At 64.7% G+C, this 230,686-nt stretch carries 184 protein-coding genes and 19 pseudogenes (2 of these 203 running past the window's edge); 111 read left to right on the top strand and 92 right to left on the bottom strand.

The features are described from left to right. Both WKC72_RS20770 and WKC72_RS20765 read right to left on the bottom strand, forming a co-directional pair. Positions 1–624, bottom strand: the 5' portion of a protein-coding gene (locus WKC72_RS20770; protein ID WP_370178809.1) for a fumarylacetoacetate hydrolase family protein. 243 nt of this gene lie to the left of the window's left edge; 624 of the gene's 867 nt are visible here — the first part of the coding sequence; the start codon lies at positions 622–624; its stop codon lies off the left edge, out of view. Next, positions 624–2,417, bottom strand: coding sequence for an FAD-dependent oxidoreductase (locus WKC72_RS20765; RefSeq protein ID WP_370178806.1), 1,794 nt, complete (start codon positions 2,415–2,417; stop codon positions 624–626). Before WKC72_RS20765 ends, WKC72_RS20770 begins: the two co-directional genes overlap by 1 nt. A 153-nt stretch (positions 2,418–2,570) precedes the next feature. Here WKC72_RS20765 and WKC72_RS20760 point away from each other — a divergent pair, with 153 nt between their 5' ends. Further along, positions 2,571–3,317 carry a GntR family transcriptional regulator gene (locus tag WKC72_RS20760; RefSeq protein ID WP_370178804.1) on the top strand — a complete coding sequence of 249 codons (747 nt, stop codon included), beginning with the start codon at positions 2,571–2,573 and terminating at the stop codon, positions 3,315–3,317. A gap of 165 nt (positions 3,318–3,482) precedes the next feature. Here the strand turns inward: WKC72_RS20760 and WKC72_RS20755 are convergent, their stop codons facing one another. Further along, positions 3,483–3,614: a hypothetical protein gene (locus tag WKC72_RS20755; protein WP_370178802.1), complete on the bottom strand. Its 132-nt coding sequence runs from the start codon at positions 3,612–3,614 to the stop codon at positions 3,483–3,485. Between the two features lie 190 nt (positions 3,615–3,804). On the opposite strand from WKC72_RS20755, the gene WKC72_RS20750 reads away from it, so the two are divergent. Both WKC72_RS20750 and WKC72_RS20745 read left to right on the top strand, forming a co-directional pair. Continuing rightward, positions 3,805–4,074, top strand: a complete 270-nt coding sequence (locus tag WKC72_RS20750; RefSeq protein ID WP_268790359.1) for an Atu4866 domain-containing protein — start codon at positions 3,805–3,807, stop codon at positions 4,072–4,074. Beyond that, the gene (locus WKC72_RS20745; protein ID WP_268790358.1) at positions 4,071–4,799 is read left to right on the top strand and encodes an SDR family oxidoreductase; all 729 of its coding nucleotides are present in this window, start codon (positions 4,071–4,073) and stop codon (positions 4,797–4,799) included. The genes WKC72_RS20750 and WKC72_RS20745 overlap by 4 nt, the downstream gene beginning before the upstream one ends. A gap of 320 nt (positions 4,800–5,119) precedes the next feature. Here WKC72_RS20745 and WKC72_RS20740 read toward each other — a convergent pair whose 3' ends face one another. Next, positions 5,120–5,728, bottom strand: a complete 609-nt coding sequence (locus WKC72_RS20740) for an SRPBCC family protein (RefSeq protein WP_370178797.1) — start codon at positions 5,726–5,728, stop codon at positions 5,120–5,122. Positions 5,729–5,734: 6 nt separating this feature from the next. Between WKC72_RS20740 and WKC72_RS20735 the strand changes: the two genes are divergently transcribed. Continuing rightward, a complete protein-coding gene (locus tag WKC72_RS20735) occupies positions 5,735–6,592 on the top strand; it encodes a helix-turn-helix transcriptional regulator (protein WP_370178795.1) in 858 nt (285 codons plus the stop codon). Between the two features lie 82 nt (positions 6,593–6,674). Here the strand turns inward: WKC72_RS20735 and WKC72_RS20730 are convergent, their stop codons facing one another. Then, on the bottom strand, positions 6,675–7,241 hold the full coding sequence (locus tag WKC72_RS20730) for a flavin reductase family protein (RefSeq protein ID WP_370178793.1): 567 nt from the start codon (positions 7,239–7,241) through the stop codon (positions 6,675–6,677). Between the two features lie 115 nt (positions 7,242–7,356). On the opposite strand from WKC72_RS20730, the gene WKC72_RS20725 reads away from it, so the two are divergent. Beyond that, positions 7,357–8,232: a helix-turn-helix transcriptional regulator gene (locus WKC72_RS20725; RefSeq protein ID WP_370178791.1), complete on the top strand. Its 876-nt coding sequence runs from the start codon at positions 7,357–7,359 to the stop codon at positions 8,230–8,232. 487 nt (positions 8,233–8,719) lie between these two features. Then, positions 8,720–9,496: an SDR family oxidoreductase gene (locus WKC72_RS20720; protein WP_370178789.1), complete on the top strand. Its 777-nt coding sequence runs from the start codon at positions 8,720–8,722 to the stop codon at positions 9,494–9,496. A 462-nt stretch (positions 9,497–9,958) separates the two neighbouring features. Here the strand turns inward: WKC72_RS20720 and WKC72_RS20715 are convergent, their stop codons facing one another. The 5 genes from WKC72_RS20715 to WKC72_RS20695 all read right to left on the bottom strand — a co-directional run bounded on the left by WKC72_RS20715 (position 9,959) and on the right by WKC72_RS20695 (position 16,400). Continuing rightward, entirely contained in the window at positions 9,959–10,714 is a 756-nt protein-coding gene (locus WKC72_RS20715) for a GntR family transcriptional regulator (protein WP_370178787.1), read from the bottom strand. Positions 10,715–11,059: 345 nt separating this feature from the next. After that, positions 11,060–12,226: a CaiB/BaiF CoA transferase family protein gene (locus WKC72_RS20710; RefSeq protein ID WP_370178785.1), complete on the bottom strand. Its 1,167-nt coding sequence runs from the start codon at positions 12,224–12,226 to the stop codon at positions 11,060–11,062. A 1-nt stretch (position 12,227) separates the two neighbouring features. Beyond that, positions 12,228–13,379 carry a zinc-binding dehydrogenase gene (locus tag WKC72_RS20705; RefSeq protein ID WP_370178783.1) on the bottom strand — a complete coding sequence of 384 codons (1,152 nt, stop codon included), beginning with the start codon at positions 13,377–13,379 and terminating at the stop codon, positions 12,228–12,230. 21 nt (positions 13,380–13,400) lie between these two features. Next, positions 13,401–14,918 carry an aldehyde dehydrogenase gene (locus WKC72_RS20700; protein WP_370178780.1) on the bottom strand — a complete coding sequence of 506 codons (1,518 nt, stop codon included), beginning with the start codon at positions 14,916–14,918 and terminating at the stop codon, positions 13,401–13,403. Positions 14,919–15,029: 111 nt separating this feature from the next. After that, positions 15,030–16,400, bottom strand: a complete 1,371-nt coding sequence (locus WKC72_RS20695; RefSeq protein ID WP_370178777.1) for an MmgE/PrpD family protein — start codon at positions 16,398–16,400, stop codon at positions 15,030–15,032. 547 nt (positions 16,401–16,947) lie between these two features. Between WKC72_RS20695 and WKC72_RS20690 the strand changes: the two genes are divergently transcribed. From WKC72_RS20690 to WKC72_RS20680, 3 genes are all read left to right on the top strand, one after another. Next, complete coding sequence (locus WKC72_RS20690; protein ID WP_370178774.1) at positions 16,948–18,234, top strand: MFS transporter; 1,287 nt, start codon at positions 16,948–16,950, stop codon at positions 18,232–18,234. 9 nt (positions 18,235–18,243) lie between these two features. Next, complete coding sequence (locus tag WKC72_RS20685; RefSeq protein ID WP_370178771.1) at positions 18,244–18,990, top strand: GntR family transcriptional regulator; 747 nt, start codon at positions 18,244–18,246, stop codon at positions 18,988–18,990. 95 nt (positions 18,991–19,085) lie between these two features. After that, positions 19,086–20,345 carry an MFS transporter gene (locus tag WKC72_RS20680; protein WP_370178768.1) on the top strand — a complete coding sequence of 420 codons (1,260 nt, stop codon included), beginning with the start codon at positions 19,086–19,088 and terminating at the stop codon, positions 20,343–20,345. A 6-nt stretch (positions 20,346–20,351) separates the two neighbouring features. Here the strand turns inward: WKC72_RS20680 and WKC72_RS20675 are convergent, their stop codons facing one another. Then, a complete protein-coding gene (locus tag WKC72_RS20675) occupies positions 20,352–23,828 on the bottom strand; it encodes a protein kinase (protein ID WP_370178765.1) in 3,477 nt (1,158 codons plus the stop codon). A gap of 243 nt (positions 23,829–24,071) precedes the next feature. On the opposite strand from WKC72_RS20675, the gene alr reads away from it, so the two are divergent. Then, on the top strand, positions 24,072–25,265 hold the full coding sequence (alr, locus tag WKC72_RS20670) for an alanine racemase (protein WP_370178762.1): 1,194 nt from the start codon (positions 24,072–24,074) through the stop codon (positions 25,263–25,265). A gap of 43 nt (positions 25,266–25,308) precedes the next feature. Here alr and WKC72_RS20665 read toward each other — a convergent pair whose 3' ends face one another. The 4 genes from WKC72_RS20665 to WKC72_RS20650 all read right to left on the bottom strand — a co-directional run bounded on the left by WKC72_RS20665 (position 25,309) and on the right by WKC72_RS20650 (position 29,774). Further along, the gene (locus WKC72_RS20665) at positions 25,309–26,673 is read right to left on the bottom strand and encodes an MFS transporter (protein WP_370178759.1); all 1,365 of its coding nucleotides are present in this window, start codon (positions 26,671–26,673) and stop codon (positions 25,309–25,311) included. Positions 26,674–26,751: 78 nt separating this feature from the next. Next, positions 26,752–27,495 (bottom strand): SDR family NAD(P)-dependent oxidoreductase, encoded by a 744-nt coding sequence (locus tag WKC72_RS20660; RefSeq protein WP_268790342.1) that lies wholly within the window; start codon positions 27,493–27,495, stop codon positions 26,752–26,754. Positions 27,496–27,554: 59 nt separating this feature from the next. Continuing rightward, positions 27,555–28,334, bottom strand: coding sequence for an alpha/beta fold hydrolase (locus tag WKC72_RS20655; RefSeq protein WP_268790341.1), 780 nt, complete (start codon positions 28,332–28,334; stop codon positions 27,555–27,557). Between the two features lie 126 nt (positions 28,335–28,460). Next, on the bottom strand, positions 28,461–29,774 hold the full coding sequence (locus WKC72_RS20650) for an MFS transporter (protein ID WP_370178753.1): 1,314 nt from the start codon (positions 29,772–29,774) through the stop codon (positions 28,461–28,463). Between the two features lie 545 nt (positions 29,775–30,319). Here WKC72_RS20650 and WKC72_RS20645 point away from each other — a divergent pair. Then, positions 30,320–30,442, top strand: coding sequence for a LuxR C-terminal-related transcriptional regulator (locus WKC72_RS20645; protein WP_370184427.1), 123 nt, complete (start codon positions 30,320–30,322; stop codon positions 30,440–30,442). A gap of 75 nt (positions 30,443–30,517) precedes the next feature. Here the strand turns inward: WKC72_RS20645 and WKC72_RS20640 are convergent, their stop codons facing one another. Further along, the gene (locus WKC72_RS20640; protein WP_370178750.1) at positions 30,518–31,249 is read right to left on the bottom strand and encodes a GntR family transcriptional regulator; all 732 of its coding nucleotides are present in this window, start codon (positions 31,247–31,249) and stop codon (positions 30,518–30,520) included. Positions 31,250–31,529: 280 nt separating this feature from the next. On the opposite strand from WKC72_RS20640, the gene WKC72_RS20635 reads away from it, so the two are divergent. The 13 genes from WKC72_RS20635 (at position 31,530) to WKC72_RS20575 (ending at position 45,289) form a co-directional block, all read left to right on the top strand. Next, entirely contained in the window at positions 31,530–33,032 is a 1,503-nt protein-coding gene (locus WKC72_RS20635; protein ID WP_370178747.1) for an aldehyde dehydrogenase, read from the top strand. Between the two features lie 27 nt (positions 33,033–33,059). Next, complete coding sequence (locus tag WKC72_RS20630; RefSeq protein ID WP_268790336.1) at positions 33,060–34,172, top strand: NDMA-dependent alcohol dehydrogenase; 1,113 nt, start codon at positions 33,060–33,062, stop codon at positions 34,170–34,172. A gap of 343 nt (positions 34,173–34,515) precedes the next feature. Then, positions 34,516–35,580, top strand: coding sequence for a thiolase family protein (locus WKC72_RS20625; RefSeq protein WP_370178744.1), 1,065 nt, complete (start codon positions 34,516–34,518; stop codon positions 35,578–35,580). Continuing rightward, positions 35,577–35,975 (top strand): Zn-ribbon domain-containing OB-fold protein, encoded by a 399-nt coding sequence (locus tag WKC72_RS20620; protein ID WP_268790334.1) that lies wholly within the window; start codon positions 35,577–35,579, stop codon positions 35,973–35,975. The genes WKC72_RS20625 and WKC72_RS20620 overlap by 4 nt, the downstream gene beginning before the upstream one ends. Then, complete coding sequence (locus tag WKC72_RS20615; protein ID WP_370178742.1) at positions 35,972–37,108, top strand: CaiB/BaiF CoA transferase family protein; 1,137 nt, start codon at positions 35,972–35,974, stop codon at positions 37,106–37,108. Before WKC72_RS20620 ends, WKC72_RS20615 begins: the two co-directional genes overlap by 4 nt. Then, positions 37,108–38,043, top strand: coding sequence for an SMP-30/gluconolactonase/LRE family protein (locus WKC72_RS20610; protein ID WP_268790332.1), 936 nt, complete (start codon positions 37,108–37,110; stop codon positions 38,041–38,043). The genes WKC72_RS20615 and WKC72_RS20610 overlap by 1 nt, the downstream gene beginning before the upstream one ends. Then, complete coding sequence (locus WKC72_RS20605) at positions 38,040–39,743, top strand: AMP-binding protein (RefSeq protein ID WP_268790331.1); 1,704 nt, start codon at positions 38,040–38,042, stop codon at positions 39,741–39,743. The genes WKC72_RS20610 and WKC72_RS20605 overlap by 4 nt, the downstream gene beginning before the upstream one ends. Before the next feature lie 143 nt (positions 39,744–39,886). Beyond that, a complete protein-coding gene (locus tag WKC72_RS20600; protein WP_240960784.1) occupies positions 39,887–40,279 on the top strand; it encodes a Zn-ribbon domain-containing OB-fold protein in 393 nt (130 codons plus the stop codon). Further along, positions 40,276–41,421, top strand: a complete 1,146-nt coding sequence (locus WKC72_RS20595; protein WP_370178738.1) for a thiolase family protein — start codon at positions 40,276–40,278, stop codon at positions 41,419–41,421. Before WKC72_RS20600 ends, WKC72_RS20595 begins: the two co-directional genes overlap by 4 nt. Continuing rightward, positions 41,418–41,915: a hypothetical protein gene (locus WKC72_RS20590; RefSeq protein ID WP_268790329.1), complete on the top strand. Its 498-nt coding sequence runs from the start codon at positions 41,418–41,420 to the stop codon at positions 41,913–41,915. The genes WKC72_RS20595 and WKC72_RS20590 overlap by 4 nt, the downstream gene beginning before the upstream one ends. Continuing rightward, positions 41,912–42,706, top strand: coding sequence for an SDR family NAD(P)-dependent oxidoreductase (locus tag WKC72_RS20585; RefSeq protein ID WP_268790328.1), 795 nt, complete (start codon positions 41,912–41,914; stop codon positions 42,704–42,706). The genes WKC72_RS20590 and WKC72_RS20585 overlap by 4 nt, the downstream gene beginning before the upstream one ends. A gap of 128 nt (positions 42,707–42,834) precedes the next feature. Next, complete coding sequence (locus WKC72_RS20580; protein WP_370178735.1) at positions 42,835–43,611, top strand: SDR family oxidoreductase; 777 nt, start codon at positions 42,835–42,837, stop codon at positions 43,609–43,611. Between the two features lie 412 nt (positions 43,612–44,023). After that, positions 44,024–45,289 (top strand): IS256 family transposase, encoded by a 1,266-nt coding sequence (locus WKC72_RS20575; protein WP_037235307.1) that lies wholly within the window; start codon positions 44,024–44,026, stop codon positions 45,287–45,289. Between the two features lie 135 nt (positions 45,290–45,424). Here WKC72_RS20575 and WKC72_RS20570 read toward each other — a convergent pair whose 3' ends face one another. The 3 genes from WKC72_RS20570 to hisD form a co-directional block, all read right to left on the bottom strand. Beyond that, a complete protein-coding gene (locus WKC72_RS20570) occupies positions 45,425–46,390 on the bottom strand; it encodes a 3-hydroxyacyl-CoA dehydrogenase family protein (protein ID WP_370178733.1) in 966 nt (321 codons plus the stop codon). A gap of 83 nt (positions 46,391–46,473) precedes the next feature. Next, entirely contained in the window at positions 46,474–47,220 is a 747-nt protein-coding gene (locus WKC72_RS20565) for an SDR family NAD(P)-dependent oxidoreductase (RefSeq protein ID WP_128638397.1), read from the bottom strand. A gap of 10 nt (positions 47,221–47,230) precedes the next feature. Next, positions 47,231–48,577, bottom strand: coding sequence for a histidinol dehydrogenase (hisD, locus tag WKC72_RS20560; protein ID WP_128638396.1), 1,347 nt, complete (start codon positions 48,575–48,577; stop codon positions 47,231–47,233). Positions 48,578–48,923: 346 nt separating this feature from the next. On the opposite strand from hisD, the gene WKC72_RS20555 reads away from it, so the two are divergent. The 6 genes from WKC72_RS20555 to WKC72_RS20530 all read left to right on the top strand — a co-directional run bounded on the left by WKC72_RS20555 (position 48,924) and on the right by WKC72_RS20530 (position 55,712). After that, positions 48,924–50,297 (top strand): MFS transporter, encoded by a 1,374-nt coding sequence (locus WKC72_RS20555; protein ID WP_370178730.1) that lies wholly within the window; start codon positions 48,924–48,926, stop codon positions 50,295–50,297. Positions 50,298–50,328: 31 nt separating this feature from the next. Beyond that, positions 50,329–51,315: a LacI family DNA-binding transcriptional regulator gene (locus tag WKC72_RS20550; RefSeq protein ID WP_037231851.1), complete on the top strand. Its 987-nt coding sequence runs from the start codon at positions 50,329–50,331 to the stop codon at positions 51,313–51,315. 231 nt (positions 51,316–51,546) lie between these two features. Continuing rightward, positions 51,547–52,554 carry an aldo/keto reductase gene (locus tag WKC72_RS20545; protein WP_128638395.1) on the top strand — a complete coding sequence of 336 codons (1,008 nt, stop codon included), beginning with the start codon at positions 51,547–51,549 and terminating at the stop codon, positions 52,552–52,554. Between the two features lie 24 nt (positions 52,555–52,578). Beyond that, a complete protein-coding gene (locus WKC72_RS20540; protein ID WP_370178727.1) occupies positions 52,579–53,013 on the top strand; it encodes an SRPBCC family protein in 435 nt (144 codons plus the stop codon). A 247-nt stretch (positions 53,014–53,260) separates the two neighbouring features. Then, a complete protein-coding gene (locus WKC72_RS20535) occupies positions 53,261–54,091 on the top strand; it encodes an aldo/keto reductase (protein ID WP_037231728.1) in 831 nt (276 codons plus the stop codon). 1,081 nt (positions 54,092–55,172) lie between these two features. Beyond that, a complete protein-coding gene (locus WKC72_RS20530; protein WP_268790321.1) occupies positions 55,173–55,712 on the top strand; it encodes a TIGR00730 family Rossman fold protein in 540 nt (179 codons plus the stop codon). Positions 55,713–55,891: 179 nt separating this feature from the next. Here WKC72_RS20530 and WKC72_RS20525 read toward each other — a convergent pair whose 3' ends face one another. Next, complete coding sequence (locus tag WKC72_RS20525; RefSeq protein WP_370178724.1) at positions 55,892–57,331, bottom strand: PLP-dependent aminotransferase family protein; 1,440 nt, start codon at positions 57,329–57,331, stop codon at positions 55,892–55,894. A 47-nt stretch (positions 57,332–57,378) separates the two neighbouring features. Between WKC72_RS20525 and WKC72_RS20520 the strand changes: the two genes are divergently transcribed. The 3 genes from WKC72_RS20520 to WKC72_RS20510 all read left to right on the top strand — a co-directional run bounded on the left by WKC72_RS20520 (position 57,379) and on the right by WKC72_RS20510 (position 60,077). After that, positions 57,379–57,879, top strand: a complete 501-nt coding sequence (locus tag WKC72_RS20520) for a carboxymuconolactone decarboxylase family protein (protein ID WP_370178722.1) — start codon at positions 57,379–57,381, stop codon at positions 57,877–57,879. A 159-nt stretch (positions 57,880–58,038) separates the two neighbouring features. Then, the gene (locus WKC72_RS20515; protein WP_370178720.1) at positions 58,039–59,055 is read left to right on the top strand and encodes an MIP/aquaporin family protein; all 1,017 of its coding nucleotides are present in this window, start codon (positions 58,039–58,041) and stop codon (positions 59,053–59,055) included. Positions 59,056–59,495: 440 nt separating this feature from the next. Next, positions 59,496–60,077: an NAD-dependent epimerase/dehydratase family protein gene (locus WKC72_RS20510; protein ID WP_370178718.1), complete on the top strand. Its 582-nt coding sequence runs from the start codon at positions 59,496–59,498 to the stop codon at positions 60,075–60,077. Between the two features lie 362 nt (positions 60,078–60,439). On the opposite strand, the pseudogene WKC72_RS20505 reads toward WKC72_RS20510, so the two are convergent. Next, a pseudogene (locus WKC72_RS20505) lies at positions 60,440–61,013 on the bottom strand (dihydrofolate reductase family protein); the annotation flags it as partial. A gap of 166 nt (positions 61,014–61,179) precedes the next feature. Between WKC72_RS20505 and WKC72_RS20500 the strand changes: the two are divergent. Then, a complete protein-coding gene (locus WKC72_RS20500; RefSeq protein WP_370178716.1) occupies positions 61,180–61,884 on the top strand; it encodes a hypothetical protein in 705 nt (234 codons plus the stop codon). Between the two features lie 75 nt (positions 61,885–61,959). On the opposite strand, the gene WKC72_RS20495 is transcribed toward WKC72_RS20500, so the two are convergent. Beyond that, on the bottom strand, positions 61,960–62,982 hold the full coding sequence (locus WKC72_RS20495; RefSeq protein ID WP_370178714.1) for an aldo/keto reductase: 1,023 nt from the start codon (positions 62,980–62,982) through the stop codon (positions 61,960–61,962). 200 nt (positions 62,983–63,182) lie between these two features. On the opposite strand from WKC72_RS20495, the gene WKC72_RS20490 reads away from it, so the two are divergent. Next, on the top strand, positions 63,183–64,025 hold the full coding sequence (locus WKC72_RS20490; protein ID WP_370178712.1) for a helix-turn-helix transcriptional regulator: 843 nt from the start codon (positions 63,183–63,185) through the stop codon (positions 64,023–64,025). A gap of 170 nt (positions 64,026–64,195) precedes the next feature. Next, on the top strand, positions 64,196–64,852 hold the full coding sequence (locus tag WKC72_RS20485) for a GyrI-like domain-containing protein (protein WP_128638389.1): 657 nt from the start codon (positions 64,196–64,198) through the stop codon (positions 64,850–64,852). A gap of 126 nt (positions 64,853–64,978) precedes the next feature. On the opposite strand, the gene dapA is transcribed toward WKC72_RS20485, so the two are convergent. Next, positions 64,979–65,884 (bottom strand): 4-hydroxy-tetrahydrodipicolinate synthase, encoded by a 906-nt coding sequence (dapA, locus tag WKC72_RS20480; protein ID WP_037231717.1) that lies wholly within the window; start codon positions 65,882–65,884, stop codon positions 64,979–64,981. Positions 65,885–66,283: 399 nt separating this feature from the next. On the opposite strand from dapA, the gene WKC72_RS20475 reads away from it, so the two are divergent. Beyond that, a complete protein-coding gene (locus WKC72_RS20475) occupies positions 66,284–66,916 on the top strand; it encodes a hypothetical protein (RefSeq protein WP_370178709.1) in 633 nt (210 codons plus the stop codon). Positions 66,917–66,996: 80 nt separating this feature from the next. Here the strand turns inward: WKC72_RS20475 and WKC72_RS20470 are convergent, their stop codons facing one another. From WKC72_RS20470 to WKC72_RS20450, 5 genes are all read right to left on the bottom strand, one after another. Further along, a complete protein-coding gene (locus WKC72_RS20470) occupies positions 66,997–69,237 on the bottom strand; it encodes an NADP-dependent isocitrate dehydrogenase (RefSeq protein WP_037231715.1) in 2,241 nt (746 codons plus the stop codon). A 322-nt stretch (positions 69,238–69,559) separates the two neighbouring features. Further along, positions 69,560–70,432 (bottom strand): LLM class F420-dependent oxidoreductase, encoded by an 873-nt coding sequence (locus WKC72_RS20465; protein ID WP_112298424.1) that lies wholly within the window; start codon positions 70,430–70,432, stop codon positions 69,560–69,562. A gap of 1,353 nt (positions 70,433–71,785) precedes the next feature. Continuing rightward, the gene (locus tag WKC72_RS20460) at positions 71,786–72,694 is read right to left on the bottom strand and encodes a hypothetical protein (RefSeq protein ID WP_370178706.1); all 909 of its coding nucleotides are present in this window, start codon (positions 72,692–72,694) and stop codon (positions 71,786–71,788) included. Between the two features lie 384 nt (positions 72,695–73,078). Continuing rightward, the gene (locus tag WKC72_RS20455) at positions 73,079–73,402 is read right to left on the bottom strand and encodes a hypothetical protein (RefSeq protein ID WP_370178704.1); all 324 of its coding nucleotides are present in this window, start codon (positions 73,400–73,402) and stop codon (positions 73,079–73,081) included. 110 nt (positions 73,403–73,512) lie between these two features. Further along, positions 73,513–74,250: a class I SAM-dependent methyltransferase gene (locus tag WKC72_RS20450; RefSeq protein WP_370178701.1), complete on the bottom strand. Its 738-nt coding sequence runs from the start codon at positions 74,248–74,250 to the stop codon at positions 73,513–73,515. 135 nt (positions 74,251–74,385) lie between these two features. On the opposite strand from WKC72_RS20450, the gene WKC72_RS20445 reads away from it, so the two are divergent. Next, positions 74,386–74,976: a nitroreductase family deazaflavin-dependent oxidoreductase gene (locus tag WKC72_RS20445; RefSeq protein ID WP_370178699.1), complete on the top strand. Its 591-nt coding sequence runs from the start codon at positions 74,386–74,388 to the stop codon at positions 74,974–74,976. Between the two features lie 238 nt (positions 74,977–75,214). Here WKC72_RS20445 and WKC72_RS20440 read toward each other — a convergent pair whose 3' ends face one another. Both WKC72_RS20440 and WKC72_RS20435 read right to left on the bottom strand, forming a co-directional pair. Then, complete coding sequence (locus WKC72_RS20440; RefSeq protein WP_370178697.1) at positions 75,215–76,756, bottom strand: carboxylesterase/lipase family protein; 1,542 nt, start codon at positions 76,754–76,756, stop codon at positions 75,215–75,217. Positions 76,757–76,893: 137 nt separating this feature from the next. After that, positions 76,894–77,121: a GntR family transcriptional regulator gene (locus WKC72_RS20435; RefSeq protein WP_370178695.1), complete on the bottom strand. Its 228-nt coding sequence runs from the start codon at positions 77,119–77,121 to the stop codon at positions 76,894–76,896. 714 nt (positions 77,122–77,835) lie between these two features. Between WKC72_RS20435 and pabB the strand changes: the two genes are divergently transcribed. From pabB to WKC72_RS20420, 3 genes are all read left to right on the top strand, one after another. Next, positions 77,836–80,721 (top strand): aminodeoxychorismate synthase component I, encoded by a 2,886-nt coding sequence (gene pabB, locus WKC72_RS20430; RefSeq protein WP_370178693.1) that lies wholly within the window; start codon positions 77,836–77,838, stop codon positions 80,719–80,721. Next, positions 80,687–95,713: an amino acid adenylation domain-containing protein gene (locus WKC72_RS20425; RefSeq protein WP_370178691.1), complete on the top strand. Its 15,027-nt coding sequence runs from the start codon at positions 80,687–80,689 to the stop codon at positions 95,711–95,713. The genes pabB and WKC72_RS20425 overlap by 35 nt, the downstream gene beginning before the upstream one ends. A 65-nt stretch (positions 95,714–95,778) precedes the next feature. Then, positions 95,779–95,940, top strand: a complete 162-nt coding sequence (locus WKC72_RS20420; protein ID WP_158461205.1) for a hypothetical protein — start codon at positions 95,779–95,781, stop codon at positions 95,938–95,940. Positions 95,941–96,288: 348 nt separating this feature from the next. Here WKC72_RS20420 and WKC72_RS20415 read toward each other — a convergent pair whose 3' ends face one another. The 13 genes and pseudogenes from WKC72_RS20415 to WKC72_RS20355 form a co-directional block, all read right to left on the bottom strand. Then, complete coding sequence (locus tag WKC72_RS20415) at positions 96,289–96,960, bottom strand: NIPSNAP family protein (RefSeq protein ID WP_128638382.1); 672 nt, start codon at positions 96,958–96,960, stop codon at positions 96,289–96,291. Positions 96,961–97,094: 134 nt separating this feature from the next. Continuing rightward, positions 97,095–97,841, bottom strand: coding sequence for an SDR family NAD(P)-dependent oxidoreductase (locus WKC72_RS20410; protein WP_370178688.1), 747 nt, complete (start codon positions 97,839–97,841; stop codon positions 97,095–97,097). Continuing rightward, a complete protein-coding gene (locus WKC72_RS20405) occupies positions 97,838–98,392 on the bottom strand; it encodes a hypothetical protein (protein ID WP_128638380.1) in 555 nt (184 codons plus the stop codon). The genes WKC72_RS20410 and WKC72_RS20405 overlap by 4 nt, the downstream gene beginning before the upstream one ends. Beyond that, entirely contained in the window at positions 98,389–99,543 is a 1,155-nt protein-coding gene (locus tag WKC72_RS20400) for a thiolase family protein (protein WP_128638379.1), read from the bottom strand. The genes WKC72_RS20405 and WKC72_RS20400 overlap by 4 nt, the downstream gene beginning before the upstream one ends. After that, positions 99,540–99,938, bottom strand: coding sequence for a Zn-ribbon domain-containing OB-fold protein (locus WKC72_RS20395; RefSeq protein WP_128638378.1), 399 nt, complete (start codon positions 99,936–99,938; stop codon positions 99,540–99,542). The genes WKC72_RS20400 and WKC72_RS20395 overlap by 4 nt, the downstream gene beginning before the upstream one ends. Next, on the bottom strand, positions 99,935–101,074 hold the full coding sequence (locus WKC72_RS20390) for a CaiB/BaiF CoA transferase family protein (protein ID WP_370178684.1): 1,140 nt from the start codon (positions 101,072–101,074) through the stop codon (positions 99,935–99,937). The genes WKC72_RS20395 and WKC72_RS20390 overlap by 4 nt, the downstream gene beginning before the upstream one ends. Next, a complete protein-coding gene (locus tag WKC72_RS20385; protein ID WP_370178682.1) occupies positions 101,043–101,981 on the bottom strand; it encodes an SMP-30/gluconolactonase/LRE family protein in 939 nt (312 codons plus the stop codon). Before WKC72_RS20385 ends, WKC72_RS20390 begins: the two co-directional genes overlap by 32 nt. 45 nt (positions 101,982–102,026) lie before the next feature. Next, complete coding sequence (locus WKC72_RS20380) at positions 102,027–102,839, bottom strand: hypothetical protein (protein WP_370178680.1); 813 nt, start codon at positions 102,837–102,839, stop codon at positions 102,027–102,029. Then, complete coding sequence (locus WKC72_RS20375; RefSeq protein ID WP_235214316.1) at positions 102,836–103,441, bottom strand: zinc-binding dehydrogenase; 606 nt, start codon at positions 103,439–103,441, stop codon at positions 102,836–102,838. Before WKC72_RS20375 ends, WKC72_RS20380 begins: the two co-directional genes overlap by 4 nt. A 39-nt stretch (positions 103,442–103,480) precedes the next feature. Next, a pseudogene (locus tag WKC72_RS20370) lies at positions 103,481–103,828 on the bottom strand (alcohol dehydrogenase catalytic domain-containing protein); the annotation flags it as partial. A gap of 2 nt (positions 103,829–103,830) precedes the next feature. Next, a complete protein-coding gene (locus WKC72_RS20365; RefSeq protein ID WP_235214315.1) occupies positions 103,831–105,459 on the bottom strand; it encodes a class I adenylate-forming enzyme family protein in 1,629 nt (542 codons plus the stop codon). Between the two features lie 104 nt (positions 105,460–105,563). Then, the gene (locus WKC72_RS20360; RefSeq protein WP_128638372.1) at positions 105,564–106,904 is read right to left on the bottom strand and encodes an MFS transporter; all 1,341 of its coding nucleotides are present in this window, start codon (positions 106,902–106,904) and stop codon (positions 105,564–105,566) included. A 188-nt stretch (positions 106,905–107,092) separates the two neighbouring features. After that, entirely contained in the window at positions 107,093–107,803 is a 711-nt protein-coding gene (locus WKC72_RS20355) for a carboxymuconolactone decarboxylase family protein (protein WP_128638371.1), read from the bottom strand. Between the two features lie 323 nt (positions 107,804–108,126). On the opposite strand from WKC72_RS20355, the gene WKC72_RS20350 reads away from it, so the two are divergent. The 6 genes and pseudogenes from WKC72_RS20350 to WKC72_RS20325 all read left to right on the top strand — a co-directional run. Continuing rightward, a complete protein-coding gene (locus WKC72_RS20350; protein WP_128638370.1) occupies positions 108,127–108,807 on the top strand; it encodes a GntR family transcriptional regulator in 681 nt (226 codons plus the stop codon). A 544-nt stretch (positions 108,808–109,351) separates the two neighbouring features. Then, positions 109,352–109,780 carry a hypothetical protein gene (locus WKC72_RS20345; protein ID WP_128642079.1) on the top strand — a complete coding sequence of 143 codons (429 nt, stop codon included), beginning with the start codon at positions 109,352–109,354 and terminating at the stop codon, positions 109,778–109,780. A 152-nt stretch (positions 109,781–109,932) separates the two neighbouring features. Continuing rightward, positions 109,933–111,180 (top strand): cation:proton antiporter, encoded by a 1,248-nt coding sequence (locus tag WKC72_RS20340; protein ID WP_370184425.1) that lies wholly within the window; start codon positions 109,933–109,935, stop codon positions 111,178–111,180. Between the two features lie 627 nt (positions 111,181–111,807). After that, a pseudogene (locus tag WKC72_RS20335) lies at positions 111,808–112,164 on the top strand (aminopeptidase P family N-terminal domain-containing protein); the annotation flags it as partial. Between the two features lie 14 nt (positions 112,165–112,178). Then, a complete protein-coding gene (locus WKC72_RS20330) occupies positions 112,179–112,370 on the top strand; it encodes a M24 family metallopeptidase (protein WP_370178676.1) in 192 nt (63 codons plus the stop codon). A 123-nt stretch (positions 112,371–112,493) separates the two neighbouring features. Continuing rightward, positions 112,494–112,691: pseudogene (locus WKC72_RS20325) on the top strand (response regulator transcription factor); the annotation flags it as partial. 191 nt (positions 112,692–112,882) lie between these two features. On the opposite strand, the pseudogene WKC72_RS20320 reads toward WKC72_RS20325, so the two are convergent. From WKC72_RS20320 to WKC72_RS20300, 5 genes and pseudogenes are all read right to left on the bottom strand, one after another. Continuing rightward, positions 112,883–113,537 (bottom strand): annotated as a pseudogene (locus WKC72_RS20320) (NADPH-dependent F420 reductase). A gap of 722 nt (positions 113,538–114,259) precedes the next feature. Further along, positions 114,260–114,703, bottom strand: coding sequence for a DUF1801 domain-containing protein (locus tag WKC72_RS20315; RefSeq protein WP_370178674.1), 444 nt, complete (start codon positions 114,701–114,703; stop codon positions 114,260–114,262). A 903-nt stretch (positions 114,704–115,606) separates the two neighbouring features. Beyond that, the gene (locus WKC72_RS20310; protein WP_370178672.1) at positions 115,607–117,088 is read right to left on the bottom strand and encodes a CHASE3 domain-containing protein; all 1,482 of its coding nucleotides are present in this window, start codon (positions 117,086–117,088) and stop codon (positions 115,607–115,609) included. Between the two features lie 142 nt (positions 117,089–117,230). Next, a pseudogene (locus WKC72_RS20305) lies at positions 117,231–117,506 on the bottom strand (transposase); the annotation flags it as partial. Between the two features lie 45 nt (positions 117,507–117,551). After that, positions 117,552–118,109 (bottom strand): annotated as a pseudogene (locus tag WKC72_RS20300) (hypothetical protein); the annotation flags it as partial. 2,015 nt (positions 118,110–120,124) lie between these two features. Between WKC72_RS20300 and WKC72_RS20295 the strand changes: the two are divergent. From WKC72_RS20295 to WKC72_RS20260, 8 genes and pseudogenes are all read left to right on the top strand, one after another. Continuing rightward, on the top strand, positions 120,125–120,511 hold the full coding sequence (locus WKC72_RS20295) for a hypothetical protein (protein ID WP_037240207.1): 387 nt from the start codon (positions 120,125–120,127) through the stop codon (positions 120,509–120,511). 444 nt (positions 120,512–120,955) lie between these two features. Next, the gene (locus WKC72_RS20290; RefSeq protein ID WP_370178669.1) at positions 120,956–121,672 is read left to right on the top strand and encodes a hypothetical protein; all 717 of its coding nucleotides are present in this window, start codon (positions 120,956–120,958) and stop codon (positions 121,670–121,672) included. Between the two features lie 5 nt (positions 121,673–121,677). Further along, on the top strand, positions 121,678–122,988 hold the full coding sequence (locus WKC72_RS20285) for an SRPBCC family protein (RefSeq protein WP_370178667.1): 1,311 nt from the start codon (positions 121,678–121,680) through the stop codon (positions 122,986–122,988). Next, entirely contained in the window at positions 122,985–123,353 is a 369-nt protein-coding gene (gvpJ, locus tag WKC72_RS20280; protein ID WP_370178665.1) for a gas vesicle protein GvpJ, read from the top strand. The genes WKC72_RS20285 and gvpJ overlap by 4 nt, the downstream gene beginning before the upstream one ends. Beyond that, positions 123,353–124,140: pseudogene (locus WKC72_RS20275) on the top strand (GvpL/GvpF family gas vesicle protein). The gene gvpJ and the pseudogene WKC72_RS20275 overlap by 1 nt, the downstream one beginning before the upstream one ends. A gap of 4 nt (positions 124,141–124,144) precedes the next feature. Further along, complete coding sequence (locus WKC72_RS20270) at positions 124,145–124,396, top strand: gas vesicle protein GvpG (RefSeq protein ID WP_370178663.1); 252 nt, start codon at positions 124,145–124,147, stop codon at positions 124,394–124,396. 7 nt (positions 124,397–124,403) lie between these two features. After that, complete coding sequence (gene gvpO / locus WKC72_RS20265; protein ID WP_370178661.1) at positions 124,404–124,694, top strand: gas vesicle protein GvpO; 291 nt, start codon at positions 124,404–124,406, stop codon at positions 124,692–124,694. 794 nt (positions 124,695–125,488) lie between these two features. Then, positions 125,489–125,593 (top strand): annotated as a pseudogene (locus tag WKC72_RS20260) (2-oxo-hepta-3-ene-1,7-dioate hydratase); the annotation flags it as partial. Between the two features lie 69 nt (positions 125,594–125,662). Here WKC72_RS20260 and WKC72_RS20255 read toward each other — a convergent pair. After that, positions 125,663–126,175, bottom strand: a complete 513-nt coding sequence (locus WKC72_RS20255) for a hypothetical protein (protein WP_370178659.1) — start codon at positions 126,173–126,175, stop codon at positions 125,663–125,665. Between the two features lie 314 nt (positions 126,176–126,489). After that, positions 126,490–126,648: pseudogene (locus tag WKC72_RS20250) on the bottom strand (GlsB/YeaQ/YmgE family stress response membrane protein); the annotation flags it as partial. Between the two features lie 394 nt (positions 126,649–127,042). Between WKC72_RS20250 and WKC72_RS20245 the strand changes: the two are divergent. The 5 genes from WKC72_RS20245 (at position 127,043) to WKC72_RS20225 (ending at position 130,451) form a co-directional block, all read left to right on the top strand. Continuing rightward, entirely contained in the window at positions 127,043–127,372 is a 330-nt protein-coding gene (locus WKC72_RS20245) for a PadR family transcriptional regulator (RefSeq protein ID WP_037240175.1), read from the top strand. A 2-nt stretch (positions 127,373–127,374) separates the two neighbouring features. Further along, positions 127,375–127,737: a DUF1048 domain-containing protein gene (locus WKC72_RS20240; protein ID WP_200887677.1), complete on the top strand. Its 363-nt coding sequence runs from the start codon at positions 127,375–127,377 to the stop codon at positions 127,735–127,737. Then, on the top strand, positions 127,734–128,546 hold the full coding sequence (locus tag WKC72_RS20235; RefSeq protein WP_370178655.1) for an ABC transporter ATP-binding protein: 813 nt from the start codon (positions 127,734–127,736) through the stop codon (positions 128,544–128,546). Before WKC72_RS20240 ends, WKC72_RS20235 begins: the two co-directional genes overlap by 4 nt. Further along, on the top strand, positions 128,546–129,310 hold the full coding sequence (locus tag WKC72_RS20230; RefSeq protein ID WP_112298861.1) for an ABC transporter permease: 765 nt from the start codon (positions 128,546–128,548) through the stop codon (positions 129,308–129,310). Before WKC72_RS20235 ends, WKC72_RS20230 begins: the two co-directional genes overlap by 1 nt. A gap of 766 nt (positions 129,311–130,076) precedes the next feature. After that, complete coding sequence (locus WKC72_RS20225; RefSeq protein WP_112298436.1) at positions 130,077–130,451, top strand: hypothetical protein; 375 nt, start codon at positions 130,077–130,079, stop codon at positions 130,449–130,451. A 142-nt stretch (positions 130,452–130,593) separates the two neighbouring features. Here WKC72_RS20225 and WKC72_RS20220 read toward each other — a convergent pair whose 3' ends face one another. After that, positions 130,594–131,376 carry a hypothetical protein gene (locus WKC72_RS20220; RefSeq protein WP_112298437.1) on the bottom strand — a complete coding sequence of 261 codons (783 nt, stop codon included), beginning with the start codon at positions 131,374–131,376 and terminating at the stop codon, positions 130,594–130,596. Between the two features lie 422 nt (positions 131,377–131,798). Here WKC72_RS20220 and WKC72_RS20215 point away from each other — a divergent pair. Then, positions 131,799–132,806, top strand: a pseudogene (locus tag WKC72_RS20215) (alpha/beta fold hydrolase); the annotation flags it as partial. 492 nt (positions 132,807–133,298) lie between these two features. Continuing rightward, entirely contained in the window at positions 133,299–134,762 is a 1,464-nt protein-coding gene (locus WKC72_RS20210) for a glyceraldehyde-3-phosphate dehydrogenase (RefSeq protein WP_370178652.1), read from the top strand. A gap of 161 nt (positions 134,763–134,923) precedes the next feature. Here the strand turns inward: WKC72_RS20210 and WKC72_RS20205 are convergent, their stop codons facing one another. Then, on the bottom strand, positions 134,924–135,391 hold the full coding sequence (locus WKC72_RS20205; RefSeq protein WP_112298439.1) for an SRPBCC family protein: 468 nt from the start codon (positions 135,389–135,391) through the stop codon (positions 134,924–134,926). A gap of 256 nt (positions 135,392–135,647) precedes the next feature. Further along, positions 135,648–136,382: an IclR family transcriptional regulator gene (locus WKC72_RS20200; RefSeq protein ID WP_128638357.1), complete on the bottom strand. Its 735-nt coding sequence runs from the start codon at positions 136,380–136,382 to the stop codon at positions 135,648–135,650. A gap of 174 nt (positions 136,383–136,556) precedes the next feature. On the opposite strand from WKC72_RS20200, the gene WKC72_RS20195 reads away from it, so the two are divergent. From WKC72_RS20195 to WKC72_RS20185, 3 genes and pseudogenes are all read left to right on the top strand, one after another. Further along, entirely contained in the window at positions 136,557–137,372 is an 816-nt protein-coding gene (locus tag WKC72_RS20195; protein WP_037227125.1) for an SDR family NAD(P)-dependent oxidoreductase, read from the top strand. Positions 137,373–137,400: 28 nt separating this feature from the next. Continuing rightward, positions 137,401–138,315, top strand: a complete 915-nt coding sequence (locus WKC72_RS20190) for an NAD-dependent epimerase/dehydratase family protein (protein ID WP_370178648.1) — start codon at positions 137,401–137,403, stop codon at positions 138,313–138,315. Positions 138,316–138,402: 87 nt separating this feature from the next. Then, a pseudogene (locus WKC72_RS20185) lies at positions 138,403–139,170 on the top strand (MFS transporter); the annotation flags it as partial. 373 nt (positions 139,171–139,543) lie between these two features. Here the strand turns inward: WKC72_RS20185 and WKC72_RS20180 are convergent. From WKC72_RS20180 to WKC72_RS20170, 3 genes and pseudogenes are all read right to left on the bottom strand, one after another. Then, on the bottom strand, positions 139,544–140,317 hold the full coding sequence (locus tag WKC72_RS20180; protein WP_370184422.1) for a substrate-binding domain-containing protein: 774 nt from the start codon (positions 140,315–140,317) through the stop codon (positions 139,544–139,546). A gap of 96 nt (positions 140,318–140,413) precedes the next feature. Then, positions 140,414–140,551 (bottom strand): annotated as a pseudogene (locus tag WKC72_RS20175) (LacI family DNA-binding transcriptional regulator); the annotation flags it as partial. Between the two features lie 182 nt (positions 140,552–140,733). Beyond that, positions 140,734–141,891: an IS30 family transposase gene (locus tag WKC72_RS20170; RefSeq protein ID WP_370178645.1), complete on the bottom strand. Its 1,158-nt coding sequence runs from the start codon at positions 141,889–141,891 to the stop codon at positions 140,734–140,736. A 241-nt stretch (positions 141,892–142,132) separates the two neighbouring features. Between WKC72_RS20170 and WKC72_RS20165 the strand changes: the two genes are divergently transcribed. The 3 genes from WKC72_RS20165 to WKC72_RS20155 all read left to right on the top strand — a co-directional run bounded on the left by WKC72_RS20165 (position 142,133) and on the right by WKC72_RS20155 (position 145,351). After that, the gene (locus WKC72_RS20165; RefSeq protein WP_370178643.1) at positions 142,133–143,668 is read left to right on the top strand and encodes a sodium:solute symporter; all 1,536 of its coding nucleotides are present in this window, start codon (positions 142,133–142,135) and stop codon (positions 143,666–143,668) included. Between the two features lie 25 nt (positions 143,669–143,693). After that, on the top strand, positions 143,694–144,695 hold the full coding sequence (gene aguB / locus WKC72_RS20160) for an N-carbamoylputrescine amidase (RefSeq protein ID WP_370178641.1): 1,002 nt from the start codon (positions 143,694–143,696) through the stop codon (positions 144,693–144,695). A 296-nt stretch (positions 144,696–144,991) separates the two neighbouring features. Continuing rightward, positions 144,992–145,351: a hypothetical protein gene (locus WKC72_RS20155; protein WP_370178639.1), complete on the top strand. Its 360-nt coding sequence runs from the start codon at positions 144,992–144,994 to the stop codon at positions 145,349–145,351. 311 nt (positions 145,352–145,662) lie between these two features. Here the strand turns inward: WKC72_RS20155 and WKC72_RS20150 are convergent, their stop codons facing one another. Then, on the bottom strand, positions 145,663–147,993 hold the full coding sequence (locus tag WKC72_RS20150; RefSeq protein ID WP_370178637.1) for a LuxR C-terminal-related transcriptional regulator: 2,331 nt from the start codon (positions 147,991–147,993) through the stop codon (positions 145,663–145,665). Here WKC72_RS20150 and WKC72_RS20145 point away from each other — a divergent pair. Continuing rightward, a pseudogene (locus WKC72_RS20145) lies at positions 147,952–148,545 on the top strand (transposase); the annotation flags it as partial. The gene WKC72_RS20150 and the pseudogene WKC72_RS20145 sit on opposite strands and share 42 nt — an antisense overlap. 7 nt (positions 148,546–148,552) lie before the next feature. On the opposite strand, the gene WKC72_RS20140 reads toward WKC72_RS20145, so the two are convergent. Continuing rightward, complete coding sequence (locus tag WKC72_RS20140) at positions 148,553–149,080, bottom strand: ester cyclase (RefSeq protein ID WP_037227459.1); 528 nt, start codon at positions 149,078–149,080, stop codon at positions 148,553–148,555. Between the two features lie 866 nt (positions 149,081–149,946). Between WKC72_RS20140 and WKC72_RS20135 the strand changes: the two genes are divergently transcribed. Beyond that, positions 149,947–150,831 carry a helix-turn-helix domain-containing protein gene (locus WKC72_RS20135; protein WP_370178635.1) on the top strand — a complete coding sequence of 295 codons (885 nt, stop codon included), beginning with the start codon at positions 149,947–149,949 and terminating at the stop codon, positions 150,829–150,831. Between the two features lie 5 nt (positions 150,832–150,836). Here the strand turns inward: WKC72_RS20135 and WKC72_RS20130 are convergent, their stop codons facing one another. Then, positions 150,837–151,631: an MFS transporter gene (locus WKC72_RS20130; RefSeq protein ID WP_370184419.1), complete on the bottom strand. Its 795-nt coding sequence runs from the start codon at positions 151,629–151,631 to the stop codon at positions 150,837–150,839. A gap of 32 nt (positions 151,632–151,663) precedes the next feature. Between WKC72_RS20130 and WKC72_RS20125 the strand changes: the two genes are divergently transcribed. Then, positions 151,664–152,573 (top strand): IS5 family transposase gene (locus WKC72_RS20125; RefSeq protein WP_268789290.1). Its coding sequence is split into 2 segments (ribosomal slippage): positions 151,664–152,020 and positions 152,022–152,573, totalling 909 coding nucleotides; the frame shifts between segments, so codons are not numbered across the junction. On the opposite strand, the gene WKC72_RS20120 is transcribed toward WKC72_RS20125, so the two are convergent. From WKC72_RS20120 to WKC72_RS20110, 3 genes and pseudogenes are all read right to left on the bottom strand, one after another. Next, positions 152,553–152,999 (bottom strand): MFS transporter, encoded by a 447-nt coding sequence (locus WKC72_RS20120; protein WP_370178632.1) that lies wholly within the window; start codon positions 152,997–152,999, stop codon positions 152,553–152,555. The two genes, WKC72_RS20125 and WKC72_RS20120, sit on opposite strands and share 21 nt — an antisense overlap. A gap of 153 nt (positions 153,000–153,152) precedes the next feature. Then, positions 153,153–153,370: pseudogene (locus WKC72_RS20115) on the bottom strand (transposase); the annotation flags it as partial. 207 nt (positions 153,371–153,577) lie between these two features. Continuing rightward, on the bottom strand, positions 153,578–154,864 hold the full coding sequence (locus WKC72_RS20110) for a Glu/Leu/Phe/Val dehydrogenase dimerization domain-containing protein (protein WP_370178630.1): 1,287 nt from the start codon (positions 154,862–154,864) through the stop codon (positions 153,578–153,580). A gap of 182 nt (positions 154,865–155,046) precedes the next feature. Between WKC72_RS20110 and WKC72_RS20105 the strand changes: the two genes are divergently transcribed. Beyond that, positions 155,047–155,970 (top strand): LysR family transcriptional regulator, encoded by a 924-nt coding sequence (locus WKC72_RS20105; RefSeq protein WP_037227136.1) that lies wholly within the window; start codon positions 155,047–155,049, stop codon positions 155,968–155,970. 292 nt (positions 155,971–156,262) lie between these two features. On the opposite strand, the gene WKC72_RS20100 is transcribed toward WKC72_RS20105, so the two are convergent. The 4 genes from WKC72_RS20100 to WKC72_RS20085 form a co-directional block, all read right to left on the bottom strand. Then, entirely contained in the window at positions 156,263–156,562 is a 300-nt protein-coding gene (locus WKC72_RS20100; RefSeq protein WP_037227138.1) for a hypothetical protein, read from the bottom strand. Between the two features lie 315 nt (positions 156,563–156,877). After that, positions 156,878–157,156: a hypothetical protein gene (locus tag WKC72_RS20095; protein WP_370178627.1), complete on the bottom strand. Its 279-nt coding sequence runs from the start codon at positions 157,154–157,156 to the stop codon at positions 156,878–156,880. Between the two features lie 176 nt (positions 157,157–157,332). Further along, a complete protein-coding gene (locus WKC72_RS20090) occupies positions 157,333–157,473 on the bottom strand; it encodes a hypothetical protein (protein ID WP_037227142.1) in 141 nt (46 codons plus the stop codon). 433 nt (positions 157,474–157,906) lie between these two features. After that, positions 157,907–158,062 (bottom strand): hypothetical protein, encoded by a 156-nt coding sequence (locus WKC72_RS20085; RefSeq protein WP_370178624.1) that lies wholly within the window; start codon positions 158,060–158,062, stop codon positions 157,907–157,909. A 1,235-nt stretch (positions 158,063–159,297) separates the two neighbouring features. On the opposite strand from WKC72_RS20085, the gene WKC72_RS20080 reads away from it, so the two are divergent. Beyond that, positions 159,298–159,591 (top strand): DUF4193 domain-containing protein, encoded by a 294-nt coding sequence (locus tag WKC72_RS20080; RefSeq protein WP_370178621.1) that lies wholly within the window; start codon positions 159,298–159,300, stop codon positions 159,589–159,591. 155 nt (positions 159,592–159,746) lie between these two features. Here the strand turns inward: WKC72_RS20080 and WKC72_RS20075 are convergent. Then, positions 159,747–159,949 (bottom strand): annotated as a pseudogene (locus WKC72_RS20075) (hypothetical protein); the annotation flags it as partial. Positions 159,950–160,215: 266 nt separating this feature from the next. Between WKC72_RS20075 and WKC72_RS20070 the strand changes: the two are divergent. Then, positions 160,216–160,815: a glyoxalase gene (locus WKC72_RS20070; protein WP_370178619.1), complete on the top strand. Its 600-nt coding sequence runs from the start codon at positions 160,216–160,218 to the stop codon at positions 160,813–160,815. A 637-nt stretch (positions 160,816–161,452) separates the two neighbouring features. Here WKC72_RS20070 and WKC72_RS20065 read toward each other — a convergent pair. Next, positions 161,453–161,731 (bottom strand): hypothetical protein, encoded by a 279-nt coding sequence (locus WKC72_RS20065; RefSeq protein ID WP_037227149.1) that lies wholly within the window; start codon positions 161,729–161,731, stop codon positions 161,453–161,455. Positions 161,732–162,659: 928 nt separating this feature from the next. Between WKC72_RS20065 and WKC72_RS20060 the strand changes: the two genes are divergently transcribed. The 3 genes from WKC72_RS20060 to WKC72_RS20050 all read left to right on the top strand — a co-directional run bounded on the left by WKC72_RS20060 (position 162,660) and on the right by WKC72_RS20050 (position 166,013). Continuing rightward, positions 162,660–163,607 carry a hypothetical protein gene (locus tag WKC72_RS20060; RefSeq protein WP_370178616.1) on the top strand — a complete coding sequence of 316 codons (948 nt, stop codon included), beginning with the start codon at positions 162,660–162,662 and terminating at the stop codon, positions 163,605–163,607. A 299-nt stretch (positions 163,608–163,906) separates the two neighbouring features. After that, positions 163,907–165,337, top strand: a complete 1,431-nt coding sequence (locus WKC72_RS20055; RefSeq protein ID WP_370178614.1) for an aldehyde dehydrogenase family protein — start codon at positions 163,907–163,909, stop codon at positions 165,335–165,337. 178 nt (positions 165,338–165,515) lie between these two features. Continuing rightward, positions 165,516–166,013, top strand: a complete 498-nt coding sequence (locus tag WKC72_RS20050) for a hypothetical protein (protein WP_037227153.1) — start codon at positions 165,516–165,518, stop codon at positions 166,011–166,013. Positions 166,014–166,146: 133 nt separating this feature from the next. Here the strand turns inward: WKC72_RS20050 and WKC72_RS20045 are convergent, their stop codons facing one another. Then, positions 166,147–167,385 (bottom strand): CdaR family transcriptional regulator, encoded by a 1,239-nt coding sequence (locus WKC72_RS20045; RefSeq protein WP_128642070.1) that lies wholly within the window; start codon positions 167,383–167,385, stop codon positions 166,147–166,149. A 117-nt stretch (positions 167,386–167,502) separates the two neighbouring features. On the opposite strand from WKC72_RS20045, the gene WKC72_RS20040 reads away from it, so the two are divergent. From WKC72_RS20040 to WKC72_RS20020, 5 genes and pseudogenes are all read left to right on the top strand, one after another. Beyond that, positions 167,503–168,831 carry an MFS transporter gene (locus WKC72_RS20040; protein WP_245973496.1) on the top strand — a complete coding sequence of 443 codons (1,329 nt, stop codon included), beginning with the start codon at positions 167,503–167,505 and terminating at the stop codon, positions 168,829–168,831. 115 nt (positions 168,832–168,946) lie between these two features. Next, a complete protein-coding gene (locus WKC72_RS20035) occupies positions 168,947–170,941 on the top strand; it encodes an acetate--CoA ligase family protein (protein WP_370178609.1) in 1,995 nt (664 codons plus the stop codon). A gap of 29 nt (positions 170,942–170,970) precedes the next feature. After that, entirely contained in the window at positions 170,971–172,299 is a 1,329-nt protein-coding gene (locus WKC72_RS20030) for a DUF1254 domain-containing protein (RefSeq protein WP_370178607.1), read from the top strand. Beyond that, a complete protein-coding gene (locus tag WKC72_RS20025) occupies positions 172,296–173,387 on the top strand; it encodes a nitronate monooxygenase family protein (RefSeq protein ID WP_112298448.1) in 1,092 nt (363 codons plus the stop codon). Before WKC72_RS20030 ends, WKC72_RS20025 begins: the two co-directional genes overlap by 4 nt. Beyond that, positions 173,387–173,485, top strand: a pseudogene (locus WKC72_RS20020) (DUF202 domain-containing protein); the annotation flags it as partial. The gene WKC72_RS20025 and the pseudogene WKC72_RS20020, both read left to right, overlap by 1 nt. Before the next feature lie 94 nt (positions 173,486–173,579). On the opposite strand, the pseudogene WKC72_RS20015 reads toward WKC72_RS20020, so the two are convergent. From WKC72_RS20015 to WKC72_RS20005, 3 genes and pseudogenes are all read right to left on the bottom strand, one after another. Beyond that, a pseudogene (locus tag WKC72_RS20015) lies at positions 173,580–173,693 on the bottom strand (PDZ domain-containing protein); the annotation flags it as partial. A 546-nt stretch (positions 173,694–174,239) separates the two neighbouring features. Beyond that, entirely contained in the window at positions 174,240–175,337 is a 1,098-nt protein-coding gene (locus WKC72_RS20010) for a hypothetical protein (RefSeq protein ID WP_370178604.1), read from the bottom strand. Positions 175,338–175,555: 218 nt separating this feature from the next. Beyond that, complete coding sequence (locus WKC72_RS20005) at positions 175,556–176,572, bottom strand: S1C family serine protease (protein ID WP_370178602.1); 1,017 nt, start codon at positions 176,570–176,572, stop codon at positions 175,556–175,558. Between the two features lie 781 nt (positions 176,573–177,353). Between WKC72_RS20005 and WKC72_RS20000 the strand changes: the two genes are divergently transcribed. Genes WKC72_RS20000 through WKC72_RS19955 form a run of 10 tightly spaced genes read left to right on the top strand, consistent with a single transcriptional unit; the run spans position 177,354 to position 187,049 of the window. Next, positions 177,354–177,857 carry a general stress protein gene (locus WKC72_RS20000; protein ID WP_037227167.1) on the top strand — a complete coding sequence of 168 codons (504 nt, stop codon included), beginning with the start codon at positions 177,354–177,356 and terminating at the stop codon, positions 177,855–177,857. Positions 177,858–177,860: 3 nt separating this feature from the next. Further along, positions 177,861–179,741 carry a molecular chaperone DnaK gene (gene dnaK, locus WKC72_RS19995; protein ID WP_037227170.1) on the top strand — a complete coding sequence of 627 codons (1,881 nt, stop codon included), beginning with the start codon at positions 177,861–177,863 and terminating at the stop codon, positions 179,739–179,741. A gap of 8 nt (positions 179,742–179,749) precedes the next feature. Next, the gene (locus WKC72_RS19990; RefSeq protein ID WP_037227173.1) at positions 179,750–180,274 is read left to right on the top strand and encodes a nucleotide exchange factor GrpE; all 525 of its coding nucleotides are present in this window, start codon (positions 179,750–179,752) and stop codon (positions 180,272–180,274) included. 6 nt (positions 180,275–180,280) lie between these two features. Beyond that, positions 180,281–181,219: a DnaJ C-terminal domain-containing protein gene (locus WKC72_RS19985; RefSeq protein WP_370178598.1), complete on the top strand. Its 939-nt coding sequence runs from the start codon at positions 180,281–180,283 to the stop codon at positions 181,217–181,219. Beyond that, positions 181,216–181,545, top strand: coding sequence for a chaperone modulator CbpM (locus tag WKC72_RS19980; protein ID WP_370178596.1), 330 nt, complete (start codon positions 181,216–181,218; stop codon positions 181,543–181,545). Before WKC72_RS19985 ends, WKC72_RS19980 begins: the two co-directional genes overlap by 4 nt. After that, a complete protein-coding gene (gene clpB, locus WKC72_RS19975; protein WP_370178594.1) occupies positions 181,527–184,160 on the top strand; it encodes an ATP-dependent chaperone ClpB in 2,634 nt (877 codons plus the stop codon). The genes WKC72_RS19980 and clpB overlap by 19 nt, the downstream gene beginning before the upstream one ends. Before the next feature lie 14 nt (positions 184,161–184,174). After that, on the top strand, positions 184,175–184,627 hold the full coding sequence (gene trxA, locus WKC72_RS19970) for a thioredoxin (RefSeq protein ID WP_037227180.1): 453 nt from the start codon (positions 184,175–184,177) through the stop codon (positions 184,625–184,627). After that, on the top strand, positions 184,624–184,890 hold the full coding sequence (locus WKC72_RS19965; RefSeq protein WP_005259203.1) for a UBP-type zinc finger domain-containing protein: 267 nt from the start codon (positions 184,624–184,626) through the stop codon (positions 184,888–184,890). Before trxA ends, WKC72_RS19965 begins: the two co-directional genes overlap by 4 nt. Continuing rightward, complete coding sequence (locus WKC72_RS19960; RefSeq protein ID WP_370178590.1) at positions 184,868–186,595, top strand: FAD-dependent oxidoreductase; 1,728 nt, start codon at positions 184,868–184,870, stop codon at positions 186,593–186,595. The genes WKC72_RS19965 and WKC72_RS19960 overlap by 23 nt, the downstream gene beginning before the upstream one ends. Positions 186,596–186,608: 13 nt before the next feature. After that, positions 186,609–187,049, top strand: a complete 441-nt coding sequence (locus WKC72_RS19955; protein ID WP_174233749.1) for a DUF1931 family protein — start codon at positions 186,609–186,611, stop codon at positions 187,047–187,049. A gap of 495 nt (positions 187,050–187,544) precedes the next feature. Here the strand turns inward: WKC72_RS19955 and WKC72_RS19950 are convergent, their stop codons facing one another. Next, complete coding sequence (locus tag WKC72_RS19950) at positions 187,545–189,182, bottom strand: flavin-containing monooxygenase (RefSeq protein WP_370178588.1); 1,638 nt, start codon at positions 189,180–189,182, stop codon at positions 187,545–187,547. A 569-nt stretch (positions 189,183–189,751) separates the two neighbouring features. Between WKC72_RS19950 and WKC72_RS19945 the strand changes: the two genes are divergently transcribed. Further along, complete coding sequence (locus WKC72_RS19945) at positions 189,752–190,060, top strand: acyl-CoA dehydrogenase family protein (RefSeq protein WP_370184416.1); 309 nt, start codon at positions 189,752–189,754, stop codon at positions 190,058–190,060. Between the two features lie 470 nt (positions 190,061–190,530). Here WKC72_RS19945 and WKC72_RS19940 read toward each other — a convergent pair whose 3' ends face one another. The 3 genes from WKC72_RS19940 to WKC72_RS19930 all read right to left on the bottom strand — a co-directional run bounded on the left by WKC72_RS19940 (position 190,531) and on the right by WKC72_RS19930 (position 193,395). After that, positions 190,531–191,430, bottom strand: coding sequence for a crotonase/enoyl-CoA hydratase family protein (locus WKC72_RS19940; RefSeq protein WP_370178586.1), 900 nt, complete (start codon positions 191,428–191,430; stop codon positions 190,531–190,533). Next, positions 191,427–192,413: a nitronate monooxygenase family protein gene (locus tag WKC72_RS19935; RefSeq protein ID WP_037227186.1), complete on the bottom strand. Its 987-nt coding sequence runs from the start codon at positions 192,411–192,413 to the stop codon at positions 191,427–191,429. The genes WKC72_RS19940 and WKC72_RS19935 overlap by 4 nt, the downstream gene beginning before the upstream one ends. A gap of 82 nt (positions 192,414–192,495) precedes the next feature. Further along, positions 192,496–193,395 carry an SMP-30/gluconolactonase/LRE family protein gene (locus WKC72_RS19930; protein WP_164060902.1) on the bottom strand — a complete coding sequence of 300 codons (900 nt, stop codon included), beginning with the start codon at positions 193,393–193,395 and terminating at the stop codon, positions 192,496–192,498. A 259-nt stretch (positions 193,396–193,654) separates the two neighbouring features. On the opposite strand from WKC72_RS19930, the gene WKC72_RS19925 reads away from it, so the two are divergent. Continuing rightward, the gene (locus tag WKC72_RS19925) at positions 193,655–195,301 is read left to right on the top strand and encodes a long-chain fatty acid--CoA ligase (protein ID WP_370184414.1); all 1,647 of its coding nucleotides are present in this window, start codon (positions 193,655–193,657) and stop codon (positions 195,299–195,301) included. Positions 195,302–195,391: 90 nt separating this feature from the next. Next, entirely contained in the window at positions 195,392–197,218 is a 1,827-nt protein-coding gene (locus WKC72_RS19920) for a sigma-54-dependent Fis family transcriptional regulator (protein ID WP_370178583.1), read from the top strand. Positions 197,219–197,258: 40 nt separating this feature from the next. On the opposite strand, the gene nudC is transcribed toward WKC72_RS19920, so the two are convergent. Then, positions 197,259–198,155, bottom strand: coding sequence for an NAD(+) diphosphatase (nudC, locus tag WKC72_RS19915; protein ID WP_370184412.1), 897 nt, complete (start codon positions 198,153–198,155; stop codon positions 197,259–197,261). 104 nt (positions 198,156–198,259) lie between these two features. Between nudC and WKC72_RS19910 the strand changes: the two are divergent. After that, a pseudogene (locus WKC72_RS19910) lies at positions 198,260–199,659 on the top strand (IS1380-like element ISRop1 family transposase). A 268-nt stretch (positions 199,660–199,927) separates the two neighbouring features. Here the strand turns inward: WKC72_RS19910 and WKC72_RS19905 are convergent. Together WKC72_RS19905 and WKC72_RS19900 are read right to left on the bottom strand one after the other, a co-directional pair. After that, a complete protein-coding gene (locus WKC72_RS19905) occupies positions 199,928–200,215 on the bottom strand; it encodes a Dabb family protein (RefSeq protein ID WP_370178581.1) in 288 nt (95 codons plus the stop codon). 85 nt (positions 200,216–200,300) lie between these two features. Further along, a complete protein-coding gene (locus WKC72_RS19900) occupies positions 200,301–201,044 on the bottom strand; it encodes an alpha/beta fold hydrolase (protein ID WP_370178579.1) in 744 nt (247 codons plus the stop codon). A 228-nt stretch (positions 201,045–201,272) separates the two neighbouring features. Between WKC72_RS19900 and WKC72_RS19895 the strand changes: the two genes are divergently transcribed. Continuing rightward, positions 201,273–202,205, top strand: a complete 933-nt coding sequence (locus WKC72_RS19895; RefSeq protein ID WP_370178577.1) for an alpha/beta hydrolase — start codon at positions 201,273–201,275, stop codon at positions 202,203–202,205. Positions 202,206–202,229: 24 nt separating this feature from the next. Here WKC72_RS19895 and WKC72_RS19890 read toward each other — a convergent pair whose 3' ends face one another. Next, positions 202,230–202,985, bottom strand: coding sequence for an IclR family transcriptional regulator (locus tag WKC72_RS19890; RefSeq protein ID WP_112298461.1), 756 nt, complete (start codon positions 202,983–202,985; stop codon positions 202,230–202,232). 151 nt (positions 202,986–203,136) lie between these two features. Here WKC72_RS19890 and WKC72_RS19885 point away from each other — a divergent pair, with 151 nt between their 5' ends. From WKC72_RS19885 to WKC72_RS19875, 3 genes are read left to right on the top strand one after another with little or no spacing between them, the layout of a single operon-like run. Further along, the gene (locus WKC72_RS19885; RefSeq protein ID WP_128638337.1) at positions 203,137–204,360 is read left to right on the top strand and encodes a CaiB/BaiF CoA-transferase family protein; all 1,224 of its coding nucleotides are present in this window, start codon (positions 203,137–203,139) and stop codon (positions 204,358–204,360) included. A 14-nt stretch (positions 204,361–204,374) separates the two neighbouring features. Continuing rightward, on the top strand, positions 204,375–205,520 hold the full coding sequence (locus WKC72_RS19880) for an acyl-CoA dehydrogenase family protein (RefSeq protein ID WP_370178574.1): 1,146 nt from the start codon (positions 204,375–204,377) through the stop codon (positions 205,518–205,520). Next, positions 205,520–206,548 carry an acyl-CoA dehydrogenase family protein gene (locus WKC72_RS19875; RefSeq protein WP_370178572.1) on the top strand — a complete coding sequence of 343 codons (1,029 nt, stop codon included), beginning with the start codon at positions 205,520–205,522 and terminating at the stop codon, positions 206,546–206,548. The genes WKC72_RS19880 and WKC72_RS19875 overlap by 1 nt, the downstream gene beginning before the upstream one ends. Before the next feature lie 111 nt (positions 206,549–206,659). Here WKC72_RS19875 and WKC72_RS19870 read toward each other — a convergent pair whose 3' ends face one another. The 4 genes from WKC72_RS19870 to WKC72_RS19855 all read right to left on the bottom strand — a co-directional run bounded on the left by WKC72_RS19870 (position 206,660) and on the right by WKC72_RS19855 (position 211,776). After that, on the bottom strand, positions 206,660–207,460 hold the full coding sequence (locus WKC72_RS19870; protein WP_037227213.1) for a crotonase/enoyl-CoA hydratase family protein: 801 nt from the start codon (positions 207,458–207,460) through the stop codon (positions 206,660–206,662). Between the two features lie 170 nt (positions 207,461–207,630). After that, positions 207,631–208,536 (bottom strand): alpha/beta hydrolase, encoded by a 906-nt coding sequence (locus tag WKC72_RS19865; protein ID WP_370178570.1) that lies wholly within the window; start codon positions 208,534–208,536, stop codon positions 207,631–207,633. Between the two features lie 45 nt (positions 208,537–208,581). Continuing rightward, a complete protein-coding gene (locus WKC72_RS19860; RefSeq protein WP_370178568.1) occupies positions 208,582–210,198 on the bottom strand; it encodes a flavin-containing monooxygenase in 1,617 nt (538 codons plus the stop codon). A gap of 105 nt (positions 210,199–210,303) precedes the next feature. Beyond that, complete coding sequence (locus tag WKC72_RS19855; RefSeq protein WP_370178566.1) at positions 210,304–211,776, bottom strand: aldehyde dehydrogenase family protein; 1,473 nt, start codon at positions 211,774–211,776, stop codon at positions 210,304–210,306. Positions 211,777–212,988: 1,212 nt separating this feature from the next. Here WKC72_RS19855 and WKC72_RS19850 point away from each other — a divergent pair. Continuing rightward, a complete protein-coding gene (locus tag WKC72_RS19850; RefSeq protein ID WP_370178564.1) occupies positions 212,989–213,396 on the top strand; it encodes a hypothetical protein in 408 nt (135 codons plus the stop codon). Between the two features lie 48 nt (positions 213,397–213,444). On the opposite strand, the gene WKC72_RS19845 is transcribed toward WKC72_RS19850, so the two are convergent. Continuing rightward, positions 213,445–213,729 (bottom strand): YciI family protein, encoded by a 285-nt coding sequence (locus WKC72_RS19845; protein WP_037227226.1) that lies wholly within the window; start codon positions 213,727–213,729, stop codon positions 213,445–213,447. A 520-nt stretch (positions 213,730–214,249) separates the two neighbouring features. Here WKC72_RS19845 and WKC72_RS19840 point away from each other — a divergent pair. The 9 genes from WKC72_RS19840 to WKC72_RS19800 all read left to right on the top strand — a co-directional run bounded on the left by WKC72_RS19840 (position 214,250) and on the right by WKC72_RS19800 (position 225,127). Further along, positions 214,250–214,642, top strand: coding sequence for an SDR family NAD(P)-dependent oxidoreductase (locus WKC72_RS19840; protein WP_235214288.1), 393 nt, complete (start codon positions 214,250–214,252; stop codon positions 214,640–214,642). Positions 214,643–214,867: 225 nt separating this feature from the next. After that, positions 214,868–215,653: an SDR family NAD(P)-dependent oxidoreductase gene (locus WKC72_RS19835; RefSeq protein ID WP_370178561.1), complete on the top strand. Its 786-nt coding sequence runs from the start codon at positions 214,868–214,870 to the stop codon at positions 215,651–215,653. A gap of 432 nt (positions 215,654–216,085) precedes the next feature. After that, positions 216,086–216,874: a FadR/GntR family transcriptional regulator gene (locus WKC72_RS19830; protein WP_370178558.1), complete on the top strand. Its 789-nt coding sequence runs from the start codon at positions 216,086–216,088 to the stop codon at positions 216,872–216,874. Positions 216,875–217,087: 213 nt separating this feature from the next. Further along, complete coding sequence (locus tag WKC72_RS19825; RefSeq protein ID WP_370178556.1) at positions 217,088–218,728, top strand: GMC family oxidoreductase; 1,641 nt, start codon at positions 217,088–217,090, stop codon at positions 218,726–218,728. Next, positions 218,725–219,150, top strand: coding sequence for a hypothetical protein (locus WKC72_RS19820; RefSeq protein WP_370178553.1), 426 nt, complete (start codon positions 218,725–218,727; stop codon positions 219,148–219,150). The genes WKC72_RS19825 and WKC72_RS19820 overlap by 4 nt, the downstream gene beginning before the upstream one ends. Positions 219,151–219,196: 46 nt before the next feature. Further along, positions 219,197–220,678 (top strand): aldehyde dehydrogenase family protein, encoded by a 1,482-nt coding sequence (locus tag WKC72_RS19815; protein ID WP_370178551.1) that lies wholly within the window; start codon positions 219,197–219,199, stop codon positions 220,676–220,678. A 53-nt stretch (positions 220,679–220,731) separates the two neighbouring features. Then, positions 220,732–222,228, top strand: a complete 1,497-nt coding sequence (locus WKC72_RS19810) for a gamma-aminobutyraldehyde dehydrogenase (RefSeq protein ID WP_370178548.1) — start codon at positions 220,732–220,734, stop codon at positions 222,226–222,228. A gap of 75 nt (positions 222,229–222,303) precedes the next feature. Beyond that, entirely contained in the window at positions 222,304–223,350 is a 1,047-nt protein-coding gene (locus WKC72_RS19805; RefSeq protein WP_370178546.1) for a proline racemase family protein, read from the top strand. 241 nt (positions 223,351–223,591) lie between these two features. Continuing rightward, positions 223,592–225,127 (top strand): APC family permease, encoded by a 1,536-nt coding sequence (locus WKC72_RS19800; protein WP_370178544.1) that lies wholly within the window; start codon positions 223,592–223,594, stop codon positions 225,125–225,127. Between the two features lie 499 nt (positions 225,128–225,626). Here the strand turns inward: WKC72_RS19800 and WKC72_RS19795 are convergent, their stop codons facing one another. Next, positions 225,627–226,505, bottom strand: a complete 879-nt coding sequence (locus tag WKC72_RS19795) for a dihydrodipicolinate synthase family protein (RefSeq protein ID WP_370178542.1) — start codon at positions 226,503–226,505, stop codon at positions 225,627–225,629. A gap of 299 nt (positions 226,506–226,804) precedes the next feature. Here WKC72_RS19795 and WKC72_RS19790 point away from each other — a divergent pair, with 299 nt between their 5' ends. Further along, positions 226,805–227,500, top strand: coding sequence for a response regulator transcription factor (locus tag WKC72_RS19790; protein WP_245973492.1), 696 nt, complete (start codon positions 226,805–226,807; stop codon positions 227,498–227,500). 153 nt (positions 227,501–227,653) lie between these two features. Here the strand turns inward: WKC72_RS19790 and WKC72_RS19785 are convergent, their stop codons facing one another. From WKC72_RS19785 to WKC72_RS19760, 6 genes are all read right to left on the bottom strand, one after another. Beyond that, complete coding sequence (locus tag WKC72_RS19785; RefSeq protein ID WP_370178539.1) at positions 227,654–227,800, bottom strand: hypothetical protein; 147 nt, start codon at positions 227,798–227,800, stop codon at positions 227,654–227,656. 100 nt (positions 227,801–227,900) lie between these two features. Next, entirely contained in the window at positions 227,901–228,080 is a 180-nt protein-coding gene (locus WKC72_RS19780; protein ID WP_370178537.1) for a hypothetical protein, read from the bottom strand. A 53-nt stretch (positions 228,081–228,133) separates the two neighbouring features. Further along, positions 228,134–228,529 (bottom strand): WhiB family transcriptional regulator, encoded by a 396-nt coding sequence (locus tag WKC72_RS19775; protein WP_370178535.1) that lies wholly within the window; start codon positions 228,527–228,529, stop codon positions 228,134–228,136. Between the two features lie 34 nt (positions 228,530–228,563). After that, positions 228,564–229,160, bottom strand: coding sequence for a short chain dehydrogenase (locus tag WKC72_RS19770; protein WP_370178533.1), 597 nt, complete (start codon positions 229,158–229,160; stop codon positions 228,564–228,566). Between the two features lie 529 nt (positions 229,161–229,689). Continuing rightward, entirely contained in the window at positions 229,690–230,094 is a 405-nt protein-coding gene (locus tag WKC72_RS19765; protein WP_370178531.1) for a transposase, read from the bottom strand. 496 nt (positions 230,095–230,590) lie between these two features. Beyond that, positions 230,591–230,686: the end of a nuclear transport factor 2 family protein gene (locus WKC72_RS19760; RefSeq protein ID WP_370178529.1), read on the bottom strand. 285 nt of this gene lie beyond the right edge of the window; only the last 96 of its 381 coding nucleotides appear in the window; the start codon falls outside the window, past its right edge; its stop codon occupies positions 230,591–230,593.

The following is a 230,686-nucleotide window of genomic DNA, read 5'->3' as shown; positions in this document are numbered from 1 at the left end:
CTGGACGAGTTCGCCGTTGATCTGGCAGCCCAACTCGAGGTCGTCAGGGTTGAGGAACTCGTCCACGGTGACCAGTGCAGGTCCGATCGGTGAGAACCCCGGGTAGGACTTGCCGAGGCTGAACTGGGGCACCGGACCGGACAGCTGCAGTGTGCGCTCGGAGAGGTCTTGTCCGACGGTCAAGCCGGCGACGTGGTCCCAGGCCGCCGACTCGGGCACCTGGTATGCCTCACGGCCGATCACGGCGACGACCTCGACTTCCCAGTCCACCGTGGCGGCCGGGAGGTCGATCATGCCGCTGGGGCCGGTCAGTGAACCGGCGAACTTGGTGAATACGGCGGGGTGTTCGGGTGCGGTGAATCCGCTTTCGGCTGCGTGTTCGGAGTAGTTCAGGCCGATGGCGAAGATCTGGCGCGGCGCGGTGACGAGTTGTCGAATCGCGGTGGCGGCGAAAGGCTCCACGGTCTCTGTGTTCACGCCGTCGGCCCACCTGCGGAACTGCTCCCATTCGGTGTAGATCTGCTGTGGGTCGGCGGCGAAGCGACCATCACTGGCGCGCTCGACGTCAATGGCCCCGCCGCCGGACAGTAGGGCCAGTCGCCCGTCGAGATTGGTGACGCGCATCAGGCTGCTCCCTCGGTGAGGTCGGTGGACAGAATTTGGTTCAGCGTGCCGGTCAGCACGGCCTTCGGGTCGTCGACTGCTTCCATGGAGCGGAAGGCGATGTAGCGGTCGGGCCGCACCAGTACCGCACCGGTGGAGGTGATTTCGCGGTTCTTCAGCCACGCACAGCGCACGTCGACGTAGTCGCTGTCCAACACACCCACTCGTACGGCGCGCAATGGCAGATTGTGTTCGGCGGCGAGCTTTTCGGCGGCCTCGACCCAGGCATTGCCGTCTTCGCCGGCGATGAGCAGGAAGTAGTCGCCGTGGACCAGCGTGCCCAGCGGTAGGCGCTCCCCTTCGCGTTCGACCCAGGCGTGCGGCAACGGGTGTCCCGGTTTGGTGCTCGGCTCGTAGAGACGAACAGGGTCCAATGGGGTGTAGGGGTCGCTGCCGTCGTCCACAACGGCCGCCGAGGAATAGGTGTACCCGAACTCGACGTTGTGGTGACGGAACTCGATGGTTTGTGATCCGATCGCACAGTTGAGTGCGTGACGCTTGTCCCGCGAGGCGGGCAGGTCATCCCACAGCGGGCGCAGTTCCGCCCAGTTCTCGTCGGCGGATTTGTCCGGCGAGAGCCCGAGTGCCTCGTCGATCTTGTAGTGATTCATCGCGTTGGCGATGGCGTTGTCGATGTTGTGTTGATCGACGGGTTTGCGCTCTGCCTCGTAGGTATCGAGCAGGCCGTAGCCGGCCTGACCGCGGAGCACGGCCACGAGTTTCCATACCAGGTTGTAGGCATCGTGGACTGCGCTGTTGAGTCCCAGACCGCCGGTCGGTGGGTGACGATGTGCCGCATCGCCGAGTAGAAACACCCGTCCGTCTCGGAACCGGTCCGCGATCACCCCTTCCATCACCCATGCACTGATGCGGAAGATCTTCGGTGAGAAGTCCGCGATCCCCAGGGTGGCTCGCATCCGCTCGAGTACTTTCTCCTCCTGCATGGCGTCGAGGTCGTCGGTGGCGTACTGCATGTGGAAGACCCATTCCTCGGACTTGGGACCCCAGTGGTCCGGTCCCATCGGCACCAGGATTCCGCTCGCCCACGAGCCACCGAAGTTCGGATTGACAAGCCAGCGGATCAACACCTCGTCGTCGCCCAGCCACTGCGACAGGTCCGCGCCCATGTGCACGGAGACGAGCTTCATGATGTCGCGTGGCCCCGACATTTCGATGCCGACCGCCGCGCCGACGACGTGTCCCCCGTCGGCGCCGAGCAGGTAATCCGCGCGCACCGAGTATTCCTCCTCGCTGGCGCGGTCGAGGATCCTCGCCGTCACACCCTCGCCGTCCTGTTCCAGCGAGAGCAGCTCGTGATTGAATCTGATCTCGCTGCGGCCCAGTAACTCTGCGTGTTCTTTCAGGACCGGCTCGAGCCGGATCTGGGGAAGATTCGTGGTGCGGCAGGCGCTTGCAGCGATGTAGTCGGGGTCGGTATAGCCGCCACCCCACACCTCGAGCCGCCCGAGTTCGCGGCCGTAGTTCGCGTGGTCGCCCGACAGCCCGGCGTACCAAGCGGTCGCCTTCATGTTCTCCGGCGGTGTACCCCGCTCGTAGATCGCATCGGCCACCCCGACCTCGGTGAAGATCTCCATTGTCCGCTGGTTGAGCACGTGCGCCTTCGGCAGCCTCGATGTGTGCGGTGACCTGGAGATGAGCAGCGAATCCACCCCGTACGTGGACAACAGCATCGAGGCCGTCAACCCAGCGCCGCCGCCGCCGACGATCAGAACCGGAATATGCATTTCCGTCATGTGCGCTCGCTCCTTCAGCGATCAACAGCAGCCCCGAAGCCACTGAATGTGGTGTCCATCACAGAATGCCACCCAATGAACGATTACGCAATCAAAAATCGATTATTTCCCGTTTAGTCGACTATCGCCAGGACGATCGCGTACTATGCGGAAGTGACCGAATCGGCTGGCAAACAGACCCTGAGCGAGGGGGTCTACCTCTCCCTCCATCGCGAGATGCTCAACGGCCATCTCATGCCAGGGCAAAGGCTCAAGGTCTCCGAGATCGCCGGCCGCTTCGGAGTCAGCCTGTCGGTTGTGCGCGAGGCGCTGACGCGACTCGCGGAGCACGGACTGGTCGTTGCCAGCCCACAGCGCGGGTTTGCAGTCGCCGCACTGTCGGTCGACGATCTCCGGGACCTGACCCGTGCCCGGGTATTGGTGGAGGCACTCGTGCTGCGCGAATCGATCGCCAACGGAAACGTCGCATGGGAAGCATCCGTCGTCGCAAGCCTGCATACCCTCGAGCGAACACCCTTGCTCGACGACCAGGGCGACATCAGCGACGAATGGACAGCAGCCCACCGCGCTTACCACCGGTCCCTGCTCGCCGGCTCGGGGAGCACCCGGCTCGAGTCCGTCGCCACCGCACTACGGGATTGCGCCGAGCTCTACCGTCAATGGTCGCGATCGTTGGCCCACGACGAGGACCGCGACATCGCGGCCGAACACCGCCACATCATGGAGGCCACACTCGCGCGGGATGCCGACGCCGCGACCGCTGCACTGACCGAGCACATCGAACGAACGGCCACCGTCTTACTGAAGTATGCCGAGGGTCGGGCCGCCAGCGGGTCGGGAACCGCGCAATCGACGGGCGATGGCCATCAGATCGCCGGACCGCGGTTCTCGTCGGTGTGACTCGATCGCCGAGCGGAGCTCGTCAGCGCGTTCACAGCCGATCCGCGCCGCATCATCGGTATTGCGCTGTCCTCGAACAGGTCTCGGACCCTCCGCCGGCAAACCGGTGGATACCGTAGCGGCTGAGCGTTCACGACGGTATGTCCGGGGGAATCGCCATGAGCGTCACCGCTGGTCCGGGGTCGAGCATCGGCCGGAGTAGTCCGAGTGGAGCGCACTGTCGGCGAGCGGCACCAGTGCCGTTTCGAGAGCGCCGGCGAGTTTGACACCGGCCGCGAACGCCTCAGCCGCCGTCACGGCACCGTGTCTGGTAATCCAGGAACAAGGAAGTAGCGGCGATGGAAGGCTTCACTGGTCCGCTCGAGGGCATCGTCAACCTAACTTGTACCGGCCTGACTGGTTGCGCGGCACCTAGGCGAGTTGCGTCCTGTCTACCCGCCGCACGTCTCGCAAGAATTAGATCACCAAGTTGCGAGTGAGGATCTTGATGGATCAATCCAAAACCAGCACCGACCGGGTAGACGTCGTCGGAATGTGGGTGACAGCAGACGGCTTCATCCGCCAGGAGTTGCGTGCCGATGGGCGCTACGACGAGGCGCGTGGCGCACGCCGTAGCGCATACATCGGAAGTTACACGGTGGCAGGGAACCATCTCGACTACATCGACGACCTTGGATTTACAGCAACCGGAGATATTCGTGACGGGGTCCTCTACCACGAGCATCTCGTCCTATACCGAGAGGACAAACAACCATGAGCGAGCGCAAGGTAGTCCTGATTACAGGAGCAAGCAGCGGGATAGGGGAGGCGACAGCGCGGAAGTTAGCGGCCGACGGCCACCAGGTTTTTCTCGGGGCTCGGCGCACAGAACGACTCGAGCACTTGGTTCGGGAGATTGGCGTTGGCGGCGGTGCAGCATTCCGCAAGTTGGACGTCACTGACGTAGCCGATGTCCAGTCCTTCGTGGAGGCTGCCCGTGATCATTTCGGCCGCGTCGATGTAGTGGTCAACAACGCCGGAGTCATGCCCCTGTCGCCGCTGGCCGCGCTGAAGATCGACGAGTGGAACCGGATGCTCGACGTGAATGTTCGCGGCGTTCTCAATGGCATCGCCGCAGCACTACCGGTCATGCGGTCACAGGGTAGCGGACATTTCGTCAACATGGCATCTGTCGGGGCATATGAGGTGGTGCCGACAGCGGCGGTCTACTGCGCGACGAAGTTTGCGGTGCGCGCGATCTCGGAAGGGTTGCGCCAAGAATCGTCAGGCGATGTCCGCGTTACCGTCGTCTCCCCGGGGGTGACGGAATCTGAATTGGCTGACAGCATTTCGGATGACACGGCGCGCGAAGACATGAAGGCATACCGCGCCGTCGCACTTCCGGCCGTGGCGATCGCCAATGCGATCGCGTTCGCCATCGATCAGCCGGCGGATGTGGACGTGAACGAGATCATCGTTCGTCCCGCCGCGAGCGCACAGTAGTTCGGTCGGACCGAGATGGTCGTCTCCTGACGAGACGGCCACCTCGATCCACTCAAGAGTTCCGGATGCCATCATGCCAGCGGTCCCGAGCACCCGCAGAAGGCGGGAACTGGGGCACAGTAGCTGACGAAACCCAAATTGATTGCTCTCCAGCCCGATAACGTACTCGCGACCATCTGCAGGTCCGTTCACTACGACCGACCGCGCCGCTGACGCTCCTACTCCCCGCTGTGAGCACAGCGGGGAGTAGACACGTGCGGCAGACGGCCGGACTGGTCCGATGCGGTCGCCTGCTGGCCGTGATGATTATTGCGAACAGTTCATGAAGAACGATGTCCTCCCTGTTCGCGGATGGCCTCCGAACGTAAGCTGACCGCTGCAGCCAACCCGCCTTCGTAAAAGCCGGTGATGAGCTGATGAGCCTGCTCGGCGGGGATTCCGTCGGCATCGAAGGCGGCGTCCCAGGAAACAACGGTCTCCCCCGACTCGCCGTCTTGGGTGACCGCGACAGTTGCCTGGTAATTACGTACGGGAATGGACCCTCCGACCATCGTGTAACTGTACGACTGCTCGGTCTGGTTGATCAGTTCTTCGATCGCCTCACCGCCACCTCGCAGGGCAACGTGCCGGACGCTGTTCCGGCTCTCGTCGCGTTCAGTGTGTTCGGCATCGGGATGCCATGCGTGGATGGCGAAGAAGTCTCCGATCCTCCCCCACACCAGCTTCTGGTCCAGCGGGGTGCGAAGTTCTGCATGAACTGTCAACATGCTTTTCAGATCCCTTCGTGGGGTCGCTATCGGTCGTGTGGTGCCGGATTGCGCGCCAGCGACGCTGGATGCGTTGGTTGTGTTTCTACCGCTGCCGAAGACCCGCCCGTCTGTCGTGGGTGCATTGCACCCACCCACTACCAGGCGGTTCAGAACTAACATTGGGGAATGCCTTCCAGCGAACTTGGACATTTCCTTCGGTCACGTCGTGCTCAGATCTCACCGAAGGAGGCGGGAATTCACGGCTATGGCACTCGAAGAGTCTCTGGCCTTCGACGTGAGGAAGTAGCGATCCTTGCGGGACTCAGCTCCGATTACTACACCCGCTTAGAGCAAGGGCGAGAACGTAATCCATCCGCTCAGGTGCTCGATGCACTCTCGCGCGCGTTGCGGCTCGACGCCGACCAGGAGATGCATCTGTACCGGTTGGCCCGCCTGGTGCCGAGCGCCCGCGGGTCCAACGCACGGGAGTCGGTCAGTCCGAAACTTCTCCAGTTGATGGATACCTACGACTCGACTCCGGCATTCGTATTGAATCGGACACTCGACATTCTGGCGTGCAACGGGCTCGCCGAAGCGCTCTTCTCGCCGTTCACCGTTGCCGACAATCTGCTGCGGATGGTGTTCACCGATCCCGCGGGAGCGTCCTTCTATGCCGAGTGGAATCGCGCGGCACAGGCCACCGTCGCAACATTGCGTTTGGCCGTCGGCCACGATCCGGACGATGCTCGTCTCACCCAGTTGGTCAATGACCTGTCGGCGGCCAGCCCCGCGTTTCGCCAGTACTGGGAAGAGGGACATGTGCGGGGCAAGACACTGGATGCGAAGGAACTCGTCCATCCTGATGTGGGCACATTGAGTTTGACCTTTCAAGCCTTCGATGTGCGTGACAAGCCGGGCCAACAGTTGGTGATTTATCAGGCAGAGCCAGGGTCCCCCAGTGATCAGGCGCTGAAGTTGCTCGGTTCGCTCAGCGCGACCAGGGTCCGTGAGCGGCGGGACGCGGAACCAAGTTCTACCGACTGACGGACGCGTGACTACCGACCCCCAGCCCCTACTCCTTTTCGCCCAGCTCGAAGCCGGGCTGTGCACGGTACCGGGACATTGACTAGTCGATCAGTGATGGCCACTTCGTCATCCGCTCACGGAGGTCGATCGCCTGACCATTCTCGGAGAACGTTCCGTCTCCGCGGTGATGGATCTCGCCCGTTCCCCGCTTCGATTCGTTCACCCAGACATGCTGGGCCTGGACAATCCAGAGTCCGTAGTCATCGACGAGGCGATCATCGACGACGCGGCATTCGATATTCGCGAAGCACTCCGCGACGAGGGGCGCCGCAACGGATTCCGAGGCCAGCGGGGTGAGGCCAAAGTGCTCCCACTTGTCGATGTCCGCACCGGATACGTTGCCGACATCGACGACCTGCTCAGCGAGTTCGACGGCTGGGATAGCAATGACGCACTCGCGGGTGTTGCGCAGCGTGTCGAAGCTGTAGTCCCACGGTCCGAGCACGAAAGCGATGAGCCCACCATGTTGGACTGGCATATTGAAACCATTTGTCATCAGATTGTCATGTCGTCCGTCGGACGTCGAAATCATGATCACAGGGCCCGGTTCAATCAGTCTGTGCACCTTCGAAATCGGGAAATCGGAGAATGTATCCGGACCAATCATGTGGTTCTTCCTTTCGATCAGGGTTGGTTACCTACAGTTTTCAAGGTTCTGCCGGTGTGCGCATGGCCCTTTCACACCCCCCTTGGAACTTGACCGGTTGCCTTAGAATCAAGCCATGGCGAGCACAGAGTTGGGAGAGTTTCTGCGGGCCCGACGCGCGGCCGCATCACCGGATTCTGTTCCGTTTGCCTCCGCTGGACCTCGGCGAGTGCCGGGGTTACGCCGCGACGAAGTGGCTATGCTGGCCGATGTCAGCCATGACTACTACCGTCGGCTGGAGCAAGGCCGTGAGCGCCACCCGTCCCAACCGGTCCTCGAGGGGCTCAGCAAGGCTTTGAATCTTACTTCCGAGGAACGTCGGCACCTCTACTCGCTGGCAGGTGTGGCGTGGCGGCTCGACGGTGCCGAGCTTCGCCGGGAGGTCGATCCCGCGTTACTGCGATTGATGGAGTCCTGGGAGCGTTCCGGCGCGTTCGTGCTCGATCCGATCTTGGATATCTCGGCGATGAATTCCCTGGCGGTGGCGTTGTTCGAACCGTTCGGTGATACGACGAACCTCGTCGAGATGGTCTTTTGTGACCCGGCTGCCCGCGAGTTTTTCGTCGATTGGGAGGATTCGGCGAAATCAACGGTCGCCAGTCTACGAGCGACCGCCAAGTTCTCCTCGACTCCTCACCGGTTCACCGATCTCATCGCCCGGCTCGAAGCCGCGAGCCCTCGTTTCTGCGAGCTGTGGGCTCGACACGAGGTTCAGCCGAAGACTCATGAAGTCAAACAGCTGCGCCATTCCACCGCCGGTGAGCTCACGATCGAATTTCACGCATTCGGCGTCCCAAGCGCGCCCGGCCATCAACTTCTGGTGTACCAGGTTGAGCCCGGCTCGCTCGGCGAGACCCGGCTACTCGACCTGGTGGCACACCGCATCGATGCCGTTGAGCATGGCCCTCACCCCGCTGGAGATGAGGACCAACCGGCGACGTCAGTGGACTAGGCGCGCGATATCGGCCGAGTCGGCCCGACCGCACCCGACGGGGGCATCGGGGGTCATGCGATTAAGCGCGTAGGTCATGAGAGCGAGACCCGCCAGTCGAGGGCGGGAGTAACTTTAGTGGCTCGTCCTCGCCGGTCCCGGGTGCGATCAGCGCTGACCTCCGTCGAGTAGCTACCTCGCTCACCACACGCCCCATCGACACCATTCATCCGGTTATTTTTGCGCTCCAGCATGCCTGATTGACGTGGGCGAAAACACGCACCGATGAGTCAAATCATCTACCAATCCATATGTTCATCGACTTCACGGCGACCGCACCGATAATCCTAATGATGATACATACGGACAAATATGCATCAGTGTGCGCTTGCCTGGGTGTGGTGCACCTAGGCAGATCGCGGCCTGTTCGCCCACCCCGATCACGCCGACGATGGATCCCGTACCCCGAGGAACCCCTCGAAAACACCACCACCACGGAGACACACCCATGAGCCAGGTACTGACCAGAACCCCCCTCACCGGCCGCATCGCCGTCGTCACCGGCGCCTCCAGCGGCATCGGCGAAGCCACCGCCGAACGACTCGCCCAACTCGGCGCCAAAGTCGCCCTCCTCGCCCGCCGCACCGACCGCATCACCACCACCGCCGACCGCATCAACGCCGCCGGCGGCACCGCCATCGCCATCACCACCGACGTCACCGACCGCACCGCCCTCAAGGCCGCCGCCGACCGCATCACCACCGAACTCGGCCCCGTCGACCTCGTCTTCGCCAACGCCGGCGTCCAGCTGATCTCCGAAATCGTCGACCTCGAGGTCGACGACTGGGACACCCAGATCGACCTGAACATCAAGGGCGTGATGAACACCATCCAGGCGTTCGTCGAACCCCTCGTCCAGGCCGCCGCCGACGACAAACCCGCCGACCTGATCACCACCTCCTCGATCGCCGCCACCCGCGTCCTCGAAAAGTTCCAGGTCTACTCCGGCACCAAGGCCTACATCAGCCAGCTCACCCGCCTACTGCGCACCGAACTCGGCCGCAAGAACGTCCGCGTCGCCACCATCGAACCCGGCATGGTCGACACCGAACTCCCCGACCACGTCACCGACCCCGACGCCAGCCAACTCATGGCCGACCTGATCGACCAGATCGACGTCCTCCAATCCGAAGACATCGCCGAAACCGTCGCCTTCCTCACCGCCGTCCCCAAACACGTCAACCTCACCGAAATCACCATCCTCCCCACCGCCCAAGCCATCTAACCCACCCCACACCACCGTTCCCACCCCCTGACTACCTTGGGGGCGGGAACGGTCTGCACTTCATTGAGAGGGGACGAGGCGATGCGGGTATCCGACCCCGGTCGTCCAGTCTCTTTCCGGGGAGGCCTTACGTCAGGCGAACACTCGCGTGCGATTACGGCACGCTCGGGCGCCGAGCAAACGTCGTGTGCCCGGGATTACGGTTACCGCAGTAATTGAGGAAGTCGTAGCCGATGCCCCTTCATGGGACGGCGTAGGTCTCACGGTCGAGGACGTACCCCGGTACCGTTCGTCAGCGACAAGGCTCCTAAGTCTCCGATGACTTGATGATGCTGATCCGCAGCTGGACGGCCACGGCGAAGTACTGACAATGCCGGAAGCTTCTCGAACTGTTCGCGGAAGGGCAGTTTCGCGGTGTCGTCGGCGAGCGATCCGACTGGACGAGCGCCGGGCGACTCTGTCTCAGGCTCCTCGCCGCCGCAATTCCATGCGGTACGAGTACCGGCGCGGATTGAAGTGAGAGGATGTGAATTCGACGAACTTTCCGTCTGCGTCGTAGTAGAGACGCTCGATCAGCAGTATGGCTTCTCCTGTCTGGCATCCGATCAGTTCGGCTTCGTGCTCCGGGGCGTTCATGGCGGTGATCTCCTGCCGTGCGCCCATAATCGGCTTGGTGAGGAATTTTTCTGCGGCCCCGATCACGGTTCCCTCGCCGACCGACGGGACCCCGTCTGCCGCCAGTTTCGCACCGAGGTCGGGTTCGACATAGTGGCGTGTCAGGACAAAGGGGATCCCCTCGAAGGAACGGCGAACGGTAGCCTTGCTGACCTCGATGTACGGCAATTCCAATCGGGACGCGATGGAGGGCTCGACGACGACCGTGAATGGTTCGATCACCTCGGTGTTCGTGTCGGGCCAGACGATGATTTCGTCGAGGGATCCGATCGAGCGGACGTAGCGGCCCCGGGTGTCCTGTTGGCGGCCGCTGACATAGGTTCCGCTGCCTTGCACGCGGTAGATCAGCCCGTCGGAGAGCAGTATCTGCAGGGCTTCCCGCACGGTGTGGCGGCTGACGTTGTGGACCGACTGCAGCACGCTTTCGGTGGGCATCTTCCGTCCGACCGTGTAGACACCGGCCTCGATGTCGGTCCGCAACTTCTCGGCCAGAACTTTGTACGCCGGGACACCACGCTCCGCGGGAGCTACCTTGTTCGTCACCACGGGGCCTCCTCTCCCTGATGCGGTCGGCAGGGTCCATCCACCACAGTAGCGCTCGTCCGGATGAATCTTCAACGTGGATCACTCGGCATCGGTGATTTACTGCAACACCATAGTATTCGTGGCGACAGACGCCATCTCGATATTTGTAGCTCGAAAATTGATACTGATCAATCGAGTATGGAGGTGTGACCGTTTGCGATCACACCTCCATACTCAGTCCGTCCGGCGCCGGAGTCGGGCCGCCGACGGACTTCCGTCACCAGGACACGACCGCGATACGGATGTCGGCCTTATCGCGGCGGTGCTGGTGCCCCGGCGCCGCCCGCATGTCGGCGGGGTGCGTCAGGCGGTGGTCGGTTCCACCTCCGTAAGCAGTTCGTCGTTGTGCTCGCCGAGCTGGGGCGCGGAGTCGGTGCGCGGTTCGTCGTAGGTGTCGGTCAGGAACGGTGTCCGGATCATCCGACGGCGACCGGCATGCAGATCGTCGATCTCGAGGAACATGCGACGCGCGTCGAGGTGTGGGCACTGGTAGAGCTCGTCGATGGTCTGGGTTTCTCCGGCGGGAAGCCCATGCGCGGCGAAGTGCTCGACGATCTCGCGGCGGGTGCGGGACCGTGTCCATCGTTCGACTTCGGGGCGGATCACGGATGCGAAGTTCTCGGCCCGGTGCATGACGGAGTCCAGCAGCGGATGCTCGAGCAGGTCGGGTCGCTCGATTGCCACACACAGCCGCCGCCACATCTCGTGGGTGGGCAGAATCAGTGCAACGTACCCGTCCTCGGCTTCGAGTGCGCCGAGTGGAGAATAACGATCCACCCCGCGCACTCGATGCTCGCCCGTGAAATCCCACAGCATGAGTTCGCGTTCGAGCAGGGACGCCACCGAGTCGTACATGCTCTGATCGACGAATGCCCCCGCTCCGGTCTGCTGGCGCCCCTGCAGAGCGGCGAGCACGCTGACGGTGGCCTGCACGGCAGTGAAGACGTCCGCGAAGCCGGTTACCGTCGGCAGCGGCGGGCCCCCCGGTTCTCCGGTCACCGCCATCAGCCCTCCGATCGCCTGGATTGCGGTGTCGAAGGCCGGTCGTTCGGCGAATTCTCCCCGATGTGTCGACAACCTCCCGTATCCGCTGATGGCGCAATAGATCAGGCGTGGATTGATCTCCTTGAGCGAGTCGTATCCCACTCCCATGCGGTCGACTGCCCCGGGGCGGAGGTTCTCCACCACGACGTCGGCGGTGGCCGCCAGGGCCCGGTATCGTGCTCGGTCACTCTCCGCGCTCAAGTCCAGGGTGACGGACTTCTTGTTGCGGTTGTAGCTCAGGAACCCGCCGCTCATGGACCCGGTCTCCGTCTGCTCGAGCGGATCGTAGATTCTGCGCGGATCGCCGCCGTCGGGCCGCTCGATCTTGATGACCTCCGCGCCCATGTCGGCCAGCATCATCGCGCAGTAGGGGGCGGCGATGTACTGGCCCATCTCGAGCACCCGAATGCCGTCGAGGGGCCTCACGTCAAATTCCTTCGGTTCCGTGCGGGACGAGCATCGGCTTGATGTCCTCCTGCGCCCGCATCCGCGTCAGCGCCTCGGTGGCCTGGTCGAGCCGGTACCGGTTCGGGACCAGTGCACCGAAGTCGTACTTGCCGTGCGTGTTCTTCATGAATTCGAGAGCCTTGCGGTACTCGGCGATGTGTCCGGACCAGGTCCCCATGATGGTCAGCTGCTGTCGGGTGATGAAGCCGGGCCGGACCGGAACTTCCTTGCCGGGGCCGTCGATCTGGCCGGTCACCATGTAGCGGCCGCCTTCTTTGATCATTCCCAAACCTTCCGGGAATGCGGTGCGTGCACCGGAGAATTCGAAGACGACTTCGGCGCCGTGGCCGCCGAGCAGGTCGCGGACCGCGGCGATCCGGTCTTCGGGTTCGGGATGTTCGGCGACGGAGACGAGGTCGGTGGCGCCGTATTGCTTGGCGATGGCCAGGCGGTTGTCGGGGGCGCCGATGGTGATGATTCGCCCGGCGCCGAGATGATCGGCGAGGGCCGTCGCGAACAGACCGAGCGGGCCGGCGCCCTGGATGACGACGGTTTCCCACGGGTTCATCTTGCCGATGCGCTCGAAGGAGTGCACGACCGTTCGCAATGCGCAGCTGGCCGCTGATGCCCAGGAGGTTTCCACCTCGTCCGGCACGCGCACGCGTCCCGAGTTGGGGAAGACGTAGGCGTATTCGGCGAAGCCGCCGACCAGATACGGGGGACGTTCGCAGTTGGTGAACATGTAGTACTGGCGGTTGGTGCACAGGGTGGGCTGGTTGTCGAACCGGCAGTGATCGCACTGGTTGCACGAGGCGTGGGTGAAGCAGATGCGATCGCCGATCTCGAGCGGTGTACCGAAGGTGTCCCGCTCGGCGCCGTGACCGAATGCGATTACCCGGCCGACCATTTCGTGTCCGGGGATGACGGGAAGATCCAGCGCCTGGCTGCCGCCGAGGGAGCCATCCCACAGGTGCAGGTCCGATCCGCACACCGTCGCGGCTTCGATTCGGACCAGGAGTGCGCCCGGTTCGAGGGTCTGAGGCACTGGAATTTCGCGGATCTCGAGCGGCTCGCTGTGCTTGGTGAGCACCGCCGCCCGGCTGGTCTTGGGGATGTCGAAGGTGGTAGTCATCAGTTTGTTCTCCTCGTGGGCTCAGCCGAGTTTGAAGGGGTCGCGGCTTTCGCCGGTGAGTTCGACCCAGATGGATTTGGTCTGCAGGTACGCGTCGAGGCCTTCTATGCCGTTTTCGCGGCCGATGCCGCTCTGGCCGAAGCCGCCGTAGGGGACGTTGTTGGCAAGCACACGGTAGGAGTTGACCCAGATCGTGCCGGCCTCGAGGCGGTGCGCCACGCGGTGTGCGCGTTGGATGTCTTTGGTCCACACCGCCGCGGCGAGTCCGTAGGTCGTGTCGTTGCCGATCTGGACCGCCTCCTCTTCCGAGGTGAAGGTGATGACCGACAGCACCGGTCCGAAGATTTCTTCCCGTGCCACGCGCATCGAATTGTCGACGCCGCTGAGGATGGTGGGCTGGAAGAAGTACCCGTCGGCCAGGTCGGTGTCTTGCGGACGATCTCCGCCGCACACCACCGTGGCGCCTTCGCTGACTCCGAGGTCGACGTAGTAGCGAACCTTCTCGAGTTGCTCGGCGAAGGCGATGGGGCCCATTTCGGTCTCGATGTCGAGCGGATCACCCATCTTGATCTGGGGTGCGCGCTGGGCGAGCCGTTCGACGACGGCGTCGCGGATCGATTCGTGGACCAGCAACCGACTTCCTGCGATGCAGGTCTGACCGGTGGCGGCGAAGATTCCTGCCATCACCCCGTTGACGGCCGCATCGATGTCGGCGTCGGGGAAGATGATGTTCGGGGACTTGCCGCCGAGTTCGAGGGTGACCTCCGCGATGTGGTCGGCGGCGCTCTTCATGACCGCGATTCCGGTGGCAGTCGATCCGGTGAAGGTGACTTTGTCCACCCCGGGTTCGGCGGTCAGCGCGGCTCCAGTGGCTCCGGCGCCGGTGACGACGTTGAACACTCCCGGCGGGAAGCCGGCTTCATCGACGAGTTTCGCGAACTCGAGGGTGGACGACGGCGTCTGCTCGGCCGGCTTGGCGACAAATGTGCATCCCGCGGCCAGGGCGGGCGCGAGCTTGCTCGCCAGCAGGAACAGCGGGCTGTTCCAGGGCAAGATTGCGGCGACCACGCCGATCGGCTCGCGGCGCGTGTAGGTGAAGAAGTTCGTCTGGGGCGCGGAGATGGTGTCACCGAAAATCTTGTCGGCAGCGCCGGCGAAGAATTCGTAGGTCGCCGGTAGCCCGGCCATCTGGCCGCGTGTCTCGCGGATGACCTTGCCGTTGTCGGTGGTCTCGATGCGCGCGAGCTCCTCTGCTTGGGGCTCGATCAGCGCCGCCAACCTGCGGATCAGGACACCTCGCTGCGCCGCGGACATCGATCCCCACGGCCCGGACAGCGCCCGGCGTGCGGCCTCGACGGCCTTCTTCACGTCGGCCGGTCCGGCGAGTGGTGCAGTGGCCCAGGCCTGCCCGTTGTACGGGTTGACGGTCTCGAAAACCTCACCGGAAATCGCATCGACCCATTCGCCGTCGATGTACATCTTTCGGTGTTGGAGTTCGCTGTTTCGCCTCGCGGCGGTGGCAACGACGTTCTCGGTCATAGTGCTCTTTCTCGTTTCACGGCCGGACCGAGTGCCCGGCACTGTCAAATGGGGCCGCGGTATCAGTCTTCGAGGTACCGCGCACATCAAGGAGGATGTCGGGACGCTTCCTCACGTTCCGACGGAGATTCCCGCCAATGCCGACCGGATCAACGGGTCGACGGAAGACGCCTGCGGCAACGTGGCCACGCTGTCGACCAAGGTCTCCAATTCCTCTGCCGCCAGCGGAATCTCGGATGCGAGGCGTTCGGCATTGTGGACGACGCCGTCCATGTGCCACGACAGCATCGCATCGGAGTCCTCGATGGCGTCGTGAACCGTGGTCCCGTCGATCTGGGCCACGGTGGCGTGTGCGGTTTTCGCTGAGCGTCCCGGCTCGGCGACGAGGTCGATCTTGCCGATAAGGTCGAGCACCTGGGGATCGGTGAACTGTTGCAGCAGGTCGTAGGTGATATCGCCGTGGACCAGGCCGGTCGCGAAGGCGAATCTGGCGCTCATGAGTGTCTGTGAGGTGCTGGCGAAGGGCCCCCGCGAGGGCATGCCCGGATAGGTGGCTTCGCGTTCGTTCATCCGCAGCCGGATCGACGCGACCTCGTCAGCGCGGAGACCGGACTCGCGCAGCCGCACCGCGAGCATGGCCGGCGCCTGATTGAACGCACACACCGGGTACGGCTTGAAGGTGACGTCGAGGATCTTCCAGGACCGGCCGAGGTCACGGGCGAGTGTTTCCGCTCCCTCCCGCGATCGCGAGAAGCAGTCGAGGAATCCTGCTTCGGCCTCGAACGCCGTCCGGGACCCCGCGACACCGGTTTCGGCGAGTTGCGCTGCCATCAGCCCGCTCGTCGCCGCGATCCCCGACTGGAAATGCCACTCGTCGGTTCCCGCACCGAACGATTCGGACGTGCCACCCGAGATCGATGCGGCGATCGCCAGTGCGGAGGTCATGCGTTCGCCGCTCAGGCCGCGGATCCGCCCGACGGCAGCGGCGGCAGCCACCGGCCCGAAGACCGCCGTCGCACGAAAGGGCGGGGTGGTCAGGTCCGTGAGCGGCCCCGACAGTGCAATACCCACCTCGTAACCCGCGACAACCGCCGCCAGCAGAGTCCGGCCGTCGACAGCGCTGGACTCTGCGGCCGCCAGGGCTGCGGGGATGACGCTCACTCCCGGATGAAAAGTACCGTGTGTGTCTTCCTGCGCCCGGGCATGCAGATGCACTCCGTTGATGAAGGCCGCCGTCGAGGCCGGATGCCATAGCCCGGTCACCAGCGAGCGGGCGTATCCCTCCAGGTTCGGAGGCGAACTCACTCCAGGGCTGGCCTGCTCGGCCTGTCGACCGAAGCCGGCCGCAGACCCGGCCATCCCCACCGCCAACGCGTGGATGAGGCACCCTGTCGTCCGCTCGACGACCGATTGTGGAAGCGCATCGACCTCCAGACCTGCGGCGAAGACACCGAGTCGTTCGGCGATCGTGCTGCCAGACATGCGCACTTCCCTTCCATGATTCGCGGACACGTCAGTTGCGGTTCCTGTGGGAGCCGCCCGCGGACGCGGATCCGATCCCCGCCTTCGCCACAATTTGTCCGTATGACTTGAGACACTATTGCGAAGTCTTGCATCTGTCAATCACGACGCGAATGGAAACCAACCCCTTCCCATTCCGCCCATGGACTAGACACCAGTCGGCATTAAATAACCAGTTCACAGCATTTTCCTCGGCCAGTTCCCGCCCAGCGGCCGGCCCGCAACTTACGAGGGGTTGACGCAAGCACCGACCCTGACTAGCTTCAAGTCATCCGTACAACTGTGGCTCACTTCACTGCGAGCTGCCAGGCGGAGGATCATGGGCGCGCCAAAAGACCGATCAGATTCCCGCAGGACCAAATTCACGTCGTGGCGAAAGAAGTCCACGACGCTTCCCGAGGAGACCTCGATGACGAACCCACCCCCTGTATCGCCGTTACCCCCCACGATTGCGGGAGATGCACCGACGACTGATGCGCTGACCTCATCGGGGACGCTGGCACCCCACGTGTCTCGACGCGTGGCCGTCGCCGCGGGCATCGGCCACTTCCTCGAGTGGTTCGACTTCGCGGTGTACGGGTTTCTGGCCGCGACCATCGGGGCGCTCTTCTTTCCGTCCGGCAACGCCACTACGTCGCTGTTGGCATCCCTCGCCGTTTTCGGCGTCGCGTTCCTCTTTCGTCCGCTCGGGGGGCTGCTGATCGGGGCTTTCGGCGATCGCGCCGGTCGCCGTGCGGCGCTCTCACTCGCAATCGTCGTCATGGGTATCTGCACCATCGGGATCGGCATCCTGCCGACCTACGCCACGATCGGCCTTGCCGCTCCCGCTCTTCTGGTGCTCCTTCGGTGCGCCCAAGGATTCTCCGCGGGTGGCGAGTACGCCGGCGCAGCTGCCTTCCTCGTCGAATATGCACCGGCCCGCCGACGCGGGCTGTGGAGCAGTGTGGTTTCCGCCGGCGCCGGCATCGGGGTCATGGCCGGGGGTGCGGTGACCTTGCTGCTGACCACCCTGCTCTCCGACGACCAGATGACGACCTGGGGTTGGCGCGTCCCCTTCCTCGTGGCCGGCCCGCTGGCCGTCCTCGGCCTCTACGTCCGGCTCCGGCTCGAGGACACTCCCGTATTCCAGGAGCTCCAGCGCGCTCACGAGGTCGAGCACGCGCCCCTGCGCAACGCCGGCAGGCACAGCCGATCCGGAATCCTCCTGGTGTTCGTCTGCACCGCGGTGACCGGCCTCGGCTTCTACTACCTCGCAACCTTCGTGGTCACCTTCCTCACTGTCGAGGTCCACATGACCAAGACCGCCGCCCTCGAACTCGCGGTGCTCGGGTTGCTCATCTACTCGCTCATGTGCCCCGTGGCAGGGATGATCGGCGACCGTATCGGTCGCCGACGCACGATGCTGCTCGGCGCCGGTGGCATTGCTCTGACCGCCGTCCCCTGCTTCGTTCTGCTCTCGACCGGCACCTGGTACCTCGCCCTGATCGGCCTGGTGATTTTCGCAGCCTTCGAGGCCCTGGCCAATGTCATGCTCGGCGTTCTCATGGTCGAGCTCTTCCCGGCCCGACTGCGGGTGACGGGTAGCTCGATCGGCTTCAACGTCGCGCAGGCCCTCATCGGCGGGCCCGGCCCGTTCATCGCCACCGCCATCGCAGCTGCGGCAGCGCTCATCGTCGCCCCCGCTCTCTACCTGGTCGCGATTGCAGCGCTGTCGTTCGTGCTTCTGCTGCGGTATCTGCCCGAGACCCGCGGGGTGTCGCTGTTCAGCGAGGAAGCACCCTCCGCGAGGAAATGACAGGCAGGCGTGATTGTGGAGACGCATTCGTATCTCAGGCGTCCCGCGTACCGGCTCGTCGCCGAACAACTTCGGCGGCGAGCCGAACGCGGTGAGTACGCCGTGGGTGACAAGCTGCCCACCGAAGACCAACTTCGGCAGAGTTTCGGCGTCAGCAGACACACGATCCGGCAAGCGCTCGGTCACCTGGTCGAGGAGGGCATGGTGCACCGCGTCCAGGGCAGTGGAACGTACTTGATTGGGCACGAGACGAACTCAGGTCGCTACCAGCGTGCAATCGGATCGCTCGACGAAATCATGAGCTGGCCCGGCACCACCACCCGGTTACTCGAGCCTTTCCGACGGGGAGTGAGCGAGCCCGCGATCGCCCGCCACCTCGGTGCGGATATCTCAGACGTCCGCTGCGCACTCGTCCAACGCTGCTACAACCATTCGCCTTTCGCCTTGACCCGGCACTACATGGTTTCCTCATTGGCGGACAACGTGATCGAGCGTGGGCTGTGGGAGACCGACAGCACGATCATTCAATCGGCAGAGCGATTACTACCCGAGAGCATCGTCTCCGCAACCCAGAATATCCACGCCACCCAAGCCGAGGAGGCGGAGAGCGAGCTGATCGGATGCTCGGCGGGAGACGCCGTCTTGCTCATCGAGCGGCTGTACCACGACGCCGGGGGGCGGCCGGTCGAGTTCACCACCTCGCGACTCAATCCCCGCCGCTACAGCTACCGGATGGACCTGCGCCGGAGCCGCTGATGGGGGCCCACGATCCGTGCCCGGTGTGCTACTGGGCCACCACGAAGCGATAGGCGCGACCATCACACCTATCAGGAACGCACGAAGGAGGCGGTGTGGGCCTACAGCCGAACACCGACATCGGTCCGATCAACGTAGTCCGGGATCGATATGCCCCGTCCGGACGAGTAATCGTCATTCTCACCGCTGTGGCCATCACCGCTGTGGGACAGATGTACTCGGTACTGGCGCTACTTCCGCAAATGGGCGCTACCTTCGGTGTCGACCCTGCGCACGTGACGGCAACCTCCACTGTGTTCGGCGTCGCCTATGCTCTCGGCTTCCTCGCCGCGGGGCCGCTGGCGTCGCGGTTCGGGCCGCATACCGTGATGACGGTCGGCCTGTTCGCCGCCGCGGTCACCACACTGTTGGCAGCGCTGCCGTCCACGCTCCTTCTGGAGTTGATCGCTCGCGCGGGGCAGGGCTGCGCAGCCGCCGCCTTCGCCCCGGCCGCGTTCACGTATATCGCCGAGAGCATCGATCCGCGCCACCGCCTACTCGCTTTGAGCTGCTTGACCAGCGGTTTTCTCGCCGCTGCGGCGGTCGTTCCCGTCGCTGCGCAGATGATCGCCGCTGCTGCTGGCTGGCGCGCGGTCTTTGTGGTGGGCGCAGGCGCGCTCGTGGTGGCAACCGTGGCAGTTGCTGCGTTGGTTCCGAGGGCGCGGCCCAGGGACCACCCCTGTGGTACGCGGCTTTTCGGAGTCCTGGTGACGATTCTGGGCAGGTGGCGGTTGGTCGCGCTGTTTAGTGCTGCAGCCACTTTCCTCGGGGCGTATGTCAGCGTCTTCACCACCATCTCGCTGGTGGGGCCGCCTTCAATTGCCGGAAATTCCGAGGCCCTGCAGGTGCTGCGATTGGCCACCGTGCCGGCGCTGCTCGTCATTCCATTTCTGGGTCGGGTGCTGAGGCGGTGCCGACCGGCCCGCCGGGGCGCGGCGGCAATGGGTGTGGCGGCGATGTCTGCGGGCGGATCGGTTCTGTCAGGTTCCCTGGTTGCCTTGTCGATCACGGTGCTGGTGCTCGTGGCGGCCATCGCCATTACGGCGTCGGCCATCGTCGAATCACTTCTGGCGCAAGTACATCCGGAAGAAACCGGCGGCGCAACGGCACTGTACGGATCCTTTACCTTCCTCGGTGCCAGCGCCGGTCCGGCACTCGCTTCGGGGGTCAGCCCGTGGGGATTTGGCATCGGCATGCTTACGGCAGCCCTCTGGCTCGCCATCGGGGCGGGCCTGATCCTCTTCTCTGCCGCGGGAACCGTGGCCCGACGGTCAGTTCAACACGACACCGACGATGCGGTGTCACCCCTGCGGTAGGGGGTCTCACGTCAGGCCGGCATCGGCCGCGAGCGCCGCCAACAAGAAATCGCGGGGCACGTCCGACGATTGCGGCGGATGAGTTGGTGGATGGTCGGTGTCGACGATGTGTTGGAGGGTGTCCATGACGTGTTCGCCCCCGTCGGCGAGGAACCGCACCAACCCGGCCTGCGAGCAGCGGGCTATCACCTCGGTGAGCACCTTTCCGGCCTCTTCGCTGCGGCCGGATGCGGCGAGGCAGCCGGCCAGCAGTCGGCGGGCCCGCAGCGCGGCCCGGTGGCGTTCGCTGTCCGCGAGGCGCTCTACCCACTCTCTGGCCCACTGGCATGCGAGGTCGGTATTCGCCGGGGATCCGGTTCGCACCAATCCCCGGATTGCCGCCTCCTCCCGGTACTGCGCGATCGCCTCGTCGAGACCGGACACTTGCTCGGCGCGTTCGGCATAGGTGAGGTCCGCAGGTTGTGCATCTGAGGACGGCAGGACGAGATCCAGGCGCGCCGCTTCGTTGACGATGGCGCTGTGGAGCCTCGGCAGCTGCATCTGCATGGAGAATCGTGCGCCCTCGTCCAGCCGTTGAACCGCCGCCGAACGGTCACCGCGAATCGCTTTGATTCGGGCTCCGACGACGTACCGGGTGATCTTCAAGTCGACGGCCCCCGCGTGTGGCCCGAGGTCGAATCCGTCGTCGAGCAGTCGCTCGGCCTCGACGATCTGACCCTTCTCGTATAGAACTTCACCGAGCAGGCCCCCGGCCAGCCGAGCTGTGTACGACCGACGTCCATCCACTTGCTGAGCGATCTTCATCGCGGTTCGGAAACTCGATTCCGCCAAGCTCACGTCGAGTTGTTCGAAGGCGGCTATACCCACCCAACAGTGTCCGTGCACCGAGTTGTACGGTCCGTTGTTCCGCTGGTGATACGTTGCGGCCCATTGCTGAAGGGCATAGGCGGCGCGATAGTCCGCTTGGCAGATTGCGGCGAACGTCGCGACGTTCGCCGCGACGGATACGACCCACGGCCTGAGGTCATCGGGTCGATCGAGACACGGACGCACCAAGTCGTCGATGCGAGAGGCGCGGTCGGCGCGCAATTCCACGACTGCTCTGACCACCGACGCTTCGGCGGCCAGCGCGGGGGTGTCCGGGTCGCTGCGGTGGGTGAGCGCGGTATCGACGCGGTCGAGTGCCTGCAGAGCCGGGTCGGGGTTGTAGAGCAGGATGTTCGACCAGGCGGCGGCGAGCTGCAGCCGCGGATTCGATACCGCGCTGTCGATCGGCAGCTTGTCGACGAGTCCACGCAACGTCGACATCTGCGAATGCTCGAGCAGATACGTCCCGTCGCGTTCGATCAGTTCCACCGCACCGGTCGTATCGCCAACACGCAGTGCGTGATCGACCGCTTCGCTGAGGAAGTGGTGCTCGGCGAACCAGGTGGAGGCGGAGCGATGCAACTGCGCCGATCGTCCGGGAAAGTCGGTGTCGAGGCGGCCGCGCAGGAATTCGGCGAACATGTGGTGGTAGCGGAACCAATGTCCTTCGTCGTCGACTCGGCGCAGGAACAGGTCGCGTTCTTCGATCAGCTCGAGCATCGCCTGTCCGCGTCGCACGTCGGTCAGGGTGGAGGCGAGGTCGGCGCAGATGCGGTCGGGAATGGCGGTGGCCAGCAGAAATGCGCGTGTGTCCGTGTCGATGGAGTCGAGGACGTTCTCGGCGAGGAAATCTCCGATCGCTTGGTGGCGGCCCGAGAGGTGTTCGATGAAGCCGGCGGGGTCCGCGGACGAGCGCAGAGATAGCGACGCCAGCTGGATGGCGGCGGCCCACCCGTCGGTCGACCTCGCCAGGTTGGCGATGTCACTTGTCGCCAGGTCCACTCCCGATGTTTCGGTGAGGAAGGTGCGCGTTTCTTCTTCGTCGAATCGCAGTACTGCCGAATCGATCTCGACCAGTTCGTCGAGAACGCGCATTCGGCTCATCGGCAGTCCTGTTTTGCTGCGACTGGTCACGATGACCTGGATGTGGTGGCACCCGTTGTCCAGTAGGTACGTCAGCGTCGCCACACTCGAGGGATCCGAGACCCGATGCCAGTCGTCGACGACGAGGGCCAGGTGTTGGTCCTGATCGTGCAGTGTATTGATCAGCGTTGTCAGCACGTGCGGGCATGCGTGGTCACCGTGTGCTTCGAAGGTGTCCCGCAAGTCGGTCGCCACGGCCGGCAATGCGGTGGTGACGGCTTCGATGAGATGTGCGAGGAACCACAGCGGATTGTTGTCGTCTCGGTCGACGGTCAACCATGCGGTGGCAATGCCCTCGTCGGCGAGCTGACGGAGCCACTGTGCCGCCGTGGTGCTTTTTCCGTAGCCGGTGGGTGCGTGAATCACGGCCAGGCGCCGCCGTCGATCGGTGTGGAGAGCCTGCATCAGGCGGGCACGGGAGACCAGGGTGCGGCTCGGTGGTGGTGGTCGGAATCTGGTGGTGGGCGTGGGAGGTGCCGAGTACCGACCGGAGGGTGTCGGCGTCCGCGAGTGCGGTGACTGGGATTGGAAACCGGATGCTGATGAATTGTGTTCCGGGTCGGCGCTCAATTCTGGCGCGATCCCCTCGGGTGCGCTGCTCTCGGAGTTGTGGTGGACGCGGCGTAACTGGTCCGCAAATTCGGCTGCCGCGCTGGGACGGTTGCCGCGATCGCGGTCCATGGCATGCTCGATCGCAGTGCAGAGTTCCTCGGGGATGTCTCCCCGCCAGTCACGTAGTAAGGGACCGGTCGGATTTGTGATGCGCCGGAACTGAGCGATCAGAGGCTCACCGCTGCGCCGTTCGAAGGCCGCGTGTCCGGTGAGCGCGCTGAACAGGGTCGCTCCGAGGCTATAGATGTCGCCGGTTGGGCTGGGGGGATGCCCGAGCAGAACGTCGGGGTCGGTGTAGGCGGGTGATCCGGTGACCACACCGGCCGTGGTCTCGAATCCGCCGGTGATGCGGGCGATGCCGAAATCTGTCAGCTGCGGCTCTCCGAAGGTGTCGATCAAGATGTTCGCGGGTTTGATGTCTCGGTGCAGGATGGATTGTCGGTGGGCGGCCTCGAGCGCGTCGGCGACCTTGATACCGAGGTGCAGGACACGGGTCCAGGAAATCGGCCCCGACTCGATCAGTGCCTGGAGGGAGCCCGGCTCGTGGTAGTGCATGACGAGGTACGGTTGGCCGGCGCCCGTCGTTCCGACGCGAAAAATTGTGACTATGTTGGGGTGCCCGGACAGGCGTCCCATTGCTTTTTGCTCACGGAGAAAGCGGGCCACGCCTTCCGAGTCGTGATAGGTGGTGAGCACCTTGACCGCGACGACGCGATCGAGAGTCCGCTCTTCGCAGCGGTACACCACCCCGAAGCCGCCCCGTCCGATCTCGGTGGCGCACTCGAATCCCTCCGCCGCCAGCTCCGTGGCGATGTCTGGAGTCTGGTCGCGCTGTGTTGCCCCCGGATCGGTCTCGGCCATCTGTCACCTCGGACCGGCATCTGGTGCCCTGAATCGGCTCATCACCCACCTCGCCCTCTGAATCGAGGATAATCTGGCCGTCGACCGAACTGGACTGAACGCGGTCGAATTGCAGGCCCGACGACCGAGGTGTGGCCGAGTAAGGTGTCAGGCAGAATTCGCAGCCTCGCCCGAGGCACTATCCGTCCTCCCCCACCACCCCTGTTGGGGTGGGCACTTGCCATTGAATCGAGGGCCAGAACCGTGTCAGCTTTCCAATCGGAGACCGATGTCGCTCCCGGCGCCGCATCTCTGGAGGGCCGTCGACCGGTGATCGAGGCCTGTGTGAACCTGGACGCCACCTCCCGGAACACGAAGGCCCTGGCCGCTCGGGCCGGGACGGCGTCGTTGATGGCGGTAGTCGAGGCTGACGCGTACGGCCACGGTGCGGTGCCGGTCGCGGTCACCGCCTTGGCGGCTGGGGCGCGGGAACTGGGGGTTCGGACGATCGATGAAGGGTGCGCACTTCGCCGGGCCGGTATCGGCGCCCCGATCCTGGCGTTCGCGCCGGTATGTGGGAACGGAGAGGACTGCCTCGACGCAGGAATCCGAACCGGCATCGCCGTAACGGTTGAATCCGCCGATCAGGTGGCGGCCGTGATGGCGGCGGCACGGCGCGGGACAACTGCGACGGTCCAGGTGGCCGTCGACTGCCGACGTCCCCCACAGCTGGTCCCGCACTGGGCAGAACTGATCCGGTCGCTACGCGCAGCTCAATCGGAGGGGACGGTGCACGTTCGCGGCATCTACTCGTCGACCGGCGACGACACTGATGCCGACGCTGTGGTGGATCGAGACCGCGCCCATTTTCTCGAGTACTTACGGTTCGCACGCGCAGCCGGGGTGACCTTCGATTCCGCCCATCTCGCCGGCGCGCAGGCGCTGCAGCGCAGTGACTTACGCTTCGACCTGGTCCGCGCCGATCTCGGTCTGTACGGCGTCGCGCCAACCGGTTCTGCCCTCGAAGCGGAACTGCTTCCGGCCATGACGTTGTCGGCGGAGGTGGCGCTGGTGAAGAAGATCGCTGCGGGCGACGGGGTCTCGTACGGGTTCCGGTGGGTGGCAGAGAGGGACTGTTCGATCGCACTGCTGCCGGTGGGGTACGCGGACGGGATTCCGCGTGCGCTGGGTGGCCGTATGTCGGTGCTGCTGGGCGGTAGGTGGCGCCCTCAGGTCGGGCGGGTGTGCATGGATCAGATACTGGTCTACCTCGGGACGGACACCGATGTGGTGGAAGGAGATCGCGCCGTGTTGTTCGGGGGAACCGCTGGCAGCACCGCGGGTGCGCAGCGGTGGGCTCACGCGCTCGGGACGACGCCCGCCGAGATTCTCGGCGGACTGCGTGGTCGGATCGAGTGGCGTTATGTCGGTGGCGCGCCGGGCTCCCCCTGCGCATAGCTCCGCGGATGCGGTGTCCGCGGAGCTACGGGCGTCCACGGAACTACTCGTGGGTGCCAGTCAGTTGTCGTGACGCACCGAGTCGGGGTTCTCGGTCGGTATCTGCCGGTCGCTGTTCGGCACCGTCGATCGCGCATGGTCGCCTGCTGAGCGCGATCGTCGAGAGGGCCCCAACCACGCTCCAGAGTGCGAGCCAGGTACAGATCAGCCAGGTGGAGTGTGTCCAGCTGTAGAACAACGTCGCCATGAAGGGGGCGGTGCCACCGATGACACTGACTGACAGCGCCTGACTCAACGCGACGCCGCTGAACCGGACGTCGACACTGAATCGCTCCGCTAGGAAGGCCGGCTGCGGGGCTTGCAGTGCCGAGTGCACCACCGCCAGCATGAAGGTGATACTCAAGAACGCGGCCCAGCCCGACCCGGTGTTCATCAGCGCGAACAGCACGAAACCTCCGAACAGAGCGGTGAAGCACCCGACGAGAAGGACGATGCGGCGGGAGAACCGGTCACTCAGATGACCGGATACCGGCAGGCAGATCAAGTAGACGATCGATGCGGCGAGCAGCGCATTGAGCATCGTGGTGCGGCTGATGTCCAAGATCGTGGTGCCGTACGAGACGGCGTAGGTGGACACCAGATAGAACAGGATGCCTCCAGGGGCGATGACGCCTGCGGCCAGCCCGACCTCCCGCCATTGATTGCGCAGGAGTGAGCGCACGGGGGTGCTTTGCTGGGCGGAGGCGGTCTGCAGTTCGGTGAAGTCCGGAGTTTCCTCGACGCCGAGGCGAATGAACATCGAGATGGCGAAGAGGACGGCGCTGAGCAGGAATGGGATCCGCCATCCCCAGGTGCCGAAAGCGTCGCCGGAGATGTGGTCACTGACGGTGATGGCGATGGTCGACAGCAGGAGTCCGCCGGGTACCCCCATCTGAACGGTGCTTCCGTACAGCCCGCGCCGGTGCGGGGGTGAATGCTCGACGAGCATCAGAGCAGCTCCACCCCACTCTCCGCCCATCGCGATGCCTTGCACGAATCGGAGGGCGACCAGCAGGAGCGGAGCGAACCAGCCGACTTGCTCGAATGTCGGAAGTACGCCGATCAGAACCGTCGCGGTGCCCATCATCAACAGCGAAAACACGAGCGTCTTGCGCCGACCGACCTTGTCCCCCATTCCGCCGAAGAGAACACTGCCCAACGGCCTGGCCAGGAATCCGACCGCGAAAGTCGCGAAGGAGGCGAGGGTCCCCGCTAGCGGGCTGTATGACGGGAAGAACAAGGGCCCGAACACGAGGGCTGCGGCGGTGCCGTACAGGAAGAAGTCGTAGTACTCGAGGGCAGTGCCGGCGAATCCTGCTGCGGTAACCCGCAGCATCTTTGTGGTGGAGCGTTTTTCAGTCACGCGCATGATGGGTTCCTCCAGGAAAATGGCTCGAGGGAGTAGTCGTGGTGACGTGTTGGCACGGGGGCTGGGAGTGGGCGACGTTCATGCGGAGAGTCCGCCGTCGATCACGAGTTCGGCGCCGGTGACGAAGCCGCTCGACGGGGAGACAAGGTAGGCCACGGATGCTGCGATTTCATCGGTCTGGCCGAGGCGCCCGAGTGGTGTCGCGCTGACCACGGCCTCTCGTTGTGAGTCGGGAACAACGTCCAGCATGCTGGTATCGATGAATCCGGGATGAACCGAGTTGACCCGGACGCCGAACTGTCCGAGATCCACTGCGGCAGCTTTGGTCATACCTCGAACCGCCCATTTGGTTGTGGTGTAGGAGATTTGGTTGGGGTAGGCGCGGTGGGAGGCGATGGAGGAGATGTTGACGATACTGCCGTGGCGGGCTGCCTTCATCAGCCCCGCGACGGCGTTCATGCCGAGAAAGACTCCGAGTTGGTTGACCCGGTAATGGGAGTTGAAGTTCTCGGGACTGGTGTTCTCGATGTCGCCTTCCGGTTTGTAGATGCCCGCATTGTTGACCAGTGCCGTCACCTTGCCGTGCCGGTCGACGGTGCGGTCGATGACGTCCTGCCAGGATTGTTCGTCGGTGACGTCATGTGGGATGTAGTGACATCGTGGACCCAGTTCGTCGGCAAGTCGACGGCCGCTCTCGGCGCACCCGCCGGCGATGGTGACCGCACTGCCGTACTCGCTCAGTGTCCGGACGATGGCGGCGCCGATGCCGCGGCTGCCGCCGGAGATGATCGTGACGTCGTTATCGAGGGTGGTGGGTTTCATTCGGTGTCCATGTTCAGGGTCGTCGGTGGTGTGGGGTGGGCGAGGCTGTGCGGTCGGGCCTACCAACGCGGAAGGGCGTCAAGGAAGCTGGCCAGCGCCGTTGATACGGCGTCGGGGTTTTCCTCAGTCACCAGGTGGCCCGCGCCGGGGATTCGGGCGAAAGCTGATCCCGGTATCCGGGCATGCATCCGTTCGGCAGCTGCAATGTCGATGCCGTTGTCCTCCTCACCGTGCACGATGAGGGTCGGGATCTCTATCTCGGACAGGCGGGAGAGGCGTTCGCTCTTGCTGATCCACGAGTTGTATTCGCCCCACACCGACCGCGATGGTCTCGCTCGCCACTTGCGCACCCACGAATCGATCAAGTCGGGACGGTTCGCGACGGCCTGCGGGCCGAAAATGATAGGAATGAAAGTTTCTGCGAAGGTCGCGGGGATGGGGTCTTCGCTCTTCATGGGCAGGAACACTTCGGCGAACTGAGCCTTCTCCTCGCTGGTGTAGGCGTCTGCCATCGTGTCCATCAGGACCAGCCCGGCCAGCCGTTCTGGGTACTTCAGGGCCAACTCGATCGCCATGAACCCGCCCACCGACATTCCCACCAGCGCGAATCGGTCGACTCCTGCTCGCGCGGCCACCTCCAGGCAATCGGAGACCAGCGAGTCGAGGTCGTACGCGGTGGCGTATTCCGATGTTCCGGCCCTGCTGGTATAGGCGATGGTTCGGTAGCGATCGGCCAGAGCAGCGGTTTGCGCGGCGTACATGGTCCGATCCAGGAGCGTGCCGTGGCTGAAAAGCACTGCTGGGCCGTGTCCGTGATCTTCGACGTCGAAAACGTTCATCGGTTCTTTCCTTCGGGCCAGGGCATCGTGTCGCTCGGCCAGTGGCCGGTGGGGTAGCACAAGGGGATTTTGTTCGATGGCGGGGTCGCAATGCTCCGGTTGGTCCCGGTTGTGCAGCAACGCATGTCAGTGCACCAGGTCTTCGAGGTTGGAGTTGAGCGCCTTCGGCTGCGGGACCAGCCACAGGCCGACCAACGCGATCAGCGGCAGCACGGCACCGAAGACGATGACCAGCACATTCCAGCTGTAGAGGGTCAGCAGCGGGGCGACGACGAGTGCGAGAGTTCCGTAGCTGGCCCACAGCATGCCCGAACCCCATGCTCCGCCCGTGCCACGGATACGCGTGGGGAAGGCTTCCTGGAGAAAATTCGAGGATCCGCCCCAGAGACCGATGGTGATCAAGACGTACACGATGAACCAGGGCACGATCGTCGACGGTGTCGCCAGGTACACCATGAAGATGGCGCATATAGATCCGAGCACTCCGACGGCGGTGAGGGTGTAGTGGGCACCTTTGCCCCGTGTGAGGAAACTGGCGGCGAGGATGGTGACGATACCGAGCCAGTTCGCCCAGCTGATCGCACGGTTGGCCTCGAGGAACGAAATGTCCTTCGCTTGCATGAAGCTCAGTCCGAAGTAGGACATGATGGCGTATTGGGGCACGATGAAGAGGAAGAACACGGTGACGCCGATGGTGCGGCGACGCATATCGGCTGCCCACAGCTGAGCGAGCACACTCTTCTCCGTCTTAGCGACGTCGATGTGGAACCTGCTCGCCCCAGTTCGACGGGCATGCTGGAGATCCTGGAAGTGCGGTGTTTCCTTGATGACGAAGGAGACGGCGATACCGAAGACCAAGGGGAGTGTGCCGACGATCCAGAACACCGCCCGCCATCCCATGCCGGCGGCGATGTGTTCGGAGAAGAACGCCGACGATCCGAATCCGATGGCCCACCCCACTGGCACGGTCCCGGTCATCCATCCGCGATGCTTCGCGGGTACCGATTCCGCAATGAGTACGGTGGCCAGCCCCCAGGAGACATAACCGATGGTTCCGATCGACCGCATGACACCGAATGATGCTGTGTTCCAGGCGAAGCCAGTCAGAATCGTGAACGCCGAGCAAATCGCGATAGCCGCTATGAAGAGAGGCTTACGGCCGAACCGGTCGGTCATGGGGCCGATGAAGAACATAGCGATGACACCGCAGGTGAAGAATCCGGCTGCATAGATGTATCCGACAGCGCTGTCGGAGAATCCCAGGCTTTGCTGGACGAGGGGGTAACTGGTGGGGAAGATTGCGGCGTCGGCCGCGATGGTCGCGTAACCGAGCACGCCGAGCACCATGACGGCCCAGTGATAGGGCCTCAGCGGCCCCTCCGAGGCAGGAGTGGCTGGCGGTCTCTCGCGCAAACCATCGTCAACGGCTATTTCTGTCATCGGATCTCCTGGTGACGTCGAGGGGCGATCGAGGAGGAGGGGAACACGCTGTGGCGCGCGCCACAAAGTGTGCGTCTTTTTGTATCACTTATCAAGTCTTACGGCCAACGATTCGTCCCCTCTCCCCTGAAAGGACGGTTGAACTGGCGATGTTCGACAAGCCTGCCGGACGTTCACCCCACACCCGCTGAGAAGCGCACGGATAGTTGATACAATCCGAGCTTCGTGACGCGGCAGTGCTTAGGAAGGGGGTATAGGTGTCGACATCCTGTCCCGACTGCTATGCGCGGAACGAGACAGTTCCCGGTGCCGTGAGGTGTTCCGCTGTCCACCGCGCAGTGACGGCACTGCGATCGGACGAGCTGGACGACCAGGCCGCCCGTTGTGTGGCTCTCGACATCCTCAGTCAGCTCGTCGCGGTTCCAAAAGACATCCATGGCACCGGCGGTTCAGCATCCTGGCCATCATTGAGCGGCCGAGAGCGCGACGTGCTCGGGTGCCTGGTCGCGGGCTCGTCCAACCGCGATATCGGATAGCAGCTCTACATCGCCGAGAGCACCGTGCGCTTTCACGTCAGCAGTATCCTGCGCAAGCTGGGCGTGCGCACACGGGCAGAAGTCATTGCACTGGTGTTGCGCCAGCCGCGAATCGCATGCCCCACTCGCTGACACTCGCCCCGCCGTACCCGGCCACCTGCCGGCCAGGCCGTGAACGACGTAGAACTGACAAGTTTGTGCCTGCCACTAGGCGTCGTCGGCGAGGATCCCATCGCGCTTGAGCTTGGCGATCACGTACTCCCCCTCGAACTGGACATGTTCGCGAGATGCGGCATCCGCCGCTGCCGCGTCTCCACTCCTCAAGGCGTCCAATATCTTCTGGTGCCCCCGATTGGCTTCCGGGCTCGCCCCCGGGGGTGCCTCGTACACGGCCCGTGGCAGGTTCTTGGCCAGCTGCCGCAGCACCGACAACAGGCGCCGACTGCCACCGGTCTGGTTGATGAGAGCGTGGAACTCCCAGTTCAGGTTGTGCAATAGATCAGGATCATCGCTCGCCTGCATGCCCTCGTGCAGCTCCTGCAGCCGGGCAAGCGTTGGTTGCGTGATCCGCGACGCTGCGCGCCGCGATGCGAGCCCCTGCACCATTCCGTAGATCCGGTAGTGATCGTCGATGTCCTCGCGCAAGATGGGAACGACGAAAGAACCACGATGAGGTTCGGAGTCGATCAATCCCTCGGCCTCGAGAGTGATGAGCGCTTCCCGAACCGGCAGGCGACTGACCCCGAGGTCCTTAGCGATTTGGTCCTGCGGCACTCGCTGCCCCCGGATCAGCGACCCGTCGAAGATCATGTTCTTGATGTAGTCGACGACCTGACCACTCATGTTCCGCCGCGAGACATGAGGACGAGCATCCTCACTCCTGCCACCGTTCCGTGCACGACGGTTCGACAGTTCGACCTCAGCGTCGGACGTGGCCATATCGACTCCTAATTTGATCAATCATCAACAATCGCTAGTGTAACGCGGTCGACGGAGGTAGCGGGCACATCGCCCTCGGCAACACGCCACACCCGCGCATTTCCCCCGCCGACGCACTACACCAGCGACCTGAACAGCAGGTTTTCAAAACTATCCGTCCTCGGCCCGCCGAGTTCTGCATATCGCGTTTCCACACCGTCCAGGCCGTACTCGACTTCGTGGGCGTCTTGACGTAACGTGAGTCACACCTGATGTATCAAATATCCATTTGAGAGGCACGATGACAACCATCGCAACGACTGATCACCTGCTCTCCTCGGCTGTCGTCAAGCGTTTGGACGCGGCGCCGCACGTCTTCATCGACGGCGAACGGCGCGCAGCGCTCGACGGCGAGGAGCTTCCCGTCTTCGACCCGGCAACCGGGCGCCAGATTGCGGTTGCGGCCTCGGGAGGGGTGGACGACGTCGCCGACGCGGTCGAGGCCGCCCGGCGCGCGTTCGCCGAGTCCGCTCCCTGGCGACAGATGAGCCCACTCGACCGCGGACGTATCCTCCACCGAATCGGCGATCTGATCTACCAGCACGCCGACGACTTCGCTCAGCTCGAGGTCCTTGATGCAGGAAAGGTTCTCGGCGCAGCACGAAATATCGATGTCGAATTCGCCGCCCGAGCATTTCACTACTACGCCGGCTGGCCCACCAAGATTGTCGGTGCGACCGTCCCGGTATCTCATCCCAACATTCACATACGCACCGAACGTGAACCGGTCGGGGTGGTGGGCGCGATCACCGCGTGGAACTTCCCGCTTCTGCTGTGCGGATGGAAGATCGGTCCCGCTCTCGCGTCCGGGTGCACGATTGTCCTCAAGCCTTCCGAGGAAACGCCCCTGTCGGCGCTGTGGCTGGCGGAGCTGGCCACCGAGGCCGGACTTCCCCCCGGCGTGCTCAACGTCGTCCCCGGCACTGGCGGAACCGCTGGGCAAGCACTGGTCACCCATCCCGGGGTGGACAAGCTCACGTTCACCGGCTCGACGAAGGTCGGCAAGCACATCGCCCGCCAAGCCGCGGACGACGTCAAACGGGTGACGCTCGAACTGGGCGGCAAGTCCGCCAACATCATCCTTCCCGACGCCGATGTGCAGGAGGCGGTGAGCGGTTCTGCGGGTGGCATCTTCTGGCACTCCGGCCAAACCTGCAGCGCCCCATCGCGATTATTTGTACACAACGACATTCACGACGAGGTCATCGAGCAACTCACCACGATCGCCGGCCAGTTGAGGATCGGACCCGGCATCGAGGAGGGCGTCGACTTCGGCCCCCTGGCCAACAAAGCGCAACTCGAGCGTGTCCGGGGATACGTCCAGCGCGCAAAGGAAGAGGGCGCCACGATCTATCAGGGCGCGCAGATACTCGACGATCTGACCGGACACTTCCACCCCCCGACGATCATCGCCAACGCGACTGACGACATGGAATGCGCCCGTGAGGAGATCTTCGGTCCGGTCGTCGTCGTTCTCACCTTCGACCACATCGACGAGGTGATCGAGCGCGCGAATGCCAGCGACTACGGCTTGGCCGCGGGCATCTGGACGAAGAATGTGAACACCGTCCAGACGATGACCCGCCGACTGCAGGCCGGGACCGTCTATGTCAACGGGTGGGGGTTGACCGATCCGGCGGCTCCCTTCGGCGGATTCCACCAGTCCGGCTACGGCCGCGACCTGGGCCCGGACAGCCTCGACGGATACCTGGAAACCAAGTCCGTCTGGACCATGCACAGCTGAATTCCCCTCGAACGATCGGAAAGAACAATGAAGACACGCGCTGCCGTACTGACCGCGCCCCACGCCCCCTTCGAGATCATGGAACTCGACATCGACGATCCCGGCCCCGGGGAGGTCCTGCTGCGGATGTCCGCGGCCGGGCTGTGCCATTCGGATCTGCACATGATGGACGGAGATCTGTCGGTGCGCTATCCGATGGTGGGCGGCCACGAAGCGGCGGGCATCGTCGAGAAGGTCGGCCCCGGAGTGAAGAAGGTCGCGGTCGGTGACCACGTGGTCTGCAGCTTCACCCCGAGTTGCGGCATCTGCCGGTACTGCTCGACCGGACGCCAGAATCTCTGCGACGCAGGGTCCACGATCCTCGAAGGCAGCATGCCGGACGGCACTTTCCGCCTCCACAAGGACGGCACCGACTACAGCGCTTTCTGCATGCTCGGGGCCTTCTCCGAATTCGCGACCGTGTCCGAATACTCGGTCGTGAAGGTCGACGACTGGCTTCCGCTCGACTCCGCGGTACTCGTCGGGTGCGGTGTCCCGACCGGATGGGGAACCGCGGTCAACGCCGGCAACGTTCGCCCCGGGGACACCACCGTCATCTATGGGATCGGCGGATTGGGTGTCAACGCGGTTCAGGGTGCGGTGCACGCCGGTGCGAAGTACATCGTGTGCGTCGATCCCGTCGAGTTCAAGCGAGAGACGGCACTCAAATTCGGTGCGACCCATGTCTTCTCCAATGCCGAGGAAGCGCACGCGAAGGTCACCGAACTGACCTGGGGCCAGGGTGCCGACCAGGCCCTCGTGCTCATCGGAACCATGGACGAGGAAACCATCACCGCGGCATTCAACGTGATCGGGAAGGGCTCGACGGTCGTGGTCACGGGTGTGTCCAACGCCGCCAACCTCACCGTCCACGTGTCGGGCCAGGAAATGGTGTTCATGGAGAAGACCATCAAGGGCACCCTGTTCGGATCGTCGAATCCGCAGTACGACATCGTCCGGTTGCTGCGACTCTACGATGCAGGTCGGCTCAAACTCGACGAGCTCATCACCACCCGCTACACGCTCGACGAGATCAACCAGGGATATCAGGACTTGCGAGACGGTAAGAACATCCGCGGAGTCATCGACTTCTCACTCTGACGTCCCCCGGGGTGCTTCGACCCTTCCGGTCTCCTCGCATCATGAGACCGGAAGGGTGCCTTGGCGTGCCCGCGCGGCCGGTGGCTCCCGTTCTTCCTCGCATCGAATCCGCGGCGGCACACCGTTATCCGACGTTGCTACCCGGTTCTCGTCCGCCCTTGCGGAAACGTCGCCGGGCATGGCACAGTAAATTGTCCGTACGTATCAGTTATCACATTTTGGAGTTGTAGTGCAGCCACACCGGCCCACAGATAAGGCCGTACTTCGCGCGGCCACCGCGGTGGTCGGGGTCGGCACGACCAAATTCGGCAATCTCACGGGTTCCTCCGCCGACGATTTGGGCTTGACCGCCCTTCAGGCGGCACTCACCGATGCCGGACTGACTCCCGGCGACCTCGACGGCTTGATCGTGAACCGGGTCAGTAGTTACGAAGCAGTGGCCTCACGGATGGGAATCGAACCACGCTGGTCGGCGCAGCTCCCGGCGGAAGGACGCATGACCGGCATCGCCATCCAGATGGCGGTACTGGCCATCGCTACCGGGATGGCCTCCACCATCGCGTTGGTGTACGGCAATAACGGGCACTCCGGTGGGCACACCTATGGAGGCGGCGGCGCGAGCGCCAGCGCGGCCGCCGAGGGATACGGAACCACCCCAGCGCTGACCCTGCCATACGGAATGACCTCTCCCGGAGCCTTTTACGCGATGATGTTCCAGCGGCACTGTGCGCAGTACGGCACCACCGCCGAACAGCTGGCGCAAGTCGCGGTCACCCTGCGAGACCACGCCTCGCTCAACCCGCGGGCCGTGTTCACAGACCCCATCTCACGCGAGATCTACCTCGAGTCCCGATTCATCGTCGAACCGCTGAAGATCTACGACTACTGCCTGATCAACGACGGCGGGGTGGCCATGATCCTCACCTCCGCGGACCGGGCCCGCGACTGCGCTCAACCGCCCGTCCATATCCTCGGGGTCGGACAACAAGGGCAGCTACGCAACTCTGACTTCCCCCCGGACGACTTCTGGCGTGAGGCGATCGCCAGCGCAGGGCAGCAGGCCTACGCAATGGCCGACTGCACCCGCGCCGACATCGACGTCCTGATGGCCTACGACAACTTCAGCCCCAACGTGCTCTTCACCCTGGAGGGCCTCGGATTCTGCGCACCCGGCGAGTCCGGAGCATGGATCCAGGACGGCCGAATCGGGCTGCGCGGTGAGCTGCCGATCAACACCTCCGGCGGACATCTGTCGGAAAGCTACATGCAAGGGTGGGGGTTGAACGTCGAGGCGATCCGCCAGCTGAGGAAGACCTGCGGCGATCGCCAGGTGCACGACGCGACGATCGCTCAATACCTGTGCGCCGCTCCCGTGGTGACCTCGGTCGTATACGGAGCACAGGCATGAGCCCCCGCTATTCGTTGACCGCCCATCACGAGGGGCTGGCCCGCCACGAGCTGTTGATCAGTGCCTGCGCGGCCTGCGGAACCCAGCAGTTCCCTCCGAAAGCGGTCTGCACTCGATGCGGTAACACAGAGACTCCACAGTGGAACGCGGTGACCGGAGAGGGCCACCTATGGTCCTACGCAACCTTCCACAAGACCTACCTGACCGACTTCCACCTGCCGAGTCCATACGTCGTCGCGGTCATCGAACTCGACGAAGGCACCAGGATCTACGGCAACCTCGTCGGCGTGCCAATGCCCTCCATCCGGATCGGGCAGCGAGTCCGCGCCGAATTCACCACCGACGACGGAGAGTCGCACCTGATCTTCGTCGCAGCCGACAAGGAAGGCACATGACCGACACAGCCCCCTCCCCCGGCCCGCTCCGTGGACTGCGCGTCGTCGAGATCGCCGCGCTCGGGTCGGCACCGTTCGCCGCGATGATGCTCGCCGACGCCGGCGCGGAAGTCCTGCGGATCAACCGGCCCGGCCAGACCACCGACGACGCCGGCATCCTCGGCCGGGGACGGACCACACTGAGCCTTGATCTCAAGGACCCCTGCGAACGCGACCGTGCCCTGGACGCCATCGATCGCGCCGACGTGCTCATCGAAGGATTCCGGCCGGGCGTGATGGAACGACTCGGGCTCGGACCCGACACCTGCCTAGGCCGCAACCCTGCCTTGATCTACGCCCGAATGACCGGCTGGGGGCAGGACGGACCGCTCGCCGATACCGCCGGCCACGACCTCAACTATCTCGCCCTGACCGGTGCCCTTCGGTCCATCGCCCGCCAGGGCGAGGCACCCGTTCCACCACTCAATCTCGTCGGCGACTACGGCGGCGGCGGGATGCTGCTGGTCACAGGAATACTCGCCGCACTCTACGAGCGGGTGTCGAGCAATACCGGTCAGGTCGTCGACGCCGCAATGATCGACGGAACCAGCCTACTGATGAGCGGAATCTGGAACCGCAAGGCCACCGGGAACTGGTCGAGCGAACCCGGCACGAACAGTATCGACAGTGGTTCACACTTCTACAACGTCTACCGGACCTCGGACGACGCCTTCATGGCCGTCGGCAGTATCGAGCCACAGTTCTACCAGCGACTGCTCCTCGGGCTCGGGCTCGCCGACGCCGACCTGCCGGCACAGCAGGACCGAGCACAGTGGCCGGCCATGAAGGACCGGTTTGCGCGTATCTTCCAGGCGAAAACGCGCGAAGAATGGACAGTGGTCTTCGCCGAACTCGACGCATGTGTGTCCCCTGTTCTCACTCTCGACGAAGCTGTGACCGACCCACACATTCAGTTCCGAAACACCCTCATCCGGGGAGAACGCGTCGAACCGGCCCCCGCTCCCCGATACAGCAGATCACCGGGCAATGCTGGCGGCCACGGCGAAAACCCGGAGCCTGCAGCAACGTTGATGACGCGTTGGGCGTCGACCGATTGCACGACACCGGCGACGATCAGAACAGGACAACACTGATGGCTGCACCATCGATCACCACCAGAACAGTCGAGGACGGCCTGACACTCGCAGAGAACATCGGCTTCACCGAGGGCCCCGTGTGGACCACCGACGGCCGACTATTCGTCACGAGCGTCAGCCGCGGCGCGCTGTACGAGGTCTTCCTCGACGGCCGACCGGCCGTTGCCGTCGCCGAAACCGGTGGCGGACCGAACGGCATGACGCTCGGCTGCGACGGGCGACTGTGGATCACTCAGAATGGTGGCGAGGCGATGCCCACCAGGTCACGGCTGCACACCATCCCGTCCATCCAGGTCTGGGATCACCACGCTCCCGCCGCGCCGCGCACCATCCTCAGCGAGAACGTCCATGCTCCCTCGGACTGTGCGTTCGGGCCGGACGGCGCGCTCTGGTTCACCGACCCGAACGGTCACGGCTTCGGCGACGCAGCCCTGCCGGGCCGCGTCTGGCGATACGATCCCGCGGCCGATCACGCAACCGTCATTCTCGACGACGCCTTCTTCCCCAACGGCATCGCGTTCGGGCCCCACCCGGAACACCTGTACGTCGCCGAGACCGCGCGCGACCGGGTGCGCCGCTATGTGGTCACAGCTTCGACCGCGACCGTCGATCATGACTTCCCGGAGATCACCGTCCCAACCCCCGATGGCATCACCGTCGACGCACGCGGCGGGTTGTGGGTGGCGGGGAGCAAATCGGACACGGTTACCTACTTCGACCCGGCCGGGCAGCTGCGCGAGCAGTTGGCGATCGGTAAAGGAACGATGCCCACCAGTGTCTGCTTCGCCGGCGCCGCGCTCGACCGTCTCATCGTGACGGTCGCCAAGGGCGGGCGCGTACTCGCGTTTGCCGTCGACACACCCGGCTTACCCACCCCGCCTGCAGCTGTCCCCATCGTTTCGTCGCCTGCACAACCCGAGGAACTCCAATGACCGCATCAGCTCCTGCCGCTCACACCTGGGGGGCATTGCTGCACGAAATGGCCGACCGCTTCCCCAGACGCGCCGCAATCTCTTTCGAAGGGACCGACATCACCTTCGCCGACCTCGATCGCGAGGTCAGCAGATGGTCGAAGGCACTGCTAGCCATAGGAATCGGTCGCGGTGACTCGATCGCCATCTTGGCAGGCAATCGGCCCGAGTGGCTATATACCGCGATGGCCGGGGCCCGGATAGGCGCCGCCGTCGTGCCCATCAACACCTGGTACAAGACCGATGAACTCTCGTACGCGCTCGAACACGGCGACGTGAAAGCCCTGCTGTTCTTCGACCGACTGCGCGGTACAGACTATGTCCCCATCATCGCGGGCGCCGTCGCGGCGGTCACCGACTCACCCGGCCCCGACGGCGTACTCCACGACACGGCATTGCCGGCGTTGCGTCAGGTCGTCGAGCTCGGAGACCACCGTCTCCCGGCTGCGGTACCGCTGCACCAGTTCCTCGGGCGCGGAGAACAGATCAGCGACGCCGCACTGGCCGATGCCGAAGCCGCTGTCGAACCGGACGACCTCGCGTACCTCATCTACACCAGTGGCAGCACGGCCCGACCGAAGTGTGTCGCTCTCGAACACCACCACGCCATCGTCAATACCTTCAACATCGGCGAACGGCAGGCGCTCGACGAGCACGACCGGTCATTTCTCGCGACACCGCTGTTCTACGGTCTCGGTGTAATCCAGGCCCTCGGCGCGACCTGGACCCACGGCGCGTGCGTGGTCCTCATGGAGGTGTACGAACCCGGCCGAGCCCTCGAACTGCTCGAACGTGAACGCTGCACCGCCTACTACGGACTGGGCAACATGACCCGAAGCCTCGTCGACCATCCCGACCGCGCTCGCCGCCAACTCAGCCTCCGCAAGGGCGTCCTCGGCCTGAGCAAAGCCGACCGCCAACTCGCCCGCACCGAACTCGGACTGACCCTCGGCACCAGCATCTACGGATTGACCGAGTCCTATGGGTTGTGCGCGCTGACCGATGCCCACGACCCCGTCGAGCGGGCCGAGGGCACCATCGGCCGCGCCCTGCCCGACTGGGACATCCGCGTCGCCGACCCGGAAACCGACGACCCGCTACCGGCCGGTGAAATCGGACAGATCCTGATCCGCGGACACGTCATGCGCGGGTACTACAAAGATCCCGACCGCAATCGCGAGGTCATGACCACCGACGGCTTCTTCCGCACCGGCGACCTCGGATACCTGGATGAGCACGGGTACCTGCACTTCCATTCCCGGCTCTCGGAGATGATGAAGCCCGGCGGCATCAACGTCAGCCCCCTCGAAGTAGAACTACTGGTCGGGGAGATTGCCGGCGTCCGGGAAGTGCATGCTGTGGGCATCCCCGACATCGTGCGCGGTGAGGCGATCGTCGTCTTCGTCGACGCCGACCGCGACGACGTCACCCTCTCCCGGATCCAGGACCACGTCCGCGGCAAGGCCGCCAAGTACAAAGCCCCGCACCATGTGATCTACGGAACCAGCGCCGGCTTCCCGCGGGTCGCCAGCGGCAAGGTACCCAAGGCTCGCCTACGCGAACGTGCGCTCACCGAACTCGGGCTCGACGCCACCGGGATGCCCACCCCGGCGCCGCCCACTCCGCTCGTCGAGCACCGACACCGACGGAATCTCACATGAACTTCGAAATCGCCGAGGGAGACCTGCATGACATCGAGCGATATCTCCGCGGCTCACCCCTGCTGATCGTTGGTGAGGGCACCAACACGGTCCGGAAGAACACCATTTCAGCGCAGCTAGTTCAGAGAGGCGGAATGTAGCCCATGATTTCCACAGGTTCACCACTGAGAAGCGATGTCGTCAATTTGGAGCCGCAGGGCCTCAAGGGTATCGCCTGCCGGGTGTGCAGCCGACGCTCGTTCCCGGAGCGGCCGCTGTGCCCTCATTGCGGGGCTGACGCCGTCGACAACGTCCTGCTGGCCGGCCGAGGTCGAGTCGTCAGTTGGACCGTCGTCCACCAAGCCCCGCCCCCGTTGCAGACGCCGTACACCCTGGTGACCGTCGATCTCGACGACGGTGTCCGATTGTTGGGCGCGGCGACAGGTGCCGTCGAGATCGACGACGAAGTTGCTGTCGAGTTGTTCACATTGAAGACCGATTCCTCCGGAGAACCACTGTGGTGGTACCGCTTCCGGGGCACCGAGGAGAACCGATGAGCGAGACCTACATCGCCGGCGCCGGCATGGTGCGATTCGGCAAGTACCCCGTCGACATCACGTTCGAGAAACTTGCCGTCGGCGCCGCACGCGAAGCGATGTCCGACGCGGGCGTGAGCACCAAGGACATCGAATCCGTCTACGTCGGGCATGTCTTCGGCGGTCCGGTCGCCGGCCAACGCGTCGCGGCGCAAATGGGCCTCGGCGGACTCCCCGTATCCAACCACGAAAACTACTGCGCCAGCGGCGCCACCGCGATCCGCGAAGCCTGGATCGCAATCAAGGCCGGCCTGTACGACATCGTGCTGGTCATCGGCGCGGAGAAGATGACCGACCGCGTCTCCGGTGGGGTCATGCCCGATCCCACGGACCTCGATGCCATCAACGGCTTGGTCATGGCCGCCAATCACGGGATGAGTGCTCGGCGGTACATGTCCGACCACGGTGCCACCCGCGAACAGATTGCCGCAGTGGCCGTGAAGAATCACGCACACTCGGTGCACAACCCGTTCGCTCAATACCAGCGGCCGATCAGTTTGCAGGAAGTTCTCGACGCCCGCACCATTGCCTATCCACTGGGACTGCTCGATTGCAGTCCTATCAGCGACGGCGCCGCCGCAGTGGTGCTGTGCAGTGCAGCCGGTCTCGCCAAACTCGGGCGATCATCAGCTCCGCGCATCGCCGGCTGCGCCCTGGTCAGCGGCAAGATCGTCACTACCGACACCAACCTCAACGACGAGGACGTGTCACGCCGCGCGGGCGAACAGGCGTGGGACATCACCGGATACGGGCCCGAAGACATCGACCTGGTAGAAATGCACGACTGCTTCACGATCGCCGAGATCGTCCGCCTGGAAGGCCTCGGCGTCGTCCCCGTCGGCGAGGGCGGTAGGTGGGCCGAGAACGGTAACACCTCGATCGGCGGCAAACTCCCCGTCAACGCCAGCGGTGGCCTCCTCAGTCGTGGACACCCGGTGGGTGCCACCGGAGTCGCACAAATCTGCGAGCTCACCTGGCAACTCACCGACCGTGCCGGGCAACGCCAGGTCGACAAAGCGAACATCGGGCTTGCCTACTGCAAGGGAGGCACCGTCAGCGGCACCGACGGTGGCTCTGTCACAGTCCTGCTGGTGACGCGATGACCACCTCGGCGTTCACCACGATCGATCTCGCCGACACCACCGCTCCCGCCGACGCACCCGCCTCCTCGGTCGTGGTGCTCGTCTACCGCGGCACAGAGAGCGAGCCCACGCTCGATACCGCGGATCTCGAGCAGGCGGTGGCAGATCCGCTGATGGCTGCATTTTCCGCCGTTCAGCATCACTGGACGGCCATAACCGAAGCACGCAATCGCGGCCGGGTGGTCGTCCTCGCCCCGGCGTCGGCGGCATTGGGAGACCCGCTCAGGCCGTTGGACTGCGCGGTTACCGGCGCGCTGATCAGCTTCGTCCGGTCTGTTGCCATCGAGCTGCAGCGGCACGGCGGGGCCGCGAACGCAGTCTTCTACGACACCGATCCCAACGAACCGGCCGTAACCGAGCTGATCGCGGCACTCACCGCCGAGCACGCGGCTGCGGTGACCGGTCAGGAAATCTACGCCGCCAACGGCACCGACCTCGGAAGGCTGCACCCATGAACTCAGACGGCCAAAGACTCGCACCACGACCTCGGGTCGCCTTCATCACCGGCGCTGCAGGCGGTATCGGACGAGGCATCGCCGAACACTTGGCCGAACTCGGATACAGTCTCGGCCTTTCCGACATCTCCGAAACCGGACTGCGGGCAGTCGCGAGCGACATCACCGAGACCACCGGTGTCACTGTTTCTGCCCGCGCCGCGGACCTCGCCGACCGGGAATCCGTGCAGGCCGCGGTCGATGCCACCGTCTCCCGACTCGGTGGGCTCGACGTTCTGGTGAACTGCGCGGGAATCCTCAAGGACGCCCGAATCGAGAAGATGGATCCCGCAGTCTTCCGGCAGGTTCTCGAGGTCAATCTGTTGGGGATGCTGACCACCACTGCCGCCGCATTGCCGGCGCTGCGCCGCTCGGGAACCGGCCGCATTATTTCGCTGACCTCGCGCGCCTGGCTGGGCAACTTCGGCTCCACAAACTACGCCGCCTCCAAGGGCGGGATCGCCGGCGTGAGTAGAAGCCTGTCACTGGCTCTTGCAACCGACGGCATCACCGTCAACTGCATCGCGCCCGGGTTCATCGAAACACCGATGTCGAATTCAATGCCCGACGAGATCATCGAGCGAGTGCGCCAATCCATCCCGGTCGGCCGAGTAGGACAGCCCGTCGATGTGGCACGTGCCGTCGCGTTCCTCGCCGACACCGGATCCGGTTACCTGACTGGACAGAGCATTCCGGTATGCGGAGGACGAAGCATCAGCGGCTCCATGAGGAAGGCCCCCGCCTCGGCATAGCCGTTTGCCTGGGTGTGGTGCACCTAGGCAGATCGCGGCCTGTTCGCCCACCCCGATCACGCCGACGATGGAACCCGTACCCCGAGGAACCACCCTCGAACACCACCACCACCACGGAGACACACCCCATGAACCAGGTACTGACCGGAACCCCCCTCACCGGCCGCATCGCCGTCGTCACCGGCGCCTCCAGCGGCATCGGCGAAGCCACCGCCGAACGACTCGCCCAACTCGGCGCCAAAGTCGCCCTCCTCGCCCGCCGCACCGACCGCATCACCACCACCGCCGACCGCATCAACGCCGCCGGCGGCACCGCCATCGCCATCACCACCGACGTCACCGACCGCACCGCCCTCAAGGCCGCCGCCGACCGCATCACCACCGAACTCGGCCCCGTCGACCTCGTCTTCGCCAACGCCGGCGTCCAGCTGATCTCCGAAATCGTCGACCTCGAGGTCGACGACTGGGACACCCAGATCGACCTGAACATCAAGGGCGTGATGAACACCATCCAGGCGTTCGTCGAACCCCTCGTCCAGGCCGCCGCCGACGGCAAACCCGCCGACCTGATCACCACCTCCTCGATCGCCGCCACCCGCGTCCTCGAAAAGTTCCAGGTCTACTCCGGCACCAAGGCCTACATCAGCCAGCTCACCCGCCTACTGCGCACCGAACTCGGCCGCAAGAACGTCCGCGTCGCCACCATCGAACCCGGCATGGTCGACACCGAACTCCCCGACCACGTCACCGACCCCGACGCCAGCCAACTCATGGCCGACCTGATCGACCAGATCGACGTCCTCCAATCCGAAGACATCGCCGAAACCGTCGCCTTCCTCACCGCCGTCCCCAAACACGTCAACCTCACCGAAATCACCATCCTCCCCACCGCCCAAGCCATCTAACCCACCAACTGGAGCGAAGAGTCAGCACATGAGCGGGCGCAGCGCACGTGCCCGCCAGTCCTGCACTGGCGGGTACGCGCGAAGGAGTAAGTCCGTTGTCAGGACTGCGTGGTCAAGGTCTTGCTACCCGGTCCGGAATTTCGTCGACACCGCCCGGGCAGTCGCCACGCTCCGCACCGTCCCCCAGACGTGGGCGCCCACCGGGTGACAGCTCGGGCACAGTGAGAGCGGCATCCTATCGGCAGCGCGTGGGCTCCGAGGAACGGGGACGCTGCGGGATCCACCGTGCTGTTATCGCAGGCAATCGTTTCCGCATGGCGGTGTCATAGTCTGCGCACCAGGGACTGTCCGATAATCGGTTGATCTGAGTCTGGCCGACACGCCGAGCTCCGCTTGGCGGAAAGGCGAGATCATGACCGAGACACTCGATCCCATGGATCAGCCGAAGATTGATCACCAGGAGTTGGCACAACAGCTGTTGGCGCAGGCAAAGGCCGACGGTGTCGAGCTGGTCGGACCGAACGGGCTCTTGAACCAGCTGACCGCGACGGTGCTCGAATCCGCTCTGGAGGCGGAGATGGACGAGCACCTCGGCTACGAAAAACACCAGGTGACGGGCCGCAACAGCGGGAACTCCCGCAACGGTCGACGAACGAAAACGGTCCTCACGGAGATCGGCCCGGTCGAGATCCAGGTCCCGCGTGACACCGATGCCTCCTTCGATCCGCAGATCGTCAAGAAACGACAGCGACGGTTGACCGGCGTCGACGAAATCATCCTGTCCCTGTCGGCAAAAGGCCTGACCACCGGGGAGATCGCCGCCCACTTCGACGACGTCTACGGCGCGACGGTATCGAAAGAGACGATCAGCAAGATCACCGACAAGGTTCTCGCGGAGATGTCCGAATGGATCGCGCGCCCGCTCGACTCGGTGTACCCGGTCATGTTCATCGACGCCATCCACGTCAAAATTCGAGACGGGCAAGTCGCCAACCGGCCTGTCTACGTCGCCATCGGCGTTACCACCTCCGGGGAACGTGACATCCTCGGATTGTGGGCCGGCGACGGCGGCGAGGGCGCCAAATTCTGGCTCGCTGTGCTGACAGAGATCCGTAACCGCGGGGTCGCCGATGTGTGCATCGCGGTGTGCGACGGACTCAAAGGGTTACCCGAGGCCATCACCACCGTGTGGCCGCTCACGGTGGTGCAAACCTGTCTGATTCATCTGCTGCGGAACACCTTCCGCTACGCATCTCGTCAGTATTGGGACGAGTTGTCGCGGGACCTGCGGCCGATCTATACGGCCGTCAACGAGGCCGCCGCGAAGGAGTGTTTTACCGAGTTCGCCGGCAAGTGGGGTCCGAAGTATCCGGCGATCGTCCGGCTGTGGGATAACGCCTGGTCCGAGTTCGTTCCATTCCTCGATTACGACGCCGAGATCAGACGTGTCATCTGTTCGACGAACGCGATCGAGAGTCTCAATGCTCGCTACCGTCGGGCGGTGCGGGCACGTGGGCATTTCCCGAACGAACAAGCTGCACTGAAATGCCTGTATTTGGCTACGCGGGCTCTGGACCCGACCGGCAAGGGAAGAGCACGATGGGCAACACGGTGGAAAGGAGCTTTGAACGCATTCGCAATCACATTCGAAGGCCGCATCACCCCGAACGGCAACTAACCCATGCGCCAGAACCAGATCCACCGATAATCTGATAGTCCCGCGCACCATGCGATGGTGTGCACCGGCTCGCCACCCGCCTCATCGGGCGGGTAGCGAGCCGCGTGCGGTGTAGTGCTGTGCTGTGCCGAGTCGTTACAGTCCGGGCGCTGGTCCGAGGTCGGCCCGCAGCGCGGACAGGCGTCCGTACGCATTGTCCCGGTATGCGAGGAGTGCGTCCTTGTCCGATTCGGCGATGTCGAGCAGACCGCGACCCGATTTGACGCCGAGCCGGCCCTGCTCGACCAGGGTCGTGAGAAGTTCAGGGACGGCGAACCTCTCCCCGAAGGCCTGCTCGAGGGTTTCGTAGGCACCTTTGTAGATGTCGAGTCCAGCCATGTCGCCGATCGCGAAGGGCCCGAAGAGGGCGAGGCGGAAGCCGAAGGTGTTGCTGACGACCGCGTCGACCTGCTCCGGTGTCGCAGTTCCCTCCTCGACGATCGCCATTGCCTCTTTGTAGAGCGCGAACTGCAGACGGTTGGCGACGAAGCCGGGAGCATCGGCAACCCGGGCGGTGATCTTCCCGAGGGATCGAACGAACAGTTCGGCGACATCGACTGTCTCGGTATCGGTGTAGGTACTGGCGATCAGCTCGACACCGGGGATGAACGTGGCCGGATTCATCCAGTGCACGCCGAGGAAGCGGGACGGTTCGTGGACTTCCTTGGCGAGTTCGTCGATGGGTATCGCGGAGGTGTTGGTGCCGATGATCGCCTCCGGTCGCGCAGATCCCGATATCCGGCGCAGAGTTTCCAGCTTGACGTCGACGATCTCGGGCACCGCTTCGGTGATGTAGTCGGCGTCGGAGACTGCGTGCTCGATCGACGGTGCCGCACTCAGTTTGTCCGCAATCGCGGCGGCAGCGTCGGCCGGGAGCAGGCCGAGAGATTCGTATTGCGCCGCCTGGGTGATCAGGCGATCTCGTGATTTCTCGGCGGTCGCAGCGTCGACATCGGCAAGGGCGACGGGATATCCCGCCAAGGCGAGAACGTGTGCTATTCCTCCGCCCATGTACCCGGACCCCACGACACTGGTGCGTGAGATCGTGTCTAGATTGGCCATCACTTCTACTTTCGAGTTCGGACTCCGGGAGGAGCGGCGGGGTTCGCCTGGAGAGTGCGACGTAGGTTGCCGGCGGGGCGCGGTTATCGGATGGTGTAGCCGCCGTCGATCGCGATGGTGTGGCCGGTGACGAGTGAGGCAGCGTCGCTGAGAAGGAAGATGACCGCGCCGACGATGTCTTCGGGCTCCCCGAAGCGCCCCATGGGGATCCGTGACTGGAGCTCTGCGGCCCAGTCCGGGCGACTGAGGGTCGACTCGGTCAGGTCGGTGCGAACGAAGGTCGGTGCCACCGCATTGACCCGGATTCCGCTCGACGCCCATTCCAGCGCAAGCACTTTCGTCAAGTGGATGAGAGCGGCCTTGCTGGTGCCGTAGGCGGCTCGTTCCTCGATGGCGACCAGCCCGGCCTGGGAGGCGATGTTGACCACCGCCGCGGGGGTCGAGGACGCGAGCCATGATGTGGCGAATTCGGTGGTGAGGAAGAAGCTGCCGCGCAGGTTCGTGTCCAGGACCGAGTCCCAGTCCTCGTCGGTGATCTCGATGGCGGGTTTGGGGATGTTGATGCCGGCGTTGTTGACGAGCAGATCGATGCCGCCGCTGGCATCGAGGAGTTCCGCGACACCACGCCGAATCGAGGCTGTGTCGGTCATCTCGAGTGCCACCGCAGGGGTGCCGTAGCGGGCGGAGACCGATTCGGCGGTCTCACGGCTGCGGGTGGTGCCGTAGACCACCGCGCCGGCCTCGGCAAGACCATCAGCGATGGCCTTGCCGAGGCCCCGACCAGCCCCGGTGACGAGGGCAGTTTTGCCCTTCAAATCGAAGGTGGTCATGACGATTCCCCTATTCGGTGAAGCGGTGGTCGGACCAGGAGAGCGCCTCTCCGCGATACTTGGCGGCGCGGACGTCGCCGGATCGGGCGTGGCCCTCGAAGTACTCCACGCGGGCCGCGCGACCGCACAGTTCACCGAAGAATGCGCTCGACTCGGGGTTGGTCACCTCCTGGTAGGTCACCGTGCGCAGGTACTTACCGACCCAGAGACCACCGGTGTAGCGGGCCGCCCCACGCGTAGGGAGCACGTGGTTGGTGCCGATGACCTTGTCTCCATAGGAAACACAGGTTCCTTCTCCGAGGAAGAGGGCACCGTAGTCGTGCATCTTCTCGAGCGCCTCGCGCGGGTTCCGGGTGAGAATCTGCACGTGCTCGGAGGCGTACTCGTCAGCCAGCGCGTACGCCTGATCCAGATCCTCGACGACCCGGACCTCGCCCCAGTCCCGCCATGCCGCCTCGGCGAAGTCGCGCGTGGGCATGTCGACCAGAATGGTGTCGATGTGCTCGATCACGGCGCGGCCGAGTTCCTCGCTGGTGGTGATCAGGACCGCGGGTGAGTCCGGGCCGTGTTCGGCCTGCGAGAGCAGGTCCACGGCGACGATGAACGGGTCGGCGTGCTCGTCGGCGACGATGAGCACCTCGGTCGGGCCGGCGAAAAGGTCGATGCCGACCTCGCCGAACAGCTGACGCTTGGCCTCGGCAACGAAGGCGTTACCGGGACCGGCGAGCATATTGACCGGGCGGATGGTCTCGGTGCCGACGGCCAGAGCGGCCACCGCCTGAATACCGCCGAGCAGGTAGATCTCATCGGCGCCGGCCAGCCGCATCGCTGCGATCGTCGCGTCCGGGACTTCACCACGAATGAGCGGGGTGCACGCCGCCACCCGCTCGACCCCGGCCACCTTGGCGGTGATGATCGTCATGTGCGCGCTTGCCAGCAGCGGGTACTTGCCACCGGGAATGTAGGCGCCGGCCGCTCGAATGGGAACGTTCTTCTGCCCGAGGAAGACACCTGGGAGCGTTTCGATCTCGAAATCTGTCAGGGACTCGAGCTGCTTCTGCGCCATCACCCGAACCTGCTCCTGCACGAAGGTGATGTCCTCGATCACCTGACGCGGCACCCGGGCGACGATCTCGTCGAGCTGCTCGGAACTGAGCAGGTAGCTGTCCGCCGAGTAGTTGTCGAACTTCTCCGAGTACTCGCGCACCGCGGCGTCGCCGCGCTGGCGGATGTCCGCGATGACGTCCTCCACGGTCGAACGCACCGACGAGGTACTCCCCCGCTCGACGCTCTCCCGTTGGGGCACCTTGAGGTCCACGGTGCGGATTCCAGACCTGTGATCTGCGGTAATCGTCATGGGAAGACTCCTCCATAGCGTGAATGGCGAACAGATTGCCCGCCGTGTCGAATCCAGTTGACGCAGGACATGTGGTCCCGGTCACGTGCCAGCACTGTATACGTATTCATTCAACCGTGCAACGCACCAGGCAGTGCGTACAGGATTGCCGCCCCGAGGTTCACCTGCACCGCCTCGTAACCTGGGAACAATCTCGACTTCCTCGCAGGTAAGAGAGTTTGGGTACGTATTCAGAAAGTTTTGGAAACCCCTCGGAAAACTCGATGACTACGTATACACTCGTCCGTCGTAGCGCGGTCATATGTAACCTGCGCCACCCTCTACCCCCTCGAGAATTGGAGCGCACATGAGTGTCGACGCGTCGACAGACCCACCGCAGAGCCAAACGACTTCAGCCCCGGCGGTCGATCCCGCCATGCGCCGACGGGCGACGGTGTCGTCGGTGCTGGGCTCGTGCATCGAGTGGTACGACTTCTACGTGTACGGGGTGGCCGCGGCGATCGTCCTCAACGGCCAGTTCTTCCCGAACGTCGATCCCTTCATGGGAATCCTGTTGTCCTTCAGCACCTATGCGATCGGCTTCGCCGCCCGGCCCATCGGCGGGGTCATCTTCGCGCACTTCGGTGATCGAATCGGGCGCAAGAAGATGCTCATGATGACTCTCGGTCTCATGGGCTTCGGAACATTCATGATCGGCTGCCTGCCGAACTTCGCGGCGATCGGTATCGCGGCACCGATCATTCTGGTGTTGCTGCGGATCGTGCAGGGACTCGGAGTCGGCGGCGAATGGGGCGGTGCCGCACTGATGGCGACCGAGTACGCGCCCGCGAAACGTCGCGGATTCTTCGGCTCCTGGCCGCAGATCGGTGTACCGGCCGGAACCCTGCTCGCCAACGGCGCCTTCTTCCTCGTCGTCGGGCTGCTGCCGGACGAAGCGTTCGAGGCCTGGGGCTGGCGGATCCCCTTCCTGTCGTCGCTCGCGCTGATCGCGTTGTCGTTCTACATCCGCAGCAAGGTCGCCGAATCGCCCGTGTTCGAGGAGATCAAGGCCAAGGGTGAGATCGAGAAGCTGCCCGTAGTCAAGGTCATCAAGACCCGCCCGCTGACCATCGCGCGGGTGATCATGATGCGGTTCGCGGAGAACGCGAACTACTACATCTACACCACGTTCCTGCTCGCCTACGGTCCCGCCATCCTGGTCGGCAAGAACGACATCCTGCTCGCGACGATGATCATGGCGGGCCTCGGCTTGTTCACCATCCCGTTCTGGGGTTGGATCTCCGACCGGTGGGGCCGCCGATACACAGTGCTGGCCGGGGCAGTGACGATGGCGCTGATGGCCTTCCCGTTCTTCTGGGGCGTGCAAACCGGTGACTTCCTGATAGTGCTGCTGGTGCTGATCCTGACCTGCAACGTCGGCCGGGACCTGTGCTACTCGGTCGAACCGGCGTACTTCACGGAACTGTTCGAGCCGAAGCTGCGCTACTCCGGCGCTTCGGTCGGCCCGCAGGTCGCTGCCGTCCTGGCCGGCGGATTTGCGCCGCTCATCGCCACCGCACTCATCGGTCCCAACTTTGACCGCTATTGGCTTGTAGCCGTATACATGGTGCTGACCTCGATCATTACAATCGTTGGTGCGCTCTGGTCCCCGGAGACGGCGCCGCTGGTGCGGCTACGCCGAGGATTGAGCGAGGAGCACGACCCCACGACGGGGAGGTAGGCCGGGCTGTACAGGGGTGGAGGAGGACGACATGGTCACGAGTCGGGACGTAGCTCGCGTTGCGGGGGTATCCCAGGCCACCGTGTCCCGGGTCATGTCGTCCTACCCAGGGCTCGCCCCCGCCACGAGGGCAAAGGTCCTCGAGGCGATGGAGACCCTCGGATATGTGCCACACGCCGGGGCGCAGGCGATGAAAACGCGCCGAAGCAACGTCATCGGAGTCGTGGTCGCCGACCTGACCAATCCGTTCTACTCCGAGATCCTCGACGAACTCACCAAGGAATTGGACACCGCGGGAATGCGCGTCGTGGTGTGGAACGCCGGCGGTGGAAGTCACCACGACGCCCTGAAAGCGATCCGGGAACGCGCAGTTGACGGGGTCGTATTCACCACTGCGACCGAGGAATCCGTCGAACTCGAAGCGGCCGTCCAACAACGAAGCCCCATCGTGTTGATCAACCGAGTCGTCGATGGCCTCGACTGCGACAAGGTCACCAGCAGCAACCACTCCGGCGGCGCCGCTGTCGCCGAATACCTCGTCGCCCACGGCCGTACCCGGGTCGCATTCATCGGAGCTGACGACCGGGCGAGCACGTCCCGCGACCGCGCGAAAGGATTTCTCGCGCGAATGCGTGAACTCGGGCACCCTGTTCACTCCCGCAACCAGTTCCACGGGGACTTCTCCCATGAGTTCAGCGCAACGACGATGGGCACCCTGCTCGCCCGGAAGAACAAGCCCGACGCAGTCTTCTGCGCGAACGACTATCTGGCGTTCGGTGCACTCGACACGCTGAAGACGGCGAACCGGACATCGTCGGAGTGCTGGGTCATCGGCTACGACGACATCGAAATGGCATCGTGGTCCCTGTTCGACCTGACCACGGTCCGCCAGCCCAGTCGCGAAATGGCCCGTGTCGGTGCACAACTCCTGCTGCAACGCATCTCCACGCCAGATGCCCCGTTCAGGACGGTGGAGTTCCCCTGCGAACTGGTCATCCGCGGCAGCACACGAGACTGAGTACCCCGGACAGAACTACACGCTTTCCGGTAGCCCCTGCCCCCGACTCGGTCAACAGGTGCGCGATATCCGAGTTGGGCGCGCCGTGGTGGACACGGCCCCGTTCGGTGTCGACACGATTCCGTCCCGATCGCCTTTATACCGCGCTTGCAACTATCGGCTCAGGCAACTATCGTCGAACATGCAAGGTGCGGGCTTCAGCGAGCCGCCAGTCAGATCAGAAAGCACATCATGAGCATCTCTCCACTTCTTTCCTCACCCCTGGGCTTCGGAACCGCCCCCCTGGGAAACATGTTCCGCGACATTCCCGACGCGGAGGCCTCAGCGACCGTCCAAGCGGCATGGGACCAGGGCATCCGGTATTTCGACTCCGCGCCGTTCTACGGCGCCGGCCTCGCGGAGATCCGACTGGGAGAGGTCCTCGCGGACCATCCCCGTGAAGACTTCGTCCTGAGCACGAAGGTGGGAAGGGTCATCTTCGATGAAATCGAGGACCCCTACGACCGACAACTCGGCGAGAAAGGTGGGCTGTTCCAGCACGGCCGACCCAACAGAATGGTCAATGACTACACCGCAGACGCGACAATGCGCTCGATCGAAGACAGCCTCGGACGCTTGAAGACCGATCGTCTCGACATCGTCTGGGTCCACGACATCGCCCAAGATTTCTACGGCGACGAGTGGCTGCAACAGTACGAGAGCGCGCGCACTGGCGCCTTCCGTGTCCTGACCCGACTCCGCGAGGAGGGTGTCATCAAAGCATGGGGGCTGGGAGTCAACCGAGTCGAACCGCTGGAGATCACCCTCGACCTGGATGAACCACAGCCAGATGCGTTTCTGCTTGCCGGTCGGTACACACTCCTCGATCACGAGCGTGCATTGCAACGACTGATGCCCACCGCGCAGAAGCGGGGCGTGGACATCGTCATCGGTGGCCCGTACAGCTCGGGAATCCTCGCCGGCGGAAGCCACTTCGAGTACCAGCAAGCCCCCACGGAGATTGTCGAGAAGGTCCGCAGAATGACGACGCTCGCCGAGCAATACGGAATCAGCATCAAAGCGGCCGCCCTCCAGTTCGCCCTGGCGCACCCCGCCACCGCGGCCGTCATTCCCGGCGCCACCCGCCCCAGCCGAATCACTGAAGACATCGCCGCGGTATCGGAGACTGTCCCGCAACGTTTCTGGGAAGACCTTCGCGAACAAGAACTCATCGCCCCGAACGCACCCCTCCCCCGCTGACAACACCTTCGAAGGAGAACCACCATGGCCCGCACGTCGACATCCATCGAGCTGCCAGTTCCCGACTTCAAGGTCTGGGAGCTGATTGGCGGCTTCGACGCTCTGCCCGACTGGCTGCCATTCATCCCCTTCAGCAAGCTCAGCGAAGGTGGACGAGTGCGCACACTCACCACGCAGGACGGTGAGACCGTTATCGAACGCCTCGAAGCATTCGACAATAGCCGGCATTTCTACACATACTCGATTCTCCAGGCACCGTTCCCCGTCACGAACTACACGTCCACCCTCGCCGTTCACCAGAATGACGAGAACAGTTCGCGTATCGAATGGTCCGGTGAGTTCACTCCTGTGGGCATCAGCGACGATGAGGCCATCACCCTCTTCCGCGGAATCTATGCGGACGGGCTCATAGCTCTCGCCGAATCACTCAGTGACAGTGAGCACACCACCCAAGTCTGATCGGATCCATCGCAGCTCTCGTCGTCATGCTCGCGACATTCACATCCCGGCGAGTAGTCAGATTCCAGCAATCGTCTCCTCGTCCCTCACGTGTGGCTACGGCTTCGGCACAGTATCCGGCCAGCGGACCAGGATTGCGGTAGTCAAGCGCTGTCGTAGCAGCTACCTCACCCGCTCCCGAGGCGCACTCCGTGCACACCAGCCCCGATCTCCTCAACCATCCACAACACCGGGAAGACATACCACCATGGCAAATCAGCACATCCCCACGGTCACCTTGAACAACGGCATCACGATGCCCCAAATTGGCTTCGGAGTATTTCAGGTACCCGACGACCAGGCGACCGCAGCAGTGACAACAGCCCTCGAGGTCGGATACCGGAGCATCGATACAGCTGCCATCTACGACAACGAGCAGGGCGTCGGACGCGCAATCGCTGAGTCCGGTCTTCCTCGCAACGAGCTGTTCATCACGACTAAGCTGTGGAACGCCGACCAGGGATACGACAGTACACTCGAGGCATTCGACCAGAGCCTCCACAAGCTCGGCCTCGAGTATCTCGATCTCTACCTTGTGCACTGGCCGACACCACGACGCGATCTCTATCTCGAAACCTGGCGGGCCTTCGAGAAGCTGCACTCCGACGGACGGGTTCGTGCGATCGGCATCTCCAACTTCGAGCCAGCACACATCGACCGACTCGTCGCCTCCGGCAATATCCCGCCGGCCGTGAATCAGGTGGAACTTCACCCCGCACTGCAGAACCGCGCGACCGTGGCGGCAAATAGACGCCACGAGGTCGTCACCGAGGCTTGGAGCCCACTTGCTCACGGGGAAATTCTCGAAGATCCCCTGCTCGCCGACCTCGCCGCAAAGCACGATCGCTCACCCGCCCAGGTCGTGCTGCGGTGGCACCTCCAGCAAGGACGTGTAATCATCCCAAAATCTGTGACCCCGTCACGGATCGCCGAGAACTTCGACATCTTCGGCTTTCAACTCTCTGACGTCGAACTCGCCGCGATCGATACGCTGGAGCGGGACGGCCGGACCGGACCGCACCCCACAGAATTGAACTGATGGCAGAAATGACGGCACTCCAGAGGCTGGGCGACCGCGGGTCGATGCCCGGAAAGTAGCTCCGCTCGACATCGATTCGCGACAGTCGATCCCGCGGCGCTCGTGTCCGTCATCCAGGAGCGAATGAGACGATGCGCTGCTGTTGCATGGGAGGATCCAGACGCTGGATCGGCGTGATCGAGGAATGGAACGAACCCAGACCAGGCGTTCTCTCCCACCGCCGGACGATCGCCGGATACTTTCGGACCCCAACTGCCGCTGACTCGGGAAAGCACTCCTTGGCCGCGGCCTCGGTGACATGCCGTGGGGGTCGGCGGCAGCAGGTCCCGCGACGTCTCGTCCCAATGCGCGAGGCGGCGCTTGGTGCGATCGACATTCAGAACTTCCAGGCCATCGACGGCGACTACGGGGGTCGCCTGAGGTGTTCACGCCGGTGGCGACGTAGTCGGGTCGGTTGGCACCTGTCCGTATCGGATCTTAATGGGGTCCCCCGCTTACGGGGAAGACGGCGTCGATGAACCTTCCCCAAGCCCTGTGGTCAGGATTTTTTCCGAGAGTGACAGGATGATTTCGTCGACGCCGTCAACCTCCGCTGTCGTTTCTTGACGATCTACGAATCGGATGAAGTATCAGTGTCAAGCGGGACCTGGATCTCGACCGGGCCGATCTCCGTGAGTACCGTTTCCGTTCGGCAGGCGTTACGGGAAGCCCACTGTTACGGTCCGCTATCTCGTGTTTCCTAGCCCCGACGCTCGTCAATGTTCGCCTCCAGCGCGCATTCGAGCAGATCCTCTCCTCCACAGCATGATTCGCTTTTCGCCGTCACATGGCGCAACCCGGCACCAAACGCGTACGTACCGACCCCGACTGCTGCGCAACACTATTCAACCGCACCGACATCGGAAAGGGGCTGCGGCGACCTGCTTGCACAAGCCTGATCGGAATGAACACTGGCGGGCCACACGCACATGCTCGACCGTGATGGCGCCCAGTCGCCACGGTGAGGGTCCGTTCGCAGTTGCCCCCTTACGCTTCAGCATCGAGCATCGCCGCACTTCTATCAGAGTCTTATAGTTCAACCATGAACATTTGCGTCTTCCTCTCCTCCGCCGACCTCGACGAGCGCTATACCCGGCCGGCCCGCGAGTTCGCAGAACTCATCGGAAAGGGCGGCCATACCCTGGTATGGGGCGGATCCGACACCGGGCTGATGAAGGTGGTCGCCGACGGAGTACGCGAGTCAGGAGGCCGGCTCGTCGGGGTCTCGGTCGACTTTCTCCGGGACTTTGCAAGGAAGGACGCCGACGAAATGGTGATCGCCAAGGATCTCGCCGAACGCAAGGCGCTGCTGCTCGCCCGATCGGATGCGGTGGTGGTGATGGCCGGTGGCCTGGGCACGCTGGACGAGGCGACAGAAATCCTGGAGTTGAGGAAACACGGACTGCTCGACAAGCCGGTGACGCTGCTGAACACGGTGGGCTTCTACGACGGGTTGATACTCCAGCTCCGGCGGATGGAGGAGGAAGGTTTCTTGCCGGTACCCCTAGCGGAGCTGGTCTTCCTCGCAAGCGAGGGCGCTGGCGCACTCGCGCACCTGGAGGCGTCCGTCGGGATGCGGTGAGGTGACCGTTCCGAACCGAACACGATCGCACGACGCTTCGACCAACATGTCGAGGCCGTCACCGAACAACGAAGACTTCGATCGAACTGCGCCGGCCCTACTCGGCGCTGGATCGGAACATTGGTGCCTGGGGCGCGAACAGACTGCGCGAGCCGCATCAAGCCTACGGCAGCCCTGGCCTAGGGCATCACTCTGCACAGTGCGTCCAGCGCGCCTCCCCACACACTGTCCGAGGGTGCCGCGTAGTTGACCACCAACCCGTCGCGCTCGGGCAACTGCCACTCGGTGTCCGCCATTTCGTAGCGGAACTGCGCGATCCCGCTGACCGCCAGGCCTTGCCGGGCCGCCGCCTCCACGACAGTGCGCTCGGTCCCGCGAGGGAGTTCGAGGACCGCTTGCAGCCCCGCGGCCATGCCCGTCACGCGGATGCCGGGGGCCCTCTGTGCCAGGGCCGCGACCAGTTGGTCACGGCGGCGCCGGTAACGCAGCCGCATCGAACGCACATGACGGTCATACGCGCCCGATGCGATGAACTCCGCAAGCGTCAGCTGCTCGAGCGCACTCGACATATAGTCACCGTTTGCCTTGGCCGTCACGATCTCCGGGATGAGTTCCTCTGGTAGCACCATCCAGCCGAGCCGCAGCCCCGGCGCCAGCGACTTGCTCACAGAGCCGAAATACACCACCCGGTCGCGGTCGAGGCCCTGCAGAGCACCCACCGGCTGACGGTCGTATCGGAACTCCCCGTCGTAGTCGTCCTCCAAGATCAGCCCGCCGGTGGTACGCGCCCAGTCGATGGCCGCCGTGCGCCGGTCCGGGCTCAGCGCGACCCCCGTCGGATACTGATGCGCCGGAGTCATCAAAACCGCGCCGATCCCTCGCAATCGCACCAAATCGTCGGTGCGCACACCATGTTCGTCGACATAGAGGGGCGGGGTACGAAGTCCTGCACCGGTCAGCAGGTCTCGATAGAGGTCGAGGCCGTACGACTCGACGGCCACCGCCTGCACCCGCCGCGCCCTGAGTGCCTGCGCCATCAGCGTCAGACCATGGTGGAAACCGGAACAGATGACGACCCGCTCCGGCTCGGCGTACACCCCACGGGCCCGCGCCAGATAGTCCGCCAGGGCGGTGCGCAGCTCGATCCGGCCGAGGGCATCGCCATAGCCGAACGCTTCGTGCGGCGCCGCGGTCAGAGCGCGGCGGGCCGCGGAGAGCCACTGCATGCGCGGAAAGTCCGTGAGGTCCGGCGAACCCGGCAGAAGTCCATACATGGGACGGCGCCGAGTCGGCCTCACACGGGCAGCTGCGGGCGCGGCCGCGCGCGGCTCGGCCCGCCTGGCCACCCATGTCCCGGAACCCTGCTGCGCACTGAGCCAGCCCTCGGCGACCAGTTCCGCGTAGGACTCGGTCACGGTATTGCGTGAGATACCAAGATCGGCGGCGAGCGAGCGGGACGCCGGCAGCCGGGTGCCAGGCGCCAGACGCCCCGTGCGCACGGCCTCTCGCAGCGCGTCCGTGAGGCCGGCGCGCAGCTTGGGTCCGTTCAGTTCCACATGCAGGTCGGCACCGCCCCCGGAAGGTGACGAGCCCGCAGAATTGGTATGACGATCTGGCATAGAAATGGACCCTACTCCAGTGCCACTCGAGACGTAGCGTTGCTGGCATGACGATGAACGAAGTACACGAAAGCACGAAATTTCTCCCCGAGCACGCACCCCGCCTGGACTGGGCAAAGCTCGCACCCGAGGCATACAAAGCGATGATCCGTCTCGACACGGCCGCGAGGCAGGGCGTCGAACCGACGTTGCTCAACCTGGTCAAGATCCGCGCGTCCCAGATCAACCACTGCGCCTTCTGCCTGGACATGCACAGCAAGGACGCGCTGGCCGCCGGAGAATCGGCGGAGCGCATCATCCAGCTCAACGCATGGACGGAGTCGCGGCACTTCTACACGGCGAAGGAGATCGCGGCGATCGAACTGACCGAGGCGATCACCGTACTCACGGACGGATTCGTCCCGGACGAGGTGTACGCGAAGGCCGCGAGCGAGTTCGACGAGACCGAACTGGCCCGACTCATCGTTGCGATCGCGACGATCAACACGTGGAACCGTTTCGGCGTATCCACCCGATTGGTCCCCGGTCACTACACGCCGGACTCCTAATTCACCGAGCGAGCGAACGCGACAGGGCTACCGGCGACCTCGCGGAGGGGCCTCGCGTCCGAATCCCGGTATCCGGGCGGGACCGTGTCCGAAAACGGCCAGGACCTGCCGCCCGGATACGTCCGGAATCCCCTTTCGGCACACCGACACTAGGAGAACATGGTGAGTACCGCTTCGACTCATCCACGCCGGCAGCCACTGGCGCGTGCCGCCGACGAGTTCGCGCTCACCGCAGTCCTGCTGTTCCTCGCAGTGACTGTCGTCCGGTGGTTGCGTGATCCGGGCTCCGCCCTCTACATCGCCGACCTGGACGTCGCACTTGCCATCATCGGGGTTGTCAGCGGGATCATCCTCACCAGTCTGATGTTCAGCCCACCCGGCAGACGCGCTGGCGGGCACCTGAATCCCGCCGTGACCATTGCCTTGTGGCTCATGAACGCCTTCCCTGGTCAAAGTGTTCCGCCCTACATACTCGCCCAGCTTGCGGGTTCAGCGGTGGGGACGGGGCTCGCGCGCCTGGTGTGGGGGCGTGCGGTCTCGTTCCCTCCTGTCGACTACGCCGCAATCAGGGCCGCGTCCACCTGGCAGCCCGCGTCCGTCTTTCTCGCCGAGATGGGCTCGATGATGGCCCTGATCGTTGTCGTCGGGTTCTTCCTGACCCGTCCCGGTTGTGCACGCCTGCTGCCGTACGTCATCGGACTGTCAGTCGGGCTGGTCATCGCATTCCTCGGTCCCCGCAGCGGGGGATCGATCAACCCCGCCCGCCAGTTCGGTCCTGCTGCACTCTCTGGGCGCACGACCGATCTATGGATTTATCTGGTCGCACCGGTCCTGGGAGCGGTTCTCGGGGCGTCGGTCGACCACGCACTCAACCGGCGGTTCCGCACACGCCGTGCGCTCGTGACGATCCCCACTGCTTTCGTCCCCGACCTGCGCAATCGCCGAGTGATTCAGCTGCAGCTGTTCAGGGACCGTTCCCGACGCGGAGATCCGTCTGCTCGCCACCGGCCATTTCGCGTTGGAGACGCATCGTCAAGCGATCGCCGACCTCGTGCGGGACGTCCTTCATCCATCGCATCCACTGACCTCACAAGCTGGGACGTACCGATCCGCGTTCGCCCCGTTCCATTCTCGGCATCAGATGCCGGGAACAACTCAGAAAAGGGTTTGACATGAAGAGTCTTGCTCGTGGTGCACTGATCGCGGTTGCGGCCGTCACTGTCATCGGAGGGTTCGGCGCCGGCGCCGCGTCGGCACATCCGGCAGACGCTCTGGACAATCCGGCATTGGTCCACCAGTCGTCGATCGACAACTCGTTCCCTCACCATCCTCACAACCCCATCGGCCCTCCCCGCGTCGGCCCCAACCCATTCGGTCACGAGCGGGGAGGTCCAACAGAACGTCCCAGGTTCAACCCGTTCCAGTGGAGTATCTGTCCCGGCATTTCTCCCCAGAGCCATTGCGTCCCTTAAAGGCCGCAGTGGTCGGCTGTCTATCGTGTTCCTGCCTGCACAGAGGCCCGCGCTTCCGAAAGGGCAGGTACCCGTATGACATCGTGCCGCGGTTGGCAGCGGCGGTTCAGTTCTACCTACAGTTTCATATAGTCAGGAGTAATCATGAAGATATTTCTTGCCGGCGCATCCGGCGTGATTGGGCAACGGCTGATTCCCCGGTTGATTCAGGCGGGGCACGTAGTCGGCGGCATGACGCGCTCGCCCAGCAAAACGGAGCTATTGAGCCACCTCGGTGCCGAACCGGTTCTTTGTGATGTCTTCGACCGGGAGGCTGTCATCCAGGCGGTTCGTGACTTCAGGCCGGACGTCATGCTGAACGAGCTGACCGATCTGCCGGATGATGCGGCCCAGATCAGTGAACACGCAGATCTGAACGCTCGCATCCGAACCGAGGGAACCCAGAATCTGATCGAGGCCGCGCGGCGGAGCGGGTCGCCGAAGATCCTGGCCCAAAGCGTCGCCTGGCAACTGCCTGATGGGCCCGACGCTCAGGCGGTCGCAGAATTGGAGCGTTCCGTTCTCGCCGAGGGTGGCGTTGTATTGCGCTATGGACAGTTCTACGGGCCCGGCACCTACAACGAGCAGCAACAACCTGAGGCACCGCGGGTTCACATCGACCGAGCTGCCGAACGAACCGTAGAGGCGCTGGGCGAGCCAACGGGCGTCGTCGACATCATCGACTGAGCGCGCGACCGGGGTCCGGCTGACCATCGCGCTGTGGTGAATTCGGGGTAGTGAGGAGAAGTCGCGGCGATCATGTTCGGGTCGGCCACGGATCGGTTGAACTGCGAACCCATGACGACACGAGTTCGAGCCCCCTGGCCGGCAACTCGAGGCCTCGGGTGATCGCGCCGCGGCCCCCGCTGTCAGCCTTACCAACTGCAGGCAGTCCACGACGATCAGACGCAGCTCCCACTGATCGTCGTCGAGGCAAAGCGCGAACCGGGCCGGGCGCGGCAGGTACCAGTCGACGAACCCTTCGGGGTCGAGGTCGGCAATGGGTTGTTCGTCGTGGACGAGCCGGCGCATCCTCTGACTCCCGCGGGTCACCTTCGCCAGAACAGGTGGTGGGTTACGCGGCTCGGGCTGGGTACGACCTCGAGGTGGAATCGGTCGAGTAGTTCGTCGGGTGACTCCCAGAGTTGCAGTCCGGATCCGAGTTTCACCGGTGAGACCGCCACGTGCATGGTGTCGACGAGGTCGGCGTCGAGGAACTGTCGGATGGTTCTGACCCCGCCGCCGAGTCGGACGTCCTTGCCCTGCGGCCTCACGCGCCTGCTCGAGGACGGCAGCCGGGTCACCGTCGACGAAGTGGAACGTGGTGTCGGAGAGGGTGAAGGAGGGACGCTTGTGGTGGGTCATGACGAACACCGGAGTGCGGAACGGGGGCTCGTCCCCCCACCAGCCGCGCCATTCGAGGTCGTACCAGGGCCCGCGGTGGGGCCCGAATCTGTTACGGCCCATGATCTCGGCACCGATGTTGCGTGCGTAGTCTCGGGTGAAGTAGTCGTCGAGTCCGCGGCTTCCGCCCGGGTCGGTCCGCATGGGCCCGCTGGCCGTGGCGCGGGCCCATGCGAACATCTCGCCAGGGTCGAGGCCGAACGGACTCTCGAGGCTCTGAACTCATCGTGCGCCGCTCCAACGAACGCACCTCGCGGCGGACTGTCACCGAGGTGGCAACGAGCGCGAACGGACGGTGCTCGAAGGTAAGCTCGTCAACTTCGGCAGTCCGTGATCACAGGACGCGCGGATGACCACGGGGGATCGCGAGGGAGGACGTATTCGAATGCGACGCGTCGTACGGGCCTTCTGGGGGCCGAGGCCGGAGCCGGTCGACACGCTGGCGGGACGGTGGCGGCAGACGTTGGAGCAAGTCACGGAGCTGCTGCCGAGGGCTGCGTCGCCGGTGCGAGGCGAGTGGCGGCAGGTTCACGCGTCGGGACCGGATACCGCCTGTACGCCGGACGAGCTGACGGCGATTCTTCTGGTCGCTCAGGGGGCGGAAGCGTGGTCGGATCTGACGGGGACCGGGTTGCGGTTGGTATGTTCCGGGGAGGTCGGATGGGCGGTCGAACTCTCCGGCGTGGCCGGTGGCGCCCCGCAGTTTCTGCTGCAGTCACTGGTTTTGGCGGTCGACGCACCCGAGGGTGCGGTCGTACCCGAATCTGAACTGCTCGCGATGCTTGCGTCGGTGTGGGAACCGGACTTCGGCGACGTCAGCGACGACGCCATTCTCGATGCCCTCGAAGACGACGCCGGATTCACCGTCGGCGATCCTGTCGTCGGCCGGTTCGGCTTTCTGTGCGCGGCCCGCGCAGTCCTGGTACCTGACGGCCTGGAGGCGGTTCTCCAGGATATGCCGGGCAGCGGCGTGCTGCTGCACATCGCAGCGCCGGGCGACATCGACACGGTGGTTCACGTATATGGCCGGCTACGGGACACCGGGGCACTCGAGCCGTTGCCACGGCCGCTGGACCGGCCAACACTGTGAGGTCGCGCGACACCGGCCGAGCCGACGTAGCCGGGATTCCGTCGGCGCCGTTGCGGAGGGTGGAGGTCGACGCGGTCAGGCGGCGCTCCGTTCAGCGACGGGTCGACGACGCAGACTCGGGGTCTGGATGGCGGGGGGCACGTACGCCTGGTCGAGCCTGCCGACGTCTGTGCCGGGCGGGACGATCTCGTCGATCCGGTCGAGGATGTCATCGGTGAGTGCGACATCGATGCCGGCGAGAAGGTCGTCGAGGTGACTCATCGTGCGCGGCCCGATGATCGCGCTGGTGACCCCCGGGTGAGCGATCGTGAACGCCATCGCGAGGTGTGTCATCGGCATTCCCGCGTCTTGTGCGAGCGGGATGAGCTGCTCGACGACGTCGAGGCGATGGGCGTCGCCGAGGTGTGTGAAGATTTTCGCACGGCGCAGGTCGTTGTGCTGCCCCTTGCGGACGCGGCCGGTGAGCAGCCCCTGCGCGAAGGGCCCCCAGACCAGCGTGCCCATTCCGTAGCGCTGTGTGACAGGTAGCACCTCGCGTTCGATTGCCCGGTTGAGCAGCGAGTAGGGCGGTTGCTCGGTGCGGAACCGTTCCAGGCCACACCGCTCAGCGACCCACTGCGCCTCGACGATGTCGGACGCGGGCATCGTGGACGTTCCGATCGCACGGACCTTGCCGCTGCGGATCAGGTCGGTGAGCGCCGACAGGGTTTCCTCGATGTCAGTGGTCGGGTCCGGTCGCTGGATCTGGTACAGGTCGATGCGGTCGGTCTGCAGGCGGCGCAGCGAGTTCTCGACCGCGGTCACGATCCAGCGCCGCGAGGCGCCCTGCTGGTTGGGGTCGTCCCCCATGGGGCGGCTCACCTTGGTCGTGAGGACTACGTCGTCACGACGCCCCTCGAGTGCCCGGCCCACGATCTCTTCCGAGTCTCCGTACGCTTCGGCGGTATCGATGAAATTGATCCCCGCGTCCAGGGCCTTATGGATGATGCGGGCCGAATCGTCGGGGTCGGGGTTGCCGATGGACGTGGCGAACATCAAGGTGCCGAGCGCGTAGGGGCTGACCTTGATCCCTGTTCGGCCGAGCGTGCGGTACTGCATGTGTCCACACCTTCCTGGTGGGGTGATTCGGTTCCTGGGCGGCGCTCTGGGTGATCACCCTGGCGGGTCTGCGCCAGCACTCGCCGGGTTCGAGGTTCTGGCTTCCAGAGTGCGGCTATGTGGATGACGGCGGAAGGACGTCTCTATCCGGGGACCCGCCGTCCCTGGCTGCGTCCGCTGCCCGGGGCCATGATGGTGGCGTGGACAGAACCGAGCTGGCCGATTTCCTTCGCCACTGCCGGACCCGACTCACGCCCGCCGTCGTGGGACTGCCTCAGGGCACTCGGCGCCGCACCCCGGGTTTGCGCCGCGAAGAGGTGGCGCAGCTTGCAGGGATGTTCGCCGACCACTACACGCGGCTGGAGCAGGCCAGGGGCTCACACCCGTCTCGCCAGATGCTCGCTGCCGTCGCCCGTGCGCTGAGGCTGACCAGCGATGAACGCGACCACCTCTTCCATCTGGCCGGTGAAGAGCCCTCGCGAGACCGGCCTGCCACCGAACACGTTCGCCCCGGCCTCCTCCTCGTCCTCGACCGTCTGGTCGACATCCCTGCTCAGGTGGTCAGCGATCGCGGCGACATCCTTGCGCAGAACGCCATGGCCAAAGCGCTCACCGGTGACGCATCGGCCCGCCCCCCAGCGGAGCGCAACGTCGTGTGGCGCTTTTTCACGGACCCGTCCGCGCGCGAGCTCTTCCCCGTCGAAGAACACGACAACGCCGCCCGGACGGCAGTAGCGGACTTGCGCGCCACGCTCGCCCGGCGCCCGGACGACGCACGGCTGGCGAAACTCGTCAGCGAACTCCGCGCCAGGAGTGAAGAATTCTCCGCCCTGTGGGACACCCACCACGTCGCCGTACGCCGCGCCGACACCAAGCGCTTCTTGCATCCAGCCGTCGGCCCACTGGAGCTGGACTGCGAGGTACTCCTCAGCCCCGAGCACGATCAGCGCCTGGTCGTCTACACCGCACGCCCGGGCAGCGAATCCCACGAGCGGCTCGAACTGCTACGCGTGGTGGGCTTGCAGGACCTGACCCGTGGCTGAGACGCCACCCGAGACAACGCCACATCTGCCGACGATGCCGCTGTTCGTCCGCTACGACGGCGAGGTACCCAGACCAAAGACGCCGGAACCGGCGCGTGAGGTGTTCTCATATCTATCGGGCCTCTCGGAGGCAGAAAGGTGGCGGCTCGCTACGCGAGTCCAGGTGCCCTATGACGGACAAGCCCGACTTCAAGAAAACCCTCGATGCCTACCAGGCTCCCCGAGGCGAGTTCCGGATCGTCGACGTGCCCGACATGCAATACCTGATGATCGACGGTCACGGCGACCCCAACACCTCACCGGCGTTCAGCGACGCCGTCGAAGCGCTCTACCCCCTCGCGTACAAGTTGAAGTTCGCAAGCAAGCGTGACCTCGGCCGCGACTACGTCGTCCCTCCGCTGGAGGGCTTGTGGTGGGCCGAGGACATGGACTCCTTCACCGCGGTGCGGGACAAGTCGCGATGGGACTGGACAATGATGATCATGACCCCGAACTGGGTCGACGAGGCCATGTTCACCACCGCTGTCGAAAAGGCCGGTGCCAAGACCCGCCCGGCACGTCTCGACGACGTCCGACTCGAGGCGCTGAGCGAAGGGCGGTGTGTGCAGACACTGCACACCGGTTCCTTCGACGACGAAGCAGTCGTGCTTGCACAAATGCATGACGAGTTCATCCCCAGCAACGGACTGCGGTTGTCCGGCAAGCATCACGAGATCTACCTCAACGACTTCCGCAAGATCGCGCCCGAGAAGCAACGCACACTCCTCAGACAGCCGATCACCACCAATCGCGGCTCCGACCAGCTAACGATCGACACCGAGACGTGATGCACTCCGCGGGTCCGTCGCCAAGGACGGCGGCGCCTTCGCGTAGTCGCGCACTCGTTCGGCACCCGTCGACCAGGTCGGTGGTGGAAACGTCGGTGTCGCGGCTCTGAGGGATGCTCAGTACTGTCAGTGCAGCAACCCCGAAGCGAACAGCCCCGTCCGTAGTGCCTCGTACTCGCCGTCGTCGAGGGCAAGCAGTGGGGACCTCACGGTTCTGTTCTGCAGCACACCGAGCAGTTGCAGCGCCCCCTTTACGGTCGTCGCGCCGTAATTGGGGACACCCATGACCGCACGCAAGGCCGGCTGAAGACGGGCATTGATTTCCCGTGCGGTGTGGACGTCTCCCGCGAAGAATGCGTCAATCATCGTGCGGATCTCGTCACCTGCCACGTGACCGAGAACAGAGACAACTCCGCACGCCCCATACGCCAAGAAACCCAGAGTGAGGCTGTCGTCTCCCGAGTAGACCGCAAAGCCCAATTCGCGCAGCATGATCGCCTGAGTGGGGTCTCCAGCGGCATCCTTCACTGCGACCACGGACGGCCAATCCGCCATTGCCTCGAATGTCGACGGTGCCAGCTTGGTACCGGCCCGGCCGGGAATGTCGTAGACCATGACAGGAGCATCGACTGCATCCACTACGTACCGGAAGTGCTGCAGTACACCGCCCTGGCTCGGCTTGTTGTAGTACGGCGTCACCAGCAGCAGCCCGTCGGCACCGTGCGTGACAGCCTGCCTCGCCAATTCCAGCGTGTGCCGTGTGTCGTTCGTTCCCACCCCGGCAACGATCTTCGCGCGGTCGCCCACCGCGTCCTTGACCACTCGCAGAATCCGACCATCCTCGGCGGTGGTGGTCGTGGCCGCCTCACCGGTCGTCCCCGAGACGACAAGTCCGTCGTGTCCGTGATCGACTAGATGTATGGCGATCCGGGCAGTCGCCTCCTCATCGATCTCGCCATCCACGGTGAACGCCGTAGCCATCGCGGTAAGAACGCGCCCGAACGGAGCCACCGGCGCTGACGAAACGGTCATCGCCCCAGTGTATGCGCGACTAACCGGCGACAACCCTGACGGGACTGATGTTTCACTCGTCACCATCCATGGCTGCACGGGCGACAGCCCGGCCCAGTCGTTCTACGAGGTCTGCATGCAGCTGATCAGTCATCACTGATCAGTCTCCAGGAGAACCCGCACCGAGTGGCCCATTCGTGCCTCCGCGACCCGTCCCGATCTCAGAGCCGCGAGGACGTCTCCGAATTGCGCAGAGCCAATGAGATATTGACGCCGCTGGACCGTTCGTCGCCGCAACGGATCCCGACCACCACAACACAACACACCCGAACACTCCGATCAACCGCCCGTGGCCGCACCCCGCGGAACCAGATCACCCATCGGACGGTTGAGGTCCGCAATGCCGGGTACCCACCGGTCATGACCACCGAACACGTGCTGCGCCATCGTTCCCCGCGGGCGGAGGATTACCCCACCGTCCGGATAGTCGCGGACCGCGAAGCCCAGGTGATGCGGACGCTGGGGCGGGCGGTGAACATCCTCTCGGCCGGCGACGTGCCGTTCGCGGTCGGCGGGGACTGCGCCGTGTACGCCCGCGGCGGACCGCCACCCGAGCACCAGGTGACCATCATCGCCTCGGGCCAACACCTGACCGGCGCAAGGGCCGCGTTGGCTGCGGGTGGGATCCGGTCCATCGTTCCCTCCCTGCTCGGGTCACGGGAGCTCGTCGGCGGTGATCTCCGGGTCGCACTGCTGTATCCGGCCTGTACCACCGGCCCCGGGGAGGGACTCCTCGAGCGGGCCGAGACGATGCGGATCGGGCAGCTCTGGGCACCGGTCCTCTGTGGAACCGATCTGATGATCGACAAACTCCGTCATCTCGGTTCTCATCGGTGTGATTTCGTGCCGATGCTGCCGGTCGCCCGCGCATTGTGCGGGCAGGTCGACTGGCCGACCGTGGCGAGGGCCACTGCCGACCTCCCCTGTGCCCGGGCCTTTTTGGGGCTGCTCGACGACCTGGCGGTCACAGGGTCGCTGGAGGGGCGGACCTGACCCACAAGGGCCAGGTCCCTCCCCCGCACCAGTGTTCGACCCGGGCGCAGTTCACGAACCGGAGGTTCAGTGGTTCGGGCTCACTGTTGCGCGGCCGCCAGCGTGGTGTTCAAAGTCTTGCTCGGCCTCATCACGGCGTCGGCCTTCTCGCTGTCCGGCTGGTAGTAGCCGCCGATGTCAACCGGCGAGCCCTGCACCTCGATGAGCTCCCGCACGATGGTCTCCTCGTTCTGGGTCAACGCCTCGGCAAGCGTGGCGAAACGTTCCGCAAGTTCCTTGTCCTCGGTCTGCGCGGCGAGTTCCTGTGCCCAGTACAACGCGAGGTAGAACTGGCTGCCCCGGTTGTCGAGCTCGCCGGTCTTGCGCGACGGGTTCTTGTTCTCGTCGAGCAGCTTGCCGGTCGCCGCGTCGAGCGTCTTGGCCAGGATCTTGGCGTGCTCGTTGCCGGTCTTGATGCCGAGATCTTCCAGGCTGACGGCCAATGCCAGGAACTCACCAAGCGAATCCCATCGCAGGTGATTCTCCTCCACCAGCTGCTTGACGTGCTTGGGCGCCGACCCACCGGCGCCCGTCTCGTACATGCCACCGCCGGCCATCAGCGGCACGATCGACAGCATCTTGGCGCTGGTGCCGAGTTCCAGGATCGGGAACAGGTCGGTGAGGTAGTCGCGCAGGATGTTGCCGGTCGCGGCGATGGTGTCCATGCCGCGGATCAGCCGCTCCAGCGTGTAGCGCATCGAGCGCACCTGCGACATGATCTGGATGTCGAGGCCCTCGGTGTCATGATCCTGCAGGTACAGCTCGACCTTCTTGATCAGCTCGTTCTCGTGCGGGCGGTACGGGTCGAGCCAGAACAGCACCGGCATGCCGGAGTTGCGTGCCCGGGTGACCGCGAGCTTGACCCAGTCGCGGATCGGCGCGTCCTTGACGGTGCACATACGCCAGATGTCACCAGCCTCGACGTGCTGGGTGAGCAGCACCTCACCGGTCTCGACATCCACGAAGTTGGCGTCGCCGTCCTCCGGAATCTCGAAGGTCTTGTCGTGCGAGCCGTACTCCTCAGCCTTCTGCGCCATGAGCCCGACGTTGGGGACAGTGCCCATGGTCGTCGGGTCGAACGCGCCGTTGGTTTTACAGAAGTTGATGATCTCCTGGTAGATGCGCGCGAAGGTGGATTCCGGCATCACCGCCTTGGCGTCCTTGAGTCGCCCGTCGGCGCCGTACATCATGCCGCCCGAGCGGATCATCGCGGGCATCGAGGCGTCCACTATGACGTCGCTGGGCGAATGGAAGTTCGAGATGCCGCGGGCGGAGTCGACCATGGCCAACTCGGGACGGTGCTCATGGCAGTCGTGCAGGTCCTGAATAATCTCCTCGCGCTGCGTGCTCGGCAGTGTCTCGATCTTGTCGTAGAGGTCGACGAGGCCGTTGTTGACGTTGACGCCGAGTTCGTCGAACAGCTTCTGGTGCTTGGCGAAGGCGTCCTTGTAGAAGGTCTTGACCGCGTGGCCGAAGACGATGGGGTGCGACACCTTCATCATCGTCGCCTTGACGTGGAGGGAGAACATCACGCCCGTCTTGCGCGCATCCTCCATCTGCTCCTCGTAGAAGTCGAGCAAGGCCTTCTTGCTCATGAACATGCTGTCCATGATGTCGCCCTCGCCGAGGGTCAGCCCCTCCTTGAGGACGATCGTCTCGCCGCCGTCGGTCACCAACTCCATCCGGACCGTGCGCTGCCGGTCCAGTGTCATCGACTTCTCGCCGTGGTAGAAGTCGCCGTGCCGCATGTGCGCGACGTGGCTGCGCGAGGCCATCGACCACTCACCCATGCTGTGCGGGTGCTTGCGAACGTACTCCTTAACCGCCCGGGGTGCGCGGCGGTCGGAGTTGCCCTCACGCAGGACCGGGTTGACAGCACTGCCGAGGATCCTGCCGTAGCGCTGCCGGATATCGCGTTCCTCGTCGGTCTTGGGTGATTCCGGAAAGTCCGGAATCTGGTAGCCCTTGCCCTGCAGTTCCTTGATGGCGGCCAGGAGCTGCGGCACAGACGCGCTGATGTTCGGCAGCTTGATGATGTTGGTCTCGGGCAGTTGCGTCAACCGACCCAGCTCGGCCAAGTTGTCCGCGACGCGCTGCTCTTCGGTGAGGCGGTCGGGGAACTCGGCCAGGATCCGCGCCGGTACCGAGATGTCGCTGGACTCGACCTCGATGCCCGCGGCACCGGCGAAGGTGCGGACGATCGGCAGGAAGGCGTAGGTCGCGAGTAACGGCGCCTCGTCGGTCAGCGTGTAGATGATGGTTGGATGCTTATCGGCGCTCATGGTTGTTCTCCCGCGTCAGTTCGTTCCGAGGTCGATAGGCTCCTCGTGAGGCTATCGGTCTCGCGTCGAATCCAGGTTAGGTGCGACATCATCAGAGCATATTCAAGCGCCCGATTTTGATTCACTCCGACCATTCGGTTCACCATGCGAACACTCCGCGGTCAAGTGCGCATCGGTCGCGTTCACCGGGACCAGGCTGCGCGCCTCAACGTCCAGAGTCCGTCCACCACCGGCCTCGCCGAAGCGTCGCCACCATTCACTCCACCGAGGCCTGGCGGGCTACCGCGGACGACCGGATCCGGCGATCCGGACGTCGGAGGGATCACCAATCCGCGATCACCGGAACGACGCGCTCGCCCAAGACCTCGAGGGGCGTGATCGACGCGACTTGCGGTACCCATCCGTGAACGTGGGTGATCTCCAGCTTCGCCAAGTCCTCGAGCTGCCCCAGAAGGTGGTCCACGTTCTGTCCGTCCGCACCCGGGTCGAGTGGGAACATCACGGTCTTTTCGATGGCGTCGTAGTCGGTTCCGAGAGCGTCGCAGTGGCTCTTCAACACCTCCAGCTTGTGCGCGACCTCGGGTCCACCGAACAGGTTGCAGGCCTGCGCGTACTGCGCGACCAGCCGAAGCGTCTTCTTCTCACCCCCACCGCCGATCAGGATAGGCGGGTGTGGGCGCCGCAGCGGCTGCGGCACGTTCAACGTGCGGCCGAGTTGGTAGTGCGTTCCCTCGAACGGTCCGTCGTTGTCGCTCCACATCTGGAGGCAGATCTGCAGTGTTTCCTCCAGTCGTTCGAAGCGTTCGGCCGTGGGCGGAAAGTGGAGCCCGAGTCCCACACTTTCATCCTCGTTCCAGGCTGCGCCGATTCCCAGGTACGCACGTCCCTTGGACAGGACGTCGAGCGTGGTCACCGCCTTGGCGAGAAGGCCTGGCTCGCGGTAGACAGCGGCGGTGACCCAGGCCAGCAAGTCCACCTTCTTCGTGACGGCAGCGAGGTAACCGAGAGTGGTGTAGGCCTCGAGCATCTCGGTGTCGATCGGTCCCACCGGTTCGATCTGCCAGAGATGATCCATGACGCTGATCTTGCGGAAACCCACGTCCTCGGCGGTGACGGCAATGCGAGACAAGTCGTGCGCGAGGGTCGACGGGCCGTCCGGAAAGGTGAAGTCGGCGATGTGCAGTCCAAGTTCCATAGCACCACGTTATGCGTGTCGCCGACAACTACCCAGGGATCGTCAGTACCACCTTGGCCGCCCGACAGCCTGGTAGACGATCTCGGTGTCGAGTCCGAGTGGGGTTACGAAGCTATGCCTGCGGACGGTTCGAGGTGTCCGACGTGGTCAATTTTGCACTCGCGCAGCGAGTTGCGCGGATGTCGGCGATCTGGATCTCCTATCCAGTGGCCGGCCCGCGAATCAGATCGCGGCCACGGGGTCCTGCGTGCCGCGCGACAGCTCATCATTCGCTCGCGCAGCAGCGTCGCCGCACCCAGTCGGTACCGGAACCGGGTCTTCGTCATTCCGAAGTTCACAAGGATCCTCTGCAGCACCCCGAATGGCGTCCACCTGCAGGCGATTTCATGGCGCTGCCGATCATGGATGAGCCGGTGGCCACTCGTGCCCGCACCGGCCGAGCTCGCGTCGATCACGAACTCGAAATCGCTGCGCGTCATCGACCAACACTCGCCCGGGCTGCGCCTGGTGATCACTTCCACCAATCCCGCCTGCGATGCGGGACAACAATGTCATCGAAAGCCGTAGTGTCGTGGGCATCCCACCGGCGACGCCCCTCCTCGAGGCGACGAGCGGTACGGCGACGCTCACGACGGAGGTCACGAGAACGACCCTCGCCGTCGTAGCAGAGCGAGCACGAGCAGATCCCCGTGCCCGTGTACGCGAAGGTCCACAAGCAGTTCGTCGCGGGCAACCAGGCCCGATCACCCTGAAACCGGTCAGGGAGGTCGCAGACCTCGTGGCTGTCGGCGTGCCGCGGTTCAACGGAGAGTTCGCCACGGCGAAGACGAACCCAGACAGGTGAATGTGCATCGGTACGGGACAAGGCGGTGCCTTCCAGCGCTCATGCGCCCCGGCCCGCTACCCCCGGATGAGGACGGACCGGGGCGGCGGTTGCTGCACCGCGTCCCTCGCCCGCCGAAGCGGGTGTCGCCTTCCAAACGAACTCATACCGCCCATCCTTGCATCCACATACGACACACCGGACCCGAGAGCACCCGGACATCACAGACGGACTACGCAATCAATCCCCGAACAGCGACAAGCCGCGCCCGCACATGCGCATCGTGCAGTACCGCCCGTCAGTTCTGGAACCACAGGGATGCGCCACCAGGGCCCACCAGGTCACTGGGTGAAGCACGCTGCAATCACCTTTACCCTGCCGGACGTGCTACCTGCCCCTAGCCGGTTCCCAGGGACGGGCAGTCGTTCGCCCAGATAGGTCGATGATTCTCGCTGTGTGCGGACTGGGGCTCCCGCACCTCGCCGCCGCTCATTCCATCGGACGAGACCTCGCCGGGCCCCGGAATCCAATCACTGAAAGTAGGGCGCATAGTCGCTGAATGGAACCTGGCCGGTGGGGCTCGACCGTATTGCGTCGGCGACCGCCGACGGAATGGGGGCCCAGTGGGCAGGCATCGCGGCCGCCAGCGAGGGGTTCAGAATGTAGAGCAGGGCGAAGTTCACAATCCAGAGCGGCGGCGCCATCGACATGCCGACCTCCGAACTGACCCCCTCCCTGGTGTTGGTCACCAGTTGTGCTGCGCCCGAAATCTGTTGCGCTGCGAAGCCATACACCGCTTGCACCGTGTACGCCGACCGGTAGAGCGCTATCAGGGTGTGTGTCGCACCGTTGTTCCTCAACCATGTGCCGACAAAACCGCCGGGAGCGATCAAGGAGTTCACCTGCCTCGTCGGCGCGTCCGCGTTGGCCGGACTCTCCAGCAGTCCGCTGGTGTTCACGTAGAGCCCGTAGCTGGCCAGAACCGACGGTGTGGGGTGGCCGTCGACGTGGGAATAGAGGGGCCGGCCGTTCGTATTGGTGAGGATACGGGCGCATGCATCGATCACCTCGGCAGCTTCTCGGCTGCCGCCGACCCCGCCGCCGGCGACGAGGTCGCGATACTGCTCCTCGGATAATGCGTCTGCCCTGTTGAGCCCCACCTGGCCGGCAATCTCGTCCGCCGCTTGCTGACCGAGGGGCTGGTTGAGCTGACCCGGGCCGGTCACCTGGGTCGGTGCCAGGCGCTCGTAGCCGGGTGCCCCGGCGAAGGGGATCGTGAACCCGGTGTCGACGGTGTCTGCGGCTGGTTCGCCGCTGGCTGTCTGGGTGGCCGACAGGGCGAGAAGGCACACTCCAACCAAGGTCAATATCGAGATGGTCCTGCGGTGGGGGGTCGCTCCGCGTCGATGCCCCGGACCCGCTAACCCTGTGCCGCGCATACGTCAACCTCCCAGAACACCGTCGGGCGATCGAACACGAGCTTGAGTTACAGTCAAACGTCGGCAGCGACGCCGTGTCAAGCCCCGCGTCGACTCGCGCGAGATGCGCGTGCAGTCCTCTTCGTTGCCTCATACGAGAATGCGCACCTATGGCGGTCCTACCGGCTGCGTGTCGCCGGCAGCAGCATTCATACCGAACATCATGGTTCCCTGCAGTGGACCGGTTCATCGATGGTCGCCCACGGACGTCGACTGGGCAGTTTCCGTGCACGACACCAGTCTTCCCGTCGGCAGCCTGGGGACGCCACGAACACGACTACACCCAGGTGTGCCCGTCCTCGATCGATCTGACGGGCACTAGCCGGTGCTTCGGTGCGCGGAGTCTCAGTCGCCGATGTAGCCGGTCTCGGGGTTGATCTGACGGAGGAAGTCGCGGATCGACTCGCGATGCTCGTAAACCGTGTTCGGCTGGTGCGCGGCGGATGGGGCATTCGCTCGGTCTTGAATGCTGGAATTGGCAATGTGTTGAAAGCTGGAAAATCCGTACCCCGCGTTCGGGCCGGACTCCCAGTCATAGTCGCAGGCGCCTGGTTCGTCTGGACGTAGCCTCACGCGGAAAACCTCGCCATCGACCGTCACGGTGAACGGCCCATCGTCAGCCGTCGGTCGACTGTCACCTGCGGGCTCGTCGTGATCCTCGGTACGCACGAACGCATCTTCACATGCACCGAGCGTGTCGGATGGTGACTTGCGCCGGACACCGAGCTGTCGAGTGGTCTTCCGGTTCTCCGATGGGCGTTCGGCGAACGATCGGTGGCTCACGTGGCGGTCAGGGCGATAAGCCACGTCATGTAATGCTCGACCACGCTGCCTCCGAGTTCACGAACAGCGGCAGCCGCACGTTCGGCCTCCTCGACGCTCCAGTCGCTGAACGTCGAGAACAGCTGGAACACTTGCCGGTCGTTCAGCTCGATACTCCACCGAAAGGTGCGGACAACATCAACGGAGAACAAGGCCGCCCGAGTCAACTCAGCGGACAGTTCTGCAACATTCTCCGCATCGATTCCGGGGCTCGGAGGTGCACCGCGATCCTGCACAATCCGCGCAACACGCTCCCTGAACGGCGTCCTGACATCGGGGACGCCGAAGACATTCCGCCACACCAGGAATCTCCCTCGACGGGTTAACGCACGATGGACCTTCGGAAGAACCACATCCAGATCCATCCAGTGAATCGACGTGGCCGCGACTGCGACATCGAAGCCGTTCTCCGGGAGTTCGACGTCTTCGGCCCGCTCGACAATGACCGCCGCCTCCGGGTTCGCACTCCGAAGGCATGCGGCGAGCTGACATCCAGGCTCCACTGCGGTGACGGTCAGGCCCGCGGCGAGCAGCGGTCCGGTCGCTTGCCCGGTTCCCGCTCCGAGGTCCAGGGCGCGGCGGCCAGGCTGCAGAACCCCGAGACCGCGAAGGGCGTTCCACAGGGCGGGCGGATACGGCGGCCGCGCCTCACCGTAGATGTCAGCTAACGCCTCGAAGTGCGTCGGGTCCACCACATCGACATTCTAGGTTTCCTGAGCCTGTTACCAGCCCGTGCGTCGGTCCACCTCGTAAGAGCATTAGCTGCGAGCGGCGAGGACGATCTGCGATGCTGGTCAGAAGTGACCGCGCGGGACACGAGAAGGCTCAAGATGACAGAAGCCCCGAGCAACGGCTCCACATCAGGTGACAAAGCGGTGTCCGTCCATGCCGCCGCCATCCGAGCGGCGGCCACCACCCAAGCACCGAAGCACAGGCAACTGCTGCAATCGGCCAAGGGTGGACGCATCCTCAGCACGATGATGCTCCGGGTCTTCGCTGTCTCGACACCCCCCGGGCACGGAGTACTCACTACCACTGGACGCAAGAGCGGCAAGCAGCGCCGCAACTACGTTCGCGCGATCCGGCGCCAAGACAAGGTGTACGTGGTGATGCTCCGCCCACCCGACCTGGCTATCGAGCGACCTCTGACCGTTTCATCCTGGGTGTGGAACATCCGCGGCAACCCGAACGTTCGCCTGCGACTGCGACGCCGAACATTCGTTGGCGTCGCGCGAGAAATCAGCGACACGACCGAGCTTCAGCAGGCAAGAGACGCGATCTGCGAGACGGTTCACCTCGTGGACTTCGGCGAGTGCCGGCTTCATCTGCGCGGGCGACCCTCCCGGGCCAAGATCAAGGATCTGCATCGCTATTGGTTCGACACCGGCATTCCACTCGTCATCGAACTCGCGGACCGTTAAGGCCAGTAGGCATTGGCCCGCACCGAAGACAATGCACCTACACACCGCTCCCCCGCAGTTGTTCGGGGCGGTCGCCGACACTGCAGGAGCTCCATGAGACGAACCTTCACCGCGACGAGTGCGCCCAGCGAATGCCGACAGTAGTCGGCGCTCGTCGCCTACGTGGATCGCCCAGCGGGACAGCCGGACGCTCGACGTTCGACGTTCGACGTTCCGTCCCCGCCATCGTTCGACGGTCCTACATTCGTCGAGCGCCAAATTTGGGCGACGGGTTCCTGTGCTCGGCGTCCGTGGAACGTCCGGTTGTCGGGGTGGTGCGCGGGAGGTTCTCGGCGCCGATGTCGATGGGGGCGGTGTCCTCACAGAGGTGCGGATCGCCATCGAACACCATGGCTTTTCTGGTGTCACCGTAGCTGGGCCAGCCCGGAGTGCCGTGGGTTGCGAAGTCGATCCAGGTTCTGTGCATCGCGTAGGTGAGGGTGCCTGGCGCCGCGTCGCCGATGAGGCCGCGGCAGGCGTCGGCGGTGTCGAAGACGAAGGGGACGTCGAGGCCGTGCGCGGCGCCGTGGTGGGGTGCTCGCCACGCGAATTCATAGACGTAGCTGCGGCCAGGGTGGCGCAGCGCGGTGCGCCGGCTCGGGGATCGGAACAGCAGGTCCGTGTAGGCGGAGGTGAGGGCGTGCGCGGCGGTGACCGCCGGGTCGTGGAGGCCGTGACGGTCGAGGAGCGCCTCGGCGTCGGGATAGGTGGCGGCGAGCTCGGTGATGGCACGGTGGGCGTCGAAGCCCGCGAACTCGTCGGCACCGAGACCGAGGTTGGCTTCCTCGCGTGTGGTGCCGATGAGCAGAGCGACGTCGTGTGAGTGCGCGCTCGGGACTCCGATCGGGTCGGGCAGGACGTCGTCGCCGGTGGTGGGGAGGAACAGCGCGCGGCGGTGCCCCGGGTCGACACCGTTGGCGTCGCGCAGGTCTGGGCGGGGCTCGTTTCTGAGCAGAGCTGCCTGGGCACGGAACACCTCGGATTCCGGCATCGCTCGGAACGCGTCTGCCGTGGGGGGAATCGCGAGCCGCCGGGCGAGGGCATGCGTCAGCTTCTCGGTGAGTGCGAGGGGGCGGGCCATCTCGTCGTGTCCACTCTGGACGATCGCTCGTCGGAACAGGCCGGAGGCTTTCGGGGAGTGCAGCAGGAATGCGACCGAGGTGCCACCGGCGGATTCTCCGAAGACGGTGACGTTGTCGGGGTTCCCGCCGAATCCCGCGATGTTGTCGCGGACCCAGTGAAGTGCTGCGATCTGGTCGCGGAGCCCGATGTTCGTGCATCCACCGGACAGGGCCAGGAAGCCCTCCGTGCCGAGTCGGTAGTTGATGGTGACCAGGACGACGCCGTCGCGCGCGAACGCGGCCCCATCGAAGGCAGGGGCACTGCCCGAACCGATCATGAACCCACCGCCGTGGATGTAGACCATCACCGGCAGCCCACTGGTGCCCGGGTCGGGTGTCCAGACGTTGAGGTTGAGGTAGTGGCCGTCGCCGATGACCCATCCGGACCCGGTCAGTGGCGCCAGATGCGTGTGGGCGGGGTGTAATCCCGGTTGCGGTGCGGTGGCACCATACTCGGTGGCGTCCCGGGTGCCGTCCCATCGCTCTGTGGGGTGCGGGGGTGCAAAGCGGCGGTCGCCCTGAGGAGCCGCGGCGTACGGGACCCCGAGGAAGCGGGCGTCCCCGTCGGTGCGGGCACCGGAGATTTTCCCTGCACCGGTGCTGACGGTGAGAACGGTCATAAGGGGCCTTTCGCGGCGGGGCGTTCCAACGGAGTCACGTCTGCTCTCAGCCTGCCATGGGCATCGACGTCCGGTCTGGAGTCGCGGCAGTCAAGTCGTGCCTGAGGTCGTGGTATACCTCGCGGGGATGAACCGTTTCAGGCAACCGAGGACGTCCTTCCTGGACAGGCCTTCGGCTCGTCGGCGTTCCACATACGCGGTCGTGCGAGGCCTCGGATCGCCCCAGGGTGGGGACCTCGTCGCCGCACGTTGTCGACGTGCGACTCTGCTTCGAGTTGGCGAACCGCCTCCCGGAGGGGCACCCTGCTGACCCCCAATTCGTCCGCGAGGGAGTAGACGGACAGCTTCTCCCCGGGTTGAAGCATGCCGAGCACGATCGGTCCCGGATCCGCTTCGTCGGCTGGACACCACTCCGCACACAGCCCGGAAGATCTGTGCGGGAGGCACAGAAGCAGCTGCAGTCGACGGCTGTTCCGCGAATTGTGGGGATTCCGGGATGTGATGTACCGGTGTACAAAACCGACCAATTGCTCTGTGGACCACTGCCGACTGGGCGACCTTGTTTCCACGGACTTTAGTGACTTAAGGTGGAGTGCGCGCAATCGCGCGGCGTGTCGGGGTCTGGGCTGGTTGCGTTGATAGACAGGCTAAATAGCCCTCCTAAGGATTGATCATGTCCACCAGGCCCACTGTCTCGACGATACAAGGACCCAGCTGTCCCCTGGCCGGCTCGTCACCAAGAATGCACGAGCGGGCATCGCCGGCACTCAGCAGCTAGTTTTCCTCAGGTCGGCGGAGCCTCGCGGCGGGGCCGAAGCATCGAGAGGTCTTGGTGGCAATCATCCCGCACCATCGCGGGCACGGGCGGACTTCACGGTATGGCGCCTCATCTCAAGAAGTCGGCCGATTCGCCTCCAGTCGGTGTATCACACGAGCTCCCCGTGATGGAGGAGGGCGCCACCGGGGTACACGCTCAGACGAAAGCTCCTGCAATAAGTTCGAGGGACCTCATCAAGTCGTTGCACCGCCGAGAGACAACGCAGTGTCGCATCCCTCACGCGCCGAGAGCCGGGCAAACGATGTTTACCAAGACGTTGTTGATCGACAATTACGATTCCTTCACATACAACCTCTACAGCTTTCTCAGCGACGTCAACGGGTGCCCGCCGACGGTGGTGCGCAACGACGTCGACTGGCGTGCGATCGATCTGGTTGAGTTCGACAACATCGTGATCTCTCCGGGGCCCGGTCGTCCAGCAGTCGAACGCGACTTCGGCATCAGCTCGCTGGCCATTCTGCAGGGTGGGCTTCCCACACTAGGAGTGTGCCTCGGCCATCAGGGTTTATGCCAACTGTTCGGTGCGCGTGTCGTCCTGGCTCCAGAGCCGAGGCACGGTCGAAACTCAAAGATATTTCACGACCGAAGGGAATTGTTCGCGGGTCTCCCCTCGCCTCTGTCGGTCGTTCGGTACCACTCTCTCGCCGTCGAAGATCTCCCCGATGAACTGGAGGCGACCGCATGGACAACCGACGGGGTCCTTATGGGGGTAAGGCACCGTCTGCGCCCGCTGTGGGGGTTGCAATTCCATCCGGAGTCGGTCTGCACCGATCATGGGCATGAACTCCTCGCCAACTTCCGTGACCTCACCCCGACCCGCCGGAGAGGATCCGTCCCGAAGCCACGACGACGTCGGCCGCGGACCTTGTCGCCATACGTGGTCGAAACACGACGGATAGATCGTCGAGTCGACCCACAGACGGTGTATGAGCACCTGTTCGCAGACGGCCCCAACAGTTTTTGGCTCGATGGCAGCGCCACAATGGAACCGGACGCCCGCTTCACCATCATGGGCGACGCATCTGGCCCACGCGCCGAGTACGTCACGTACGACGTTGCGGACGGCACCGTCCTAGTGCACCGTTCCGGCGTTCCGGCCGACAAACGACGCGTGCGATTCTTCGACTATCTCGACGAACAGTTGCGGATCCGCGCGGTCCCGCCATCGCCTGACCTGCCGTTCTCGTTCAATCTGGGCTACGTGGGCTACCTGGGCTACGAGTTGAAGGCCGAAGCCGACGGCAGTGCGCAACACTCCGCGGACACACCGGACGCGGCCCTGGTCTTCGCCGACCGCGCAGTCGTGATCGACCACGTCGACGGCACCTGCTACCTACTGGCGCTCAGCGAGCACGCACACGAACCCGGAACCCGCGACTGGATGCGCCGTACGGCGCGGGTAATCAACCGGATGCCCGTCACGACCGACCATGCGCGTCCCGCGGAGCCACTCATCAGGTCGGCAGCAGACCCGCGCATGACGCTGCGCCACAACCGTGAAACCTACCTCGACAAGATCCGCACCTGTTTGGAAAACATTCGGGTCGGCGAGACGTACGAAGTGTGCTTGACGAACCACGCCCAGATCGATGTCGAGATTGACCCCGTCGAAACGTTCGCCTACCTCCGATCCATTACTCCAGTGCCCTACGCAGCACTCCTGAGGTTCGAGGCAGCGGACATACTCAGCGCCTCTCCCGAGAGGTTTCTGCGCGTGGGCGCCGATCGGGTCGTGGAATCCAAACCGATCAAGGGCACCCGGCCGCGGGGTGCAACCGCTGCGACGGACGACGCGCTCCGCCGGGACCTTCTGACGAGCGAAAAGGACCGGGCCGAGAACCTCATGATCGTCGACCTCGTGCGCAACGATCTCTCACGGGTCTGCACTCCCGGTTCGGTGCACGTACCGCGATTGTTCGACGTCGAAACCTACGCACCGGTCCATCAGCTCGTGTCGACGGTTCGGGGGACGCTGCGCGGTGACGCGACTGCGGTCGGGTGTGTGCGTGCCTGCTTCCCGGGTGGCTCGATGACCGGAGCACCGAAGATCCGCACCATGGAAATCATCGATCGGCTGGAGGAGGGGCCGCGAGGTGTGTACTCGGGCGCCCTCGGCTGGCTGTCGATCAACGGCACCGCCGACCTCAGCATCGTCATCCGAACAATGGTGTCCCGGAACGGGACAGTGAGCTTCGGGATCGGGGGCGCCATCGTCGCATTGTCCGACCCCGACGAAGAGTTTATCGAGACCCTGGTCAAGGCGGCCGCCATGCGCAGGGCCCTCACGATCAGCGCCGGCAGATCGCACGCCCTCGCCCACCACGTTGGTCCGCGGACCTCGAGTGACACCATCGATCGAGCCGGGCGACGACTCTCGCGGGCCGAAGTGGGCGGTGTAGGGGTGTGGGTCTGCCCTGGTGTCCCGGCGCCCAGGGCCAATGCCGAACTTGTACTTGCCGAGGCCCTCGCCGATATTTCACATGTCACCACTCCGGTGGTCGTGGACCTGTGCACCGGTTCGGGAGCAATCGCCTTGGCGATCGCGCATGCCCGAGCCGATGCCGGTGTACACGCCGTGGATGTGGATCCGACAGCCCTGAACGTGGCGCGACGCAACATCGAACGTCAGATCCGCCTCGGCGAGAGCCCGATCATGCTTCACGAAACCGCCGTCACCGCGCCCAATCTACTGTCCGACCTCGACGGAACGGCCGATCTGGTCCTCGCTCGTCCACCGTGCATTCCCGGGGACGAAGACCTTCCCTCACAATGCGGCGAGTATCACCGGCAGGCCCCAGTCGGTGGTACAGATGGGCTGAGGCTCGCCCGGCAAACCATTGTTGCGGCGGCACGGCTCCTGCACGCGGGCGGCAACCTCGTCGTCGAGCACCGACCCGGCCACTACACGACAGTGCTCGCACTACTCGACGAGAACAAGTTCTTCTCTAACGTGGCAACACATTTCGACCACGCGGGAGAAGCGATCTACACCACATGCGCGCGGACCTCCATGCAGCCCCAGCATACCGAGGTCGGGCCCGAGCCCAACCCTTGGACGCCTCCTGGCGCAAAGAGCAGATCGGAGAAGAGTCGTGGACGCCGTCCCGCCACTGGTTCCAGGAGTTGAAAGGCGCTCGGGGACCTGCCTTCCGTCGGAGGCATGCCGGTTATCTGCCGCGCAGAAGGGAATCTGGTTCGCCCAGCAACTGGCCGGCGAGCTCCCGATCACGATCGCGCAGTACGTCGAGGTCTTCGGCGAGTTGGATATCGATTTGCTCGAGACGACCAGCCGCGTGGCCGCCAGGGAGTTCGGTTCGGGGTTCCTACGCCTGGTCGATCACGACGGTGAGCTGTATCAACTGATCGACGATACTTCCGACAGCGGGATCCGGCGATTCGACCTTCGCGCGGAGGACGACCCGATCGTCGCCGCGCAGCAGTGGATGCGCCGCGAATTCAGCACCCCGATAGACCTCCTCCACGATGCGCTCGCCGTCTCGGCGATACTCCGAGTCGGCGATCGGCACTACCACTGGTACTCACGCATTCACCACATCGCGCTCGACGGCTACGGCGCCATGAATCTGGTGCAGCGTATTGCCGAGTTGTATACGGCCGCAGTAGCCGGTGTCGAAGCCCCGCCGCTCCGCGTGCTGGACCTCGCGCAGATCGTTGAAATCGATGCTGCCTATCGGAACTCGGATCGCTTCGAAGCGGATCGGCGGTACTGGGTGGAACGGACCAAGGGACTGCCGGAGCCTGCCAGCCTGGCCGGGCGGTCGGCGCCCGTCGAGGCGCATCCACGAGTGACCAGCGCGGCCTTGTCACACGACGTAGCCACAATGCTCGACTCGGTTGTCGCGAAGCACAACTCGAGTGCGGCGCCGGTCTTGGTCGCTGCTCTTGCTGGCTTCCTGTGCGGGATGACAGGGAGATCGGACATCGTACTCAGTCTGCCGGTTTCGGCCCGAACGACCGCACCGCTGCGACGCTCAGGTGGGATGGTGGCCAATGTCGTACCGCTCCAACTCGAGGTGGGCGCGGACGTGACGATCGGGACACTGATCAAGTCCGCCCAGCTCGAGTTGACCGGGGCGCTGCGCCGGCAGCGGTACCGGCGTGAGGACATCTGCCGCGATCTCGGCAGGGACATCAGCCGCAATCGCTCGTTTGGACCGACTCTCAACATCATGCCGGTCGACCGAGAGATCCGGCTGGGACCCCACCTCGGCCGACTGCACGTGTTGACCTCCGGGCTCGTCGACGATCTTTTCGTCAACATCTACCCGAGCGTGGGCGGCACTACGACACACATCGACTTCCAGGCCAACCCGAGCCTGTACGACGACGACGTTCTCAAACGTCATCACCACCGCTTGTTGTCCTTTCTCGAACGATTCCTTTCTGCCGATGCGGGGAGTCGGGTCGGTGACATCGACCTCCTCGACGCCGACGAACGACGGAACCTGCTCGACCGCACCGGCGGCCCCGCACACCCGGCAACGACACTGCCACAACTGCTCGCCACCGCCGCAGCACACGACCGCACCGCACCAGCGGTGACATACGGAGACCACCACCTGTCCTACGAACAACTCGACACCGCCTCCTCCCAGCTGGCACGAATCCTGATCGCCGAAGGCATCGGCACCGAAGACACCGTCGCCATCGCACTCCCCCGCTCCCCCGACGCGATCCTCGCAGTCTGGGCAACCACCAAAACCGGCGCCGCGTTCCTCCCCATCGACCCGAACTACCCGAAAGACCGCATCACCCACATGCTCTCGGACTCCCGAGCCGCACTCGGATTGACCACCACCCAACACACCACCACCCTGCCCGGACCACTGCCGTGGCTCGTCATCGACACCCCCGACTTCGAAACCCACTGCAACACCATGAATTCAGGTCCGATCACCGACACCGACCGACTCCGACCCCTGCACACCACCAACACCGCCTACCTGCTCTACACCTCCGGCTCCACCGGCACCCCCAAAGGCGTCGCCGTCACCCACCAAGGGCTCGCCAACCTCGCCGCCGAACAACGCGAACGATTCACCATCACCCCCGACTCCCGCACCCTGGCCGTGGCATCACCGAGCTTCGACGCCTCGGTCTTCGAACTGCTCCTCGCCGCCGGATCCAGCGCCACCATGGTCATCGCCCCACCCACCGTCTTCGGCGGCGACGAACTCACCCACCTCCTCCACACCAACCACATCACCCACGCCGTGATCACACCGGCCGCACTCGCCACGATGGACCCCACCCACCTCCACACCCTGCACACCGTCCTCTCCGCCGGCGAGGCCTGCACCCCCGACCTGCTCACCCGCTGGGCCACACCCACCGACACCTCCCACACCCCCCGCCGATTCTTCAACGGCTACGGCCCCACCGAAACCACCGTGATGAGCAACTGCAGCGGAGCACTGCCACCCGGCGGCCCGATCACCATCGGCGGCCCGATCCGCGGCACCCACGCCTACGTCCTCGACGACCGACTCCGCCCCGTCCCCACCGGCGTCACCGCAGAACTGCACCTGGCCGGAATCCAACTCGCCCGCGGATACCACAGCCGACCCGCACTGACCGCCGAACGGTTCATCGCCAACCCCTACGGCCCACCCGGCCAACGCATGTACCGCACCGGCGACCTCGTCCGCTGGCACCCCGACGGCACCCTCGAATACCTCGGCCGCCGCGACCTCCAAGTCAAAATCCGCGGCCACCGCATCGAACTCGGCGAAATCGAAGCAACCCTCACCACCCACCCCGACATCACCCACGCCGCAGTGACGGTGCACAAGGGCCCCGTCACCGAGCAATTGGTCGCCTATGTGGTGCCAACCCCAGACGCCCACGTCGACCCCACCACGATTCACACCTTCGCCGCCGACCACCTCCCCGACTACATGGTGCCCACCCCCATCACCATCCTCGACGCACTACCCCTGACCACCAACGGCAAGATCGACCGCCGCGCACTCCCCGCACCCGTACTACCGACACCCCGATTCCGACCACCGGCCACCGCCGTGGAGGGAATCGTTGCCGGGGTGTTCGCCGACGTCCTCGGCCGCGAGATGGTCGGACTCGACGACGACTTCTTCACCCTGGGCGGCAACTCGCTGCTTGCGACGCAGGTGGTGTCGCGGCTGGGTGTGGCGATGGATGCGCGGGTACCGATGCGGGTGCTGTTCGAGGCGTCGTCGGTGCAGGCACTGTCGACGTGGCTCGCCTCCCGGGCGACGGCGGATGCACACACACCGCTGCTGCCCCGGCCCCGACCCGAACACATCCCGCTATCGTATGCGCAGCAACGCATCTGGTTCCTCAACCGGTTCGACCCACACTCACCGGTCTACACCATCCCATTCGCCGTGCGCCTCTCGGGAACAATGGACACCGCCGCACTGCTGGCAGCGATCGCCGACCTCGTCAACCGGCACGAGACCCTCCGGACGATCTACCCCGAATCCGAGGCCGGCCCGCACCAAGTGATCGTCCCGGCAGCCGAGGTCAGTGGCGGATTCGCCACCGCCGCGGTGACCGAGAACGAGCTCGCCGCACGACTGCTGTCGATGGCCTCCGCCGAGTTCGACGTCACCACATCGGTGCCGGTACGGGCCGCCCTGTTCGAGACAGCCGACAACGAACACGTGCTCGCCGTGGTGCTGCACCACATCTGCGCCGACGGCTCCTCGATCGCCCCGCTGGCCCGGGATCTCATGGCCGCCTACACGGCCCGAGCCGGCGGACACACGCCATCGTGGCCACCACTGGCGGTGCAGTACGCCGACTACACCCTATGGCAACGCGAACTACTCGGCTCCGACGACGACCCCAACTCGGTGCTCGCGCAACAGCTGACCTACTGGCGTTCCGCACTCGACGGTCTGCCCGAACAGCTCGAACTGCCCGGGAACCGAACGCCGCCCGCCGTCACCCACCGTGGCCGGACACACACGTTCACCATCGACGCACGCACCCACCGCGCGGCAGCCGAACTCGCACGACAACACACCGCGACCGTGTTCATGGTGGTGCACACCGCGTTCGCGATGTTCCTGGCCCGGATGTCGGGCACCACTGACATCATCATCGGCACCCCCGTCGCCGGCCGCGGCGACCCGGCCCTCGACGACCTGGTCGGCATGTTCGTCAACACCCTCGCACTGCGAACCCCGGTCGACGGCGCCAGCAGCTTCACCCAACTGCTCACGACGGTGCGAGAAACCGACCTGGCCGCATTCGAGCACGCCGACGTGCCGTTCGAACGGGTGGTACAAGCCCTCAACCCGACACGATCGACCACCCAACACCCACTGTTCCAGGTGATGCTCGTCTTCCAGAACCAAGAACCCCCGAAGCTCGAACTGGCGGGACTGACCGCCCACATCGAGGACATCGACCACACCGCCACCCAGTTCGACCTCACGCTGACGGTGAGTGAACGCGTCGATCGCGATGGTGCCGCTCGAGGATTGACCGCCGCGCTCACTTACGCGCAGGACCTGTTCGACGAGGACACCGTCCACGGATTCGCCGACCGGTTCACCCGACTCCTCGAGGCAGCGGTGGCCGACCCCGACAGCCCGGTCGGCGACATCGACCTCCTCGACGCCGACGAACGACGGAACCTGCTCGACCGCACCGGCGGCCCCGCACACCCGGCAACGACACTGCCACAACTGCTCGCCACCGCCGCAGCACACGACCGCACCGCACCAGCGGTGACATACGGAGACCACCACCTGTCCTACGAACAACTCGACACCGCCTCCTCCCAGCTGGCACGAATCCTGATCGCCGAAGGCATCGGCACCGAAGACACCGTCGCCATCGCACTCCCCCGCTCCCCCGACGCGATCCTCGCAGTCTGGGCAACCACCAAAACCGGTGCCGCGTTCCTCCCCATCGACCCGAACTACCCGAAAGACCGCATCACCCACATGCTCTCGGACTCCCGAGCCGCACTCGGATTGACCACCACCCAACACACCACCACCCTGCCCGGACCACTGCCGTGGCTCGTCATCGACACCCCCGACTTCGAAACCCACTGCAACACCATGGATTCAGGTCCGATCACCGACACCGACCGACTCCGACCCCTGCACACCACCAACACCGCCTACCTGCTCTACACCTCCGGCTCCACCGGCACCCCCAAAGGCGTCGCCGTCACCCACCAAGGGCTCGCCAACCTCGCCGCCGAACAACGCGAACGATTCACCATCACCCCCGACTCCCGCACCCTGGCCGTGGCATCACCGAGCTTCGACGCCTCGGTCTTCGAACTGCTCCTCGCCGCCGGATCCGGCGCCACCATGGTCATCGCCCCACCCACCGTCTTCGGCGGCGACGAACTCACCCACCTCCTCCACACCAACCACATCACCCACGCCGTGATCACACCGGCCGCACTCGCCACGATGGACCCCACCCACCTCCACACCCTGCACACCGTCCTCTCCGCCGGCGAGGCCTGCACCCCCGACCTGCTCACCCGCTGGGCCACACCCACCGACACCTCCCACACCCCCCGCCGATTCTTCAACGGCTACGGCCCCACCGAAACCACCGTGATGAGCAACTGCAGCGGAGCACTGCCACCCGGCGGCCCGATCACCATCGGCGGCCCGATCCGCGGCACCCACGCCTACGTCCTCGACGACCGACTCCGCCCCGTCCCCACCGGCGTCACCGCAGAACTGCACCTGGCCGGAATCCAACTCGCCCGCGGATACCACAGCCGACCCGCACTGACCGCCGAACGCTTTGTCGCCAACCCCTACGGCCCACCCGGCCAACGCATGTACCGCACCGGCGACCTCGTCCGCTGGCACCCCGACGGCACCCTCGAATACCTCGGCCGCCGCGACCTCCAAGTCAAAATCCGCGGCCACCGCATCGAACTCGGCGAAATCGAAGCCACCCTCACCACCCACCCCGACATCACCCACGCCGCAGTGACGGTGCACAAGGGCCCCGTCACCGAGCAATTGGTCGCCTATGTGGTGCCGACCCCAGGCGCCCACGTCGACCCCGAGAGGCTCGCCGCGACGGTCGGTGCGCGCCTGCCTGATTTCATGGTGCCGTCGGTGTTCGTGACTCTCGACCGGATGCCAGTGAGCGTGAACGGCAAGATCGACCGCCGCGCACTCCCCGCACCAACGCCGTTGACGAGGCAGTTCCGGGCGCCGGCCACCCCCCTCGAACAGACCATCGCCGACGTCTTCGCCGACGTCCTCGGCGTCGACCGCGTCGGGGTCGACGAGTCGTTCTTCGCTCTCGGTGGCGACAGCATCGTCGCGATTCAGTTGGTCTCACGCGCGAAAGCCCGGGGCGTGGTGTTCTCCTCACGCGATGTATTCGAGCGCAGGACTGTTGGCGGCTTGGCTGAAGTCGCGCAGCGTCCCGAGGACTCCGGCCCGCCGGTGGTGCTCGAGGAGTTGCCGGGCGGCGGTATCGGGTGGATGCCGCTGACCCCGGTCGCGCGGGCGCTGATCGAGCGCGGTGGCGGCTTCGGTCGATTCTCGCAACACATGGTGGTGGAGTTGCCGCCCGGAATTGACCGCGGTGGGTTGGTGGCGACGGCCGCGGCCGTGCTCGCTCACCACGACATGTTCCGCTCGCGACTGGTCGGCGACGAGCGCGGCTGGGGCCTGGAAGTCGGTGGGTCGGATGCCATCGATGTGGACGGCCTTGTTCGTCGGGTGGAGGTCACCGCCGATCTCGACGAGGAAGCCGCGGCGGCGTTGGCGTCGGCGCAACTGGATGCGGCGTTGGGGCGGTTGGCGCCGACGACGGGCGTGATGGTGCAGTTCGTGTGGCTCGATTTCCGGTCGGGAGGCAGCACCGCCCAACGGCCGGGCTGGTTGCTGATCGCCGCGCACCACCTGGTGATCGACGGGGTGTCGTGGCGAATCATCCTGCCGGACCTGGCCTCCGCATGGGCGCAGGTCTCCGCTGGGCACACCCCGGTGTTGGATCCCGTCGGAACGTCGATGCGCCGGTGGGCGCACGCGTTGGTCGAGGAGTCGTCGACCCCGGCGCGGCTGGCGGAGTTGCCGATGTGGCAGACGCTGTTGCAGGCGCCCGACCCGGTATTGGGCCTCCGCCCGTTCAACGCGGCAATCGATGTGGGATCCACCCTCGACCGGGTCGAGGTGAGCATACCGGCGCCGGTGACGGCACCACTGCTGACGACCGTGCCGACCCTGTTCCACGGCGGCGTCGAGGACGGACTGCTGGCGGCAGTGGCGTTGGCCGTCTGCCGGTGGCGGCGCGCGCGGCAGGTCTTCGAATCCTCGACACTGATCCAACTCGAGGGACACGGCCGTCAGGAGCAGATTGCCGCGGGAGCGGATCTGTCTCGGACGGTGGGATGGTTCACCACCGTGTTTCCGGTGCGTCTGGATATCGGGGCCGCCGACCTCGACGAGGCCTTCACCGGGGGCGCCGCGGCCGGCCAGGCGGTCAAGTCGATCAAGGAGCAGCTCAGATCTTTACCGGACAGGGGAATCGGCTTCGGGCTGCTGCGCTACCTGAATCGGGACACAGCCGAGCAGTTACGGTCGCTGCCGGTCGGCCAGATCAGCTTCAACTACCTCGGCCGGGTCTCCGGCGGTGGTGTGCCGAACGAGATGCCGGGGGCGCAGTGGTCACCGTGCCGCCGTCTCGGCGACATCGCCGCGCCGGGAGATGCCGACCTGCCGGCGAACGGCGTCGTCGACATCAATGCGATCGTCACCGACGACGGCGAGGGTCCGGTACTGGGCGCCACGTTCACATTCCCGACGGGTGCAATCGCGCGGACCGATGTGCAGGACTTGACGGAACAATGGTGTGCGGCGCTCGCCGCGCTCGCCACCCATGCGCAGACCCCCGACGCCGGCGGGCTGACACCGTCGGATCTACCGTTGATCACCGCACGTCAATCCGACATCGACCGCTGGGAAGCGGCGTATCCGGCCGTCACGGACGTGTGGCCCCTGACGCCGCTGCAGTCGGGTCTGCTGTTCCACGCGCTGTTGGCCGCGTCATCGGTCGACGTGTACTCGATGCAGGTCGTATTCACCCTCACCGGCCGGGTGGACACCACCCGATTGCATGCGGCAGCACAGGCGGTACTGGATCGCCACCCGAACCTGCGGGTGGCGTTCGTCGAGGCAGCCGACGGCATACCCGTCCAGCTGGTACTCGACAAGGTGCCGGTGCCATGGTCCGAGGTCGATCTACGCCAAGTCGACGACACCACTCGCCCGGACACGTTGACGCGACTGCTGGCCGACGATCAGGCCACCCACTTCGACCTGACCGCACCGCCGTTGATCCGATTCACACTGGTCACGGTCGCCGAGGACCGATACGAGCTGGTCGTCGCCAACCACCACATCCTGCTCGACGGCTGGTCCATGCCACTACTGATGACGGACATGCTCGCACTCTATGCCGCCGGCGACGAGCCGTCGGCGTTGCCTCCCGCCCGCCCGTATCGCAATTATCTCGAATGGCGCACCGAACAAGACGAGGCAGCGTCGCGGCAGGCCTGGGCGGCGGCGCTCGAGGGTGTCGAGGGCCCGACCCTGCTCGCCCCCGCCGACCCGGGCCGAGAGATCTCCTCCCGGGCCGGTGACGTAACCGCCGATCTCGGCGAGCACAAAACACGTGCCCTGTCCGAGTTGGCCGCCCGACTCGATGTCACCGTCAACACGGTGATGCAGGCGGCCTGGGGAATTCTGCTGATGCGGATGACCGGCCGCGACGACACGATCTTCGGTAGCACCGTGTCAGGACGGCCACCCCAACTCGCAGGCGTGGAATCGATGATCGGACTGTTCATCAACACGGTGCCGGTCAGGGTGCGGGCGGACCCGGACGAGTCGATCACCCAACTACTGACGCGGATGCACCGTGAACAAACCGACCTGCTCGACCACCACTACCTCGGGCTCACCGACATCCAGCAATCCGCCGGCACAACCGACGCCCTCTTCGACACCCTGACGGTGTTCGAATCGTATCCCGTCGAACACGCCGCACTCACCGAACAGGCCGCCGCACTCGACGGCATCACCCTCACCGGTATCACCGCCAACGACAACACCCACTACCCCCTCGCCCTGAAAATCACCGCCGACACCCAAATCCGACTAACCCTGACCTACCTCCACGACCTGTTCGACGAACCATACGTCCAAGCCCTGCTCAACCGATACCTACGCGCCCTCGAAGCCATCATCGCCGATCCCGACAGCCCAGTCGGCGACCTCGACCTCCTCGACCCCACCGAAAAACAGCTGATCCTCGAGGACTGGAACCACACCGATCATGCGACAACCACCGACACACTGGTGTCGATGTTCGGTGCGCAGGTGGCGCGCACACCCGACGCGCCCGCGGTGGTGGACGGAAACCGAACACTGTCCTACGCCGAGTTCGATGCACGCGTCAACCGTCTCGCCCGACACCTGATCACCCAGAGTGTGGGCCCGGAAACCATCATGGCACTACGGATGCGCCGCTCCCTCGACTTCATCGTCGGCGTCTACGCGACCCTCACCGCCGGTGCAGCGTATCTGCCCATCGACCCCGACCACCCAGCCGAGCGCACACACTTCATTCTCGCAGTGGCACAACCAACCTGCATTCTGACCACCACCCACGACGACCAAGACGACCTGCCCGACCCGGTACCGGTCCTCCACATCGACACCATCGATCTGTCACCGATGTCCGCGGCGCCGGTGACCGACGCGGACCGCCTCGCACCACTTCGCCCGCAGAACATGGCGTACGTGATGTTCACCTCGGGATCGACCGGCCGGCCGAAGGGGGTGACCGTGGCGCACAGCGCGATCGTCAACGAGGCTCAGTGGGTTGCGTTAGATTACGGCTTCGGTGACCGTCTCCTGCAGAGCAACGCGGTGACCTTCGACGCATCGACCCCCGATCTCTTCGCACCGCTGCAGGTCGGGGGCTGCGTGGTCTTGGCAGGGCCCGACGGCCAACGCGACCCCGACTATCTCGCCGAACTCATCCGCACCCAAGCGATTACCCACATGTCCTCGGTGCCGACGGTACTGACCGCCCTGATGGCCAGCCGATCACCCGACGTCCTCCGCGGCGTGCGGGTGGTCTACCTCGGCGGTGAAACGTTGTCCGGGCACACGGTGGCGCGGTTGGCGGAGTTCGGTCCGGCAACGGTGTGGAACCAGTACGGGCCCACCGAAACCACCGTCAGCGTCATCTGCCACCGCTGCACCCAGCACGAACAGAGAGTGGTACCCATCGGCACACCCCAGACCAACTGCCACGCCTACGTGCTGGATCATCGCTTGCATCCGGTACCGGTGGCGGTGGTGGGCGAGTTGTATGTGTCCGGGGTCCAGCTGGCCCGCGGATACCACAGCCGGCCCGCACTGACCGCCGAACGGTTCGTCGCCAACCCCTACGGCCCACCCGGCCAACGCATGTACCGCACCGGCGACCTCGTCCGCTGGCACCCCGACGGCACCCTCGAATACCTCGGCCGCCGCGACCTCCAAGTCAAAATCCGCGGCCACCGCATCGAACTCGGCGAAATCGAAGCAACCCTGACGGCGGATCCCGACGTAACCCAGGCTGTCGCCGCGGTGCACCACGATCCCCACACCGGGGACCGGCTCGTCGGCTACGTCGTCTCACGTGACGGCGCCCACCTCGACCCGGATCGTGTCCGCGCGATGGTCGCGGACCGCCTCCCCGACTACATGGTGCCCTCGCCGATAACCGTCGTGGATCGGTTGCCGTTGACGGCCAGTGGGAAGGTGGATCGGCGGGCGTTGCCGGCACCGGTATTGCCGGTGCCACAGTACCGGGCGCCGATGACGGTGGTGGAGGGGGTCGTTGCCGGGGTGTTCGCCGACGTCCTCGATCGCGAGCGGGTCGGACTCGACGACGACTTCTTCACCCTCGGCGGCAACTCGCTGCTTGCGACGCAGGTGGTGTCGCGGCTGGGTGTGGCGATGGATGCGCGGGTACCGATGCGGGTGCTGTTCGAGGCGTCGTCGGTGCAGGCACTGTCGACGTGGCTCGCCTCCCGGGCGACGGCGGGTGCACGCACACCGCTGCTGCCCCGGCCCCGACCCGAACACATCCCGCTATCGTATGCACAGCAACGCATCTGGTTCCTCAACCGGTTCGACCCACACTCACCGGTCTACACCATCCCATTCGCCGTGCGCCTCTCGGGAACAATCGACACCGCCGCACTGCTGGCAGCGATCGCCGACGTCGTGGACCGGCACGAGACCCTCCGGACGATCTACCCCGAATCCGAGGCCGGCCCGCACCAAGTGATCGTCCCGGCAGCCGAGGTCAGTAGCGGATTCGCCACCGCCGCGGTGACCGAGAACGAGCTCGCCGCACGACTGCTGTCGATGGCCTCCGCCGAGTTCGACGTCACCACATCGGTGCCGGTACGGGCCGCCCTGTTCGAGACAGCCGACAACGAACACGTGCTCGCCGTGGTGCTGCACCACATCTGCGCCGACGGCTCCTCGATCGCCCCGCTGGCCCGGGATCTCATGGCCGCCTACACGGCCCGAACCGGCGGACACACGCCATCGTGGCCACCACTGGCGGTGCAGTACGCCGACTACACCCTATGGCAACGCGAACTACTCGGCTCCGACGACGACCCCAACTCGGTGCTCGCGCAACAGCTGACCTACTGGCGTTCCACACTCGACGGTCTGCCCGAACAGCTCGAACTGCCCGGGAACCGAACGCCGCCCGCCGTCACCCACCGTGGCCGGACACACACGTTCACCATCGACGCACGCACCCACCGCGCGGCAGCCGAACTCGCACGACAACACACCGCGACCGTGTTCATGGTGCTGCACACCGCGTTCGCGATATTCCTGGCCCGGATGTCGGGCACCACTGACATCATCATCGGCACCCCCGTCGCCGGCCGCGGCGACCCGGCACTCGACGATCTGGTCGGCATGTTCGTCAACACCCTCGCACTGCGAACCCCGGTCGAGCCCGCCAGCAGCTTCACCCAACTGCTCACGACGGTGCGAGAAACCGACCTGGCCGCATTCGAGCACGCCGACGTGCCATTCGAACGGGTGGTCCAGGCCCTCAACCCGGCACGATCGACCACCCGACACCCACTGTTCCAGGTGATGCTCGTCTTCCAGAACCAAGAACCCCCGAAGCTCGAACTGGCGGGACTGACCGCCCACATCGAGGACATCGACCACACCGCCACCCAGTTCGACCTCACGCTGGTGGTGAGTGAACGCGTCGATCGCGATGGTGCCGCTCGAGGATTGACCGCCGCGCTCACTTACGCACAGGACCTGTTCGACGAGGACACCGTCCACGGATTCGCAGACCGGTTCACCCGACTCCTCGAGGCAGTGGTTACCGATCCGGACAGCCCGGTCGGCGACATCGACCTCCTCGACCCCACCGAAAAACAGCTGATCCTCGAGGACTGGAACCACACCGATCATGCGACAACCACCGACACACTGGTGTCGATGTTCGGTGCGCAGGTCGCGCGCACACCCGACGCGCCCGCGGTGGTGGACGGAAACCGAACACTGTCCTACGCCGAGTTCGATGCACGCGTCAACCGTCTCGCCCGACACCTGATCACCCAGGGCGTGGGCCCGGAAACCATCATGGCACTACGGATGCGCCGCTCCCTCGACTTCATCGTCGGCGTCTACGCGACCCTCACCGCCGGTGCAGCGTATCTGCCCATCGACCCCGACCACCCAGCCGAGCGCACACACTTCATTCTCGCAGTGGCACAACCAACCTGCATTCTGACCACCACCCACGACGACCAAGACGACCTGCCCGACCCGGTACCGGTCCTCCACATCGACACCATCGATCTGTCACCGATGTCCGCGGCGCCGGTGACCGACGCGGACCGCCTCGCACCACTTCGCCCGCAGAACATGGCGTACGTGATGTTCACCTCGGGATCGACCGGCCGGCCGAAGGGGGTGACCGTGGCGCACAGCGCGATCGTCAACGAGGCTCAGTGGGTGGTCGAGGCGTTCGATCACCGTGCCGGTGATCGTCTTCTGCAGAGCAACGCGGTGACCTTCGACGCGTCGACCCCCGATCTCTTCGCACCGCTGCAGGTCGGGGGCTGCGTGGTCTTGGCAGGGCCCGACGGCCAACGCGACCCCGACTACCTCTCCGAACTCATCCGGGCACAGAAGGTCACTCACGTGGCGTCGGTGCCGACGGTACTGACCGCCCTGATGGCCAGCCGATCACCCGACGTCCTCCGCGGCGTGCGGGTGGTCTACCTCGGCGGTGAAACGCTGTCCGGGCAGACGGTCGCACGGTTGGCGGAGTTCGGTCCGGCGACGGTATGGAACCAGTACGGGCCCACCGAAACCACCGTCAGCGTCATCTGCCACCGCTGCACCCAGCACGAACAGAGAGTGGTGCCCATCGGCACACCCCAGATCAACTGCCACGCCTACGTGCTGGACCACCGCTTGCATCCAGTACCGGTGGCGGTGGTGGGCGAGTTGTATGTGTCCGGGGTGCAGCTGGCACGCGGATACCACAGCCGACCCGCACTGACCGCCGAACGGTTCATCGCCAACCCCTACGGCCCACCCGGCCAACGCATGTACCGCACCGGCGACCTCGTCCGCTGGCACCCCGACGGCACCCTCGAATACCTCGGCCGCCGCGACCTCCAAGTCAAAATCCGCGGCCACCGCATCGAACTCGGCGAAATCGAAGCAACCCTCACCACCCACCCCGACATCACCCACGCCGCAGTGACAGTCCACCACGACCACCACACCGGCGACCGACTCGTCGGATACGTCGTCCCCCGCAACCACACCCCCCTCGACCCCACCACAATCCACACCTTCGCCGCCGACCACCTCCCCGACTACATGGTGCCCACCCCCATCACCATCCTCGACGCACTACCCCTGACCACCAACGGCAAGATCGACCGCCGCGCACTCCCCGCACCAGCGCCGTTGAACCGGCAGTTCCGGGCGCCGGTCACCCCCACCGAACAGACCATCGCCGACGTCTTCGCCGACGTCCTCAGCATCGACCGAGTCGGACTCGACGACGACTTCTTCACCCTCGGCGGCAACTCGCTGCTCGCCATCCAGGTCAGTGCGCGGCTGCGCGAGGCTCTCGACGTCGAGATGCAAGTGACATGGCTCTTCACTGGAGCCACGGTGGAAGCGATCGCCAGTAGAGTCGAGGCGGTCTCCGACGGGTCTACACCTATTGTGCCGACCGGACCTTCGGCATTCGACGTCCTGTTCCCGATCACATCAGTTGGGGATTCCGACCCGATCTTTTGCATACACCCGGCTAGCGGATTGGCCTGGTGCTACGCAGGTTTGGGTCGATACACCGAACCGAGACGGCGAATCTACGGGCTGCAATCCCCCGAACTCGTCGAAGACGACCCGCATCCCCGTTCGATCGAACAGTTGGCGGAGCACTACGTCCGGGAGATCCAGGCCGTGCAACCAGATGGGCCATATCACCTGCTCGGCTGGTCCTTGGGCGGAGTTATTGCCCACGCCGTAGCCACACGATTTCGCCTTCTCGGGAAGGAGGTCTCGATGCTGGCGATGCTGGACAGCTTTTTCCGCGAAGCGGATTCGACTGCAAACCAGGAATTCACTGTTGAAGACATCCTGGTCGAGCTAGCCGATCTGTTTGGATTCGGTGCCGAAGACTTCGATGCCGCGGGGGAAACCATGTCGGCTGAACAAGCGACCGAATTGATTCATTTGCGAACCGGGTCATTCGAGTTTCTCCAGCCATCACACGTGAAGCGGATCGTCGAATCCTTCAATGACGCGCCCCGGTTGGTCGCCGACTACCACCCCGCCGTGTTCGACGGAGACATGGTTTTCTTCGCCGCCGCAGCTGACGATATGACTCGGGAGGTTGCCGAAAGTTGCTGGCAACCATACATAACTGGTTCAATCGACTACTATCCCATCGATGCCACCCATATTCGTATGACCACGCCACGAGCTTTGGCGGACATTGCACGAGTTCTCAACACCTACCTCGTCGACGCTGCCGGTTAGTTGCGGTTCGACATCGGTGAGCGCCGCTCTGCCGGGTTGGTTAGCACGCCCATCAGGAGCGGGAGATGATCGGGCGCCAGGATCAGGAAATCCACCACTATCTCGTACAAGAGCGACTGCGTAGATCTGAGCGAGCATTTGAAAACCGTCAGGTTCGGGCGCGCCGCCTGATCATGGTCGCGATCATCGCGATGTCAACCATCGCTTTGCCAACGAAGCCACCGTAGGTGGAGTTGGCGGTGGCACCATTGTTGCCATGAGACCGTCGACGTCGGAGGCCGGGAGGCCAGCCTCTGCTAACGCGTTGTCCAGTGCCCAGGCTCCGAGCTGTTCAGCCGATCTTCCTGACAGGCTTCCGAATGTCGTTGCGCCGACCCCAACGACAGCAGCAACTCGATTGAGTGAATGCATAACCCTTCCTGTTCCGTTTCGTAACCCCGGTCTCGAGGTCGCTTCGAGGTTCCTTGCCATAGATGTCCATGTTGTCGGTGCCGTCGGGCTTGTTGGTCGCCTGACTAAACGCGCACCCGAGCATGACGGCTCACCGTTATCTGTCCGCGGTGATGCCGGTACCTTCACTGCAAAGGTGACGACGGCAGCGGCCAGACCATAGTGGAATCCGCGTCCCGAATTACGTCCGGACCTCCCGGAGGTGGCCAAATCCCGGCTTCGTACACTTCTCGCCGGACAGCGAGCCGTTCGTTGGGGCTCTTGAACGGCCAGATGTGAAGGAGCCGGTCAGGACCGTCGAGGGCGTACATCACCACCGTTATCGGGTCGACCGGATCGCGAAGCGGAAGTGCTTTACGCCAACCCGCGATGGTGTCGGTGAGACCACCGGGGACGAGCCTGTAGTCGCGGATCTCGTACGCAGGTCCGAACGTCCCGGTTTCCACGAGAGGCATGAACGGCAAGGGTGCGAACGACTCCACGCTGACGGACTCGATCGCGTCGATGGAGGCGAGAGGGTGGCCGTCGAGGCGGAGTCGTTCTCGTGCGGCCAGCATGGCCGCACTGTCGGGGAAGCGGCGCAGCACCCAGATTCGGCCGAGTCTGCCATTTTCCGACGTCCAGGCGCCGAGGTAGATTCCGCCGTCGTCCCCGTCCTGAGCCCATCGATCGACTGCTGAGGATGCGGCACTTTGGTTCAAGAGTTGGAAGCCGATCGTGCTCCATTCGTAACGGACTGCCTGGGCGTCACGATTCTGGTCCTCGCCGGTGATGTGCGCGGTGCGCGGACTGGACATTTCGACATCTCCCTTCAATTGCGCGACCGTCTCGGTCGCGTCGTGGGTCCCGAGGGTGGGAAAAAATAGGCCAAGCGGCGCGGTAGAGCCGAAGTATCGCCGATCAGTCGCGATCGAGGAGCACCACCCCACTCCTATAGCGAGACAGGATCTCCGATGGAGCGGCCACCGCAGACGGTCAGGACCTGGCCGGTGACATAGGAGCCCTCGCAGACCAGGTACCTGACGGCGGCCGCGATATCGTCCGGGACGCCTCCGCGTCCTACCGGGATGGAGTGCAAGGTCTTTTCGAGTACTTGCGCAGGAAGTGTGGCCGACAGAGGGGTTTCGATGTACCCCGGTGCGATGCAATTCGCGGTGACTCCCAGCGCGCCGATCTCGAGCGCCAACGATCTCGTTGCGCCGATCAACCCGCCCTTGGAGGCGGAGTATGCGCCGGAGCCGAAAATCCCCAGCCACGCCCGTGATGCGATGTTGATCACCGCGCCCCCTCCGGCGGCTTCCATCAGTGGAAGCGCCTGGCAAACGAGCGAGGGCGCTCCGATGAGGTTCACATCCAGAGTGAGTTCCAGGTCGCTGTCGGTGATGTTGGTAAGGCGAGCATCTCTGCTGATACCTGCGCAGTTGACCAAGACGTCGAGGCGGCCGTACTCGGAGGCCACTGATTCGATGGCGTCGATGCGGGAGTTGCGATCACCTACGTCCAGGGGAAATGGATGCACGTTCGCCGGCAGGGTCTGGTGCCAGCGCTGCTCGATCACGTGTGGGAGGTCGGTCAGGACAACCGTATAACCCTCGCGAAGGAGGCTGGTTGTAGTGGCTGCTCCGATTCCACTGCCGGCGCCGGTGACCAGAGCGATCTTGTTTGTTCGAACGCTCATGGTTTGATCCTTCCGAGATTGGGTCCGTCCGCGGTGTAGATTTCCTGACCGGTCAGCGCGGGGCTGGACCGGAATACGTGGAGAAGTGATGCGATCGCGTCGCACTCGGCGACGGAGAAGTCACCGTGTAGGACCGTGTTCAGTGAGACGGAGTCTTTCTTCAGCTCGATGGCCACGGTTCGACACAGTGAAAGCACCGCGCCCCCAACCAAGCCCGGCAGTACCGAACTCGACTCCCCCAACACTGCTTTGGCAGGTGCTAGAACGGCGATGCTCCCGTGCGCAACCCCTTGTTCCCGGAATTTTGTTACTGCGCTCTGAAGGGAATGCACAACGTCTGCGATGAGGGTCTTCGCGGATTCGAGGTCTTCTTCCGTCGACGCCGCGAAGGGCAGGGGTGCAGGCGGGGTGACAACGATGCAGACCTGTTGGGTGGCTCCTTCTGCTGCATACACTTCGAGGTCGAGTTTGGCGGTGAGAGCGTGTGAATCGGCGCCGATACCGACCAGCGCGGTCGCAGGCAACAACAATGGAGTGGTGGGGTGGTTCATGCTTGCATCACCAACGTGGTGACGGAGGCGCCGTCGGTTCCCGCCACGGTGCCACCCTTGCAGTACGCCAGGCCCGTTTTCGCACCTGCGACTTGACGGCCGCCGGCCTGCCCCCGCAGCTGCCAGGTCAACTCGCAAGCCTGGGCTACACCGGTGGCTCCGACCGGGTGTCCTCGGGAAAGGAGTCCGCCGCTGGGGTTGACGGGGAGCTTTCCTCCCAACGCGGTCAGGCCTTGTTCGGCCCACCGGCCGCCTTCGCCGCGTGGTATCAATCCGAGGCCTTCCATCCGGACGATCTCCGCGATGGTGAAGCAGTCGTGCATTTCCACGAAGTCGACGTCACTGGGGTCGATTCCTGTCATGTTCCAAGCAGCTTCGCCGCCGCGGCGGGAAATGTCCTCTTCGTTGATCGAGCGGGTGCCGTCGTGCAAGGTCCCGCTGACAAGTCCACATCCAAGGATTCGTGGATGGTTTCGGTCCAAGCCGAGTCGTGCGAGGCCGGCCGTATTCGCGACGACCAGCGCGGCGGCGCCGTCGCTGATGGGGCTGCAGTCGAGGAGTCCTAACGGATCGGCAATCGGCCTTGCTTCGAGGACTTGAGCCGAACTGATCGCATGCTGATACTGCGCAAATGGATTATGTACGGAGTGTGCGTGGTTCTTGACTGCGACTGCGGCGATCTGTGCGCGTGTGGCGCCGTGATCGTGCATGTACCTGCGAGCGCTCATTGCGTGGTTGGCGGCCATGATCAAGCCGGTTGCCGCGTCGAGGTCGGAGAGGTCGGCGAGAATCCCACCTGAAATTCGATCGGTCATCTTTTCCGCACCGACGACCAGAACGACATCGTGGAGACCCGACGACACTGCGACCCATGCGTCGCGCACTGCGGTTGCACCGCTCGAACAGGCGTTCTCGAGATTCGTGACGGGTTGGCCCGACATCCCCAGTTGCGCGGCAACCCGCTGGCCTGCGACCGATCCCCCGAAAACGGTTCCGAGGTACAGGGCATCGATATTCTGGGGGGTTGCATTCGCCTCGGAGAGGGCGGTCCGAGCGGCATCGACCGCCATGTTCTCGAGGGTGACGCTCTTCGGATACTTGCCGAATCTGACCATGCCGGCCCCGGCGGCATGGACCGGTGTCCTCGTCATGCGTGCTCCTTCAGTTCGAAAGCGAAGGTGAGATGGTCGACGTCGTCAATCCGCATCCGGGATGGAACGATATGGACTTCGTCGCCGATCTGCGGTTCCCCACCGGTGGCGAGTTGCAGCCGGGACAGGAGAACCACGGGACCGGGAAGCCTCACGAAGGCCAGGTGATAGGGAACTGTCACCCCGGGCGGGGCTTGGTGAACCGTGGTGAACGTCTCCACCGTCCCGGAAGGGGGCAGTTCGATCGGTTGGACGTCGGTGGAATAGCAGACCGGGCAGAAATCTCTGGTCGGGAACGAGGAATGCCCGGACTCACATTGTGTGCCGACCAATGCGAACGGTTCCGTGGTGAACAAGTCCGACCTCAACGGGGGCAGATCGAGCACGTTAGTCACATGCCCTCCTTAACTGGTTGTTGGGTAGCATCAGCGCTGCGCCATTGCTCGACGACATCGTGTAGAGCGAGTGGCCGGATGGATGAGTCGCTGAGTTTCAGCTCCGTGCGACTCAGTCGCGGCGCAGCCGCGGGAAACTTAATTCCGTTCTGGTCCAGCATCATTGCGCGTGCACGCACGTGCGGATCGGATGTAACTTCTTCGACAGCGTTGACGGGTGTCACACAAGCTTCGGCGCCGGCGAAGAGTGTTGTCCATTCAGCGCGAGTTTTGGTGGCGAAGACGTCACCGATGCGGCGTTTGGCCTCCGGCCATCGGGCCCGGTCATTTTGCAGGTCGTGCAGGTCGTGTTGGAGCCCGAGCACCCGCAGGAGGTTCTTGTAGAACCTCGGCTCGACGCTGCCCACGGCCATGTAGTGGCCGTCGCTGGTTCGGTAGCTGTTGTAGAACGGGGCACCGGAATCCATGTCGTTGGTCCCCGGAACCGGGGACCAACGACCCTCGGCTTTGCGCTGCCACAAGCCCGACATCAGCAGTAGTGCCGCATCAGCCATGGCTGCGTCGATCACTTGGCCCCGACCTGAGGTACGGCGTTCGAACAGCGCGAGACCGATTCCGTAAGCGAGCATCAAGCCGCCCCCGTAATCGGCGATCATGTTCAGGGGCGGCACCGGGTCCTCGTCCTCTCGGGCAATCGATCGCGCGGCCCCCGACATGGCGAGGTAGTTCAGATCGTGGCCCGGCTCATGGGCGGCCGGCCCGAACTGCCCCCAACCGGTCATTCGCGCATATACCAACCCCGGATGGTCGTGGCAGAGGTCGCCGGGACCGAGCCTCAGCCTCTCCATGACTCCCGGCCGGAATCCCTCCACGAGAACATCTGCTCGAGTGGCGATTTCCCGCACTCGTGCGCAATCGTCCGCGTTCTTGAGGTCCGCCTCGATGGTGGTGCGTCCACGAAAGGTCGGCGACGGAGTCGTAGGCGTTCCGCCGGGACGTTCGATCCGGATCACGTCAGCTCCGGCATCCGCCAGCAGGCTGCACGCAAAGGGGGCAGCACCCAGGCCCGCGAACTCGAGTACGCGGATGCCGTCGTACGGGCGGTCACTCATGGCACCCAAACCTTTTCGCCGCATCGACGATCTCGTCGAGACGCGTCACCGGCAACGGCTGCCCTGGGTGAATCGCCGGCAACGCAATGACGGAACCACCTTTTGCGACGGTGACGACGAGGGTATCGAGTCGTTCGCCGGCGAAGCAGACACTGGTCACCAGCACTCCGTGACCGAATGACAGTTCGTTGCGAACCTTCCCAGCGGGGTCGAATGCGACGACGTTGTCGCCCGTTCCGCCGGCAACCCACAGCCATCCCTGACTATCGAGGGCGATACCGTCCGGGGTTCCGCCCGGGACTTCGACTTCCCATCCATCCCACTGACATTGGGCCCCGTCAAACCGGTACCGCCGCACAACTCCGCGCACGGTCTCGGCCACGTAGAGGTGGCCAGGTTCGCGCGCGAAGCATAACCCGTTCGGAAACTGCAAGCCTTCAAGCAGGGTGCACACGTTCGACGTCTCGGGATCAAATACACGCAGAGCACCTGAGGCATTCCCCGCGCCGGTGCCGTGACTTGCCGGATCAGTGAACCACAGTCGGCCGTCGGGGCCGATAACGCAGTCACTCGGGGCGGACACACCGGTGTCCAGCACGGTTGACACCACTCCGGCGTCGATCCTCTGGATCGACGGGGGCCGAGACAGAGCAGATTTGCTCGCCATCGCGGTGGCACCGTTCTGGGTTACCCAGATTTCTCCCTCCGCCCCGACAGCGAGGCAGTTGGGTCCACCACCGGTCTCGGCGATCTCGCGTGCGCCCGCACCCTGCAGGTCGACCGCATACACCTTTCCGCGGTTGATACTCACCACACCGACTTCGCCGGTATTCAGCGCTGCCGGCCCCTCGGTAAACCCGAGGCCCGCGCCGATCACTCGGGCGTCGTGCGGCAGCGTGAGTGCGCTGGCACTGCTGTTGCTATCTCTCACCAGATTCTTCTTTCATTGTAAGAATGTGAGCGCAGACCCGCCTGTTCACTCGCGGACTCTCGCCCACGCGGTTCTCCGTCCGGTTCCGTCCTGGACGTAGGCTTCGGCACCGTTCCAGCAGATGAACATTCGCTTGTTCGCGATGAGTGGAGCGAGATATCGGTACTCGAGCGCACGGGGGGCCTGCTGGCGCCTCGCCCGAAGACCTTCGGCCATCAGAATTGTTTGAAGCGGGCCCTGCACCACGAGCCCGGGATACCCCTCGACCTCCTGCGCGTACTTCTCGTCCCAATGAATGCGGTGCGACACACCCGCCGCGGCGGAGAAACGAAACAACACAACTGGATCGATCGAAACTTCGACAGAATCCGGGCCGACCACCTCGGTCGGTCGGTCGCCTTGCGCGCCGGCCACCGAGCGCGGCGGGACGTCGACAACGTCCTGCCTCTCACGGATGCAGATCCGGCCGTTCTGAACAATTTCATGGACGATTGTCGTGAATACGAGGCCGCCTGACCTACCCGCCTTCGTCTGCCGGCCGGCCACGACCGAGCGGCGTGTCGCCGAGCGGCCGATCCGCAGTTCGTAGATGAACTCGACGGTGCCGCCCGCGAGTAGTCGTCGACTGCCGGTGGACGGGGAGGGAACGAGTGATCCGTGTGTGGGCAGGCCGTCCTCTCCGAGATCGGCCCGGTTCGGGCGCTCCGGTAGGTAGACCCAATGCCACAGTGGCGGCAGCGCGGCGTCCTTATCGGGCGGCCGGTCCGGGAGGCCGAGCAGCATCGCCAGCTCGATTGCCGGACCGGGGCAGAGCATCTCGCTGTGCTCGACGCACGGCGAGATTGACAGGGCGTTCACGGCACCAGAACCGCCCGGCCAAGCACCGCCGAATTCTCGACCGCCCGATGGGCATCGACGACCTGATCGAGGGAGTACTCGGTGGTGACACCGGTGACCGATCCTGATGCGACGAGTTCGATCGCTTCGAGAAACGATTTCGACGAGGTCGAGGCCGAACCTGTGATGACGGCCTCCTTGAAGAACACGAAGGCTGGGTACAGGCTGATCTTCTCGCGCTCGAGTTGGCCGGTGAGGACGTAGCGACCGCGGCGGGCCAAGGCTCGAAATCCGGTGTCGAAAACGGACGGAAGCCCGACGTTGTCGAGTACGACGTCGACGCCATGTCCTCGGGTGAGATCCGCGAGGTGCGTCACGGGGTCATCTGTGGAGAGGACGACCTCATGTGCACCGTACTTGCGCAGGGATTCGATCTTCGACGCCGACGACGTCAAGGCGATCACCCGTGCCCCCTTCGCGGCGGCCACCTGCAGCGCGTGAATGCCGAGGCCGCCGCCGGCGCCGGTGATCAGCACCGTGTCTTCGGGCCTCAGATTTGCGGCGCCGGCGAGTGCCTGCACGCAGCTACCCACCGCACAGGCCGCGACCGCAGCGGTTGCCATGGACACCTGGTCGGGCAGCACAGCAAGGGTGTCTTCCTCGAGTAGGGCGAAATCTGCGTAGCCGCCATAGACGAAAACGGTTTGCGTACAGTCGAGTTCCCGCCCCGTCCGACATGCGGTGCACCATCCACAGGTGTGGTGTTGCTTGCAGGCCACTCGGTCGCCCACCTTGATGTGGGTCACTGATGCACCAATGTCTACTACGGTGCCCGCGATTTCATGGCCTAGCACGCACGGTGTCGGTATCCGGGTCAACCCGGCCCGGTCGGCGGTATCGTGCCCGCACACTCCCACGGCTTCGACCTGGACGATCACCTGGGTCGCACGAGGTTGCGGATCGGCGGAATGGACGATGTCGAGCACCTCAGGTCCACCGAATCGTTCCATCATCACCTGACGCATGTGTTCTCCTCCGCGCTAGCCTGCAGTCCGATGAACTGCTCGCCAATGAGCCGTTTACTGATCTTCCCGGTCGCGGTCATCGGCACCTTGCCTTCCTCGATGACGACGAACCGGACGGGGACTTTGTACGATGAGATTCGTTCGCGGAGCCAGTGTCCGAGCCATTGGCCGATCTCCTCATCCGTCTTGCGGTCGGACGAATTCAGCACGACCGCGCAACACAACTTCTCCTCCGTGTCGTCGATCGGCCAACCGAAAACATATGCGTCCTCGACATTGGGGTGCTCGGTGATGAAAGCCTCGACCTCGGCTGGGGAGATAGTGATTCCGTTGATCTTGACCACCTCCTTCACCCGCCCCGCGAAATGCAGTCGCTGCTCGTAATCGATCCATCCGAGGTCGCCGGTACGGAACCATCCATCGGGGGTGAAGGACGCCGCGTTGGCTTCGTCATTGTTCAGGTAGCCGGGTGTCGTGCACCCTCGAAGCTGGATCTCACCGAGCCGGTCTGCCGAACCCTCGGCTACGACATCCCCCGTCATGCGGTCAACGCATCGAATGGCCTGGGTCGGCAAGGCCCGTCCCTGGGTGTGAACAAGTGCTGCTGCATCGTCGCCCGGCTCGGTCATCGCCGCTAGCCCGTAGCACTCGGTGAGCCCATACACGCTGCGGGCGTTGCTGAGTCCCAGCTTGTCGATCGCCACTCTCTTGTCCTCGGCCGTCACCCCGATCACCCCCTTCGTCAGGCACGACAGGTCTCGGGGGTTCACGGCCTGCTCCTTCGCCAGACCGCGAGCGATCGGGCCGACGCCGTAGAACACCGTGCACTGGTGCTTCTCGATGAATGCGGCGGATCGTGCCGGATCGAACCGTTCTTGCAGGCAGAGCGTCACCCCATGGGTGAGAGCGACGGTCACGGCGTTGGCGCAGCCGAGTCCGAAGAACAGCGGGGCGGCGAACCAGATTCGATCGCCCACTTCCACCCCGAGTCGCTGTCCCATCGCGTATCCGTTTCGCATGAGATCCCCGTGTCGGAGCACGACGACCTTGGGCTCGGCGCTACTGCCGCTGGTGAAGACGTACATTGCCGTGTCCTCGTGCGATGTGACGACGGAAGCGGGCATCCGGGTCGGCACCGTCGACAGACCGGTTGGCAATTCCCCGTCCCACAGGAAGGCACCTCGATAGCGCGCGTCCAGGTCGGGCTCCAGCAGGGAGGAACCTGCCAGCAATGAGACGTAGTCCCGGCCATTGATCTCCGACTGCGAGATCACGGCGCGCAACCGCGACTTTCCTCGTGCCGAGCGCAACTCTGCTGACCTGTACCAGGTGTTGAGTGGCACGGCGATGTATCCGCCGCGTACCAGCGCCAGGGTGGCTGCGAGCCACCTCCACCCATTGGGGAGCAGGACGCCGACCGCCTCACCCGGCTCCAGCCCAGCCAGACCCAGGTTGTGTTGGAGCGTCTGCACCACGTGCAGCATCTGTCGAGCCGTCACCATGCGGTCCTCGTCGACAACCAACGGCTGTTCCGGGCGACGGGCGGCATAGGCCTCGAATACCGCCGCCACATCCGGTTCATTTGCCAGGGCGTATGGGGTATCGGTTTCATCCACGGTAGACACCTCTTTTACTATTTTCTATAGAATATGCGGGAGGCAATATGGTGTCAACCATCAGCTGCCGATGGGTGCGGCGGTTGACGGGAGAGCTGCGCGCCCTAGCCGGCCAGGTCGGGAACGCTTCCTCGCACTGCCTCACTATCGGCACTCGGGCGACTCGCGGGCCCGAACTGCCGAGCGGTAAGCAGGTATGAGCACACTATGCCGAGTGCAGCCATGACGAGGACATAAATGGAAATCGCCGCATTTGTCCCGGTCGCATTGAGAAGTCCCTGCGCGATGACCGGAGCAGTACCGCCGACCACCGCGGTGGGAAGGGCATGACTCAGGGCGGTGCCGGTATAGCGGGCCAGCGGAGGGAACTGCTTGCTGTACACGACCGCCTGCGGCGCCTGGATGAGGGCATGGGAGAGCGCGAGATACAACGCGAGTCCGACGAAAACCCCGACGACTCCGCGCTCGAGGAGCCAGAAGAAGGGGAAAGACAAGGCCACGCCGAAGACGAACCCCGCCGTCAGCACCACCCGTGCACTCCACCGATCGGCACACCATCCCGCAAGCGGAATCGCGACGGTGTACACCACCGCCGCCAGTGTCAGCGCATCGAGTACCGACGATCGGTCATACCCCAATGCTCCTGCAGCATAGGCGATCCCGTACGTCGTGATCGTGAAGTACACCACCACACCGCCGCCGGTGACGAAGAACCCGAGGACGATCGGCTTCCAGAAAGCCCGCACGGTCTGCACCAACCCGAGCGCGTCGCGTTCGTCGGCGTTCTTCCTTGCTTCGGTGTACTCCACACCGTCTTCGATGTTCCTGCGCACCCAGAACGTGAACAGAAACAGAACGAATCCGACCAGAAACGGCAAACGCCAGCCCCACGTCACGAACGCGTCCCCGGTCAGTTTGGACGTCACAGTAGTGGCAAGACTCGACAACACCAGTCCGAGCGAACCCATTTGGACGGTGCTCGCCATGAAGTTTTCGCGTCCCGGAACAGAATTCTCGACGAGCACGAGGGACGCTCCGGCCCACTCCCCACCCAGTGCGAGCCCCTGCAGAAACCGCATGAGCACCAGGATGATCGGGGCTGCCACCCCGATCGTGGCGTAGGTCGGCATGATGCCGATCACCAGTGTTGAGAGTCCCATGAGCGTCAGCGAGATCATCAGGGTGCGCTTGCGGCCGATACGGTCTCCGAGCCGACCGAAAATCAGACTGCCGATCGGCCTCGCGATGAAGCCGAACGCGAAGCTGGCAAACGCCGCCAGCGTGCCGGCCGCAGGGCTGAAGGACGGGAAGAACAGGTGATTGAAGACCAGCGCCGCCATCGTCCCGTATAGCAGGAAGTCGTAGTACTCGATGGTCGACGTCGAGATACCAGCGACGATCAGTCGTCGCTGACTGGGCCGTCGCTGAGCTGGAGTAGTCGGCATGGGCAGACCTTTGCATCAGAGGAGTCAAGATTTTCTATAGAAAATATAGAAGTGGTTCCCGTCACGTCAACACCTAGTTGTGGCCGCCCTCGCTCCGCGGCGAGCACGCATAGGTCGGCATGCCCTCAGACGAGTTCGGCCGGTGCACTTTTACACGGCCATCGGCTTCACCTGCCTCAACCGATTTTTCATCGATTGCGGGCGCGATACGAAGCGATCGCGCGCACCCCGAGTTCTACGGCAGTGCTGGCAAAAGTGGAGGTCAGCGCTAGTGCCGCAACCACCTGATCCTTCGTAGCGCCGTATCTCAGAGCATTTTGGATGTGAATCGCGGCGCCCTCGGTGAACAGATGGGTGGTGGACATATCCGCCACCACGAGGGCCAGTTCCCGCCAGTGCGGCTCCAGCTCAGCTTGATGCCAAATCACCTCGCCCAAATTTCGGTAGGCGTCGAAGAATCGCGGTAGCTCCGCAGCCATCATCCCGTGCACGCCTGGAAAACGCTCCTCGAACGCGGCCCAGTATGGCCCGCGGGTGGCATCCGGAACGCCATACCGGTCACGGTCGAAAACGAGCGGAAGTCCCTCGCTGAGGCCATGTATCGCGATGAACGGCAGGAGGAACAAGACGTCGAGCACTTCGCGCTCCGTCGCTCCGAACTCGAGGGCTCGCCTCACCCGCAGCTCGACTCCGCCGACATCGCGCACCGTGACCGATGCGTCATGCGCGAGGAGGAGCAGTTCGCGAACGTGCGCCGGTAGTACGTCCGACTCATATGCCGACGCAAGGTACGCCGCGAAAGCTTCGGCAAACGTCGGATCCAGGTCGAGTAGATTCTCCCACTCAGCAGGAACTTCTCCCCGGATCTGCACCATTCGCCGTCGAGTGTGTTCAGTCATTGGCCGTCCTCGAATCTCTCAAAGTTGCAAATATGCTGCGTGGAGGAGGTCTGCGTGGGCGCTGCCAGTCAGTTTCAGGAAGATGACGCGGCTTGTACCCGCGACTTCACTCGCCGCGCTCCGCTCCGGCGGGGTAGGCCGGTCCAACACTACGATCGAGAGTTCAACCGACCCACTTGTCGCCGACCACGAAGGTGGAGCAGACCCGACAGGAACTCCCCCATCCTGATGTAGCTGCCATCTCGACACCAAAATAGTATTATCTATAGAGTTTGTAGTAAAGTGATCCCGAAGTCGGAGCTTGTAACGGGGAGAGGGCGGTCATGCCGAATACAGAGCAGCAGAGTGGGCTCATTGGCCGACCCCAACTCTCCACGGAGGTCGAGTCCCACATCCGGGAACAGATACTGACCGGACAATATCCAGCAGGCTACCGAGTGCGCGCGGAGATCCTCGCGGAGGAACTCGGCGTCAGCCCGACACCAGTGCGCGAGGCACTGCAGGCACTACGCGGCCAAGGCTTCCTCAGCCTCGAACCACGAAAGGGCTTTCGAGTCCTCACCCTCAGCCGAACCGATATCGCCGACATCTTTCTAGCTCAGGCCTTCCTGGCCGGAGAACTCGCGGGAAGGGCCGCGCTGAATCTGACTGCCGATCACCTCGCGGCCCTCGAACGAATCGATCAGAAGATCGACGAGTACGCAGCCAAAGGGGACAGCGCGCGTGTGCAAGACCTCCACGACGAGTTTCACAGAATCATCAACAGAAGTTCAGACTCGTCGAAGCTCAAACTCCTCTTGACCACCACCTTGTTGTACGTTCCGAGCAGATTCTTCGTGACCACACATCGCTATCCCCCTGCTGCCGGACGCAAGCGTGTGCTTGACGCACTGCGCAATCGTGACTCCAAGAAGGCCAGTGAAGCGATGATGGACCACATCAAACACTCCGGCGAACTCCTGCAACAGTTCCTCGACGAGCAAAGCGCCCAGGTCGCCGGGTAAGCAATTCGAATTCATCCGAGACGGCACGTACCCAAGCTGCGGATCCCATGCAGCGATTTCTGCAGATCGGCCAGCCGCTGGCGATCGCCGGCCTGGTGCTGAACGCGGCTGGCGATCGTCATCTCGATCGCCTTCGCCGCCAAGGTGGTGACCGTCCCCGACAACGACGACGCCGTCGATCGGATCGAGCAAGAAGCGGAAAAGATGCGCGACAAACCCCCGACCGATGTTGACCGCCCCAGGGTGAACCACCGGAGGCAACGGACGGTGCCTGGGCAGCGGAAATGAAGTGCGTCGGTTGGCGCATCCCGCGACAACCTGCCAGGGCAATGGGTCGGAGGCGATGACCGCGGGCATGTTCGAGATCCGGCGGCGACGGTCCGGGTCGGAATCCATCACGCGTGGGCGTCATCCCCCGCGCTCCTGGCCCTGGTGACAACTCGGCGGGCCCACTTCTGCCGCGAATTGCCGCCATCACCGGCCCGACCGGAGGACAATGGAGTTCGCCGGAAACTTCACGCGTTGCCCGGGAAGGGAAACGGTCATGTCCGAGGAATCTGTGGTCAAACGCGGTGTGGCGCAAGGGTCCGCGATGGGTGGCGCGGTTCTGCTGGTTACCGTCGGTGTCCTCGAGCTACTCCAGGGCCTGTCCGCGATCTCCAAGGATGACGTAATAGTCACCGGAGTCGACTACACCTACCAATTCGACCTCACCGCATGGGGGTGGACCCACCTGGTTCTCGGCGCGATCGTTACCGCCGCCGGAATCGCCCTGTTCACCGGTGCCGCCTGGGCGCGAGGGGGCGCCATGGTGATCTGCGCAATCTCGATCCTCGTCAACTTCCTCTGGTTGCCCTACTACCCCATGTGGGCGATCACGATCATCGCCCTCAACGCCGTGGTGATTTGGGCCGTCTCGACCTGGCACCCCGACCAAGACGGAGCCGCACGGCCATATCGACCGGCGAGATAAACGGCTAGCGACAACGAACAGTGCGACAGGCATTTCCGCAACCGATGAGGACGACGATGGGACAGGAGATTCATCATGCGGATCGAGGGTTGCGGTCTCACGACACGACCTCGCGCCACGCCGACATCGACCGAGAATGACGCGTGGCCGCCATGACGTGGGCGCTGCCCGCGATCGCCGTTGTCCTGCTCGGCTTCGCGGCGATCTCCCGGCGCGTGGCGGGCACGCCGATCACCGCCCCGATCGTCTTCACCGTCACCGGGCTGCTGCTCGGCGTGGAGGCGGCCGGAGTGGTCGACGTGCACGCCACCGCCGAGATCGTCAAACTGCTCGCCGAGGTGACGCTGGCGTTGGTGCTGTTCTCCGACGCTGCGCACGTCGACCTGGCCGAACTCCGCACCGAGATTTCCTTACCTGCGCGACTTCTCGGTATCGGCCTGCCGCTGACCATCGCGGCCGGATTCGGTGCCGCCGCGATCGTGCTCGGCGATCTCGCCTGGCCCGAGGCGTTGCTGCTCGCAGTGATCCTCGCCCCCACCGACGCCGCGCTCGGTCAGGCCGTGGTCACCCTCCCCGTGCTGCCGATGCGGATACGCCAGGGCTTGAACGTCGAAAGCGGCCTCAATGACGGTATCTGTGTGCCGTTGTTCCTGATCGTGCTCGCGATCGCGCAAGCCGAAGCGGGTGCGATCGGCGACGGTGCGGCCGCCCGTCTGGTCACCGAGCAGATCGGTTACGGGGTCGTCGCCGGGGTCGGGGCAGGCGTACTCGCCGCCGCCGTCCTGGTGACGGCCAGTCGGCGCCACGCCCTCGATCCACTGTGGGCGCACACCGTGCCGGTGACCGCAGCACTGCTCGCCTACACCGCCGCCGTGCCGCTGGGCGGTTCCGGATTCATCGCCGCGTTCGTCGGCGGACTGACCTTCGGCGCATTCCGGCGCCGCGCCGACGTCGACGACGACGCCGGGCACATGATCGACGAGACCGGTGACCTGTTCAGCGCCGTGACCTTCATCGTCTTCGGCGCCGTGCTGCTCGGTCCCGCACTCGGTCGACTCTCCTGGGCCGTGCTCGGATACGCCGTCGTGAGCCTGACCGTCGTCCGGATGATTCCCGTCGCACTGTCCCTTGTCGGCACCCACCCACGCGCCCCGACCGTGGCCTTCCTCGGCTGGTTCGGGCCCCGCGGACTCGCCACCATCGTCTTCGCCATCCTCATCATCGAAGAACCGGGCGAACTACCCCACGAAGAACTACTCCTGACCACCGCGGTGATCACGATCGCTCTCTCCGTCCTGGCGCACGGACTCACCGCCGCCCCCCTCGCCGCCCGCTACGCCGCCTGGGCCCGGGCCCACCCCCGCCCGGAGAACCGACCTGCCCCAGATCCTCGAAGGTGATCCCCGCACCCTTGGCCGCGCGATGGATTCTCAGTGGGTGTGGAGTACCCTACCGGTTCGCCCTCATCGCCTGGGGCTGGATTCACATCGCCGCCGGGGTAGGAGGGGTACCGCACTCCCAACTTCACGACGGCATAGCCCTGCAAGGTGGCCACCACCCCGGCCAGCAGGAACGACAGCCACACCGCGGAACCGGCCACGGCCCCGGCCTCTCCGAGGAGAGCGAAGATGCCGGCTCCGACCATCGAGCCGACGCCGAGAAACGCGGCGCAACGGGCCGTGTCGGCAATGCCCTTCGTGGCGTTACCGCCACAATCTACGCGGGGCCGAGACCGGTCCGATCAGTCCGATAGTGAACCGAGATAGAGAATTGAACTGCGCTGTCGTGCCCTCGTTACCGAATCGGAAAACGTATTTGTTGGGCTGGGCGGGAGCACATTCGACAGAGCGTGCGATTGCGCAACTCATGGGAGGTGAACCGTGTCGACGCGGTGCCGATCGAGCGGAGGGCCCTGAGCAGCCGTCCTCGCAGGACGTGCGACGTGGCTGGTTCGCCGGAACGACTTCGGTTCCGTTGCGGAGATATTCGGAGGGCAGTCGACCATCCCGAGGTCACCGGAGGGCCTGATGACATCGATCGCGCATCCGACGCCGGCACCGTTCACCGGCGACGACTACGCCACCCGTATGACGCGGGTTGTTCACGATGCCGTCGCCGTCGGCCTGGACGGTGTTCTCGTCACGCCCGGACCTGACCTGGTCTGGTTGGCGGGGTATCGGCCGACCGCGATCACCGAACGCCTCACGATTTTGGTGTTGTGCCCGGATCGTCAACCGACCATGGTGGTTCCCGCGCGCGAGCGGTCTGATGCCGAATCCGCGGAGGGTACGGCTGCGGTGTCGCTCGTCGAATGGGCCGATGGCACCGATCCGTATCCGGTGGCCGGTGCACTACTGGACCCTGCAGGCAGATACGGCATCTCCGACATGAGCACATCGTGCAGGCGTCTTTCGCCGGTAGGCGTGAACGCGAGGTCGCGGCCGAGCTGGCGGAGTTGTTGCGCCGATTCGGGCACGAGCAGGTTGATTTCACCGTCGTCGGATCCGGACCCAACGGCGCCAATCCGCACCACGAGGCCGGTGACCGGGTGATCGAACGCGGTGACACCGTGGTCCTGGACTTCGGTTGAAGCCGGTGTCGGATTCCGCTGCGTCGGTCATGGCAGGCCTTGAACTTGAACACTGCTTTCGTTCACGCCCTCAACGAGCCTCACGCGGCGAATGCAGTGGTGCCCTCTTCCGCTTCGCCGCCGCCACTGACCAAACGCGAGCTACAGGTCGCCGAGCTGGTCGCTGAGGGCTTGACCAACAAAGCAATCGCCACCCGCCTGGTGATCTCGCCACGCACAGCGCAAGGACACGTCAAGCACGTGCTGGCCAAGCTCGGTTTCACCTCCCGCGCGCAGGTCGCCGCCTGGTTTGTAGACCGCGGCCCGGGCGAAGGCGGATGAGTGCGTTTTGGATCGCTTCGCGGCCTGGCAGGACGCGACCGTGACCGCCGCTGCCGCCTGAATCGCGAACAGCGGCATGAAAACTCACCCAATTCATGCCCAAAACAACTACGCTGACTCACCTTCCAGACAAGTTGACAGTGCCCCGAGCGCCGTCTTCCTATTCGGGAATCGCCGCTCGACACCGAGCGCTACTCCGCCACAGCACGCCACTCGTCCGTGCGCTCAGGCGTTGCCTGCGCCAGTGCCTTCAACGTAGCTTCCCGATCAAAATTTTTGCCGTAGACCGGGGTTCCTGGCTGCTGACGCCAGGAATCTTCGACGGTGCCGGCGTCGACAGGGTCAAAGCCGAGCTGATTGATCAGGTCGAATACCACCTGCTTCTTCAGTGCGTCGTCGCCGGCGACGGGGAGCGCGATCCGGCCGCTCGACCCCTCCGGTAGGCCCTTCTCGAGAAGGTGCTTCCACCAGATTCCGTTGAATGCCTTGAACACCGGAACGCCGAGGTGTTCTTGCACCCATTCACTTTCTACCTGACCGTCTTCGATGGCTGCGATCAATCCGTCTCGCTGCTGCGGGTAGTAGTTGTTGGTCTCGATCACCGGAGCACCATCGGCAGCGCCTGCGAGGATGCCGGTAGGAAGGTCCACGACGTTCTTCTGCGGGATGCTCACGATCACCAGGTCTGCACCCTCGGCGGCTTCGGTGTTCAGTACCGCCTTTGTCGAGGTCTGCGAGGGTGTCGGGTGTCCGAGAGTTCGACACGCGCACATCGTGACCGAGCGCAGTCAGCCTGCGTGTCAGCGTGCCACCGATCTGACCAGCTCCGATGATTCCGATGCGCATGTTCATGTTCCCCTTCGTCGAGTGCCGCGACACTTCGCGACCGCTGCATGCGTCAACAACGGACACCGGCGGATAGTTCCGCATGGGCACATTCAGCTCGACCTGATTCAAATACTTGACAGTTCGGCTCAGACGGCCGACCCCGGTGCCGGACGCCATACGCCGCCGGACTAACCGGTTCGCCCACCCGGTCGCAGAGTCAGGCGATGGTGTAGGCGGGCTGATAGGCCGCGCTGTCGATCGGCCCGGACAACCCGGGGGCGACAACGGCAGCGACAACGCCGGCAGCGCAGGGAACGCGTCGGTGACGCGCTCGGTGATCGCGATGCAGACACTGCCGGCGAACCGGCCGCGGTAGACGATCCCGCGCGGTGCCGGGCCCACGTGCCAGGCGTCGTGCCCTGCCCCGACAACACAGCGTCCGGGGCCGGCAATTACGGCACGTACGGGGAGGAAACGGTTCAAAGGGGTGGACACAGCAGTAGCGCAATGGGCGGGACGCCGCGGACGACGTCTGACCGTCGCAGAAACCAGCAGATACGTCCAAACACACCTCGATCTGAGCGTGGACATGCAGTCGTCATCACCGGGGAGTGCCCCGAGCTCCGACGACTCTCCGGTGGCAGCTGGCCGATGCTTGCCTCCCATGCGGGGGCGGCAGGTGGAGGTCGTGGTGCGCACCACGACCGGGCGACGACTCGGGATGCTCTCCGACGGGTGCTCTACATCTTCTCGCCGGGCAGGTTGCTTGCCTGCTCGATCCAGGAACGGAGCTGGCCCTCGTCGAGATCGTCGTCTTCGCGGATGTCGACGTAGCGCACCTCGTCGTGCTTGGACGCCTTGGGCGGAACAGGGTCCAGCGAGCTCCCTCGGAAGAACTGAACTTGGACGTACTTCGTGTAGCAGCGGAAGCTGAGGAACCAGCCCTCGCCGTCGTGCCCGTAAAACGGCTGGTTCCACTTCACGGCCTTGTGCACATCGGGGACGGTCCGCACGATCAGGCGATCGAGCCGCTCGCCCAGCGAGCGCTTCCACTCAGGCATCGCGGCGATATAGGCCTGCACCGGTCCGTCACCCTCCCCCTTCGGGATCTGTGGGTTTCCACCGGAGAGCAGCTTCGGTTCGGAGCCAGCGTTCTTGTCCGCGTTGTTCCTACTGGTCGGCATCGATCCTCCATCGTCTGTGCTCGTCAAACGGCCGAGGTGGCGGTCTACGCGTCGAGCTGTGAGCGCCGCCCCCGGCGCCCGGCACCACGAAGGAGCCACCTACTCGAAGCCGGCGGGCGAATGAGACACATTTCGTCGCCGTCCACCACTCGCGGAGACCGCAGCAGCGCCCACAAAAAAACCCGCCGCGACCCCGCAACCACAACTTACCTACGGTAACTCGCGGAACCGGAGCACCGCGCTCGCGGTATTCACCAATGCGCTGAGAGGGGCGGATGGCACCCCGCACCACTCGCACTGAAGATCACGATCATCCGCCGCCGGGTCGGAGCGATTTGTCGACACGTAACCCGGCGGGAACCCGTGCGAAGGTCAACCAACCTGGGGACGGTATCGGCGGTCTCGAGGTGGAGCACATCTGTTCAGCGATCCAACGTCGGATCGCGTCGTGGGAGGTCATGCCGATCACCATCTAGGGGGTACCCGCCGGGGTCGGCGCCCACTCATCCGCCTGCCGGGATTGCGTCCGAACGATGGGTCTTGCGAGGAAGCAGTTTCCACCCGTACTGGAGTCGCAGAACAGTACCTCCGGACGATCACGGGCCGTGGTCGCCTCCCCACCGACACCAAGCACATCCGAGTTGTACTGCGCTGTCCCGCTCGCCGTTGATGAATCAGGCTCGGCGACGCGGACTTCGGGCGTGATTGCCCCACTGCGATCAACCACGCGATGCTCCCGGCCTCGAAAGCGAGGACGGTGCCGTCGAAGCGACGGAAGCACCGATTGTCACCGGTCGGGATGACGGCTCGACCGCCCGGGTCGGCGAAGATCACCGACCGCACCGCCGGAAAATGTGCCCTCAACTGGCCAGTGAACCGGCCGTTCGGCTCGCGGTGGCTAAGTCACACATCACCGGGCGGCGGCCGATCAGTCACTTGTGGAGACGCCTCCGGTGCGGGTATCGCCCACTCGACCGCTGTCCCCGGCCCCAGGTCGCGAAAGACCGCGTGACCGCCGAGCCGCTCGGCGCGGCGCCGAATGTTCGTCAGTCCGTCTCCATGCGCGGCTCCCGCCGCGATTCCGGTGCCGTTGTCGCTCACGGTCAACACGAGGCCGTCGGCGGCGGCGGTGACCCGGACACTGCACACGCTCGCCTGTGCGTGGCGGGCGACGTTGCTCAGGGCCTCGCGCAGGGCAGCCTGCAGTTCCGGCCCGGCCTCGCTGCCCGAATACCGGTCGACCGGCCCCTCCACACAGACATCCGGAGTGAAACCGAGCGCGGCGGCACTGTTGTCGACGATCTCGCTCACCGCGGCACTCAGGCTGCCCGCCTCCCCGGACCGCGCGGCCCCGGTGGACCCGGTGAGATCGAATATGACGGCCCGCAATCCACGCACGATGCTGTCGGTCTCGTCGATCAGCGGGTCCAGATCCGCCGACAAGCGTGGATGCCGGACGCCCAGCGAGGTCAGCGCCAGACCCAGACCGAACACACGCTGGAGGGTCATATCGTGGAGATCCGCCGCCATCCGGCCCTGTTCGTCATCACGTGCGCGGGCCCGCTCCGCCGCCATGAGTTGTTCGTTCTTCGCCAGCAGGCTGGTCCGCATCGTGTCGACCGCCCCGGCGATGATCGCCACCTCCCGGGGCCCGTCGGTGTCGATCTCCCGCCCGTAGTCGCCGCCGGCCACCGCGCCGATGTCGGCGAGAAGACGATCGATCGGCCGTGTCAGCAGCCGCCGCGTCAGATACACCGCGGTCACGGCCGTGACCACGGCGAGAACGAAGGCGACGACGGTCGCGATGTTCGCCAGCGCCTGCGCCGAGTGGACTCGCTCGACCTGCTCGGTGACCAGGACGTCGGTACGGGCACTCAATTCCGCGAGCCGTGTGCGCAGGTCGTCGAACAACTCCTTACCCGTCGCGGTCGTCGACTGGATCCGATCCGGTTCGCTCGCGTTGTCGCGGCGCGCAGAGATCTGCGGCTCCGCCGCCCGCGTCCGCCACATCTCGGCCGCCTCGGCGGTCCTCTGCAGCGCTGCCTGCGCGGCCGCATCCTCGGCGAGCAGCGTGTCCAGGCGAGTGTGCAGTGCGGCCGCGTCACGCCGGCCCGCGTCATAGGGTTCGAGGAATTGCGGATCGCCGGTAAGGGTGTACCCGCGTTGTCCCGTTTCCTGGTTCACATACGACGTGGTCAGCTCGGCCACCGCCCGCTGCGCGGGCCGCAGCTGCTCGGACAGGTCGTCGACAGATGCTCGTACCGCCAATCTCCCGTACACCGAAAAGGCTGTGGACACCGCGAACAGCGTCACCAGAATGCCGATAGCCAGCCACAGCAGCGTCCGCAACGAGACCCGCGCGGTATTCGCGCTCGAATCCGTCATCGCAAACCTCTCGGACTCGCAGAACCAGCCGAACGGCACCGGTATGCGCCGACACACATAAACTCCACAACCGAGTCCACCCTAGGCCCACACCCCGCCGGCAAGATCAGAATGGGCAACCAGCTGGTCCCGAGCGAGTCGGTCAAGTCCCGCGAGGTGGTGTACGTCGTCGTGCGATTCCTCGCCTGATGGTTATGCGGTCAGAGCCGCCTGTGTCACCGCCTGAAGTAGGTTCGGTATCGATGTCGTCGCGGTGAGCTCCGCGGGAGCGGGCCAGTCCGTCGAGGCAGCGGCGAGCGTCGATCCATTCGTCGTGTTGGTCGGCGAGGACGGTCCGTACGAGCCGAATGAGGGCGGTGCGCGGGAAGATCCCGACGACATCGGTCCACCGCCGGATTTCGTTGGTGAGTCTCTCCCTTGACCGGCCTTCGCGGGGGGTCAATCGCAGATTGGTGATCTGGAGTCAGCGGTTGAGTCGGTGGAGGTGGTCGGTCAGGGCGTCTGCCACGCGGGGGTGGCGAGCAGCTTCGTCGGACCAGCCGCGGTCGCAGGCTTCGGCTTCGGCTTCGGCTTCGGCTTCGGCTTCGGCTTCGGCTTCGGCTTCGGCTTCGGCTTCGGCTTCGGCTTCGGCTTCGGCTTCGGCTTCGAGTGCCTGGATATCGGAGCGGTGCGCCTCGAGCGCGTCACGGAAGTCGAGTTCGGTGACGAAGTTGTCGCAGGTCTCGCAGATGTTGGCGTAGCGGCAGGCTCCTGCCGCTTCGTGTCGGGAGCAGTAGCCATGGGCGACGCGCGTTTTGAGCATCTCGCTGCCTAGCCAGCTGACGGTGTCCGGAACGACCGGCTAGCCGACCGGGGTGGGGGTGAACCGGCGGCGCACCTTGCCCATCGCCTGGTCGTAGGCTTCGCGCAACGTCGGCGATGCGAGGGTGGCGTTGCGGAGGGTCATCTGTGGAGTGACGTGCCCGCGCAACGCCATCAACGCCTGCAGGCTCATACCGGCACGTCGTAACCGACACCGCCATCAGGAGCCGCAGTCAACGCCCAAGATCATGGCATCTCTCGCCGTTGGACGTCGCCTGCCCAGCTACGCCCGCATCGTTACACACCTCACAACTCACAACAACGGCACGTAACCCATTGGCGCAGCGCATTTTCGGATTCCGTGGAAGCCAGCTGAGCATCAGCGACGAGCTCCATCAGACGGGCGATGATTCTCGTCAGACCGACAACCATCCCGGTGCCTCGCACACCTGCACGCACACCCGGGACCGACGACCAACCACCTCGGCGGGCGGCACCCCGACGCTCGTCTCCCGGCGTCACCGGCGGCAGGTCAGCGAGCAGACCGTCTGTCGGGTCGACGGTCGTCGGCGTACATGGCTTCGATTCTCGCCTTGATCTCGGCGGTGCTCATCACATCGCGCCGCCTCCGGGTGCTGGGAGTGGACACGAAAGTCGTCGGGATCGAGGGTGTCGCCATGGGAATTCTGCCTTCATGTGGGTGTGGGGCGGCCGCGGCCGCGTCAGTCTTGTCATCACGCACATATGTGATCTGATTCACAGGCGGAAGCGTTACATTACGTCGTTCCTTGCTTCATCGGCGCCCGCCATCCCATCGGCCCTACGGTCGAGCCGGTACCCATGCGGGTATGGATTCCGGCATCGGCGGCCGCGCGGTTCCGGAGGCTCGCCCGGCCGGGCATCTGCTGGCCCTGGTCACCGACCACGACGTCGACGCGTTGTCGATGGATCTGTGTCTGCTGATGCAACCACCGGACATGGACCCTCTCCGGGCCCCCTCTACAGCGGTGTGGGATCTGGGTAGTCCCCGCCCTGACCGACATGGTCATCGCCAAGTCGTCCGCGAGCTGAGACCACCGCCAGTCGCGCCCTCGGCCTCATGGACGTCCAGGGGCGCGAGTTCGCTCCGAACCTGAACATCACGTCGGACATTAACTATGAGATTGTGAATCCTGGGAAGTCCGCGTCGGGTTCCGTTATGTGCGCGGATGCTCGACTGTCCATCGAACGAGGCCGGTAGCCACCCGAGCGGTGATCTGGTGGAGAACGGCGTCCACGGGCCCGGTGGGCGTGGCCGAGCTACGTGAGAGCGCCGGAAACCTCGACGCGTTGGCGCACCGAAAGGTTCCCACCGTTCGCGCATTCGTCAACAGTCTGTCCTCGAGTGCCACGACGACCCGGTCACGCTCGTCTGCTCCACGACGTCACCGAACTGCCGTGGGATGGTGCTCCCACAACGGATTTCGGTTGACGCGTCGCGACGTCCCGTTCCGTAGGACTTCCGCGCGGGGACGCACCTGTCGGGTTCGGGAACCCTCCAGTGAGCTGCAGAAGCCCAACAGTGTGTCAGCGAGGGAGGCACCCCGCTGCGAGAGCCCGTCGCACCGGGCACCGCTGGTAGCCAGGTGGTCGAATAGAGACGGCGAGGCCGCTGCGCAATTCCGGCGTTGAATCCGGTTTCCGAGGTCGACCCGGGGGTACTTGCGAACTATGGGTGCACGAGCGAGAACGGACGGCCGGACACCGGTCACATCGCACAGTGGCGGCGCAGTCGGCAACGGCAGGACCACTGACGCCGGAGGCCTGGCCACGACCGCCACAACCAAGCCGAAGGCCCGGGCATCGACCGCGGCGAACAGGTTCGCGGCGACCGCCACCACCGAAGCGGGGCGGCTGCCGCGCAGGCGGCCGGCGCCCGCGACATCGACTGGGGGCACCTCGCGGCACAGCGGCTCGCGGGCGTCTGAACCGAAACCGCGACGAACGCGAACAGGCGCCACCAGCGAAGCAGCCTCGGGCACACCCCGTCGGCGGCGCGCCGACAGCGAGGCACCCTCCGGGCGTGCGCCGGCACGGGCCACCACCGCGAAGCCGACGGCTCGCACACATCCCCGAGGTGAGGGGTCCCGCACATCCGCGCACCCGCGGTCCACCGCACCGAACCGCACACGCCGACCGGAGTCGTCAGCGAAGGACACCGAACGCGGCGGGCCCGCCGACACGACCTGGAGCCGGGTGTTGCGGTCGGTCGAGGCCGCCATCGAATGGCTCAAAGCCCACATTCGCCGGCTTCAGGAGACGGTGCGAGACCGCGGCGCCATGCTGACGGAAAAGATCAAGCAGAAGATCCAGGAGTGGATGAACCCCCTCGTCGACGAGGTCGCGCACGGCGGGGTGGGCATGCAAGCCGGACTCGAGGGTGTTCGGGCCGCCCTGACAGGTAAGAATCCTGTGTGGGCCGCGATCAAAGGGCTGGTCTCCGGATTGAGCACCAAGGCCAAGGTCGCCCTGATTCTCCTACTGGTCCTCGGACTGCTCCTCGGGCCGGTACTGCTCGTAGTCCTATTGCTGGCCCTGCTTGTCATGGCGATCGTCGCGGCGGTGCGGGCCGCTGCACGCTGACCTGATCGACGGGCGGGCAGGGCCGATTCGTGAGCAGGCGGCGCACGACACAACAAGAAAAGAATTCATCGTGGCACTGCCCAACCAATGAACACCAGCGATCCTCCGTCGCTCAACGAACCCTCGTGTATCCGCCGTGCAAGGGATTTCCCTTGCACAGCAACATCTCCGAAAGAATCCTTCCGCACGAGTCGGCTTGGTTCATCCCAGCTGCTCCGGAGAGGCCGGAATCACCGAATTTCTGCACAACGGAAAATGGGTTTCCGTGAAGTCGGCCGGAATCGTGGTGTGCTGGTGATTGAGCGTTGCCGGGTTGGGGTAGTCGACAATGCGCACCCCTACCATGCACACGGTCTTGCGACACATCTCCGAAATCGGTCCTGCGACACATCTCCGAGGTTGGCGAGAGGTGCGTGGTGACTACTCGGCAAAAGGGGTTCAATGATGAACAACAAGACTCAGATGGCGGCCGCGATCGGTGCGGGCTATCTGCTAGGCCGCACCCGCCGGATGAAGCTGGCACTGATGCTCGCCGGGGCCGGTACGACCGGGCGCTTTCGCGGCGGGCCGCGGGAGCTGCTCACACTCGGCACCAAGATGCTCGCGAATTCCCCGGAGGTCGCCAAACTCGGCGACACGGTCCGGGGTGAGCTGCTCGGGGCTGCGAAGGCCGCAGCGGTCACCGCTGCCAGCCAGCGCATCGACTCGCTGAGCAACCGGCTCCAATCGGGCGGCCAGGAGATCACGGGCACCGTCAGCGATGCCGCGGACAACGTCACTGATGTCACCAAGGTGAGCAAATTCGGCCGCAACAAGCGCACTCGTTCGCGGGACGACGACGAGCAGCCCAGTACCGACGAACCGCCAGAGGACAACTCCGCCGGCGAGGAAGACGAGGCCGACGCCTACGAGGAGCAGGACGAAGACGAGGCAGCGGCCGAGGAGCCGGACGAAGACGAGGCCGACGAGGAACCGGCCCCACGTAAGCGGCCCACGCCGCGCCGCCGGGCCGGAGCGACCGGGAGCACCCGGCCCGCGAGCAGGTCGCGGACCGCGAAGTCAGACGAAGACGACGATAACGAAGAGTCTCCTGCCCGCAAACGCAGAACACGGGCCAAGGCCACGACGGACTCTGCGCCCGTCCGACGGGCACGGAGGTGATGGCGATGACGAGCGCCGCGAAGAAACTACAAGAGGCCGTACCGGGTGACGGCAACGGATCGTCCAGCGTGCTGCAGGAGGCAATGCAGAGACTGGTTGGCACGGTCGCCGAGAAGGCACTGTCCTCGGTCTCGGACAAGGTGGCGAACACCTCCGGGCGGCTCACCGACTACGCCGAGAACGGCGGCGAAGGAGGGCTGCTTGCCGCCCTCACCGGTTCCGAGAAATCGGATGACGATGAGTCGCAGGACAAGTCCGACACCGGTGGCGGCTGGTGGGAGGGCGCCAAGCAGATGGTCAAGGACAAGGCGTCCGACCTCAAGGACGCGGTCACCGGCGGTGGTGGTGGCGGTAGCGGCAAGGGCAAGAAGCTGAAATTGACCAACATCGTCGAAACGATCGATGTCGGGGTCCCGGTTCAGCTGGCCTATAACCAATGGACCCAATTCGCCGACTTTCCGTCGTTCATGAAGAAGGTCGAACGGGTCGAGCAGGAATCGGACGAAAAGCTCGAGTGGAAGGCGCAGATCTTCCTGTCGCACCGAACCTGGGAAGCGTCGATCCTCGAGCAGGTTCCCGACGAGCGGATCGTGTGGCGCTCGAAGGGCGCCAAAGGTTTCATCGACGGTGCGGTGACGTTCCATGAGGTGACCCCGGATCTCACTCGCATCGTTCTGATTCTCGAGTATCACCCGAAGGGATTGTTCGAGAAGACGGGAAACCTGTGGCGTGCGCAGGGACGCCGAGCACGGCTGGAATTGAAACACTTTGCACGCCACGTCATGACGCAGACCATCCTCCATCCTGATGAATTGGAGGGCTGGCGCGGAGAAATCCGGGACGGTCAGGTAGTCGAGCCCGAGCAGGACGAAGCGGAACAGGAAGACGAGCAGGACGAAACGCAGCTGGGCGAGGGTGAAGAGGACGAGTACGAGGAGCCTGAGGAAGCCGAGGACGAGGCCGAGGACGAGGAACCCGCCGAAACAGACGAGGACGAGTACGAGGAGCCGGAGGAAACAGACGAGGCCGAGGACGAGGAACCCGAGCCGGAGGAAGACGAGGCTGAAGAGGACGAGGGCGAAGGTGAGGAAGCGGTCGACGAGGAGGCCGAGGAGGACGAGGCGCCGCCGCCGAAACGCCGTGGCCGCCCACGCAAGACCGCGTCCGCGAGTGAACCGCCGGCACCGCCGAAACGCCGTGGCCGACCGCGCAAGACCGCGGCCGCGAGTGAGGACACGGCACCGGCACGCCGTGGCCGCCCCCGCAAGACCGCTGCCACCAAGTCCACCGGGGCGAAGCGAGGAGCCCGCCGATGACCTCCGGCGGGCCCAGCTCGAGCAGCCTCGCCGACGTCATTGACACCATCCTCGACAAGGGCCTGGTCATCGACGCGTACGTGCGGGTCTCGCTGGTCGGGATCGAACTGCTGACCATCGACGCCCGCATCGTCGTCGCCAGTGTCGACACGTATCTGCGGTTCGCGGAGGCGGTGAACCGGCTCGAGATCGGCAGCGAACCCAAGGGCCTGACCGATCTGGTGGGGTCCGTGACCGAAGGTGGTGCCAAGTCGAAGACCAAGGGCGCGCTCGAGGCTGCCGGCGACAAACTCGGTGACCTCCTCGGCGGCGGACAAGAGGAGCCCGAGCGGGTGCAACGTAAATCCAGCAGAGGGGACAGATGATGTCCACGTCCAACCAGGCCACCGATGCCCCCGAGCAGCCGCGTACCACCGGCATCTACGTCTACGGCATCGTGCCCGCGGACGTGCGGACCGAAGACGACGCCGTCGGCGTCGACGACTCCCAGGTGAGCACCATCAGACACGGTGACATCGCGGCACTGGTCAGCGAAATATCGGTGGACCGGCCACTCGGTAAACCCGCGGACCTTCAGGCCCACGCACACCTGCTGGCCGACGCCGCGCAAGTGGCACCGGTACTCCCCTGCGATTCGGGGCCGTCCTCACCGACACCGACGCGGTGAAGGACGAATTGCTCACCGCGCACGCCGACGAGTTCGCCGCCGCCATGGAGCAACTCGAGGGTAAGGCCCAATACGTGGTGAAGGCCCGCTACGCCGAACACGCCATCCTGTGGGAAGTGATCGGCGAGAACGAGCAGGCCAGCGCACTGCGCGACACGATCCGCGACCAGCCGGAGGCCGCCACCCGCGACGCCCGGATGGCCCTCGGCGAGATCGTGGCCAACGCCATCGTCGCGAAGCGAGAGGAAGATACGGCCACGGTGGTCGAGGCACTCGACTCGCTGGCCGACCTGGTCAACGTCCGCGAACCCACCCATGAGGAGGATGCCGCGCAAGTGGCGGTCCTTGTCGAGGTCGCCCACCAAAACGAACTCGAGCAGGCGGTGGGCGCGTTGGCAGAGCGGTGGGAGGGCCGGGTGGAGATGCGGCTGCTCGGACCGCTCGCCGCCTACGACTTCGTGATGGCCCAGACGCCGGAGGGCTGAGGCGATGGGACCGTTGTCGTTCATCGTCACGCTGCCGCTCGCGCCGGTGCGTGGGGTGATCTCGCTGGCCGAGTTGATTCAGCGTCAGGTCGAGGAGGAACTGCACGATCCCGCCAGTGCCCGCCGCGCGCTCGAGGAGCTGGACGACGCCCGCGAGCGGGGTGAGATCTCCGCCGAGGAGGAAGAGCAGGCGCAGCAGGCAATCCTCGACCGGATGACCGGAACGGCACAGCTCGCCACTCCGGAGAAGGAGTGAAGAGGTCATGGCGCATCAGCTGCCACCGCCCCTGCCGGCGCAGGACATCGCCGAGCTCGCGGTGCGGGACATCACGCAGCTGACGGGAAAGAAACCGCTCGGTGCGACATCGGTGATGCCGACCGACGACGGGTGGACCGTGGAAGTGGAAGTTGTCGAGGATCGGCGTATCCCGTCTTCGACGGACATGCTCGCCCTGTACGAGGTGGTGTTGGATCTGGACGGAGAGTTGTTGTCCTACCGCAGAACCCGCCGCTACAGTCGTGGCGCCGGCGACAGCGCTGGCGGTCAGTCATGACCCTCTCCGGCGGCACCTCCGGACGCCTCCCGCAGAGCCTCGCTGGGGGAATGGGGGCGGACATCAGTCGACCAACCTCGGGGAAATCCTCGAACGGGTACTCGAACTCGAGAACCGAAACTCGAGGAGATGATCGCCGCACTCGAGTCCGACCGGTCGATGCGCCTCGAGGCGGAGTCGGGTACGCCGAATCCAGGTGGAAGGCAGGCGCCAAGGCGACAACGCCTGAACATCCCGGACCGCTGGTCCCACTGCTGTCCATAGCCCACAGTCGCGTCGAGACTTGGCCCCGCACAGGCCACTTCCCTCAACTCGACGAACCCGAACTCATCTCCCGCGCGCTCGACCATCTCCTCGGACCGACTCAGATTCCCCCAGTGACCCAGTGACCCGGTAACTCGGTGGCACCGGTGCGGGCACGGCCGGCGCGTGTGGCGGTCATCAGTGGTCCAGCGGCGTTGTAGCTCAACACCGCGGTGACGACACAGCACCCAACTTCGATGGCATGGCCCTCCGACCCTCGGCGGCAGTTCCGGCGGTACCGTGACCCCGCCGGGGGTTCGATCCGGCGGGGTACCAGGCCACCGCGCGGTGTGGGCGCGGCAACACCCTCAACGGCAACCGAGTCGTGGGCCGTTCCGGGTCCGCGCGGGAGCGGGCACCGTCGCCGGCGAGAGGTTGTACCCGCCCTGGTCGGCGGCGGCAAAGTGCCAGCGCGACAGCTTCGGCCGCGTCGGGCGCATCACTGCGTCGAGGCAGACATTTTGGCGGAGCTCGTCGAGCCGGCCCACCACAAGATCGGGCTGACCTCCAAGGCGATGCAGGACGGCACAGGCATCACCGAACCCGACTACGGTGTCATTTTCGACGACTTGGTGCTCAAAAGCGGATGCACCGTCGCACGGCATTGCGGGCTCTAACAACCCGGCGCTGATCGATGCGCACCGGGCCGCCAGCGGGTGAGGAGACTAGTGCGCCTTAGCCGTTCCCTTCCTGCGTGCGGCTTTGTCCGGTCGTGCTTCCGGTGCGGATTCGTCCCGGGACTCCGCCGCCGAGTCGCCGGGCGTCGTGATCCGTGGTTTGCGCCGTCTGCGCGGCTTCGGCTGTCGTTCTTCTTGGACCGCCTGAGACGAACGTCCGTCCTCGTCTTTTCCTTGGTCCGGTGCCTCGTCGACGGTGGAATCCTCGGGGTCCCGCGGGTGGGTGTGCCCGCGACGGCCAATCCTCTTCACCCCGGCGACCAAATGCCCGCCGCCGGCCACGACGTGCGCGCCGCCCGACCGGAGGCGGTCGCGGAACGAATCGACGTGCTCGCTGCTGGCCTCAGCCGTCGCGGCCGCCGTGTCGAGTAGCTCGTCCCGAACCGAATCGCCGAGATCCGCGATCTCCGGAGACGAGGCAAGGAACTCGGATCCCTGTGCGAGCAGATCCTCAGGCCCCTTGGGGGACCGCCCGCCCGCACCAGCGATCTTCACGGCCATCCTCAACTGGTGTGTGCGCCCCAGTAGGTACCCGGCGCCGACCGCTGAGGCAACCTCAACTTTGGTTTTGGCTTTCATTATTTTCATGATCAAACCCACTTGCTGTGTGTCGTCGCCACGCACTGCGTCGGGCGTCGGGAGTATGTAGAACTATGGCGCGTCGGTGCGCGCGAGGCGTATACCGCGACTACCCCGTGTGCCGGGTCCCCAATCGCACACTCCATCGGAAGCCCCTGCGCGGAGGTGGCCACCATCCCCGCGCACACGGCACCCGCCCCGGGCCAGGCGGGGTATCGAGCGCGTGACGCCGACCCTCAGTGGTCTGCGCGACGACCGGCGACCGCCTTGACCACGAAGTAGATCACCGCCCAGAGTAGGCAGGTCAGGAAGCTGAAGATCAGCCCTCCTCCTTCAACATCGACTCCGAGCAGGCTCAGCCGGAACCCACGTACGGCGACGCCGACGACGATGTTTGAGGAGGATCAGCGGGGCGCCGCCTCAACCGCGACATACGAGTATCGGAATCCGACAGCAACGTCTGGATTTCGCGCACTACTCGCAGAATTCGTGAGTTCTGAGCAGATACGTGCGGCAGTTCTCAAAAGCTGCGTGAGAGCAACGAACCCGATGACGGCCCGCTTCTGCCGTATTCCGGCCGCCCCCATTACCCGCCCGATTCGGGCGAGTACTACCTCGACCCCTCTCTCACACTTCGCGCGTACTGGCGCCGAGCCGATCAACGGGATCAGCAGTCCGAAGTCCTCCCTCGTTCTGCGACCCCGATCGCTATTCGGTGTTGCCAACTACCGGTACTCAGTGATACTTTCTACCGGTAGTCAGCAACACAGACTAGATCGAAGGTGAGTGATGGGCAATCAGATGACGGAGATGCTCAAGGGCACGCTCGAGGGCATCGTCCTCGCGATTCTTGCCAAGCAGCCGGCATACGGCTACGAGATCACGGCACTGCTGCGGGAGCGGGGCTTCTCGGATCTCGTCGAAGGCACCGTCTACGCCCTACTCGTCCGCGTCGAGCAGAGGGGCTTCGTGGATGTGGAGAAGGTGCCCTCGGAGAAGGGGCCGCCACGGAAGGTGTTTTCGATCAACGGGCAAGGGCGCGAACAGCTCGACGAGTTCTGGAGGACATGGAGCTTCCTCGCAGAACGTATCGAACAGCTCCACGAAGGAGAGAAGTGATCATGGCCAACTGGATCGAGACCATCACCGGATCGTTCGAGCAGAAGAAACAGTACAAACAGCACAAAGCCCGCATCGATGCCCTTCCCGAGCCGTACGGCACCACCGCGAAAGCGCTGCAGCGGTACTTCATGTACTACGGCGGCCACACGGACGGCGCGACCCTCGTCACGATGATGGGCGACCTCGTCGAACTCTGGGAGCGGGCCGCCGTAGACGGCACGCCGGTACGCGAGATCGTCGGCGAGAACCCGGTCGAGTTCGCCGAGACGTTCGCCCAGGCCTACAGCGGCACGCAGTGGATCGACAAGGAACGCGCCCGCCTGACCAAAGCAATCGAAGACGCGGAACGAGGACAGCAATGACCACGGATGCAACGATCCGGGTGCACGGCCTGGAAAAGTCGTACAACGATCTGCGGGTGCTGCGCGGCGTCGACTTCGACGTGGCGCCGGGCAGCATCTTCGCCCTGCTCGGCTCGAACGGAGCGGGCAAGACCACGGTCGTGAAGATCCTCGCGACCCTGCTCGGGCAGGACGCCGGCACAGCCACGATCAACGGCTTCGACGTCGCCACGCAGCCGCAGAACGTGCGGGAATCGATCAGCCTCATCGGACAGTTCGCAGCCGTCGACGAGATCCTCAGCGGGCGGGAGAATCTCGTGCTGGTCGCCCAGCTGCGGCACCTGAAGAACCCCGGCAAGATCGCCGACGACCTGCTCGCTCGCTTCTCACTGACCGAGGCCGGCGGCCGGAAGGCGTCGACCTATTCGGGGGGAATGCGCCGCCGTCTCGACATCGCGATGAGCCTCATCGGGAACCCGCCGGTCATCTTCCTCGACGAACCGACCACCGGACTCGACCCCCAGGCGCGCATCGAGGTGTGGCAGACGGTGAAGGAACTCGCCGACAACGGCACGACGGTGCTGCTGACCACACAGCACCTGGACGAGGCCGAGCAGCTCGCCGACCGGATCGCGATCCTCCACCAGGGCCGGATCATCGTGAACGGCACCCTCGCCGAGCTCAAGGCCCTGCTGCCGCCCGCGACAGTGGAGTACGTCGAGAAGCAGCCCACCCTCGAGGAGGTCTTCCTCGCGATCATCGGCGACGACAGCGACAGCGTCGGTGCACACACGGTCCGCGACACCCCTACGAACAGCGAGGAGCGATGATGACCACCACGAACTTCTACGGCGACACCACAGTCCTGACGGGGCGTTCGCTGCGCCACATCCTGCGCAGCCCCGACACCATCATCACGACAGCGGTCACCCCGGTCGCACTCATGCTGCTGTTCGTCTACGTGTTCGGCGGCGCGATCGACACCGGGTCGGAGTCTTATCTGAACTTCATGCTGCCCGGCATCCTGCTCATCACGATCGCGTCGGGCATCGCCTACACCTCCTACCGACTCTTCATGGACATGCAGGGCGGGATCTTCGAGCGATTCCAGTCCATGCCGATCGCCCGGTCCAGCGCGCTGTGGGCACACGTGCTGACCTCGCTGGTCGCCAACCTGATCTCCCTCGCGATCGTCATCGGCATCGCCCTCCTCATGGGCTTCCGCACGGGTGCGAGTGTGCTGGCGTGGCTCGCGGTCGCAGGCATCCTGATCCTGTTCACCCTGGCGTTGACGTGGGTCGCTGTGATCGCCGGTCTCTCCGCGAAAACCGTCGACGGTGCCGGCGCGTTCGCCTACCCACTCATCTTCCTACCGTTCATCAGCTCCGCGTTCGTGCCCACCGACACCATGCCCGGCCCGGTGGAGTGGTTCGCTGAAAACCAGCCGGTGACCTCCATCGTCGACACGATCCGCGCCCTGTTCGCACAGCAGCCCGTGGGCAACGACATCTGGATCGCCCTCGCCTGGTGCGTCGGCATCCTCATCGTCGCCTACGCCGCCTCGACGGCCATCTACCGACGCAAGATCAGCTAAGCAGGGGGCGCGCCGGTGATACTGGCCGAAATCGGGCGGCGGTGCCATAACCTCGACAGCGCTCGGCGACACCGGGGAGACAGTGATGGGCAAGTGCCCATGATCGCCCGCCCCACGGTAGGCGAACCTGCACCGACGTCATCCTCCGATCAGGCCCGACCACTGTTACACCGCGTGAAGGTCCACACCCCACACCTCACACGCCACGGCAGCACCGCCGACTACCACCGTTCCAGGACCAGCCGCGCCAATTCGTGAGCGCCGCCAACCGGACTTGAACGTCGTGGCCGCCTTGTTGTCCCACACCGCGGTGAACCCCTTGGTCGCCGACTTCGGCACACCAGCAGCCCACCCCAGGCCCCGCCCACCGCATCCCCATCCGCCTCAGCGACGACGCATACACCCGCGCCCACGCTGCCGCCCGCACCGCCGGCCAGAACCTCGAAACCTCCGGTCCACGAACGCATCACCGACGCCCTCAAACAACCCGAATAGCAGGTTCAAGCGCCGACAGCGAACCATCCGCGACGTGTCGCAAAGATCAGTTCGGATGGTCTTACGATGCGGATCCTGCAGTCCATCGTCCAGGTGGGCGGTATCCGCGAGAGCGACCACCGCCCTCCGCGGAGCCGCCACCCAGGGGTGATTTTCCGCCCCCTTGCGGGTCGCGGATCACCCCCTTCGGGGTGTTATCGAACGCCGGCTTCCGGCGAAAACTAGTGGTCGTCCGAGAACACCAAACCCCCGAACTTCAGGAGCCCACAGAATGTCCTCGATCACCACACGCACCGCAGCCGCAGCAGCCGTCGGCGTCGCCCTCGGATTCGGAGCCGTGCTGGCCCAGAGTGCCACCGCCGCAGCAGCACCCACCGATGGTGCCGCACCGCAGGCCCCATACACCGTCCAGGTTCGCGACCGCATCGGATGCGCCAACGCGTGGCCCATGGTCGCCTGCGATGCCCCCGACGAGGACGTACCCGAGCAGGTCGAACTCTACGAGCCGGGCACCACACTCACCGAGCCGGGCGGCGTCGAGCTCTTCGGCTCCTCCAGCGCTCCGTACCACGCCGCGAACTACCCCCTCGAACCCGACGACGGCGTGATCTCCCACCCCCTCGACCCTGACATGCCCTGGATGTGATCACCCGGGGTGCTCCGGCGCCGAGTCCCGCGCCGGAGCAACCCGGTGACGCGACGCCGAGAGGTTCCGTCGGTACATCGACCCTGCCGTAAACGCCCACAACGATGCGACCGGGGTCGACGTCTTCAGGGGCAGCCGCTCGTTACCGGGAATTCTTCTCGGCGACCGCGGTCGCTGGGTGCACCGCGATCAGGCCGAGGCCCTGGCGTCGCTTGCACAGCCGCGCCAGCTCGCGATACACGGCCTCACCGAGCAACTCGGTGAGCTCCGGCGCATACGACTGCCACACCGCCTCGGCGCCGACGTGCGCGTCCGGCGAGCCGGAGCAGTACCAGTTCAGGTCTGATCCGCCCTCACCCCAGCCGCGGCGGTCGTACTCGGTGATCGTCGTCTTCAGGATCTGCTCGCCGTCGGGTCGCTCCACCCATTCCTGGGTGCGCCGGATAGGCAGCTGCCAGCACACGTCGGGCTTCACCTCGAGCGGCTCGATGCCGCGTTTGAGCGCCATGGAGTGCAGCGCGCACCCGATGCCACCCTCGAATCCGGGACGGTTGAGGAAGATGCACGCGCCCTTGAAGCGGCGGGTTCGCAGCGCCGGCTCGTCGTCGAGCTCGTCCTCCTCGATGTACCCCCTCTTCCCGAGACCCTGCTTCATGAACTGCCAGTCCTCGGGTCTGAGCAGCTTCACGGACTTGTGCAACTTCGCGACGTCCTCCTCGTCGGTGAAGAAGGCGCCGTGCGAGCAGCAGCCGTCGTCGGGTCGGCCCGCGATGATGCCCTGGCAGGCCGGGGTGCCGAACACGCAGGTCCAGTGCGAGAGAAGCCACGTCATGTCCGCGGCGATGAGATGCTCGGAGTCGTCGGGATCGAGGAACTCCACCCATTCCCGAGCGAAGTCGAGCGCAACCTCGGGGCTGGGCGTCATCTTGTGCGACGGACCCGGAATACCTGCTGCCACAACCCCCACGGTAGCCCACCCACATAACAGACAAGGACTGATCAGGTCCCCGTCCGGCAGCAACGACGCCCGACCCGAATCGCGCCGATACACCTGTGACATCACCGCGGTGATCCGCCGACGATCCACCCCAGTCCCGTTGCTGCACAGCGGAAGCGCTGTCGATCGACACGGCCCAGGGCCCGGTGCTCGATGACCGGTGATCGCCTGCGTGTAACGCCGCGGCCTCCACCGCGAATAACCAGCGAACGTTTCTCGCACCTATTTCGGGGCCCGGGAGGAGGCAACGACCTCCTGATGTCGACACCCTCGGGTGGGGCGTGTCGTCACGTGTTTCGACGGTGCGAAGCGAAGAATCGACGTAGAACGCGACAGTCGAGGAGGGTGCGATGAACCCCAGTCGCATGCGCAGGCTCAGGCCGGTGCCCGACGCCGAGCCGCAGATGATGTTCCGCACCATCCACGGGTACCGACGCGCCTTCCGCCTGGCCGGGGACGGCCCCGCACTCCTGCTGTTGCACGGCATCGGCGACAACTCGTCGACATGGACCGAGATCATCCCGCACCTCGCCGAGAATTACACCGTGATCGCACCCGATCTACTCGGCCACGGACGCTCCGACAAACCCCGTGCCGACTATTCCGTCGCCGCCTACGCCAACGGCATGCGCGATCTACTCTCGACCCTGGGAATCGACCAGGCCACCGTGATCGGACATTCGCTCGGCGGCGGCATCGCGATGCAGTTCGCCTACCAGTTCCCCCAGATGGTGGATCGGCTCATCCTGGTTTCCGCCGGCGGTATCACCACCGACGTTCATCCGCTCCTGCGGCTCGCCGCGACGCCGATCGTCAATGAGGCACTGAAATTGCTGCGCCTGCCGGGAGCGGTGCCCGCGGTGCGCTGGGTGGGAACCCTGTTGACTCGACTGCACGGCACTCCCCTGCGCCCCGGTGCGGCGCTGCACGACACACCGGATCTGGTGCGTATCTTGACCGAACTTCCCGACCCCGCCGCGTACGAGGCCTACCTACGCACCCTGCGTGCGGTGGTCGACTGGCGCGGACAGACGGTGACCATGCTCGACCGCTGCTATCTGACGGCAAGTCTCCCCGTTCAACTCATCTGGGGAGATCGGGATACGGTCATCCCCGTCAGCCACGCCCACACCGCGCACGCGGCAATGCCGGGCTCACGCCTGGAGATCTTCCCAGGCGCCGGTCACTTCCCCTTCCGGGACGACCCCATGCGCTTCCTCCACACCGTCGAGAAATTCCTGACCGCCACGCGCCCATCGCCATTCGACGAGGCCAGGTGGCGGCAACGGCTCAACATCGGAACCGTCGAGACAACTCTCACCCCCGACGTCTCGACGCATGCCGAGATCGACGCCGTCGAGACGATCTGCTCGCCCGCGTGGGGCGGAACGATCGCGGAGCTGAGCGGCGCGCTCCCGCCGTCACCGAGTGGGTGCGCCGCAAGCGGCGTCCCACAGTCCTGATCGGGATTCGCCGCGCGCTGTTCCTTGCCGCGTCCGGCCATCGGGTGCGTACTCAGCGATCAGGGCGCGGTATCTGCGATCGAAGATCAGATCGATGTGTCCGGTCCGCGTGGCAGTGCGGTACAAGATGGTGCGATTGCGGTCCCGCCGGTCCACGTCCTCGAGCCGGCCGAGCCCCCGGTCACCGTCCCCCTCGAACCGGAATACCCGTAGCCGAAGCAACCGTTGCGTGCCTGGTGCCGGGTGCCTGTCGCCCCGAGGAGGCGCTTCCATATGCTTGGTGGTGCGCACGCCGTTCTCCGCAACATGGGTGTATGACGTGCGTCTCATCCCGACCGGCGTCCGACCCACGAGCACGCCAATGAGCCAGAAAGCCAGAGGAACGCAGTGAGCACAGCGGAACTGACGCAGTGGAACTCCGAGGAAGCTCTCGCGGAAGCGATGATCCCGATTATCGGCGGTCTGCACCGCAGGCATTCGGTGACGATTCTGCTGCACAGTCGCTCGCTGGTGAACAAATCGGTCATCAAGATCCTGCGGACCCATCGCTTCGCCCGACAGATCCGTGGCGACGAGCTCTCCGTCGAGGAGACGTTCCCCTTTCTCGAGGCACTGACCGGCCTCGATCTGCGGCCGTCGAAGATCGACCTCGGCCTGTTGGTGACCGCCTACCACGCCCACGGTGGCGGAGCGCCGATCCCCGAGTTCGTCGCGGAGAGCCTCGCCGACCTGGTCGGTGGTGCCCAGACGAGCCCCGCGCAGCCCCAGGATGTCGTCCTCTACGGATTCGGGCGTATCGGTCGACTCGTCGCGCGGCTGCTCATCGAGAAGGCCGGTTCGGGTAACGGCCTGAACCTGCGTGCCGTGGTCGTCCGGAAGGGCGGCAAGGACGACCTGGTCAAGCGTGCGTCACTGCTGCGCCGCGACTCCGTCCACGGTCAGTTCAACGGCACGATCAAGGTCGACGACGAGAACAACGCGCTCATCGCCAACGGCAACGTCATCAAGTTCATTCACAGCAACGATCCGACGAGTATCGATTACACCGAGTACGGCATCGACAATGCGATCCTGATCGACAACACCGGCATCTGGCGTGACCGCCACGGGCTGTCGCAGCACCTCCGCCCCGGTGTGGCGAAGGTGGTGTTGACCGCGCCCGGCAAGGGTGACGTCCCCAACATCGTGCACGGCGTCAATCACCGCGACGTCGATCCGAACGAACGCATCGTCTCGTGCGCGTCCTGCACCACGAACGCCATCGTCCCGCCGCTGAAGACCATGGACGACGAGTTCGGCGTCGTGCGGGGCCACGTCGAGACTGTGCACTCGTTCACCAACGACCAGAACCTGCTGGACAACTACCACAAGGCCGACCGGCGTGGCCGATCGGCGCCGTTCAATCTCGTCCTCACCGAGACGGGTGCGGCCTCCGCGATTGCGAAGGCTCTTCCCGACCTGAAGGCCAAGATCACCGGCAATTCGATCCGCGTGCCAACGCCGGACGTGTCCGTCGCGATCCTCAACCTTCAGCTCAGGCGCGAGTCCACCAAAGATGAAGTGTTGGAGCACCTTCGCCAGGAATCACTCACCGGAGCCTTGAGCCGGAACCTCGACTACACCGCGGCAACCGACGCCGTGTCGAGTGACTTCATCGGCTCACGTGCGGCGTGCATCGTCGACGCGAACGCCGCGATCGTCGACGGCGACACCGCCATCCTGTACGTCTGGTACGACAACGAGTTCGGCTACTCCTGCCAGGTGGTTCGCACCGTCCAGTACCTCTCGGGCGTGGAGTACCCCATCTACCCGGCGGTCGACGCGGCCGCGGCCGCTGAAGTGATCGTCTAGTGGCGTGAGCGCGCTCGGCCACTCAGACGCAGAGGCGCTCGCCCGGTCGGCTGCGGTTCGGTCACTCCCGGCCTCATCCTGCCTCGTGCGGTGGTGATCAGTTGTGCTAACCGGGTGGTGTCGAGACGAGCGCCGCGGTGCTCGCGGTGACAAGTGTGGGGTCAGTCGGTCCCTTCGACGTACGACGCCAGGTTCGCCAGCGAGGAGGCGATCCCGGCCTCGTGTACGTCTTGGTCGATGCCGGGTGGCACGTCGGTGGCGGTGACGGTCACCTCGGTCCCGTCACCGGCGGCAACGAGGTGCCAGGTCATCGTCATGGTGCCCGCGTACGACGGGTCGTCAGCGTCGAACACCGCCCGCTGCACCACCCGCTCCGATGGCACCAGGTCGGCGAATCCCACATCGACGACATCCGTCGCATCCGACGTCTTTCCGGGGCTGTCGACGGGGTTCAGGTAGGTCAGGACCATCCGGAACCCGCCACCAGGGCGGGGATCCCACCGCTCGACCCGCCCGCGCATGCCGTCCGGTGGTAACCAGGCCTCGAGGGAGTCCCGGTCGAGGAGGGCGCCGTACACAGTCTCCGGTGGTGCCGCGATCACCCGGCTGGCGCGGTCAGTCCTGTCCATCGCCCAATTCTAGGGCCGAGGAAATTCCGTAGGGGCACCCACAATCTCCACGATGTCACCTATCCAGGGAGCGGGTCGTGCCCCAGCCCCTCCCCGAGAGTGCTCGCCGTCCCTCGACCGGCCTCGCACCGACTCTGATTGTGGCACCCCTCCCCGGATCGGATGAATCGCCTCGGGGACGGTACACCCTGAGGTCACGTCAGGTGGGCGACCCCGTATCCGGTACCGACCTGCCGACTCACCCAGCCGATTGCCACTACCGAGCAGAATGCCGCCCCGAGACATCCGACGAGGGGACCTGCATCCGGCGCCATATCTCAGCCGCCGCGGTCTGCACCGACAGCCGTATCCGCTGGTCCACGCCGATCTTGGCCACCGAACCGAAAACCGAGACGGCGGCGCCCTCCCCTCGGCCCATCGGCCCGATCGGCACGGCCACGCAACTGAATCCCTTCATACACTTCTCGTGCTCACATGCGACACGCAATTCACGCACCCGGTCGATGTCCGGCGAGCTGATTCGTGAGCACCCCGCACCAGCGAGCAATGCCTTGCCGATCGTTGAAGAGTCCGCGCGAAGACGGCTACCGACACGCGACCGGACACCTGGGGCGAGATCCCCGCCGATCTTCTCGAGGTAGATCACGTCCGTCCCTTCGAGGACGCCCAGGTGCACGATGCATCCGGTTACGCGGTGCAGCCAATGCAGACTGGGCAGCGCGGCCCGGCGAAGCGAATTCTGTTGCGCCGCCATCGACCCTAGTTCGATCATGCGCATACCCAGTTGGTAGTCCATGCGGTGACGGTGCACCCAGCGGAGGGCAACCATCTGCTCCAACGCGCGATGAACAGAGGATAGCGGCAGTCCCGTGGCGGCGACGATCTGCGACAAGTTCAGGCGTTCGACGCCCTCGAAGGCGTCGAGGATCAGTGCCGCCCGCTGCAGAACTCCGGTCGGGCCATCGCCGGAACCGGAACTGTGCGCTCGCATCCGGTCTCCTTCCTCACTCTCCAGCACCCTGACGTAATTGCTTCTCCTCACGAGAGTTTCACGCGAGACCACCTCGTGCAAATGGTTGACACCAGCGCTCGCGGAGACGGAGATTCTTCCATCCACCGGGAAATCGGCTATCGGCCGATGCGTGGAATGCTCTGTAATCCGTCAATGCCCAATCTCATCTCCTTCACTCCCGGTGCGATGCTGGCCGGCCGACGTGCCGTGGTCACCGGCGGTGCCGCAGGCATCGGAGCGGCGGTTGCGCGGGCCTTCGCCGCGCACGGCGCCGACGTCCTTGTCGCAGACATCGAACCGATCGGTTCGCTCGAGTTCGACATCGCCGCAGGCGGCTCGATCACCTCGGTCGAATGGGATGTGCGCGCGACGTCGTGCCCCTCCGCACTCGTCGGGCACCGACCGGATGTGCTGGTCAACAATGTCGGCCACTATCTGCAGCCGCCGCACACGTTCGCCACCAACACGCCGTCGCTGTGGGACGAGCTGCACGAGATCAACTTCGCTCACGTCCTGCGTCTGGCGCAGGCGTTGCTGCCGGGCATGACCGAGCGGCGTGACGGCTCGATCATCAACCTCACCACCGTCGAGGCCCACCGAGCGATTCCCGGCCACGCCGTGTACTCCGGGTACAAGGCCGCCCTGACGCAGTTCACCCGGTCGCTGGCCATGGAGGTCGGCCCATCCGGCATCCGGGTCAACGCGATCGCTCCGGACCTCATCGAGTCCGTCCAGGTGCCCTACGCGACGCTCGTTCCCGAGGAAGACCGGGAGCTGTGGCCGACCTGGTCGCCGCTCGGCGGCCCCGGGCAGCCAGAAGACGTCGCCGGCGCCGCACTCTTTCTTGCCTCCGACCTGTCCCGCTTCGTCACCGGCGGCACCATTCACGTCGACGGCGGCACCCACGCTGCCGGTGGCTGGGTTCCCCGCCGCTCCGGTGGCTGGACCAATCGTCCCCGCAACCCCTGAGCAGCGAAACACCGAAAGGCACCTCAGTATGAAGATTCTGATCATCGGCGGCACCGGCATGATCGGCGCTCACGCCGCCCTCCACCTGCGTGACCACGGCAATGACGTCACCGTAGCGGCACGGGGCCCGGTACCAGACGATTCGCCGGTCGCCGACTTTCCACGACTGGCGGGTGACTACACCATCCCCTCCTTCACCCGTGAGCAATTATCGCGGTTCGACGGCATCGTCTTCGCCGCCGGGCAGGACGTGCGGCACAAGTCGCCCGGTGACGCCGAACAGCCTTTCTGGGAGAACACCCAGAGCGTCGGGGTACCGCGCCTGGCCAAGCGCGCCAAGCAGGCCGGTGTGGGCCACTTCGTGCAGGTAGGGAGCTATTACCACCAGCTGCGGCCAGCCCTCGCGTCCGTCAACCCCTATGTCTCGGCCCGGAAGGCGGCCGACGAAGGCGCCCGTGCGCTCGCGGACGAGTCGTTCACCGTATGCACACTCAATCCGCCGTCGATCATCGGTGCCGTGCCGGGCGCATCGGCCCGCCGCTATCGGCGGATGATCTCGTGGGCGGCCGGACACGAGCCGGCCATCCCCGACTTCGCCCCACCCGGCGGCACCAACTACATGTCCGCCGCTTCGCTGGCGCAGGCGATCTGGGGCGCTCTGCAGAACGCGGCACCCGGCACGGCGTATCTCGTCGGAGACCAGAACCTTACCTTCCGGCAGTTCTTCCAGATGGTCGTCGACGCCGCGGGCGGCAAGCGTGTCATCGCAGAACGCGACGAGGAACACCCCCTGCTACCGGACCCCGCCATCGTCCAAGGCCGCGGCAACATCCTGGCATACGAACCGGACCCGGAGCAGGTGCTCCGTCTGGGTTACGCCCGCAACGACTGCGCTCGTGCGGTCGAAGCACTCATCGATGTGGTCGTGGCAGCCACGCACTGACAGCATCCGACTTGTTTCAGAACGGCCGCGGCGAGTGCCCGCTCGATCGGCCCAATCACGCTGCCCCGACACTGAAACTGGGAGCCCATGAATACACGGAAGCAACCACCAAGAGCCGAACCGCAGCTAGACCATGGCGGACCGGCCCGCGCAAGCGAACCCGTGCAGTTGCGCAGGGTGGCCTGGTCGAGCCTGCTCGGCACCATCCTCGAGTACGACTTCTTGCTCTACAGCACCATGGCCGCTTTGGTTTTCGGACGCCTGTTCTTCCCGTCGTCGAACTCGGCTGCCTCCACCCTTGCCGCGTTCGGTACCCTTGCCGCCGGCTACGCCGCTCGCCCCCTCGGCGGCGTACTGTTCGGCCACTTCGGCGACCGACTGGGACGCAAGTCGATGTTGATCGTGACGATGGTGTTGATGGGCGGTGCGAGCTTCGTCATCGGCCGGCTACCCGGCTATGACGCGATCGGCGTCCTGGCTCCCGTCCTGCTCGTCGCGCTACGCCTCGTCCAGGGCATCGTGATCGGAGGCGAATGGGGTGGGGCAGCGCTCATGGTAATCGAGCACTCCGATGCCGACCGCCGCGGCAAATGTTCGGGCATAATGCAATTCGGGTCCCCGATCGGGTGCCTTCTCTCCACCGATGTGGTCATGATGGTGAGCCTGCTCCCGGACGAGAGCCTGTATTCCTGGGGCTGGCGGCTACCCTTCCTGCTCAGCGGGATACCCGTAGTGGTCGGCCTCTACGTTCGGATGGGTGTAGTCGAAAGTCCGGCATTCCAGGAAGCGGCGGAGAAGTTGGACGCCGAACCTGATACCACGACACCGCTTGCGCAGCTGATGCGACCGCGATCTGGCGCACAGCCGAAACACGAGGCCGCAACCTCACATTCGAACCGTCCACGGAGAACTCGCTCACCTGCCCGCGGTCGGGTAAGTGGTCCACGAAGGCCCGCTCCGAATCCCGCCCACCGCATCCCCATTCGGCTCAGCGACAACCGAATACACCCGCGCCCACGCTGCCGCCCGCACCGCCAGCCAGACTCTCGAAGCCTCCGGTCCACAACCGCATCACCGACGCCCTCAACCAACCCGAATAACTATGGGACCCAACGCCGAGGTCGCGGTACCTCGAAGTAGGTCTGGAACTCGCCTGGGATCACCGTGAGAGCCTAACCGGGATGCCAACGCGTCTTCGCGCCTCTCAGTTGCGGTCAGCGGACAGCCTTCAACTCGGTTGTGCATCAGAGCTATCGACAGTCCGATGTAAGTCCGCCACATGAAAACGGTGCAGTGGTTCGGATGGAGGTGAAGTGGACACTTCAACGAGGAAGTCCATGGCCTCGTGGCCGAAACTGCGCGGGGCAAGATCTACTGCGAAGATCTGAGAACTTCCCAACTCACTGACGGGGTCGCCAGCCAGGGAGGCCACGCGAAAACCGTGCTCGCTGTTGACGTCGGGAGTCCTCCCGAGCGCATGCAGCATCGGAAGGGCGCGCCCGGCCAATCCTTGGGGCCCGAATACGATTGCGTCGACGGCGCATTCACCAGTCAACTTCTCGAGAGCAGCGAACAGTTCGTCCTCGTTGGGGTCTGCGGGTAGGAGGAACATGTGCGGCTCGATGCCCTCGCGCAGGCACCACTCTTCGAAGCTGCTCTTCGAGTCGGCGGCCCAATGGGGGCCGCGTGGTGATTCCAGGCCGACGTAGCCCGGGCGCCGTGTACCTGTTGATTTGAGTTGCTCGAGAACAAAGTCGACGACGGCGCGATGGTCGATCTCGATCGTTCCCACCGGTTGCGCGGGCAGTGGAAGGGGGCCGCTCCGTCCGGCGAAGACGATCGGGATCGCAGCCCGGAGCATTCTGTCGACTACCGGGTCGTCGTCGAGAGCATCGATGACGAGCGCGCCGTCGACCTGGAAGTGTTCGGACGTTCGCGTATGGAGCGTGAGATCTCGTCCGACGGATGCCGCTGCGTCCGCTGCTCCGAAGGCGAAGTGCATGTAGAAGGACAGCCCTCGGACCTCCGAGGGAATGTACAACCCGAATGCCCCGGTCGTTCGCCGACGCAATGACCGGGCGGCGCGATTGGACACGTATCCCATCGACTGTGCAGCCGTCATCACCCGCTGACGCGTGGCCTCCGACACCCGCCCGGATCCGATCAACGCATCGGAGACCGTCGTCTTCGACAGACCGAGCTCGCGAGCCAGATCGATGATCGTCACTGCCGGCATGCCGCAATCGTACTGAGGTTCCGGTTGGGAAACCTCGCCACCACTCCTTGACATGTGACCGGGGTTACGTGACGATAAATGTGCCGGAACGTTCCGGCAGATGCCCTGAGGGCCCTACCACGGAGTTTGCACATGTCATATTCAGCTCGACCGTCCGCGAGAAGGTCGGCGGATTCTGGCGGTCATCGCAACAGCAGTCGTTCCATCTCTTCGATGGGTGTGCGAAATTCTAGCCGTTTCCGGGGGCGCTCATTGAGTTGCCGTGAGACCCACTCCAGGTCTGCTTTCGAGTGCACACTCAGGTCCGAACCTTTGGGGAAGTACTGACGGAGAATGCCGTTCGTATTCTCGTTGGTCCCGCGCTGCCAGGGTGCGTGTGGATCACAGAAGTAGATGTCGATCCCGGTGGCCGCGCTGACGCTCTTCCAGTCCCGCATCTCCGAACCCTGGTCCCACGTCAGGGTCCGGCGCAGGCTCGTGGGCAGCGTCTCGAGCTGTTCGGTCAACGCGGGCGCGGTCTGCTCGGGCTTGTATCCGTCGGGCAGATGAACGAGCATGACGGTGCCGGTCGAACGTTCGACGAGTGTGCCGATCGCGCTCAGATTCCGTTTGCCGACAATGAGATCACCCTCCCAATGTCCCGGTACTGCACGGTCTTTCACGTCTTTGGGGCGGTCCGCGATGTTGGCCATATCGGGGATCCGATTCTTGCGCTGGCCGGCCTTCCGACTGGGTCGGCGCAGCCCACGTCCGGTCCGCAACGATCGAGTGAGGGTGTGTTCGAGTCCGCCGCGGGAGGGTTGGTAGAGCGATTGGTAGATGGTCTCGGTGCTCACCCGCATCTGTGGATCGTCGGGGAAATCGAGTCGGAGGCGGCCCGCGATCTGCTCGGGTGAGTGGCGCTCGGTCAGGGATTTCTCGACCGTCTCGCGCAGCGACGGATTGATGGCGAGCTTGGACGGCTTGGGCCGCGAGGCCCGATGGTAGGCGGCTGCGTGAGCCGATCTGGCTCGGTACCGCCCGGACGGCTCACAATTGCGGGCGATCTCGCGTGAGATCGTCGACGGACTCCGGTTCAAGGCTTTCGCGATCTCACGAAGCGTGTGACCTGCGGCGATGCCGATGGCGATCTCTTCCCGCTCCGCGAACGTCAAACACCGGCCCTTGAGGTTGCGGCCACGCCGGGGACGCACCCCACCACAGGCCGCAAGCCACCGAGCACCCTGTTTGCGATACGGGCCGGCCGCCTCGGCCGCGCCCGTGATGAACTCACCCGCCGCCATCCCCGACCAGAACGTCTGAAAGATCTCCGGAACCATCCGATGAGAATATTTCGCCATGTGCAACACCCTTTGATCAGTGGTGTTGCGATCACCGCACGAACCCAAGGTCGCGTTCCGCCCTGATACTGGGGCTCCTGGCGCTCGACTTCGTCATTGGGCTGGCACCGCCGCTGCACTGGCTGACCGGCAACGGCACCGCCCTGCTTTCGATCGGATACTTCCTCGCAGCCGGTGTGTTCATCACGCTGAGCCTGTTCGTGATGACCGCACTGGACAGCGGGAGCGGGGGCGATCGGTGATGAACATGCTCATCGGATACGGAGGCATCGCCGTCTTCTTCGTTGTCGTCGTGACGGCCTTGGAGCTCACCAAACGGAAGGACGCAACCTTCAGTGAGTACGCGACGGCCGGGCGATCCTTCGGATCGTTCTTCGGAACGATGGCGTTCCTCAACACCTGGCTGCCCGGAACGATGTTCATCTCGTTCGCCGGCCTCGCCGCGAGCGCCGGAGTCATCGGCTTCTACTCGATGATCTACTCCCTGCTGGCTGTCGTGCTCATGTTCTTCCTCGCGAAACCCGTCCACGATTGGGGTAAGCGGTACGACCTGAGAACCCAGGCGGACCTGCTCGGCACCCGATACAACTCACGCGCGGTCCGGATCGTTGCCGCCCTGATCGGAATCGCCGCGTCGTTTCCGTGGATCGTTCTCGGGATGCAGTCGCTGGCTCTGGTCTTCAAGTATCTGTCGTTCGGGCACGTCGGAGCGAGCGCGGCGGTCGTAATCGGCATCGTGGTGATCGGGCTGCGCCAGATCTGGACGATCAGATTCGGCATGCGCGGGGTGATCATCAGCGACATGGTGCAGGGCATCGTCGCCTACCTCATTGGGACCCTGATCATTGTCGGCCTGCTCACCTGGCTGCTTGGCAACGGCCACGGTTTCGACGCCGTCGCCCCGGACCACTTCGAACTCCCCGGGCCGGGAAGCTCGCTCGGACCTCTCTACCTCTCGTCGCTGATTCTCACTGGCGCCCTGGGAGGTTGGTGCTGGCCAGACATCTTTGTTCGACTCTTCACGGCAAACAGCACAGCGACGATCAAACGCTCGGCGGTACAAGCGGCGCCGGTGCTCCTGATCTTCGGGGCCGCATTGACGCTGATGGCGATCGCCGCCTCCAGCGTTCCCGGTGTCACCGAAGCACCAGATGACGTGTGGTTCATCACCGCCGGCATCGGGGGCGTGGGCCTGATCATCCTGGCGGGCATCTGCGTGGTCGCCGCCACCATGGGCAACGTGGGCGCCAACCTCCAGGCCCTGGGCACCCAAACCGCCAACGACATCATCGGGGTGGCCAAGGGAGTCCGCGTCACCGACCCCCGAATCGGACGCATCACGGTCGGCGTGCTGACACTTCTTGCCGCCATCGGCGCCTTCGCCACCGTCGGCACCTCCTCCGGACTGATCACCCTCGCCCTCATCTCCTACCAGGGCATCTGCCAACTCGCCCCGACATTGTTCCTCGGGATCTTCTGGAGAAAAGGCACCGCCACGGCAGCGGTCTCCGCGATGACCAGCGGTTTCGTGACCGCAGGTGTCCTCCAGTTGGTCTACCCGATCGCGATCCCCTGGCTCGGAGGCCTCACCTCCGGTGTCGCAGCACTACTCGTCAACGCCACCGTCTACGTCGCCCTGACCTACGTAGCGCCGATGAGCACCGCCGAACGCCGGAGAGTGGATCTACTGTTCGACCGGCTGCACGCTTCGGACGCCGATCTGGACCCCCACACCCACCTCGAGATAGACCTCAATTCCCACACACCAGCCCATTAACACCCGCATCGAGAAGGCAATCCACATGAGACCCACCCCGCAAACGACGCCACGACACGTGACCGTGGCCGCCACCCAGTTCGCCTGCACCTGGGACCTATACGAAAATCTTGCCACCGCCGAGCGCCAGGTACGCAAAGCCGCCGGCGCCGGCGCCCAGATCATCGCCCTCCCCGAGTTGTTCGAGACGCCCTACTTCTGCCAGAGCCTCGACGACGAGTACTTTTCACTCGCCACACCCATCGACGAGAACCCCGCGGTGCAACTGGGCCGCGACCTTGCCCACGAACTGCAGATCGTTCTACCGGTAAGCACATTCGAACGCGACGATCAGAAATACTTCAACAGCGTCACCATCATCGACGCAGACGGCACGATCCTCGGAATATATCGGAAAACACACATACCGGAAGGCCCCGGATATCACGAGAAGTTCTACTTCAATCCCGGCGACACCGGCCTGAAAGCGTGGCGCACGCGTTACGCCACCATCGGCGTCGGTATCTGCTGGGACCAGTGGTTCGCCGAATCGGCGAGAATCATGGCGTTACAAGGAGCGGAACTACTGCTCTACCCCACCGCAATCGGATCAAGCCCCACCCCGAACGACCACCACCGTGACCACTCCACGGAACCGGGAGACTTGCAGAACACCGAACTGCGACACACCCACTGGCAGAACGTGCAACGCGGACACGCAGCCGCCAACATGATGCCGATCGTCGCAGCCAACCGAATCGGCGTCGAGACCCAAGGCACCACGCACATCGAATTCTTCGGACAATCCTTCATCACCAACCAACGCGGAGAAGTCGTCGAGGAACTGAGCAACGACAGCGAAGGAGTCATTCTCCACGAGTTCGACCTGGAGAAACTGCGCACCCAACGAGCAAGCTGGGGCCTCTTCCGCGACCGCCGCCCCACTGCCTACACCGACCTGACCGCCGGTTCATACCCACCATCGAATCGAACGACTCCTCCCCCACCCCACCGCAATCACGCCTCCATGTCGTCAAGCACCTTCTGACAGTGGACGGACCCGCCACCGCGCCAACCCGATCAACCCAACACGGGCATCGGTCACAGCACGGTGGCGTGTCCACCCGCCACGCAAGACAGGAGCCCACGCGGGCGAAGGCGCCCGCGCGGCGGTCTGAGTGAGCCCCGACGCCACTCACCCGGGCCTGCGCTGCGGGACCGGGTGGCACGACCAACGGTGCGTCCGGTCGACGCCATCCGGGCACCCTCCCCTATGCGCACGCCAAATCGGGATCCTGGTCGTGATGACCACGAACCCTACAACCCGCACACGCTGGAGAACCCATGCATTCATTCTTGCGCAACGGGTTTCATACACTATCCGGAACCGGTGTTCGATACATCAAGGCGACTCTGGGCTATCAGGTCGCCAGCCTCATCGGCACCGGTTCTACACCGGCGATCGCGAGCCGCCTCCAGACCGCGGAGCTCTCCCGCACCGTCGGTGACAACGACATCGCCCTGTTCACCGAGATCAGCGGCGACCGCAATCCCTGCTCTACGACCACGCTGCTGCCAAAGCATCCCGATTCGGGAAGACCGTCGTACAAGGCAGCATCACCAGTGCCATCCTCAACGCTGTTGTCGCCGAGCAACTCCCCGGACCAGGTACGGTGTCCTCAAGACCACCGTCACCCGCGATGACGGCACCGTCGTCCTCGACGGCACCGCGGTCTGCTACACCATGGACCTCGACAACGGGGCCGCGCAGTGACTCCACCGCCGTCCCCCGGAACGACGCTCAACAATATGTGCCGGACACCCCGCTGATCGTCGAGGGCGTTGGCGGCCAACCTCTTCTGTCCAACGAGCTGGATTTCCGCCCTCGTCGGCGTCTTCGAGTCCGTAAGCCAGGCCCTGCACGGAATGCAGGGCGTGCGGCGTCGAAGTTCGGCGACGCGGGCGGACCGATCAGCCTGGACGGAATCCTTTTTGTGATGCGTGGCGGTGTGCGATCAGGACTGCCGGCCCTGTCTCTGCTCGATGATCCAGGCCGCGATCTGCGTACGGGAGGTGAATCCCAGTTTGGCGAGGATGTGCTCCACATGCCCCTGCGCGGTGCGTTGCGAAATGACGAGCCTGTCGGCGATCGCCTTGTTGGTCAAGCCCTCGGCGACAAGTTCGGCGACCTGCAACTCCCGCCGCGTCAGACTCGAAGGGTCCGATCCTGCGGAGACGCCGACCCTGTCCTTCTCATCGAGTGCGTATGCTGCCGCGTCTTCGAACCGCATGCCAACCCCGCGACGGAACTCCACCTCGAACGCGCGGTCACCGATCGCCCGGCGAGCCGTTTGCTCGACCCGTTCATGGACGGCGGTGAGATTCGGGTACATGGTGCTCGGAACCCCTGCTGTCTCGGCGAGGGCCTCGGCGGCACCCATCAACGTGGCGGCACGCCTGGGCGCTCCCTCTTCCACAGCGATCCACGAGAGGACCTCGAGGCACCCGCCGAAGCTGATGCGGTCGTCCCCAGACCGAGCGAGCTGCAGCACCTGCGCAATCAACTTTTTCGCCTGGGAGTGCTCACCGCGCTCCCAGGACGCCACCCCTAGACCCCACAACGCCCATCCCCGATAGACGGACTCCCCTCGCGACTCCGTGAGCGCAACAACCTCCCGCCGGCACTCCTCGCTGCGCGTCCGGTTTCCGGCCGCGTCACTGGCCGTCGCGAGCCCGAGCAGCGACCAGATCAGAAACAGCAGATTCCCGTCCTGACGGAAGACCGCGATCGAGGACTCGAAGCACTCGCACGCCGTTGCGTAGTCCCCGGTGATCAGGGCGTGATGACCGGCGGCATCGTCCATCAGCGCCGCGGCGGTGCGATCACCGAGCCGCTCCGCCACGGCGCCTCCGCGTTCGGCATAGAGCGCCGAAACCTCCGGGTCGCCATGCAGTCCGGACAGCACACTGAGCACGTACAACGCCCTGATCCGCTCCACACTGGGTGTGCCGTCCTGGACCGCGAGAAGTTGTGCAAGCCATCGCATCCCCTCACGCAGTCGGCCCCGCACCCGCCAGTACGGGTACAACGCCGCTGCCATCCGAACTCCCGCATCCGCCTCGCTCGGCCCGATGAGACAGAACTGCAGTGCTGCAAGGATGTTGGGTTGCTCCGCGTCCAGGCGCACGATCCAGGCCACCTGCCGTGAACTGACCCAATCGGACTCCGCCCGCAGCACCACCTGTTCGTACCAGTCCCGGTGCCGCCGTAACAGCGAGCCGAACTCACCGGTCTCCTGCAGCCGTTCCGTACCGTAGTCGCGCAGCGTCTCGAGCATCCGGTACCGCACCGCACCCGTGGCATCCACGTCGCGAATCAGGATCGACTTGTCGATCAGCGAGCCCACCAGATCCACAACCTGTTCTGCCGCCACGGGGTCGGTGCAGATGCCCTCGACGGCGTCGAGTTCGAAGCTGCCGGAAAATACCGCCAGCCGTCCCCACAACTCCCGCTCGGCCGGAGTGCACAACTCGTGGCTCCAGTCGATGCACCACTGCAGAGTCTGTTGCCGTGCCGGCGCCCCTCGACTGCCCGAAGTCAGCAGCCCGAATCGGTTCGTAAGCCGCTGCAGGAGCTGCTCCACGGACATCGCCCGCAGCCGCACCGCCGCCAGTTCGATCGCCAGCGGCAGACCGTCCAGGCGACGGCAGATCGCCGCGACCACATCCTGATTGTCCTCGGTGACAGCGAAGCCCGGGACCAACGACGCCGCACGTTCGGCGAACAGGTTCACCGCCTCGTAGTGCCCGAGCCCTCCGCCGGCCGTCGACCGCTGGTCCGGTTCCGGCATCGTCAACGGCGGCACCCGGAGGACGGCTTCTCCCCCGATGCCGAGAGGTTCCCGGCTGGTCGCGAGAATCCGAAGTTCCGGGCAGGCACGGAGAAGGGCGATGGCGAGGTTGGCGACCTGGTCGACGAGGTGCTCGCAGTTGTCGAGGACCAACAGCACCTTCCGTGCCGTCAGGTACTCGACGAGCAATGCCTGGGGCGGGCCGCCCCGACCCTCGCGCACGTTCAACGCCGAGAGCACCGCGTCGACGACCGCGTCCGGGTCGGGCAGTTCGCCCAACCCGACCAACCACACACCGTCGTCGAACACGCGAGAAGAATCGGCGGCCACCCGGAGTGCGAGCCTCGTCTTACCCACACCCCCGACACCGGTCAACGTCACCAGCCGCGATACAGAGAGTAGTCGACGCACCTCGGCGATCTCCCGGCGACGACCGACGAAACTCGTCAACTCATAGGGAAGGTTTCCCGCGCTCGCCCTGCCACCGAGAGGCATGAATCCGCCACCTTCTCCCGTACCTGCGACCACGGTACCGCCGCCGCGGCGCGCAATTGGGGGTTCGTGACCGCACGGTCCTGGCTGTTCGACCACCCAACACCATCGGGCGCCCTGCCCGTCACCATCGCCCGCTCCTGCGCGGACATGACGTCGCCTACCTGCCCGGCGTGTCGATGCGCCGCATCACCGACACGCCCGCACCTTGCCGCACACCCTGCGCCGGGTCGACACCGGAGACGAGGCGCTGACGGAACTGGTGGCCTCACCGGCGTCGATGACGGCCTCGCCGGTGAGGCCACCGCGTCAGCAACCGCATCCGCGGACTCCTGACCTCCATCCACCCTGCCCTCGAACGGGTCCTCGGACCCCGCGTCACCCATCCGCCGTTCTCGAGATCCTCTCCAGACCCGCCGGAAAGCACCAGGCCGGCAAACGCAAGCCGCGCTGGACGCGCAGACGGTGCCCGGCAGCAAGGCCTCCGAGATCCTGCCGGAGCTCGCCGGCTCGCTGAAAGCGGTTTTGCTGCAACGTAAAAGCATCGGATGTGATCGTGGGGTTAGTGGCGTCTAACCATGCCGACAACACGCGTTCCGGCGTTGAAGACGGCCTTCATCGCACGATCCGCAACAGATCCGTCAGGCGGTAGCAGCTTGATCTGACGGGCGAACTCCATTTGGTCGTAGCGCACCGTGTTGGTGACGACCTTCCCGTCCTCGATGACGAAGTGATCGAATCCCTCGAAGTCGATTCGCCGCCCGGTCGCCGCGATGCCGACGAAGGTGCCGACGTGCCGTCCGGTCAGGTGCCAGTGGACCAAGACGTCTTTGCCGGACTCGGCAATCGAGACGAGCTCGAAGGCGAAGTCGGTGACAGCGGCGAAGACCTGGTCGAAGTAGGCGGCGATCTCGGCGGCCCCGCGACAGGTCCCGGTCGGGAAGTTCACGGTGGTATCGGTGGTCCAGAAATTGCGCAGGCTGTCGACGTCCTGGGCATTGATCCGGTCGAAAGCCCACTCGACGAGTTGTGCGTTGGAGACGTCGTTCGGTGGAGCGATAGGGGTCGTGGTAGGGCTGCGATCGGGCATCTCTACTCCCTGCACGTTGAAGCGCGGCACATGGACGGGCACTGCACGGGACTTCTTCCGTCAAGGCTAACGTCGCGCGTGCGAGCAGTCGACTACTCGAAAACGTTGTCGGGGATGGTGCAGCCTCCGCCTCCGCGTCGATCTCGAACGCGCCCGACGTGAGAAATGACCCGGCAACCCGCCCCCAGGCCGCGGCCACTCCGCACTCGGACTTGCCGAACTCACCGACGGCGCCGCCGTGATGACACCCATAGCGGCGGCAGTTTCGTGTTTGCGTGCAGCACTCTCACCATCGCACTACTCGCAGCGATACCCCGTTCGATCAAGCCCAACTCAACATGTAGTGTACCCTATCTATTAGTGCACTATTAATATGCGCGCACCTAAAGCGCGAGCCGTACGTCCGGCCATCGAAACAGGTCGACGTGCACAGACCGGACAAGACCCCTACCACACGCGAGGACAAGGCCAATGTGACAGTCCGACAGCACCTTCTACGAGATGCGGGGTGCAAGCACATTCGACACGCCTTGATGAGGAGTCGCAAGAACCGCCTGGGCGTACCTGTTTCCTGAGCTCTGGACACCCCCGGCTCCGCACAGTCGCACAAGCTTCGTCCTCGGCCATGCCGTACGCGGCGCCTGGTCGAGCTGCATGACGAAAGGCGATTGCCTCGATGTCCTCGACATCCTCGACGCCGAATATCGTTCCGCGTTGAGCACATACTGTGGGCGCGAGGCAGATTCGATAATCAATTCAATTCTTTCGGCCGCCTGGTAGACGTGCCTACTCCAACGGAGGGCCGACACGGCCGCTCTGGGGGCGGTCGAGGAATATTCTCAGACGGTTACGGAGTTTGCACTACGGTGTTCAAAGCATTAGATAACGAGCCTCGGCAGATGGGGGCGTTGGATCGTGCGTTGGCCTCGCTGGACTGGCCAGTTCAGGCCGCACAGCGTGAGTTGCTGGCGCCGGGTGAACGAGTCGCGCGGGTGCATGACTCCGCCGGGTTCTCCTACATTTCTGCAGGAACTGCAGCTCTCCATGTTGGCAAAGAACGAACTGAGCTTTCCGCCGGTGACCTACTCATCTACCCCCGGGCACACCGAGCTGAGATCCGCGCCAAGCGCGAATCCAACGTTATCAACGCATGGTTTCTGCCGTCCGGCGGCTCAGCTCAGACTCTCGGCACTTTCCCCAACACTCTGGTGGTGAGGGAGTTCTCTGTACGTGAACCGAATATGGCGATGCTCATCGAGGGCATGCTCAGCGGACAAGCTAACGCTTCCGATTTCAGTCGGGCAGGAGATGCAGTGGTGTGCAGCCTCATTTCCACCACCATCGTCTCGGCCGCAATCCGGCTTTGGGCGGAGCTTGGCTGCGCTCCCGAGCGGTGGCCGCATCAGGTGTCGGACCCGTTCATCGCACGCGCACTCGATGCGATCCATGAGAGTCCCGGGGATGCCTGGACCCTGCAGACCCTGGCTCGGGTGGCAACCATGTCTCGATCCGCCTTCGCGGAGCGCTTCACCACTCTGGTAGGTCGAACCCCGGCGTCATATCTGACCGAAGTTCGAATGGAGACCGGTAAAACGCTTCTGATCCGTGACGGGCTGAGCATCATAGAAACCGCCCACCGCCTCGGGTACGAATCTGAGGCCGGTTTCAGGCGCGCCTTTCGACGGCACACCGGGTCCGCGCCAGCTGTCTGGCGCGGACAACAACGGTCCCTCTTACTTCCTGCCCTATAGGCCGGTTATGCCTCCGCGCTTGCTGCTGCCGTCGTCCTGGCCATTCGGAACAAGGTTCCACCCACGAGAGAAGCAAGTGCGGCGGCAATCAACGTCGCCTGGACTCCAGCGTTATCTGCAACCACGCCACCGAGTCCAGCTCCAAGAGTGATCGCAATCTGAAATCCGGTCACGATTAGCCCGCCCACGGATTCCATCCGATCCTGAGCGAGCCGCCCGATCCACGTACTGACCACCAGCAACCAAGCCCCAAATCCAATACCCCATGCTGTCGCACCCACCCCCACTGCCCAGAAATGTCCAGGGAAGAGCGCAACCGTAGCGATGCCAAAGCCGATGAGTGCGGGCACAACCAAACGCATCAGGTTCAGGTTCTTATCCACGAGCAGCCCGACGACGACGTTTCCGGCAAGGCCTCCGATACCAAACGCGGCCAACAATCCCGCGATTCCGCCCGCGCCGATGCCGGGAACTTGCTCGAATGCCAACCGAATATAGGTGAACGCGGCAAAGTGGCCAAGGACGGTGAGTACGTGCCCCACCAGACCCAACGACAGGCCGGGCACTTTGAGGGTGTCTGCCAATTCGCGAAACCCCGAGGTGGTGGCAGGGGCAATTGCCGGCAACACGGCGCGCAACGAGATAGCGACCAGCACCGACACGACGGCCACACCGACAAACACCACGCGCCAATCAAACACAGAGCCAAGGTAGACACCCAAGGGCACGCCGCCCACTGTGGCGACGGTGGTGCCACCGTTCACGAGCATAAGGCCACGCCCTAGGGTGTGTCTCCCAATGATTTGTGGTGTTGTGCTGCAGACTCTTCGGTGTGGCAGACGTTGTTGATCGGTTTGAGGTGTTGACGGACAAGCAGTGGGAGTTGCTCGCGCTGCTGTTGCCCAGTTCCGATGGGCTCCGGGGGCGGAAGTTCCGGAACAATCGTGTGGTGGTCGAGGGGATGCTGTATCGACTGCGGACCGGGTTGCCCTGGCGAGATCTCCCGTCGCATTTCGGGCCGTGGAAGACGGTGTGGAAGCGACATCGCCGATACGCCGGAGACGGAACCTGGGATCGGGTGCTGACGGCTCTGGTCGCGATGGCCGACGCCGGCGGGAACCTGGACTGGGCGGTATCGGTCGATTCCACAGTGGTCCGTGTCCATCAGCACGGTGCGAACGCCGCCCGCCACACAGGGGGATCTACCGAATTACACGAACCTGCGTGACGAGCCTGCCGATCACGGCATCGGCCGGTCGAGGGGCGGGTTGACCAGCAAGGCGCACCTGGCGTGCGACGGTCACGGGCGCCCGCTGTCGGTGCTGGTCGGCCCAGGCCAAGCCGGTGACAGTCCGATGTTCGCCCACGTGCTGGAGGGCATCTGCGTGCCGCGGCTCGCGGGCGGAGCGCACCGCACGCGCCCCGTCGAGGTCCGGGCCGACAAGGCGTACTCATCACGGGCAAACCGGGAACTGCTGCGCAGCAGAGGCATCAAGGCGGTGATCCCCGAGAAGACCGATCAGGCAGCGAACCGGGTGAACAAGGGCCGCGCAGGCGGGCGGCCACCGAACTTCGACCCGGAGTCCTACAAGGGGCGCAACGTGGTCGAACGGGCCTTCAACAAGGCGAAACAGTGGCGTGCGGTGGCCACTCGCTACGACAAACTCGCCCTCACCTACCGCGCCGGATTCCTGCTCGCCGGCATCGTCGAGTGGCTCAAGTTATTGGGAGACATGCCCTAGGCGTTCCGGTGCCACCAGCTGGGAGACGATCGCCAGCGACATTGCCCAGAATCCGCTAATTGCGGCCCCAAGGATCAACCGGGCGACGAGCAACAGCACGAGATTGGGTGCGACGGCGACCAAAATGTTGGAAACCGCAGCGGTCAGAGCAACCCCAGTCAGAAGCGTTCGCCGGTCCAGCCGGGGAAACATCATGCCAACGACGGGGGCCACCAAGAACCCCATGAACGCGGTCGCGGTGACCGTCTGCCCCGCCTGACCCTCAGTGATGTCGAGTGAGGCTGCCATCTGCGTCAGCAGGCTGGGCGGAAGAAATTCAGCGAGCACCAGCGTAAAACTGGTGGCCATGAGGATGAGCACCCCCGCCCACCCAGCGCGCTCAGAGCGGCGTGAGGGGAGGATTCTCGGCGCGGTGTTTGTTGTCATCCGTTGATTGTTCCGAAAATGCGCTACCCAATACGGGACCAATCGTCCACACAACAGAGCCAATCGTCCACGCAATTGTCGCCGGAAACCTGGTTCACGCCGCCTCGCACAGGACAATCCGAGCTTCGGCGGATCTGGTTCTGGCGCATGGGTTTAACTTCCATCCGCGGTGATGCGTCCCTGGAATGCGGTCGCGAAAGCGTGCAACGCTCCTTTCCACCGAGTCCCGGGCCTGTGGCCAGACACTGGCGCTCGAGTGCAGCTTGTTCGTTCGGGCGGTGCCCAGGCGCCCGCACCGCCCGACGGTAGCGAGCATTGAGATTCTCGGCCGCGTTCGGCGAATAGACGACAAGTCTGATCTCGGCGTCGTACCTTGTCGGCAATCTTTCTGAGCGTCTCTTTCGAGACCGTTGTGCCTGGGGTACCTCCCGCATGCGGGGGACAACGTCGTCGAACTGGGAGGCGAGTTCTGTCGACAACGCCGGCCGAGCCTCGCTGTCGCTTCTTGGCGATCTGCCGATCGAAAGTGACAGTCCCCTACCCGGCGGCCCGGTGTTCTGTCGCTGATCGCCCGCCGTTCACTGGATCATGAGCGGCACTGCCAGAGGATCGGCCGGGGCCGGCGCGCTGCGGTTGGCCGCGACGAGGTCCCACGCGGTCTGCCGTGGCGCCACGCCGTCCAAATTCCATCGCCCGAGCAGCAACGCCACCTTGGCCAGCATCTCAGTACGCAACCGCCGGAACGAGTCCTCGGGGTCGGTGCCGACCTGACTGAGTAGTACCCACCAGGCCCAGGCGACTGCTCCGGCATTGGCAACGAAGTCTGGGACCACCGGAATGCCCCGCCCGGTGAGCACCGCCTCGGCCGGCGGGGTTGTCGCGGCATTCGCTGCCTCGATCACGACTTTCGCGGCGACGTGGTCGACGTTATCCGTCGTGATCGCGTATGAGATCGCGGCCGGGACGAGGATGTCTGCCGCAGTGGCGATCACAGCCGCGCTCGGTAACCGCTGAACATGCGAGGGGACGCGAGAACGGTCGATCTCGCCGAAGCCGTCCCGCAGGTCGAGCAGCGCGGGAACGTCCAGGCCGTCGGGACAGTACAGCGTGCCGAGGGCGTCGGCGACAGCAATCACGCGCATACCGGCCTCGTACAGATACCAGGCCGCGCCGCCCCCCATGGTGCCGATGCCCTGGATCGCCACCGTCGTGTCGGCCGGAACCCAGCCACATGCTTTCACCGTACCGATGCAGGCCTGCGCGACACCGTAACCGCCGATCACATCGCCCAGCAGAAACCCGCTGGGCACCGGGGCGTTCAACGCCGCCCGTACCCGGCGCAGAGTCCTCTGCGGATCTTCCGCACGGCTGATCGCCGCATGGTACGACTGCTGAAGGCCGAGCCGCGCGAAGACGTCGTCGAGCAGATGCTGCGGCACTCCCAGATCCTCCGCGGTCACCCAGTGCGCGGCCAGCCACGGACGCATCGCCTGACAGAACCGCTCCAGAACACCGACGGCACGGGGGTCCTTCCGGTCGAAGTCGATGCCCCCCTTCGCGCCGCCGACAGGCAGGTCGAAAACCGCGGTCTTGGCCGCCATGCCTCTGGCCAGATCCTCCACTTCCGACATCGTGCAGCCTGCCCGCATTCGAGTGCCCCCGGTTGCCAGGTCGGACACCAATGTGTGCACGACGAGGTAACCACGAGCTCCCGTGACCGGATCAGACCACGTCACACGTAACAGGGGCTCACCGCTGCGCACGGTCGCCACATCGACCCGACGCTGCGTCGCAGTGTTCTCGCGGTAGTCATACGCTCGGTGCTCGGGGTTGCGCCCGAACCCGCATTCCGTCGTCGTGGTCACCTCGAGTTACCCCAATCGTCGTCAAAAAGCATCTTCCACGACCACTCAGCCGATGACGCCAGAGTGCGCGCGCTGGTGACCAGGCGTCCAGTTAAGGATCGTGAATGATTGCGTTCACGCTTTCTACACAGGGCAGCGCGTGGCAGGTTGGACGGTTCGGAATGGATGCATAGGCTGGAGGCATGGAGCTGTCTTTGCGCCGGTTGCGGATGCTTCGGGAGTTGCACCGCCGTGGCACCGTGACAGCCGCTGCGCAGGCCTTGCACTACACCACATCCGCGGTATCCCAACAGCTCACCCAGCTCGAACGCGACGTCGGCGCAAAACTATTCGAGCGGCGCGGTCGGCGGGTACAGCTCACCGAGATCGGCCTGCTCCTCGCCGAGCACGCAGAGGAGATCATGCGATCGGTGGACCGGGCGACGACTGCCCTGGAACAAACGCAGGACGGGGTCACCGCCCGATTGACCGGTGGTGTGTGGGCGTCCGTCGCGTCGAGCCTGCTGCCGAGTGCGCTGACGTTGCTGGCCGCCGAGCATCCCGGCATCGAGGTGCGAACGAAGGAACTCGCGCCGGAGGACACCGCAGTCGCGGTACGGGACGGCTCACTGGACTTCTCGTTCGTGATCAACTATTCCGACTACCCGATGCAATGGGACCCGGAGCTGACCAGAGTGGTGATCGCGGTGGAGCGGCTGCACGCAGCGCTGCCTCCGGGCACGGTATCCGCGAGAACGATGGCGCTGGCGGACCTCGCTGAGCATCCCTGGATCCTTGCGGGACCCAATTCGCATTTCGGCCGCGCGGTGCGCTTGGCCTGTCAGCGTTGCGGATTCGAACCCAGGATCAATCATGAGGTCGGCGAGCAGGCAACGGCACTCGCAATGGTTTCCGCGGGCCTGGGCGTCACCCTTGTCTCCGATCTCGGACTGACTCTGCGCCCGCCGGGGATGGACGTCGTCGCGCTCACCGAACCGCTCATGCGGACGATCTCCATCGCCCATCGCGGGACAGCAGCGCACCGACCGCCACTGCAACTGGTGATCGACGCCGTGCGTGCCGCGGCAGCCGCACAGGGACTCGCCGCGCGGGCGCCATACCCGTAGCCACAGACGACACACGCCGTACCGCACATGAACGGTTGAACCGGTCGAGGCACTTCCGCAGGATCCCACTGGGCAGGAGACGTCCAAGTCCCCTGCACGGCGCCGAATACAACCGTCGGATGAATGATCCCTACCCGCACCGCCGCCGGATTGCGACGCAGTGCACGTCAACTTCCCGCGTACTCGGTCTCGGTCTCGGTCTCGGCGCCACGGATCGTCCACCGGTCCCTCTACGGGCGTCCTCAGGCCAAACCGGAAGGATCACATCGCAAGCGTGGGACCGGTCGGACCGTTAGCTGCTTGGCCCGCCCGTGCGGCGGTGGTGGGGGTACACAGTCGCTAAAATACAAATATCGTCTTGGGCACAGTCCGATTCGGGAATGACCTGCCACAACCGCTCGATGAAACGGCGCGCGGTCATTCCGAAGCGCACAAGGATTTCCTCCTCGGTAGCACCACCGAATGGTGCCCACATCATGGCGAATTCGATCAGGTGCTCCGCTTCGGGGTCGGGATGGTTGCGGGTGCGGTTCGCTTGGATCCAAGCGGCGCGACGTCGCTGACGCCACCGGCGATACTCGCGAGAGTTCATGGATACTCACACTTTTAGTCGGGACTGAGAAATCCTCGGAAATCGGGGGCTCACCACAGAGAGGGAAAGAATGAAAGCCATGCATACGCCGATGATTACACCCAGGCTAGGCCCATTCGTTCGCACAGAATTGCGCCTCGGTGAAGTCGACAAGTACGCGGCGCACAGTCCAGAATTCGATGAACCAGCGCCAGGCCACGGTGACCTTTGACCGAACCGGAGTGACCTAGCTGGGGCGGTACCGACTCCCAGGAGCCGGCTCACGCACGCTCAACTACGAAGAGCAGCGATCACGCGGTCCCGTTCACGCCGTCCTCACCCGACACAGATCAGTACACCCACGACCACTACTGCGACCAGCGAGGCACCACCGCAGATCAGCCACGCCCGCGTTGCGAGCCGCCGCCACTGATCACACCGACCAGCCACCTCCGCGACCGCGACCGACCGCCCCAGGTCCGCATCGGAGTCCCGCCACTCCGAGAGGCGGCGGGCCTTCGCATCCGCCCGTACCGCCACACCGAACGAGACGGGGACCACCAGCAGCACAATCACCAGTAAGCCAACCAACGCGCCCATACCCGTCTCGAGCATTCGCATTCCTTCCACGCCACACGACGCCCGGCGCAGGTGCCGCGCGTCGATCACGGCCACCCGGACCCACGGGCGCAGCCGATCCCCCGTCCGCTCCAGAGCCGAATTAGTGATGCACAATCTACGACGCGCGCGATCAACCACCGGCACCGGCGAAGGACCACACGTCATTGCGCCTACAGGCCGGGCATCGGGAACTTCCACACGGCCACCACAACCACGCCCATGACCAACCCGGCGTAGAGAACAGTTCCAACCACACTGACGCGCAACGCATTCAGCAGATTGGCGCCCAGGCTATCGGTGATCCGTGCCATCACAACTCTTCTTTCAGGTGCAGGAGTTCCGGATTGCCACGTCGATGACGTTGCACCGCATACACTCGACCGATTTCGGCACCTGCACATCGGCCGAAATGCCGACACCCATACCCTTATTTGAGTCGGGAGGTTTGGTCTCGACTCAGGGTTGCAACCAACCATCCCCAAGCGCCAGGTTTCTCCCGCAGAATTCGCTGTGTTCTACATCACACGCCGGTGTCCGATTTGAGTCTCCCCCAGTATTTCGCTGTCGCGTCCAGATCGGGGAGGTTGTCGGGCACAGCTATTGCGGGGCCCGACTGGCAGGCGGCCATCAGCAACAATGACGGACGAGCGGCTCCGAACCCATTCCGGACCACATTGTGGCACTGCGAAATCGCACTTACTGGTCGGTAATTCGGGGTTGTCGGAAATTGCGCAATGGCATGGATCACAATCCCTGGACTTCCACGCTCCAGCTCACGAACATCATAGATGCGCCGCGCGTCACTACGCGCAGGTTGACCGTGTAGCGCCCCTGCCAGCTGATACCCATCGTTGGCGGGGGCTGCGCCTGGTTCTCCCCCGACACGATCCGCACCGCCATTGCTCCCGGACACTCCTTCGGCGCCGCGGCTCCTGGCCACTGTTGCCAGCCACGACGAAAGTCACGTCGCCCGATCGTGTCCCGCCGATTCCTGTGCGTGACCGGCATGCCTTCGCTGCTCGGGGCCTGTGTACAGACCCTTGGTGCACCCGATACCGGCATCCCGGTACGGACACGATCACAGGACGACAGCACCCATACCCACACACCCAATCCACCGTCGTGGTTTTGGTATGCGTTGGCGAGGAGGCGGCGAGCGCCTCCTGCCGCTGGAGGTCTTCACGACTCGCGGCAAACCGTTCCACCCGACGACGCCGGCGCCCGCGCGATCGCCCGCTGTGACCGAAATAGTCTCTTGTTCCGTGCATTTCGTGTGGCGGTGTCCGGAGCGTCCTTTCGGACGAGGTCCGCGCACGCCAGCGTGGTGGCCGGGTCGACGCCGGCTCGAGAATCCCCTGCCGAGCCGGAGCGGGCATCCGGCCCGTAACAAAACAGGTACCCCACCCCGCCGGATGGCCGATTCCGGATATCTGCGGGACCACGACTATGGAAACACCCGATCAGTTCTTCCCACGCTAGAGGCCTCCATGCTCGAAAACCCCGCTCCACCGCCGAAGACGTCTCCGGCAACACCCACCCCACCCGCTGCGAAAACCACCATCCCCTGTCGAGCTCATCCCAAGCGAATCACCATCCGTGCAGCCCACAGGCGGCGGGCCTCGACTGGCGTTCCCGCAGGCTCGCCCGAGCTCGACTGGTTACGGCAGTCCCTGCGAGCCTGCGATCTACTCGCCAGCGTGCAATCCATCAGCCCCTCGGATCGGGCGCTCGTCGCCTTCGGAATCGAGTGGGCTCCCTACGGCGGCGCCGACTCCGAGGAACTGTTCATTAAATTCGGCGTGCAACGGAACAGGTTCCTAGTCCTACTCCAAGCCGCGATGGCTCCGAGGCCATCAGACCTCGAGCGTCTACGGATCCTCAAGACAACCCTGTGCAACGACCTCCTCCGCGCCTGGAACGAATCGCCACCGAGGCCGCCATCGCTTACCAGTAGTCGGTAGGTCACTTCAGCAGATGGGCGCCCAGGCACTGGACGGGCGACCGCATTTGTGGCGGGTGAGTGAGACCGGTGTCGTCGTGCGGCCACAGCACCCCATGACCCCCGGCGTAGGTCACTGCGCCCGACCCTCTACCCTGGCGGATCCGAACACGCAGAGCATGAGGAAAGAACAGCCATGGCCACCGACTACGACGCACCGAGAGTCACCGAATCCGACGAGTCGACGGACACGTCCCTCGAACAGCTGACGGCCGGCAGGAAAGAATCCCAGTCACCCGCCGTGGACGTCGAAGACATCGACACCGCAGAGTCCTTCGAGCTACCCGGCGCCGACTTGTCCGGCGAAGAATTCACCGTCCGCGTCATCCCCAAGCAGGCGGACGAATTCACCTGCACCAGTTGCTTCCTGGTCCATCACCGCAGCCGCCTCGCCGACACGCAGGAGCTGATCTGCCGAGACTGCGCCTGAGAACAGCGACACTTCCGAGGGCCACGGATGTGTCGCGACTCGCCACAACACGGTGCACGCCGTAGCCCGGAGCCCCCACAACCGTCACGAGAGCGCACTGCTCTCGTGACGGTCCTGCCGTGTGCTCCGGCGCCTCCATCAGGCAACCTCAGCGATCATTCCGGCACGCCGTACTTCTCGATGAGCGGGGCAAGTAGCTCCGCGGCGCGTGGCGCGGTGATGATGTCCTCGTCGCGTACTTTCGTGACCACCTTGGAGTTGGCGTCCTCATAAACATGTTCGCCGATCATTTTCCCCTTCTCGTTGTACGGGCAACGAAGGCGAGGATGCGGCGGACGAGGTAGCAGGAGTCAGCGTCGCACGAGATCGGGATGACGAACAGCTGACAAGACTCGTCGACCGCCGGTTCACCGCACAGCCACGGAACAAGATCTGGGCTCACTGAACACCGGTCGGACAGAAACGGAACTCGAACGTCGCTTCACCACTTCCCCGCCGTGACCCCCACACAGTCCGACAAACCAGATCGGCTATCCCGGACCTCGAGGACCGGGTTTGCGCCGGGAGATTCATTGATCAGGAATCGAGAAGCACCTACCCACGGGCGGCACTAACGTCACTCGCATGAACATCGAATCCCTCACCCTCGAAACCCCCGACCCCACTACCCTGAAAGCCTTCCACGCCGCCCTCGGCGTAGATGAACACCTCAGCGCCCGCGACACGGACGCACCGACCACCGGCTTCCGCGGTTACACCCTCTCCCTCGTCGTGTCCCAGCCGAACATCGTCGACGCCTACGTCGGGGCTGCCCTCGAAAATGGCGGCACCACAATCAAACCAGCCAAGAAGAGCTTGTGGGGGTACGGCGGCGTCGTGCAGGGCCCCGACGGAGCACTCTGGAAAGTCGCGACATCGTCGAAGAAGAACACTGGGCCGGCCACCCGGCACATCGAGGACCTCGTCCTGCTGCTCGGCGTCGAAGACGTCAAAATCAGCAAGCAGTTCTACCTCGACCACGGGCTGGAAGTGACAAGAAGCTTCGGACGCAAATACGTCGAGTTCGCCACCGGCCCGAACGTCAAGCTCGCGCTGTACGGTCGCCGCGCCCTCGCGAAGGACGCCGGCGTCTCCGCCGACGGCACGGGCGCCCACCGGATCGCCATCAGCAGCGACGCCGGACCCTTCACCGACCCCGACGGCTTCACATGGCAGACAGTGTGAACCGGAGAAGTCTTCGGGTCAGGGCGCGACCGAAACGACCTTGCCAACCCCGAGGCCGAATTCCGGGTGCTGTCCCGAGCCAACACTGAAAAACATATGTGGCGTGGATCACATCACCGCGATGCGACCCGCTGGCGGATCTACCATTTCCTCGCGCCAGCACACACCAAGTACAGGTCGCCGATGCAGTCTCGCCTGCCGAATCCTCACTGGCTAGCGAGGATTGGCTCGCTACACCGCGATCCTCCGATCCGGTTGAGGATCTTCAGAATATTTGACAACGCCCGAGGAGACACTGGCCAGGCACATCACCTCAGGTACACCAGCGCGGACCCGGACCGCCCACTCGAGAGCGCTGTTTCCCGGATATGGCATCGCGTAACGAGCGCGATCAGGGATCGCGCGGCGGTGTCCTGTTGCACGTCCCGGCGAGGCCCGGCCGGAGCGGAGAACACTCCGACCGGGCCGCTTCGGCTCACCGGGGGCTTCACCGCACTCCCGGACGATCTCAGGACGCGGACGTCACTGCAGCCGAGAGGTTTCAGATTCCGGCGACACGCGGAGGCCCAGGCTCGACGTCGTCAGCTCGGCCAACAGCTGCGAACCAGGAATCGCGCGGTCCCGGTCCACGCCGTCCTCACCCGACACAGATCAGTACACCCACGACCACTACTGCGACCAGCGAGGCACCACCGCAGATCAGCCACGCCCGCGTTGCGAGCCGCCGCCACTGATCACACCGACCAGCCACCTCCGCGACCGCGACCGACCGCCCCAGGTCCGCATCGGAGTCCCGCCACTCCGAGAGGCGGCGGGCCTTCGCATCCGCCCGTGCCGCCACACCGAACGAGACGGGGACCACCAGCAGCGTAACCACCAGTAGGCCAACCATCGCACCCATACCCGTCCCGAGCATTTCCGTTCCTTCCACACCACACGACGCCCGTCACAGGCGCCGTTCATCGATCGCCCGGACCCACGGGCACAACCCCCGTCAGCTCTATCGCGGAACTACTGCCTGGCGTTGCACTCCGACTACCGGCATCGGCGAAGGACCACAAGCCGAGCGCGCCTACATGCCCGGTACGGGGAACTTCCCTATGTCCGGGACGATTACGCCGATGCCCAGTCCGGCGCTCTCAACGGTGCCAAAGACTGTGGCACGCAACGCATCCAGCAGTTCGGACCACACCTCATTCCCGAGGTCCACGATTCTTCGCAGAAGTTGTTGTGTTCTACGTCACAGCATGACGCCTGTTCTTTCGATCCCAAGCATGGCTGCGAGCAACTCGACGCAGACTCCCGCCGATCGCAAACTCGCCAGTGCCACCTGATTCACATGCACCGTAAACGGCTCCGAAATTGCACTTACCGGTCGGTAATGAAGAGGTGCAGGAATTTGTGCAATGGCATGGATCACACTCTCTGGACTTCCATGCTCGGGCTCACGAAGATCACTGATGCGCCGCTCGTCACTACGTGCGGTTTGTCCGTGTAGCGCCCCTGCCAGCTGATGCCGATCGTTGGCGGGGGCTGCGCTTGGCTGCGCCACACGATTTCCGGCGTCGACACGGACCCTTCGCCGCTCGGGTCAGCAGACCGATAGGCACGATCACGATGAACTCCTCTGTCCGCGCGGCAAGAAACGGTCGCCCGCGTTCGCGATGGCACCGACCTCGTCGGTGACGCCACCGTTTCGGTCCGCGAGGCCGCCGCTGACTCGTCGGGTAGGGCCGGGTGGCTGACCCCCGCCGATCCCCAGCCCACGTTTGCCCGGTACGCCGCCGGGGGATGCTGCGGGGAAGGGCGATCCCGTCGTCGGATCACGCGAGAGAGGCATGTCGATGAACGCTGTCACGACCGGCATCGTCGCCGGTGCCGCGGGCACCACGATGCTCGACGCCGTCACCTACCTGGACATGGCGATCCGGGGCCGACCCGCAAGCACCGTCCCGGAGAAGACGGTCGAGTCCGTTGCATCCGCTCTGGGCGTCGCGATACCGGGACGCGGTGACGCGTTCGCGGCGCGGCGGTCGGCGTTCGGGGCGCTCGGTGGGATCGCCGTCGGAACGGGACTCGGTGTCGCCGCGGCCCTCACCCGCCGGGCCGGCGCCCACCTGACCCCGACTGCCGGAACGATCGGGATCGGTCTCGCCGCGATGGCAGCCACCGACATCCCGATCGCCCTGCGCGGCATCAGCGACCCGCGGCAGTGGACCGCCCAGGACTGGCTCAGCGACATCGTGCCGCATCTCGTCTACGGCGCCACCGTCACCACCGTGCTGCGACAGCGGGACGAGACCACGGGGCACCGGACCGACCCGGCAGCGGAACGGTCGAGCACCGTCCGGTCGGCCGTGATCGGCGTGGCGAGCGGTCTCCGCAGTTCCACCGGCATCGCGGCGGCGCTGCTGTCGGGTGCCCCGGGCTCAGCGCACCGGGTCCGCCTCGTTGGCGCGACTGCGCTCGTCGGCGGCGAGCTGGTCGCCGACAAGAACCCGAACGTACCGTCACGTCTCTCGCCGCCTGCGCTCACCGGACGACTCATCGCAGGCGGCGGGGGCGCCGCGGCGCTGTCCCGCCGCGACCGGGTCGACACGGCGTCGGCCCTGATCATCGGGACTGTCGGCGCCCTCGCGGGCTCGTTCGGCGGCGCGTGGTGGCGGCAGTGGGCCGGTAGGCGGATGCCGGACTGGCAGGCCGCGCTCGCGGAGGATGCTGTGGCGCTCACGATGGCGGCGGCTGCACTTCGTCGTCCCGCGCTGTCGTCGTCGGTCAGCGCATCGAGGTAACCCCGCGCCCGGGGCTGGATAGACCGCACAATTCTCCGTCATCGCTCGACCCGAGGTTGCGTTGTCCCCCGGATGGGGGACAACGCATTCATCCCCCGGTGTGCCCGGCTGGCGGACAGACGTCCGAGCTGCGGTGAGTCATCGTTATCAGGCGCCGGAAACATTCCGACGCAAACCAACCAGGGCTCCGGGACGCGAGAGCGGTGCAAACACGGGACACCGTCGCACTCACCCGAAGGCCACACCCCACATGCGGTACCCAACCTTTCTCACCTTCTACAGCCGACCAAAGGAGCACCATGGAGAACACCCGGAAGTTGTACATCGACGGAGAGTGGGTCGACCCGATCGGCACGGACACGCTCGACGTCGTCAACCCTGCGACGGAGCACACCGTCGCCACCATCGCACTGGGCGACGAGAAGGACGTGGACCGCGCCGTCATGGCCGCCCGCAGAGCCTTCGACAGTTATGCCTCGACGACACGTACCGATCGGATTGCGTTACTGGATCGGGTAATCGAGGCCTACGGGCGGCGAATGGGCGACCTTGCGTCGACGATCACCCAGGAAATGGGCGCACCGACTTCACTGGCCACGACCGCTCAGGCACCGTCTGGCTTGGTGCACCTCACCGCGGCCGTCGATGCGCTCCGTGAGTTCGAATTCGAGGAGAAGGTCGGCACGACAACGGTCGTGCACGAGCCGATCGGTGTCTGTGCGTTCATCACACCCTGGAACTGGCCTGTCAATCAGATCGCCGCGAAGGTTGCGCCGGCGCTGGCCGCGGGCTGCACGATGGTGTTGAAGCCGTCCGAGATCGCGCCACTCAATGCGATCATCTTCGCGGAGATACTTCATGAGGCAGGTGTCCCTCCGGGTGTATTCAACCTCGTCCAGGGTGACGGACCTACCGTCGGAGCCGCACTGTCGATGCACCCCGACATCGACATGGTGTCGTTCACCGGATCTACCCGTGCCGGCATCGAGGTCGCTCGCAACGCTGCGACAACGGTCAAACGCGTCGCCCAGGAGCTCGGCGGCAAGTCGGCGAACATTGTGCTGGACGACGCGGACTTCGACGAAGTCATCACCCGAGACGTGCTGGGTGTGGTGGTCAATTCGGGCCAGTCCTGTAACGCAGGTTCGCGCATTCTGGTTCCGTCGGACCGCATGGACGAAGCGATCGCGATCGCGAAAGCCGCTACCGCGTCGATCGTGGTCGGACAACCCGAGTCCGAGGGGACGACCGTGGGTCCGCTGGTGTCACAGGCACAGTTCGACAAGGTGCAGCGCCTGATCCAGACCGGCATCGATGAGGGCGGCACGCTCGTCGCTGGTGGGGTCGGTCGCCCAGCGGGACTGTCCACCGGCTACTTCGTCCGGCCTACCGTCTTTGCGGACGTGACGAACGATATGACCATCGCGCGAGAGGAGATCTTCGGCCCGGTCATGATGTTGATCGGCTACGAGGACGAGGCCGACGCAATCCGCATCGCGAACGACACCGCCTATGGGCTGTCCGGGATGGTCTCGTCGAGTGATCCGGAGCGCGCGCGGAAGGTCGCCAGGAAGCTGCGGACGGGAATGGTTCATCTCAATGGTGCTCCGCTGGTGTTCGATGCGCCGTTCGGCGGGTACAAGCAGTCCGGCAACGGCCGAGAGTTCGGCAAGTTCGGCCTGATGGAGTACCTCGAGGCCAAGGCGATCTTCGGCGACACCGAAGAATGATTGCCCCGGCGGGGTTCTCGCGGCGAAGGGTTGATGCTCGGCGTCGCCGGTCCTGCCCGACGCCCGCCGGCGTTGCGTATGGGCGCGGCGGTGTCGGGCTGGTCGGTTGTCGTACAACTAGATTCGTCCGTGAAGGCGGGCCGTCGGCACGAAATCAAGAAGAGACGGGAGACCGATCGTGAATGCGGTCATGTGGATGGGCGTGGCCGGAATAGTCGGCACTGCGGTCTCACCGTGGATCACCGAACGCCTGCGCAGCAGGAATGCGCGCCGAGACCAACTCGTGAAGCTGCGGCTCGCGATCTACGCCGACCTGCTGAGAATGACAGCTCGCCTCGCGGCCACCGCAACGACATCGGCTGCATCGCACCCGAATGATGCGGGGCAGATCGGCGGCGACGGTTTCGATTCCCTGCTCGGCCAGGCGCAGGTCGTGGCCAGCGATGACGTCTACCGACGACTCAACGAACTGTCGCAGCTCACGGAAACGTTCAACCGGCACCTCGTGACGGCCGAGCAACGCCCGGTCTTTCCCCATCGGCAACACCTGCACGATGGCGCACTGAACGACCCGTTGCGCCTGCAGCATCGGAGAACACTGACCGATATCGCCGGCGGTATCGCGGTGGCTCACGGGAGAGTCCAGGACGCGATCCGCCACGAGATGAACCGGTGACGGTGCTCGATCGCATCCTGTCGCGGCGGACGTCGGTCACATCGCCGCCCCGCTCGAATCCATTCCTGCGCACCGAGAGGGCGTCCAGTTCGGAGTGCGAGAGTAGAGCTCGTCGAGAGCGATCCACCTGCCACTAGGCTCCGGGTAGGTTCAGGTTCGCCAGGGTGAGTGCCGATCCGAGCAGCATCAGGGCCCGCGAGGTTCGCGGGTCGGTGCCGGTGAGATCGGCTATCTTGGCGAGCCGGTTGTCGATGGTGTTGGGATGGACCTGCAGCACCCGCGCGGTGCGCCTGCGATTGAAGTCGTTGTCGAAGTACAGCTGCAGTGTCTCGACGAGTTCGGGGAACGGTGTCAGTGGCTCGATGACCCGAAGTAGCGAGGTTCGCGCATCGGTGGGCTGTGCCAGTTGGTATTCGACCAGGAGGTTGTCCAGCACGCCGAGCGCACCGGGATCATTGCGTGCGCGGACCAGGTTGAGCAAGTTCCGCGCCAGCGCGGCTGCGCGCGGAAGATCGGCGGTCGCTGCGGCCGCGGATACCCCGCCTCGTACAGTCGCGCCGGCGACGGCCTCGAGCCTGGGCATCATCGCCTGGATCGTGGTGAGCCAGGCGGTGCTCGGGCCGGGGTCGGCCGGTATGAGGACCATGCCCTCGTCGCGTTCGAGCGCGGCAAGGACGTCACCGCCGAGGAAGCGCCGGATCTCCTGCTGGACTCGTCGCGCCTTGCGTCGACCGGCGATACGCCGCCCGACTTCGTCTGCTGCCGGCTCGGCGGGGTGCTCACCCAGGTGGAGCGCGAGGACGACGTAGGCCGGAGCGACCCGGGTGCCGAGTCGTTGCGCCAATTCGGCGCCCGGCCCCCCGGAGATCAATTCCCGGACGAGGTCGCGGGCGGCTTCGCGGGTCTCGGTTCCTACCGCCTCGAACTCCTGTTGGTGCGCATCGGACACCGTGTAGACGGCCCGGCGTGCCTGCGCGAACATGCCCTCCAGGAGGGCGCCCACTCCGGCGGAGTCAGCTGCCGACACTTCACTGAGGACGGCTTGGCAGATCATGTCGACGATCATCAGATAGGAGTCGACGAGATCCGTTACGGGTAGTCCGTCCTCGGCACGATCCTGTGCGGCTGCCGCAAGGGTATCGAGCTGTGTTTGTGCGTCCTCGTTAGCGCCCGCGGCTCCGCGCAGGAGGAACTGGCCGAAGATCCGGCAGTTACGCGCCATCACCGGATAGACGTGTTCGGTGGTGAATCCTTCGCCGTAGTGCGGCGAGCTCTGCGCGTACCGCTCCACCGCTTGCGCCGAGATTTCGGGGAGACGGCGTTCCGCTCGCCCGAGCGCTGCGAGCAGCTGCGGCGGGAGTGGTTGTGACATGTCACACCACCATAGTCGCGTCGGTGTGGAAAGCGGTGATTGTTCCGGGGATCGGCCGGTCGGAGACTGGATACATTCCCCAGTTCGATGAGAGCTGGATCACAAGGGAGGCTGAACGTGTCGATTGGTGAAATCGAGTCCCGGCGTCAGGCGAAGGCAGCGCCCACCGCGCCGTCGACGCGACGGGCGTGGCTGGTGACAGGTCTGCTGTTCGTCTTCATGTTGATCAATTTCGCGGACAAGGCGGTCATGGGGCTCGCAGCGAAGCCGATGAGTGAGACGTTTGGACTCGATTCTGCCGAATACGGGCACGTCGCGAGCAGCTTCTTTCTGCTCTTCAGCATCTCCGCCGTGGTGATCGGCGTCCTCGCGAACCGCGTGCCCACTCGATGGTTGCTGGTGGGTCTCGCGGTGGTGTGGTCGCTCTCGCAGGCGCCGATGATCTGGACGACGTCGATCGGGGTGTTGTTCGCGTCGCGAATCGTGCTCGGCGCGGCGGAGGGCCCGGCATTCGGCCTCGCCAACCACTCGCTACACAAGTGGTTCGTCGACAGCCGGCGACAGTTGCCGAGCAGCGTCCTCGCGCTGGGAAGCAGCGTAGGCACCTTGCTGGCAGCCCCGGCGCTGACGTGGGTGATAGTCCACCTCGGCTGGAGGGAAGCCTTCGCCGCCGTCGCGATCCTGGGACTGGTGTGGTGCGCCGCGTGGGCCCTCCTCGTGCGGAGCGAGGGACCCTACGGAGCCGAAGCGGCACCCGCACCGGCCGAGCCCGAGCCAGACGCCGCAATCGAGTATCACACCAGCTACTGGCGGATCTTCCTCTCCGGCACCAGCATCGGCAGCCTCGCGCTCGGCTTCGCGGCCTATTTCGGGTTGGCCATCTCGGTGGCCTGGCTGCCGCGCTTCCTCCAGGAATCCCGCGGATTCTCGATGACCGGGGCCGGAAACGCCACGGCCGTGTTCTGGGCCGTCGCAGGACTGTTCATCCTCGGGACCGGGATACTCTCGCAGCGCCTCACCGTGGCCGGAATCACGACGACATGGTCACGGGGAATGCTCAGTGCAGCAATGGTATTCGGCGGCGGCGTGTGCACTCTTGCCGGCGTGATGGTGCACTCACCGATCGGCAGCCTGATCCTGCTCATGATCGGGCTCGGAGCGCCGACGTCGGTATTCGCGATCACGCAGACCCTCGCCGGCGAGATCGCACCGGTTCGTCAGCGCGGCGCGGTGCTCGGTGTCGGCGTCGGAATTTCGACGCTCGCGGGAGTCATCGCACCCACCGTGATGGGTAACCTGCTCGAGTCCGCCTCCGACACCTCGGCCGGCTACAACAACGGGTTCGCGGTGGTGGCCATGGTCTGCGTCGCCGCCGCACTGGTCGGCGCGACTCTCATCCGCCCCGGACGCGACGCGGCGCGCCTGCGGACGACCTCCTCCTCGTAAAGCCCATTCTTGCGCACTGCATCCACCGTCCCCACCATTCGAAAGGGCCACTGCTGTGCCCTCTGCCTTTCCTTCGCACCGTCTCCATACGCTGTTCGAACCCAAGTCCATCGCCGTGGTCGGCGTCTCTGCGACGCAGCCGCTGTCCTGGGGCAGACTGACACTCGACCGACTCCTCGCGTGCGGATTCAGCGGTGAACTCGTCGCGGTCGGACCGCAGGCGGTCGAGTCGCCGAGCGTGGTGTCGGTCAGATCCCTTTCCGAACTGAATGCGCCACCGGATCTCGTGGTAGTCGCGACCCCCGCCGACGCGGCGCCGGGCGTGCTCGCCGAGGCCAGTGCGATCGGCGTCGTCGCGGCTGTGGTGTTCTCCGCAGGATTCTCCGAGGCGGGCGACACATTGCGCGAGCAGCGTTTACGCGAGGCGGCGGCTGACATGGCCGTTCTCGGGCCGAACTGTCTGGGCCTCGTCAACCATGCGGCGGGCATCCAGCTGTCCACCAGCGGATTCCTCGGCCGATCCCGGCGCACCGAGGGACCGGTGGCCATCATCACGCAGAGCGGGGCTCTCGGCTTCGTCCTCGCCGACCTACTCGAGAAGGCGGAGATCGGCTACACCTACTACGCGAGCGTCGGAAACGAAATGTGTTTGACCACAGCCGACCTCGGCCAGTATCTCGTAGAACGACCCGAGGTCGAGACGATCGTGCTCTACCTCGAGGGTGTGCGCGACGCAGCCGGACTCCGCGAACTCGGTGAGCGTGCCCGCACGCTGGGCAAGACCGTGGTGGCGTTGGCCGTGGGTAGCAGCGAGGGCGGTCGGCGGTCCGCACTGTCACACACCGCAGCGGTCGCCGGCGACTACACGCTCCTGTCCGCGCTCTGCACGCAGGCAGGGATTCTGCTGGTCCGGACCGACGACGAACTCGTCGACGCCGTGCTGTGCGGCCGGAAGGTCTGCCGACTTCCGGAATCGCCCGCCTTCGCGGTGCTCACCATGTCCGGCGGTGCCGGCGGCGTCCTCGCCGATTCACTCACCACGATGGGCGCCCGCATCCCACCCCTGTCAGAGTCGACGCGGCGGCGAATCGCAGAAATCGGGACAGTCGAAGCGGGCGATCTCAATCCGATCGATCTTGGTGGCAATTTCTTCCGCTCCCTCGACAGCTTCCATGCCCTCATCGGGGTGCTCGACGAGGCCGACGAAATCGACGCGGTCGTCGTCTATCTGACTTTCGGTGACTACTTCGTCGACAACTTCCGGGACATCGCGGAGACGTGCGCCGCCACGGCGACCCCGACATGGTTCATCTGGGCCGGGGCCCCGGAAGGAGAGATCACGCGTTCTCGACGCCCGGAGACCGTGATTCCGAGCATCGGTGCGTTCGTGCGCCGCACCTCGATGGCAGTTCGTCCCGCGTCGACGAAACCCGTCGAGCAAGACCGGGGCGACCGGCGCTCCCCCGCACTTCGGAGGGTGCTCACCGAACTGCATGCGGCTCCGGTGTTGAGCGAGGCCGGGATCCGCCATGTTCCGATGGTTGCGGCGACCACCCCGGAAGGCGTCGTCGCCGCTGTCGAGGCCGCCGACTGGGCGGGCACACGCATGGTGGTCAAGGGCGACTCGAGCCAGGCACCTCACCGTGCCCACCTAGGGTTGCTGCGCATCGATATCGCACGAGCGGATCTGCTGTCGGCGGCGGCCGAGATACACGCCCGCCTGAACAGATCCTGCGTCGACGACGAGGCGCGCCTCGTCGCCCAACCACTCGTCGAGCATCGTGCCGAGATCGCACTCGGCGCAGTGCGGGATCCGATCTACGGCACCGCCGTCGTCCTGGGCGCAGGGGGCGCCCGGGCCGAGGATCACTCGGCGCCGCGACACACCATCCTGCTACCGGCAACGCCCCAGGACATCGACGGACTCGCCACCTGGGCAAGCTCGGAGTTCGACTGCGACGCAGCGAGTATCGCCGCCGCCATCCGGTCCCTGATCGCAGTACTGCACGAACACCCCGAATACCACGAGATCGACATCAACCCACTGTGTGTCGTCGACGGCGGACTCGTCGCGGTCGACGCCCTGATCACCCTCACCGACACACCGTGAACACACCACACCATCGGAACGGAGCAACAATGACGACATCTCTCACCCGGCCTTCCTCTCCCGGCAGCATCGAGCGCATCGGACAGAAGGTGGGTACCGCGGCCTCCGTGGCCGTCGAGGCCTACCTGTGGGGTTACCCACTGGTCCTGATGAACCGCACGAAACGACTGCTCACCTGCCGCGATCATCGCGGTGCCGCACCGATCAACACACTTCGCCACCGCACCGCGCTCGCCACCGCCCGTGATCGAGAAATCGTCAAACCCAACAACGACACGATCTACTCGATCGGCTGGCTCGACCTCGCAGCCGGACCACTCGTCCTCGACGTCCCCGAGGTGCACGGGCGTTACTACAGCTTCCAATTCCTCGACGCCTACACGAACACGTGGGAATACGTCGGACGACGCACGACCGGAACACATCCTGGACGATTCGTCCTCGTGGGACCGACCTGGCGCGGCGACCTCCCCGACGGCAAGGTCCTGACGTCGCCGACGAACACGGTCTGGTTGATCGGCCGAACGATCGTCGACAGCCCGGAAGATCTCGCCGAGGTCGCCCAGCTCGTCGAGGGGTACCGGCTCTCCCCCGCCGTCGACGGGGACAGGGAACCGCGCTGGACCACCGGACCCATCGAATCGCCACATACGATCGGCGAGGCAGGCATCGAATTCTTCGACGAACTCTGTGCCGCCATGGAAACCGATCCGGCTCCGACCGGTGAGGAAGACACCCTCGCGCGGTTCGCGACCCTCGGCATCGCACCCGGACTACGCCCGTCGACCGACATCACCGACCCCGTCGCCCGAACCGCCCTCGAGCACGCCGTCACCATCGGGGATCGACTCCTCGCGGCGCGGCGCACGAAGAGCGAGCGCGCGTGGGACTACAACCTCGAGCTCGGTACGTACGGGACAAACCATCTGCTGCGCGCCGCCGTCGCCCGACACGGACTCGGAGCCCTCACCGCATCCGAAGCGATCTACGCCACCACGGAGATCGACGCGACCGGTCGACAGCTGACCGGCGCGCACGACTACCGACTGCACTTCGACAGCGCACACCTTCCCCCGGTCGACGCATTCTGGTCACTGACGATGTACGACGACGAGTCCTTCCTCGTACACAACCCCGCAGATCGCTATGCGATCGGAGATCGGACGACGGGTCTGACCTACGGCCCGGACGGTTCGCTCGAGATCATCATCCAGCACCGCCAACCAACGGATGCGACGGAGCGGGCGAACTGGCTGCCCGCACCGGAGGGCAACTTTCAGCTCACCATGCGCTTCTACGAGCCGCGCGAGGAAATGCTCACGAACCGCTACGTCATCCCCGCGGTCACACGCCGATGAACCGCCGGCTCGACACAGCGGTCTGTCACCAATTCGGCTCGCAGCTACCAATTCTCGCGTTCAGTCACTCTCTTCCGGTAACCGCGGCCGCGACCAACTGCGGGGCCATCGGGATCTGGGGCGCCACCCGGAACACACCCGAGGAGATCCACGAAGGACTCGCCTGGCTCGCCGCACGCTGCGGCGAACGCCCGTACGGCGTCGACCTCGTACTGCCGGCGAACATGCCCGAACGCGACAATCGGGAATTGCTGGAAACTCGTTTACCGCAACGTCATCGGGATTTCGTTGCGGCCCTTCGCACCAAGTACGCGGTGCCGGACGACGGGCTACCCGGTACCCGATCCCGGTTCGTTCGCTCACAGGAAATGGCGCACGCACAACTGGGCGTCGTGCTCGCATCGGAAGCGCCGATCACCGCGATGGGCGTCGGCAGCCCACCCGAGGCCGTCTCGTCACTGCATGACGCAGGCAAGTCGGTGATCTCCCTCGTCGGCACCACCGAGCACGCCCGCCGCGCGCTCGACGCCGGCACCGACATGCTGGTCGCTCAGGGCTACGACGCCGGCGCGCACACCGGGGACATCGGGACCTTCTCACTGGTCCCGCAGATCGTGGACCTCGCCGGTGACATCCCCGTGGTAGCGGCCGGCGGAGTCGCCACCGGCCGACATCTCGCCGCGGCACTCGCGATGGGTGCATGTGGGGTGTGGATGGGAACCGCCTGGCTGTTCGCGAAGGAGCACGACCTCGATCCCCTCGTGCTCGCGAAGCTGGCCGCGGCGGACTCCGGCGACACGATCCGGTCCCGGGCCGACAGCGGCAAGACCCTGCGTCAGATCACAACGGCGTGGACCGACGAATGGTCCGAGCCGGGCGCACCCGAACCTTTGGCGATGCCGCTGCAGGACATCCTCGTCGGTGACCTGCTGGGCGCGGTGTCCCGGCACCGCATCGAGCCGTTGATGAAATCGGAAGCGGGACAGTCGGTCGGCTACTTTCGCGAGCGCACGGACGTGGCGAGCATTCTCGACGGCCTGATCACCGAAGCGGTGCACGTGCTCGATCGGCTCGGTTCCGATATCTGATCCGGACGTGCGGTGGCGGCGCAGGTGGCGCGGACCCGGATCCGGGATTCACCCTTTCCAACGAGCGCACCTTCCTGGCGTGGGTCCGGACAGCGGTCGTCGGGCGGCGAGCTCACGGGGACGAGCGAAGACATCCACCAGCGCACCGTTTCGCCACACCGTGATCTCGATCTGCCGGTCGACCGCATCCTCGACCATCAACCGCTGAACGGCAGTCGTCGTCACGATCGGCTTGCCGTCAAGTTCGACCAGGATGTCCCCACGTCGCAGCCCCGCCTCAGCGGCCGGGCTGCGGCGGGGAGACACCGGCCACCTGTAACCCCGTCTTGGACCCGATCCGCCCCTGCAGCTTCGGAGGGAGCGGAACCTGCATGCCTGCGATCCCCAACCAGGCCCGACGCACCCGCCCGGCCGATACCGACGCGGCGATGATCTGCCTCGTCGTCGACCGACTCCACCAGACCCGAGTCTAAACAAGACCAACTTCGCGATCACCGGCTGTGCTGTTACCGCTGCCCGTCCGTTCGAACGCCACCCGGGCGCCGTCACAGCCTCTTCCGGCGCCATCGGCACACAACCGGCAACCGTGGACCAGTCACCCAGCAACCGCCCGGGGTCTCCGGCGAGTCAATCCTCGCCGAGGAGGTCGTGGCCATGCCATTCTCGGACCATGCCACGAGCACTCATGGTTCCCAATGGTCACACACATCGCCACCGAAAAGGAGCCTTCGACCGTCGCGCGAAAGCAGGGTGAGCGCGCCCGGTCGCTCGTATCTCGATGGACGCTCGGTCGACGGACATTGCACACCTCGTCAGGGCCCCCGAGTTGGGTCGCACGCTTCGCGGCCGCGATCATCCCGCCTCGTTCGACCGCCTCCGCGTCTCCTCGATGCGCTGCCGCTGCCGGACCCCGTACGCCGCCTCCTTGACGGCGGCGTCGTCCTCGAGACCCGACCCTAGCGCCCCACCTATGGTGGCGATGGACGCCAGCAGCCAGGTGAGCGTGAGGTAGTCGGAGAAGTTCACCCCGTGCCCGAGAATGGGGGACAGCAGTTCCGGGGGAAGGGCGAGGCACGTGGTGAACAGGAGCAGGCAGAACAGGGCCACGTGGAGGATGGCGACACCGATGACCAGGGTGGCCACGGTCGCGGTGTTGTACAGCACCGATCGATCGCGCTCCTCCGGCGACTTCGGCCGCTCCCAGAGTTCGTGATCGAGGATCAGCCAGAGAATCATCGCCACGATCGACAGGACCGTCGCCGCACCCATACGCCATGGACCCATCGTGTCGGCGAACAACCAGATCGTGTCGGTGGCCAGCGCGATCGCACCCGTGGCGAAGGCGCCGACGAGTACCTTCGACAAGCCGGTGACCAGTCGCCACGGCCGGTTGGCCCGCACCATCCCCGACAGCAGTCGCAGCCGCCGCAGCCCCGAGGGCGCGAAGTACCGGATACCGTCCTCAATCTGCACACACGGGAACCGTCGCGCCGCGCCGGGGGGCATGAGTTCCGGTTCCCCGAGGACGCGGGCGATCACGAGTTCGGTGACAGTGCGGACGCGGTGCCCGATGTGGACGCCGCCCACCCCGGCGACGGAGATGAGCGCGAAGAGGTGGTCGGCGCTGACGTCGGCCACCACTGGCAGGGTGTCCTCGCGACGCGGTAGATCGGTGAGGTACACGACGATGTCCTCCCCTTCGGAGGACGGATCAACCGCGTGGATCACATCTGCGAAATCCGCTTGCTCGTCTGAGAGGTACGGCTTGCCGCGTACGCACGTCGTCCACCGACGCTCGAGGCGATCACGGCTTCGCAGGCGTTGCGGCAGGTACTCCGCGATGCGTTCCGCGAGAGCCGCAGGCGTGCCCGGATCCGCGATCAACAGCACCGAGACCTGCTCACCGTCCGCACCGGATTGCCCTCCCCCCGGGTGCTCATTCGCATCCACCGCCTCCGCGTACCCGCCCGGTCTGCCCCCAAACTCCAGGCAGTGGGTGCGCGTGCATCACAGCGCCGCCGCGGATCTCCGCTGCCTCTGTCCGGTAGACACCACCAGCGTCCGAGGATGCACCGTCGACACGACTACAATCGGCTAGCCAACGCAACGTGCCGGGCCGCGACACAGATCCCGTCCACGCCCGTATTGGTCGTTCTTGGAATCGCCGTTCAGCTGGCGGGGCGGTCTGTCACGGTAACCGAAATCTGCTGGGTCTCGCCGCCGCGGAGCACGGTCAGTTCGACTCGATCGCCCGGATCGACGGCACGGATCGCCGCGATGAAGTCCTCCGCCGACTCGGTGTCGTGACCGTTGACCGCGGTGATGACATCGCCCGGCCGGATACCCGCGGTCGCAGCCGGACCGAGCGGGACGACCTCGAGGACGACGACACCGCTGGTGCGGTCTACTGCCAGTTGTTCGGCGATCTGCGGGGTCAGCGTGCCGGGCTGAATGCCGACGTACGCATGCTGGGCGGTTCCCGAGGCCAGCAGCTGGTCCGCGACATCGACGACATTCGCCGCGGGGATGGCGAAGCCCAGAGCCACCGCACCCGCCGACGGGGGAATGTAGGCCTGGCTCATCCCCACAACCCGCCCTTGTCCGTCGATCAGCGCACCCCCGGAGTTACCCGGCGAGATCGCAGCGTCGGTCTGGATCAGGTCGACCAGCGGCGCCCCGGTGGAGGCCGACCCGGGGATCTGACGGTGCAATCCTGAGATGATGCCCGAGGTGACCGTGGCCTCGAACCCCAGCGGACTGCCCACGACTACGGCGAGCGCGCCGACCTCTGGCAGCGCTGTCTCGAACGTCGCCGCAGTCAGATCCGTGCGGTCCGCTTGAAGGACCGCGACGTCGGTCACGCGATCGACGGCCCGCACGTTCGCGGACACCTGTTGCCCGTCCGCGAACGCCACACTCACCTGCCGGGCACCCTCGACCACGTGGGCGTTGGTGACGATGGTGCCGTCAGCCTTGTAGACGATGCCGCTGCCCACGCCGGACCCGGTGAGCACGGTGACGACCGAGGCCTCCACCTGCCGGACCAGTGCCGGCAGGTCTACGGCAGGCCCCGCTGAGGGCGTCGAGGTGGTGGGAGCCGAGGCGCCGCATCCCGCGAGGAGGAGGACCACGATCGCGACCAGCGGCGCCCAGATCGAGGAACGTACGGTCGACGGCACGCGCATCAGCGACCGCCTCCGTGAGGAATCGGTCTCCTACATGCACCTGCCGCGAGCGGGCCCACCCGATCAACATACCCCTACTGCTCCCGTGGTCGGTGACTCCCGACCCGCGTCACATAACGGTGGAAATCTGCATCGACGATCACGGTGCGCGTGTCTCACTGCTACAGCTTCGAGTCGTATACTGTTGTACTACTTCCACTTTCAGACCAGCTCCCCGGTTTACTCCCGATTCGGTTGCGGTACACCGAAATTAAAGCTTCGTCGACTCCACCCGATTGGCTAATCCAACACCTGAAACGTGGATTTCGTCACTGGTTCGATTCTGCGCCAAGGAATTAGGGCCCACTGCCGAGAGCCTGATCCTCTACGTGAGGATGAAGAAGCTGTTATTCCCAGCGCTCCGCGACTGTACTGTCAGGGTGGAATCGGCTTCCTGCTTTCGACTTGCTGGGCCCTAGTCACTCACCTCCTTCGGCTGCGAAAATTTGCTATCGGGAGTTCTACTCATGGGATTCCCGGAGTAGTGGCTGATGCCCGGAGTGCGCGTACCGGCCGCCTCGAGCGGGTCCGGCGGACATTTATGCCCTGGGTGGGGTGTGGACGCCACTATCCCCCGTTGTGTGGACGCCCATTAGGTGAATCTTGATGACGCCCAGAGGCGGATGAGGAACTCTCAGGCGGTTGAGCCTCCGTGAGCTCAAACGGTTGACTGACCGACCGAACGCCGAACTGGTACGCGCGGGCTCGGCGGATCCCAAGTTATTGACGCCTAGGGGGCGTGATGTCAGAGTCCAGTGGCGGGACCTCCGCGGTACGTCCGAGCCGACCTGCCCGCCAGGTGGTAGCAACGTTCGACAACTACGCCGACGCTGAAAGCGCCGTCGACTATCTCTCCGACCAGCATTTCACGGTAGACAAACTGGCCATCGTCGGTCGCGATATCGAGCTGGTCGAGCAGATCGTCGGCCGATTGAACTACGGCTGGGCCGCTCTGCGCGGCGCCGCCGCGGGCGCGCTGACGGGTGCGCTGTTCGGCTGGATCTTCGGGTTACTCGATTGGGTCCAGCCGCTGCTCACGGGCCTCGCGCTCGCCTTCTACGGGTTGGTGTTCGGTGCCGTTGTCGGTGCCCTGCTCGGCCTGCTCATGTATGCGCTGCAGGGCGGCCGGCGCGACTTCACCTCGATCCAGTCATTACAACCACGTCACTACGAAGTTCTCGCCGATGTCGAGGTCGCGGACGAAGCCGTCCGCTTACTCACCGGCCGGACCGATCGAAAGGAATGAGTCATGGCGACCGCTGTGGGTATAGACCTAGGCACCACCAACTCGGTTATCGCAAGCTGGCAAGGCGGCGAGCCGGTGGTGATCTCCAATGTCGAGGGAGCGCGGACGACGCCGTCGGTGGTGGCGTTCACCGAGAGCGGCGAGCGCCTGGTGGGTCAGCTTGCCCGACGGCAGGCGATCTTGAATCCGAAGGGCACGATCTACTCGGCGAAACGCTTCATCGGACGTCATTACGACGAGATCTCCGAGGAGGCCAAAGCGGTCAGCTTCGACGTCGTACCAGGTGACAACGGTGAGGCCCGATTCGACGTGCGGGGAAAGAAGTACGCGCCGGAGGAGATCAGTGCCCTCGTGCTGCGCAAGCTCGTCGACGACGCGAGCAAGTTCCTCGGTGAGAAGGTCAAGGAAGCGGTCATCACCGTTCCGGCCTACTTCAACGACGCGCAGCGCAACGCCACCAAAGACGCCGGCCGGATCGCAGGCCTCGAGGTTTTACGGATCATCAACGAGCCGACCGCTGCGGCACTGGCGTACGGCATGGACAAGCAGACCCACGAAACCGTACTGGTCTTCGACCTCGGCGGCGGCACCTTCGATGTGAGCCTGCTCGACGTCGGCGAGGGAGTGGTCGAGGTTCGTTCCACCGCCGGCGACTCCCACCTCGGCGGCGACGACTTCGACCGACGCCTGGTGGACTACCTCGCCGACGAATTCCAGCGTGCGGAGAACATCGATCTGCGCAAGGATGCGCAGGCGTTGCAGCGCCTCTTCGAGGCCGCGGAGAAAGCCAAGGTCGAGTTGTCATCGGTGACACAGGCCCAGGTCAACTTGCCCTTCGTCACCGCTGACGCGAACGGTCCCAAGCACCTCACCACCACGATCATGCGATCGAAGTTCGAGGATCTGACGGCGGATCTGGTGGAACGCTGCCTCGACCCGGTGAAGCAGGCGATGAGTGACGCCAAGGTCACCGCCAACGACATCGACGAGGTGATCCTGGTCGGTGGTTCGACACGTATTCCGGCGGTGCAGGCGCTGGTTCGCCGGCTCACGGGCGGTAAGGACCCCCACATGGGCGTCAACCCGGACGAGGTCGTGGCGCTCGGTGCCGCAGTCCAGGCGGGCGTGCTCAAGGGCGAGGTCTCCGATGTGCTGTTGCTCGATGTCACCCCGCTGTCCCTCGGCGTCGAGACGCAGGGCGGGGTGATGACCAAGATCATCGAGCGCAACACCACGATCCCGGCCCGGCGCAGCGAAGTGTTCTCCACCGCGGAAGACAATCAGTCCGCCGTGGACGTCGTGGTGCTGCAGGGCGAACGCGAACGGGCCGCCGACAACCGGGTGCTCGGCCGGTTCCGGCTGGAAGACATCCGCCCCGCACCACGTGGCGAGGCCCAAGTCGAAGTCACTTTCGATATCGACGCCAACGGCATCCTCAACGTCACCGCCCGCGACAAGGACACCGGCAAGGAGCAGAGCATCACGATCAGTGAGCAGGGCAACCTGGACCAGGGTGAGGTCGAGCGCATGCTGGCAGAGGCCGAACGGAACCGGGGTGAGGACGAGGCCCTGCGCAAGGCGGTCGACGCACGCAACGCGCTCGATTCGGTTGCCTATCAAGTGGAACGGCGACTCGCCGAACTCGGTGACAGTGCGCCACCGCACGACAAGGCGCGGGCCGAGATGCTGATCGCCGACGCCAGGAAAGCCGTCAAAGACGGTGCTTCACCCGCGGAGGTAGAGCCACTGACCTCAGAGCTCCAGCAGCTGCTCTACGGGCTCGCGCCGGTCCAGGACGGCGGCGACGGACACCAGGCTGGCGGCGCAGAGGCTGCGTCGTCGGATGACGACGACGTGATCGACGCCGAATTCGATCGAAGCTGAGGCACACGATGGAAAGGTCTGCAGATCATTCGACGACCGAGCCGGCTACCGACGGTACCGGCACGGATCAGACCGAGACGGCGCCCGATCGCACCGACACGGGGGCCGAGTTGGCTCAACTCGAGGACCGCTGGCGCAGGGCCCTCGCAGATCTGGACAACCTGCGCAAGCGGTATGCCAAGGATCTGGACCGTGAACGCGCCGCGGAGGTGGCGAAGGTTTCCGCGGCGTGGTTGCCGGTACTGGACAATTTGGAGCTTGCGCTGGCGCATGCGGGCAGCGATCCTCAGACCGTCGTCGAGGGTGTGAAGGCGATCCGGGATCAGGCGGTGCAGGTGCTGTCACGGTTCGGCTTCGAGCGCCACGACGAGGTCGGTGTGCCGTTCTCCCCGGAGCTCCACGAAGTGGTCAGTGTGGTGGCCCAACCCGACCTTCCCTCCGGGACCGTTGTCGAGGTCTTGCGCCCGGGTTATGGAGAGGACGGGCGGCAGCTGCGTCCCGCCGCGGTGGTCGTCAGCCGCCCCGAGGGGTGAGCACCGATGGCGCGCGACTACTACGAAGTGCTCGGGGTCCCGCGGGGCGCCGGCACCGACGAAATCCAGCAGGCCTACCGCAAGCTGGCCCGCAAGTACCACCCCGACGTGAACAAGGACCCCACTGCGGAGGACAAGTTCAAGGAGGCCAACGAGGCCTACCAGGTGTTGTCCGACCCGGACACCCGGAAACGCTACGACCGATTCGGTGACGACTTCCGGCGTGTGCCCGAGGACTACGACGAACGGGTCCGGGCAAGCGCCGGCGGGTACGGCGGCGGGTTCGGCGGCGGCGGGTACGGCGGTGGGGGCGGGGGCAGAAGGGTGCACTTCGGTCACGGTGTCGGTGGCGAGGGCGGCGTCGACTTCGAGGACCTTTTCGGGCAGATGTTCGGCGGCGGGGGCGGGTACGGGCCGATTCCCGGCGCCGATCAGGAAGCGGAACTGGAACTGCCCCTGGAAGAGGCGTATCGGGGCGGCAAACGCACTCTCAGACTGGACGGACGGCAGTACGACGTCGACATTCCGGCCGGTGTCCTGGACGGCCAGCGAATCCGGCTGGCCGGGCAAGGCGGCCGGGGCAACGGTGACGCGCCGCCCGGGGATCTGTACCTCGTGGTGCGGATCAAGCCGCATCCCCGGTTCCGCGTGCAGGGCCGGGACATCTACGTCGACCTGCCCGTATCGCCATGGGAGGCGGTCCTCGGGTCGACCGTCGTCGTCCCCACCCCGGGTGGCGAGGCGAAAGTCAAAGTGGTGCCGGGCTCGTCGACGGGAAGGAAGCTGCGCCTGCGCGGAGAAGGAATGCCCAATCCGCGGGGCGCCAACGGCAACCTCTACGCCGAAATCAAGGTGATGGTGCCGTCGAAACTGACCGCACGCGAACGCGAGCTGTTCGAGCAGTTGGCCGCCGAATCGAACTTCGATCCGAGGAAAGAGACATGAGCACCCCGACCCCGATCACCCAGTACGTATTGGTTCGCCGCACCGGATTGTCGCCAGATGCCTTCGCCCAACGTACCGGGCTGCACCCGGACCTGGCACGAAAGCTTGTGGCTCTCGGCCTGCTCGACGCCCACCGCGACACCGGCGGAGAGATGTCGTTCGAACCATCCGAAGTGGCCCACGCCGCCCGCATCCAACGGCTGCGGACCGGTCTGGGCCTGAACTACTCGGCAATCGGGCTCGTGCTCGATCTGCTGGATCGAATCGAGAAACTCGAAGCAGCTTCCCGCAGAAGGAGGACACCCCCATGGACACCGGCAGCCTGACTGAAAAGTCACGAGAAGCCCTGCAGGAAGCCCAGAACGTCGCGACCAGAATGGGTCACACCGAGGTCGACGGAGAGCACCTGCTGCTCGCGTTGGTCGATCAGCAGGAAGGGTTGGTACCCCGACTGCTCGAGCAGGCCGGCGCGAACGTCGATGCCCTGCGATCCGATCTGGAACGTGAACTGTCGCGTAGGCCGAAGGTCAGCGGCCCCGGCGCGACACCCGGTCAGGTGACGATCACCCAGCGCCTGGCCAAGCTGCTCGACGCCGCGGAACGGGAGGCGAAGCGACTCAAGGATTCCTACGTGTCGGTGGAGCATCTCGTGATGGCACTCTCCGAGGAGGGATCGGCCAGTGCGGCCGGGCGGGTCCTCGCCAGTCATGGGGTCACACGAGACGCCTTCCTCACGGCGCTGACGAAAGTGCGCGGCAATCAGCGCGTCACCTCGGCCACCCCGGAAGGGGCGTACGAGGCGCTGGAGAAGTACGGGCGCGACCTCGTCTCCGAGGGGCGGGCAGGCAAACTCGATCCGGTCATCGGCCGAGATGCCGAGATCCGCAGGGTAACGCAGATCCTGAGCCGGAAGACGAAGAACAATCCGGTGCTGATCGGCGACCCCGGCGTCGGTAAAACCGCGATCGTCGAGGGCCTCGCCCAGCGGATCGTCCGCGGCGACGTGCCCGAGGGCCTGCGCGACAAGACGATCTTTTCGCTCGACATGGGTTCCCTGGTGGCCGGTGCGAAATACCGCGGCGAGTTCGAGGAGCGACTGCAGGCGGTGCTGTCCGAGGTGAAGGCGGCCGAGGGGCGCATCCTGTTGTTCGTCGACGAGCTACATACAGTTGTCGGTGCGGGATCAGTCGGCGGCGAAGGGTCTCTCGACGCCGGCAACATGCTCAAGCCGATGCTCGCCCGCGGCGAACTGCACATGATCGGTGCCACCACTCTCGACGAGTATCGCAAGCACATCGAATCCGATGCAGCACTGGAGCGACGCTTCCAGACCGTTCTCGTCGACGAGCCCAGCGCCGAGGATGCGATCTCGATTCTGCGCGGACTTCGAGAACGCCTCGAGGTGTTTCACGGCGTGAAGATTCAGGACGGCGCACTGGTGGCCGCCGTGACCCTCTCGCACCGGTACATCACCGACCGCTTCCTTCCGGACAAGGCGATCGATCTGGTGGACGAGGCGTGCGCCCGGCTACGCACCGAAATCGATTCGATGCCCGCCGAACTCGACGAGCTCACCCGGAAGGTGACCCGGCTGGAGATCGAAGAGGCCGCGCTGTCCAAGGAAACGGACGCGGCCAGCAAGGCGCGCCTCGAAGAGCTACGTAAGGAGCTGGCCGATCTACGGGCCGAGGCCGACGCCCGGCACGCTCAGTGGGAGGCGGAGCGGCAGGCGATCCGGCGGGTGCAGGAGCTGCGGGGAGAGCTGGAACGATTGCGCCACGAGGCCGAGGAGGCGGAGCGCAACTACGACCTCAATCGGGCCGCCGAGTTGCGATACGGCGAGATCACCGCGCTGGAACGCAGGCTCGAGGCGGCGGAGGCGCAACTGGCTACCAGGCAGGGCCGGAATCCGTTGCTGCGTGAAGTGGTCACCGAAGACGAGATCGCAGAGATCGTGGCCGCATGGACGGGTATCCCGGTCGCCCGGCTGCAGGAAGGTGAGCGGGAGAAGCTGTTGAAGCTCGACGAGATTCTGCACGAGAGGGTCGTCGGTCAGGACGAGGCGGTGCAACTGGTCGCAGACGCGGTGATCCGGGCGAGGTCCGGTATCCGTGATCCGCGCCGGCCGATGGGTTCGTTCATCTTCCTGGGCCCGACGGGCGTGGGAAAGACCGAGCTCGCAAAGACGCTGGCCAGTGCCCTCTTCGACAGCGAAGACAACATGGTGCGCCTGGACATGAGCGAGTACCAGGAGCGGCACACGGTGAGCAGGCTCATCGGTGCGCCCCCCGGGTACGTCGGGTACGACGAGGGTGGCCAGCTCACCGAGGCGGTGCGCCGCAAGCCGTACTCCGTGGTGCTCTTCGACGAGATCGAGAAGGCCCACGCCGACGTCTTCAATACCCTGCTGCAGGTGCTCGATGACGGCCGGATCACCGATTCTCAAGGCAGGCAAGTCGATTTCCGGAACACGGTGATCATCATGACCTCCAACATCGGATCCCAGCATCTCCTCGAGGGAGTCACAGCCGACGGCGAGATCAAGCCGGACGCCCGGGAGCGGGTGCTGGCGGAACTGCGCGGGCACTTCCGTCCCGAGTTCCTCAACCGGGTCGACGACATCGTGTTGTTCACCCCGCTCACGCTGCCCCAGATCGAGCACATAGTCGAGCTGCAGCTCACCGAACTTCGGAACAGGTTGTCGGAGCGCCAGATACACCTGGAAATCACGCCAGAAGCACGCCGGCTCATCGCCGAACACGGTTTCGACCCGGTCTACGGTGCGCGGCCGCTGCGACGGTACATCGCCCACGAGGTCGAGACCAAGATCGGTCGTGCGCTGTTGCGGGGCGAAATCGAACCGGGTGGCACCATCCGTGTCACGGTGGACGGCGGCGAGCTCGCCGTCGCGTATGCGGAACCCGCCGTCGCGGCGGCCTGAGAAGAGGTGTCGTCATGGAATCCGAGAAGGTGAAGTGCCCGCACTGCGGCAAGGTCAACAAGGTGCCGGCGTCCGGGGACGGAAGACCCCGCTGCGGGAACTGCCACGAGCCGCTGCCCTGGATCGCCTCGGCAGGGGACGGCGACTTCGCGGAGGTCGCCGAGAAGTCCTCGGTGCCTGTGCTCGTCGATCTCTGGGCGACGTGGTGCGGCCCGTGCCGCATGGTGAGCCCGGCGCTCGAGCAGCTCGCCAGAGAACGCGCAGGTCAGATCAAGCTGGTCAAGGTCGACGTGGATGCTGCGCCCCAGACGGCCGAACGGTTCACCGTCCGCGCCGTGCCGACTCTGCTGGTGATGGACCGGGGTGAAGTCCTCGCTCGTCAGGCGGGCGCAGCTCCGGTACCCCAGCTGCGCACGTGGCTCGATCAGGCGCTCTCGGAAAATGCAGGCAAGGAGGCGAAGTCATGACTTATGTCCATGCCGACCCACACGTGACCGCGATCCGGGCCGTGGTGCCCCGGACCCCGCAGGGTTGCGAGGAATGTCTTCGCCTCGGCACCCCGTGGGTGCATCTGAGGCTGTGCCTGACGTGCGGACACGTCGGTTGCTGCGACTCTTCGCCGGGCAAGCACGCGAGCGCGCACGCTCACGCCATCGGCCATCCGATCGTCCAGTCGATGGAGCCAGGTGAAGATTGGCGGTGGTGTTATGTCGACCAGAACTTCGTCTGAGGAGGCCGCACCCGTCGGCGACAGTCCGCCGGTCGACGACGAGACTCCGGATGCGGTCGGAGCATTCCCGCGGCTGACGGACGACCAGGTCGCGAGCCTCGAGACCGGTGGCACGCGTCGATCGGTTCGCGCCGGTGAGGTGCTGATCCGAGAGGGCGCGCCCAGCAACGATTTCTTCGTCATCCTTTCCGGCAAGGTCGCGGTCATCGACGAGGGCGACGGGGACGGCGAACGCCGGATACTGCGCGTGCACGGTCCAGGCCGCTTCCTGGGCGAGCTCGGACTGCTGGAAGGCCAGGTGGCGTTCTTCACCGCCGAAGCGATCGAGGACGGCGAGGTCCTCGTCGTCCCGGCCGAGCGAGTGCGCGAGCTGGTGGCCCACGATCCCGTGCTCAGCGATCTGATCCTGCGCGCCTACCTGGTGCGCCGGCACCTGCTGATCGGGCTCGGCTCGGGGTTCCGGATCATCGGCTCCTGCTATTCCCCGGACACGTTGCGGCTTCGCGAGTTCGCCATCCGAAACCTATTGCCCCACAGGTGGATCGATCTCGAGCGGGACCAACGGGCGGAGCAGCTGCTGCGCAGCCTGGACGTCGCCCCCGAGGACACTCCCGTCGTGATCTGGCACGGCGAGAAGGTGCTGCGCAATCCGACGAATGCGGAACTCGCACGCATCGTCGGGCTTCCGGTCCCGGACTCGGTCCCGGACGCAGCCCAGGACGTGTGCAACCTCGTCGTCGTGGGCGCCGGACCGGCCGGTCTAGCCGCGTCCGTGTACGGCGCCTCCGACGGGTTGAACACGGTGACACTGGAGTCGATCGCCGCCGGCGGCCAAGCCAGTACCTCCTCCCGGATCGAGAACTATCTGGGCTTCCCAGCAGGGGTCTCCGGCTCCGAATTGGCCGAGAGGGCCGTAATCCAGGCCGGGAAGTTCGGCGCCCGCATCCTGGTGTCGGCGGAGGTGACCGGTTTGGGATCCGAGGCCGGGAACCATGTGCTCAGGCTGGCGGACGGCGGCGCGGTTCGCGGCCGGGCCGTCGTGCTCGCCACCGGGGCACGATATCGCAAGTTGGCCGTTCCAGGGATCGAGGCACTGGAGGGGACGAGCGTGTACTACGCCGCGACCCATCAGGAAGCGCGGATGTGCGGCACCGACCCGGTGGCTATCGTCGGCGGCGGAAACTCCGCCGGCCAGGCCACCGTCTTCCTCGCCGACCATGTCTCCCATGTTCACCTGCTCATCCGCGGCGACGACCTCGGAAAGAGCATGTCCCGATACCTGGTCGACCAGATCGAGCACCACCCGCGCGTCACCGTGCACCGGAACACCGAGATTCGTGCGGTCCACGGTCAGAAGTACCTCGACGAAATCGTGGTCGAGGACAATCGCACGGGCGACCAGGACACGATCCGGGTACATGCCCTGTTCGTCTTCATCGGGGCGACGCCGCACACCGGGTGGCTGGCCGACGCGATCGAACTCGACGACCACGGCTTCGTCCTCACGGGCATGGACGCAGTCCACGCCCGAGGAGACGGCAACCGGCCGATCAGCGCCGGGCTGTCTAGGACGCTCGAAACCAGCCGGCCCGGCCTGTTCGCGGCGGGCGACGTCCGCCGCGGCTCGGTGAAACGAGTCGCATCCGCAGTCGGTGAAGGAGCGATGGCGGTACGCCAAATCCATGAATACTTCGAAAGGAGCTGACGACATGCCAGTGATGGGCACCGTGAAATTCCAGCGGTTCTTCCGGGCAGCGGCCGGACTGCAGGTCGACCGGAACGACCTCAAGCGCTATACGGATTTCATCGACGACAAGATCTACGATTTGATCCTCATCGGCAAAGCCTCGGCAAAGGCAAACCTGCGTGACGTGATCGAACCGTGGGACCTGCCGATCACCAAGGGGCTGCAGGAGAGCATCCACCGGTTCGAAAAACTGGACGAGGAGATCGAACTACAGCCTCTGCTCGATCAACTGACGGCCCGGCCGCCCTTGGACGTGGCTCTCTCCGAGGAGACCGAGCAGCGACTGCCGCTGATCGCCGGAGGCTTGAGCGTGGCGCTGGCGCATACCTTCGTCACGGTCGAGCCGGACCGCAAGAACCCCGGCACCGCCGAATGGAACGTCGCCTTCGACATCTTCCACCTACTGCTCTGACCCCGGGACCCTACGTCCGGCAAACCAGAGGGTTGCCGGGACGCAAGGCATTCGTCCGGAGTCACGTACTACCGGTTGTCGCCCACCACATCGTGTGATCGTACGGTTGAGATTTCCATGGACGATCGGGCAGCTGTGGCCGCCGGCGCTGTCTGTCCCTGCTTTGCGACAGTCGCAACCCGAGGCGGCCGCGCTTGGACGCCTTCATCGCATCCCCGGTCGGCGCCTGGTTCTCCGCCGACAAAACGCGGCGCTCGAGCTCGGCATACACAAGCTCTAGCAGCAGTTGCGCCGCTTTGGGGGCATTGTCGACGAGCGGCCGCCGGACGGTCGTCAGGCCGGCGGCTCGCGCGCGTCGAGGACGAACAGGTCGGATAGCGCGACGACCGCCATCATCGGAACTCATTGGCAAGATGTGAGGGCCGCCGGACCCTGCGCCTGACGATTTCCGCGAGATCCGCTGTTGGTCGACCTGTCCGCCGTTCGCGCGCGTGATCAGGACAGTGTGAATGCCTTGTACCCGGCCGCGACGTTTTCCTCCCAGTGGTCGAAGTAGGAAGGAAGGCCGCCAGAGTAGTTGAGCATCTGGCTCGGCTTACCGGGAATGTTTGCCCCGTGATACCAAGACTTGGCCCGCGGAAAGAGCGACATGTGGAAGACTTCCTCCACGTGCGCCGTCCATGATTGCTCTGCGTCCTCGCTGGCCTCGAACCGCTGGTATCCGCCGTCGCGAACGTGGGTCAGGAAATCGACAACGATCTCTCCTTGCACCTCCGCACAAGTGGGCCCGTTGCAGAATCCGGCAGGGCTCTGCGGGCCGTACACGAACATCAGGTTGGGGAATCCTGCAGTGGCGAGTCCCATGAAGGTATCGAGCCGCTCGGACCACTTGTGGCTCAGGAGTTGATCATTGGTGCCTCGGATATCGATCGACGTGATGCCACCGCGGTTCGCGTCGAAACCTGTCGCGAACACCAGGATGTCGAACTCGCGTAGACCGGACCTGGTCTGGACCCCCGTCGGGGAGATCCGCTCGATCGGATCCTCGTTGACGTCGACGATGTCGACGTTCTCCTGGTTCACCACATCATAGAAGTTCTGCTCCAGCGAGGGTCGCTTCGTCCCGAACGGATGGGGCGGATCCTTCGGGGCAAGCTTCTCGGCCTTGACCGGATCGGTGACGCGCTGATGGACCTTGTTGCGCCAGAAATCGTACATGGTGCGGTTCGCGTGTTCATCGAGCAAAATATCTTGATAGTTGGCGAGCCATAGCTCGAATCCGCCGGTAGCCCACATCTGTTCGTAGGTGTCAGCTCGCTCTTCGTCCGAGACTTCGAACACGCTCTTCTGGATGAAGTCCATATCGAATCCGGCAAACGACCTCCGGCGCTGGGCAAATCGCTCGGGAAGGTGCTCCTTCAGCTTCTCCTTGAGCTGGCCTGTCAACTGTTGCTGCCGCATCGGCAGCGCAAGGTTGGGCGTCCGCTGGAAGATGGTGATCTGTTCGGCGTCTGCGGCGGCCTCTTGGGTGACCTGAACGCCGCTCGACCCGGTGCCGATGATCCCCACGCGTTTGCCGGCCATGTCCAGACCTTCTTGGGGCCACAGAGCGGTGTGGTGAGATTCGCCGGCAAAGCTGTTGAGCCCTTTGATGTTGGGAATGTACGGCTTGGCGCCGAATCCAGTGCAGATCACCACAGACCTGGCACGAAGCGTCCGGCCGGTATCGGTGCGCACTGTCCATTGGTTCCGCTCGCCGTCGAAGTCCGCAGACGTCACCCGGGTACTGAAGATGATGTCTCGAGACAGATCGAGCTTGCCGTCGACGTAGGCGAAATAATCGCGCACACCGGACCACGACGGGTAGAGCTCATCGTAACTCCAGTCCTTCCACAGGTCCTCGCGTGAGTACTGATAGATCTGCCCGGTGCTGTCGGTTCGAGCACCCGGGTAGCAATTCCAGTACCAGATGCCCCCAAGCGAGTCACCGGCTTCGACGACCTTCACCGAAAATCCGCGTGAACGAAGTTGATCGAGTTGATACAGACCCGCGAAGCCGCCTCCGACGACGAGAACATCCAAGACGCCGTTCGTCTCGTCGAGCTCCCTCGGATCGATCGATGCCGTGGTCATGCTGCCTCCTTGAGTGAAATGCCTGGGACCCGCGCCGAGGAGCAGATCTATTTGTGCCAGACCGGCCCGTTCGTATGACCGACATCACATACGCTAGGGCCGTTCGAGAACCCGGGACTGTCCGATATCGATCCACCGGACACGCGGAGCGCACCGGGCACACGTGCACGCACCCCTCGCGTGGCGAACGGCCAATTCATCACCGGCACCCACCATTCAACTGCAGCAAAGTGGTTGACCGGAGGAACGGCCTGTAGGAGTCCGGGCACTCCTGCGCAACTCCGCACGTTGAGCATGGCGCCCGGATCCGGTGTCGGCATCCACGCCGACGGTGTGGCACCGTACCCCTGTTCTACGCACAGTGAGGAGCAGAACAGCGCTGGCTCCCGAGGTTACGGAGTGGTGAGGTGCTCGCTGCAATCGAACCCGATGTGAAGGGCTTCTTCCGCGGTCGCAAGTCTGACTAGGTCGGTCCAGACGCGTCAGTTACTGCGGATCTGTTGTTCGAGAACGTCCAGGTTCCCTCGGATAACAATATCGGTGAGCTCGACTACGACTTCGTCCACCTGATGACATACTCGCAACAGGAGCGGCTCGAGTGCGCCATCAGCAGCCTCGTCCGCGCAGCGCGGATCCTCGACGAGACCGTGGCGCAAAGCAAGAACCACAAAGCTTTTGGTCATTCGATCGGTCAGTTTCAGCACAATGGGTTGCCCCGCGCCGATCTCGTTACTCGGATCGAAGTCGCCCGAGCATTCATCGATCAGTACGCGATTGCCCACGTGGACGCTGAGTTGACGCCGATTGACGCTGCCAATGCCAATGGTGACGACGTGATCGCCCACTGCGTCCAAGTCCAATTCGGCAGGGCTACATGAACGAGTACCGGTTGACCCGCGCTTGGCGTGATGCTCGCGTCACCAAGATCTGGGACCCGCAACACGGGGAGGGCCTGGCCAGCGGTCTCATGGCCCGGTCATCGCGAAATTCCTCTGTTCGAATAACTCGTGGCTGAGGTCCCCCACCCCAGAACTGAGAGGTGCGTCGCATAGCACAAAGAAGGCGGTGACGGTGCACTTCTCTTCCACCTGCGCGGCCGTCGTTCAGTTGGCCGGCCGCGACGGGGTAGCGATGATCTCCTCGGTGGGCGCCCCCGAACCAGCCGTCGACCGTAAGAGAGAAGCGCCGGGTTCGCGAGGCCAGCGGCGCTGTGGAACTGCCCCGATCAAACTGATCGTCGAACCGTGGGCTCGCCGACACTGCTCGGATTTCGTTGGCCGGTAGCAGTGACGATGAAAGGTGCTACCCGTATTCCGCGAGCGGCATCACAGCCTATGTCTGAGCGGCGCTACCGCTCTATCCAGTCGGTGTAGAAGTCAGGAAGGTCGGTGGATACGCGTCCGTTGAACTGGGGCTTCCTCTTCTCTCGGAATGCTTGGACACCTTCTTTTCCATCTCCGATACTGGTGTAGAACATGGCGAGTGAATCGATGCGGTGTGCCTCGGCGGGGTGACCGAGAAGCGCGTTGCGGTACATCATCTGCCGGGTCAGGGCGGTCGCGACACGCGACCGATCGCGAGTGAAGCGATGTGCCAGTGCAAGCGCGGCATCGAGAAGTTCGTCCGGCGGGTGGACCGAGCGAACCAGGCCGATCTCGGCCGCGTCGGCCGCGTCGAGGATGTCAGCGGAGTACACGAGGTCGAGTGCGGTATCGAGTCCGACGATCCTTGTCAGGAACCAGGTCGAGGCTGCTTCGGGTGTGATCCCGAGTCGGCCGAAGACAAACCCGAATCGTGCTGCTGTGGAGGCGAGTCGGGCGTCCATGGACAAGGTCAGGGTGGCTCCGATGCCCACGGCGGGGCCGTTTACGGCGGCGATCACGGGTTTGAGGCAGTCGAACACCGCAAGTGTGACCCGACCGCCGGTGTCGCGGACGCCGCGGGCAATGACCGGGTCCTGCAAGTCACCCATATCGTGGAGGGTCGGCTCCAATGTCTCGTCGAGGCCGAACACGTTGCCGTCGGTCGTGAGATCCATACCGGCACAAAACGCACGGCCCGAGCCGGTCACTACCACGGCGTTGACGTCGTCGTCGTCATTGACGGCCCGGAAGAGGTGCTCGAGCTCATCAGCCATGGTGATGGTGAAGGCGTTGAGCAACTCCGGTCGATTCAGCGTCACGATGAGCACGCCGTCGCGCAGCTCGAGGGCGATCGTCTCGTACTCGACATCCACGGTGCGGATCATCGGACGGCACCCGCAAGTTGGGGAAGTCTGTTCACGATCAGATCATGGGCTTGGTTGACCGTGCCGGTCACGATCTCCTCGCAGGTGAGGATCTCGTCGATCAGTCCCTGTGATTGCCCGGCCCACCACAAGCCGGCATCCACGTCACCGCCGGCCAGAACCTTCTGGCGACCGCGCACCCCGGAGGCCAGATCGGCGACGTCGTCGAATGTTGCGTTCGGAAGCGCGGAGATCTCGGAAATTCTCTCCGAGATGGAGTTGCGGGCGACGCGGGCGGTGTTGTTGAACTCTCGAAACACCAGTTGCGTGGATCGTTCGTCGTTGACGGTGATCTGGCGTTTGACGTTCTCGTGGACCGTCGCCTCTGTGCTGGCGACGAATCTGGTTCCCATGTTGATAGCGCTGGCCCCCAATGCCAGAGCCGCCGCCAGGCCGGCACCATCGGCGAATCCGCCGCTGGCGATGACGGGGATCGACAGTTTGCGGGTGGCGGCAGGGATCAGGACGAGACCGGGGACGTCGTCGTTTCCGGGATGGCCGGCACATTCGAATCCGTCGACGCTGACCGCGTCGACTCCAAGCTTCTCCGCCTTCAGCGCGTGGCGCACGGAGACGGCCTTGTGGATTACCTTGATGCCGGCGGCGGCGAAGGCGTGCAGATGGGGAGCGGGGTTGCTACCTGCCGTTTCGACGACGCCCACGCCGGAGTCGATGATGGCAGCGCGGTAGTCCTCGTAGGGAACAGGTTTGAGGGTTGGCAGGATCGTCAGGTTGACACCGAAGGGTCGGTCGGTCATGGACCGACACCTTGCGATCTCCTCGGCCAAGGCTTCGGGTGTCGGCTGGGAGAGAGCGGAGAGGAATCCGAGAGCACCCGCGTTTGCGACGGCGGCGATGAGGTCGGCAGTGCCAACCGCAGTCATGCCGCCACAGACGACGGGATGCTCCACGTCGAAGATCCGTGTGAAGGAGGTAGTGAACACCCCGGGGCTCCTTGGTCAGTTGAAATGTGAGATCAACGCCGGACCCGCTGCGGGAGAGGGTTCCACAGCGGGATCCGGAGGGTCAGGGGCGGCCGGCGTGTGGTACGTCCACTTCGGTGGCGAGCATGCGCCCCAGACGGGTTGCGGTGCGTTCGGTCTCGTCGAAATTCGGTGCGACGCACAAGAACAGGGTGCGTCCGTCGTCGCCGCCGAGCGCAACGGCGAACACCCCGTCGGGTGCGGTGCTGACCTCGTCGAGGATTTCGCCGCCCTTGGCGATCCGCACCGCTCGGTTGTTCGCGGCATCGGCAATCCACACGGCGCCTTCGGCGTCGAGGGTCAGACCGTCGGGCACGATCGTGGCGGCCTCGAGTCGTGTGCCGACGTCGGGCTCGGCACCGAGGTCTCCGTAGCCGGCCCATTCGATTCGCTCGCCGAGCGTGCCGTCCGGGTGGATGTCGAATGCCGAGATCCGATTGCCGAACAATTCGTTGACCAGCAGGGTTGAACCATCGGGAGTGATGACCATGCCGTTGGGGAATGACAGTCCGTCGGCGACGATGGAGGCGCTTCCGTCGGTGTCGACGAGGACGACAGTGGTGTGCTCGTGTGGCGCCCCACCCATGAGGTCGAATCCGAAGTTGCCCACGTAGGCCCTTCCCTGGGCGTCCACGACCATGTCGTTGGCGTGGCCACCGCATAGGTCGCGGATGTCGGCATGCTCGACGAGTGTGCCGTCCGACTCTTGACGCAGCACCTTGCGGTCCTTCATCGACACGATCAGCAGCCGCCCGTCCGGCAGCCAGCCGAGCCCAGAGGGTTGGTGCGGGACCGTCGCGACAAGTTCGATGCTGCCGTCGGCGTTCACGGCATTCACGGTGTGGGTGTAGAAGTCCGCAAACCAGAGACGTCCGTCATGCCAGCGGGGGCCCTCGAGGTACGAGTAACCGTCGACAATGGTTCGCAGCGTGTATTCGGTCATGGTTGTGCCCCTTTAGATTCGGAGTCGTTTCGGGCTCGGCATTTCAAACCCGCGTTTCTACCACTGTTGTCGGCTGAGTGATCAAGCGAATGTCCGAAAATGCAACACCACGTTGGGGCGAGCGATGACTCGTTATAGGACACCTTGTGCCCGACGGGAGGTACAGGATCGGCCTATTACGTGGTCGCAGAGTTGGCATCCATCGAGGACCCGACTTGGAGCAATCTGATGAAAGGCGGTAGGACCGGTGGATGGGCTCATGATGAGTAGTCAATTGTCGGTGGCGAGGCTGCTGTGGCGCGCCGAGAACGTGAATGGCGCTCGGATCAACACGGCCTGGACTTCGGACGGGGTTCGCAGTTTCACGTACCGGGACCTGGTCTCCGACGTGAGGGATCTGGCCGGTGCGCTCGCATCGATCGGCGTGAAACGCGGGTCCCGAGTCGCAACCATGGCGTGGAATACCCGTCAGCACCTGGCGGCATACTTCGCGGTTCCAGCGCTCGGGGCCGTCCTGCACACGGTAAATCACCGCATGCCAGTCGAACACATGGCCTATACGATCAACCATGTTTCAGATGAGGTTCTGATCGTCGACGAGGATCTCCTCCCGTCGGTAGAGGCGATGCGTGGCCGACTTCCCACGGTTCGTCACCTCGTCGTGGTGGGCGAACCCGGTGCGATCGATGACTTCGACCAGGTCATTCCCTATGACCAGTTCGTTTCACGCGCATCCACCCACGGGTCCTTCCAGGAGATCGACGAAAACACTGCGGCGTCGATCTGCTTCACCTCGGGCACGACCGGGTCGCCCAAGGGCGTGGTCTATAGCCACCGGAGCATCGTGCTCCATGCCATGGCGATCAGCACCAAGGGCGGAGTCGAGATCGACGCGGAGCGGGCCTACCTGCTCGCCACCCAAATGTCGCACGTCAACGGCTGGGGTGTCCCCTACGCGGCGGCGCTTCAGGGCGCACGCCTGGTGCTTCCCGGACCGCACCCCACACCCGAGCGTTTCCTGGACTTGATCCATGGCGAACGGCCCGACACCTTCGTCGGCTCGCCAACGGTCGCCGCCCTCATGCGCGACGAGCACCTACGCCGAAACTGTGGCTACGACCTCTCGGAGCTGAAGACGATGTGGCTCGGAGGGCAGGTGCCGCCGGTCGCGCTGGCGCGGTGGTGGGCTGAGCAAGGCGCCCGCGTCGTAAATGGATGGGGAATGACCGAGACATCTCCGATGGGCACCTTCTCCCCCGGCGGCTCGATGCAGGGCAGGCCACTGCCGTTGTTCGAGCTCCGAGTCGTGGACGAATCCGGCTCACCGCAACACTGGGATGGTCAGACCGTCGGCGAACTGGAAGTACGTTCGCCGTGGGTCGCCCGGGAATACCTGGACGATCCACGAACGCCGGACAGCTTTCGAGACGGCTGGCTGCGCACCGGCGATGTGGCGACCGTTCACCCAGATGCCGGCCTGCAGATCAAGGACCGCGAAAAGGACCTCGTCAAGAGCGGTGGGGAGTGGATCTCCTCGATAGACCTCGAGAATGCGCTCATGCTTCATCCGTCTGTCTCGGAGGCCGCCGTCATCGCCATACCGGACGACACATGGCAGGAACGCCCCCTCGCGTGGATCCGGCTGGACGCCGACGTGACCGACGAGGAGCTCCGGACGTTCCTGGCGACAACACTTCCCCGATTCTGGCTGCCCGATCGTTTCGTGAGAGTCGATGAGATCCCCAAGACTGCAATGGGCAAGATCGACAAAGCCGACATCAGACGACAGCATCGGGAAAACACAGGTCAGCCCACATCGACAGACCAGGCGAGCACAGTCTCCGATGGTCGCGACCACAACGTTGCAGTCATCCCCACCAGGTCCGGTACAACGAGCGGACTGTAGCAAAACGGGACACACCCACAGATGTGAGCCAGGTTACATTGCAAGGAGGGTCAGCTCGGAAAACCCCCTGACCAGTGATGTAAGGTGGCTATGAGTATCGACAAGGCGGGCCGCGAGCCATTGAACGAACGTGAACGATTCTGGACATCAGCGCCATCACGAGAGAGCCAGGAGTTGAGCACCCTCCGACCCGAGATCGAGGCGTCATGGCGGCGGTGTGAAGTTATCGGCGTCTCGTCCGGCGATGGCGACCTTCCCTACACGCCGGACGTCGATCGTGACAGCCGGTTGAGGAGAGCCGCCGATCCCGTGATCGACAACCTCGTCCTACACCTGCAGGACGCCCCCGCAACCATCCTGCTGGCCGATTCCGCCGCTCAGATCGTCGACCGCAGGGCGGGTGACGCAGGGTTGCGAGCGCGTTTGGACCGCGCCTATGTGGCACCCGGTTTCCGCTATGCCGAGGAGGACACCGGCACCAACGGGATCGGCACCGCGTTGGAGGAGCGACGACCGTTCCAAGTCAGCGGTGGTGAGCACTTCCGTGAGGCGCTGCAGAGCCTGGCGTGCGTCGGTGTTCCTATCGTCCATCCGATCACCCGCACCGTGGAGGGGATACTCGACATCACCTCCAACCTGTCGGACTCCAACGCGTTGATGGGCGCCCTGGCGCAATCAGCAGTTCGCGAAATTCAGTCGCGCCTCTACGCCGAGTCCTCCGATCGCGAGCAACTGCTTCTCCAGTCCTTCCTGCAGGCCTCTCGACGCGGCTCCTCTGCAGTGGTGTCCTTGAATCAAGATGTCATCATGACCACTCCGATGGCCGCACAGATCATCGACACGTCCGACCAGGCGCTCCTGTGGGATTGGGCATGCCGAATGCTGGCCGGCCGAGATGAGTTCATCGGGGAAGTCAGGCTCGCCGACAACGTCACGGTTTCCGCAACTGCACGTAGAGTCGGAGACGCCCGAACGCCGGCGGGTATCGTCATCGAGATGCGGCCGCATCCCCGCGATACGAAGAAGTCGTCCGCCCGTCAATTGGCGTCGGCCTCCCCCGTCGAAAGACGCACGGAGACTGTCAAGATTCCCGGCCGCAGTTTGTCGACGAAACGACTGCAGACCGAACTCGAGCGACTCGCCGCGATCGACGCACCTGTGCTCGTCACCGGAGAACCCGGCGCCGGCAAGTTCTTCGCCGCGAGCGCCCTCCACCGGATGCAGGATGCCGACGGTCATTTCACCGTGTTCGACGCTGGTACCGCCTCCGTCGACCCCGACGCGTGGATTGCCGGACTGGTCAATTGGAACAAGGTCGACGGAGCCCTCATCATCCGGCATCTCGATCTCCTGCCGGAACAACTGGTCTCCAACGTCTGCGCGATCCTCAGCGAGGCCGTCGACAATCGCGCTCACATCATTGCCACCGCCGGCGAAGGGGTCCGTCAAGGCCCCGCCGGACGACTGTGCGATCACTTCATGCGCCGCATAGAGATCGATCCACTGCGACTTCGGTCCGAAGACATCGCCGACATCAGTGTCGCCTTACTACGTAAACATTCCCCGGACCGCAACGGCCTGCGACTGCAACCCACTGCTTTGCAACTGCTGGTCGCGCGGGACTGGCCGGGAAACGTCAGAGAGCTCGAATCGGTTCTGGCGTCATCGCTCCTGCGGTCGATGGGCTCCGACATCGGAGTGCAGCATCTGCCCGACGGATACCGCGACGGTGATCTACGCCGCCGAAATGCCTCGACGTCACTCGAATTGGCGGAGCGTGACGCGTTGCTCAGGGCACTCGTCGAGACCGACGGCAACAAACTACTGGCTGCGCAACGCCTGGGGGTAGCTCGCTCCACCCTCTACCGCAAAATGCGCGCCCTGGGAATCGACGGAAGCCGGTTCCTTCCGCAGTAGTGCCAGGCGATGACGGGACCGTGCCGATCGAGACAGAGCGTCAATCACCGGCTCGTGCCCAGGCCTCGAGCATGCGCCTCGCAATCGAGACTGCGCCGGGCAACAACACGCGCGCATCCGCCGAGCTCGTCCAATCCCCGGCAGCGAGAGCCTCCTGCACCTCCGCGCGGGTGCACCAGAGAGCCTCGCCGATCTCGCCATCCATGAAGACGAGCTCGTCTCGAGGGTCGGCCGTGGCATGGAATCCGAGCATGAGGGAGCGTGGGAAGGGCCAGGGCTGACTTCCGACGTAGACCACATCGGAGACGACGAGACCGACCTCCTCCGCAACTTCCCGTGCCACACAGCTTTCCAGGGACTCACCCGCCTCGACGAAGCCCGCCAGCGTCGAGAAGTTCCGTGCCGGCCAGTTCGCCTGCCGCGCCAGCAGTACTCGGTCTGCCCCGTCGTGCACCAGACAAATGATCGCCGGATCGGTACGCGGATATTCCTCCCGGCCGCACGCCGTGCACACGCGCATCCAACCACCCGAGGTGATCGTTGACGGCGCCCCATCCCGCGCGCAGAAATGGGCGTCGCCCTGCCACGTCAGCAATGCCAACGCTGTGACATACCGGTCGGCGTCAGCAGCATCGAGGAGTGCTCCGTGTGAGCGCAGGTCACCGACCTCGACCTCGGTTCCCGCAGAAAAATCGTCAGCGAGGAACTCGTCCCGCACCGCCCACTCGTGGACCGTGCCACAGACGCCGAGCAACACGGCGCGCGCGGGAGGCTCGGAGTAGAGATCGGCGGCCGGTTCCAGCATCAGTTGTCTGTCGACAAGCCGGACTTGACCGCGACCGTTCACGCGAAGTATTCGGGCATCCGGCCACGCCTCCACCCACGCAGCCGCGTCGTCACGCACCGAGACGGGACGACTTAGCCTGGATCCACCGATGTGGTGTCGGGGTAGGTGAGTCGAAACGGCGAGATGCCCTTGCGTGCTGAAAGAATTGGACTTCTCACAGAACCAGTTCGATCGACACGAAGGGCATCTCTAGGGTGCAACTATCCCACACCCACCCGGTGACGGCCTCGGCGTTCGACGACCGCAATCTCCTCGCCGCGGCCGGACTGGTCCCGGTCCTGGGGTTGGCTCAGGACTGCGGCCTCGATGACCTGGCAGACGAGCATCTGACGCTGCCCACCGACAAGGGCGCACACGCGGGCCGGAAGGTGACCGCACTGGTAGCGGGCATGGTCGCCGGCGCCGACAGCATCGACGACATGGCGCTGCTGCGGCACGGCGCCATGCCCACGGTATTCGACCGCCCGTACGCCCCGTCGACGCTGGGCTCCTTCCTGCGGACGTTCTCCTTCGGGCACGTCCGCCAACTCGACGCCGTCGCCGCCCGATTCCTGCAAGGCCTGGCCGAACGAACACCGCTGGTCGGTGGGCCCGAATCAGGTGGGCGGATCCTCGTCGACCTCGACGACACCATCGTCGAGGTGCACGGGCACGCCAAGCAGGGTTCGGGCTACGGATATACGGGGGTCCGGGGTTGAACGCGCTGATCGCCACCGCCACCACCGACGGGCGGGCACCGGTGATCGTCGGCCAACGCCTGCGCCGCGGCGGCTGCGGATCCCCACGCGGGGCATCCCGGATGGTCAGCGACGCCCTCGCCACACTCGGCCGCCTGCGCCCGCAGCTGTCACCGGGGTCTGTGCTGGTGCGGGCCGACTCGGCCTTCTACGGGCACCCGACCGTGTCCGCGGCACTGCGCTCCGGCGCCGACGTCTCGGTCACGGTGCGGATGACCGCGACGGTGAAGGCGGCGATCGCCGCCATCGACGAGGATGCGTGGACCCCGATCGAATACACCGACGCCGTCTACGACGAACAGGCCGGCCGGTGGATCTCCCGCGCCGAGGTCGCCGAGATCGACTTCACCGCGTTCACCCGCCTCGCCTCCGAGCGGACACCGGGCCGGTTGGTGGTGCGCCGCATCCCCGACCTGCGGGAACACACCGATGGTCAGGGCACGTTGTTCGACGCCTGGCGGTTCCACGCGTTCTTCACCACCACCGACCCCGCCGTCCTGGACACCGTGGCCGCGGACAAGATCCACCGCGGGCACGCGATCATCGAGCAGGTCCACGCCGACCTGAAGAACTCCGCGCTCGCGCACCTGCCGTCGGGGCGGTTCGCCGCCAACAGTGCCTGGCTGGTGCTTGCGGTGATGGCGTTCAATCTCACCCGCGCCGCCGCCACCCTCACCGGGGCCCGCCTGGCCAAGGCGACGACCGCCACCATCCGCCGGACCCTGATCTCGGTCCCGGCGCGGATCGCGTCCTCGGCCCGCCGCCTCACCCTGCACCTGCCGCGGCGCTGGCCCTGGGAATCCGAATGGAACCAACTCTTCACCCACACCCGACATCGAAGACCCCAGGTCACCTAATCCGCCCGGCCACCCCCGGCCCCGACCCGAAAGACCCAGTGGAACAACCCGACACATCGGTCGGGCGATCACCCACACCCCTGACAGCCCATCAACGGCCACAACCGAACCCATCACCCGACCCGCCCCTATCGGTGGATCCAGGCTTAGGGCACCACGTGACGGGGCCTGCCCGGTATGTTCGACATACACCACTGGATCACAACTTTCGGAAACGAGCGACACTGTCGACCGGACCGTCGTTCGACGAACGACGGTCCCGTCGCGTCTATCGCGAGGCGAATTCGATCTGAACGGACGAATACGATTCGGCCATCACCGAAATGAATTCCTGGACGAGGCGCACATGATCGGGATGTGCCAGGTATGTGCGAAAGTCGGGGACGTCTTCGAAGGTCGCGGAGATTGCGTAGTCGCCGCTGCCGGGCTTGAGGGCAAGATCCCTTCCGTAACGGTATTCCACGACCTCCGGAATATTCTCCGAGACTGCGCTCAGAGCTTCGTGGAAGGACTGAATGTACTCATCACTGATGTCCTGCTTCCATTTGAACGTCACAACGTGATTCAACATGGTGAGAATCCTCCCTGGATTCGTAATTCGAACGTGGCATAGTCGGAACCCGGATTGCGTCCCGGTCAGATCAGTACAGAGATTGCTCCGCCAATGCCACCGTCTCCGGAGCGTTCTCCACCATGGGGTAGTGCCCGGCTTTGCCCTTGACGGTCTTCAGGTACCCGTTCTTCAAGGCCGCCAACGTGTCCCCGAGATATTCGGCGGTGACGAACGGGTCGCTCTCACCCACGATCAGGGTGGCAGGCCCTTCGTAGGTGCCAATCCGATCGAGGAAGTCGGGACTGGTCCAGTTCTTCAGGTAGGACTGCCAGGTTGCCTGGTCCATCGTCGAGCGGTTGCGGTCGACGAGGTTCTTCAGATCTGTCTCGTCGATGTATGGTGCCAGTGCGCCACGGATGGCTGCACCCGGGTCTGCCCAGGCCCCGGCAAAGGAACAGTAGGTCGCTTCGTCGAGACGGGTACCTGCCGGGGAGACGGGCGTCAGTGCGACGACCGAGGTCACGCGTTCAGGTGCGAGGGTCGCCACCCGAAGCGCTGTGGTGCCCCCCATCGAATGTCCGAGAACGGAAAAGGTCGACCATCCGAGCTGATCGGCGGCGTCTAGGGCGACCGCGGCCATCCCGTCGATTCCGTCGGCCGGTGCTTCGGGACGGTTGACCCCGTATCCCGGAAAGTCGAGGTACGCGTAGGTGAAGCGGGACTGATCCGTCCGGGCGCGGGCGGTGAGCCATACGCTGCTGTCCAGCGCCCAGCCGTGCAACACCAGGATCCGATGGTCACCGCTTCCTTCGATCGCTGCAATCGCGTTCACTGCCGTTCCTCTCTGTCGGCGACGCTGAAATTCCAGCCGTCTGTTGATCACTCCGAATCAAACTAGAACCGCAGGGCGTCGGCGTGTCCGATTGTGAAACACACGCCCGTGACGCCGGGGGGCGCGGATGCGTGTGTGATTTTCGGACACTCCCCGCGCCGAACGCACCCATAGGGTGGCTCCACCTGTCGGCTGAACAGACTTGCTCATGACATGAAGGAGAACACCATGGCACTCGATCCTGCGGTCAAGAATTTGATAGACACTTTGAACGAGCAGGGACTGAAGTCGTTCGAGCAGATGAGCATTGCTGAAGTCCGTGGGGTCGTCGAGTCCTTCAGCGACCTCCAGGCACCGAACGCGGACGTCGCTCGTGTCGTCGACACGGTCTACCCCGGCCCCGGTGGCGACCAGGCAGTGCGTCTCTACATCCCGGAGTCCGAAACACCTCTGCCGATCGTGGTGTACATCCACGGCGGTGGCTGGGTCGCCGGCAGCCTCGACGTCACCGAGCAGCCGTGTCGCGCGCTCGCCGCCGATGCGAAAGTCATCGTGGCTGCACTGAGTTACCGGCTGGCTCCCGAGCACAAGTTTCCTGCCGCACCCGAAGATGCGTTCGCGGCACTGAACTGGGTGGTCGAGCACGCAGCCGACTTCGGTGGCGACGGCACGCGCGTAGCCGTGATGGGTGACAGCGCCGGAGGCAACCTGGCCGCGGTCACAGCCCTCCGGGCACGCGACACCGGCGCCCCGGCACTGCGCGCTCAGGTATTGATCTATCCGGTCATCGACGGCACGGCACGATTCCCGTCGCGCGAGGAGAACGCCGAGGGGTACTTGGTCACCACGGCGGCCATCGACTGGTTCTGGGAGCAGTACCTGGCCACCCCGGAAGACGCCGAGAATCCCTACGCCTCCCCGGCCAAGGCCGCGGATCTGGCGGGGCTTCCCTCCACCCTGCTGTTGCTCAACGAATACGAGGTCACTCGGGACGAGGGCGTGGACTACGGCCGGAGGCTGGCCGACCAGGGCGTCCCCGTGCAGGTCGAACTGTATGAAGGCCTTGTCCATGCCGTGTACTGGATGACCGGCGCCATTCCGCGCAGCGCTGAACTGCACGGTGCCGTCGTCGAATTCCTCGGCAAGCAGTTCGCCGGCTGACCACGGTGTCCCGGGTCGGCTGCATTACGGTCGTACGCTGCGATCGGACCAACTCCGGGCACCTTGCTCCAAGAGGGCGACCAGCCTGTCGCGCTCCTTCGTGATCACGGTGTGTGGTGCGATGACTCCGACGGCGGCGACGGTCTTGCCGTTCTCACGAACCGCGACCGAGACACCGTCGCCGTCGGTCGACTCGTTGGGGGAGGCGCAGATTCCGGTCTGTTCGATCTCCGGTAGGGCAGCGAAGAACCGCTCGACAGTGTCGCGATCCTCGTCGGGCAGAGTTTGGATGTACGCCCAGAGGTCCCGCTTCTCCATCCCGGCAAGCAGTATCCAGCCGCCGGAGGTACGGATGAGCGATCGCCTCACGTAATTCTCGGCGAGGTACGCGAACTTTGGGTCGGAAGAGCAGTAGTCGACGTAGAAGATGTTCGGACCGACGGCGATCGACAGCACGGTCGTCAAGCCGGAACTCGCGTGGACGTCTTCGAGGTCGGCGTGCGTGACCGTCGAGACTGGCTGCCGTCCGGCGAGGCGGTTGAGTAGATACGGGGCACTGCCGAGCGAGTACCGTCGCTCGTGCTCCTCGAGATAACCCGTCGCAACGAGGCCGTTGACGAGACCTTGCGTCGAACTAATCGGCGCGTCGAGCTCTTTGGCCATCCCACTCAAGGTGAGTCCGGTGCGGGATCGGGCTACGAGCTCGAGTATCGCAGCAATGCGGTCCACGGTTCGATGGCGACTGCGGCCTCGAACATTGAGGGTGTCATCTGATTGCATCACGGCACATTCTCCCTACAGGCACTGCTCCATCCGAGCGGTCACCACCACTCTATCTTACTTATATCTGTAATTCGCTCCCTTATTGCGGAAAACTGCTCAGGCTGACATAGTCCTTGAAGTGCTTTCTGACGCAGCGAAAGAGGTTTCAGTGGAACTCACACCCGGCGCTCTTCATGGTCTGCGCGTCATCGATCTGACGACCGTGATCATGGGCCCCTTCGCCACCGCAACCCTCGCCGACATGGGCGCAGACGTCATCAAGGTCGAGAGCCTCGACGGTGACATGAGCCGAGATATAGGTGCCCGCCGCCATGAAGGTATGAGCGCTCTGACACTCAACCTTCAGCGCAACAAGCGCAGCATCGCGATCGACCTCGCCTCCGCGGAGGGCCGCGAGATCCTCGACGATCTGGTGCGCAACGCGGATGTGTTGGTGACGAATCTACGGCCGCGCTCCCGGCAGAAGTTGGGCATCACCTACGAGCGACTCTCGGAGAACAATCCGGGACTGATCCTCTGCACCGCACAGGCGTACGGCTCCGAGACCGCCTTCCGGGACTACCCCGCCTACGACGACATCGTGCAGGCCGCGTCCGGCGCCGCGAAACTCGCGGAACTCATCGACGGAGAACCTCGTTATGCCCCATACGTCATCGCCGACAAGGTCGTCGGGCTCTACATCGTCATCGCCGTCCTCGCCGCCGCGATGGAGAAGAACCGCACCGGCCTCGGCCAGGAGGTCGACGTGCCGATGGTCGACGCGATGATCGGCTTCAATCTCGTCGAGCACTTCGGTGGCCACACCTTCGTCCCCGTGGAAGAGAACTTCGGATGGGCGCGCGTGCTGACACCGGAACGAGTCCCGCACCAGACGGCCGACGGCTGGATCTGCATCATGCCGTACTCGGCGAAGAACTGGAACGACTTCTTCATCATCGCCGGCCGCGCCGATCTGGTGAACAACCCCCGCTACGCCTCGGTGAACGACCGCCACACCCACATGGGCGAACTTCTCTCGGCGATCCGTGCGGCCGTCCCGAGCCGGACCACGCGGGAATGGTTGGACTTGTGTCAGACACAGGGAATTCCCGCGTCCGACCTACTCGATCTCGCCCACGCACACGAGAACGCCTACGTCCTGGACCAGGGATTGATCACCAAGCGTGAACATCCCACCGAAGGCGAGTATTACGCCACCCGCACTCCGTTCGCGATGTCGCGCACACCGATTTCGTTCAGCCGACACGCTCCCCTGCTCGGTGAGGACACCTTCACGATCCTCGAAGATCTCGGTTACTCCGCCGACCGCGTCCATGCGCTGGCCGATGCATCCGTCGTCACGGCGACATCGCCTCAGGCCACCTCCTCCTGAACGGAAGAAACATCATGACCAAGCTCAGACTGGTGCCCCCGGTCTCCAGTGATCCACACGCCATGGACGACTTACGGACCGAAGTCCGTGGGTTTCTTGCCGAGCAGCTCAGTGAAGGCAAGATCCGCCGACAGGTCGACTCCTGGTTGACTGGCTGGGACGAAGACTTCACACGTGAATTAGCCGCCCGCGGATGGCTCGGCATGACCGTGCCGGCCGAGTACGGCGGCCACGGTCGCCGCCACCTCGAACGGTTCGTCGTCACCGAAGAGTTGCTCGCCGCCGGCGCCCCCGTCGCCGCCCACTGGATCGCCGACCGGCAGATCGTCCCGTCGCTGCTGAAGTACGGCACCGAGGTCCAGAAGCACAAGTTCTTGCCGGCGATCACGCGCGGAGAATGCTACTTCGGTATCGGTATGAGCGAACCGGATTCCGGGTCCGACTTGGCCAGTGTGCGCACAAAGGCCACCCGGGTTGACGGAGGGTGGTCTATCACCGGAGCCAAGGTCTGGACCTCCGGTGCTCATCGCGCTGACGCGTTCATCTGCCTTGCCCGCACCGCCCAACTCGATCCCGCACATCGACACGATGGCCTCAGCCAGTTCATCGTCGATCTGCACGCCCCCGGAGTCGACATCCGGCCGATCATGTCGATGAACGGGCAGCACCACTTCAACGAGGTCCTCCTCGAGGAGGTCCTCGTCGAGGACGAGATGGTCTTCGGCACCATCGACAACGGGTGGCAGCAGGTCACCTCGGAACTCAGCTTCGAACGCAGCGGCCCGGAGCGATTCCTGTCGACGTTCGTCCTACTCGCGAAGACCGCCGAACAGATGAAGCAGGGAACCTTACCGCGGCATTCGAATCTGGGCCGGTATCTCGCACGGATCGCCGGTCTGCACCAGATGTCGACCGCAGTGGCGGGCGCACTCGAGCGCCACGAACCCGCCGACACCGCCGCAGCCGTGGTCAAGGTCCTCGGGACGTCCACCGAAGGCGACATAGCCGACTTCGCCGACCTCCTCACCGATGAATCTTCGCCTCCTCGGTACACCTCGATGCTCGAGGACGCCATCGTCCAACGCCCGGGATTTACTCTCCGTGGCGGCACCAACGAAGTTCTGCGCGGCGTGATCGCGCGGGGATTGGGGATGCGCTGATGCACGCACCAACCACGGTCGACGCGGACCTCACCGACATGATGTCCGCGGTCTTTTCCGATCACCGGGAACGGAACGGGCCGGAGGACGGTATCGCCACGTGCGATCCCTCTCTGTGGGCACAACTCGACGAACTGGGTCTTGTCCGGCTGACCGGCCGCGAAGAGACCGGCGGCAGCGGCGCAGGCTGGTACGAGGCCGCGGAACTCTTGCGCGCCGCGGCATCACACGGGGTCCGGATTCCTCTCGCCGAACACGACCTGCTCGCCGGTTGGCTCCTCGAAGAAGCCGGCCTACCGATGGACAATGCGCGCCTCACCGCATGCGTACTAGACGAGAAAGGCGTCGCCCGCGGCGTGCCGTGGGCATCCCAGGCAGACAAGATCGTCACGGTCTGGCGGAAGAACGACACGTACGTCGTCGCCGACCTCGAGACAACACTTTTCGACATCACCTCCGGGTCCAACCTCGCCGACGAACCCCGCGACATCGTTTCCGCCGACACGATCGCATTGTCGGGCACCCCAGTGTCGGACTCGGCGATCCGACAACTCTTTCTGCGGGGCGCCCTCATCCGAGCGCTGCAGGTGTGTGCCGCCCTCGACCGCATCCTCGATCTCTCCGTCGCCCACACCACCGAGCGAGTGCAATTCGGACGCCCACTGGCCAGATTTCAAGCCGTTCAGAACCTGGTGGCTGACATGGCAGCAGAAGCTTCCCTCGCCCGAACAGCGACCGAAGCAGCACTGACGGAAGCGGTCCGCACGCAGTGGTCGAATGAGAACCTCGAACTCCTCATTGCCGTCGCCCGGTCATGTGCTGGACACGCGGCATCGGTCGTCGTCCGTAACGCCCACCAGGTGCACGGTGCGATCGGCACCACCCGCGAGCACAGGCTGCACGAATTCACCAATCCCGCCCTGGCGTGGCGCTCAGAATTCGGATCCGTCCACTACTGGGACGACACCTTGACTACCGCCGCTCTCGAAGCAGGTTGCGAGAATATCTGGGGCCTCATCACCCGCTGAAGTGCCCAGGCGCCACCAGAAGGGGCACCAGTTTCGCGAGCAGACCTGAAAGAAGAACTCCGTGGAAGCATCCAATTCGCATCCACGGAGTTCTTCGGTTTCTCGGGCACGTCACTCGCCGGTGAAGGCGGCAGTTCTCTTCTCCATGAAGGCATTGACTGCCTCCGTGTGATCGGTCGTCTGCTGAACCAGCGCCTGCATGGCAGCGGATAATTCGAGGAGACTGTCGAGGCTTTGGTGCTGTCCCTCGCGGAGGAGCCTCTTGGCCATCCGTACCGAGTGTGGCGGATTGGCGGCCACCCGGCCGGCGAGCGCGCGAGCTTCGTCGAGCAGCTTCTCCGGCGCAACGACACTGGAGACCAATCCCCACTCGAGTGCCTTGATCGCGTCGACACGGTCACCCGTCAAGATCATCTCTGCCGCCCGCGCCATCCCGACGGCCTTGGGCAGCAGCCACGCGCCACCGTCACCCGGGATGATTCCGAGCTTGACGAAGCTCTCTGCAAAGAATGCCTTTCCGCTGGCAATGCGGAGGTCGCACATGAGGGCGAGGTCGCATCCGGCACCGATTGCAGGGCCGTTCACTGCTGCGATGAGCGGCACGTCGCAGTTGTACATGATCCGCGGAATCCGTTGTATCCCAGCTCTGTAGCCATCCCGTTGTTCGTGAGGCTTCCCCCCGAACAATCCGCGACGATTCGCCATGTCCTTGACGTTTCCGCCGGCGGAAAACGTCGATCCGGCACCGGTGACGATGACAGCTCGCACACCGTAGTCGGCGTTGACGGCCTCGACGCAGGCGACCAATGCGTCGACTACCTCCATCCCGGAAATAGGATTGCTCTGCGCGGGTAGATTAATCGTCCATGTCTCGATGAACCCGTCGCGTTGGACGAGGACTGGACTATCCATGGGTGTATCTCCCCTATCTTTCACTGCGGATCGATCGTTCGACTGGTGCCCGACCGGCACGCGAACGAACTCGTCGGCGGCGAGCCAGACAGACCGCCGCCGCCGACGAGCACGTTCATCTCTTGCTGCCGAGAGCCTTCGCGTTCATACGCACGCGGCGCGGGCAGACTTCAGGCGAGGCCCAACTTGGGTCGCAGCCACTGGGCAATCCGGCTCACCGCTTGATCCGCCTCGGGTGCCCGTCCCGCGTTGAAGTGAAATACATGCTGTTGCTCATCGACCACGTCGAGCACGACCTCGCCGCTCACCTTCTCGATCAATTCGGCCAACCGACGTGAGTCGTCCAGCAGCGTCTCGAAGCCTCCGACCGATACGTACACCGGAGGGAAGCCGGTGTAGTCGTTGAGCAGGGGGTTCGCGCGCGGGTCCGTTGCATCTGCGGGTTCGGAGAGGAACATCTCCCGCATCATTTCCAGAACCGCCCTCTTGGCCAGTACGTCGACCGCGTCGTTCGATTCGACCGTCAACCCCTTGAACTCCATATCGAGCCAAGGCGAAAGCGTGACGACGGCAGCAGGGGTGGGTAGTTCCAAGCTCGCGAGTTCGAACGCTGTCGAGATCGCGAGATTGGCACCCGCCGAGTCGCCGACAGTCGCCGTGTACTCCGCCTTGGAACCTTGCGTGCGAAGCCACTTGTGGACGGCCATACAGTCTTCGAGTTGGGCCGGGTGCTTATGCTCCGGCGCGAGCCGATAGTCCACGATCAGGGCGTGAACACCCGCCAGTTTAGCGAGGTGTGCTGCGAGCTTGCGGTGTGAGAACCGTGAACCTGTCACGAACCCACCACCGTGGGTGAAGACAATCACGCGGTCCTCGGCGGCCCCCAAAGGCTTGGCCCACGTTGCCGGCACACCGTTGGCTGTCACTTCCTCATAGGTGACGTCGATGGGTTCGATGGTCGGAAGATGCCACTCTTCGAACATATCTCGCTGACTGGCGAGGTCCATTCCTTCGGACCGCGTAAGCCACGAAGCGTACAGGTCGTTGAGGAACAGGGATTCTTTGCTCACGGACATGTGTTGCTCACTTTCATCACTACTCGAGGGAGGCAAATTGACTGCTCAGGAAAGCGTGAAGCCCTTGTATCCCGCACATACGGTCTCGTCCCACTTGGCCAGGTAGAGGGGAAGACCACCGGGGTAGTTCAGCAACTGCCGCGGCTTACCCGGGACGTTGGCACCCATGTACCAGGAGTCGGCTTTGTCATAGAGCGCCTCGGCCGTCAGCTCGGCGACGTGATCGGACCAGGCAGCATCCGCGTCCGCCTCGGATTCGATGCGGTTCAATCCGTTGTCCCGCATGTAGTCGATGGTGTCGACGACGAGGTCACCTTGGATCTCGGCGCAGCTGGGCCCGTTGCAGAAGCCCGACGGGCTCAGTGGTCCGTAGAGGAAAAGCAGGTTGGGAAATCCTGCCGTTGCGACTCCGAGGTTTGCCCGCACACCATTCGACCACTTGTCCCGGAGCAATGTACCGTCGGTGCCGCGAATGTCGATAGCGGTCAGGCCACCGGTGACGGCGTCGAAGCCCGTTGCATAGACGATGATGTCGAACTCGTGCTCTTCCGATGTGGTCTTCAGCCCGGTGGGCGTGATCGTCTCGATCGGGTCCTCGTGCAGATCGACGAGGCGCACGTTGTCCTGGTTGAAGATGTCGTAGTACGTCTGCTCCAGCGAGGGACGCTTCACGCCGAAGGGGTACGCCTTCTTCATCGGCGCCAGCTTCTCGGCAATGACCGGGTCCTTGATCCGGGCACGCGTCCGGTCACGCCAGAACTCGTAGGCCGTGTCGTTTGCGTCATCCTCGACGAAGACGTCTTGGTACGTTCCGAGCCAGAACTCGAAACCGCACTCCCACAGTCGCTCATAAGTGGTGATTCGCTCCTCCTCGCTCACCTCGAGGGCTGACTTGGGTATGAAGTCGAAGTCGAAGCCGGAGAATGACGCCGAACGACGACTGAATCTGTCCGCCAGATCGAACTTGATCTTCGCGTTGTCCTCGTCGGTGAGCTGGCGCTGTCGCATCGGGAGCGCCTGAACGGGGGTGCGCTGGAAGATGGTCAGCTGTGCGGCCTTCTTCGACGCCTCCTGAGCGACCTGCACACCGCTTGCGCCGGTACCGATGATGGCGATTCGCTTTCCCGCGAATTCGATTCCGCCTTCGGGCCACAGACCGGTGTGGTGGTTGGTCCCTGCGAAGCTGTCCATTCCCGGGAGCTTCGGGAAGATCGGCTTTGCCGCGAATCCGGTGCACAGAACGAAGTACTTGCAGACGAAAGTGCTTCCGTTCTCCGCGGTCACGGTCCAGGTGTTCGCCGTATCGTCGAACTCGGCGGAAATGACCCGGGTGTTGTAGTAGATGTCCTTGCTCAGATCGAGCTTCGCGTCGACGTACTTGAAGTAGCGGCGCAGTTCGTCACCTCCGGGATAGAGCTCGGAGAACGCGAATTCATCCCATAGGTCGGGGCGCGTGAACTGGTAGATGGGACCTTCGCTGTCCACTCGGGCACCCGGGTAGCGGTTCCAGTGCCAGATTCCGCCCAGACCCTCACCCGCCTCGACTACTTTCACCGAATAGCCTCGACTCCGCAGATTTTCGAGCTGGTACAGCCCGGCGAATCCGGCTCCTACAACGAGAACGTCGAGTACTTCGGTCACGGTCGGTGCGGCAGTGCTCATGTTGGTCTCCTCTTGATGCCAAGGGCTACTTGGGGGTTTGGCGATTGCGCTCTGTGTCGCAGAAAGTGAAGAGCTGAATGCGGGGAAGCTCGTCCGGTCCAGCTTCTAGGTCCAGCGGACATACGCAGTCTTGGTGGTTGTGAAGAAAGTACGTGCGGCCTTGCCCTGTTCTCTGCTCATGCTGCTCGAGCCTTTGAGGCCACCGAACGGCACATGCGGCTCGACACTGCTCGTCTCGCGATTGACATGCACCAACCCCGATTGTGTGCGCCGGATGAAGGTCATCGCCGTCGCGATGTCTCTAGTGAACACTCCAGAGGACAGGCCGTAGTCCGTGTCGTTCGCGGCCTTCAGCGCACCGTCGAATCCATCGACCTCCTGCACGGTCACGACTGGCCCGAAGACCTCCTCCCTGACGAGCCTGCTTGCCTCCGACACCCCGGCCAGGACTGTTGGTGCGATATAACAAGTGTCGGAGTCGAACTCCCTTCCCGTAAGGAACTCGGCGTTCTCGTCGTGGGCGAGTCGCAGGTATCCGGCCACCGTGTCACGTTGCTCCACCGAGGCAAGGGGCCCGATGTCGGTGGCTTCGTCGTACGGATCACCGACTACGAGCGCGTCAGCGTGCTTCACCAGCAGTTCTCGTAGTCTGGGAGCGACGGCGCGGTCCACGTAGACCCGGCTCGTCGCTGTGCAGCGTTGTCCCGTGTGGAGCATCGAGCTCTTCACGATCTGTAGCGCTGCATCCTCGACATCGGCGTCGGCGAGAACAATAGACGGGTTCTTGCCACCCAGCTCGAGCTGGACCTTGACGTTGCGATCGGCGACGGCCTGACGTAGTCGCGACCCGACGGCACCCGAACCGGTGAATGTCAAGGCTGCGAGTCGCGCGTTCCCGGTGAGTGCCGCCGAAAGCTTTCTACCGCTGCCCGTCACCAGGTTGAGGACCCCCGCGGGCAACCCGGCTTCTGCGAGGATCCGCGTCAGAAACACTGCGGATCCGCAGGCCGGTTCTGCAGGCTTCCACACAACTGCGTTCCCGAAACCTATTGCCGCCGCGATCTTCCATGCCGGAAGCGCGAAGGGAAAGTTCCACGGTGTGATTGCACAGACGACGCCGAGCGGCTCCTCTACCGTCATCAGCATCGTGTGTGGATCAGCACTGGGGTACGTCTCTCCACTAGGCTGTAGGATCTCACCGGCGTAGTAGCGGAGAATGGCGACACTTCGCAGGACCTCGGCGCGTGCGTCGCGGATCGCCTTCCCCATGTCTGCGGTGATTGTCAGGGCAGCGTCGTGAACGCGGCTTTCCAAGAGATCAGCGGCAGAACGAAGAAAGTCCGACCGCTGAATTGCTGTCGTCTCGGACCACTCTGGTTGAGCACCGGCGGCGGCCGCATACCCAGCCTCGACATCACCGGGAGTCGCCGAAGCGTAGATTCCCGTCACACGGCGGAGATCGGAGGGATCTACACGCTCGAAAGTGTCGGTGGCGGTGCTCCATCGACCTGCGATATACAACGTTCTCCCGTCAGCGATCGACGACGACAGTGCTGGGTGGTCCAAGCTCATGGACATCTTGTTTCCCCGATCTGTGTAGGCGCAGAAATGGTTGGAAGTTCACCACCCGGCGCGGACTTGAATTGCCTGATCACCCGTCCACGCAACGCGGCAGGCGTGCCAGTACGAGAATCTTCTCGACTGTTCTGTAGTCCGCACTTTCACCGCGGGCGGGTCGATGTCGGACTTTCCGTGCTCAGTGCAGTAGAGCGACGGTAGTCAAAGTAACTGGGACAATCACTCGCTTGTCCCCAAAGGACTTGCACTCAGCACTCTTTGAAGAATCGCAGGCATCACAACACGCTGCTGCCTGGCTCTTTTAGCCGGCACCCGGACTGGCGTGGTCCGCCCAGCGACTCGACCTTCTCGACATCCGCTCCCGTTCGCGAATCTACGGCGGCGTAAGGAGGCGTCGAATCGTGTGAGGACGATAGCTAGTGGACCGTCCAACGCCGCGGCCACCTTACAAACCGATTCAGCAATGACTATCCCAAGTGACCTGGAACACCTTGCAGGGCAAGCATGACATCCAAACCCCGGAAACACAATAGGAGATTAAATTACTTATATAAGCATTTTGCCGAGCAGGGTGGATCCGCGACGAAACCTGGCGGGATCGAGGAGGTGGGCAGCATAGATGATCGATTTCGCCGCCCGATCCTGGAGTCGACGGCTTTGACCGGCACCGAATAGCTTTGTCCAACAATACAAATAAACTGAGCACTCGCTGAGTTCCACATTGATTCCGGGGATTGGTCGAATCGGGCTCCACGGCGTAGACGAGCGATTTCGCCGGCACACCCGCGCTCCACTCACGACCTGCGCAACATACTCTTGGAACAGCCGCGTCCAATCTGTTTTGTGCGCAAAGACTTCGAAACCCGGCCTTCGTAAGCAGGCATGACCGTCGCCCCGGTCCCGACGTCATTTGTCGAGCGAGAAGGCTACGGGGTTGGCAGCTGTGACTGTGGCTGAAACTACAGCACAAGTCGAGAGCGTAAGTAGAGTGCCATCTTTCGCGCCGCACAGGCGAGCGGCGAACAAGGCTGCGGCAGTGAAACACCGTTCGTAGGGAAAGAGGGAACTTCACTGCCGTGGCTTGAACTCACTGTTCAAGTTCTTACGGATCCGGATTTGGTCGCCAAGGTGATCGACACCGTCGGCCTGTACTTGAATCCACAGACAGCACCCTCGTGCTGTGCGTGGACGAAGAAGTAGCGGATTCGGGCCATGGGCCGGACCGCACCGATGCTGTCGATGCGGATCGGTTCGCTCGGGCAGCGCAAACCGCGACATCGCCTTCAGGAGTTCCTTCTCTTCCTCAAACACCTCGCCCGCGCCTACTCGGAGCGGCAGCTGTATCCGGTGAAGGACTACGACGCCACCAGGCCGAAGTCCGTGAGTGGCTGGCGAAAATCCTCGTATTCATGTATTCCACGCCCACCTCGCATCATGGATGAACCTTGCGGAGGTGTGGTTCAGACTATTCGAACAGCAGGCCATCCACCGCGGACCTTCAGCTCCGTGAACGAGCTGACCACCAAGATCCGCACCTTTGTCAACGGATGTAACACCCGCTGTGCGCCGTTCGTCTGGACCAACACCGCCGACCAAGTACTTACCGAAGGCAAACCGTAAAGATACTTCGACAACGAGCCACCAGGGACTGAGCGTGCCGCATTGTCGCTAGATGCCGACGAGTGGGCCTATGACTGGATTCCATTGGTAAATGCGCTGCTCTACGACGACGCCCTGCTTGACGTAAGGATCCTCCGCAAGCAGGGAACGCAAGGCGTCTTCGCTGACCGCTTGGAATACCAGTAGGGCTCCGGCGCCGTCGGCCCAGGCGCCGGCCTCCTGCAGCACGCCTCGGGCAGCGGCATCCTTGACGAAAGTCAGGTGTTCGGCATGCGCAGCCTCTTTGACCGAGGCATCGGTGGTGTACGACCAGATCACAGCGAACAAGGCCATGGTTACTCCTCAAGTGGGGGGATGGGACATGAAACGGCTCCGAATATGCACATGGAGTGCGCACCTGAGAAGGTTAGAAGTACGGATGAGGTGGCTCGTGTCCTATTTCGCAACACTGGGTCGTCTTGAATAATGGATCGAACCCGGTCTGTGCTCGGCCCCGGTGATCTCATGATCTGCCCGCCCGGACACGACGCCTGGATTCTCGGCGATGCGCCCTGCGTGTTCATCGACTGGACCGGCGTCGCCCACTACGCCGAACGTAGACGACAGCGCCGTGTCCACCCGCTCATCACGCGCGCGGTGACACGGACCGAAGCGTTCCAGTTCTTGGTGGAGCGGGGCTCCATCGAGATGCTCGGGGCGGAATCAGGTGCGATTAGAGGCCCCTCTTACGCGTGATTACCGGCAGGTCAGTTCGTGGAGCTGCCAAGGTGCGCATCACCGCTCGCCATAGGTGAACACCCCCCCAGATGACCTTCCTTCCTTCCCTCCCTCCACCCACGTCCACACCACGGTTATGGACCTGTTCCGGCTGGACGGCAACGCCGCCCTCGTCACCGGTGCCTCCCGGGGCCTCGGCCACGCACTGGCCATCGCACTCGCCGAGGCGGGAGCCGACATCCTCGCCGTCGATATCGGCGAACTCGACCACGTCGCCAAGGAGGTGCTCGCCCGAGGGGTTCACTGCGCCACGCGCACCGCCGACCTCAGCAACCTGACACCCGACACCGCGGCCGAGCTGATCTCCTGGGCCAAAGCCGAGTTCCCGCATCCGACGATCCTGGTCAACAATGCGGGCATCATCCGCCGCGGCCCCGCGATCGAAACAACGCCCTCGGACTGGTCGGCGGTGCTCGACCTCAACCTCACCAACCCCTTCCTGCTCAGCTCTTCGCAGGAACGAGTGTGAGCACTTCTCCAAACGGAAGATAAGCGGGAGATAAGTAGGCTGCGCAAACCAGGGCCTCGGGTCACCTACCAGGGTAGGTTTTCGGCAATCGAACCATCTTCCCGCCCGGTCGTCGAATCCTTGACCGAGATATTCGTGTAACCGACGAATGCCCGGTCGCGACGCTCCGGATCGGTTATCCCGCAACGGTTCTTCCGATCGCGATCCCATACCTCGAGGAAACACATGCTCTCTTGCACAGCTAAATCCGGACTCGTCACCGGCGCCTCCGGTGGTCTCGGCCGGGCTACGGTCCTGGCGCTGGCCGCCCACGGCGCCAATGTCGTCGCCCTGAGCCGCAACGCCGACAAATTGCAGGAAACCGCACAGATGGCCCACGGCCTGCAGGGGACCGTCATTGCCGTACAGGCCGATGTCACCGACGAACCGAGCGTGGTCGACGCCCTCACGCAGGTCGAGACCAGCTTCGGAACGCTCGACTTCGTGGTCAACAACGCTGGGCGTCAGATCGAACGGAGCTTTCTGGAGACCACCAACGAGGACTGGGACATCATCGACGTGACAAACGTGCGCGGCCCCTTCTGGGTGTGCAAATACGCCGCAGCAGCGATGCTGCGACACGGCCGCGGAGGAAGCATCGTCAACATCGCCTCCGTACTGTCGGTGAGGGCCGACCCCATGCTGACCGCGTACACCGCCAGTAAACACGCGGTCCTCGGACTCACTCGCAGCATCGCCGTGACGCGCCAGTTGGCGCGCGCCGGGATCCGCGCCAACGCGGTACTTCCCGGCGACATGAACACCCCGATGGTTCAGCAGTACTTCGCTGCCCACGCCGACCCGGAGCTGGCACGGCACGAAATTTCCGCTGCCTATCCGATGGAGCGCATCGCCGAACCCGCGGAAGTCGCCAATGTGGTGCGGTTCCTCGTGTCGGACGACGCGTCGTTCATCAACGGCGCAGCCATCGTGGTCGACGGCGGACTCGGCGCGGCGCTGTACGCGAACTGACGTCGCGGCAGACACACGAAGACACCGCTACGCGCTTCTCGCTGAGGAGCCGACGACGTTCCTCGGCCGCCCTCCCTGTCAACACGAGCACGGTCGCGGCGCTCGCGGGTGTCAATCCTCTGACGCCGGCGATGAGCAAACTCCGACAAGGCGATCCCACCAGCACAGGTGCGCTGACAGAAGGCCGATTCCGCGTTCACCGGGCGCAGTACGACTGTGACACCGTGTCGAGATCGGTCTCCGGCGAGGGCGGCACGGACTGTCACCACTTCCTGCGCGCTCTCGACCGCGAACTGAGCCGCCGGCCGGCAGGTGCGACCGCACTGGCGGGAAGATGCACCCTGGACAGGTAGAGCCGAGCCCGCGAGAAACAAATCTGTATCCCCAGCGGACATAACGACTGGCCATATTTGGCAGATATCTTACATTACAATGGAGACGCGGACGGCAACGTACAAGGAGGCAATCGTGAGGGACTTCAGGCCGGTACGGAGCCGTAGCGCGGGCGGCGACGTCATGCATCAGATTATCGACCGCATCAAGTCTGGTGAGCTGCGCGAAGGCGATGTCCTGCCCGGGGAGCGGGCGCTCGCCGCACAGATGGATGTCTCGCGTCCGACGGTCAGTAGCGCGATCTCCAAGCTCGTCGAGGCGGGCATCCTCCGGAGCCGCCCGGGTCGGCACGGCAATCCCGAGGTGATCTCGATCTGGATTCCCGAGGGCCTCGAGAATTTGCCGGAGGCCGACCCGCTCCAGGCGGACGAGATCTTCCGCATTCTGGAGGCGCGCAAGACCCTCGAGCCGCGCGTGGCGCAGCTGGCCGCCGTGCGTGCCACGGACGAGCACTACCAGCTGATGCAGCATTCGATCGATCTGCTGCGCGCCCACAAGGACCACCTCAGCCGGGCCGCTCAGGCCGAGCTGCTGTTCCATCGGACCATCTGGCGCGCCGCGGGCAACCCGTCGCTCGAGGCGATGATGAAGGGGCTGGAAAAGGAGCTCGCGCCCGTCCACGACATGATGCTGCGCACCCCGGAAGACTACGAATGCGGGGTGGAGTTGCACGAAGCGACTCTGGCGGCCCTCAAGCGGGGCGACCCTGTCGAGATCGAGCAGGAGATGTACCGCCATCTCGGCCACTTCGAGAGCATCGTCGCGGACGTTCTCCAGCGCACCCCGCATCGGCAACTGCCGGCCTTCCTCACCGCGGGAGTCCCCTGACCCGCGCCCTTCCCTTCCCCTGAGGCGGATGATCTGACGATCATCCGCCTCATTTGTATTTACCTTGCCAAAAATGGCCAAGTTAATTATCCTCTTGGGTGTGATCGGCGTCTCGGCGCCGCGTGAGTGAACAGACGAGTGAATGCGCGACCTGCGGTTGCCGTCTCGCTCCGGTACAACCCGAGGCCGTTGAGGCCGGGAGGAGATATCCCGATGACAATCGGCGATGGGGCACCTACACCTTCGGATCGGGCGGATGTCCTGATCATCGGCGCCGGCCCGTCCGGTGGTGTCGTGGCCGAGCACATGGCCCGGCACGGGTTTTCGGTCGTCTGCCTGGAGCAGGGACGCTGGGTCAACAGCGGCGAGTTTCCTGCCGTCAAGCCGGAATGGGAGTTGCTGGCGCAGAAGCAGTGGTATCCCGAGCCCAACGTGCGCGGCACCGCAACCGACTATCCGACGAACGTGTCCGAGTCGGACGTCTCCCCGGTGATGTTCGCGGGCGTCGGGGGCAGCACGCTGATCTACAGCGCGCACTGGATGCGACTGCTGCCCTCGGACTTTCGCGTCAGGACCCTCAATGGTGTCGCCGACGACTGGCCGATCACGTACGAGGACCTCGCCCCGTACTACGACCGGATGGACGCCGCCGTCGGCCTCGCCGGGCTCGAAGGCGACCCGATGTACCCCGACGGCATGGTGCCGCCGCTGCCCCCGCACCCGATCGGCAAGATCGGGCGGATCGCGGCCCGCGGAATGAACAAACTGGGCTGGCACTGGTGGCCGTCCCCGAATGCCATTGCGTCACAAAAGCATGGTGAGTTCGCGCGCTGCGCCCGGTGGGGCACCTGCGAGACCGGTTGTCCGGAAGGGGCGAAGTCATCCTTCGACCTCACCCACTGGCCGACCGCCATCCGGCACGGCGCCCGGCTGATCACCGGCGCCCGGGTCAGCACGATCACCGTCGACGCCAAGGGCCGCGCGGACGGCGCCGTCTACGTCGACGCCGCCGGACGCGAATACCGGCAGAAGGCCCGCCTGGTCGTCGTCGCCGCAAATGGCATCGGCACCCCGCGCCTGCTGCTGCTCTCCGCGCACGGAGGCGCCCCGAACGGGCTGGCGAACTCGTCCGGTCTGGTCGGCAAGCGGCTGATGCTGCACCCGAACGCCGAGGTCACCGGCATCTACGACGAGCCGCTCGACAGCTGGCTGGGGCCGGCCGGGCAGGCCATTCACTCCCTCGAGTTCTACGAGACCGACCCTTCCCGCGGCTTCGTCGGCGGCGCGAAGTGGCAGGTGATGCCCATCGGTGGACCGCTGCGCGCGCTGTCGCTGCACGATCGACGTCCGTTCGCCGAGAAGTGGGGGCCTGCCGTGCACGACCGTATGGACGAAACATTGGGCCGCGGCCTGCAGTGGGGCATCAACTCGCAGGACATGCCGGAGGAGACCAACCACGTCGATCTCGACCCGACGCTCACCGATTCGAACGGAATCCCCGCTCCGCGGATCCGGTACCGGTTGTCGGACAACACGAAGAGGCTCTTGCAGTTCAACCTCGAACGCGCCGTCGAGGCACACGAGGCCGCCGGAGCGGTGCGCACGGTGGCGACCGACCTGTGGCCGGAGCAGCCCGGACACCTGCTGGGCACCGCCACGATGGGCACCGACCCCGCCACGTCGGTGGTCAACGAGTGGAACATCGCGCACGACGTGCCGAACCTGGCGATCGTCGACGGCAGCGTGATGCCCACCTCGGGTGCGGTCAACCCGACCGCGACCATCACGGCACTGGCGCTGCGCGCCGCCGAACACCTGACGAACAACGCACGCTGGCAGGAGATTTCCGAATGACCCACCTGAGCGAGCAGGAACGGCAAACGCTCTGGCGCGTCGCCGACGTCCTCATACCCGCCACGACGACCCGGCCCAGCCTCCGCGACGCCGACCCCGAGTGCATCTGGCTCGAGCGAGCTCTCACGGCACGCGCGGACCTGGTCGGTGCGCTGCAGGCGGAGCTGGCACTGCTGGCGACGGCCTCCGACCTCGAACCGGCAGTCGTCGACCTGCACGAGAGCGACCGGGCTCGGTTCGACGTGGTGGCCACGGCGGTCAGTGGCGCCTACTACCTGGTCCCCGAGGTACGTGGCCTGATCGGTTACCCCGGTCAGCATCGCAACCCGCCCCGACTCGAAGAAGCCGCCGAGGAACTCTCCGACGAGATCTTCGAGGCAGCGATGAACTATCCCGGCTCCTACCGGCCGGCACCTCGATAGCCCCCCGCCACCCATCACACCGGCCTCACAGCAAAGGACTCCACCCATGACCCTCTCCACGATCGGCTCCGACCAGCGTTCGGTTCTCCACAAGCTCGCGGGACGAGTGACCGGCAACTTCATCAACGGCCGCTGGACCCCGTCGAACTCGCCGGAGACCATCACGGTGCTCGACCCGTCCACCGGCCGCGAGATCGGAACGGTCCCGGCCTCTTCCGCTGCCGACGTCGACGCAGCGGTCGCCGCCGCCCGCGCCGCGCAGCCCGGATGGGCGGCCCTCACCCCCGCCACCCGCTCGAAATTCCTGCTCGACATCGCCACCCTGACCGAGGAACTTCTCGAGGAGATCTCGATCATCGAGGCCGTCGATGCGGGCAAGCCGATCACCGCGGTCCGGGACGAGGAACTGCCCGGGGTGATCGACGCAATGCGGTTCTTCGCCGGCGCCGCCCGCACCCTGCCGGCCCCCTCCAGCGGCGACTACCTCGAGGGCGTCTCCTCGATCATGCGCCGCGAGCCGATCGGCGTCGCCGCAGGCATCACCCCGTGGAACTACCCGCTACTGCAGGCGGTCGCGAAGGTGTTCCCCGCGCTGGCCACCGGCAACACCTACGTCCTCAAGCCCGCCGAGACCACTCCGTACTCGACCGCGTGGCTCGCCGAGATCGTCACCCGGGTGCTCCCGGACGGGGTGTTCAACGTGGTTTTCGGCACCGGCGCCGTCGCCGGTGACGCACTGGCCCGGCACCCGAAGGTCGACGTGGTCTCCTTCACCGGATCCATCGACACCGGACGCAAGGTCGGCATCGCGGCCGCCGACGGCGTCAAGAAGGCCATCATGGAGCTCGGCGGCAACTCCCCGGTCATCGTGTTCGGCGACGCCGACCTCGAATCCGCACTCGATGCGATCGCGACCGGCGGGCTGTACAACACCGGCCAGGAGTGCATGTCCGCGAGCCGGGTCATCGTGCACGGGCCCCTGCTGGACGCGTTCGTCGACGGACTGAAGAAGCGGTGCAGCAGGGAGAAACTCGGTGACGTCCTCGACCCCACCACCACAGTGGGTCCGATGAACTCGGCCCTGCAGCGTGACCGGGTGCTCGCCAAGATCAACGGCCGCAGCACCGGCGCCCAGGTGGTGTCCGGCGGCGAGAGCTGTGAAGGCGACGGGTTCTTCTTCCCGCCGACGATCGTCGTCGATGTCGCCGACGACGAAGAACTCGTGCAGGAGGAGATCTTCGGGCCGGTGTTCACCGTGCAGACCTTCGAGACCGAAGAGCAGGCGATCGCGCTGGCCAACGGCACCCGGTACGGGCTGGCGTCGTCGTTGTTCACCAGCAACGTCGGTACCGCCACCCGCGTCCAGAACGCGTTGAACTTCGGCACCGTGTGGGTCAACAACCACCTGGTGTTCGCCGCGGACCTGCCCGTCAGCGGATTCGGGGCGTCCGGGATCGGCACCGAGAACGCCGAGGCCGGACTGCTCGAATACACCCGCCTCAAGCACGTCATGGTGGACAACCGCTAACCGGCCGCCGCGACCCCGACCCCACCATCCCTCCCCTGACCGAAGGAATCACTGTGGCGCAACATATTTGGGACCGCCCCGCGCAGTACATCGGTGGCCGTTACCGTGACGGCAAATCCGCCGACACGTTCGACGTGCTCGACCCGTCGACCGGTCGGGTCGTCGTCACCGGCCCCCTGGCGTCGACAGAGGACGTCGACGACGCCGTCACCGCGGCCACCGGCGCCCTACCGGAATGGGCCGGCGCCACCCCTGCCCACCGCTGCGAGGTGATGACCCGGTGGGCCGGGGAACTGGAGACGATCGCCGATCAACTCGCGACCGTCGAGTCGGCGCAGGCAGGTAAACCGATCAAGCTGACCACCGAGTTCGATGTGCCGGGCAGCATCGACAACGTCGCCTTCTTCGCCGGCGCGGCGCGCAACCTCGAGGGCAAGGCCTCGGGCGAGTACTCGGGCGATCACACCTCGAGCATCCGCCGCGAACCGATCGGTGTCGTCGGATCGATCGCCCCGTGGAACTACCCGCTGCAGATGGCCGCATGGAAGATCCTGCCCGCGGTCGCCGCCGGCAACACCATCGTGCTCAAACCCGCGGAGATCACCCCGCTGACCTCGTTGCTGTTCGTCGAGGCCGCCACCCGCGCCGGGATCCCGGACGGGGTGATCAACGTGATCACAGGTAAGGGCACCACCGCGGGCAACGCACTGGTGACCCACCCGGGTGTCAGCATGGTCTCGTTCACCGGTTCCACCCCGGTCGGACACCGCATCGCCGCCGCCGCGGCCGGCAAGAGGCTGCACCTGGAACTGGGCGGCAAGGCCCCATTCGTCGTCTTCGACGACGCCGACCTCGACGCCGCCATTCAGGGCGCGGTCGCCGCGTCGCTGATCAACACCGGCCAGGACTGCACCGCCGCGACCCGCGCCTACGTGCAGCGCCCACTGTTCGACCGGTTCGTCGACGGTGCCGCCGCGGTGATGGACACCGTCCGGCTCGGCCCCACCACCGACCCGTCCACCGATCAGGGGCCGCTGGTCTCGCGCCGTCAGCAGGAACACGTCGCCGGATTCGTCGATCGCGCCCGCGCCGGCGGGGCCACGATCGTGCGGGGCGGGACCATCCCGGGCGGCGACCTCGCCGACGGCTTCTACTACGAGCCCACCCTGGTCGTCGGCGCCGGACAGGACAGCGAGATCGTGCAACAGGAGATCTTCGGGCCCGTCCTGGTCGTGCTCCCCTTCGACCACGACGACGAGGGCATCGCGCTGGCCAACGACACCCCGTTCGGTCTCGCGGCCTCGGCGTGGACCCGGGACCTGTACCGGGCGCAGCGCGCCACCCGCGACATCGCCGCCGGGTGCGTGTGGGTCAACGACCACATCCCGATCATCAGCGAGATGCCCCACGGCGGATACAAGCAGTCCGGCTACGGCAAGGACATGTCGACCTACTCGCTCGACGAATACACCAACATCAAGCATGTGATGTCGGACATCACCGGCGTCGCCCACAAGGACTGGCACCGAACGATTTTCGGTGACCGCTAAATCCGCCCGGGCAGCGGGTGCCCCCGAAAGACAACCTCAGCGCGCGTCGGTAGCGCCGAAAGAAGAGAGCGAACAATGCGATTCAGCCGCGTACTCAATGTGGTCAACTGCCACGCGGAAGGCGAGGTCGGCAACGTCATCGTCGGGGGCATCGGCGACGTTCCCGGCCAGACGATGTTCGACAAGCGCGTCTACCTCGAGGAGAACCTCGATCAGATCCGTCAGCTGATCCTGTTCGAGCCGCGCGGTGCCGCGGTGCAGAACGCCAACATCATCCTGCCGTCCAACCACCCCGACGCCCCGCTGGGTTACGTCATCCTCGAGTCGACGGAGTACCCGGCGATGTCGGGATCGAACACCATGTGCGTCGCCACCGTGCTGCTCGAGACCGGGATGCTGCCGATGACCGAGCCGGTCACCGAAGTGGTCCTCGAGTCCCCGGCCGGCCTGATCAAGGTGCAGTGCGAATGCAAGGACGGCAAGGTCGAAAACGTTCGCCTCACCAACCAGCCGGCCTTCGTCTACCACACCCAGGTGCCGCTGAAGGTCCCGAATCTGGGCACGCTCACCGTCGACATCGCCTACGGCGGAATGACCTACGTCGTCGTCGACGCCGCCGAAGCCGGTTTCGACCTCGTGTCCTCCGAGGCCCGCGCCCTCTGCGAACTCGGCCAGCGCATCAAGCAGGCCGGCGCCGCACAATACGAGGTCAAGCACCCCGAGAACCCGGAGATCCCCGGCATCACCCAGACGGTCTTCACCGGGCCGCTGTCCCGGCAGACCGACGAGAACGGCGAGTATCTGACGTCGAAGAACGCCGTGGTCGTCTCCCCCGGCCGGATCGACCGGTCCCCCTGCGGAACCGGCACCTCGGCACGGGTGGCGGTCCTACACGCCCGCGGCGAACTCGCCGTCGGCGAACGATTCGTCCACGAATCACTGATCGGCACCAAATTCGACTCCCGCGTGGAGTCCGTGACCACCATCGGCGGGTACGACGCGGTCATCCCCAGCGTCGCCGGACGGGCCTGGATCACCGGAACCACTCAGCTCGGGCTCGACCCCAGCGATCCCTTCCCGAACGGATACACCCTGGGCGACACCTGGCTCACTGCGCTCTGACAACCACGCACGGAAGGCCGAACGAGACTGCACGCCCCCATATTTCGGGGGCGTGCAGTCTCGTGCTATCGCAGTCCCAGTACTGCCACGCAACATTCACCCGATGGCATTGCCAAAAATGGCCAGGTGAATTAACCTTAATGGCACAGTGACATGCATCACTGAGAGGTCGAGTTGAAGTCGATCCGCACACTGCGTCGATCTTCGATTCACTCGGTCAGTCCCCATCCCCGGAGGAAACATGCTAGAGACGCGCGATACGGGTAACAGCCGCGAAGTCGCCCCCCATGGAGATGACGAGCATCTCCGCGCCCTCGGTTACGAACCGAAATTCGAGCGCAAGATGAACCTGTGGGCGAACTTCGCCCTCGGCTTCATCTACCTGTCCCCGATGGTCGGCGTGGTCTCGATCTTCGCGCTGGGAATCTCCACTGCCGGACCGCCGGCGGTCTTCTGGATCTTCATCGTCGGCTTCGGCCAGCTGCTGGTCGCCCTGGTCTTCGGTGAGATCGTCTCCCAGTTCCCGCTCGCGGGCGGCCTGTATCAATGGGCGCGCCGGCTCTGGAACGGCCAGTACGCCTGGCTGATGTCGTGGGTCTACATCTGTGCCATCACCATCGGCATCACCACCACTGCCATGTTCAGCTCGGACTTCATCGCAAGTTTGCTGTTCGGCACCGCCGACGAGCCGTCGGTCTCGGCCACCGGGCTGCAGAAACTCGTCATCACCCTGTCGGTGCTGACCGTCTGCCTGCTGTTCAACCTCACCGGCACCAAGACCCTCGCCCGGATCTCCGTCGTCGGCCTGACCGCAGAACTCATCGGCGTCGTCGCGATCGGCCTGTACCTGCTGATCTTCCAGCGCAAGCAGCCCTTCTCGGTCTTCTTCGACACCATGGGTGCCGGCGGCGGGCAGAGTTACATCTACGCCTTCGTCGGAGCATCGCTGGTGGGCCTGTACATGTTCTACGGCTTCGAGGCCTGCGGCGAGGTCGCCGAGGAGACCCCCAATCCGGCCCGCGCCATTCCTCGGGCGATGGCGTTGACGGTCCTCGTCGGCGGCGGTGCCGCCCTGCTCGCCTTCTCCGGATTCGTCCTCGCCTGCCCGGATCTGGCCGCCGTCGTGGCCGGGGAGGACGCCAACCCCATCCCGACGATCCTGCAGGGCAGCCTCGGCACGGTCGGTTCCAAGGCGTTCCTCGTCATCGCACTGACCTCCTTCCTGGCCGGTGTCATGGGCCAGCAGACGGCCGTCAGCCGGCTGGTGTACTCGTTCGCCCGCGACGACATGTTCCCCGGCAGCCACTTCTTCGCCCGCACCTCCTCGAGCCACATCCCGGTCAACGCACTGCTGGGTATCAACGTCGCGCCGGTGCTGCTCACGGTCTTCGTCTACTTCTTCCCCGACTCCCTGTTCCGGATCGCCGCGTTCCAGGTCATCGCCGCCTACTTTGCCTTCCAGATGGTGGTCCTGGCCGCGCTGCGGATGCGGTTCAAGGGCTGGAAGCCGGGCGGACCGTGGACCCTGGGCAAACTGGGCGTCGCCGTCAATATCGCCGCCCTGGTCTACGGCATCATCGCCATGATCATCCTGGCCCGCCCCAGCGGCGACGAGAGCCTTCCGTTCGTCGACCGCTGGATCGCGCTGATCGGGTTCTCCATCATCACCGTCGCCGGGTTCCTCTACCTGGTGATCGCGAAGCCGGGCGCCGACTCCACCGCACCCGAAGGTGACGCCATCGAGGTCGCCGAACGGCTCCGCGCCGGTCGCGCATGAGACCCGACAGCGACGGCCACTAGGCCGAAATCCGCACGGCGGGGGACGAAGTCACGACTTCGTCCCCTGCCGTTCGTCGTGCATCGGAGCGGACCGACCTGGTGACCGCGCGAGAACAGACCGGCGCTGCATCTGATGCACCCTGGGGAAGCCACATCGCGAGGCCTGCACGTCGAGCCTCCACGACGCGGATTCGCCCCGACGCGCACGGTGCATGACCGGTCCCGAGGCGATCGTGGTTGGACGCACCTCGCCATCGACGGCCCCGCCCAGCACCCGATGATCGAGAAACGCACTCGGTTCCAAACGGCATGACAAGTGCAAGACCAGCTCGCCGACAGCGAGATCCAGGCGCGGCCCAGAACACGCCCTTCATCTGCCGGTCCCGATAGGGCCGATTCGGATTCCCGAGTCGAAAAGGGGCGCCGATATCGATGATCGCCGGCCCCGTGTCGGAGCCGGCGATCATCGATATCGGCGGGGGCGTGAATGTCCCTGTTTACAGTGCCGCAAGGGCCTTTTCGAGCTCGCGGAGACGAGGACCGGCCAGGGCGGCACCGGGCGCCCGCTGCGGCCCGGCGGGATGACCGACCAGTTCCATCCCGGCTTTGACGGCCGCGGTGTATCCACCGCTGACGAGGGTGCTCATCACCGGGAACAGCTTGGCCCACAGCTTGCGGGCCAGCTCCAGGTCGCTGGCTGCGATGGCGTCGTATACATCGATCAGCTGACGCGGCACCACGTTCGCCGCACCGATGACCGAACCGGCGGCGCCCTCGAGCAGGGCGGCGTAGAAGAGCGTGTCCCAGCCCACGAACACCGACACCCTGTCCCCGAACTCGTGGATGAGCTGCGCCGCGGCGGTGAAGTCACCGCTGGTGTCCTTGACGTACTTGACGTTGGGAACCTCGTCGATCAGTTCACCGAGGATCTGCGGAGTCAGGTTCACACCGGTCGCGGCCGGCAGGTTGTAGGCCATCACGGGGATCGACACCGACGCGGCGACGTCCTTGTAGTAGCTCTTGACCTCTTCGATGCTGAACGGCTCGTAGTACGGCGCCACCAGCATCAGTGCGGTCGCACCCGCGTTCTCCGCGTGCCGGGACAGCGCGATCGCCTCGGCGGTGCTGGTTGCACCGGTGTGCGGCACCACCGGCACCCGTCCTGCGGTCTGCTCGAGCACCACTTCCAGGGCGCATTCGCGTTCGCCGCGGCTCAGGGCGAAGAACTCACCCGTCGAGCCCAGCGGAACGAGCCCGTGAATCCCGGATTCGATGGTGCGGTCGACCAACCGGCGCAGACCGGCCTCGTCGAGCTGCTGATCCTGGGTGAACGGAGTGGCGACCGCGGAGTAGACGCCCTTGAGATCTTCTGACATGGATACCTCCTGGAGAGCAAGTGACCCATAAATGGTAAATGAAACTTGCCAAAAACGGCAAGCATGAGATGTAATCGGGGTCACGACAGAACCGGGAAGCGTCTCCGACGGGCGGAGACGCCCCCGCAGGGCGCCACCGGCGCCCCCGAGCATCCGGAGTTCGCAGATGAATGTGACCGCACACGAACCCTTCCCGCCCTCCTGGGCCGTGCTGTGCCAAGATTTTCTTCGCGAGATGTGTTGCAGCATGCCGATGCAGATGTCGTCTCCGTTGATGCTTCCCGAAGAGGATCGGATCCGTGACTTGCCTCGAGACAGATGAGCGCACACAACCCTCGGTACTGCTGGTGGGCCTCGGGTCACCGAACCTGCTGAGCAAGCTCGGCGCCCACGGTCTTCGAGTGTCCTGCACCGACCTCCGCGACCTGACGCCGGGCAGGCTCGACGCACTGAGCCCCGATTTGATCGCCTATTTTCAACGCGAGGGGGTCGAGATCGTGTCCACGGTTCAACGGCAGCGACTCGACGGAGTCGGTGCCGGAATTTGTGTCATCAGCAGTACTGCGTCCAGCGCCGACCGCATCGCCATCCTCGATGCCGGCGCTGACGACCACGTGGTGATGCCCTGCACCGTTCCTGAACTCGCAGCGCGGTTCCGCGCTGTCCTCCGTCGGGTGCGCTGGGCACCGATCGATGACCTCGTCTTCCCTGAGTTGACCATCAGCATTACCGGGAGAACGGTGCACGCCAACGGCCGATGGGTCGACGTGAGCAGGCAGGAGTTCAGCGTCCTGGTCGTCCTTGCCAAGAATGTCGGATGCGTCGTTCGCCGCGAAGATCTCCTCCGCACGGTCTGGGCACTGCCGGTGTCGATGGCGGCACGGTCGAACGTGCTGAACGTGTGCATCAGCTCGCTGCGCGGCAAGCTCGAGGCGACGGGAGCCGGACGAATGATCCACACCGTCCGCGGCATCGGCTATGTCTTTCGGGTTTGAGAGGACGGGCCCGACACGAGGTCCAGGCAGTCGGGAGTTCAGGTGCCGGCACGGCGCACGGCCATCAGAGCGACCCACTCTCGCGCATGCCGATCGTGTGCACCGTGAAGGCAGCGCGAATCTGCTCCAGGTCAGGGGTCTCGAAAGCCTCGATCAAGGCGGCGTGCCCGCGTGCGCGCGTGCGGGTTCGGCGCGCGTGTACTGATCGTGCAGCAGCGCAATGGTGATATGCGCTTCCGTCACCGGCCACAGTCGCATCGACAGGTAGTTCTCCGACATCGCCTGCATATCGAGCGCCATCCGCGTTTCCGCGATATCGAGCAGTGCCGCATGTCGAGCGAGGCCACCCGTAACCCCCGATAGGGCTCCTGGACGAGCAGGCCGTCCTGGGCCAGCTGACTCAGCGCCTCCCGGACGTCGGACGACGCAAGTTCAATTCGAAGGAGAGCCGTGCCTCGGTGAGCCTCTCCCCAGGCTGCAGCGAACCGCGCACAATGGTGCGTTTGATCTGCGCGATCACACCGCCGCGACGTGTGGTCGTGGCCACCGGCAGGAGAGCAGCCTCAGGGCGTTCCGGCATACATCCTCCTCGATACCGATGCTCGCGATACAACCATGCCCCGGCCTGGCTGATCAGAGCGATACCGACCGAGAAGTCCGCGCCACCACGAAACGCGCGCGGCGCTCATGGTTTCGCCGGTCCTGAGCGGTCATACCACCCCAGATACCGTGCCGCTCCTTGGTCACCAACGCATAGTCCGCGCATTGACGCGCCACCGGGCAGACGTCACACACTTCCTTCGCGGACCGTTCACGGCTCACCCGAACATGTTGCGCTTCACCGTCTTGCGGGAAGAACAACTCGGTATTCGAACCCCGGCACGCCGAGAACTGCTGCCACTCGGCGTTATCCCGGTCTGAAGCGCCGGACACCGGGACCGGCGGGTGCCCGTGGACCGATTGCCCACCAGTTCGAACCGCCCACCCCGCCCCGCAATGAACCGCACCCACACGCGAACCGTCCGACATCCGGTGATACCAAGAAGTGCGCCGAGCCCGCAGCTCAATCGAGTTCATAGATGCGCCCCGTATGAACACCTTCCACCGACTTCACGAACGCCCGGGCAACCTCGGCAGCCGGCACCGGCGCGAATCCGGGAAAGAACTCGCCGTACACGTCGAGGGCCTCAGTGACCACCGTAGGGCTGACCGCGTTGATGCGGATGCCCCGCGGCAGTTCCGTCGCTGCTGCCCGCACAAAGGACTCGAGCCCTCCGTTCACGGTCGATGCCACGGCGCCGGAACGGATGGGCTCGCGGGCGAGAATGCCCGATACCAGCGTGAACGATCCGCCGTCGGCGACGAACGGGAGACCGCGCAGCACCAGGTCGACCTGCCCGAGCAACTTGTTCGCGATACCGGCCCGGAAGTGGTCTGTCGTCAGGTCTGCGAACTGCGGAAACGGCGTCGATCCCAACACACTGACCACCGCATTGACGGTGCCAACCTGTCCGTACAGGCGATCAATCGATGATCCGTCACCGACATCCACCCGATACTCACTCGTACGAGAGGCCACTACCACCTCGTGCCTGCCCCTCAGCGCTTCCACGACGGCCGCGCCGACCTTGCCGGTACCGCCCGCTGCGAGAATCCGCATTCCATCTCCTAACCGCAGGTTGTTTACCATTAATGGTACATCGAACTTACCTTTAGTGCTGATCTCTTCCTCACTCGCTACGGCATGAATCGATGGGTCTCGGTCGACCTGGCTGTCTTCGCGGATCCGCCGCCGGTCCTGTTCTTACGGATCGACCGAACAGCGGCTCATCGAAGCCACCCGGTCCATCGGTCCCTGACGTTCATTTACAGCAGCCACTCCACAGACCGGCAGCGACCTACGGACTCCTCGCCAGCGGAGGTCTGCAGGTCCGCCAGTGGGGACACTGATGGTCAGGCGCTCACTCCACTCGCCCGCCGGCACTGCGCCCACCAGAACGATCCGAAGCAACCATCCGTTCGCCTGGAGTGCGCGACCGTACCCGCGGCAAGGCGGAATCAGGTGTGATTGGAGGCCCCTCTTACGCGTGATTACCCGCCCGTCAGTTTGGGAGCTACCAAGGCCTGCATCATTGCTCGCCATAGGTGAACACCCCTCCTCGGTGTTCACCCAATAGCGCCTCTGTGTGTCAAGCAGCCGTAGGTGGTGCGTGTTGTTGGTCCCTGCGCATCCGGAGATAGAGGACGTTCGCAAGGCGGCGTTTGAGTGCTCGCCGGGCTTCGGCTCGAGTCTTGCCCTCGTCGAGTTTGCGCTGGTAATAGACGCGGCCGGGCCCCGGGTCGCGGGCTTGGCAGACGGCGATGGTGTGCAGCACGGAATTGAGTTGACGATTGCCACCGGTGTTGAGCCGGTGGCGTGTGTTCTCGCCGCTCGACGCGGCGAGAGGAGCGGTGCCGGTGTAGCCGGCGAAGTGGTCGGCAGAGGGGAATCGGGTGATGTCCCGGATGTGGCCGAGGAGTTTGGCGGCACGGACGGTGTTGATTCCGTGAACTTTCCGCAGAGTCGTCGTCGTGGCGGCGACTGCATCGCGCATCTGAGCTTCGTTGGCTTTGATGTTCGAATCGATGTCCGGAGGTCGGCAAGCACGTCCTTGGCCAAGTCCCGGCGGCACCATTTCACACAACGCAGTGGCGGTGCCGGCATTGACCACGAACCGACGGGACCCAACGGTGGCGCCGCTGCGGTTGACGGCAACTGCGGTGAATGACGACTTGTGCGGGTCGATTCCGATGATGACCACCTGGCAGTACTCCTTCTGTAGGCGAAGTCGAACGTGCCTGCGGTGGGCATCCTGACTTGAAGATCTCGTTCACGCCTCTGTCGAGCCACACCGCAGGGCGGGTGTCGACCGGCATGGCACGCTATTTGTGAGCCAACCTCTAAAGATGGTGGCATAGAGCCTGCAAGCCTGCGCCGATCGACACCCTGGACGCTACGAGACTGCAGATCCCAATCGAATCCACAGGTGATTCAACAAGTCAGAGCCTGTCGTGTTCACCCATTGGGCCCGCGGTCCGACTTGGGCGCTGCTATTGCGAGGTGCCCGAGGCAACGGGGCTGGGGTCCATGAAGATCAGGTACTCGGTCACCTTGTTGTGCTCGACGCGGGTGCGCGTGACGGCGGG

The organism is Rhodococcus wratislaviensis, assembly GCF_041228765.1.
GTDB classification, from domain to species: Bacteria; Actinomycetota; Actinomycetes; order Mycobacteriales; family Mycobacteriaceae; genus Rhodococcus_F; species Rhodococcus_F wratislaviensis.
This window is presented reverse-complemented; position numbering and strand designations above follow the sequence as displayed.

What these genes read in the sequence shown, in the direction of transcription:
- WKC72_RS20765 (WP_370178806.1), bottom strand. Translation starts at nt 2,417, where the DNA reads ATGACGGAAATGCATATTCCGGTTCTGATCGTCGGCGGCGGCGGCGCT.
- WKC72_RS20750 (WP_268790359.1), top strand. Translation starts at nt 3,805, where the DNA reads ATGGATCAATCCAAAACCAGCACCGACCGGGTAGACGTCGTCGGAATG.
- WKC72_RS20745 (WP_268790358.1), top strand. Translation starts at nt 4,071, where the DNA reads ATGAGCGAGCGCAAGGTAGTCCTGATTACAGGAGCAAGCAGCGGGATA.
- WKC72_RS20740 (WP_370178797.1), bottom strand. Translation starts at nt 5,728, where the DNA reads ATGTTAGTTCTGAACCGCCTGGTAGTGGGTGGGTGCAATGCACCCACG.
- WKC72_RS20735 (WP_370178795.1), top strand. Translation starts at nt 5,735, where the DNA reads ATGCCTTCCAGCGAACTTGGACATTTCCTTCGGTCACGTCGTGCTCAG.
- WKC72_RS20730 (WP_370178793.1), bottom strand. Translation starts at nt 7,241, where the DNA reads ATGATTGGTCCGGATACATTCTCCGATTTCCCGATTTCGAAGGTGCAC.
- WKC72_RS20725 (WP_370178791.1), top strand. Translation starts at nt 7,357, where the DNA reads ATGGCGAGCACAGAGTTGGGAGAGTTTCTGCGGGCCCGACGCGCGGCC.
- WKC72_RS20720 (WP_370178789.1), top strand. Translation starts at nt 8,720, where the DNA reads ATGAGCCAGGTACTGACCAGAACCCCCCTCACCGGCCGCATCGCCGTC.
- WKC72_RS20705 (WP_370178783.1), bottom strand. Translation starts at nt 13,379, where the DNA reads ATGACTACCACCTTCGACATCCCCAAGACCAGCCGGGCGGCGGTGCTC.
- WKC72_RS20700 (WP_370178780.1), bottom strand. Translation starts at nt 14,918, where the DNA reads ATGACCGAGAACGTCGTTGCCACCGCCGCGAGGCGAAACAGCGAACTC.
- WKC72_RS20695 (WP_370178777.1), bottom strand. Translation starts at nt 16,400, where the DNA reads ATGTCTGGCAGCACGATCGCCGAACGACTCGGTGTCTTCGCCGCAGGT.
- WKC72_RS20675 (WP_370178765.1), bottom strand. Translation starts at nt 23,828, where the DNA reads ATGGCCGAGACCGATCCGGGGGCAACACAGCGCGACCAGACTCCAGAC.
- WKC72_RS20665 (WP_370178759.1), bottom strand. Translation starts at nt 26,673, where the DNA reads ATGCGCGTGACTGAAAAACGCTCCACCACAAAGATGCTGCGGGTTACC.
- WKC72_RS20660 (WP_268790342.1), bottom strand. Translation starts at nt 27,495, where the DNA reads ATGAAACCCACCACCCTCGATAACGACGTCACGATCATCTCCGGCGGC.
- WKC72_RS20655 (WP_268790341.1), bottom strand. Translation starts at nt 28,334, where the DNA reads ATGAACGTTTTCGACGTCGAAGATCACGGACACGGCCCAGCAGTGCTT.
- WKC72_RS20650 (WP_370178753.1), bottom strand. Translation starts at nt 29,774, where the DNA reads ATGACAGAAATAGCCGTTGACGATGGTTTGCGCGAGAGACCGCCAGCC.
- WKC72_RS20640 (WP_370178750.1), bottom strand. Translation starts at nt 31,249, where the DNA reads ATGGCCACGTCCGACGCTGAGGTCGAACTGTCGAACCGTCGTGCACGG.
- WKC72_RS20635 (WP_370178747.1), top strand. Translation starts at nt 31,530, where the DNA reads ATGACAACCATCGCAACGACTGATCACCTGCTCTCCTCGGCTGTCGTC.
- WKC72_RS20630 (WP_268790336.1), top strand. Translation starts at nt 33,060, where the DNA reads ATGAAGACACGCGCTGCCGTACTGACCGCGCCCCACGCCCCCTTCGAG.
- WKC72_RS20620 (WP_268790334.1), top strand. Translation starts at nt 35,577, where the DNA reads ATGAGCCCCCGCTATTCGTTGACCGCCCATCACGAGGGGCTGGCCCGC.
- WKC72_RS20615 (WP_370178742.1), top strand. Translation starts at nt 35,972, where the DNA reads ATGACCGACACAGCCCCCTCCCCCGGCCCGCTCCGTGGACTGCGCGTC.
- WKC72_RS20610 (WP_268790332.1), top strand. Translation starts at nt 37,108, where the DNA reads ATGGCTGCACCATCGATCACCACCAGAACAGTCGAGGACGGCCTGACA.
- WKC72_RS20605 (WP_268790331.1), top strand. Translation starts at nt 38,040, where the DNA reads ATGACCGCATCAGCTCCTGCCGCTCACACCTGGGGGGCATTGCTGCAC.
- WKC72_RS20600 (WP_240960784.1), top strand. Translation starts at nt 39,887, where the DNA reads ATGATTTCCACAGGTTCACCACTGAGAAGCGATGTCGTCAATTTGGAG.
- WKC72_RS20595 (WP_370178738.1), top strand. Translation starts at nt 40,276, where the DNA reads ATGAGCGAGACCTACATCGCCGGCGCCGGCATGGTGCGATTCGGCAAG.
- WKC72_RS20590 (WP_268790329.1), top strand. Translation starts at nt 41,418, where the DNA reads ATGACCACCTCGGCGTTCACCACGATCGATCTCGCCGACACCACCGCT.
- WKC72_RS20585 (WP_268790328.1), top strand. Translation starts at nt 41,912, where the DNA reads ATGAACTCAGACGGCCAAAGACTCGCACCACGACCTCGGGTCGCCTTC.
- WKC72_RS20580 (WP_370178735.1), top strand. Translation starts at nt 42,835, where the DNA reads ATGAACCAGGTACTGACCGGAACCCCCCTCACCGGCCGCATCGCCGTC.
- WKC72_RS20575 (WP_037235307.1), top strand. Translation starts at nt 44,024, where the DNA reads ATGACCGAGACACTCGATCCCATGGATCAGCCGAAGATTGATCACCAG.
- WKC72_RS20570 (WP_370178733.1), bottom strand. Translation starts at nt 46,390, where the DNA reads ATGGCCAATCTAGACACGATCTCACGCACCAGTGTCGTGGGGTCCGGG.
- WKC72_RS20565 (WP_128638397.1), bottom strand. Translation starts at nt 47,220, where the DNA reads ATGACCACCTTCGATTTGAAGGGCAAAACTGCCCTCGTCACCGGGGCT.
- hisD (WP_128638396.1), bottom strand. Translation starts at nt 48,577, where the DNA reads ATGACGATTACCGCAGATCACAGGTCTGGAATCCGCACCGTGGACCTC.
- WKC72_RS20555 (WP_370178730.1), top strand. Translation starts at nt 48,924, where the DNA reads ATGAGTGTCGACGCGTCGACAGACCCACCGCAGAGCCAAACGACTTCA.
- WKC72_RS20550 (WP_037231851.1), top strand. Translation starts at nt 50,329, where the DNA reads ATGGTCACGAGTCGGGACGTAGCTCGCGTTGCGGGGGTATCCCAGGCC.
- WKC72_RS20545 (WP_128638395.1), top strand. Translation starts at nt 51,547, where the DNA reads ATGAGCATCTCTCCACTTCTTTCCTCACCCCTGGGCTTCGGAACCGCC.
- WKC72_RS20540 (WP_370178727.1), top strand. Translation starts at nt 52,579, where the DNA reads ATGGCCCGCACGTCGACATCCATCGAGCTGCCAGTTCCCGACTTCAAG.
- WKC72_RS20535 (WP_037231728.1), top strand. Translation starts at nt 53,261, where the DNA reads ATGGCAAATCAGCACATCCCCACGGTCACCTTGAACAACGGCATCACG.
- WKC72_RS20530 (WP_268790321.1), top strand. Translation starts at nt 55,173, where the DNA reads ATGAACATTTGCGTCTTCCTCTCCTCCGCCGACCTCGACGAGCGCTAT.
- WKC72_RS20525 (WP_370178724.1), bottom strand. Translation starts at nt 57,331, where the DNA reads ATGCCAGATCGTCATACCAATTCTGCGGGCTCGTCACCTTCCGGGGGC.
- WKC72_RS20520 (WP_370178722.1), top strand. Translation starts at nt 57,379, where the DNA reads ATGACGATGAACGAAGTACACGAAAGCACGAAATTTCTCCCCGAGCAC.
- WKC72_RS20515 (WP_370178720.1), top strand. Translation starts at nt 58,039, where the DNA reads ATGGTGAGTACCGCTTCGACTCATCCACGCCGGCAGCCACTGGCGCGT.
- WKC72_RS20510 (WP_370178718.1), top strand. Translation starts at nt 59,496, where the DNA reads ATGAAGATATTTCTTGCCGGCGCATCCGGCGTGATTGGGCAACGGCTG.
- WKC72_RS20500 (WP_370178716.1), top strand. Translation starts at nt 61,180, where the DNA reads ATGCGACGCGTCGTACGGGCCTTCTGGGGGCCGAGGCCGGAGCCGGTC.
- WKC72_RS20495 (WP_370178714.1), bottom strand. Translation starts at nt 62,982, where the DNA reads ATGCAGTACCGCACGCTCGGCCGAACAGGGATCAAGGTCAGCCCCTAC.
- WKC72_RS20485 (WP_128638389.1), top strand. Translation starts at nt 64,196, where the DNA reads ATGACGGACAAGCCCGACTTCAAGAAAACCCTCGATGCCTACCAGGCT.
- dapA (WP_037231717.1), bottom strand. Translation starts at nt 65,884, where the DNA reads ATGACCGTTTCGTCAGCGCCGGTGGCTCCGTTCGGGCGCGTTCTTACC.
- WKC72_RS20475 (WP_370178709.1), top strand. Translation starts at nt 66,284, where the DNA reads ATGACCACCGAACACGTGCTGCGCCATCGTTCCCCGCGGGCGGAGGAT.
- WKC72_RS20470 (WP_037231715.1), bottom strand. Translation starts at nt 69,237, where the DNA reads ATGAGCGCCGATAAGCATCCAACCATCATCTACACGCTGACCGACGAG.
- WKC72_RS20465 (WP_112298424.1), bottom strand. Translation starts at nt 70,432, where the DNA reads ATGGAACTTGGACTGCACATCGCCGACTTCACCTTTCCGGACGGCCCG.
- WKC72_RS20460 (WP_370178706.1), bottom strand. Translation starts at nt 72,694, where the DNA reads ATGCGCGGCACAGGGTTAGCGGGTCCGGGGCATCGACGCGGAGCGACC.
- WKC72_RS20445 (WP_370178699.1), top strand. Translation starts at nt 74,386, where the DNA reads ATGACAGAAGCCCCGAGCAACGGCTCCACATCAGGTGACAAAGCGGTG.
- WKC72_RS20440 (WP_370178697.1), bottom strand. Translation starts at nt 76,756, where the DNA reads ATGACCGTTCTCACCGTCAGCACCGGTGCAGGGAAAATCTCCGGTGCC.
- WKC72_RS20435 (WP_370178695.1), bottom strand. Translation starts at nt 77,121, where the DNA reads ATGCTTCAACCCGGGGAGAAGCTGTCCGTCTACTCCCTCGCGGACGAA.
- pabB (WP_370178693.1), top strand. Translation starts at nt 77,836, where the DNA reads ATGTTTACCAAGACGTTGTTGATCGACAATTACGATTCCTTCACATAC.
- WKC72_RS20420 (WP_158461205.1), top strand. Translation starts at nt 95,779, where the DNA reads ATGATCGGGCGCCAGGATCAGGAAATCCACCACTATCTCGTACAAGAG.
- WKC72_RS20415 (WP_128638382.1), bottom strand. Translation starts at nt 96,960, where the DNA reads ATGTCCAGTCCGCGCACCGCGCACATCACCGGCGAGGACCAGAATCGT.
- WKC72_RS20410 (WP_370178688.1), bottom strand. Translation starts at nt 97,841, where the DNA reads ATGAGCGTTCGAACAAACAAGATCGCTCTGGTCACCGGCGCCGGCAGT.
- WKC72_RS20405 (WP_128638380.1), bottom strand. Translation starts at nt 98,392, where the DNA reads ATGAACCACCCCACCACTCCATTGTTGTTGCCTGCGACCGCGCTGGTC.
- WKC72_RS20400 (WP_128638379.1), bottom strand. Translation starts at nt 99,543, where the DNA reads ATGACGAGGACACCGGTCCATGCCGCCGGGGCCGGCATGGTCAGATTC.
- WKC72_RS20390 (WP_370178684.1), bottom strand. Translation starts at nt 101,074, where the DNA reads ATGCGGCGAAAAGGTTTGGGTGCCATGAGTGACCGCCCGTACGACGGC.
- WKC72_RS20375 (WP_235214316.1), bottom strand. Translation starts at nt 103,441, where the DNA reads ATGGCAACCGCTGCGGTCGCGGCCTGTGCGGTGGGTAGCTGCGTGCAG.
- WKC72_RS20360 (WP_128638372.1), bottom strand. Translation starts at nt 106,904, where the DNA reads ATGCCGACTACTCCAGCTCAGCGACGGCCCAGTCAGCGACGACTGATC.
- WKC72_RS20355 (WP_128638371.1), bottom strand. Translation starts at nt 107,803, where the DNA reads ATGACTGAACACACTCGACGGCGAATGGTGCAGATCCGGGGAGAAGTT.
- WKC72_RS20350 (WP_128638370.1), top strand. Translation starts at nt 108,127, where the DNA reads ATGCCGAATACAGAGCAGCAGAGTGGGCTCATTGGCCGACCCCAACTC.
- WKC72_RS20345 (WP_128642079.1), top strand. Translation starts at nt 109,352, where the DNA reads ATGTCCGAGGAATCTGTGGTCAAACGCGGTGTGGCGCAAGGGTCCGCG.
- WKC72_RS20340 (WP_370184425.1), top strand. Translation starts at nt 109,933, where the DNA reads ATGACGTGGGCGCTGCCCGCGATCGCCGTTGTCCTGCTCGGCTTCGCG.
- WKC72_RS20315 (WP_370178674.1), bottom strand. Translation starts at nt 114,703, where the DNA reads ATGCCGACCAGTAGGAACAACGCGGACAAGAACGCTGGCTCCGAACCG.
- WKC72_RS20310 (WP_370178672.1), bottom strand. Translation starts at nt 117,088, where the DNA reads ATGACGGATTCGAGCGCGAATACCGCGCGGGTCTCGTTGCGGACGCTG.
- WKC72_RS20290 (WP_370178669.1), top strand. Translation starts at nt 120,956, where the DNA reads ATGAACAACAAGACTCAGATGGCGGCCGCGATCGGTGCGGGCTATCTG.
- WKC72_RS20285 (WP_370178667.1), top strand. Translation starts at nt 121,678, where the DNA reads ATGACGAGCGCCGCGAAGAAACTACAAGAGGCCGTACCGGGTGACGGC.
- gvpJ (WP_370178665.1), top strand. Translation starts at nt 122,985, where the DNA reads ATGACCTCCGGCGGGCCCAGCTCGAGCAGCCTCGCCGACGTCATTGAC.
- WKC72_RS20270 (WP_370178663.1), top strand. Translation starts at nt 124,145, where the DNA reads ATGGGACCGTTGTCGTTCATCGTCACGCTGCCGCTCGCGCCGGTGCGT.
- gvpO (WP_370178661.1), top strand. Translation starts at nt 124,404, where the DNA reads ATGGCGCATCAGCTGCCACCGCCCCTGCCGGCGCAGGACATCGCCGAG.
- WKC72_RS20255 (WP_370178659.1), bottom strand. Translation starts at nt 126,175, where the DNA reads ATGGCCGTGAAGATCGCTGGTGCGGGCGGGCGGTCCCCCAAGGGGCCT.
- WKC72_RS20245 (WP_037240175.1), top strand. Translation starts at nt 127,043, where the DNA reads ATGGGCAATCAGATGACGGAGATGCTCAAGGGCACGCTCGAGGGCATC.
- WKC72_RS20240 (WP_200887677.1), top strand. Translation starts at nt 127,375, where the DNA reads ATGGCCAACTGGATCGAGACCATCACCGGATCGTTCGAGCAGAAGAAA.
- WKC72_RS20235 (WP_370178655.1), top strand. Translation starts at nt 127,734, where the DNA reads ATGACCACGGATGCAACGATCCGGGTGCACGGCCTGGAAAAGTCGTAC.
- WKC72_RS20230 (WP_112298861.1), top strand. Translation starts at nt 128,546, where the DNA reads ATGACCACCACGAACTTCTACGGCGACACCACAGTCCTGACGGGGCGT.
- WKC72_RS20225 (WP_112298436.1), top strand. Translation starts at nt 130,077, where the DNA reads ATGTCCTCGATCACCACACGCACCGCAGCCGCAGCAGCCGTCGGCGTC.
- WKC72_RS20220 (WP_112298437.1), bottom strand. Translation starts at nt 131,376, where the DNA reads ATGACGCCCAGCCCCGAGGTTGCGCTCGACTTCGCTCGGGAATGGGTG.
- WKC72_RS20205 (WP_112298439.1), bottom strand. Translation starts at nt 135,391, where the DNA reads ATGGACAGGACTGACCGCGCCAGCCGGGTGATCGCGGCACCACCGGAG.
- WKC72_RS20200 (WP_128638357.1), bottom strand. Translation starts at nt 136,382, where the DNA reads ATGCGAGCGCACAGTTCCGGTTCCGGCGATGGCCCGACCGGAGTTCTG.
- WKC72_RS20195 (WP_037227125.1), top strand. Translation starts at nt 136,557, where the DNA reads ATGCCCAATCTCATCTCCTTCACTCCCGGTGCGATGCTGGCCGGCCGA.
- WKC72_RS20190 (WP_370178648.1), top strand. Translation starts at nt 137,401, where the DNA reads ATGAAGATTCTGATCATCGGCGGCACCGGCATGATCGGCGCTCACGCC.
- WKC72_RS20180 (WP_370184422.1), bottom strand. Translation starts at nt 140,317, where the DNA reads ATGCACTTCGCCTTCGGAGCAGCGGACGCAGCGGCATCCGTCGGACGA.
- WKC72_RS20170 (WP_370178645.1), bottom strand. Translation starts at nt 141,891, where the DNA reads ATGGCGAAATATTCTCATCGGATGGTTCCGGAGATCTTTCAGACGTTC.
- WKC72_RS20165 (WP_370178643.1), top strand. Translation starts at nt 142,133, where the DNA reads ATGAACATGCTCATCGGATACGGAGGCATCGCCGTCTTCTTCGTTGTC.
- aguB (WP_370178641.1), top strand. Translation starts at nt 143,694, where the DNA reads ATGAGACCCACCCCGCAAACGACGCCACGACACGTGACCGTGGCCGCC.
- WKC72_RS20155 (WP_370178639.1), top strand. Translation starts at nt 144,992, where the DNA reads ATGCATTCATTCTTGCGCAACGGGTTTCATACACTATCCGGAACCGGT.
- WKC72_RS20150 (WP_370178637.1), bottom strand. Translation starts at nt 147,993, where the DNA reads ATGCCTCTCGGTGGCAGGGCGAGCGCGGGAAACCTTCCCTATGAGTTG.
- WKC72_RS20140 (WP_037227459.1), bottom strand. Translation starts at nt 149,080, where the DNA reads ATGCCCGATCGCAGCCCTACCACGACCCCTATCGCTCCACCGAACGAC.
- WKC72_RS20120 (WP_370178632.1), bottom strand. Translation starts at nt 152,999, where the DNA reads ATGACAACAAACACCGCGCCGAGAATCCTCCCCTCACGCCGCTCTGAG.
- WKC72_RS20105 (WP_037227136.1), top strand. Translation starts at nt 155,047, where the DNA reads ATGGAGCTGTCTTTGCGCCGGTTGCGGATGCTTCGGGAGTTGCACCGC.
- WKC72_RS20100 (WP_037227138.1), bottom strand. Translation starts at nt 156,562, where the DNA reads ATGAACTCTCGCGAGTATCGCCGGTGGCGTCAGCGACGTCGCGCCGCT.
- WKC72_RS20095 (WP_370178627.1), bottom strand. Translation starts at nt 157,156, where the DNA reads ATGCTCGAGACGGGTATGGGCGCGTTGGTTGGCTTACTGGTGATTGTG.
- WKC72_RS20090 (WP_037227142.1), bottom strand. Translation starts at nt 157,473, where the DNA reads ATGGCACGGATCACCGATAGCCTGGGCGCCAATCTGCTGAATGCGTTG.
- WKC72_RS20085 (WP_370178624.1), bottom strand. Translation starts at nt 158,062, where the DNA reads ATGGCGGTGCGGATCGTGTCGGGGGAGAACCAGGCGCAGCCCCCGCCA.
- WKC72_RS20080 (WP_370178621.1), top strand. Translation starts at nt 159,298, where the DNA reads ATGGCCACCGACTACGACGCACCGAGAGTCACCGAATCCGACGAGTCG.
- WKC72_RS20070 (WP_370178619.1), top strand. Translation starts at nt 160,216, where the DNA reads ATGAACATCGAATCCCTCACCCTCGAAACCCCCGACCCCACTACCCTG.
- WKC72_RS20065 (WP_037227149.1), bottom strand. Translation starts at nt 161,731, where the DNA reads ATGCTCGGGACGGGTATGGGTGCGATGGTTGGCCTACTGGTGGTTACG.
- WKC72_RS20060 (WP_370178616.1), top strand. Translation starts at nt 162,660, where the DNA reads ATGAACGCTGTCACGACCGGCATCGTCGCCGGTGCCGCGGGCACCACG.
- WKC72_RS20055 (WP_370178614.1), top strand. Translation starts at nt 163,907, where the DNA reads ATGGAGAACACCCGGAAGTTGTACATCGACGGAGAGTGGGTCGACCCG.
- WKC72_RS20045 (WP_128642070.1), bottom strand. Translation starts at nt 167,385, where the DNA reads ATGTCACAACCACTCCCGCCGCAGCTGCTCGCAGCGCTCGGGCGAGCG.
- WKC72_RS20030 (WP_370178607.1), top strand. Translation starts at nt 170,971, where the DNA reads ATGACGACATCTCTCACCCGGCCTTCCTCTCCCGGCAGCATCGAGCGC.
- WKC72_RS20025 (WP_112298448.1), top strand. Translation starts at nt 172,296, where the DNA reads ATGAACCGCCGGCTCGACACAGCGGTCTGTCACCAATTCGGCTCGCAG.
- WKC72_RS20005 (WP_370178602.1), bottom strand. Translation starts at nt 176,572, where the DNA reads ATGCGCGTGCCGTCGACCGTACGTTCCTCGATCTGGGCGCCGCTGGTC.
- WKC72_RS20000 (WP_037227167.1), top strand. Translation starts at nt 177,354, where the DNA reads ATGTCAGAGTCCAGTGGCGGGACCTCCGCGGTACGTCCGAGCCGACCT.
- dnaK (WP_037227170.1), top strand. Translation starts at nt 177,861, where the DNA reads ATGGCGACCGCTGTGGGTATAGACCTAGGCACCACCAACTCGGTTATC.
- WKC72_RS19990 (WP_037227173.1), top strand. Translation starts at nt 179,750, where the DNA reads ATGGAAAGGTCTGCAGATCATTCGACGACCGAGCCGGCTACCGACGGT.
- WKC72_RS19985 (WP_370178598.1), top strand. Translation starts at nt 180,281, where the DNA reads ATGGCGCGCGACTACTACGAAGTGCTCGGGGTCCCGCGGGGCGCCGGC.
- WKC72_RS19980 (WP_370178596.1), top strand. Translation starts at nt 181,216, where the DNA reads ATGAGCACCCCGACCCCGATCACCCAGTACGTATTGGTTCGCCGCACC.
- clpB (WP_370178594.1), top strand. Translation starts at nt 181,527, where the DNA reads ATGGACACCGGCAGCCTGACTGAAAAGTCACGAGAAGCCCTGCAGGAA.
- trxA (WP_037227180.1), top strand. Translation starts at nt 184,175, where the DNA reads ATGGAATCCGAGAAGGTGAAGTGCCCGCACTGCGGCAAGGTCAACAAG.
- WKC72_RS19965 (WP_005259203.1), top strand. Translation starts at nt 184,624, where the DNA reads ATGACTTATGTCCATGCCGACCCACACGTGACCGCGATCCGGGCCGTG.
- WKC72_RS19960 (WP_370178590.1), top strand. Translation starts at nt 184,868, where the DNA reads ATGTCGACCAGAACTTCGTCTGAGGAGGCCGCACCCGTCGGCGACAGT.
- WKC72_RS19955 (WP_174233749.1), top strand. Translation starts at nt 186,609, where the DNA reads ATGGGCACCGTGAAATTCCAGCGGTTCTTCCGGGCAGCGGCCGGACTG.
- WKC72_RS19950 (WP_370178588.1), bottom strand. Translation starts at nt 189,182, where the DNA reads ATGACCACGGCATCGATCGATCCGAGGGAGCTCGACGAGACGAACGGC.
- WKC72_RS19945 (WP_370184416.1), top strand. Translation starts at nt 189,752, where the DNA reads ATGACATACTCGCAACAGGAGCGGCTCGAGTGCGCCATCAGCAGCCTC.
- WKC72_RS19940 (WP_370178586.1), bottom strand. Translation starts at nt 191,430, where the DNA reads ATGATCCGCACCGTGGATGTCGAGTACGAGACGATCGCCCTCGAGCTG.
- WKC72_RS19930 (WP_164060902.1), bottom strand. Translation starts at nt 193,395, where the DNA reads ATGACCGAATACACGCTGCGAACCATTGTCGACGGTTACTCGTACCTC.
- WKC72_RS19925 (WP_370184414.1), top strand. Translation starts at nt 193,655, where the DNA reads ATGATGAGTAGTCAATTGTCGGTGGCGAGGCTGCTGTGGCGCGCCGAG.
- WKC72_RS19920 (WP_370178583.1), top strand. Translation starts at nt 195,392, where the DNA reads ATGAGTATCGACAAGGCGGGCCGCGAGCCATTGAACGAACGTGAACGA.
- WKC72_RS19895 (WP_370178577.1), top strand. Translation starts at nt 201,273, where the DNA reads ATGGCACTCGATCCTGCGGTCAAGAATTTGATAGACACTTTGAACGAG.
- WKC72_RS19890 (WP_112298461.1), bottom strand. Translation starts at nt 202,985, where the DNA reads ATGCAATCAGATGACACCCTCAATGTTCGAGGCCGCAGTCGCCATCGA.
- WKC72_RS19880 (WP_370178574.1), top strand. Translation starts at nt 204,375, where the DNA reads ATGACCAAGCTCAGACTGGTGCCCCCGGTCTCCAGTGATCCACACGCC.
- WKC72_RS19875 (WP_370178572.1), top strand. Translation starts at nt 205,520, where the DNA reads ATGCACGCACCAACCACGGTCGACGCGGACCTCACCGACATGATGTCC.
- WKC72_RS19870 (WP_037227213.1), bottom strand. Translation starts at nt 207,460, where the DNA reads ATGGATAGTCCAGTCCTCGTCCAACGCGACGGGTTCATCGAGACATGG.
- WKC72_RS19865 (WP_370178570.1), bottom strand. Translation starts at nt 208,536, where the DNA reads ATGTCCGTGAGCAAAGAATCCCTGTTCCTCAACGACCTGTACGCTTCG.
- WKC72_RS19860 (WP_370178568.1), bottom strand. Translation starts at nt 210,198, where the DNA reads ATGAGCACTGCCGCACCGACCGTGACCGAAGTACTCGACGTTCTCGTT.
- WKC72_RS19855 (WP_370178566.1), bottom strand. Translation starts at nt 211,776, where the DNA reads ATGTCCATGAGCTTGGACCACCCAGCACTGTCGTCGTCGATCGCTGAC.
- WKC72_RS19850 (WP_370178564.1), top strand. Translation starts at nt 212,989, where the DNA reads ATGGGCCGGACCGCACCGATGCTGTCGATGCGGATCGGTTCGCTCGGG.
- WKC72_RS19845 (WP_037227226.1), bottom strand. Translation starts at nt 213,729, where the DNA reads ATGGCCTTGTTCGCTGTGATCTGGTCGTACACCACCGATGCCTCGGTC.
- WKC72_RS19840 (WP_235214288.1), top strand. Translation starts at nt 214,250, where the DNA reads ATGGACCTGTTCCGGCTGGACGGCAACGCCGCCCTCGTCACCGGTGCC.
- WKC72_RS19835 (WP_370178561.1), top strand. Translation starts at nt 214,868, where the DNA reads ATGCTCTCTTGCACAGCTAAATCCGGACTCGTCACCGGCGCCTCCGGT.
- WKC72_RS19830 (WP_370178558.1), top strand. Translation starts at nt 216,086, where the DNA reads ATGGAGACGCGGACGGCAACGTACAAGGAGGCAATCGTGAGGGACTTC.
- WKC72_RS19825 (WP_370178556.1), top strand. Translation starts at nt 217,088, where the DNA reads ATGACAATCGGCGATGGGGCACCTACACCTTCGGATCGGGCGGATGTC.
- WKC72_RS19820 (WP_370178553.1), top strand. Translation starts at nt 218,725, where the DNA reads ATGACCCACCTGAGCGAGCAGGAACGGCAAACGCTCTGGCGCGTCGCC.
- WKC72_RS19815 (WP_370178551.1), top strand. Translation starts at nt 219,197, where the DNA reads ATGACCCTCTCCACGATCGGCTCCGACCAGCGTTCGGTTCTCCACAAG.
- WKC72_RS19805 (WP_370178546.1), top strand. Translation starts at nt 222,304, where the DNA reads ATGCGATTCAGCCGCGTACTCAATGTGGTCAACTGCCACGCGGAAGGC.
- WKC72_RS19800 (WP_370178544.1), top strand. Translation starts at nt 223,592, where the DNA reads ATGCTAGAGACGCGCGATACGGGTAACAGCCGCGAAGTCGCCCCCCAT.
- WKC72_RS19795 (WP_370178542.1), bottom strand. Translation starts at nt 226,505, where the DNA reads ATGTCAGAAGATCTCAAGGGCGTCTACTCCGCGGTCGCCACTCCGTTC.
- WKC72_RS19785 (WP_370178539.1), bottom strand. Translation starts at nt 227,800, where the DNA reads ATGGCGCTCGATATGCAGGCGATGTCGGAGAACTACCTGTCGATGCGA.
- WKC72_RS19780 (WP_370178537.1), bottom strand. Translation starts at nt 228,080, where the DNA reads ATGCCGGAACGCCCTGAGGCTGCTCTCCTGCCGGTGGCCACGACCACA.
- WKC72_RS19775 (WP_370178535.1), bottom strand. Translation starts at nt 228,529, where the DNA reads ATGTCGGACGGTTCGCGTGTGGGTGCGGTTCATTGCGGGGCGGGGTGG.
- WKC72_RS19770 (WP_370178533.1), bottom strand. Translation starts at nt 229,160, where the DNA reads ATGCGGATTCTCGCAGCGGGCGGTACCGGCAAGGTCGGCGCGGCCGTC.
- WKC72_RS19765 (WP_370178531.1), bottom strand. Translation starts at nt 230,094, where the DNA reads ATGCGCGATGCAGTCGCCGCCACGACGACGACTCTGCGGAAAGTTCAC.